At 69.7% G+C, this 223,053-nt stretch carries 218 protein-coding genes, 4 tRNA genes, 3 rRNA genes and 1 pseudogene (2 of these 226 only partly in view); 129 read left to right on the plus strand and 97 right to left on the minus strand.

Annotation, left to right across the window (positions count from 1 at the left end):
* Window positions 1–253, plus strand: partial view of a metallophosphoesterase family protein gene (locus N0B31_RS15435; RefSeq protein WP_260592520.1) — the end only. It extends 437 nt beyond the left edge of the window; 253 of the gene's 690 nt are visible here — the last part of the coding sequence; its start codon lies off the left edge, out of view; its stop codon occupies window positions 251–253.
* 141 nt (window positions 254–394) lie between these two features.
* A complete protein-coding gene (locus tag N0B31_RS15440) occupies window positions 395–820 on the plus strand; it encodes a universal stress protein (protein WP_260592521.1) in 426 nt (141 codons plus the stop codon).
* A gap of 111 nt (window positions 821–931) precedes the next feature.
* On the opposite strand, the gene N0B31_RS15445 is transcribed toward N0B31_RS15440, so the two are convergent.
* The 3 genes from N0B31_RS15445 to N0B31_RS15455 all read right to left on the minus strand — a co-directional run bounded on the left by N0B31_RS15445 (window position 932) and on the right by N0B31_RS15455 (window position 5,074).
* On the minus strand, window positions 932–2,332 hold the full coding sequence (locus tag N0B31_RS15445; RefSeq protein WP_368389190.1) for a tryptophanase: 1,401 nt from the start codon (window positions 2,330–2,332) through the stop codon (window positions 932–934).
* Between the two features lie 133 nt (window positions 2,333–2,465).
* Window positions 2,466–3,656, minus strand: coding sequence for an aspartate kinase (locus N0B31_RS15450; protein ID WP_260592522.1), 1,191 nt, complete (start codon window positions 3,654–3,656; stop codon window positions 2,466–2,468).
* A gap of 167 nt (window positions 3,657–3,823) precedes the next feature.
* Window positions 3,824–5,074 (minus strand): RAD55 family ATPase, encoded by a 1,251-nt coding sequence (locus N0B31_RS15455; RefSeq protein WP_260592523.1) that lies wholly within the window; start codon window positions 5,072–5,074, stop codon window positions 3,824–3,826.
* 189 nt (window positions 5,075–5,263) lie between these two features.
* Here N0B31_RS15455 and N0B31_RS15460 point away from each other — a divergent pair, with 189 nt between their 5' ends.
* A complete protein-coding gene (locus N0B31_RS15460; RefSeq protein ID WP_260592524.1) occupies window positions 5,264–5,731 on the plus strand; it encodes a hypothetical protein in 468 nt (155 codons plus the stop codon).
* 170 nt (window positions 5,732–5,901) lie between these two features.
* Here the strand turns inward: N0B31_RS15460 and N0B31_RS15465 are convergent, their stop codons facing one another.
* Genes N0B31_RS15465 through N0B31_RS15475 form a run of 3 tightly spaced genes read right to left on the minus strand, consistent with a single transcriptional unit; the run spans window position 5,902 to window position 7,912 of the window.
* Complete coding sequence (locus N0B31_RS15465; RefSeq protein ID WP_260592525.1) at window positions 5,902–6,834, minus strand: OapC/ArvC family zinc-ribbon domain-containing protein; 933 nt, start codon at window positions 6,832–6,834, stop codon at window positions 5,902–5,904.
* A gap of 33 nt (window positions 6,835–6,867) precedes the next feature.
* On the minus strand, window positions 6,868–7,263 hold the full coding sequence (locus tag N0B31_RS15470) for a DUF2073 domain-containing protein (protein ID WP_260592526.1): 396 nt from the start codon (window positions 7,261–7,263) through the stop codon (window positions 6,868–6,870).
* A 7-nt stretch (window positions 7,264–7,270) separates the two neighbouring features.
* Window positions 7,271–7,912, minus strand: coding sequence for a GTP-binding protein (locus N0B31_RS15475; RefSeq protein ID WP_260592527.1), 642 nt, complete (start codon window positions 7,910–7,912; stop codon window positions 7,271–7,273).
* A 1,427-nt stretch (window positions 7,913–9,339) separates the two neighbouring features.
* On the opposite strand from N0B31_RS15475, the gene N0B31_RS15480 reads away from it, so the two are divergent.
* The 3 genes from N0B31_RS15480 to N0B31_RS15490 all read left to right on the plus strand — a co-directional run bounded on the left by N0B31_RS15480 (window position 9,340) and on the right by N0B31_RS15490 (window position 14,137).
* Window positions 9,340–10,998: a Cdc6/Cdc18 family protein gene (locus N0B31_RS15480; RefSeq protein WP_260592528.1), complete on the plus strand. Its 1,659-nt coding sequence runs from the start codon at window positions 9,340–9,342 to the stop codon at window positions 10,996–10,998.
* 320 nt (window positions 10,999–11,318) lie between these two features.
* Window positions 11,319–12,338 (plus strand): phosphotransferase family protein, encoded by a 1,020-nt coding sequence (locus N0B31_RS15485; RefSeq protein ID WP_260592529.1) that lies wholly within the window; start codon window positions 11,319–11,321, stop codon window positions 12,336–12,338.
* Between the two features lie 296 nt (window positions 12,339–12,634).
* On the plus strand, window positions 12,635–14,137 hold the full coding sequence (locus N0B31_RS15490; RefSeq protein WP_260592530.1) for a glutamate-cysteine ligase family protein: 1,503 nt from the start codon (window positions 12,635–12,637) through the stop codon (window positions 14,135–14,137).
* A gap of 104 nt (window positions 14,138–14,241) precedes the next feature.
* Here N0B31_RS15490 and N0B31_RS15495 read toward each other — a convergent pair whose 3' ends face one another.
* The gene (locus N0B31_RS15495; RefSeq protein ID WP_260592531.1) at window positions 14,242–14,529 is read right to left on the minus strand and encodes a DUF5789 family protein; all 288 of its coding nucleotides are present in this window, start codon (window positions 14,527–14,529) and stop codon (window positions 14,242–14,244) included.
* 200 nt (window positions 14,530–14,729) lie between these two features.
* Between N0B31_RS15495 and N0B31_RS15500 the strand changes: the two genes are divergently transcribed.
* On the plus strand, window positions 14,730–15,515 hold the full coding sequence (locus N0B31_RS15500) for a PHP domain-containing protein (protein ID WP_260592532.1): 786 nt from the start codon (window positions 14,730–14,732) through the stop codon (window positions 15,513–15,515).
* Between the two features lie 109 nt (window positions 15,516–15,624).
* Entirely contained in the window at window positions 15,625–15,783 is a 159-nt protein-coding gene (locus tag N0B31_RS15505) for a DUF6757 family protein (RefSeq protein WP_260592533.1), read from the plus strand.
* Window positions 15,784–15,940: 157 nt separating this feature from the next.
* On the opposite strand, the gene ligA is transcribed toward N0B31_RS15505, so the two are convergent.
* The 4 genes from ligA to N0B31_RS15525 are packed head-to-tail and all read right to left on the minus strand — an operon-like array spanning window position 15,941 to window position 21,642.
* Complete coding sequence (gene ligA / locus N0B31_RS15510; protein ID WP_260592534.1) at window positions 15,941–18,058, minus strand: NAD-dependent DNA ligase LigA; 2,118 nt, start codon at window positions 18,056–18,058, stop codon at window positions 15,941–15,943.
* A gap of 54 nt (window positions 18,059–18,112) precedes the next feature.
* Complete coding sequence (locus tag N0B31_RS15515; RefSeq protein ID WP_260592535.1) at window positions 18,113–19,465, minus strand: NAD(P)/FAD-dependent oxidoreductase; 1,353 nt, start codon at window positions 19,463–19,465, stop codon at window positions 18,113–18,115.
* Entirely contained in the window at window positions 19,465–21,177 is a 1,713-nt protein-coding gene (locus tag N0B31_RS15520) for an acetate--CoA ligase (RefSeq protein WP_260592536.1), read from the minus strand. The genes N0B31_RS15515 and N0B31_RS15520 overlap by 1 nt, the downstream gene beginning before the upstream one ends.
* Window positions 21,178–21,183: 6 nt before the next feature.
* Entirely contained in the window at window positions 21,184–21,642 is a 459-nt protein-coding gene (locus tag N0B31_RS15525; RefSeq protein ID WP_260592537.1) for an ester cyclase, read from the minus strand.
* A gap of 153 nt (window positions 21,643–21,795) precedes the next feature.
* Here N0B31_RS15525 and N0B31_RS15530 point away from each other — a divergent pair, with 153 nt between their 5' ends.
* The gene (locus N0B31_RS15530; RefSeq protein WP_260592538.1) at window positions 21,796–22,620 is read left to right on the plus strand and encodes a helix-turn-helix transcriptional regulator; all 825 of its coding nucleotides are present in this window, start codon (window positions 21,796–21,798) and stop codon (window positions 22,618–22,620) included.
* A gap of 15 nt (window positions 22,621–22,635) precedes the next feature.
* On the opposite strand, the gene N0B31_RS15535 is transcribed toward N0B31_RS15530, so the two are convergent.
* Entirely contained in the window at window positions 22,636–23,835 is a 1,200-nt protein-coding gene (locus N0B31_RS15535) for an MFS transporter (protein ID WP_260592539.1), read from the minus strand.
* Between the two features lie 104 nt (window positions 23,836–23,939).
* Here N0B31_RS15535 and hjc point away from each other — a divergent pair, with 104 nt between their 5' ends.
* From hjc to N0B31_RS15550, 3 genes are read left to right on the plus strand one after another with little or no spacing between them, the layout of a single operon-like run.
* On the plus strand, window positions 23,940–24,464 hold the full coding sequence (gene hjc / locus N0B31_RS15540) for a Holliday junction resolvase Hjc (protein ID WP_260592540.1): 525 nt from the start codon (window positions 23,940–23,942) through the stop codon (window positions 24,462–24,464).
* Window positions 24,461–25,105 carry a DUF8127 domain-containing protein gene (locus N0B31_RS15545; protein WP_260592541.1) on the plus strand — a complete coding sequence of 215 codons (645 nt, stop codon included), beginning with the start codon at window positions 24,461–24,463 and terminating at the stop codon, window positions 25,103–25,105. Before hjc ends, N0B31_RS15545 begins: the two co-directional genes overlap by 4 nt.
* A complete protein-coding gene (locus tag N0B31_RS15550) occupies window positions 25,102–25,830 on the plus strand; it encodes a DUF8127 domain-containing protein (protein ID WP_260592542.1) in 729 nt (242 codons plus the stop codon). Before N0B31_RS15545 ends, N0B31_RS15550 begins: the two co-directional genes overlap by 4 nt.
* A gap of 15 nt (window positions 25,831–25,845) precedes the next feature.
* On the opposite strand, the gene N0B31_RS15555 is transcribed toward N0B31_RS15550, so the two are convergent.
* On the minus strand, window positions 25,846–26,568 hold the full coding sequence (locus tag N0B31_RS15555; RefSeq protein WP_260592543.1) for an SWIM zinc finger family protein: 723 nt from the start codon (window positions 26,566–26,568) through the stop codon (window positions 25,846–25,848).
* Between the two features lie 149 nt (window positions 26,569–26,717).
* Between N0B31_RS15555 and N0B31_RS15560 the strand changes: the two genes are divergently transcribed.
* Complete coding sequence (locus N0B31_RS15560; protein ID WP_260592544.1) at window positions 26,718–27,296, plus strand: NUDIX domain-containing protein; 579 nt, start codon at window positions 26,718–26,720, stop codon at window positions 27,294–27,296.
* Between the two features lie 10 nt (window positions 27,297–27,306).
* Here the strand turns inward: N0B31_RS15560 and N0B31_RS15565 are convergent, their stop codons facing one another.
* Window positions 27,307–28,878, minus strand: a complete 1,572-nt coding sequence (locus tag N0B31_RS15565; protein WP_260592545.1) for a tryptophan--tRNA ligase — start codon at window positions 28,876–28,878, stop codon at window positions 27,307–27,309.
* A gap of 107 nt (window positions 28,879–28,985) precedes the next feature.
* Here N0B31_RS15565 and N0B31_RS15570 point away from each other — a divergent pair, with 107 nt between their 5' ends.
* The 3 genes from N0B31_RS15570 to N0B31_RS15580 all read left to right on the plus strand — a co-directional run bounded on the left by N0B31_RS15570 (window position 28,986) and on the right by N0B31_RS15580 (window position 30,771).
* A complete protein-coding gene (locus N0B31_RS15570; protein WP_260592546.1) occupies window positions 28,986–29,411 on the plus strand; it encodes a hypothetical protein in 426 nt (141 codons plus the stop codon).
* A gap of 155 nt (window positions 29,412–29,566) precedes the next feature.
* A complete protein-coding gene (locus N0B31_RS15575; protein ID WP_260592547.1) occupies window positions 29,567–30,079 on the plus strand; it encodes an NUDIX hydrolase in 513 nt (170 codons plus the stop codon).
* Entirely contained in the window at window positions 30,076–30,771 is a 696-nt protein-coding gene (locus tag N0B31_RS15580; RefSeq protein ID WP_260592548.1) for a class I SAM-dependent methyltransferase, read from the plus strand. Before N0B31_RS15575 ends, N0B31_RS15580 begins: the two co-directional genes overlap by 4 nt.
* On the opposite strand, the gene endA is transcribed toward N0B31_RS15580, so the two are convergent.
* Together endA and N0B31_RS15590 are read right to left on the minus strand one after the other, a co-directional pair.
* Window positions 30,768–31,766, minus strand: a complete 999-nt coding sequence (gene endA, locus N0B31_RS15585) for a tRNA-intron lyase (protein WP_260592549.1) — start codon at window positions 31,764–31,766, stop codon at window positions 30,768–30,770. The genes N0B31_RS15580 and endA overlap by 4 nt on opposite strands.
* A gap of 66 nt (window positions 31,767–31,832) precedes the next feature.
* Window positions 31,833–32,621 (minus strand): topoisomerase DNA-binding C4 zinc finger domain-containing protein, encoded by a 789-nt coding sequence (locus tag N0B31_RS15590; protein ID WP_260592550.1) that lies wholly within the window; start codon window positions 32,619–32,621, stop codon window positions 31,833–31,835.
* Window positions 32,622–32,714: 93 nt separating this feature from the next.
* On the opposite strand from N0B31_RS15590, the gene lpdA reads away from it, so the two are divergent.
* Window positions 32,715–34,139, plus strand: a complete 1,425-nt coding sequence (gene lpdA / locus N0B31_RS15595; protein WP_260592551.1) for a dihydrolipoyl dehydrogenase — start codon at window positions 32,715–32,717, stop codon at window positions 34,137–34,139.
* Between the two features lie 523 nt (window positions 34,140–34,662).
* On the opposite strand, the gene N0B31_RS15600 is transcribed toward lpdA, so the two are convergent.
* From N0B31_RS15600 to lipA, 4 genes are all read right to left on the minus strand, one after another.
* Window positions 34,663–36,249: a dihydrolipoamide acetyltransferase family protein gene (locus tag N0B31_RS15600; protein ID WP_260592552.1), complete on the minus strand. Its 1,587-nt coding sequence runs from the start codon at window positions 36,247–36,249 to the stop codon at window positions 34,663–34,665.
* Between the two features lie 2 nt (window positions 36,250–36,251).
* Window positions 36,252–37,256, minus strand: coding sequence for an alpha-ketoacid dehydrogenase subunit beta (locus tag N0B31_RS15605; RefSeq protein WP_303655778.1), 1,005 nt, complete (start codon window positions 37,254–37,256; stop codon window positions 36,252–36,254).
* The gene (gene pdhA / locus N0B31_RS15610; RefSeq protein ID WP_260592553.1) at window positions 37,253–38,356 is read right to left on the minus strand and encodes a pyruvate dehydrogenase (acetyl-transferring) E1 component subunit alpha; all 1,104 of its coding nucleotides are present in this window, start codon (window positions 38,354–38,356) and stop codon (window positions 37,253–37,255) included. Before pdhA ends, N0B31_RS15605 begins: the two co-directional genes overlap by 4 nt.
* Window positions 38,357–38,693: 337 nt before the next feature.
* The gene (lipA, locus tag N0B31_RS15615; protein ID WP_368389191.1) at window positions 38,694–39,689 is read right to left on the minus strand and encodes a lipoyl synthase; all 996 of its coding nucleotides are present in this window, start codon (window positions 39,687–39,689) and stop codon (window positions 38,694–38,696) included.
* Window positions 39,690–39,826: 137 nt separating this feature from the next.
* Here lipA and N0B31_RS15620 point away from each other — a divergent pair, with 137 nt between their 5' ends.
* The 6 genes and pseudogenes from N0B31_RS15620 (at window position 39,827) to N0B31_RS15640 (ending at window position 46,217) form a co-directional block, all read left to right on the plus strand.
* Window positions 39,827–41,242, plus strand: coding sequence for an MATE family efflux transporter (locus N0B31_RS15620; protein WP_260592554.1), 1,416 nt, complete (start codon window positions 39,827–39,829; stop codon window positions 41,240–41,242).
* A 43-nt stretch (window positions 41,243–41,285) separates the two neighbouring features.
* A pseudogene (locus N0B31_RS22735) lies at window positions 41,286–41,414 on the plus strand (hypothetical protein); the annotation flags it as partial.
* Window positions 41,415–41,563: 149 nt separating this feature from the next.
* Window positions 41,564–43,936: a DEAD/DEAH box helicase gene (locus N0B31_RS15625; RefSeq protein ID WP_260592555.1), complete on the plus strand. Its 2,373-nt coding sequence runs from the start codon at window positions 41,564–41,566 to the stop codon at window positions 43,934–43,936.
* Window positions 43,937–43,993: 57 nt separating this feature from the next.
* Window positions 43,994–44,902: an alpha/beta fold hydrolase gene (locus N0B31_RS15630; protein ID WP_260592556.1), complete on the plus strand. Its 909-nt coding sequence runs from the start codon at window positions 43,994–43,996 to the stop codon at window positions 44,900–44,902.
* A gap of 50 nt (window positions 44,903–44,952) precedes the next feature.
* On the plus strand, window positions 44,953–45,759 hold the full coding sequence (gene pheA / locus N0B31_RS15635; RefSeq protein ID WP_260592557.1) for a prephenate dehydratase: 807 nt from the start codon (window positions 44,953–44,955) through the stop codon (window positions 45,757–45,759).
* Between the two features lie 212 nt (window positions 45,760–45,971).
* Entirely contained in the window at window positions 45,972–46,217 is a 246-nt protein-coding gene (locus N0B31_RS15640; protein ID WP_260592558.1) for a ferredoxin, read from the plus strand.
* Window positions 46,218–46,377: 160 nt separating this feature from the next.
* Here the strand turns inward: N0B31_RS15640 and mdh are convergent, their stop codons facing one another.
* The gene (gene mdh, locus N0B31_RS15645) at window positions 46,378–47,292 is read right to left on the minus strand and encodes a malate dehydrogenase (protein ID WP_260592559.1); all 915 of its coding nucleotides are present in this window, start codon (window positions 47,290–47,292) and stop codon (window positions 46,378–46,380) included.
* 75 nt (window positions 47,293–47,367) lie between these two features.
* A complete protein-coding gene (locus N0B31_RS15650) occupies window positions 47,368–48,549 on the minus strand; it encodes an ORC1-type DNA replication protein (RefSeq protein WP_380628474.1) in 1,182 nt (393 codons plus the stop codon).
* Window positions 48,550–48,724: 175 nt separating this feature from the next.
* Here N0B31_RS15650 and N0B31_RS15655 point away from each other — a divergent pair, with 175 nt between their 5' ends.
* The 4 genes from N0B31_RS15655 to ilvA all read left to right on the plus strand — a co-directional run bounded on the left by N0B31_RS15655 (window position 48,725) and on the right by ilvA (window position 55,339).
* Window positions 48,725–49,147, plus strand: coding sequence for a PPC domain-containing DNA-binding protein (locus N0B31_RS15655; protein ID WP_260592560.1), 423 nt, complete (start codon window positions 48,725–48,727; stop codon window positions 49,145–49,147).
* On the plus strand, window positions 49,148–53,293 hold the full coding sequence (locus tag N0B31_RS15660; protein ID WP_260592561.1) for a DNA-directed DNA polymerase II large subunit: 4,146 nt from the start codon (window positions 49,148–49,150) through the stop codon (window positions 53,291–53,293).
* A 202-nt stretch (window positions 53,294–53,495) separates the two neighbouring features.
* The gene (locus N0B31_RS15665) at window positions 53,496–53,903 is read left to right on the plus strand and encodes an Hsp20/alpha crystallin family protein (protein WP_260592562.1); all 408 of its coding nucleotides are present in this window, start codon (window positions 53,496–53,498) and stop codon (window positions 53,901–53,903) included.
* Window positions 53,904–54,127: 224 nt separating this feature from the next.
* Window positions 54,128–55,339, plus strand: a complete 1,212-nt coding sequence (gene ilvA / locus N0B31_RS15670; protein WP_260592563.1) for a threonine ammonia-lyase — start codon at window positions 54,128–54,130, stop codon at window positions 55,337–55,339.
* 75 nt (window positions 55,340–55,414) lie between these two features.
* On the opposite strand, the gene N0B31_RS15675 is transcribed toward ilvA, so the two are convergent.
* From N0B31_RS15675 to N0B31_RS15690, 4 genes are all read right to left on the minus strand, one after another.
* Window positions 55,415–56,089: a DUF998 domain-containing protein gene (locus N0B31_RS15675; protein WP_260592564.1), complete on the minus strand. Its 675-nt coding sequence runs from the start codon at window positions 56,087–56,089 to the stop codon at window positions 55,415–55,417.
* Between the two features lie 73 nt (window positions 56,090–56,162).
* Window positions 56,163–57,170 (minus strand): class I SAM-dependent methyltransferase, encoded by a 1,008-nt coding sequence (locus N0B31_RS15680; protein ID WP_260592565.1) that lies wholly within the window; start codon window positions 57,168–57,170, stop codon window positions 56,163–56,165.
* Window positions 57,167–58,306 carry a 60S ribosomal export protein NMD3 gene (locus N0B31_RS15685; RefSeq protein ID WP_260592566.1) on the minus strand — a complete coding sequence of 380 codons (1,140 nt, stop codon included), beginning with the start codon at window positions 58,304–58,306 and terminating at the stop codon, window positions 57,167–57,169. The genes N0B31_RS15680 and N0B31_RS15685 overlap by 4 nt, the downstream gene beginning before the upstream one ends.
* Window positions 58,307–58,411: 105 nt before the next feature.
* Window positions 58,412–58,600: a hypothetical protein gene (locus N0B31_RS15690; protein WP_260592567.1), complete on the minus strand. Its 189-nt coding sequence runs from the start codon at window positions 58,598–58,600 to the stop codon at window positions 58,412–58,414.
* Between the two features lie 211 nt (window positions 58,601–58,811).
* On the opposite strand from N0B31_RS15690, the gene ggt reads away from it, so the two are divergent.
* The 10 genes from ggt (at window position 58,812) to radA (ending at window position 70,617) form a co-directional block, all read left to right on the plus strand.
* Window positions 58,812–60,431 carry a gamma-glutamyltransferase gene (ggt, locus tag N0B31_RS15695; protein ID WP_260592568.1) on the plus strand — a complete coding sequence of 540 codons (1,620 nt, stop codon included), beginning with the start codon at window positions 58,812–58,814 and terminating at the stop codon, window positions 60,429–60,431.
* 108 nt (window positions 60,432–60,539) lie between these two features.
* Window positions 60,540–62,438 (plus strand): ABC transporter substrate-binding protein, encoded by a 1,899-nt coding sequence (locus N0B31_RS15700; RefSeq protein ID WP_260592569.1) that lies wholly within the window; start codon window positions 60,540–60,542, stop codon window positions 62,436–62,438.
* 63 nt (window positions 62,439–62,501) lie between these two features.
* Window positions 62,502–63,518, plus strand: a complete 1,017-nt coding sequence (locus N0B31_RS15705; RefSeq protein ID WP_260592570.1) for an ABC transporter permease — start codon at window positions 62,502–62,504, stop codon at window positions 63,516–63,518.
* A gap of 21 nt (window positions 63,519–63,539) precedes the next feature.
* The gene (locus N0B31_RS15710; protein WP_260592571.1) at window positions 63,540–64,796 is read left to right on the plus strand and encodes an ABC transporter permease; all 1,257 of its coding nucleotides are present in this window, start codon (window positions 63,540–63,542) and stop codon (window positions 64,794–64,796) included.
* Window positions 64,793–65,935: an ABC transporter ATP-binding protein gene (locus tag N0B31_RS15715; RefSeq protein WP_260592572.1), complete on the plus strand. Its 1,143-nt coding sequence runs from the start codon at window positions 64,793–64,795 to the stop codon at window positions 65,933–65,935. The genes N0B31_RS15710 and N0B31_RS15715 overlap by 4 nt, the downstream gene beginning before the upstream one ends.
* On the plus strand, window positions 65,935–67,266 hold the full coding sequence (locus N0B31_RS15720) for an ABC transporter ATP-binding protein (protein WP_260592573.1): 1,332 nt from the start codon (window positions 65,935–65,937) through the stop codon (window positions 67,264–67,266). Before N0B31_RS15715 ends, N0B31_RS15720 begins: the two co-directional genes overlap by 1 nt.
* 67 nt (window positions 67,267–67,333) lie before the next feature.
* Complete coding sequence (gene htpX, locus N0B31_RS15725; protein ID WP_260592574.1) at window positions 67,334–68,209, plus strand: zinc metalloprotease HtpX; 876 nt, start codon at window positions 67,334–67,336, stop codon at window positions 68,207–68,209.
* A 38-nt stretch (window positions 68,210–68,247) separates the two neighbouring features.
* Entirely contained in the window at window positions 68,248–68,853 is a 606-nt protein-coding gene (gene pspAB / locus N0B31_RS15730) for a PspA-associated protein PspAB (RefSeq protein ID WP_260592575.1), read from the plus strand.
* A gap of 166 nt (window positions 68,854–69,019) precedes the next feature.
* Complete coding sequence (locus N0B31_RS15735) at window positions 69,020–69,454, plus strand: hypothetical protein (protein WP_260592576.1); 435 nt, start codon at window positions 69,020–69,022, stop codon at window positions 69,452–69,454.
* A gap of 119 nt (window positions 69,455–69,573) precedes the next feature.
* Window positions 69,574–70,617 (plus strand): DNA repair and recombination protein RadA, encoded by a 1,044-nt coding sequence (radA, locus tag N0B31_RS15740; RefSeq protein ID WP_260592577.1) that lies wholly within the window; start codon window positions 69,574–69,576, stop codon window positions 70,615–70,617.
* A gap of 106 nt (window positions 70,618–70,723) precedes the next feature.
* Here radA and N0B31_RS15745 read toward each other — a convergent pair whose 3' ends face one another.
* The 5 genes from N0B31_RS15745 to N0B31_RS15765 form a co-directional block, all read right to left on the minus strand.
* Entirely contained in the window at window positions 70,724–71,791 is a 1,068-nt protein-coding gene (locus N0B31_RS15745) for an NAD-dependent epimerase/dehydratase family protein (protein ID WP_260592578.1), read from the minus strand.
* 123 nt (window positions 71,792–71,914) lie between these two features.
* Entirely contained in the window at window positions 71,915–72,871 is a 957-nt protein-coding gene (locus N0B31_RS15750; RefSeq protein WP_260592579.1) for an ABC transporter permease subunit, read from the minus strand.
* Window positions 72,868–73,785: an ABC transporter ATP-binding protein gene (locus N0B31_RS15755; protein ID WP_260592580.1), complete on the minus strand. Its 918-nt coding sequence runs from the start codon at window positions 73,783–73,785 to the stop codon at window positions 72,868–72,870. Before N0B31_RS15755 ends, N0B31_RS15750 begins: the two co-directional genes overlap by 4 nt.
* 84 nt (window positions 73,786–73,869) lie before the next feature.
* On the minus strand, window positions 73,870–74,136 hold the full coding sequence (locus tag N0B31_RS15760) for a DUF7967 family protein (protein WP_260592581.1): 267 nt from the start codon (window positions 74,134–74,136) through the stop codon (window positions 73,870–73,872).
* A gap of 40 nt (window positions 74,137–74,176) precedes the next feature.
* Entirely contained in the window at window positions 74,177–74,674 is a 498-nt protein-coding gene (locus tag N0B31_RS15765) for a TspO/MBR family protein (protein ID WP_260592582.1), read from the minus strand.
* Window positions 74,675–74,797: 123 nt separating this feature from the next.
* Here N0B31_RS15765 and N0B31_RS15770 point away from each other — a divergent pair, with 123 nt between their 5' ends.
* From N0B31_RS15770 to N0B31_RS15785, 4 genes are all read left to right on the plus strand, one after another.
* Window positions 74,798–75,082, plus strand: a complete 285-nt coding sequence (locus N0B31_RS15770; protein WP_260592583.1) for a winged helix-turn-helix domain-containing protein — start codon at window positions 74,798–74,800, stop codon at window positions 75,080–75,082.
* A 54-nt stretch (window positions 75,083–75,136) separates the two neighbouring features.
* On the plus strand, window positions 75,137–75,439 hold the full coding sequence (locus N0B31_RS15775) for a DUF8036 family membrane protein (RefSeq protein WP_260592584.1): 303 nt from the start codon (window positions 75,137–75,139) through the stop codon (window positions 75,437–75,439).
* Window positions 75,440–75,516: 77 nt separating this feature from the next.
* Window positions 75,517–76,065, plus strand: a complete 549-nt coding sequence (locus N0B31_RS15780; RefSeq protein WP_260592585.1) for a COG4315 family predicted lipoprotein — start codon at window positions 75,517–75,519, stop codon at window positions 76,063–76,065.
* Between the two features lie 61 nt (window positions 76,066–76,126).
* The gene (locus N0B31_RS15785) at window positions 76,127–76,807 is read left to right on the plus strand and encodes a class I SAM-dependent methyltransferase (protein ID WP_260592586.1); all 681 of its coding nucleotides are present in this window, start codon (window positions 76,127–76,129) and stop codon (window positions 76,805–76,807) included.
* Here the strand turns inward: N0B31_RS15785 and N0B31_RS15790 are convergent.
* Window positions 76,804–78,492, minus strand: coding sequence for a GMC family oxidoreductase (locus N0B31_RS15790; protein ID WP_260592587.1), 1,689 nt, complete (start codon window positions 78,490–78,492; stop codon window positions 76,804–76,806). The genes N0B31_RS15785 and N0B31_RS15790 overlap by 4 nt on opposite strands.
* Entirely contained in the window at window positions 78,489–79,922 is a 1,434-nt protein-coding gene (locus N0B31_RS15795; protein ID WP_260592588.1) for a gluconate 2-dehydrogenase subunit 3 family protein, read from the minus strand. The genes N0B31_RS15790 and N0B31_RS15795 overlap by 4 nt, the downstream gene beginning before the upstream one ends.
* 363 nt (window positions 79,923–80,285) lie before the next feature.
* On the opposite strand from N0B31_RS15795, the gene N0B31_RS15800 reads away from it, so the two are divergent.
* On the plus strand, window positions 80,286–80,936 hold the full coding sequence (locus N0B31_RS15800) for a potassium channel family protein (RefSeq protein ID WP_260592589.1): 651 nt from the start codon (window positions 80,286–80,288) through the stop codon (window positions 80,934–80,936).
* A complete protein-coding gene (locus N0B31_RS15805; protein WP_260592590.1) occupies window positions 80,933–82,363 on the plus strand; it encodes an APC family permease in 1,431 nt (476 codons plus the stop codon). Before N0B31_RS15800 ends, N0B31_RS15805 begins: the two co-directional genes overlap by 4 nt.
* Before the next feature lie 13 nt (window positions 82,364–82,376).
* Here N0B31_RS15805 and N0B31_RS15810 read toward each other — a convergent pair whose 3' ends face one another.
* The gene (locus N0B31_RS15810; RefSeq protein ID WP_260592591.1) at window positions 82,377–82,949 is read right to left on the minus strand and encodes a DUF1684 domain-containing protein; all 573 of its coding nucleotides are present in this window, start codon (window positions 82,947–82,949) and stop codon (window positions 82,377–82,379) included.
* A gap of 556 nt (window positions 82,950–83,505) precedes the next feature.
* On the opposite strand from N0B31_RS15810, the gene N0B31_RS15815 reads away from it, so the two are divergent.
* A complete protein-coding gene (locus tag N0B31_RS15815; RefSeq protein WP_260592592.1) occupies window positions 83,506–84,561 on the plus strand; it encodes a DNA primase large subunit PriL in 1,056 nt (351 codons plus the stop codon).
* A gap of 24 nt (window positions 84,562–84,585) precedes the next feature.
* Here N0B31_RS15815 and N0B31_RS15820 read toward each other — a convergent pair whose 3' ends face one another.
* From N0B31_RS15820 to N0B31_RS15830, 3 genes are all read right to left on the minus strand, one after another.
* Window positions 84,586–84,789, minus strand: a complete 204-nt coding sequence (locus N0B31_RS15820) for a DUF7472 family protein (protein WP_260592593.1) — start codon at window positions 84,787–84,789, stop codon at window positions 84,586–84,588.
* Between the two features lie 62 nt (window positions 84,790–84,851).
* Window positions 84,852–85,265, minus strand: coding sequence for a hypothetical protein (locus N0B31_RS15825; RefSeq protein ID WP_260592594.1), 414 nt, complete (start codon window positions 85,263–85,265; stop codon window positions 84,852–84,854).
* Between the two features lie 43 nt (window positions 85,266–85,308).
* A complete protein-coding gene (locus tag N0B31_RS15830) occupies window positions 85,309–86,493 on the minus strand; it encodes a M24 family metallopeptidase (RefSeq protein ID WP_260592595.1) in 1,185 nt (394 codons plus the stop codon).
* A gap of 92 nt (window positions 86,494–86,585) precedes the next feature.
* On the opposite strand from N0B31_RS15830, the gene N0B31_RS15835 reads away from it, so the two are divergent.
* From N0B31_RS15835 to N0B31_RS15855, 5 genes are all read left to right on the plus strand, one after another.
* Window positions 86,586–87,419 (plus strand): CPBP family glutamic-type intramembrane protease, encoded by an 834-nt coding sequence (locus N0B31_RS15835; RefSeq protein ID WP_260592596.1) that lies wholly within the window; start codon window positions 86,586–86,588, stop codon window positions 87,417–87,419.
* Window positions 87,420–87,458: 39 nt separating this feature from the next.
* Entirely contained in the window at window positions 87,459–88,559 is a 1,101-nt protein-coding gene (locus N0B31_RS15840; RefSeq protein ID WP_260592597.1) for a succinylglutamate desuccinylase/aspartoacylase family protein, read from the plus strand.
* A 140-nt stretch (window positions 88,560–88,699) separates the two neighbouring features.
* The gene (locus tag N0B31_RS15845; RefSeq protein ID WP_260592598.1) at window positions 88,700–88,942 is read left to right on the plus strand and encodes a ribbon-helix-helix domain-containing protein; all 243 of its coding nucleotides are present in this window, start codon (window positions 88,700–88,702) and stop codon (window positions 88,940–88,942) included.
* Window positions 88,943–89,036: 94 nt separating this feature from the next.
* Window positions 89,037–89,750: a sterol carrier protein gene (locus N0B31_RS15850; protein ID WP_260592599.1), complete on the plus strand. Its 714-nt coding sequence runs from the start codon at window positions 89,037–89,039 to the stop codon at window positions 89,748–89,750.
* A gap of 48 nt (window positions 89,751–89,798) precedes the next feature.
* Window positions 89,799–90,623, plus strand: a complete 825-nt coding sequence (locus N0B31_RS15855) for an aldo/keto reductase (RefSeq protein ID WP_260592600.1) — start codon at window positions 89,799–89,801, stop codon at window positions 90,621–90,623.
* Window positions 90,624–90,697: 74 nt separating this feature from the next.
* Here N0B31_RS15855 and N0B31_RS15860 read toward each other — a convergent pair.
* Window positions 90,698–90,771, minus strand: a tRNA-Tyr gene (locus N0B31_RS15860).
* A 125-nt stretch (window positions 90,772–90,896) separates the two neighbouring features.
* Here N0B31_RS15860 and N0B31_RS15865 point away from each other — a divergent pair.
* The 3 genes from N0B31_RS15865 (at window position 90,897) to ftsZ (ending at window position 93,220) form a co-directional block, all read left to right on the plus strand.
* Window positions 90,897–91,457: a double zinc ribbon domain-containing protein gene (locus tag N0B31_RS15865; RefSeq protein WP_260592601.1), complete on the plus strand. Its 561-nt coding sequence runs from the start codon at window positions 90,897–90,899 to the stop codon at window positions 91,455–91,457.
* A gap of 376 nt (window positions 91,458–91,833) precedes the next feature.
* The gene (gene cdrS, locus N0B31_RS15870; protein WP_260592602.1) at window positions 91,834–92,010 is read left to right on the plus strand and encodes a transcriptional regulator CdrS; all 177 of its coding nucleotides are present in this window, start codon (window positions 91,834–91,836) and stop codon (window positions 92,008–92,010) included.
* Between the two features lies 1 nt (window position 92,011).
* Window positions 92,012–93,220 (plus strand): cell division protein FtsZ, encoded by a 1,209-nt coding sequence (gene ftsZ / locus N0B31_RS15875; protein ID WP_260592603.1) that lies wholly within the window; start codon window positions 92,012–92,014, stop codon window positions 93,218–93,220.
* 127 nt (window positions 93,221–93,347) lie between these two features.
* Here ftsZ and N0B31_RS15880 read toward each other — a convergent pair whose 3' ends face one another.
* Together N0B31_RS15880 and ncsA are read right to left on the minus strand one after the other, a co-directional pair.
* Complete coding sequence (locus N0B31_RS15880) at window positions 93,348–94,169, minus strand: 2-oxo acid dehydrogenase subunit E2 (RefSeq protein ID WP_260592604.1); 822 nt, start codon at window positions 94,167–94,169, stop codon at window positions 93,348–93,350.
* 64 nt (window positions 94,170–94,233) lie between these two features.
* A complete protein-coding gene (gene ncsA, locus N0B31_RS15885) occupies window positions 94,234–95,238 on the minus strand; it encodes a tRNA 2-thiolation protein NcsA (RefSeq protein ID WP_260592605.1) in 1,005 nt (334 codons plus the stop codon).
* Window positions 95,239–95,327: 89 nt separating this feature from the next.
* Here ncsA and N0B31_RS15890 point away from each other — a divergent pair, with 89 nt between their 5' ends.
* Both N0B31_RS15890 and N0B31_RS15895 read left to right on the plus strand, forming a co-directional pair.
* A complete protein-coding gene (locus N0B31_RS15890; RefSeq protein WP_260592606.1) occupies window positions 95,328–95,825 on the plus strand; it encodes a DUF4442 domain-containing protein in 498 nt (165 codons plus the stop codon).
* A 61-nt stretch (window positions 95,826–95,886) separates the two neighbouring features.
* Complete coding sequence (locus N0B31_RS15895) at window positions 95,887–96,543, plus strand: DUF7095 family protein (protein ID WP_260644001.1); 657 nt, start codon at window positions 95,887–95,889, stop codon at window positions 96,541–96,543.
* 339 nt (window positions 96,544–96,882) lie between these two features.
* Here N0B31_RS15895 and N0B31_RS15900 read toward each other — a convergent pair whose 3' ends face one another.
* The 9 genes from N0B31_RS15900 to kynU all read right to left on the minus strand — a co-directional run bounded on the left by N0B31_RS15900 (window position 96,883) and on the right by kynU (window position 106,319).
* Window positions 96,883–97,974 (minus strand): aminopeptidase, encoded by a 1,092-nt coding sequence (locus tag N0B31_RS15900; RefSeq protein WP_260592607.1) that lies wholly within the window; start codon window positions 97,972–97,974, stop codon window positions 96,883–96,885.
* Between the two features lie 286 nt (window positions 97,975–98,260).
* A complete protein-coding gene (locus tag N0B31_RS15905) occupies window positions 98,261–99,055 on the minus strand; it encodes a class I SAM-dependent methyltransferase (RefSeq protein ID WP_260592608.1) in 795 nt (264 codons plus the stop codon).
* A gap of 106 nt (window positions 99,056–99,161) precedes the next feature.
* Entirely contained in the window at window positions 99,162–99,623 is a 462-nt protein-coding gene (locus N0B31_RS15910) for a cupin domain-containing protein (RefSeq protein WP_260592609.1), read from the minus strand.
* Window positions 99,624–99,734: 111 nt separating this feature from the next.
* Window positions 99,735–100,583 (minus strand): deoxyribonuclease IV, encoded by an 849-nt coding sequence (locus N0B31_RS15915; RefSeq protein ID WP_260592610.1) that lies wholly within the window; start codon window positions 100,581–100,583, stop codon window positions 99,735–99,737.
* Between the two features lie 39 nt (window positions 100,584–100,622).
* A complete protein-coding gene (locus N0B31_RS15920; RefSeq protein WP_260592611.1) occupies window positions 100,623–101,522 on the minus strand; it encodes a lipoate--protein ligase family protein in 900 nt (299 codons plus the stop codon).
* A 51-nt stretch (window positions 101,523–101,573) separates the two neighbouring features.
* Window positions 101,574–102,317: a ribonuclease H-like domain-containing protein gene (locus N0B31_RS15925; RefSeq protein ID WP_260592612.1), complete on the minus strand. Its 744-nt coding sequence runs from the start codon at window positions 102,315–102,317 to the stop codon at window positions 101,574–101,576.
* A gap of 442 nt (window positions 102,318–102,759) precedes the next feature.
* The gene (locus tag N0B31_RS15930; RefSeq protein WP_260592613.1) at window positions 102,760–103,356 is read right to left on the minus strand and encodes a DJ-1/PfpI family protein; all 597 of its coding nucleotides are present in this window, start codon (window positions 103,354–103,356) and stop codon (window positions 102,760–102,762) included.
* Between the two features lie 162 nt (window positions 103,357–103,518).
* Window positions 103,519–104,898, minus strand: coding sequence for an NAD-dependent succinate-semialdehyde dehydrogenase (locus tag N0B31_RS15935; RefSeq protein WP_260592614.1), 1,380 nt, complete (start codon window positions 104,896–104,898; stop codon window positions 103,519–103,521).
* Window positions 104,899–104,996: 98 nt separating this feature from the next.
* The gene (gene kynU, locus N0B31_RS15940; protein WP_260592615.1) at window positions 104,997–106,319 is read right to left on the minus strand and encodes a kynureninase; all 1,323 of its coding nucleotides are present in this window, start codon (window positions 106,317–106,319) and stop codon (window positions 104,997–104,999) included.
* Between the two features lie 231 nt (window positions 106,320–106,550).
* Here kynU and N0B31_RS15945 point away from each other — a divergent pair, with 231 nt between their 5' ends.
* Window positions 106,551–107,489 (plus strand): alpha/beta hydrolase, encoded by a 939-nt coding sequence (locus N0B31_RS15945; protein ID WP_260592616.1) that lies wholly within the window; start codon window positions 106,551–106,553, stop codon window positions 107,487–107,489.
* Between the two features lie 171 nt (window positions 107,490–107,660).
* Window positions 107,661–108,572, plus strand: coding sequence for a serine/threonine-protein kinase RIO2 (locus N0B31_RS15950; protein ID WP_260592617.1), 912 nt, complete (start codon window positions 107,661–107,663; stop codon window positions 108,570–108,572).
* An 87-nt stretch (window positions 108,573–108,659) separates the two neighbouring features.
* Here the strand turns inward: N0B31_RS15950 and N0B31_RS15955 are convergent, their stop codons facing one another.
* Together N0B31_RS15955 and N0B31_RS15960 are read right to left on the minus strand one after the other, a co-directional pair.
* Entirely contained in the window at window positions 108,660–109,367 is a 708-nt protein-coding gene (locus N0B31_RS15955; protein WP_260592618.1) for a hypothetical protein, read from the minus strand.
* A complete protein-coding gene (locus N0B31_RS15960; protein ID WP_260592619.1) occupies window positions 109,360–109,674 on the minus strand; it encodes an AbrB/MazE/SpoVT family DNA-binding domain-containing protein in 315 nt (104 codons plus the stop codon). The genes N0B31_RS15955 and N0B31_RS15960 overlap by 8 nt, the downstream gene beginning before the upstream one ends.
* 299 nt (window positions 109,675–109,973) lie before the next feature.
* Between N0B31_RS15960 and N0B31_RS15965 the strand changes: the two genes are divergently transcribed.
* The 3 genes from N0B31_RS15965 to N0B31_RS15975 all read left to right on the plus strand — a co-directional run bounded on the left by N0B31_RS15965 (window position 109,974) and on the right by N0B31_RS15975 (window position 113,403).
* Complete coding sequence (locus tag N0B31_RS15965) at window positions 109,974–111,254, plus strand: DUF445 domain-containing protein (RefSeq protein ID WP_260592620.1); 1,281 nt, start codon at window positions 109,974–109,976, stop codon at window positions 111,252–111,254.
* Window positions 111,251–112,552: a DUF4393 domain-containing protein gene (locus N0B31_RS15970; protein WP_260592621.1), complete on the plus strand. Its 1,302-nt coding sequence runs from the start codon at window positions 111,251–111,253 to the stop codon at window positions 112,550–112,552. Before N0B31_RS15965 ends, N0B31_RS15970 begins: the two co-directional genes overlap by 4 nt.
* A 260-nt stretch (window positions 112,553–112,812) precedes the next feature.
* The gene (locus tag N0B31_RS15975; protein WP_260592622.1) at window positions 112,813–113,403 is read left to right on the plus strand and encodes a 50S ribosomal protein L15e; all 591 of its coding nucleotides are present in this window, start codon (window positions 112,813–112,815) and stop codon (window positions 113,401–113,403) included.
* A 57-nt stretch (window positions 113,404–113,460) separates the two neighbouring features.
* Here N0B31_RS15975 and N0B31_RS15980 read toward each other — a convergent pair whose 3' ends face one another.
* From N0B31_RS15980 to N0B31_RS15990, 3 genes are all read right to left on the minus strand, one after another.
* Window positions 113,461–113,919: a DUF6069 family protein gene (locus tag N0B31_RS15980; RefSeq protein WP_260592623.1), complete on the minus strand. Its 459-nt coding sequence runs from the start codon at window positions 113,917–113,919 to the stop codon at window positions 113,461–113,463.
* 67 nt (window positions 113,920–113,986) lie between these two features.
* Complete coding sequence (locus N0B31_RS15985; RefSeq protein WP_368389249.1) at window positions 113,987–115,813, minus strand: ABC transporter ATP-binding protein; 1,827 nt, start codon at window positions 115,811–115,813, stop codon at window positions 113,987–113,989.
* A gap of 120 nt (window positions 115,814–115,933) precedes the next feature.
* Complete coding sequence (locus tag N0B31_RS15990) at window positions 115,934–117,763, minus strand: AMP-dependent synthetase/ligase (protein ID WP_260592625.1); 1,830 nt, start codon at window positions 117,761–117,763, stop codon at window positions 115,934–115,936.
* Window positions 117,764–117,855: 92 nt separating this feature from the next.
* Between N0B31_RS15990 and N0B31_RS15995 the strand changes: the two genes are divergently transcribed.
* The 8 genes from N0B31_RS15995 to nucS all read left to right on the plus strand — a co-directional run bounded on the left by N0B31_RS15995 (window position 117,856) and on the right by nucS (window position 123,286).
* Window positions 117,856–118,437 (plus strand): GNAT family N-acetyltransferase, encoded by a 582-nt coding sequence (locus tag N0B31_RS15995; RefSeq protein ID WP_260592626.1) that lies wholly within the window; start codon window positions 117,856–117,858, stop codon window positions 118,435–118,437.
* Window positions 118,438–118,551: 114 nt separating this feature from the next.
* Window positions 118,552–119,253, plus strand: a complete 702-nt coding sequence (locus tag N0B31_RS16000; protein ID WP_260592627.1) for a CDP-alcohol phosphatidyltransferase family protein — start codon at window positions 118,552–118,554, stop codon at window positions 119,251–119,253.
* Entirely contained in the window at window positions 119,253–119,945 is a 693-nt protein-coding gene (locus N0B31_RS16005; protein WP_260592628.1) for a CehA/McbA family metallohydrolase, read from the plus strand. Before N0B31_RS16000 ends, N0B31_RS16005 begins: the two co-directional genes overlap by 1 nt.
* Window positions 119,945–120,643, plus strand: coding sequence for a TVP38/TMEM64 family protein (locus N0B31_RS16010; RefSeq protein ID WP_260592629.1), 699 nt, complete (start codon window positions 119,945–119,947; stop codon window positions 120,641–120,643). Before N0B31_RS16005 ends, N0B31_RS16010 begins: the two co-directional genes overlap by 1 nt.
* Before the next feature lie 123 nt (window positions 120,644–120,766).
* Entirely contained in the window at window positions 120,767–121,198 is a 432-nt protein-coding gene (locus N0B31_RS16015) for an arsenate-mycothiol transferase ArsC (RefSeq protein WP_260592630.1), read from the plus strand.
* Between the two features lie 80 nt (window positions 121,199–121,278).
* Window positions 121,279–121,590, plus strand: coding sequence for a stress response translation initiation inhibitor YciH (gene yciH, locus N0B31_RS16020; protein WP_260592631.1), 312 nt, complete (start codon window positions 121,279–121,281; stop codon window positions 121,588–121,590).
* Window positions 121,591–121,969: 379 nt separating this feature from the next.
* Complete coding sequence (locus N0B31_RS16025; protein ID WP_260592632.1) at window positions 121,970–122,446, plus strand: DUF6735 family protein; 477 nt, start codon at window positions 121,970–121,972, stop codon at window positions 122,444–122,446.
* A 117-nt stretch (window positions 122,447–122,563) separates the two neighbouring features.
* Complete coding sequence (nucS, locus tag N0B31_RS16030; protein WP_380628478.1) at window positions 122,564–123,286, plus strand: endonuclease NucS; 723 nt, start codon at window positions 122,564–122,566, stop codon at window positions 123,284–123,286.
* A gap of 273 nt (window positions 123,287–123,559) precedes the next feature.
* Here nucS and mutS read toward each other — a convergent pair whose 3' ends face one another.
* Window positions 123,560–126,166 (minus strand): DNA mismatch repair protein MutS, encoded by a 2,607-nt coding sequence (mutS, locus tag N0B31_RS16035; protein ID WP_260592633.1) that lies wholly within the window; start codon window positions 126,164–126,166, stop codon window positions 123,560–123,562.
* Window positions 126,167–126,534: 368 nt separating this feature from the next.
* Between mutS and N0B31_RS16040 the strand changes: the two genes are divergently transcribed.
* The 5 genes from N0B31_RS16040 to N0B31_RS16060 all read left to right on the plus strand — a co-directional run bounded on the left by N0B31_RS16040 (window position 126,535) and on the right by N0B31_RS16060 (window position 135,074).
* Window positions 126,535–127,680, plus strand: coding sequence for an NAD(P)/FAD-dependent oxidoreductase (locus N0B31_RS16040; RefSeq protein ID WP_260592634.1), 1,146 nt, complete (start codon window positions 126,535–126,537; stop codon window positions 127,678–127,680).
* A 248-nt stretch (window positions 127,681–127,928) separates the two neighbouring features.
* Window positions 127,929–129,458: a phenylalanine--tRNA ligase subunit alpha gene (gene pheS / locus N0B31_RS16045; protein ID WP_260592635.1), complete on the plus strand. Its 1,530-nt coding sequence runs from the start codon at window positions 127,929–127,931 to the stop codon at window positions 129,456–129,458.
* Window positions 129,458–131,179: a phenylalanine--tRNA ligase subunit beta gene (pheT, locus tag N0B31_RS16050; RefSeq protein WP_260592636.1), complete on the plus strand. Its 1,722-nt coding sequence runs from the start codon at window positions 129,458–129,460 to the stop codon at window positions 131,177–131,179. The genes pheS and pheT overlap by 1 nt, the downstream gene beginning before the upstream one ends.
* Window positions 131,180–131,864: 685 nt before the next feature.
* Window positions 131,865–134,519, plus strand: coding sequence for a valine--tRNA ligase (locus N0B31_RS16055; RefSeq protein ID WP_260592637.1), 2,655 nt, complete (start codon window positions 131,865–131,867; stop codon window positions 134,517–134,519).
* 117 nt (window positions 134,520–134,636) lie between these two features.
* Window positions 134,637–135,074, plus strand: coding sequence for a GNAT family N-acetyltransferase (locus N0B31_RS16060; protein ID WP_260592638.1), 438 nt, complete (start codon window positions 134,637–134,639; stop codon window positions 135,072–135,074).
* 9 nt (window positions 135,075–135,083) lie between these two features.
* Here N0B31_RS16060 and N0B31_RS16065 read toward each other — a convergent pair whose 3' ends face one another.
* The 3 genes from N0B31_RS16065 to N0B31_RS16075 are packed head-to-tail and all read right to left on the minus strand — an operon-like array spanning window position 135,084 to window position 138,134.
* Window positions 135,084–136,790: an acetate--CoA ligase gene (locus N0B31_RS16065; RefSeq protein WP_260592639.1), complete on the minus strand. Its 1,707-nt coding sequence runs from the start codon at window positions 136,788–136,790 to the stop codon at window positions 135,084–135,086.
* Between the two features lie 54 nt (window positions 136,791–136,844).
* Complete coding sequence (locus tag N0B31_RS16070; protein WP_260592640.1) at window positions 136,845–137,897, minus strand: quinone-dependent dihydroorotate dehydrogenase; 1,053 nt, start codon at window positions 137,895–137,897, stop codon at window positions 136,845–136,847.
* Between the two features lie 39 nt (window positions 137,898–137,936).
* Complete coding sequence (locus N0B31_RS16075; protein WP_260592641.1) at window positions 137,937–138,134, minus strand: AbrB/MazE/SpoVT family DNA-binding domain-containing protein; 198 nt, start codon at window positions 138,132–138,134, stop codon at window positions 137,937–137,939.
* 349 nt (window positions 138,135–138,483) lie between these two features.
* Between N0B31_RS16075 and N0B31_RS16080 the strand changes: the two genes are divergently transcribed.
* The 6 genes from N0B31_RS16080 (at window position 138,484) to N0B31_RS16105 (ending at window position 146,375) form a co-directional block, all read left to right on the plus strand.
* Window positions 138,484–138,798, plus strand: a complete 315-nt coding sequence (locus tag N0B31_RS16080) for a non-histone chromosomal MC1 family protein (protein WP_260592642.1) — start codon at window positions 138,484–138,486, stop codon at window positions 138,796–138,798.
* 1,110 nt (window positions 138,799–139,908) lie between these two features.
* Window positions 139,909–141,374, plus strand: a 16S ribosomal RNA gene (locus N0B31_RS16085).
* A gap of 99 nt (window positions 141,375–141,473) precedes the next feature.
* Window positions 141,474–141,545: transfer RNA gene (locus tag N0B31_RS16090), tRNA-Ala, on the plus strand.
* 255 nt (window positions 141,546–141,800) lie between these two features.
* A 23S ribosomal RNA gene (locus N0B31_RS16095) occupies window positions 141,801–144,714 on the plus strand.
* Window positions 144,715–144,831: 117 nt separating this feature from the next.
* Window positions 144,832–144,953, plus strand: a 5S ribosomal RNA gene (gene rrf / locus N0B31_RS16100).
* Together the 16S, 23S and 5S rRNA genes with 1 tRNA gene alongside form the textbook arrangement of a ribosomal RNA operon.
* Before the next feature lie 225 nt (window positions 144,954–145,178).
* On the plus strand, window positions 145,179–146,375 hold the full coding sequence (locus N0B31_RS16105) for an acyl-CoA dehydrogenase family protein (protein ID WP_260592643.1): 1,197 nt from the start codon (window positions 145,179–145,181) through the stop codon (window positions 146,373–146,375).
* Between the two features lie 173 nt (window positions 146,376–146,548).
* Here the strand turns inward: N0B31_RS16105 and N0B31_RS16110 are convergent, their stop codons facing one another.
* The 4 genes from N0B31_RS16110 to N0B31_RS16125 all read right to left on the minus strand — a co-directional run bounded on the left by N0B31_RS16110 (window position 146,549) and on the right by N0B31_RS16125 (window position 149,565).
* A complete protein-coding gene (locus N0B31_RS16110) occupies window positions 146,549–146,866 on the minus strand; it encodes a CPCC family cysteine-rich protein (RefSeq protein ID WP_260592644.1) in 318 nt (105 codons plus the stop codon).
* 55 nt (window positions 146,867–146,921) lie between these two features.
* Complete coding sequence (locus tag N0B31_RS16115) at window positions 146,922–147,212, minus strand: DUF6360 family protein (protein ID WP_260592645.1); 291 nt, start codon at window positions 147,210–147,212, stop codon at window positions 146,922–146,924.
* 183 nt (window positions 147,213–147,395) lie between these two features.
* On the minus strand, window positions 147,396–149,147 hold the full coding sequence (locus N0B31_RS16120) for a nitrite/sulfite reductase (protein ID WP_260592646.1): 1,752 nt from the start codon (window positions 149,145–149,147) through the stop codon (window positions 147,396–147,398).
* 88 nt (window positions 149,148–149,235) lie between these two features.
* A complete protein-coding gene (locus N0B31_RS16125) occupies window positions 149,236–149,565 on the minus strand; it encodes a DUF8134 family protein (protein ID WP_260592647.1) in 330 nt (109 codons plus the stop codon).
* 307 nt (window positions 149,566–149,872) lie between these two features.
* Between N0B31_RS16125 and N0B31_RS16130 the strand changes: the two genes are divergently transcribed.
* The 4 genes from N0B31_RS16130 to N0B31_RS16145 all read left to right on the plus strand — a co-directional run bounded on the left by N0B31_RS16130 (window position 149,873) and on the right by N0B31_RS16145 (window position 152,837).
* Window positions 149,873–150,013: a DUF8595 family protein gene (locus N0B31_RS16130; RefSeq protein WP_260592648.1), complete on the plus strand. Its 141-nt coding sequence runs from the start codon at window positions 149,873–149,875 to the stop codon at window positions 150,011–150,013.
* 87 nt (window positions 150,014–150,100) lie between these two features.
* Entirely contained in the window at window positions 150,101–150,751 is a 651-nt protein-coding gene (locus N0B31_RS16135) for a DUF7119 family protein (RefSeq protein ID WP_260592649.1), read from the plus strand.
* A 41-nt stretch (window positions 150,752–150,792) separates the two neighbouring features.
* Window positions 150,793–150,866, plus strand: a tRNA-Lys gene (locus tag N0B31_RS16140).
* A gap of 147 nt (window positions 150,867–151,013) precedes the next feature.
* Window positions 151,014–152,837, plus strand: a complete 1,824-nt coding sequence (locus N0B31_RS16145) for a PAS domain-containing sensor histidine kinase (RefSeq protein WP_260592650.1) — start codon at window positions 151,014–151,016, stop codon at window positions 152,835–152,837.
* Window positions 152,838–152,993: 156 nt separating this feature from the next.
* On the opposite strand, the gene N0B31_RS16150 is transcribed toward N0B31_RS16145, so the two are convergent.
* Both N0B31_RS16150 and N0B31_RS16155 read right to left on the minus strand, forming a co-directional pair.
* The gene (locus N0B31_RS16150) at window positions 152,994–154,040 is read right to left on the minus strand and encodes a DUF8231 family protein (protein ID WP_260592651.1); all 1,047 of its coding nucleotides are present in this window, start codon (window positions 154,038–154,040) and stop codon (window positions 152,994–152,996) included.
* A 66-nt stretch (window positions 154,041–154,106) separates the two neighbouring features.
* Entirely contained in the window at window positions 154,107–155,372 is a 1,266-nt protein-coding gene (locus N0B31_RS16155; RefSeq protein WP_260592652.1) for a hypothetical protein, read from the minus strand.
* A 322-nt stretch (window positions 155,373–155,694) separates the two neighbouring features.
* On the opposite strand from N0B31_RS16155, the gene N0B31_RS16160 reads away from it, so the two are divergent.
* Genes N0B31_RS16160 through N0B31_RS16180 form a run of 5 tightly spaced genes read left to right on the plus strand, consistent with a single transcriptional unit; the run spans window position 155,695 to window position 160,851 of the window.
* Window positions 155,695–157,122 carry an ABC transporter substrate-binding protein gene (locus N0B31_RS16160; RefSeq protein ID WP_260592653.1) on the plus strand — a complete coding sequence of 476 codons (1,428 nt, stop codon included), beginning with the start codon at window positions 155,695–155,697 and terminating at the stop codon, window positions 157,120–157,122.
* A complete protein-coding gene (locus tag N0B31_RS16165; RefSeq protein WP_260592654.1) occupies window positions 157,122–157,997 on the plus strand; it encodes a branched-chain amino acid ABC transporter permease in 876 nt (291 codons plus the stop codon). Before N0B31_RS16160 ends, N0B31_RS16165 begins: the two co-directional genes overlap by 1 nt.
* Window positions 157,997–159,298 (plus strand): branched-chain amino acid ABC transporter permease, encoded by a 1,302-nt coding sequence (locus N0B31_RS16170; RefSeq protein WP_260592655.1) that lies wholly within the window; start codon window positions 157,997–157,999, stop codon window positions 159,296–159,298. Before N0B31_RS16165 ends, N0B31_RS16170 begins: the two co-directional genes overlap by 1 nt.
* Window positions 159,299–160,093: an ABC transporter ATP-binding protein gene (locus tag N0B31_RS16175; RefSeq protein WP_260592656.1), complete on the plus strand. Its 795-nt coding sequence runs from the start codon at window positions 159,299–159,301 to the stop codon at window positions 160,091–160,093.
* Complete coding sequence (locus N0B31_RS16180) at window positions 160,090–160,851, plus strand: ABC transporter ATP-binding protein (protein ID WP_260592657.1); 762 nt, start codon at window positions 160,090–160,092, stop codon at window positions 160,849–160,851. Before N0B31_RS16175 ends, N0B31_RS16180 begins: the two co-directional genes overlap by 4 nt.
* 247 nt (window positions 160,852–161,098) lie before the next feature.
* Here the strand turns inward: N0B31_RS16180 and N0B31_RS16185 are convergent.
* Both N0B31_RS16185 and N0B31_RS16190 read right to left on the minus strand, forming a co-directional pair.
* Window positions 161,099–161,175, minus strand: a tRNA-Cys gene (locus tag N0B31_RS16185).
* Window positions 161,176–161,221: 46 nt separating this feature from the next.
* Complete coding sequence (locus N0B31_RS16190) at window positions 161,222–161,614, minus strand: hypothetical protein (protein ID WP_260592658.1); 393 nt, start codon at window positions 161,612–161,614, stop codon at window positions 161,222–161,224.
* A 196-nt stretch (window positions 161,615–161,810) separates the two neighbouring features.
* Between N0B31_RS16190 and N0B31_RS16195 the strand changes: the two genes are divergently transcribed.
* On the plus strand, window positions 161,811–162,275 hold the full coding sequence (locus N0B31_RS16195; protein WP_260592659.1) for a phage tail protein: 465 nt from the start codon (window positions 161,811–161,813) through the stop codon (window positions 162,273–162,275).
* 13 nt (window positions 162,276–162,288) lie between these two features.
* Window positions 162,289–162,735: a phage tail protein gene (locus N0B31_RS16200; RefSeq protein WP_260592660.1), complete on the plus strand. Its 447-nt coding sequence runs from the start codon at window positions 162,289–162,291 to the stop codon at window positions 162,733–162,735.
* A gap of 9 nt (window positions 162,736–162,744) precedes the next feature.
* Here the strand turns inward: N0B31_RS16200 and N0B31_RS16205 are convergent, their stop codons facing one another.
* A complete protein-coding gene (locus tag N0B31_RS16205; protein ID WP_260592661.1) occupies window positions 162,745–164,028 on the minus strand; it encodes an MBL fold metallo-hydrolase in 1,284 nt (427 codons plus the stop codon).
* Between the two features lie 123 nt (window positions 164,029–164,151).
* Here N0B31_RS16205 and N0B31_RS16210 point away from each other — a divergent pair, with 123 nt between their 5' ends.
* Both N0B31_RS16210 and N0B31_RS16215 read left to right on the plus strand, forming a co-directional pair.
* Window positions 164,152–164,292, plus strand: a complete 141-nt coding sequence (locus N0B31_RS16210) for a hypothetical protein (RefSeq protein WP_260592662.1) — start codon at window positions 164,152–164,154, stop codon at window positions 164,290–164,292.
* The gene (locus N0B31_RS16215; protein WP_260592663.1) at window positions 164,289–164,732 is read left to right on the plus strand and encodes an RDD family protein; all 444 of its coding nucleotides are present in this window, start codon (window positions 164,289–164,291) and stop codon (window positions 164,730–164,732) included. Before N0B31_RS16210 ends, N0B31_RS16215 begins: the two co-directional genes overlap by 4 nt.
* Before the next feature lies 1 nt (window position 164,733).
* Here N0B31_RS16215 and N0B31_RS16220 read toward each other — a convergent pair whose 3' ends face one another.
* The gene (locus N0B31_RS16220; protein ID WP_260592664.1) at window positions 164,734–165,009 is read right to left on the minus strand and encodes a WNWW family protein; all 276 of its coding nucleotides are present in this window, start codon (window positions 165,007–165,009) and stop codon (window positions 164,734–164,736) included.
* A gap of 150 nt (window positions 165,010–165,159) precedes the next feature.
* Between N0B31_RS16220 and N0B31_RS16225 the strand changes: the two genes are divergently transcribed.
* Genes N0B31_RS16225 through N0B31_RS16240 form a run of 4 tightly spaced genes read left to right on the plus strand, consistent with a single transcriptional unit; the run spans window position 165,160 to window position 167,598 of the window.
* Window positions 165,160–165,573 (plus strand): 30S ribosomal protein S6e, encoded by a 414-nt coding sequence (locus tag N0B31_RS16225; RefSeq protein WP_260592665.1) that lies wholly within the window; start codon window positions 165,160–165,162, stop codon window positions 165,571–165,573.
* Window positions 165,574–165,576: 3 nt separating this feature from the next.
* Window positions 165,577–166,026 carry a DUF7112 family protein gene (locus N0B31_RS16230; protein ID WP_260592666.1) on the plus strand — a complete coding sequence of 150 codons (450 nt, stop codon included), beginning with the start codon at window positions 165,577–165,579 and terminating at the stop codon, window positions 166,024–166,026.
* A 5-nt stretch (window positions 166,027–166,031) separates the two neighbouring features.
* Window positions 166,032–166,466 carry a DUF5807 family protein gene (locus N0B31_RS16235; RefSeq protein ID WP_260592667.1) on the plus strand — a complete coding sequence of 145 codons (435 nt, stop codon included), beginning with the start codon at window positions 166,032–166,034 and terminating at the stop codon, window positions 166,464–166,466.
* A 55-nt stretch (window positions 166,467–166,521) separates the two neighbouring features.
* Entirely contained in the window at window positions 166,522–167,598 is a 1,077-nt protein-coding gene (locus N0B31_RS16240) for a phosphotransferase family protein (RefSeq protein ID WP_260592668.1), read from the plus strand.
* Here N0B31_RS16240 and N0B31_RS16245 read toward each other — a convergent pair.
* Both N0B31_RS16245 and N0B31_RS16250 read right to left on the minus strand, forming a co-directional pair.
* Entirely contained in the window at window positions 167,595–168,698 is a 1,104-nt protein-coding gene (locus tag N0B31_RS16245) for a DHH family phosphoesterase (protein WP_260592669.1), read from the minus strand. The two genes, N0B31_RS16240 and N0B31_RS16245, sit on opposite strands and share 4 nt — an antisense overlap.
* Before the next feature lie 74 nt (window positions 168,699–168,772).
* Window positions 168,773–169,198, minus strand: a complete 426-nt coding sequence (locus N0B31_RS16250; RefSeq protein WP_260592670.1) for a universal stress protein — start codon at window positions 169,196–169,198, stop codon at window positions 168,773–168,775.
* A 101-nt stretch (window positions 169,199–169,299) separates the two neighbouring features.
* Between N0B31_RS16250 and N0B31_RS16255 the strand changes: the two genes are divergently transcribed.
* On the plus strand, window positions 169,300–169,734 hold the full coding sequence (locus tag N0B31_RS16255; protein ID WP_260592671.1) for a universal stress protein: 435 nt from the start codon (window positions 169,300–169,302) through the stop codon (window positions 169,732–169,734).
* Here the strand turns inward: N0B31_RS16255 and N0B31_RS16260 are convergent.
* Together N0B31_RS16260 and N0B31_RS16265 are read right to left on the minus strand one after the other, a co-directional pair.
* Entirely contained in the window at window positions 169,723–170,307 is a 585-nt protein-coding gene (locus tag N0B31_RS16260; RefSeq protein ID WP_260592672.1) for a GNAT family N-acetyltransferase, read from the minus strand. The genes N0B31_RS16255 and N0B31_RS16260 overlap by 12 nt on opposite strands.
* Complete coding sequence (locus tag N0B31_RS16265) at window positions 170,304–170,672, minus strand: universal stress protein (RefSeq protein WP_260592673.1); 369 nt, start codon at window positions 170,670–170,672, stop codon at window positions 170,304–170,306. Before N0B31_RS16265 ends, N0B31_RS16260 begins: the two co-directional genes overlap by 4 nt.
* Before the next feature lie 102 nt (window positions 170,673–170,774).
* On the opposite strand from N0B31_RS16265, the gene N0B31_RS16270 reads away from it, so the two are divergent.
* Entirely contained in the window at window positions 170,775–171,209 is a 435-nt protein-coding gene (locus N0B31_RS16270; protein WP_260592674.1) for an SHOCT domain-containing protein, read from the plus strand.
* Between the two features lie 63 nt (window positions 171,210–171,272).
* Window positions 171,273–171,998 carry a DUF5806 family protein gene (locus N0B31_RS16275; protein WP_260592675.1) on the plus strand — a complete coding sequence of 242 codons (726 nt, stop codon included), beginning with the start codon at window positions 171,273–171,275 and terminating at the stop codon, window positions 171,996–171,998.
* Window positions 171,999–172,043: 45 nt separating this feature from the next.
* Here N0B31_RS16275 and N0B31_RS16280 read toward each other — a convergent pair whose 3' ends face one another.
* Window positions 172,044–172,817, minus strand: a complete 774-nt coding sequence (locus N0B31_RS16280) for a glycerophosphodiester phosphodiesterase (protein WP_260592676.1) — start codon at window positions 172,815–172,817, stop codon at window positions 172,044–172,046.
* 58 nt (window positions 172,818–172,875) lie between these two features.
* Entirely contained in the window at window positions 172,876–173,628 is a 753-nt protein-coding gene (locus N0B31_RS16285; RefSeq protein WP_260592677.1) for a DUF1028 domain-containing protein, read from the minus strand.
* Between the two features lie 101 nt (window positions 173,629–173,729).
* Here N0B31_RS16285 and N0B31_RS16290 point away from each other — a divergent pair, with 101 nt between their 5' ends.
* Window positions 173,730–174,083, plus strand: a complete 354-nt coding sequence (locus N0B31_RS16290) for a cell division protein SepF (RefSeq protein WP_260592678.1) — start codon at window positions 173,730–173,732, stop codon at window positions 174,081–174,083.
* 52 nt (window positions 174,084–174,135) lie between these two features.
* On the opposite strand, the gene N0B31_RS16295 is transcribed toward N0B31_RS16290, so the two are convergent.
* Entirely contained in the window at window positions 174,136–176,256 is a 2,121-nt protein-coding gene (locus tag N0B31_RS16295) for a CocE/NonD family hydrolase (protein ID WP_260592679.1), read from the minus strand.
* Window positions 176,257–176,393: 137 nt separating this feature from the next.
* Here N0B31_RS16295 and N0B31_RS16300 point away from each other — a divergent pair, with 137 nt between their 5' ends.
* Genes N0B31_RS16300 through N0B31_RS16310 form a run of 3 tightly spaced genes read left to right on the plus strand, consistent with a single transcriptional unit; the run spans window position 176,394 to window position 178,428 of the window.
* The gene (locus N0B31_RS16300) at window positions 176,394–177,380 is read left to right on the plus strand and encodes an ABC transporter ATP-binding protein (RefSeq protein ID WP_260592680.1); all 987 of its coding nucleotides are present in this window, start codon (window positions 176,394–176,396) and stop codon (window positions 177,378–177,380) included.
* Window positions 177,377–178,192: an ABC transporter permease gene (locus N0B31_RS16305; protein WP_260592681.1), complete on the plus strand. Its 816-nt coding sequence runs from the start codon at window positions 177,377–177,379 to the stop codon at window positions 178,190–178,192. Before N0B31_RS16300 ends, N0B31_RS16305 begins: the two co-directional genes overlap by 4 nt.
* 59 nt (window positions 178,193–178,251) lie before the next feature.
* Window positions 178,252–178,428, plus strand: coding sequence for a hypothetical protein (locus N0B31_RS16310; RefSeq protein ID WP_260592682.1), 177 nt, complete (start codon window positions 178,252–178,254; stop codon window positions 178,426–178,428).
* Between the two features lie 18 nt (window positions 178,429–178,446).
* Here the strand turns inward: N0B31_RS16310 and N0B31_RS16315 are convergent, their stop codons facing one another.
* Window positions 178,447–178,836, minus strand: coding sequence for a DUF5611 family protein (locus tag N0B31_RS16315; protein WP_260592683.1), 390 nt, complete (start codon window positions 178,834–178,836; stop codon window positions 178,447–178,449).
* A gap of 38 nt (window positions 178,837–178,874) precedes the next feature.
* Window positions 178,875–179,813 carry a DUF7093 family protein gene (locus N0B31_RS16320; RefSeq protein ID WP_260592684.1) on the minus strand — a complete coding sequence of 313 codons (939 nt, stop codon included), beginning with the start codon at window positions 179,811–179,813 and terminating at the stop codon, window positions 178,875–178,877.
* Between the two features lie 207 nt (window positions 179,814–180,020).
* Between N0B31_RS16320 and N0B31_RS16325 the strand changes: the two genes are divergently transcribed.
* From N0B31_RS16325 to ygfZ, 3 genes are read left to right on the plus strand one after another with little or no spacing between them, the layout of a single operon-like run.
* Window positions 180,021–180,314, plus strand: a complete 294-nt coding sequence (locus N0B31_RS16325; RefSeq protein ID WP_260592685.1) for a DUF6432 family protein — start codon at window positions 180,021–180,023, stop codon at window positions 180,312–180,314.
* Between the two features lie 24 nt (window positions 180,315–180,338).
* Window positions 180,339–181,043, plus strand: coding sequence for a hypothetical protein (locus N0B31_RS16330; protein WP_260592686.1), 705 nt, complete (start codon window positions 180,339–180,341; stop codon window positions 181,041–181,043).
* 53 nt (window positions 181,044–181,096) lie between these two features.
* Entirely contained in the window at window positions 181,097–182,176 is a 1,080-nt protein-coding gene (gene ygfZ, locus N0B31_RS16335) for a CAF17-like 4Fe-4S cluster assembly/insertion protein YgfZ (RefSeq protein ID WP_260592687.1), read from the plus strand.
* A 99-nt stretch (window positions 182,177–182,275) separates the two neighbouring features.
* Here the strand turns inward: ygfZ and N0B31_RS16340 are convergent, their stop codons facing one another.
* The 7 genes from N0B31_RS16340 to N0B31_RS16370 all read right to left on the minus strand — a co-directional run bounded on the left by N0B31_RS16340 (window position 182,276) and on the right by N0B31_RS16370 (window position 189,577).
* Window positions 182,276–183,355 (minus strand): geranylgeranyl reductase family protein, encoded by a 1,080-nt coding sequence (locus N0B31_RS16340; RefSeq protein ID WP_260592688.1) that lies wholly within the window; start codon window positions 183,353–183,355, stop codon window positions 182,276–182,278.
* A gap of 76 nt (window positions 183,356–183,431) precedes the next feature.
* The gene (locus tag N0B31_RS16345) at window positions 183,432–184,409 is read right to left on the minus strand and encodes a WD40/YVTN/BNR-like repeat-containing protein (protein WP_260592689.1); all 978 of its coding nucleotides are present in this window, start codon (window positions 184,407–184,409) and stop codon (window positions 183,432–183,434) included.
* 31 nt (window positions 184,410–184,440) lie between these two features.
* The gene (locus N0B31_RS16350) at window positions 184,441–184,908 is read right to left on the minus strand and encodes a hypothetical protein (protein ID WP_260592690.1); all 468 of its coding nucleotides are present in this window, start codon (window positions 184,906–184,908) and stop codon (window positions 184,441–184,443) included.
* A gap of 45 nt (window positions 184,909–184,953) precedes the next feature.
* On the minus strand, window positions 184,954–185,376 hold the full coding sequence (locus N0B31_RS16355; protein WP_260592691.1) for a hypothetical protein: 423 nt from the start codon (window positions 185,374–185,376) through the stop codon (window positions 184,954–184,956).
* A gap of 135 nt (window positions 185,377–185,511) precedes the next feature.
* A complete protein-coding gene (gene uvrA / locus N0B31_RS16360) occupies window positions 185,512–188,502 on the minus strand; it encodes an excinuclease ABC subunit UvrA (RefSeq protein WP_260592692.1) in 2,991 nt (996 codons plus the stop codon).
* An 82-nt stretch (window positions 188,503–188,584) separates the two neighbouring features.
* On the minus strand, window positions 188,585–189,022 hold the full coding sequence (locus N0B31_RS16365) for an ester cyclase (RefSeq protein WP_260592693.1): 438 nt from the start codon (window positions 189,020–189,022) through the stop codon (window positions 188,585–188,587).
* Between the two features lie 102 nt (window positions 189,023–189,124).
* A complete protein-coding gene (locus N0B31_RS16370) occupies window positions 189,125–189,577 on the minus strand; it encodes a MaoC family dehydratase (RefSeq protein ID WP_260592694.1) in 453 nt (150 codons plus the stop codon).
* A gap of 103 nt (window positions 189,578–189,680) precedes the next feature.
* Here N0B31_RS16370 and N0B31_RS16375 point away from each other — a divergent pair, with 103 nt between their 5' ends.
* The 3 genes from N0B31_RS16375 (at window position 189,681) to N0B31_RS16385 (ending at window position 190,968) form a co-directional block, all read left to right on the plus strand.
* The gene (locus N0B31_RS16375; RefSeq protein ID WP_260592695.1) at window positions 189,681–190,277 is read left to right on the plus strand and encodes an LURP-one-related family protein; all 597 of its coding nucleotides are present in this window, start codon (window positions 189,681–189,683) and stop codon (window positions 190,275–190,277) included.
* Window positions 190,278–190,544: 267 nt separating this feature from the next.
* Window positions 190,545–190,730 carry a hypothetical protein gene (locus N0B31_RS16380; RefSeq protein WP_260592696.1) on the plus strand — a complete coding sequence of 62 codons (186 nt, stop codon included), beginning with the start codon at window positions 190,545–190,547 and terminating at the stop codon, window positions 190,728–190,730.
* Window positions 190,731–190,767: 37 nt separating this feature from the next.
* Window positions 190,768–190,968, plus strand: coding sequence for a glycine zipper domain-containing protein (locus tag N0B31_RS16385; RefSeq protein WP_260592697.1), 201 nt, complete (start codon window positions 190,768–190,770; stop codon window positions 190,966–190,968).
* Between the two features lie 232 nt (window positions 190,969–191,200).
* On the opposite strand, the gene N0B31_RS16390 is transcribed toward N0B31_RS16385, so the two are convergent.
* Entirely contained in the window at window positions 191,201–191,938 is a 738-nt protein-coding gene (locus tag N0B31_RS16390) for an SDR family NAD(P)-dependent oxidoreductase (RefSeq protein WP_260592698.1), read from the minus strand.
* 112 nt (window positions 191,939–192,050) lie between these two features.
* On the opposite strand from N0B31_RS16390, the gene N0B31_RS16395 reads away from it, so the two are divergent.
* The 3 genes from N0B31_RS16395 to N0B31_RS16405 all read left to right on the plus strand — a co-directional run bounded on the left by N0B31_RS16395 (window position 192,051) and on the right by N0B31_RS16405 (window position 196,445).
* Window positions 192,051–192,584 carry a hypothetical protein gene (locus tag N0B31_RS16395; protein ID WP_260592699.1) on the plus strand — a complete coding sequence of 178 codons (534 nt, stop codon included), beginning with the start codon at window positions 192,051–192,053 and terminating at the stop codon, window positions 192,582–192,584.
* 201 nt (window positions 192,585–192,785) lie between these two features.
* Complete coding sequence (locus tag N0B31_RS16400; protein ID WP_260592700.1) at window positions 192,786–194,789, plus strand: bifunctional metallophosphatase/5'-nucleotidase; 2,004 nt, start codon at window positions 192,786–192,788, stop codon at window positions 194,787–194,789.
* Window positions 194,790–194,861: 72 nt separating this feature from the next.
* Window positions 194,862–196,445 carry an LVIVD repeat-containing protein gene (locus N0B31_RS16405; protein ID WP_260592701.1) on the plus strand — a complete coding sequence of 528 codons (1,584 nt, stop codon included), beginning with the start codon at window positions 194,862–194,864 and terminating at the stop codon, window positions 196,443–196,445.
* Here N0B31_RS16405 and N0B31_RS16410 read toward each other — a convergent pair.
* Window positions 196,415–197,893 (minus strand): alpha/beta hydrolase family protein, encoded by a 1,479-nt coding sequence (locus N0B31_RS16410; protein ID WP_260592702.1) that lies wholly within the window; start codon window positions 197,891–197,893, stop codon window positions 196,415–196,417. The genes N0B31_RS16405 and N0B31_RS16410 overlap by 31 nt on opposite strands.
* Before the next feature lie 157 nt (window positions 197,894–198,050).
* Here N0B31_RS16410 and gnd point away from each other — a divergent pair, with 157 nt between their 5' ends.
* The 6 genes from gnd to N0B31_RS16440 all read left to right on the plus strand — a co-directional run bounded on the left by gnd (window position 198,051) and on the right by N0B31_RS16440 (window position 202,976).
* Window positions 198,051–198,953 (plus strand): phosphogluconate dehydrogenase (NAD(+)-dependent, decarboxylating), encoded by a 903-nt coding sequence (gene gnd, locus N0B31_RS16415; RefSeq protein ID WP_260592703.1) that lies wholly within the window; start codon window positions 198,051–198,053, stop codon window positions 198,951–198,953.
* 97 nt (window positions 198,954–199,050) lie between these two features.
* The gene (locus tag N0B31_RS16420) at window positions 199,051–199,248 is read left to right on the plus strand and encodes a hypothetical protein (protein WP_260592704.1); all 198 of its coding nucleotides are present in this window, start codon (window positions 199,051–199,053) and stop codon (window positions 199,246–199,248) included.
* 120 nt (window positions 199,249–199,368) lie between these two features.
* On the plus strand, window positions 199,369–200,367 hold the full coding sequence (locus N0B31_RS16425) for a thiamine pyrophosphate-dependent dehydrogenase E1 component subunit alpha (protein WP_368389250.1): 999 nt from the start codon (window positions 199,369–199,371) through the stop codon (window positions 200,365–200,367).
* Window positions 200,367–201,392: an alpha-ketoacid dehydrogenase subunit beta gene (locus tag N0B31_RS16430; protein ID WP_260592706.1), complete on the plus strand. Its 1,026-nt coding sequence runs from the start codon at window positions 200,367–200,369 to the stop codon at window positions 201,390–201,392. The genes N0B31_RS16425 and N0B31_RS16430 overlap by 1 nt, the downstream gene beginning before the upstream one ends.
* The gene (locus N0B31_RS16435; protein WP_260592707.1) at window positions 201,392–201,655 is read left to right on the plus strand and encodes a lipoyl domain-containing protein; all 264 of its coding nucleotides are present in this window, start codon (window positions 201,392–201,394) and stop codon (window positions 201,653–201,655) included. Before N0B31_RS16430 ends, N0B31_RS16435 begins: the two co-directional genes overlap by 1 nt.
* Window positions 201,656–201,941: 286 nt before the next feature.
* On the plus strand, window positions 201,942–202,976 hold the full coding sequence (locus tag N0B31_RS16440) for an SPFH domain-containing protein (RefSeq protein WP_260644003.1): 1,035 nt from the start codon (window positions 201,942–201,944) through the stop codon (window positions 202,974–202,976).
* 48 nt (window positions 202,977–203,024) lie between these two features.
* Here the strand turns inward: N0B31_RS16440 and N0B31_RS16445 are convergent, their stop codons facing one another.
* Window positions 203,025–203,621 carry a cupin domain-containing protein gene (locus N0B31_RS16445; RefSeq protein ID WP_260592708.1) on the minus strand — a complete coding sequence of 199 codons (597 nt, stop codon included), beginning with the start codon at window positions 203,619–203,621 and terminating at the stop codon, window positions 203,025–203,027.
* Between the two features lie 269 nt (window positions 203,622–203,890).
* On the opposite strand from N0B31_RS16445, the gene N0B31_RS16450 reads away from it, so the two are divergent.
* Both N0B31_RS16450 and N0B31_RS16455 read left to right on the plus strand, forming a co-directional pair.
* A complete protein-coding gene (locus N0B31_RS16450) occupies window positions 203,891–204,688 on the plus strand; it encodes a helix-turn-helix transcriptional regulator (protein ID WP_260592709.1) in 798 nt (265 codons plus the stop codon).
* Window positions 204,689–204,802: 114 nt separating this feature from the next.
* Window positions 204,803–205,111: a hypothetical protein gene (locus N0B31_RS16455; RefSeq protein WP_260592710.1), complete on the plus strand. Its 309-nt coding sequence runs from the start codon at window positions 204,803–204,805 to the stop codon at window positions 205,109–205,111.
* A 114-nt stretch (window positions 205,112–205,225) separates the two neighbouring features.
* On the opposite strand, the gene N0B31_RS16460 is transcribed toward N0B31_RS16455, so the two are convergent.
* Window positions 205,226–206,218, minus strand: a complete 993-nt coding sequence (locus tag N0B31_RS16460) for a DUF5784 family protein (RefSeq protein ID WP_260592711.1) — start codon at window positions 206,216–206,218, stop codon at window positions 205,226–205,228.
* A 122-nt stretch (window positions 206,219–206,340) separates the two neighbouring features.
* Here N0B31_RS16460 and N0B31_RS16465 point away from each other — a divergent pair, with 122 nt between their 5' ends.
* Window positions 206,341–206,523, plus strand: coding sequence for a DUF5786 family protein (locus N0B31_RS16465; RefSeq protein ID WP_260592712.1), 183 nt, complete (start codon window positions 206,341–206,343; stop codon window positions 206,521–206,523).
* Between the two features lie 9 nt (window positions 206,524–206,532).
* Here N0B31_RS16465 and N0B31_RS16470 read toward each other — a convergent pair whose 3' ends face one another.
* From N0B31_RS16470 to N0B31_RS16480, 3 genes are read right to left on the minus strand one after another with little or no spacing between them, the layout of a single operon-like run.
* Entirely contained in the window at window positions 206,533–207,243 is a 711-nt protein-coding gene (locus tag N0B31_RS16470) for a DUF7530 family protein (protein ID WP_260592713.1), read from the minus strand.
* Entirely contained in the window at window positions 207,244–208,287 is a 1,044-nt protein-coding gene (locus N0B31_RS16475) for an NAD(P)H-binding protein (RefSeq protein WP_260592714.1), read from the minus strand. It abuts the gene before it with no gap.
* A 25-nt stretch (window positions 208,288–208,312) separates the two neighbouring features.
* A complete protein-coding gene (locus tag N0B31_RS16480; protein ID WP_260592715.1) occupies window positions 208,313–209,188 on the minus strand; it encodes a YkgJ family cysteine cluster protein in 876 nt (291 codons plus the stop codon).
* 146 nt (window positions 209,189–209,334) lie between these two features.
* Here N0B31_RS16480 and N0B31_RS16485 point away from each other — a divergent pair, with 146 nt between their 5' ends.
* The 3 genes from N0B31_RS16485 to N0B31_RS16495 all read left to right on the plus strand — a co-directional run bounded on the left by N0B31_RS16485 (window position 209,335) and on the right by N0B31_RS16495 (window position 211,384).
* Complete coding sequence (locus N0B31_RS16485; RefSeq protein WP_260592716.1) at window positions 209,335–210,543, plus strand: MFS transporter; 1,209 nt, start codon at window positions 209,335–209,337, stop codon at window positions 210,541–210,543.
* Window positions 210,544–210,679: 136 nt separating this feature from the next.
* Entirely contained in the window at window positions 210,680–210,913 is a 234-nt protein-coding gene (locus N0B31_RS16490; RefSeq protein WP_260592717.1) for a DUF8015 family protein, read from the plus strand.
* 270 nt (window positions 210,914–211,183) lie between these two features.
* Window positions 211,184–211,384 carry a DUF7561 family protein gene (locus N0B31_RS16495; protein ID WP_260592718.1) on the plus strand — a complete coding sequence of 67 codons (201 nt, stop codon included), beginning with the start codon at window positions 211,184–211,186 and terminating at the stop codon, window positions 211,382–211,384.
* 15 nt (window positions 211,385–211,399) lie between these two features.
* Here the strand turns inward: N0B31_RS16495 and N0B31_RS16500 are convergent, their stop codons facing one another.
* Together N0B31_RS16500 and N0B31_RS16505 are read right to left on the minus strand one after the other, a co-directional pair.
* Window positions 211,400–211,852 carry a hypothetical protein gene (locus tag N0B31_RS16500; protein ID WP_260592719.1) on the minus strand — a complete coding sequence of 151 codons (453 nt, stop codon included), beginning with the start codon at window positions 211,850–211,852 and terminating at the stop codon, window positions 211,400–211,402.
* A gap of 3 nt (window positions 211,853–211,855) precedes the next feature.
* On the minus strand, window positions 211,856–212,452 hold the full coding sequence (locus N0B31_RS16505; RefSeq protein ID WP_260592720.1) for a DUF7344 domain-containing protein: 597 nt from the start codon (window positions 212,450–212,452) through the stop codon (window positions 211,856–211,858).
* A gap of 500 nt (window positions 212,453–212,952) precedes the next feature.
* On the opposite strand from N0B31_RS16505, the gene N0B31_RS16510 reads away from it, so the two are divergent.
* The 4 genes from N0B31_RS16510 to N0B31_RS16525 all read left to right on the plus strand — a co-directional run bounded on the left by N0B31_RS16510 (window position 212,953) and on the right by N0B31_RS16525 (window position 217,897).
* Window positions 212,953–213,468, plus strand: a complete 516-nt coding sequence (locus N0B31_RS16510; protein ID WP_260592721.1) for a DUF1102 domain-containing protein — start codon at window positions 212,953–212,955, stop codon at window positions 213,466–213,468.
* Between the two features lie 205 nt (window positions 213,469–213,673).
* The gene (locus tag N0B31_RS16515; protein WP_260592722.1) at window positions 213,674–214,831 is read left to right on the plus strand and encodes a signal peptidase I; all 1,158 of its coding nucleotides are present in this window, start codon (window positions 213,674–213,676) and stop codon (window positions 214,829–214,831) included.
* Window positions 214,832–214,855: 24 nt separating this feature from the next.
* Window positions 214,856–216,667, plus strand: a complete 1,812-nt coding sequence (locus tag N0B31_RS16520; protein ID WP_260592723.1) for a helicase C-terminal domain-containing protein — start codon at window positions 214,856–214,858, stop codon at window positions 216,665–216,667.
* A 36-nt stretch (window positions 216,668–216,703) separates the two neighbouring features.
* Window positions 216,704–217,897: an outer membrane protein assembly factor BamB family protein gene (locus tag N0B31_RS16525; protein ID WP_260592724.1), complete on the plus strand. Its 1,194-nt coding sequence runs from the start codon at window positions 216,704–216,706 to the stop codon at window positions 217,895–217,897.
* Here the strand turns inward: N0B31_RS16525 and N0B31_RS16530 are convergent.
* The 3 genes from N0B31_RS16530 to N0B31_RS16540 all read right to left on the minus strand — a co-directional run bounded on the left by N0B31_RS16530 (window position 217,894) and on the right by N0B31_RS16540 (window position 221,438).
* The gene (locus N0B31_RS16530; RefSeq protein ID WP_260592725.1) at window positions 217,894–219,036 is read right to left on the minus strand and encodes an acyl-CoA dehydrogenase family protein; all 1,143 of its coding nucleotides are present in this window, start codon (window positions 219,034–219,036) and stop codon (window positions 217,894–217,896) included. The genes N0B31_RS16525 and N0B31_RS16530 overlap by 4 nt on opposite strands.
* A 272-nt stretch (window positions 219,037–219,308) precedes the next feature.
* Window positions 219,309–220,160: a crotonase/enoyl-CoA hydratase family protein gene (locus N0B31_RS16535; protein ID WP_260592726.1), complete on the minus strand. Its 852-nt coding sequence runs from the start codon at window positions 220,158–220,160 to the stop codon at window positions 219,309–219,311.
* A gap of 54 nt (window positions 220,161–220,214) precedes the next feature.
* Window positions 220,215–221,438: a metal-dependent hydrolase family protein gene (locus N0B31_RS16540; protein ID WP_260592727.1), complete on the minus strand. Its 1,224-nt coding sequence runs from the start codon at window positions 221,436–221,438 to the stop codon at window positions 220,215–220,217.
* A gap of 91 nt (window positions 221,439–221,529) precedes the next feature.
* Between N0B31_RS16540 and N0B31_RS16545 the strand changes: the two genes are divergently transcribed.
* Both N0B31_RS16545 and N0B31_RS16550 read left to right on the plus strand, forming a co-directional pair.
* Window positions 221,530–222,312 (plus strand): SDR family NAD(P)-dependent oxidoreductase, encoded by a 783-nt coding sequence (locus N0B31_RS16545; RefSeq protein ID WP_260592728.1) that lies wholly within the window; start codon window positions 221,530–221,532, stop codon window positions 222,310–222,312.
* 57 nt (window positions 222,313–222,369) lie between these two features.
* Window positions 222,370–222,828 (plus strand): phosphate-starvation-inducible PsiE family protein, encoded by a 459-nt coding sequence (locus N0B31_RS16550; RefSeq protein ID WP_260592729.1) that lies wholly within the window; start codon window positions 222,370–222,372, stop codon window positions 222,826–222,828.
* On the opposite strand, the gene N0B31_RS16555 is transcribed toward N0B31_RS16550, so the two are convergent.
* Window positions 222,825–223,053, minus strand: the 3' end of a protein-coding gene (locus N0B31_RS16555) for a PGF-CTERM sorting domain-containing protein (RefSeq protein ID WP_260592730.1). It continues 1,046 nt past the right edge of the window; 229 of the gene's 1,275 nt are visible here — the last part of the coding sequence; the start codon falls outside the window, past its right edge; the stop codon is at window positions 222,825–222,827. The genes N0B31_RS16550 and N0B31_RS16555 overlap by 4 nt on opposite strands.

Raw genomic sequence — 223,053 nt, forward strand, 5'->3', positions numbered from 1 at the left:
GTGTGACGTGCTCGTCTGTGGCCACACCCACGTCCAGGGCCACGAGCGGTTCGACGAGGGGCTCGTGCTGAACCCCGGGAGCGTCGGCCAGCCGCGCGACGGCGACCCGCGGGCGGCCTACGCGATTCTGGATCTCGACAGCCTGACCGTCGAGGAACGCCGGGTCGAGTACGACGTGGAGGCGATGGTCGACGCGGTTCGGGCGGCGGGCCTGCCGGAGGGGTCGGGGACCCGGTTGCGGAAGGGCCGGTGAGACGGTCGCAGAAGAGCCGACGACGGCGGTCGCGGGGGGGGCACGAGCGTGCGACCGGCGAGGCCCCCGCGTTCAGCGGTCGCGGCCCCTCGTGTCGAGCATGGAGTAGAGATTTATCCTCGTTCGATGTCGAGTACTCGTATGGCAGTCCTCGTGGCCTACGACGGGTCCGACCCGGCACAGAAAGCGGTGAAGCGCGCGGTCAGAGCCGTGCGCGAGTGTGGAGACGAGGAGATCGTCCTCCTTCGCGTCATCGAAGCCGCCGACGGGATGCTCGAAGCCGGCTTCGACATCGTCCAAGACCGGCTCCGGGAGGCACAGGCGGAGAAGCGCAGCGAGCTGTCCGACGACATCAGGACGCTCCTCGAGGCCGAGGATATCGAGTTCCGTATCGAGACGGTGGCCGGAAAGCCCTCCAGGGAGATCGTCGCGTTCGCGGAGGAACACGACGTCTCCGAGATCGTCGTCGGGAGCCACGGTCGAGAGGGCGTCTCCCGGGTGTTACTGGGGAACGTCGCCGAGAACGTCGTTCGTCGGGCGCCGACCACGGTCATCGTCGTTCGCTGACGACAGGCTGGTCCGGAGGTCCAGCGGATGGTGCCGAACCCGCTGTGCGTGTGGCGTGATCCGACTGCTGCGCGCTCGGTCCCCTGCCACGGTCGAGATCGACCGCGACTCTCAGGCGGGGACCGACCGCAGCCGGGCGCTGAAGTGGCGTAACTCCGGCATCGGTGGCTCCGTGACGACCTCGAGGCCCTCGTACTCGCCCGCCCGGTCCGCAACGGCGGCGACGCCGTCGGCGACGTGGTCGAGGTGTTCGCGGGTGTAGGTCCGCCGCGGGAGCGCGAGGCGGACGAGTTGCGGCCGGCCCGCGCCTGGGAACGCGAACTCGCCGAGTTCCACCGCGCGGACCCCGCTCTCGCGGTAGAGTTCGCAGACGAACCGCTGGGCCGGGAACCGCTCGGCCGGGATGTCGGTGAGGACGGCGCCGGCGTCGAGGTAGACGGCGTGGCCACCCGTCGGCTGGAAGACAGGCAGGTCGGCGTCCGCGAGCAGGTCGCCGAGGTACGCGACCTGTCCGACCCGGTCTGCGACGTAGGGAGGTTCGACCGCCTCCCGGAGACCGACGGCCATCGCCGCGAGGTCGCGCCCCGCCATCCCGCCGTAGGTGGGGAACCCCTCGTAGAGCGTGGTCCGGGCCTTCACGCGGTCGGCGAGCGACTCCTCGCGGCACGCGACGAACCCACCGATGTTGACGAGGCCGTCCTTCTTCCCCGAGACGACGACGGCGTCGGCGTCGTCGAACTGGGCGCGGGCGATCTCCGCGAGCGGACGGTCGTGCTGGCCGGCCTCTCGTTCCCGGCTCGCGGTTTCACCGCTCGCTCGTTCCGAGGCCTCGCTCCGCTCGGCCTCGTGGATGAAGTAGGCGTTCTCCGCGAACCGGCAGGCGTCGAGCACGAACAGGGCGTCGATATCACGGGCGAACTGGGCCGTCTCGCGGAGGTTCTCGAGGCTCACCGGCTGGCCGGCAGCGGAGTTGTTCGTGATGGTCGAGACGACGACGGTGACGCGGTCAGCCCCCACCTCGTCGACGACGTCCCAGGCCTTCTCGATGGAGAAGTTCCCGAGGAACTCGCCCTCGCTGTCGTGGTCCCACGCCCCCTCGACGGGACAGTCGACGGCCTCCGCCCCTTGGTTGGCGACGTGGGCACGGGTGGTGTCGAAGTGCGTGTTGTTGAGGACCACGTCGCCCTCGGAGAGGAGGGTGCCGTAGAGCGCGTTCTCGGCCCCGCGGCCCTGGTGGGCCGGGATGGTGTGTGGCAGGCCGGTCACGTCCTCGACGGCCTCGCGGAGGTCGTGGAAGGAGCGGGACCCGGCGTAGGCCTCGTCGCCCTCGAACATCGCGGCCCACTGAGCCGTGCTCATCGTGCCGGTGCCAGAATCCGTGAGGAGGTCGACGAAGACGTCCTCGCTGTCGAGGTTGAACACGTTGTGGCCGGCGCGCTCGAGCGCGGCCGAGCGGTCCGCACGGCTGGGGAGGTGGATGGGTTCGACCATCCGGACCCGATAGTGAAGCATGCGTGAGGGTCGACGGGAGCCGTGAAGCCGTTTTCCGGACGTTCGCGGGCGTCGACGGTGGAGAACGGGGCGAGAGGCGACGGGTCGGTCCGTCGGTGTGCAGGTCTGGTGGGCGACGAATCGTCGCGACCGTTCAGGAGGCGAACTCCTCCTGGATGATACGCAGCGTCTCCTCGCGGTCCGCCCAGTGGACGAAGACGGCGACGCTGGTCGCCGAGGTGATGACGTCCAGCAGCGTGATGTTCGCGTCCGCGAGCGGGTCGATAATCTGTCGGAGGATCCCCGGCTGGTTCGGGAGTTCACCACCCGTCACCCGGACGACGGCGATGTCGTCCTCGACCGTCACGGAGGAGAGCGCGTCGCTCCCGACGACCGTCTCGTGGAGCGCGGCCTCGGTCTCCTCGGCGCGGTCCTGGTCCACGTAGTAGGTGACCGAGTCCAGCCCGGACGCGACGGCGTCGACGTTGATGTCGGCCTCGGCCATCGCCTTCGAGAGCTCCTCGAGGATGCCCGGCGTGTTCCGGATGGCGCGCCCGGCGACGGTGAGACAGGCCAGTTTCCCCTCGCGGAGGTCGATGAGGTTCTCGAACTGCCCCTCGATGCTCGTCCCGCCGGTGAGCAGGTCGCCGTGCTGGTAGTGGACGACGCGGACGTCGAGGTCCGCCGTCTTGTAAGAGAGCGCGGAGGGCGCGACGACCTCGGCCCCGCGGAACGAGAGGTTCCGGAGTTCGTCGACCGTGATCTTCCCGACGTTGCGCGCCCCCTCGACGACCCGTGGGTCGCCGGTCATCACGCCCTCCACGTCGGTGACGATGACGACCTCGTCGGCGTCGAGGTACTTCCCGAGCATCACCGCGCTGGTGTCGGAGCCGCCGCGCCCGAGCGTGGTGATGTTGCCGTCGTGGTCCTGCGCGAGGAACCCGGTGACGACCGGGACGACGCCCTCGGCGGCCATCCGCGCGGCGAGTCGCTTGCCACGCTCGGCGGTCGCCTCCACGTCCACCTCCCCCTGCGGGTCGGTGATGACCGGCCAGTGCTCGGAGCCGGGTTCGAGGAACTCCGCGTTCACCCCGCGCGAGGTGAGCGCGGCCTTCAGCATCCGCACCGAGGTCCGCTCGCCCATCGAAACGATCTCGGCCTCCTCACGCTCGTCCGCCTCGAACGTGATGGCGTCGAGCAGGAAGTCGGTCGTGCTGCCCATCGCGCTGGCGACGACGGCCACCTCGTGGCCGGCCTCGACCGCCGCCGCGACGGAGTCCGCCGCGCGATTGACCCGGTCCCCGTTGCCGAGGGAGGTCCCCCCGAACTTGGCGACTACACGCATCGAACCACCGCCACCTGTCGACACACCGTCATCTGTCGACACACCGTGTTCCTGACGTGCTGCTGGCTCATGGCGCGCAGTACCCTTGGGGCCGGGTTAACCCTGTCCCTCTTGCGAACGCTTGCCGTCGGACACCTGGCACGAGCGGGAAGCGGGGTGGTACCCACTCAGGCTTCGTCGCGACCCGAGGCCGTCGTGTCCGCCGCCTCCGCCGGGCGGGCGTCCTCGTTTGGGTCATCCGCGTCGGCGGGAGAGTCGGTCCCGTCGCCGTTGGTCGCCGGGTCGGCCGTCGCGGCGTCGGCGTCGGTGTCTGCCGTCTCTCCCTCCTCGTCCGGGTCGCCGTCTCCGTCCTCGCCCTCCTCGGCGTCGGCCGCGGCTTCCGCCTCCCGGCGCTTGCGCGTCTTCTCCTGCTCCTCCTCGGGGTCGAACAGCACCATCCCCGTCCCGGAGGTGTACTCGTAGGCGTGCCACTCGGGGATGACGAGGACGCCGTTCAGTTTCCGGATGCGCGCCTGCTTGATGAGCGTGTCCGCGATGATCTCCTGGTTCAGGCGCATCTCGACGATACCGTCGACGACGTACTCCAGGTCGTGGGGGAACTCGTCGCGGGCACCCGAGAGGGTGGCGCCGGCGAAGATGGGGACGAACCGCCCCTTGCAGACGTCGGCACGGAGGTCCTTCACGAAGTTGTACGCCCGGACCGGCTGGACGAGCGTGCCGAGTTCCGTCAGGGAGTCCACGAGGACCAGCCCGTCGTCGACCATGTCGCGCGCTCGCATCGCGTTGTCCACCTTGTTGTGGAGTTCCCCGAGGTCCGAGGGGTCACGGACGGTGGTGGTGGCGTCCCGGGCCACGTCGTAGAGGTGCTTGTTCCACTCGTCCATCCGGTCGAACATCCGGTCCCGGTCGCTCAACCGGTAGGTGAACGCGTCGACGATGTGGAGTTGCCCCCGTTCGAGGTAGGGGAGGACGTTCCACTCGAGCGTGAGGAACTGCTGGACGACGCTTCCCGGTGGCTCCTGCAGGGAGACGATGACGACCGGCTCGCCGCGCTGGAGTGTCCGCCAGACCAGTTCGGCCTGCACCGCCCGGTCCCGGGTGCCGGCCTCGCCGGACATCAGCACGAACGCGTTGCGCGGGAACCCCTGCGGGAGCGAGGCGTCGAACGCCGAGACCCCGGGTCGGACCCGGCGGTGGCCGTGGTACTCCGTGAAGGCGAACTCGGCGTCCGCGAGAGCGTCCCGACACGCCTCGGAGCAGAAGACGTACTCGTCGGTGTCGGTGTCGCCGTCCCCGTCGACGACGGCCGCCGCCGCGCGGACCGGGTCGGTGGGGATGGGCATCCGACAGAAGTCACAGTACGCCGGCGGGTCCTCGGGGGGGTCGTCCGCCGAGCCGTCGGCGAGGTCCTCACTCATCGGCTACGCTACGGGGCGGACACGCCTACAAGTTGTGGTTCTCGGGCGCGAGCGGGCCAGAGAGCCTCGAATCGGCCGACAGCGCCCGAATTCATCGTCGCCTGACACTCATCTATCTGGAGTCGAAACCACGGGGGTCGTGGGCGTCCCGGCACGAGGATTTACGCCCGTCCGGGACCCACCCGAGGTATGGACGTTCGGGACGCAGTCGAGGCCGACGCAGAGCGACTCGCCGAGCTCACGGGAGCCCCGACGGACGTGATGCGCAACCTCGTCCACGACCGGACCGTCCGCGTGGCCGTCGAGCGCGAGGGCGACAGTGCGGCCGACAGCGGCGGTGAGGACGGTGGAGCGGCCGACGAGAACGAGCCGGGTGAGAGGGCGCCCGGCGAGGAACGCGTCGTCGGGTTCGTCTCGTTCGACGCACAACGGAAGACCGTCCACGTCACGCAGATGGAGGGACCGGAGGCCGCGACCCGGCGACTGCTGGAGGAGCCGCGACGGTTCGCCGCCAACGAGGGCATGAGCGTGGAGTTGCTCGTCGCCGCCGACGAGGAGAGCCACCGCTCGGTGGCGGAAGCGGTCGGGTTCGCAGAGGAAGGACCCGGGCCGCGGTTCGACGGGACCGCGACGGTCAGGTACCGGCTGGACCCGTAAGTCTCGGAGGGAACGCGTGTAGACGTCGAAGTCGGGGCGAGAGAGGAGAGGGGAGGAGAGGGGAAGGTGAGACAGCGGAAGCCGGCCCGGGGCTTCCGAGTCCGGACTGCCGGCTCGGAATCACCGAGTCCGGACTGCCGATTCGGGACTGCCGGCTCTGGACTGCCGACTCAGGACTGCTGGGAGCCCGGCCGGTCACCCAGCCAGTTCTCCGGGACCTGGATGACGTAGCGGCCGTTCTCCTGGAGCGCGATGATGTACTCCTCGCGGTTGTACAGCTCCATCAGGTTCAGCTCGTACTCGCCGGGCTCGACGATCTTGATGGACTCGAACTGGTCGTTGAGCTGTTCGCGGAGCTCCTCGATGTCCGGCTGCTCGCCCGTCGGCTCGCTGACGACGCGTCCCTCGCCGCTGGGCGGCCCGTCGGCGCCGGCGGAGGGAGCGTCCGTGAGAGTGTCCCCCGCGCCAGACGGTGCCACACTTCCACCGGAAGCGGAGGGGTTCGCACCCCCGGACGGCGACTCGGCCTCGGCTGCGGCGGCACCGTCAGCCACCTCGTCGGGGCTTGCGATCTCGCCGCGGGCGCTCGACTGCGCCCGGTCTTCGGCGGCCTCGCGACGCGCGTCGGCGTCGATGATCTCCGAGTCGTGGTCGTCCTCGACTGCGGGACCCGCCCCGGCGTCGGCGCTCGTGGCGTCGTCGCCGGCGTCGGGCCACGGGGCCTCAGGATCGGGGGCGCTGGCCTCGGTCTCAGTCCCGGTCCCAGTGCCAGTGCCAGTGCCAGTCCCAGCGTCGGTGGCCGCGGCCCCGGACTCGGCTCCGGATGCGGCTCCGGACGCGGCGCTCTCGGACTGGGTCCGTGATTGTTCCTCTGCCGACCCGCTACCGACGAAGTCGCGGACCTTCGTGGCGGCCCGGCCGACGCGGTTGGTCGCGGCGCCGCCCTCCGGTTCCGGTGGCTCCTCGCTCGGTGGCTCGTCCGGGACGTCCGTGCCGGCGGGGTGGAACTGGAACGTGTTTCCGCCGCACTCCGGACAGCCCGAGAGCATCTCCTTGGAGCCGTCGGCGAACGTGTGCCCGCACGTGGTACACTGGTGTGGCATTCGTTGGTAGGGTGGGGTGCGCGCCGGGCTACCTCACTTGCGCGTGACGAGCGTGCTGATGAAGTTCTCGTCCTTGTGGAGCGTCTTGATGCGGTTCGCCGGGCCGATGACGGTCAGTTTCGAGTCGTCCTTCTTCCCCATGATGCGCCCGAGGAAGCCGGAGTCGCTCCCGCCGCTCGGGTAGGTCTCGATCTCGATGCCGGTGAACCCGTCTGGGCTGATCTCGGACATCGTGACCTCGATGAGCTTCGACTCCTCGTCGGGCGTGAGCCCGCTCTCGAGGATGACGATGTTGTCGTCGTGCACCCCGTCGAGGATGAGCCGTATCTTCTCCATCGTCCGGAGGTTCTCCATCCGTTCGGCGCTGATGAGGTCGATCTGGACCCCGTCCCCGTCGTCACCACCGTCGTCGGCTTTGAGTTCTGCCATCTCTATCTCACCCGAAGTACTCCGCGATCTTCTCGTAGACCTCGTCCATGTTGTCACCCTCCAGCGCGGAGAGCGGGATGGTCTCGTGTTGGGGGAACGCGTTGCGGATGCGCGTCACCGACGAGTCGTCGAGGTCGGTCTTGTTCGCGAGGATGAGGACCGGCAGGTCCTGGCTCTCGATGATGCCGATGAGCATCGTGTTCACCTGCGTGAACGGGTCGGTCGTGCTGTCGAGCACGTAGATGACGCCGTCGACGTCCTCCCGGAGCCAGTGCATGGCCTCGGCGACGCCCTCGGTCGCTTCCCTCGACCGACGGATGGCGTCGTCCTCCTCCATGTCGTGCTCGAGGAACTCCTTGTAGTCGACCTTCGTGGTCACGCCGGGCGTGTCCACGATGTCGATGGTGACGCTCTTGCCGTCACGCTGGATCTCGACGTTCTCCTTGCGCCGGGCACGCCGTGTCTCGTGCGGTACGTGGCTCTCGGGCCCGATGGCGTCGCCGGTCCAGTCCCGTGCGATACGGTTGGCCAGCGTCGTCTTCCCCGCGTTCGGCGGGCCGTAGATACCGATCCGCTTCGGGTCCTGCGCGGAGAACAGACTCCGCGTGACCCGCCTGATACTGTCTCTGAAGTCGGTAAGCAGTCCCATCCTTTCCTGGTCCTCCCGCGGCCCCGTTTCGTGTCGAAATCGGACCCGCTCTGCCCGTACTACCCCAGTCCACTCACTTAAGCCTGCGTCAGACACCTATCACGAACTGGACGGGTACGGGGCCGCTCTCTCGCGTCCGCGGACGGAGCGGGAGTATCGGCGTCGTCGGTCGTACCGGGCTCGTCGCGGGGGAACCGACGGCGAGTGACCGGAACCCGCCCGACGTGAAACGGAGGTCCGACCCGCCAGCGGCGGGAGCGAGAGAGCCGATACCACGGGACGGCGTGGCGACGACGGCCGTCACGGGCGGAGCCGGTTCCACCCGAAGTGGGGGCCGTCAGGGGGTGGTGACCAGTGGCGGGGGGCGAGTGGTCGGTGGCGGGAAGCGACGGGTCGACCAGTCCACGCCCACGAGGGACTGGTGGTCCACAGACCGAGCTCACCTGCCGTCTTCCACGAGGGGGAAGCAGGAGGATGCGTCCGACTGCGGGAGGACGGAGTGGGCGGAGGACGGAGCAGATAGAGGGCGCGGCAGACACTGACGGTCGGCCAGCGAGTGGAGGGACGACGACGAGTGAGCGGACGAGCCGGTGGAGTGGGAGTCGGATGAGTGGGAGTCGGATGAGTGTTAGACGGTGTCGTGACCCGTGGTGACACTCGACTGTCGAGACCCCCCCCCCACCCCTTCGTTTCGAGTGGAGCAGGAAACTGGCGTGAGGACGACGGGCGGGCGCGGCGGTGCCGCTTCGAGCTAGACTAGCTGTAGAACCGTTCTGACCGCTGGAATCGCGACTCTACTAGACTAGAAACAGCAGAACCACCACCAGAAACCCGTCTTCTAGTTCTACGGGTGCCGTTGAACGAACGGGTACTTAGCCGTTCCGCCTCTAGACGCACGGTCGGTCCCCCCACCTCCCTCGTGTCCCCGTTCCACTCGAAACGAAGGGGTGGGGGGGGTCTCCCGACTCGTGCCTCACCTACCACGACTCGTCGTCTCACGAGCCGTGTTATCTCGCCTCGTACACCGCGTCGAGGTCGGGGGTCCACCAGTCCCGAGTCTCCGCCCGACCGGTCGAGGCGAGAACCCGACCCACCGAGGGCGACGAGCGATCGGTGTCGAGGCTGACGTCCAGACGAGAGGGGAGGCCGTCCGACCGTCGCCGACCGTCGCCGACCGTCGCCGACCACCGGGCTGATCGCTGCCCACGCGGCACCGTGGCTCCGCGTCCGCCCGACTACGGAGCGACGGGTGCCCCACCGTAATCCTTAATATCTCTACAACCACGGGTTCTCGTGCATCAACTGGACGCGGAGTCACCCCCCGACCGCCGCTCGTGGCGGGGAGAACCGCTCACAACGCGGTTCTGCGGCCCGGGGGCGACGACTCCAGTCGAAACGGTGGGGTGGACGACCCCGGAGTCGACAGGATGAACGACAGGGACACACACGCGGACGAGGGAGAGTACGAGACCGACGTCGACGAGGACCCCGGTGCCGGTGGGGTCGACGCCAACGGGGCCGACACGAACGGGGCAGATACCGGTGGCGCGAACGGGGCGGACCACGAGAACGGGGCCGGTTCGGACCCGGACTCGGCTCCCGACGCCCACGCGACCCCGGCGGAGTCCACTCCCCCCGAGGACCCCATCGACATCGAGGACCTGCTCCTCGACGACGCGGAGGAGGACCCCGATGGCGCCTCCCGCGGGCTGTTCGACGACCTGCTGGAGGGCGAACCCATCTTCGAGAAGAAGGAGGTCCTCCGCCCGGCCTACACGCCGAACAAGCTCCCCCACCGCGAAGAGCAGATCAACAACATGGCGACCATCCTCGTCACCGCGCTTCGCGGGGACACCCCCTCGAACATCCTCATCTACGGGAAGACCGGGACCGGGAAGACCGCGAGCGCGAAGTTCGTCAGCGAGGAACTCGAATCCACGAGCCAGAAGTACGAGGTCCCCTGCGAGGTCGAGTACATCAACTGCGAGGTGACCGACACCCAGTACCGCGTGCTCGCGCAACTCGCGAACAAGTTCATCGAGAAGAACGAGAACGTCATCGAGGCGAAGCTCGAGGAGGTCCGCGACCTCCACGAGGCGGTCGACGAACGCGGTCCCGCCGCCCTCGAGGACACCGAGTACGACACCCTCGAGGCGCTGACCGACCGCATCGACGAACTGGAGACCGAACTCGCGGAGATGGAACCCGTCCCGATGACGGGGTGGCCGACCGACCGCGTCTACTCCACGTTCTTCGACGCCGTCGACTACCACGAGCGCGTGGTCGTCATCATGCTCGACGAGATCGACAAGCTCGTCGAGAAGTCCGGCGACGACACGCTCTACAACCTCTCGCGGATGAACTCCGAACTCGAGAACTCCCGCGTCTCCATCATCGGCATCTCGAACGACCTGAAGTTCACCGACTTCCTCGACCCCCGTGTCAAGTCCTCGCTCGGCGAGGAGGAGATCGTCTTCCCGCCGTACGACGCCACCCAGCTGCGCGACATCCTCCAGCAGCGCGCCAACGTCGCGTTCAAGCAGGAGACGCTCACCGACGACGTCATCCCGCTCTGTGCCGCGTTCGCCGCGCAGGAACACGGTGACGCCCGCCGCGCCCTCGACCTCCTCCGCACCGCGGGTGAACTCGCCGAGCGCGACCGGACCGACATCGTCAACGAGAAGCACGTCCGCAAGGCCCAGGACAAGATCGAACTCGACCGCGTGGTCGAGGTGGTCCGAACCCTTCCGACCCAGTCGAAACTCGTCCTCTACGCCACCATCCTGCTCGAGAAGAACGGCGTCCACTCCATCAACACCGGCGAGGTATTCAACATCTACAAGCGCCTCTGTGGGGAGGTCGACGCCGACGTCCTCACCCAGCGCCGCGTGACCGACCTCATCTCCGAACTCGACATGCTCGGCATCGTCAACGCCGTCGTCGTCAGCAAGGGGCGCTACGGCCGCACCAAGGAGATCTCCCTGTCGGTCCCCATCGACGAGACCGAGGCCGTCCTCCTCAGCGACTCCCGGCTCGGGGACATTGAGGACGTGCAGCCGTTCGTGCAGGCGCGGTTCGACAACTAGAATCCACTCTTCATTCCTCGGGTGCGTCGTAACCGCATCGCTCGTCGGGAAAACGTGGGGAAAACTGCGTCTCGCCCGCTGCGCTCGCTCGGCGGGTGGGCGTGCTGGACCGTACCGCGACCGCACCGCACTACTCCCCTCGTTTCCCCTCCAGCGCCCCCAACGCAGTCGAATCACCTCCTCCTCGCCGCCCGCTTATCAACGCCCACACCCACGACACCTGTCCACTCATGTACCTCACTCGGTGACCGAACCCCTCCGTTTCACGTCGAGTTTGGCCACAGAGACGGACTTATCCCTCCGTGACACTCCATGGGGTTATGGACCCGGTCGTTCGCTCCGTCCTCGCCGAGGCGCTCGCGAGCGACGTCCGCGCGACCGAACTGGCTCCCACGGGCAACTCCAAGCGGACCGTCTTCGCGACGCTCGCGGACGGCCGCGAGGTGGTCGTCCAGCACGCCACGGGCGACGAGCTGGCAACCGAGACGGCGCTCTGGCGGGCCGTCGACGCCCGCACCGACGTCCCGGTCGCGGACATCCTCGCCGCGGGCGAGACCATCCACCCCGAGACCGGCGCCCGACACTCGTACGTCGTCGGCGAGCGCGTCGACGGCGTCGACCTCCACACCGCGTTCACCGAACTCGCTCCACCCGACCGGGACGCCGTCGCCCGCACGCTCGGTCGCTCGCTGGGCGAACTCCACGCGGCGTTCCCGTTCGAGCGCTACGGCGAGGTGGTCGCCACCGGCGCCGGCCTCCGGGTACGCGAGGCGTCCGCCGCCACCACGAGCGACTGGCAGGCGTGGTTCGCCGAATACCTGCAGGCCGGCCTCGCCGGTCTCGGTCCGGAACTGGCCGACCTCGTGCCCGAGGTCCGGGCGGCAGTCGACCTCGAGCGCCTGCCCGAACACCCACCTGCGACCCTCTTCCCGTGGGACCTCCGCCCCGGCAACGCGATACTGGACGAGCGGACGGGCGAGGTGGCCGCCCTCCTCGACTGGGGCGCACCGCTCGCGGCGGACCCGGCGCTCTCGCTGGCGAAGGCCGAGTACCTCGTCGCCGACTGGTACGCCCCCGACGCCCCCGACGCCGCCACCGCCGACCGCGTGCGCGAGGCCTTCCGCGACGGTTACGCCGAACACCGACCCGTCCCCGGCGTCTCCCGTGCCTACCGTCTCGCCGCGGTCGTCCGCTCGGCGTACGACTCCCGTGGCGAGGTGACGCGGCCGGGCTACCCCGAACGCGAGGGCGAGGCGGCGGTGGCGTTCCACCGCCGGCACCTCCGAGCCGCCCTCGGCTCGCCGGCCGACCGGGAGCCGGAGGGTGAAACGACCGTTTGAGCGTCCGCTGCGTTGATGGGGCTCCCGCCCCCAGTTCCGGTCGCCGTCCCCGTTCGACGGCACGCGTCCGGCCGACGCGTGGCCGCGTCCACCCCCACCCCTGCCCGACGCGGCCGGCGTCCCCCCGGTTCGCTCCCCGCCCTCCGGGCCTTCGGCCCACTCCCCCGCCCTCCACCCGCCCTCCACTCCCCCCTTCGCGTGGCACGCGCCCCCCCGAGCGACGGCCGCGGGTCGGCCACGCGCACAAGGGGTGGGATTCAAACCCGGTCCCGACGAACGCGAGCGTAGAGCACAGTATGTCGGCTTCCGAACTGGCGGCGCAGGTCCGTGCGGCACTCTCCGTCGACCGCGAGGAGTTCGACGCCCGCGTCGCGGACGAGGTGGAGGAACTGAAGGCGGAGCTCCACGCGGGCACGTTCGACAACCCGCAGGCCATCGTCGGGCTGGAGTACGAGTTCTACGCCGCGAACGCGGAGACCGACGCGCTCGAGCGGGTGCCCCGCCGGCTGCTCGAGTTCATCGGCTTCGAGAAGGAGCTCGGGCTGCACAACGCCGAGATGCAGACCACGCCGCAGCCGCTCTCCACGTACGGGCTGCGCGCGACGCAGGCCGAGGTGCAGGCGAAACTCGACGCCGCGCTCGGCGAGGTACACACCGAGGGGATGACGCTCGTCAGCGACGGGATGTGGACGGTCCCGCCCGTCGGCGAGACGGCCACCTCGTACCTCACCTCCAGCGTCGAGGAGGACGGCGTGCGCCTCGCGACGAACATGTCCGACTCGGTGCGCTACCACGCGATGGCGAACACGGAGTTCGGCGCGGACATGGCGCTCTCGGCGCCGCACGTCTCGCTCGACGCGGAGACGGTGATGCCCGAGAGCCTCATCACCTCCATCCAGCCCCACTACCAGGTGCCCAGCGCCGAGGACCTGCCCACCCACTTCCGGTACGCGCTCCGCGTCGCTGGCCCACTCGTCGCCCTCGCGGTGAACTCCCCGTTCTTCCCGCCGGACCTCTACGAGGCCGACCCCGAGGAGATCCTCGCCGACTGTCCGATGGAGAACCGCATCGGCGTGTTCGAGTCCGTCCTCAACCCCGTGGACGACCCGAAGGTGTGCTTCCCCGAGGACCTCGCGAGCCTCGACGAGGCCGTCGACCGCATCGCCGCCGACCGGACCGTCGTCCCGATGCTGCAGGAGCGCGGCGAGCAGTTCCACGACCGGTTCGCGCACTTCAGACACACCCACGGCACCTACTGGCGCTGGGTCCGCCCGGTGTTCGACGGCCCCACGAGACAGGCCGCGAACGCCCGCATCGAGTTCCGGCCGCTCCCCGGGCAACCCACTGTCCGCGATTCGGTTGCCTTCCTCGCCTTCCTCGCGGGGCTGATGGAGTCGCTCCCCCGCCGCGAACACCCGGCCTACGACCTCGAGTGGGAGACCGCGGAGGCGAACTTCTACGCCGCCGCCGCCGACGGGCTACAGGCCGAGATGGAGTGGCTCACGCGCGACGGCGAGCGGACCACCGACGCCGCGACCATCTACGAGGAACTGTTCGAGCACGCACGCGACGGCCTCGAGTTGCGTGGCCTCGACGAGCGCGAGTGTGACTACTACCTCGACCCGCTCGAGAAGCGCGTCGAGGCCGACCGGACTCCCGCCCGCTGGAAGTACGAGCGGGTCGCCGACAGCGTCGAGCGTGGGGTGCCGTTCACCGAGGCGGTCTGGGAGATGCAGTCGGCGTACATCGACCGCCAAGCCGAGACGCTCGTCGAGGGCTGTTTCACCGACTGGGTGTAGGAGGCGGCGTCGCTCGGCGCGCCACCCGTCGCACCACTCACCGCGCCGCTCGTCCGAGGTTCGGCGGGGGGCCTACTGTCGACCCCTGTCGCCCTCGCCCGGATTCAGAAGGAGAGGAGGTCTGCCTCGCTGTTCTCGCCGACGGTCGGGGCGTCGCGGTCCGAGTAACCCTTGCGACCGATGGCACCCTCGCCGACGGCCGAGAGCGCGGCGAGCCGAGCCCCCTCGCTGTCCTGGTAGGTCTCCTCGCCCAGCCGGCCCAGCACCTCGCCGAGCGACTCGGTGTCGTCGGTGTCGAACTCCATCTCACCGTACGCCTCGATGAGCTCCGTCGTCGTCGCCGGGTACGAGTGTGCGTCGAGCTTCTCGCCCACGTCGGCCATGAACTGCATACGTCCACACACTCGGCAATCCTTCATGAACGTTATGGGCAATTGTCCTCCGAGGCTCTAGAGCGTTCTAGTGTGGCTAGTTGACACGGTCTCCACGGCCACCCGACGGCCGACGCGCCGACGCCCTCCAGACGACCCCTCGGCGACACCCCGACGACGCCTGTCGGAAACGGTTTGGCTCGCCCCTGCCGAGTGACCGTATGGTTGTCGCGGACCTCCACGTCCACACGACGAACTCCGACGGGTCGATGGAACTCGACGAGGTGCCGACGGCGGCAGCGCGCGCCGGCGTCGACGTCGTCGCCATCACGGACCACGACCGACTCAATCCGGCCCTGCACACGCCGGTGACGCACGTCGACGGGATCACCCTCCTCCACGGCATCGAACTCCGGGTCGACGCCGGCCCGTTCCGGGTGGACCTGCTCGGCTACGGCGCCCAGCCGACCGGCTCGCTGGCCGAGGCGGTCGAGCGCCTCCAGCGGAACCGCATCGAGCGCGCCCGCGAGATCACCGGGTGCGTGGAGGCCCGTCTCGACGTGTCCCTCGACGTCGAGTTCACCGAGGGAGTCGGCCGGCCCCACATCGCCCGTGCCATCGACGCGAGCGACGCCGACCTCGACTACGGCGGCGCCTTCGAGGAGCTCATCGGGAACGACGGCCCCTGTTACGTCCCCCGCGAGGTGCCCGACTTCGAGACGGGCGTCGAACTCCTCGCCGGCTCGTGCGGCCTCGTCGGACTGGCCCACCCGTTCCGGTACGACGACCCCGAGGCCGCGCTCGAGTTGTGTGCGGACCTCGACGCCGTCGAGCGGTTCTACCCCTACGGCCGGGAGGTGGACGAGGCGCTCCTCGACCGCTACGTCGAGCGGTACGACCTCGTGCGGACGGGCGGGTCGGACGCCCACGACGACGTCCTCGGCCTCGCGGGGCTGGACGCCGACGACTACCGTCGCTTCCGGAACGCCGTCGACCTCTCGGCGTAGGCGTTCGGAGGCAGACCGTCGGCGTTCGGGTTCAGGCCGTAGACGTTCGGGTCCGTACAGAATCGCCGCGACCCACAGGGTTCACAACGACCCCCCTCGTAGGGCAGGTATGCAGTGTCACTACTGCGACCGGGAAGCCGCCGTCGCAGTCGAGAAGGACCACATCAAGGTCGGTCTCTGCGAGGACCACTTCCGCGAGCGCATCGAGGAACTCCGCGAGTCCGGGTGGCTCGACGAACTCCAGGACGAACTCGACGTGGACCGATAGGTCCGTCCCGCCCTCCGCGCTCGACGTGCTCACTCCCGGAGCGACGCCGTCACCTCCCCGTCGTCCCCCGCCCCCTACGCAGCCCCTCCGTTTCCGGTGGACACGCCGTGCTAACGCGGGTCGTGAGTCTCGCCGACAGGGTTCACCGTCTCCCGCCTCAGACCGTGACGCCCCGCTCGGCCAGCAACGCCTCGAACTCGGTCTGGTCGAGGACCGGCACCCCCTCGGCTTCGGCGTCGTCGACCTTCGACCCGGCGCCCGGGCCGGCGACGAGGTAGTCGGTGTTGCCCGAGACGCTGCTCGTGGCGTTCGCGCCGTGTCGCTCGACCAGTTCCTGCGCCTCGGTCCGGGTCAGCCCCTCCAGCGACCCGGTGAACACGAACGTCAGCCCCGCGAGTTCGTCGCCGGCGACGGTCTCGGCCTCCTGCGGTTCCACCCCGCGCTCGCGCAGGGCCGCCACCACCTCGCGGTTCCGCTCGCTCCGGAAGAACTCGTGTATCTCCTCGGCGACCACCTCGCCTACATCCTCGACCTCCCGCAGACGGTCGGTGTCGGCGTCCATCAGCGCGTCGAGCGTCCCGAACGAGCGAGCGAGGGTGCGAGCCGTCGTGGGGCCGACCTCCGGCACCCCGAGCGCCGTCAGGAAGTCAGCGAGTTCGGGCTCCGTCGCAGCCTCCAGCTCGCCCACGAGGTTCTCGGCGCTCGTCTCGCCCCAGCCCGCCAGTTCGGCCAGCTCCTCGACGGTCAGGTCGTACAGCGACGGGATGCCGTCGACGAGGCCGGCGTCGATGAGCTGCTGGACGTTCTTCTCGCCCAGCCCCTCGATGTCGAGGCCCGAGCGCGAGGCGTAGTGCTCGACCGCACGCTGTAACTGGGCGGGACAGGCCACCCCGCCGGTACAGAACGCGAGCGGCCCGTCCCGCTCGACGGCCGACTCACAGGCCGGACAGTGGTCGGGGAACTCGAAGTGCCCCTCGCGGTCGCCCTTCTCGACGACCGCCTCGACGTACGGGATGACGTCGCCCGCCCGCTCCACCTTCACGCGGTCCCCGATGTTCACGTCGAGTTGTGCTATCTGCTCGGGATTGTGGAGGCTCGCCCGCGAGACCGTCACGCCGCCGACCTCGACCGGGTCCAGCAGCGCGACGGGCGTGAGCCGGCCGGTCCGGCCCACCTGCACCGCGATCTCGCGGACGGTGGTCTCCTCGCTCCGTGGCGGGAACTTGTACGCGAACGCCCAGCGTGGCGCCCGCGACGTGCTCCCGAGCGCCTCGCAGGCGGCGTAGTCGTCGACCTTCACGACCACGCCGTCGATCTCGTAGTTCAGGTCGTCCCGCTCCTCGACGAGGCGGTCGCGGTACTCGATGGCCGCCTCGATGTCGTCGACGCGCTCGACCCGGTCGTTGACCTGCAGCCCCCACTCGGGCAGGGTCTCGTGGCGCTCCCAGTGCGTCTCGACCGGGTCCGGGTCGGCCGCGAGGACGTCGAAGAAGAAGCAGTCGAGCGGTCGCTCGGAGACCACGCTCGGGTCGAGCTGTCGCACCGTCCCCGCGGTGGCGTTCCGGGGGTTGGCGAACGGCTCCTCGCCGCGCTCGACGAGTTCGCGGTTGTACGCCTGGAACGCGTCCCGCGGCATGAACAGCTCCCCGCGGAGCGCGAGGAACCCCGGCGGGTCGTCGTCCAGTCGCCGCGGGATCGAGCGCACGGTCCGGACGTTCCGTGTGATGTCGTCCCCCTCGCGCCCGTCTCCGCGGGTCGCGGCCCGCTCGTAGACGCCGTCCTCGTAGACGACCTCGACGCTGACGCCGTCGAACTTCGGCTCGCAGACGTAACGCAGCTCACCGTCCCAGTCGCTCGCCTCGAGGTTCCGACGGACCCGCTCGTCGAACTCCCGGACGGCCTCGGCGTCGCCCGAGGAGTCGACCGACCGCATCGGCGCGACGTGCTCGACCGTCTCGAGTTCGTCCAGCGGTTCGCCGCTCACCCGCTGGGTCGGCGAGTCGTCCGTGACGAGGTCGAACGCTCCCTCGAGGTCCTGCAGGCGCGAGAACAGCGCGTCGTAGGTCCGGTCGTCGACGACCGGGTCGGCCTCCTCGTAGTAGCGGCGGTCGTGGTAGCGGACGGCCTCGCGCAACTGCTCGACCTGTCGCTCGGCCGTCTCGCGGTCGAGCGCCTCGACCGGCTCGAACTCGGTCGGCGGGCTCCAGACGTAGGGGTTGTCGACGCCGGGTTCGGCCGCCGACTCGGGCTCCTCGGCGTCCGACGAATCGCTCATACCGGAGGGGGGAGCGCGGCCGACGAAAAGGCTCCGACCGGCACCGGCCGGGGCTCACGGCCGCGGGCGGAGGACGCGCCACACCACGCCAGGCCGCAGGAGCGAGGCGGGTTCTCGCTCCATCATGATGACCCGGAAGAGTGCGTCACTGAGCGCCCCGTCGGTGTGTGCCCGCCGGGTCAGCCGGGAGAGGTACCGGGCGAGGAGGTCGGCACCCCGTGGTTTCGGGCCGGTCGTCTGGGGGAACTGGAAGTCGGCGCCGACGGCCATCGTCCACGCGACGTCGGTCACTGGCGAGACCCGGTCGAAGAACCGCTCACCGAGCGACGCTCGCCCCCCGTCTGCCAGCGCGTGGTGGAGGACGAGCGCCCCGAGCGTGGCCACCGAGATCCCCTGTCCGTATATCGGGTTGTAGCTGGCGACGGCGTCGCCGACGACGACCAGTCCCTCGGGCACCCGGTCGAGCGACTCGTAGCGGTGTCGCCGGTTCGAGGGGAACGGGTACCGGACGACCTCGTCGTCGCGTCTGGGATGGTCGGCGAGCAGTCGCTCCACGTCGGGGAACGGGAGGCCCGCGGCGAACGCTTCGAACTCGTCCGGGTCGGACGGTGGACTCGTCCCGTGGACCCCGTGCAACACCACCTGCCAGCGACCCCCCTCGACGGGCGCCGCCCCTGCCCCTCGGGTGTTCGGTGGGGACGCCGGTCCCCAGATGGCGTCTCGCTCGTCGGGTGGTCGCTCCACGACGATGGTGCTGTACTCGAGGCCGACGTGGACCTCGTCGACGGGTGGACGCTCGTAGCCGTGCTCGGCCAGCCACGCCGGCGTCCGACTCGCTCGCCCGGTCGCGTCCACCACGAGGTCGGCCGACACCGTCTCCCGGTCACCCGTCTCGTTCCTGACGACGGCGCCGGTAACCCGGCCTGCCGACTCGTCGAAGCGATAGCCGGTCGAGTGGCACTCTCCCCGGAGTTCGACCCCGTCGAGGCTGGCCACGCACTCGCGGAGGACGTGCTCGAACAGTGGTCTGCTGGCCGAGTACATCGGCATCCGCCTCGGTCCGTCGGCGAGGAAGCCCCCCTCGTCGTAGAGCCGGAAGTCGCTCGCGGCGTCGATGACGAGTCCACCGGCAGCGACGAGGCTCTCACCGTAGCTCGGGAACAGGTCCTCGATCGTCGACCGCCCGGCCTCCAGCAGGGCGTGTGGTTGCGCGGCCTGCGGGACCCCGTCACGTGGGACGGGGGCGTCGGGCAACGGGTCACGCTCGAGGACGGTGACCGTCCCGTACTCGTCGGCGAGGACGCGTGCGGTACAGAGCCCGGCGACGCTCCCGCCGAGGACGACCGCGTGGCCGTCACCACGCGAGAGTCGGTCGCCGTCGTAGCGCGGGACGGTCGAGAGCGTCATCAGACGCCCTCGCGCTCCCTGAGCCCCTGCCGGCGAACCTTCCCGGTCGTCGTCCGCGGCAGTGCCTCGACGAACTCGAGTTCACGCGGGTACTCGTACTTCGCCAGTCGGTGCTTGACGTGGTCCTGTAGCTCCTCGCGCAGCACCTCGTCGGGCGTGTGGCCCTCGCTCGGGACGACGAACGCCTTGGCGACCTCGCCCCGCTCGGCGTGAGGGACGCCGATGACGCCCGCCACTGCGACGGCCGGGTGTCCCGTCAGGGTCTCCTCGACCTCGTCCGGTCCGACGCGGTAGCCCGAGGTGACGATGACGTCGTCCTTGCGGCTGTGGAACTCGAACGAGCCGTCGGAGTGGCGGCGTCCGAGGTCGCTCGTCCGGTGCCAGCCGTCGTCGCGCACGGCTGCCGTCTTCTCGGGCTCGTTCCAGTACTCGAGGAACGCCATCGGGTTCTCCTCGTACCGGACGGCCAGTTCGCCGACCTCGCCGTCGTCGACCCGTTCGGGCCGCTCGGGGTCGACGACGGCGACCTCGGAGCCGGGGAGTGCCCTCCCCATCCGTCCGGGCTGGTGGCCGATGCCGAGCGCCTCGCAGTCACCGACGAACACGCCCAGCTCCGTCTGGCCGTAGGCCTCGTGGACCGCCACGTCACCTGCGACCGCCTCGAGCCACTCGACCACGTCCTGGTCCAGCGCCTCGCCACCCTGGACGGCCACCGAGAGCGACGAGAGGTCCCACCGGTCGACGTCGTCGACGCCCATCAGCATCCGGTAGACTGTGGTCGGCCCCGCGACGCTCCCCACGTCGAACCGCTCGACGACGTCGAGGGTCCGCTCGGGGTCGAAATCCGGATTCGCGTCGGCCACGATGGCCCCGCCGTGGTAGAGACTCGACAGCAGGCCGACGTACATCGTCGCGACCCACGACCACTCCACCGGCGAGTACATCGGCTGGTCGGTCGACGGCTCCATGTTCCACCCCACCGTCAGGTAGACGACGAGCGCCCCCAGCAGGAACCGGTGGGCGTGGAGCGTCCCTTTCGGCGGGCCGGTGGTTCCGCTCGTGTAGAGCAGGGCTGCCGGGTCGTCGGCGCCTACTGCTCGCGACTCGAACCGTCGGGACTCGCCCGCGATGGCGTAGTGAAAGCCCGTCTCGTCGCCCCGCGAGCGCCCGTCGACCGTGAGGACCGTCTCCAGGTCGGGTGCCGCCCCGTCGTCCCGGACCTCGCGGAGCGCCTCGAGGGCCGCTCGGTCGGCGACGAACGCGCGGGTCCCGCTGTCGCGCAACCGGTAGCCCAGCCCCTCCGGGCCGAACAGCAGGCTCAGCGGGACCGTCACCGCTCCCAGTTTCCAGGCCGCGAGGTGCGCGGCGACGAACTCGGCCTTCTGGGCGCCGCTGACCGCGACACGATCGCCCGGACCGATCCCTTCGCCCGCGAGGTAGTTGGCCAGCCGATTCGACAGCGTCTGCAGGTCGCCGTAGGTGTAGGTCCGCGTCGATTCGCCGTCCGCCGCCAGTGCCACGATGGCGCCCCGGTCCGGGTCGGCCTCGGCCCACCGGTCACAGCAGTAGGTCGCCGCGTCGAACCGCTCCGGTACCTCCCACTCGAACGCCTCGTACAGCTCCTCGTACCCCTCCCACTCCCGCTCGTGGAAGCGGTAGGTCTCGATGCGTGGGTCGACGTCGGCCCTCGGCCTCGGCTGTTCGGTCGCCATCAGCGGTCACCCGGTCGGGTCCTCGACGAGGCCGAGTTGTTCGAACAGGCCGAGGTCGTCCTGTCGGTAGCGCTTCTCCGTGATCTTCCCGTCCGCGATCCGGAACAGCGCGACACCCTCCACCGCTATCGACTCGCCGGTCGGCTCGACGCCGAACATCGGGCCCTCGTGGGTGCCGGCGAGGGTCCACCGGGCGGCCACCCGGTCGCCCGAGACGAACGTCTCGTGGAGCTCCCCTCGGACGTCCGGGAACGCGCCCAGCAGTTCGCCCGCGTACTCCGCGTAGGCGTCCAGTCCCTCCACCGGGCCGTCGACACCCAGCAGTCCGTGGGCCACCACGTCATCGGTCATCGTCTCGCGAAGCACCGCGGGGTCCTTCTCGTTGTACCCCTCCTCGACGTATCGTCGTACCACGGCCGCGTGGTCGCGTTGCGTCGCGTCGTGTCCCGTAGTCTGGTCTGACATGCTCTCTCCACACGGTCGCCCGGGCTCCGGCCGACCGCGCGTCACGGAGGTGGGCCGCCAGCCCCATCCCATTACTCGGTGGGGACGGTCCCACGGTGTGAGCGTACACCCACGGTGCGAACATTGATACCACGTGACACGCGTGTTTCGGACATGTGCGCCGAGCGTCACCCCTTGTGCGAACCGGCACTCGAGGACGTGGCGTACCTCTCGCGGTCGGCCAACCGGGTCCGGCTGCTGCGGGCGCTCACCGACGGCCCGGTGTCCCGTCGCCGTCTCATGGAGTCGACGGGCGTCTCGCGGACCACCCTCGGTCGCATCCTCAACGAACTCACCGACCGGGGCTGGGTCGAGCGGGAGACGGACGGTCGGTACGTCGCGACGACGACGGGCGAGCACGTCGTCCGGGCGTTCCTGCCGACGGTGGAGGCGCTGGAGACGGTCCGGTCGCTGGGTGAGGCCGTCCAGTGGCTCCCGCCGTCGGTCGACGCCGTCGGGCTGGCAGCGTTCCGCGACGCGACGGTCCACCGTCCGGTGGCCAACGAGCCGCTGTCGTTCGCCCGCGAACTCGTCGACCGCATCGAATCGGCGACGCGGTTCCGAACGCTCACGTATCTCGCCCCACCGATGCACAGTTTCGCCGTGGTGATGCACGAGCGCATCCGGGACGGCGGGCTGGAGAGCGAGTTCGTCTTCGCCGGCGGCCTGGTCGAGCACCTCGCCGGGGACCCCGAACGCCGCCGTCGGTGGCACGAGTCCGTCGCGTTCGGGACCGTCGTCTACCGCTACGACGGCCACATCCCGTGCAACCTGTTCCTGTTCGACCGGACGGTCCTGATCCCGAACACGGACCCCGACAAGGGGCCGACGGGCGGGTTCCTCGAGTCCGACGACGACGACGTGTACGGCTGGGCGACCGACCTCATCGAACGGTACCGGGACGCGGCCGAACGGGTCCCGGCCGAGACGTTCGCGTGACCCGGACTGCTGCGCTCACCCCTCCCCGCTCCCGAACGCCGCCCGCCCCTCGTCCGGTTCGAGACCGAGCAACGCCGGCAACAGCGCCACCGCCAGCAGCATCTCCGCCCCGCCGACGACGAGGAAGGCGGCGACGTAGCCGAACTCCTCGGCGAGCACGCCGCCGGCGACGATGCCGAGCAGGAAGCCGAGCGAGCCCACGATGTTGAACCCGCCGACGGCGGTCCCCCGGTCGTCGACGCCGGCGAGGTCACCGACGAGCGCCAGCGTCGCCGGCGCACAGAGCGCCCCGCCGGCCCCCACGAGGACCATCACGACGGCGGCGACGGTGGCGTTCGGTGAGAGCCCGACGCCCACGACCGCGAGGCCGAAGAACAGCGACCCAGCGGCGATGGGCAGCGTCCGACCCACCCGGTCCGAGAGGACGCCGAACGGGTACTGGAGGAGCGCGAACGGGGCGAAGAACGCCCCCAGCAGCAGGCCGGTCTGTCCGGGGTCGAGGCCGAACTCGGTCTGGAAGAAGAACGTGCCGACGAGCGCGAAGAACCCCGCCGTGGTCCGGTCGACGAGGCCGAACGCGTAGGGGACGAGCAGGCCGGGCCGTCGCCGGACGCTGGCGAACGTCTCGAGGACGGAGGGGCGAGCGCCACTCGGGGCACGGTCGGGCACCCGCAACACGAGGAGGGCGGCGACGGCGAACAGCAGGGCGGTCACGAGCAGCGGGGCACGCACGTCCACGTCGTAGAGCCGCCCGCCGACCGGCGCGCCCATCGCCGTCCCGAGGCCGATGGCGATGCCGGCGGCGCCGGTGTTGCGCCCGCGCCCGCCGGGGAGGTCGAGCAACATGGTGACGGCGAGCGAGAACGCCCCGCCCGTGGCCGCGCCCTGCAGGAACCGGACCGCGAGGACGGCGAGGAACGGCGGGTCGACGGGAAGGAGGGCGACGAGGACGAGGTAGGCGACGGCGCCCCCGAGCGCCCCGGCGGCGATGAACGGAGTCCGTCGGCCGGTCGAGTCCGAGAGCGCCCCCCAGACGGCGGCGAAGAGCACGACGCCGGCGAACTCCGCCGCGAGGAAGGGGGTGCCCGCGCCGATGTCGCTCGGCTGGCCGAGCGCCGCCACCAGCTGCGGGACGCCGGGGTAGAGCAGCACCTGCGCGAACAGGACGACGAACACCACCCCGGCGAGCAGCGCCCGTTCCCGGCGGACGGTCATCACCCGAGCTAGGACACCCCCGCACAAGAGCGCACCCCTCCGTACACGACTACTTCCACCGCGACTCCCGCCGACTTATACGGGCCGGCGCCTCACACGTCGGTATGGCCAACTCGAACGCGAAGGGTGACCGCCGCGAGCGCGAACTCGTCAACGCCCTCGACGAGCGCGGCTTCGCGGTGATGCGCGCGCCCGCCTCCGGCAGTGCCACCGAACGCGAGTTGCCGGACGTGCTGGCGGGTGACGGCGAGGTCTTCTACGCCATCGAGGCCAAGTCGTCGTCGGGCCGCCCCATCTACCTCGACGGCGAGGAGGTCGAGGCGCTCGTCTACTTCGCCCGCAACTTCGGCGCCAAGCCGCGGGTCGCGGTGCGGTTCGACCGCGAGGACTGGTACTTCTTCCACCCCGCCGACCTCCACGTCACCGACGGCGGGAACTACCGCGTGAAGAAGGAGACGGCACTCGCCGACGGCGTCGACATGGAGGAGCTCACCGGCGGGTCGAAGAAGGTGACGCTGGACGAACTCGCCGCTGCACGTGAGGCGGAGTCGCGCGACACGACCGAGATACTCCACGCGGTGGCGTCGGGCGATCTGACCGTCGACGAGGCGGCCCTGATGCTGGAGTGACCCGGTCCGTCCCCGCCCGCGCCCTCCTCGCGCTCGGCGTGGGCCTCGTCCTCCTGTCCGCTCCGCTCGCGGCCGGCGGACTCGGACCGCAGACGGTCTACACGTACGAACCTCGGCCGGTCGACCGCTCGAACGGCGAGACCGTCGAGACCCTCTACGACCTCCCGGGCGTCGCCTACGGCACCGGTGCCCCGCTCCGCCTGACCCGCGAGGCGGCCGCGAACGGCACCGTCGAACGCGACGCCGAGGCCGTCGCCCCCGCGGTGCGGAACCTCACGCGCTACCGCTTCGTCGCCGACGACTTCGCGGACCGGTACTACAGTGTCGACGCTCGAACCGATGAGGGCCGGTTCGTCCTGGACGCGGCCCGCGCCGACACCGCGGCCGTCGTCGACGCGTTCGCGGTGGCGCCCGACGAGGCACCTCGCCCGGTCCGCCGGGCGCTTGAGGACGCCTCCGTCACCTCCCCGCGACGGGTGAACACGACGCTGGTCGGAGGGAGCGGGGACCCCACGATCGTCGTCCGGACCGGGAGCGAACGGGCGAGCGACCCGCTCGCGGTGCCGAAGGTGGCCTCGCTCGCGCTCGGTGTCGCGCTCCTGCTCGGCGGCCTCCTCGGACTTCGAGGTGAGCGCGCGTGAGTGGGGACGACTCGGACCTGCCGGTCACGCCGGAGGCCCTCGAGGAGGCCGAGGGCGACTCGCTGCTCTCGGCCCGTACGAAGCGTGTCCTCGCCGTCGCGGTCCTCGTCCTCGGACTGGCGCTGGCCGCCCCACCCGCCTTCGGCGACGGCCCGGACGCCGACACCGTCTACACCTACGAGGCGGTCCCCGTCGACCCGGACGGTCGCTCCGTCGGCGTGCTCGTCGACCTGCCCGAGGCGACCTACGTCTACGGCGACGTGGCCGAGGCGGTCGTCAGCGCGGAGAACGAGACGTACGAGCGGACCACGGCCGAGGCCGGCACGCGCCGGCTCGTGGACACGCTCGAACCGGTCCGGTTCGTCCGCGAGAGCGGGCAGGGACGGTTCTACCGGGTGGACCTGACTGTCGACGGCCGGACCATCCGGCTCGACAGCGACCGCGTCGACGGGGAGACGCTCGTCTCGGCGCTCGCGGTGTCGCCGAGCGAGGCGCCCGACCGGGTCCGGTCGCTCTACGAGTCGGCCAGCGCGGGCGGCGACACGCAGTTGGCGACCAAGCGGCCCGTGACGCCGACGCTGCTGGACACGCCCGAGGGGTACGTCGCCGTCGTCACCGTCGGGCAGGAGACCCGCCCGGACCCGCGGGCGACGGAGAAGGTACTGATGCTGGCGCTCGGGCTGGTGCTGACGTTCGCGGGTGCGGTGGCCTACACGCGCGTCTGAGCCGAGTGGGCGTACTCAGCGGGCGTCCACGAGGCGCTCCCCGCGTGCTTCGAGCCGCGAGAGGGGGAACTGGTACCGTCGGAGGTCCGAGAGCGGGTGGCCCACCCCCTTCGAGAACGGGTAGACCGCCTCCACCACGGGGTCGTCGCGGGGGTACCCCGCGTTGTTGTGGTAGTCCGCCACCGTCGTCCCGGCGGCCTCGATTGTCGTCTCGTCCGCCCGGTCCCCGGTGACGCGGACGACGGCGAGCAGGTCGCCCGTCTCGCGGTCCGTGACGAGCGCGCCCGGTTCGGGTCGACAGGCGTCACAGAGGGCCGGGCCGACCTCCGGCAGGTAGCGCGTCTCGCCACAGACCCGGCAGGTGCCGGCGAGGCGCCCCGGCGGCGGGAGCTCGTGCCGGTTCACCTCGATGGCGACCCGGCGGAGGTGCTTGCACCGTTCGCCGCGGATACGGTGGTCGGGGCAGCTACAGCGACCGGCGGGCAGGTCGACGACGTGGCCCGTCCCGGAAGCGCTCTCGACGGCGTACTCGCCGCCGCCGAGGGGCGTCACGGCCATCGGTTCGGTCCACGCCCGGATCGTCCGCTCGTCGGCCCCGCGTAGGTCGGGGGCGAGCGCCCGCTTCGCCGTCGCGTCGTGCGGTCTCCCGTGTCGTGCGTCACTCGCTGTCGGACCCCCATCGCTTCCGGTGGAGGTGGTCGGGTCGGGTGACGCGGCTGTGTTCTCGAGGTGCGTCATGGTCGGTTCGGGAACCGGATGGTTCCACGTGAAACGTAGGTTTCGAGCGGGTATAGGCTTCCCGGCCGGTCCCACGCCGCCGGAATCGGGGGGCCGCTCGGTGTCCCCCGCGGCCACGATTTAAGCCGGCAGTCTGACTACCCCCGCGTATGGCTCACGGCGCGCCCGAGCACTGTCCGGCCTGCGGGACGGCCCTCGAGGCGGTCGACCCACCCACGGTCAAGCGCTGTTCCACCTGTGAGGAGTACGTGTTCCACAACCCCGTCCCGAACTGCCGGGTGGTCGTGGTGGACGACGACGCCGCGCTCCTCGTCGAGATACTCGACGCCTACCGGGTCGAGGACCCGCCCTACACCGACGCGAGCGAGTGGATGGTCCCCGGCGGACAACCGAAGGTGGGCGAACAGCCCGCCGAGACGGCCGCCCGCGAACTCGCAGAGGAGACGAACCTGACCGTCGACCCGACCGACCTCGTCCTGTTCGACGCCGTCTCCCGGCAGGTCGTCGCGGGGACCCACGCCCTCGTCTGTTGCTTCGCCGTCGAACGCTCGAAGACCGATGGACCCCTCCGGGCCGACTCGGACGCCGGCGACGCCCGGTTCTTCACGCCCGCCGAGCTGGCTGCGAGCGACCGACGGTTCCGCGAGCTGGCCGTGGAACCCGACCGCTGTCGCTCGTTCGAGTGGTGGACAGAAGCGGCGAGAAGTGCGGTACCGGGGGCGGACTGACCTCCCGGCGCTACGTCCGCGGCGAGTCCAGTTCCACGTCCAGTCCGTCGAGAACCTCTTTCGCCTCCTCCCGTTTCTCCTGGTGGTCCGCGAGGAACTCGCGCATCAGTTCGGCGGCCTCCTCCTTGCAGCCGCCACAGAGCCGCTCGCCGCCGACGCACTCCTCGTAGACCCGCTTGGTGTACTCGTCGTCGTCCTGCGCGAGCAGGTAGGCGTACAGTTCGTACACCGGACACTCGTCGGCCTCGCCGCCGAGTTCGCGCTGGAGTTCGGCCGTCTCGCGCCCGCCCGTCGTCGCGGACTTCACCTTGTCGTAGCCGTCCTCGGGGTCGTCGAGCAGCGAGATGTGGCTCGCGGGCACCGAGGAGGACATCTTCCCGCCCGTCAGGCCGGTCATGAAGCGGTGGTAGATTGACGACGGGGGGTAGAAGCCGTAGCCGCCGTTGTCGACCTCCACCTCGCGGGCGAGGTCCTCCGCCGCCTCGGCGGAGAGGTCGAACGAGTCGACGTGGCCCTCGAAGACGCGTTTCTCGCCGTCGATGGCCTCGACGAGCGCCTCGAACGCCTCGTCGGTCGCGTTCCGGTCGAGGAATCGGACCCGCGGGCGGACCGGCTCCTTCCCGGCGTTCTCCAGTTTCTCGACGGTGGTGGCGACGGGCGTCCCCTCCGGTTCGGCGTGCTCCGAGAGCCACGCGGCGGCGTCCTCACACCGCACGTCGGCGTCGGCCCCGCCGAGCGCCTGATACGCCTCGGCGACGAGTTCGCGCTCGGCCGGGTCGGCCTCGAAACTCGCGTACGCCTCGGTCACCTTGAAGAAGCGCATCCGCGCCGCGAGGTCGCGCGCCAGCCGCATGTGCGGGTCCTGGTCCGGCCCGACCGGGATGACCGTCGGCCGCGGCTCCTCCAGCTGGGGGTAGAGGATGTCCGCCATCTGGGTGACGACCGACTGCATGTACGAGACGTTCGTCTCGCCGTCGAAGTCGTAGATGGCCTGCAACTCCGAGAAGTTCGCCTTCGTCCCGAGTTCGAATCCGAGGTCCTGCACGTCGCGGTTGGTGGACTGGCGGTACACCTCGCCGTCCTCGGGGTCGAACCCGAGCGCGAGCAGCGAGAGGAGGTAGCTCTCGGTGTGCTCGTCGATCTCGTCCCACGAGAGGCCACGGGCGGCGTGGGCCTCGAGGTCGGCGATGAGGCCGTAGGCGTCCGCGCCGTGCTGCTGGTGCCAGATGATCTCGTCGAACACCATCTTGTGGCCGATGTGCGGGTCGCCGGTCGGCATGAACCCGGAGAGGACGGCGGCGTCCTCGCCCTCCCGCATCGCCTCGGCGACGGGCCGGTAGTCACGGTGGCCGAAGATGACGCCGCGACGCATCAGGTAGTGCGGGTCCGCGACCTCGCTCAACACCTCGTCGAACTCCTCGATGCCGAACTGCTCGAACAGTTTCCGGTAGTCCTCGACGGTGGAGGAGCCCCACGGGTCGAGCGCGACGTCGTCGGCTCCGGCTGCTCCTCCATCCGCGCGTACCTCCGTGACGCCCGGCGAAGGGTCGCTCCTCGACTCCGAGGTGGGTTCCTCGCTCATTCGTCCGGAGGTTCCGCCGGTTCGCGGTTAAACCGTTCGGGTGCGTGTGGGTCGCTCCGCACGGTCACGCCGGCAAGACACTTACCGCCCCGCCCGATCAGTCTCGTATGATTCGCCAGCGGGACGCCCGCGACGATGTCGGACTCGCCGCCGCCGGCGCCGTCCTCGCCGGACTGGCGCTCACCTACACGGGGAGCGAGGTGGTCATCTTCCTCGCGTGGGCGGGCCTCCTGCTCACGGCTCTCGGCGGCGTCGCTCTCGGGTACGACGTGGTCGCCAAATTCCGTCCGTCGTCCGGGCGTCTCGCCCGCGCCGAGGGAGCCGTGGTGTTCGGTCTCGGCGGCTACGTCGCTGCAACCGCCGTCTTCGCCGCTGCCACCCCCGCGGACTTCCCGATGCACGCGTCGGTGTACCGGCCCGGCGTCGTCCTGAACGTCGTCCTCGTCGCCATCTCCGAGTCGGTGCTCCTCCTCGCCCGAAGCATCGATGCTCGCTGGCCGGGGAAAGATACAAATACGAGCCGTCCGAAATAGTAAGTAAGGAGTAAATTCTCTATAGACGACAAGATTTTTCTACTAGCGGTAGCTACGCCCGAATCCGGCCGGAGAGGCGCCCTGTGGCCGGACGACCGAGGACGACCCGTGCGACGAACAGCGACGGCTACACCGACATGACAGGAGACGAATCTATGGCGACGGACAGAATCGACCCCGAACGACTGTACGCCGACGGCGCGGTGACGACGGCCGAGGCGACGTTCGACCACGACGACCCGGACCACTGCGAGGCGGGGACGGAGGGCCGGGCCATCGTCGGGGTGACCACACCGGAGGGGCGGGTGCTGCTGGTCGCCAATCCGGACATCGAGCACGCACTGTTGCCGAACGCGGTGGTCGACCCGGACGAGGACTGGGCCGAGGCCGCCCGCGAGCACCTCCGGGCGTCGGCCGGTATCGACGTGGCACTGGACGGCGTGCGACTGGTGCGTCGCGTCGACCACACCGTCGACGGCGAGGTGGTCGAGACGACCCACCACGTCGTGTTCGCGGCCAGCGCACCGAGCGACGAGGTCCCCGACGGACTCTGTGCCGACAACGACTGTGAACTCGGGTGGTTCGACACCCACCCGTACCCCGACGACGAAGTCGGGGACGGGCACTCGAGGCGGGACACAGCGCGGTTCCTCGGGGGGGAGGCGTGACCGGCTACGACGCCACCATCGACTGGGACGACTACTGGGCCGACGCCGACGAGGCGGCCACCGAACGGGCCAGTCCGGGGAGCCACCACGCCGACGACGTGCTCTCGGCCTTCGTCGCCGAGACGGGTGCCGAGTCGGTCGCGGACGTCGGCTGTGGCGCCGGCGCGGCGACGGTCCCCGTCGCGGGGGCGCACCCGGCCGTCGACGTGGTCGGCTACGACGCGGCCGCGCCCGTGGTCGAGCGGAACGAGTCCCGCACCGACCTGCCGAACCTCGGGTTCGAGGTCGGGCGACTCCCCGACTTCGACCCGGGCCGCCAGTTCGACGTGGTGTTCTGCTACTTCACGCTCCCGTACGTCCGCGACGTGGACCGGGCGCTCGCGGCGCTCTTCGACGCCGTCGCGCCCGGTGGGTCGCTGGTGTGTAACTACACCACCCCCGCGGCCCGCGAGTTCCTGCAGGTCGCGGCCGACGACCCGCACGCGCACGCCGAACGGCCGCTCGTGTTCGACCCCGACTCGTACACCGAGCGGTGGGCGGCGGTCCTCGACGGCGACAGCGTGTGCTCGGCCGAGCGAATCGAGTCGGTCCTCGGCGTCGCCCCCGAGTCGGCCTTCGAGACCGTCGAGCGCCCCGACATCGAGTGGGCGTGGCACCACTTCCCGCTGGTGCGGGTCCCGAAGCCGCGCTAGGGGGTGAGTCGCTTCACGGCGACCCACTCGACCTCGTCACCGGCGACGGCGTACACCATCGTCTTGCGGACGCCGTGGGCGAGGCGCACGTCGAGCGCGAGGTCGCGCGGTGCGAACACGTGGTCGACGGGGAGCACCCGCACGAGCAGTTCGGAGTGGCCGAGGTCGTCGACGCTCTCGACGTCGGCGTAGGTCCGGAAGTCCGCGCCGAACTTGAAGCCGGTCTTGGGGACCACACCGCGTTCACGGAGCGCCCGATAGACCCGCAGGCGGCGGTCGAACCGCTCGCCCTCGACCTCGTGGCCCTTCTCGAGGACGGCCGAGCGGTCGAGCGCGAGCACGTCGCCGGCGAGGTGGGCGGCCTCCACGAGCGAGAGCTGGAGGTCGCCGCCGTCGTTGCGGTCCAGCGGCTGGCCGTAGAACGCCCGCTCGTACAGTTCGTCGGGGGCGTCCGGGACGGCGACGCGGTCGCCCAGCAAGGTCGCCGGGACACCGGTCGGGAGAGCGGCCGTACTGGTGCCGGTCACCTCCTCGTGGTCGGTCCCGAGGTACGTGATCTCGCTCTCCTCGTCGACGACGGCCAGCGTGGCGTCCCCGAGCGCCGAGACGGGCACGTCGTCGCGTTCGCCGACCACGCGGACCCGGTACTCGACCGCGTCGCCCCACGGCCCCTCCCCGCGGGGGAAGACGGCGAAGTCGATGCCGGCGGGCGGGTCGTCGAACCACCGCTCGGCCGGGGCGAGGTAGAACCCGCGGTCACGCAGGTCCTTGTAGACGAGGAACCGGACGGCGAGGCCGGGTTCGCTGGCGAGGTACGCCTGCAGGTCCTGGCCGTCTACCCCCTCGATGTCCTCGCGCCAGAGCAGGTGTGCGGCCTCGACGGGCGCGAGCTCGAGCGCCGCCCCGTCCGGGACGCCGTAGCCACGCGAGTCGTAGAACCGCTCGCGGGCGTTCCCCTCGAGGCGGACCGTCTCGCCGCTCGTCCGGCCGTGCATACCGCGGTGTCGCGGTTCGGCCGACATAGCCGCTACGGTACCGCGACGGGTGTGTGAGACTCCGTCTCAGGCCGGCACCTCCGCCTCACACCGGCCGTCCAGACACCGCTCGCCGCGCCCCGTCTCGAAGGTGGGGAGGCCACACGCACAGGTCCCGACGGCCAGTCCGGTCGGGAACGAGTAGGTCGTGTCGCACTCGGGGTAGGCGTCACAGCCGACGAGGATGCCGCCCTTCTCGACGACGCGGAGGTCGCCGCCACACCCCGGGCAGTCCCACGCCCGGTCGAACGCCTCGCGGACCGCGTCGGCGAGCGACTCACAGGTCCGGTCGAGGCAGACCTCGAACTCGCGGCCGCGGTTCACCCGACACCGTGGCAGTCCACACGCGCAGGTCGAGTCGTCCACGGACGCGCCCGCCGGCAGCCCGTGGCGCCGGTCGCAGTCGGTGCAGTGGACCGCGCCGCGGGCTCGGACGAGGACGCCGTCACACTCGCCACCCGCGTCGCAGTCGTCGGTGCCGTCGCCCGGACTCTCGACGCCCGGACAGGTCCCCACCGGGACACCGACGGGCGAGACGGGCACCTCGCGGTCGACCGCCGCGTCGTGGACGGTCACCCGGACGTACTGCTTTCCGTCCGTGGCGGTGAGGACGGTGGGGTCCTCGGCGACGTGGAGGGCGTCGGGGCGGGTGAGCCACGCCGCGGGCTGGTAGCCATCTTCGTCGTGGACGAGGACGGTGCGATCGGGCTTCACGACGACGACACTCCGGCCGCGCTGGCGGGTCTCGTCGCTCGCGTCGACGAACGTGGTCGTACAGTCACCCGCGAGGACGCGGGTGTGGGATGGGTCGCTCACGCGACGGGGTGGTCCCGGCATCGGACTTGAACGTTCGTGCGCGCCGACTCGCAATTCCTGCCCCTTTTTCACCTCCGCGGCTCAGCCCCACCTATGGTAGTCGGAGACATCTCCACCGGGACCGACGTCCTCGTCGTCGGTGCCGGGCCGGGCGGCTACACCGCCGCCATCCGAGCCTCACAACTGGGGCTCGACACCACGCTCGTCGAGAAGGACGCCTACGGTGGGACCTGTCTGAACGTCGGCTGTATCCCCTCGAAGGCACTCATCACCGCCGCGGACCTCGCGTACACCGCGGGTCACGCCGAGGAGATGGGTATCCACGCCGACCCCGCCGTCGACATGATGGGCCTCCAGTCGTGGAAGGGCGACGTGGTCGACCAGCTCACGGGTGGCGTCGAGAAACTCTGCAAGGCCAACGGCGTCAACCTCGTGGAGGGCACCGCCGAGTTCGACGGCCCGAACAAGGTCCGCGTCGCCCACGGTGGCGAGGGCCAGGGCAGCGAGTCCATCGAGTTCGAGCGGTGTATCGTCAGCACCGGGTCACGCCCGATGCAGATCCCGAACTTCGAGTTCGACGAGGAGACCATCCTCTCCTCGACGGGCGCGCTCGCGCTCGAGTCGCTCCCCGACTCGCTGCTCGTCGTCGGCGCGGGCTACATCGGGATGGAACTCTCCACCGTCTTCGCCAAACTCGGGACGGACGTGACCGTCGTGGAGATGCTGGACGACGTGCTGCCGGGCTACGAGGCGGACGTGGCCCGTGCGGTCCGCAAGCGCGCCGAGGACATCGGCATCGAGTTCCACTTCAGCGAGGGCGCCAGCGACTGGGAGCCAGTCGGTGACATCGCCCGCGTCACCACCGAGACCGAGGACGGCGAGACCAGCGAGTACGACGCCGAGAAGGTGCTCGTCGCCGTCGGCCGCTCGCCCGTCTCCGACACGCTCGACCTCGAAGCCGCGGGCGTCGAGACGGACGAGAAGGGGTTCGTCCCGACCGACGACCGCGCCCGCACGAACGTCGAGCACATCTTCGCCGTCGGCGACGTCGCCGGCGAACCGATGCTCGCGCACAAGGCCATGAAGGAGGGCGAGGTCGCCGCCGAGGTCTGTGCCGGTGAGCCCTCGGCCCTCGACTATCAGGCCATCCCCGCCGCCGTGTTCACGGACCCCGAGGTCGCCACGGTCGGGATGACCCAGGCCGAGGCCGAGGACGCCGGCTTCGACCCGCTGGTCGGGAAGTTCCCGATGCGCGCGTCGGGCCGTGCCCTGACGCTCGCCGAGCACGAGGGGTTCGTCCGCGTCGTCGCCGACGCCGACTCGGAGTTCGTCCTCGGCGCCCAGATCGTCGGGCCGGAGGCCTCCGAACTCGTCGCGGAGTTCACCCTCGCCATCGAGATGGGCGCGCAACTGGCGGACGTGGTCTCGACCATCCACACCCACCCGACGCTCGGGGAGGCGGTGATGGAGTCGGCCGCGAACGCTCGGGGCGAGGCGATTCACACGCTGAACCGATAGACCGAGCCGATTCCCCGTCTTCTCTCGTCTCGGCCGCTGTGCACGTGTTCTGTGGTTTCACGCGAGATGGCGGGCTCTGCCGAGCCGAGCGTGAGTGCTAGCGCGGTACATCTGAACCGCCCCCGCACCGCAGGGTCCCCAACCCTCCCCGCGCGCTCGCGGACGGGCGCTCGGCCCGCTCGCTTCGCTCGCAGCCTCGCGCGAAGGGCGAGCGCGCGCTTCCACTCGATCCGACCAGTCGAGCGACGAACAGCGGTGGGTCCTCTCACATCCACGGACCCCCGTGAATCCGTGACGGCCGTCGGTTCGTCCAACCGAACCACGTGGCCTGCGCGAGCCACGAGCGAAGCGAGTGTGCTCGAGCAACGGGGGAGGGCAGGGCTGGCCGTGCCGACCCGCAGGGTCGGTCGGCCCGACTGCTGTGCGGTGCGGGCTAGGTTGTACCGCGACTCGCGCGTCTGCTCGCGACCACGGAGGACGAGAACGACGCTCCCTGAAAGATAGACGGGTCGTCCTCGGAACCCTACTCCAAGAGGAGCAGTTCCGGATTCCCGAGGTACTCCATCAGCGTGTTCGCGAACTGCGCCGCGTCGGCCCCGTCGATGACGCGGTGGTCGATGGAGAGCGAGATGGGGATGGTCCACCGCGCCACGACCTCGCCGTCCTCGACGACGGGCCGCTGTTTCAGCTCGCCCAGCCCGAGGATGGCCGTCTCGGGGTAGTTGATGATGGGCGTGGCGTACTCGCCGCCGATAGCGCCGAAGTTGGTGATGGAGAAGGTGCCGCCCTGCATCTCCGAGCGGGAGATGGAGCGGTCACGCGCCTTGCTCGCCAGCTCGTTCACGTCGCTGGCGATGGTGAGCATGTCCTTCTGCCCGGCGTCCTTCACGACCGGGACCATCAGGCCCGCGTCGGTCGCGACGGCGATGCCGATGTTGTGGTAGTGCTTGACGAGGATCTCCTCGTCGTCCTCGTTCAGCTGGGAGTTGAGGACGGGGTACTCCTTCAGCGCCGCGACGATGGCCTTCACGACGAACGGCATGTAGGTCAACTTGATACCGCGTTCCTCGGCCTTCGGCTTGAGGCGGGCGCGCACGTCGACGAGGTCGTCGACCACGACGGTGTCGTGGTGGGTGACGTGCGGTGCCGTGTACTTCGAGTTCTCCATCGCCTTCCCGATGGTCCGGCGGATGCCGCGGTACGGGACCCGTTCGACCTCGCCCTCGGGGGTGGTCTCGGTGTCGGCGGCCGGGGCGCTCGCCGCCTCCTGCTGGACTGCCTGCGCGTCGGCCGCCTGTGCGGCCTGCTGGGCCGCGGCGTACTGCTGGACGTGCTCGGGCGTGACGAACGCCTGCCCGTCGCGCTCCGCGTCGGTGGGGACGTCGTTCAGGTCGACGCCCTCCTCCTCGGCCAGTCTGCGGGTCGCGGGCGCGGCGAGGGTCTGTTCGCGGCCGGCGGGTTCCGGGCCGCCGGCGGGAGCGGTCGTCGCGGGCTCGGCCGACCCGTCGCCCTTCGAGTCGAGCTTCGACTCCGGCGCGTCGCTCACGCGCTTGACGGCCGACTTCGGGGCCTCGGCTGCCTCGGCCGCCCCCTCGTCACCACCGCTCTCGGCGGCGGCCCGGACGTCGGCCTCGCTCACGCGCCCGCCGGGCCCGGATCCGGCGACGGTGGTGATGTCCACGTCGAGTTCGCGGGCGAGTCGGCGGGCGGACGGGGCGGCGAACACGCGGCCGCCTCTGGCGCTCGGTTCCGCCTCCGCGGTGGCGCCGTTGCCCGCTTCGGCACCCGCGTCGGCCTCGTCGCCGATGGGTTCGACGGCGGACTCGGCGTCGCTCTCGTCGGCCGACTCCTCGACGGGCTCGCTCTCCTCGCCCTCCACGTCGAACGTGATGATGACGTCCCCGACGGGGACCATCTCGCCCGCTTCGGCCAGGATTTCGCGGACCGTCCCGTTCACCGGCGACGGGACCTCCACGACCGCCTTGTCCGTCTCCACCTCGGCGACCGGCTGGTCCTCGGACACCGTATCGCCCACCTCGACCAGCCAGTCGACGATCTCGGCCTCCGTCAGCCCTTCGCCCACGTCCGGGAGTTTGAACTCTCGCACCATGCTCAGAACTCGTAGGTCTCCCGGATACCGTCGGCGATGCGGGCCGCCTCGGGCAGGTAGTAGTCCTCCAGCGCGTACAGCGGGAACGGGGTGTCGAACCCGGTCACGCGCTTGACGGGGGCCTCCTGGTACAGCAGGGCCTCCTCCTGTATCGTCGCGGTGATCTCGCCCGCGAGGCCGCCCGTCTTGGGCGCCTCGTGGACCACGACGGCCCGGCCGGTCTTCTTGAACGACTCGAGGATGGCCTCGTCGTCGAGCGGCGAGAGCGTGCGCAGGTCGACCACGTCACACTCGATGCCCTCGTTCTCGGCCAGTTGCTCGGCCGCCTCCATCGTCGGCCGGGTCATCGCGCCCCACGTGAACACGCTCACGTCGTCGCCCTCGCGGCGGGTCGCGGCCTCGCCGATGGGGACGGTGTACGTCTCGTCGGGCACCTCCTCGCGGAAGGCGCGGTAGATGAGCTTCGGCTCGAGGAAGATGACCGGGTCGGGGTCCCGGATCGCGGAGGCGAGCAGACCCTTCGTGTCGTACGGGGTGGAGGGGATGACCACCTTCAGGCCGGGTTCGTGCGCGAAGAACGCCTCCTTGGACTCGGAGTGGTGCTCGGGCGCGCGGATGCCGCCGCCGTAGGGGGCACGCACGACGAGCGGGCAGGAGAACCGGCCCCGCGAGCGGGTACGGAGGCGAGCGGCGTGTGAGATGATCTGGTCGAACGCGGGGTAGATGAACCCCATGAACTGCATCTCGGCGACCGGCTTCAGGCCGTAGGCGGCCATCCCGACGCTGGTGCCGACGATGCCGGACTCGGCGAGCGGGGTGTCGATGACGCGCTTCTCGCCGAACTCGTCGTAGAGGCCCTGCGTGGCCCGGAAGACGCCGCCGTTCTTCCCGACGTCCTCGCCGAGGACGATGACGTCGTCGTCGCGTTCCATCTCGCCGTACAGGCCGTCTCGCACGGCCTGCACGAGGGTGAGGTTCTGGGTCGACTGCTGCTGTTGTTGGCTCATTCGAGGAGTTCCTCGTCTCCGTGACGTTCGCGTAGCTGTTCGAGGTACTGGCGCTGCTGTTGTAACCGCTTGGGCATCCCCTCGTAGACGTGCTCGAAGATGGCCGCGGGTTCGGGCCGCTCCAGACTCTCCGCGGTCTCGATGGCGTCGGCCACCTCCTCCTCGACGGACTGCTGGACCGCGTCGATGCGCTCCTGGTCGAGGACGCCCTGTTCGTAGAGGTACGACTCCAGCCGGGGGATGGGGTCTTTCGCCTTCCAGCGCTCGACTTCGTCGTCGTCGCGGTAGACGGAGGGGTCGTCGGCGGTGGTGTGGGCGCCGAAGCGGTACTGGACCGCCTCGATGAGCGTCGGCCGGAGGTCCTCGGGGTCGTCGGCCTTCGCCTTCTCGACGGCTTCCCGAGCCACCTTGTACACCGCGAGGGGGTCCATCCCGTCGACCTGGACGCCCTCGAAGCCGTAGGCGACGGCCTTCTGCGCGATGGTCTCGCTCGCGGTCTGTCGCTCGCGCGGGACGGAGATGGCCCACTGGTTGTTGTTACAGAAGAAGACGGCGGGCACGTCGAAGACACCGGCGAAGTTCAACCCCTCGTGGAAGTCACCCTCCGAGGTGGCGCCGTCGCCGAAGTAACACATGAACGCCTTCCGGTCGCCCTTGAGTTTCGCCCCCCACGCCAGTCCCGAGGCGTGGAGCACCTGCGTGGCGATGGGCACCGCGACGGGGAAGATGTTGAGGTCGCGCAGTTCGTTCCCGCGCTCGTCACCCATCCAGTACCGCAGCGTCTGGTGGAGTTTCAGCCCGCGGGCGTACGCGGCACCGTGCTCGCGGTAGGAGGGGACCATCCAGTCCTCCTCGTCGAGCGCCATCGCGCTCCCGATCTGTGCGCCCTCCTGACCGGACAGCGGCGGGTAGGTGCCCATCCGTCCCTGCCGCTGCAGGGAGACGGCCCGCTGGTCGAAGTGCCGTGCAAGCTTCATGTTCCGGTACATCTCGACCATCTGGTCGTCGTCGAGGTCCGGTACCGTCGCGCCGTCGACGACGCGGCCGTCCTCGTCGAGGACGCGGACCTGCTCTCGCGGGTCGCGCTGTAGCGTACTCATAGCTCCCTCCGATACATACGCGGGAGTGCCGCGCCCGCCGGCATAGTGTTTACGTAAAATTTGCCCCGTTCGCCCGAGCGGCGCTCTGCCGGACGTTCGTCCACTTTCCCCGCTGCCACCGTGCGTCCGTCACGCCCGCTCCGCGAACGACGGCCGCTCCCGTGACACGTGTCCGGTCGAGCCCGCCGCCCGTGAGAGGTGTTCGCGTGTGTGGCGCCGACACGCCGACGGCGGCCCCGTCGCACGGCTCACTGCGTTCGGCGGTCGACCGTACCGTGGCCGTCACTGCGTTCGGGCCACGCGCCGCGGACTCGCGGGTCGCTTCGCTCCCCGCTCGTCAGTCCGAGGCTTCGCTCGCGGCTTCGCCGCTCGCTTTCGAGGGCTCACTTCGTTCGCCCTCGCTCTCGCTCCCCGCGGTCGCTGCAGCCTCGCGTGCCTCCTCGACGCTCTTGCCGTCCCGGACCAGCGCCTCCACGAAGAACTCGCCCGCCTTGAACGAGGAGCGGACCATCGGCCCCGACGCGCAGTAGAGGAACCCGAACTCGTCCTCGGCGACCCGCCCCCACGTGTCGAACTTGTCCGGGTGGACGTAGTCGAACACCTCGAGGTGCGAGCGCGAGGGCTGGAGGTACTGGCCGAAGGTGACGATGTCCGTACCCACCTCGCGCAGGTCCGAGAGTGCCTGGTACACCTCGTGGTCGTACTCGCCGACCCCGAGCATGAGCGAGGTCTTCGCGTACGCGTCGGACTCGGCGTACCGCTCCAGCACCTTCAGACTCTGCTCGTAGCCCGCCCGGCGGTCACGGACGGGCCACTGCAATCGCTCGACGGTCTCCACGTTGTGCGCCAGCACGTCCGCCCCCGCCTCCGCGACGGTATCGACGAGAGCCATCTCCCCCTGGAAGTCGGGGGTCAGGGCCTCGACGAGGACGCTCGAGTCGCGGCGTTTTATCTCGCGGATGGTCTCGGCGAAGTGCTCGGCACCCTGGTCGTCGAGGTCGTCGCGGTCGACCGAGGTGAGGACGACGTAGTCCAGCCCGATCTCGGCGACGGCGTCGGCGACGTTCCCCGGCTCGGCCGGGTCCAGCGGCTCCATCCCGCCGGTCTGGACGTCGCAGAAGTTACAGCCGCGAGAGCAGTGCTCGCCCATCAGCATGAACGTGGCCGTCCCCGGCCCGTTGCGCCCGGACCAGCAGTCACCGAGGTTCGGGCAGGAGGCCTCCTCGCAGACCGTGGTCAGGTCGTGGTCACGAAGCGTGTCGCGTATCTCCGTGAACCGGCGACCCGACGGGGGGCGCATCTTCAGCCACTCCGGCTTGCGGACGCCGCTCATCGAGCCTGCGTACGTGTCGCCGGGTGAAAGCCCTGTGGTTCCCACGCCGACCTCCCCCCGGCGTCGACGCTGGGGCCCCGTTCCTTTCACGGAACTAACGGTAGATTCATGTGCAATAGCGTTGACACTGGTTCCCAGTGTTCGAACTCTCGACCGAGGACATCACCGAGGGGTCGCTGTTGCGTGCCCTGCTCCTCCTCGCCGCGCCCCTGCTGGTCCAGCAACTCGCGCTGGTCGCCAACCAGGTCGCGGACCTCGTGTTCCTCGGGCGGTTCTCCGGTGCGGCCGTCGCGGGTGTCTCGCTCGCGTTCCCCGCCGTCGTCCTCCTGTTCGCCGTCGTCGCCGTCGGTCCGTTCGTCGGGACGCAGGTCCTCGTCAGTCAGCGCGTCGGTGCCGACGACCGGGCGGGCGCTCGCCGGGCGCTCGGCACCGGGCTGGCGACGGCCGTCGCGCTCGCGCTCGCCGTCGGTGCTGTCGCCTACCTCGCGGCCCCGGCGCTCGTCGACCTGCTCACCGCCGTCCGGCCCGCGGGGACCGACCCCGCCGTCGAACGGGCCGCCGTCGACTACCTCCGCGTCGTCGGCCTCGGGCTGGTCGCCATCGGCCTCGGCGACACCCTCGAGGCCGGCTTCGTCGGCTGGGGCGACTCGCGGGCCTCGCTGTACATCAACCTCGCCACCGTCGGCACGAACGTCGTCCTCGACCCGCTCCTCATCTTCGGCTTCGCACCGCTGGGCGTCCCCTCGCTGGGGGTGACCGGTGCCGGCCTCGCGCTCGTCTGCGGGTCGCTCGCCGCCTTCGTCCTCGGCGCCGCGATGCTCGCGGCCGGCCGCGCGAAGGGGCTGGTCGGGAGCGAGACGTTCGCCCCCGACCTCGAGGAGGTGCGCGAACTGCTCGACATCGGTGGCCCGAGCGCCGCCCAGCAGGTGGCCCGCCAGAGTGTCAGGCTGGTCGTCGTCGTGGTCGTGTTCGCCGCCGCCGGGGGGGCCGGGCTCGCCGCGTACTTCGTCGGCGCCCGGGTCGCCGCCGTCGCGTTCGTCCCCGCCATCGGCCTCCAGCAGGCGGCCCAGAGCGTCGTCGGGCAGAACCTCGGCGCCGAGCGGCCGGACCGGGCGGGCCGCACGACGTGGCTCGGCGTCGGTATCGCGGCCGGTGGGCTCGCGGTGGTCGGGGCCGCCCAGTGGTTCGTCCCCGGTGACCTCGCCGTCCTGCTCGTCCCCGAACTCTCGGGCGAGGCGCTCGCGCTCGCCGAGCAGTACCTCCGTATCCTCGCGTACGGCTACCCGGCCATCGGTGCGGCCTACCTCCTCGAAGGGGGGTTCAACGCCGCCCGCCGGACCCGGACGAGTTTCGTCGCCACGCTCTGTCAGTTCTGGGCGATTCGCCTCCCCATCGCCGCCGCCGGCGTGTTCCTGCTCGGCTACGGCGTGCAGTCGGTGTTCTGGGCCGTGACGATATCGAACGTCGTCGTCGCCGTCGGCCTCGCCGTCTACTACCACCGGGAGGTCGACCGGGGGATGCTCGGGCGGGCCGCGGAGACGGCGAGCGGCTAGCGGCCGGCACGAGGGTTCCGTGCGACGCGCCCGACGGGCCGGCATGGTCCGCTCCACCGAGCCCAGCCGGGACGAGTTCGTCCACGAGGGCCCGATACGGCTGCTCGGGAACGGCTGGGTGGAACTCCCAAGCGGTCGCCTGCTCTCGCCGGAGGCGGTCCACCACGTGGACCCGGCGTACTGTCGTCGCGGTTCGGTGCGGAACCCACCAGTACGCTCACCTGCCGTGAGGCGCGGCGCGCGAACCCGACAGCAAAAGTCCGGTGTCGGAACGTTCTTCCCCGATGGGTCCTCCACTCTCTCCCGTGACTGAGGGCTCCGATGCAGGTCAGTGAGGCCGTCCCGGCGTTCGCCGACGCGTTCCCGTTCGAGTCGTTCAACCGGATGCAACGGGAGGCCATGCCCGCTATCCTCGAGAGCGACGCGAACGTGGTCGTCAGCGCGCCGACCGCCTCGGGGAAGACCGCGCTCGCGGAGCTGGCCATCTGCCGGACACTCGAACGCGAGGGGACCGCGCTCTTCCTCGCGCCGCTGCGCGCGCTGACCAACGAGAAGGAGGCCGAGTGGGAGCGCTTCGAGGAGATGGGCTACTCGGTGTACGTCGTCACGGGCGAACGGGACCTGAACCCGCGGCGCGCCGAGCGCGCCGACATCCTCGTGATGACGCCGGAGAAGGCCGACTCCGCGACGCGCAAGCACGACACGCCGCGCTACGAGTTCATCACCGACGTCGACTGCTGTGTCATCGACGAGGTCCACCTGCTCGACTCGGACCGTCGCGGCGCGGTGCTGGAGGTGACGCTCTCGCGGCTCCGGCGGCTCTGTGACCCCCGCGTCGTGGCGCTCTCGGCGACGATGCCGAACGTCGACGACGTGGCCGAGTGGCTCGACGCCCCCGACTCGAACACGTTCCGCTTCGGCGACGAGTACCGTCCGGTGCCGCTGCACGCCACCGTCGAGACGTACGCCCACGGCGAGAACTCCTTCGCCGACAAGTACCGCCGACTCTATCGGGCCCTCGACCTCGCCCAGCCACACGTCGAGGACGGCGGCCAGGCGCTCGTGTTCGTCTCCTCCCGACAGGACACGGTGCGTGCGGCCGAGAAGGCACGTGACGTCGTCGCCGAACGCGACATCGAGATGGGCGCCCGCGGCGACTACGACTTCCACGTCGACGCCGAGGACCTCCGGAACGACACGCTCCGCCAGTCCGTCGTCGACGGGGTGGGGTTCCACCACGCCGGCCTCTCCCGTGAGGACAAGAACGCCGTCGAGGCGTGGTTCAAGGCGGGGAAGATACAGCTCCTGTTCTCCACCTCGACGCTCGCGTGGGGCGTGAACCTCCCCGCACGGTGTGTCGTCATCCGTGACACGAAGCTCCACGACCCGCTGGAGGGCGAGGTGGACATGAGTCCGCTCGACGTGCTCCAGATGCTCGGGCGGGCGGGCCGGCCGGGCTACGACGACGCGGGCTACGCACACGTGGTCTGCGACGGCGCGGACGCCGCGAAGTACCGCACACTCCTGCAGGAGGGCAAGGAGATCGAGTCCCGGCTCGCGGGGGAACTCGACGCCCACCTCAACGCCGAGATCGCGCTGGGTACCATCGGCGACGTGGACGACGTGATGGACTGGCTGGAGACCACCTTCTACTACGTCCGGGCGAACTCGGCGCCCGACCGGTACTCCTCGGGTGACTCCCTGCGCGAGCGGGTCCGTGACACCCTCCGCTCGCTCGTCGACGACGGGTTCGTCGTCACCGAGGAGGGGAACCTCGGCCTCGAAGCGACCGCGCTCGGTCGTCTCGCCTCGAAGTTCTACATGCGACTCGACACGGCACGGGAGTTCGCCGACCTCGCCGAACGGGCCGCAGACGAGGACCGCCCCACGGTCGGCGAGGCCGACATCCTCCACGCCGTCGCCGCGGCCGGCGAGTTCGACTCCGTCTCCGCTCGCCGTGACGAACGCGAGGCCGTCCGCGCGGTGCTGGGTGCCGAAGGCGACGACCTCGACCCCGGCAACCGGAAGGTGCTCGCCATCATCCGCGCGTCGATGGACGGCACGACCCCGAGCGAACTCCGAAGCGACGCGTGGGTCATCCGGCAGAACGTGCTCCGCCTGCTCGCGGCCCAGCGCGCGTTCCTGCGGGAACTCGGCTCCCCGGCCGCCGCCAACCTCGCCTGCCGCGTGGAGGCCCGCGTCGAACACGGCGTCGGGAGCGACGCGGTCGGTCTCACGGCCGTCGAGGGCGTCGGCTCCGGCCGCGCCCGGAAACTCGCCGCCGAGGGGTTCCAGACCCCCGAGGACCTCCGCGCCGCCGGTGTCTCGGGGCTGGTCGACGCCGGCATGAGCGAGGGCGTCGCCGAGCGCCTGCTGGAGAACGCGAGTGGCCTCCCCGACCCCGCCTTCGACTGGGGCGCGTTCCCCGACGAGATCCGACAGGGCGAGAACGAGATGTGCGACGTGACGGTCTCGAACGCGGGCGACGGGGCTGTCGCCCACCTCGCGGCCAGCGTCGAGGGGCGGGAGATGACCAGCACCCGCTGTTACCTCGGCGAGCGGTCGCTCCCGCTGGGCGTGTTCGGCGCCGACCCCGACGACCACGAGACGCTCACCTACACCGTGACCGTGACGTTCCCGGAGCTGCCCCTGCCGCCCGTCTCGGAGTCGCGGACGGTGCGGGTCGTCGAGTGAGGTGAGCGAGCGCCGGCCAGACGCACCGTTATCGCCTCCTGCGACCCGTGAGGTGGTATGTCACGAGCGACGAGCGACGGGAGCACTGGGGAGACTGCCCACGAGGCCGACCGTCCGGGTGCCACGCTCGAAGCCGGCTACGTCGAGACGAACGGCATCAGGACCTACTACGAGCGCCGCGGGAACGGCCCGCCGGTCGTCTTCGTCCACGGTGTGGTCATGAGCACGACGATGTGGGCGCGCCAGCTGGCGACCCTGAGCGACGAGTTCACCACCGTCGCCTACGACGTCCGCGGCCACGGCCGGACCGGCGGGTCGCCCGTCGAGCCCTACTCGATAGCCCTGTTCGCCGAGGACCTCGACGCGTTGCTGACGGCACTCGACATCGAGCGGCCGGTCCTCTGTGGGCTCTCGATGGGCGGGGCCGTCGTCCAGACCTACGCCGCGAGGCACCCGGAGAGGGTGGCCGGCCTCGTCCTGGCCGACACGTTCACGCCCGGCCCGCTCCCGCTCGCCGGTCGACTGGCGTTCGCGAACATCCGGTTCCTCGGGTTCCTCGGGCGGTACGTCGACTACAAGCGACTCAACCGACTCCAGATGTGGGTCGGTAACCGCCTCGCGTCGGGGTGGGCCGGTGACGAGGTGACCGTCCAGACCCTCGTCGACTCGGACCCGCGCCTCCCCAGCCACGAGTTCAGCAAGGTCACCCGCGCCACCGCCGCCTTCCCGGCCACCGACCTCGATTGCTCGGGGATCACCGCGCCGGTGCTGGTGCTCTACGCGGCGCACGCCCCGGCCGGGGCGCGTGAGATGGCCGTGGCCGTCGCAGACGCCTTCCCGAACGCTCCAGTCGAGTGTGTGGCCGTCCCCGACGCCGGGCACGCCGTGAATCTCGACAACCCCTCGTTCTTCGACCGGACGGTGCGAGCGTTCTGCCGACGGGTCGCCGGACGGGTCGACGCCTGACCGGTCTCGCCCCCGACGCTCTTTTACCGGGGACCGGAGTACCCCGTCCCATGCGAGCGCTCACCCTCGGCCCCGAGGGCACGTACTCACACCGGGCGACCCGCGCCGTGGCCGACGACATCGACTTCACCGAGTCGGTCACGGGCATCGTCGACGGCGTCGCGTCCGGCGAGTACGAACGCGGGGTCGTCCCCATCGAGAACAGCATCGAGGGTTCGGTCACCGAGTCGCTGGACGCGTTGGCCGACCGGAACGTCGCCGTCGTCCAGGAGATCATCACGCCCATCCGCCACGCGCTGATGGCCCAGCACGGCGAGTTCGACCTCGTCGCCAGCCACGCGCAGGCGCTGGCGCAGTGTCGGGCCTACCTCGACGCCGAGTACCCCAACGCCACGATGGAGGCCGTCGCCTCCACCGCCCGCGGCGTCGAGCGCGCCCGCGAGGACGACCGCGTCGCCGCCATCGGGCACCCCGACACCGCCGGCGACGACCTCCGCGTCCTCGCCGAGGACATCCAGGACCGCACGTCCAACGCCACGCGGTTCCTCGTCCTCGCCCCCGAGTCGGAGCGCAGCGAGGCGGGCGGCAAGACCAGCCTCGTCGTCTACCCGAACACGAACTACCCCGGCCTGCTGCTCGAGATGCTCGAACCGTTCGCCGACCGCGACATCAACCTCTCGCGCGTGGAGTCCCGCCCCTCGGGCGAGCGACTCGGCGACTACGTGTTCCACCTCGACTTCGCCGCCGGCATGTACGAGGAACGCGCGAAGGAGGCGGTCGCGGAGCTGGAGCAGCTGGGCGAGGAGGGCTGGGTGCGGGTGCTGGGGAGTTACGACAGCAAGACCGTCCTCTACTAGAACCCACTTTGTACTCGTCGGGTTCGCTCGCTGCGCTCGCGAACCACTCCTCGCAAAAACTTGGGGAAAAAGTGCGCTCCTCGCTTCGCTCGGAGCGGGTGGGTGTGCTGGTGACTACAGCACAGCACCGCCTCCGCACCCCGACAGCTACCGCCTCCGCGCCGCACGGCACCGCCCGCCACGCCTATACCGCCGTCCGGCGAACGCGAGGTATGCGAATCGAGTACGACCGGGACACCTGTATCGGGATGTTCCAGTGCGTGGCGGAGTGGGACGCGTTCGAGCGGGACGAGTCGGCCGGGAAGGCCGTGCTCGCCGACAGCGAGGAACGCGAGGAGGACGTGTTCGTCCGCGAGATCCCCGAGGACGCGGAGTTCGACGCGAAGTTCGCGGCCAGAGTGTGCCCCGTCGACGCCATCCGGGTGTTCGACGACGACGGCGAGCAGATAATCCCCTGAACGCACGTTCGATACGGGCGAACGTCTTTCGTATAAAAGTGCTGTGGCAGCTCCTTCCAGACGTCGCCGTATCTGCCGTCGGGGCACCGCTAGCGGCGGGGCTGGTCGGGACTCGGTGGCGTGAAAGAAGTGAGGACGTCCGGGTTCGGGCCGCGTCCGCTTACGCGATCTTGTCGTACTGGTCGGCGAGCTTCTCGGCGGCCTCGTCCATCAGCTCGGACTCGTAGTCGTCGAGGTCCCACTCGACGACCTCCTCGACGCCGTTCGAGCCGAGCTTGACCGGGACACCGAAGGCGGTGTCCTCGTAGCCGAACTCGCCCTCGAGCTTCACGGAGCCGGGCAGCACCTCGCCGGTGTCGTGGAGGATGGCCTCGACCATGTGGGCGACGCCCGTCGCCGGGCCCCACTGGGTCGCGCCCTTGCGCTCGATGACGTCCATCGCGGACTGCTGGAGGTCACCGAGGATCTCCTCCTTCTCGTCGGCGCTGAACTCGGGGTCGGTGCCGTCGACACGGACCTTGGAGAACATGGGGACCTGCGCGTCGCCGTGCTCGCCGAGGATGGTCGCCTCCACGTTCTTGACCGGCGCGTCGAAGCGCTCGGAGAGGACGTAGCGGAACCGGGCGGAGTCCAGACGGCCACCGAAGCCGATCACCTTCTGGCGTGCGCGGTCACCCGCCTCGTACAGGTGGCGGTTGAGCAGGTCCACCGGGTTCGAGGTGGTGACGGAGACGAAGTCGTCGTTGTACTCGGCGAGCGACGAGCCGATGTCCTCCATGATGGGGGCGTTGTCGCCCGCGAGGTCGATGCGGGTCTGGCCCGGCTGTCGCGGGATGCCGGCCGTGATGACGACGACGTCCGAGCCGGCGGTGTCCTCGTACCCGCCCTGGACGACCGTGGTGTTCGAGTCGTAGGCGATGCCGTGGTTCGTGTCGGCGGCCTGCCCGACCGTCTTCTCCTCCATGTCGGGGATGTCCACGAACACGAGTTCGTCGACGATGTCACGAAGTGCGAGGTTGTACCCCGCCGCGGCACCCACCGTGCCAGCGGCACCGATGACGCTCACTTTCGTCATACTGGAGGGCACGACCTAGCCCGTAATAGGTCCCTGTGATTCGTCCTCGCGGGTGGGCTTCCCCCGGCCGACGGCTCACCCGAGTCGCTCCAGCACCGCGTCCGCGTCGTACGCGAGCGACAGCTCGCGCGAGCGCCCCCGACCCTCAACGTTCGTGTACTCGGCGTCGATGACCCCGAGCTGGTCGAGCTTGTTGATGATCTCGGAGTAGCGGGTGTAGCCCAGCCCGGTGTCCTCGGTGAACGCCTCGAACACGTCGCCCGCGCGCGAGCCGTCGTGCTGGGCGAGGGTCCGGAGGAACGCCCGCTCCGAGTCCGCCAGCGACCGGAGGTGCCGCGAGAGGTGGACGTACTTCGCCTTCTCGTAGGCCTCGTCCACGTCCTCCGTGGCGACCTCCGTCGACCCGCGCATCTCCGCGTTCAGGCCAGCGCGCCGGAGCAGGTCGATGCCCACCCGCAGGTCGCCGCCGGACTCGTCCGTCAGCGCCGCGACCCGGTCGAGCACCTGCGGGCCGACGGCGTCCTCCCGGAACCCGCGCTCGACCCGCTCGCGGAGGATGTCGACCGTCTCGGACTGGCCGTACCGCGAGAAGTAGACCTCCTCGGGCCGGAAGACGGACTGGACCCGGCCGTCGAGTTCGTCGACGATCTCGAGGTCGAGGTCCGAGGAGACCACGATGACCCCCACCTTCGCCCCGGCGTGCTCCTCGTGCGCGCGGAGGAGCGAGTAGAGTGTGTCGCTCGCCTCGCTCTCGTAGAACAGGTAGTTCACGTCGTCGAGCGCCACCACGAGCACCTCGTCCTCCTCGACGAGGTGGTCCGTGATCTGCCCGAACAGTTTCTTGAACGAGATGCCAGAGGTCGGCGGTTCGTACTCGAAGATACCCTCGAACAGCCGGGAGAAGACGGAGTAACGCGTCGAGTTCACCTGACAGTTGACCCGGACCGCGCGGACGTCGGAGACGGCCTCGAGTTCGTCGAACAGTTTCATCACGGCCGTCGTCTTCCCGGTTCCGGGCGGGCCGTTCGCGAGGACGTTGAGTGGGCGCGAGCCGCGTACCGCGGGTCGGAGCGCGTACTTCAGCGTCTCCATCTGCGTCTCCCGGTGGAGGAACGCCTCGGGGAGGTAGTTCGAGTCGAACACGCCCTCGTCGCGGAAGACGGACTCGTCCCAGCCGAGCATGTCGCCCCCACCGTCGGACCGGAGGTCTGACGAGGCTCGCGTTCCGTCGGAACGCTCACCACCGTCGGTGGCCATCTCGCGCTCTCTCGGCCCCTCGCCTTCCCGGTCTCCCATTTCACTTTCACCACGGTCGGGCCGGGGTAAAACGCTTCCGCCCGGACCGCTCGGGAGTTCCAGACGAAACGAAGGGGGGTCGCCGCGAGCGGCGCTCACGCGAAGGTTTTTGACCGGCAGGGACCACGTCGATTCCATGGACTATCGGCAGGTCGAGGGGGGACGCGAGTTCGTCGCACGCATGTCCCACGGGGAGGACTGGCGCGCCCAGATAGAGGCCTTCGCCGCCGAACAGGGGGTCGATGCGGCGTTCTTCTACGGACTCGGCGCGGTGCAGGACGCGGAACTCTACTTCTACGACCAGGACGAACAGGAGTACTACCCGGAGCCGTTCGACGAACCGTTCGAGGTGGCCTCGTGTGTCGGGAACGTCTCGATACTGGACGGCGAGCTGTTCGCCCACGCGCACGTGACGCTCTCGCGCGAGGACGGGTCGACCGTCGCCGGCCACCTGAACACGGCGACGACGTTCGCGGGCGAACTCTACGTCCGCGAGTTCGACGCCACGCTCGAACGGGAACACGACCCGGTGACCGACCTCGACCTCTGGCCGCTGTAGATGCGCGAGGCAGACGAACGGTACTTCCGGCGACTCGAATCCCGCCTCGACGAGGCGATGGACGTCGCCAGCGACGCCCGGAAACGCGGCGGTGACCCCACCGACGAGGTGGAGATCCCCATCGCGAAGGACATGGCCGACCGCGTCGAGAACATCCTCGGTATCCCCGGCGTCGCCGAACGGGTCCGGGAGATGGAGGCCGACCCGAACCTCTCGCGCGAGGAGGCGGCGCTCGAACTCGCCAGCGACTTCGCCGACGGGAACGTGGGTGACTACGACACGAAGGCCGGGAAGGTGGAGGGCGCGGTCCGCACGGCTGTCGCCCTCCTGACGGAGGGGGTCGTCGCCGCCCCCATCGAGGGGATCGACCGCGTCGAGGTGCTGGAGAACGACGACGGCACCGAGTTCGTCCGCGTGTTCTACGCCGGTCCCATCCGCTCGGCGGGGGGGACCGCACAGGCGCTCTCGGTGCTCGTCGCCGACTACACCCGGACGCTCGTCGGCATCGACCGCTACAAGCCGCGCGACGACGAGGTCGAGCGCTACGTCGAGGAGATCGGCCTCTACGACTCCGAGACCGGCCTCCAGTACACGCCGAAGGACAAGGAGACCCGCTTCATCACCCAGAACGTCCCCATCATGCTCGACGGGGAGGCGACGGGCGACGAGGAGGTCGACGGCTACCGCGACCTCGAACGGGTCGACACCAACTCCGCCCGCGGCGGGATGTGCCTCGTCCTCGGTGAGGGTATCGCCCAGAAGGCCCCGAAAATCAAGCGCTACACCTCGCAGCTCGACGAGGTCGACTGGCCGTGGCTCGACGACCTCATCGACGGCACCATCGGGAAGGACGACGGGACGGAGGCGGAAGCGGAGCCTACCGAGGCGGACGCGCCCGAGGAGGAGGCGGAGGTGGCCGACGACGCGGAGACGGACGCCCCGGCCCCGACGGGCCCGACCGGCCCGAAACGGCCCGACCCCGCCACGAAGTTCCTCCGCGACCTCATCGCCGGCCGGCCGGTGTTCGGCCACCCCTCCAGACCAGGTGGGTTCCGCCTGCGCTACGGCCGCTCGCGCAACCACGGCTTCGCGACCGCCGGCGTCCACCCCGCGACGATGCACCTCGTCGACGACTTCCTCGCCACCGGGACGCAGATCAAGACCGAACGGCCGGGGAAGGCGGCGGGCGTCGTCCCCGTCGACTCCATCGAGGGACCGACGGTCAAGTTGGCGACCGGCGAGGTCCGTCGCATCGACGACCCCGAGGAGGCCAAACGGGTCCGCAACGGCGTCGACGCCATCCTCGACCTCGGCGAGTACCTCGTCAACTTCGGGGAGTTCGTCGAGAACAACCACCCGCTCTCGCCGGCCTCCTACACGCCGGAGTGGTGGGTGCAGGACCTCGAGCACGCTGGCGCGGACGTGCAGGCGCTGGAGGACGACCCGCGCGTCGATCTGGAGGCCCCGCCGGCCGAGCGGGCCCTCGAGTGGGCCACCGAGTACGACTGCCCCCTGCACCCGAAGTACACCTACCTCTGGCACGACCTGCCGGTCGAGCAGTTCGACCGGCTCGCCGGGGCGGTGAGCGAGGGCCACTGGGCCGAGGCGGACGGGATGGCGCTGGCCCCCGACGACGGGACTGACGAGGCGGCCGACACCGAGGGGGGAACGCTCGTCCTCCCGCGCTCGGAGTTCCTCACCGACGCGCTCGAGGTGCTCCTCGTCGAGCACACGCAGGGCGAGGAGACGGTGACGGTCCCGGACGCGAAGCCGTTCGTGCTGTCGCTCGGCCTCTCGGCGTCGCTCGACCGCGAGTGGGAACGCTCCGACCTCTCGGCCGAGGCGCGACAGTGGGGCTCGGACGAACCGGGCGAGAACAGCGTCCGTGCGGTCTGCGAGGTCGCCCCCTTCGAGGTCCGCGAGCGGGCCCCCACCCGCATCGGGTCGCGGATGGGCCGCCCGGAGAAGTCCGAGAAACGCGACCTCTCGCCCGCCGTCCACACCCTGTTCCCCATCGGCGAGGCCGGCGGCAGTCAGCGCGACGTGGCCGCCGCCGCCGACTGGATGGCCGACCGCCACGCCAAGGCCGGCGAGGTCGAGGTCCAGATCTCCCGACGGGTCTGCCCCGAGTGCAACACCCACACCTTCCGGGCGCGCTGTCCGGAGTGCGAGGCGGTCACGAACCCGCGGTACGCCTGCCGCGACTGCGGCACGCCCGCCGTCCCGGACGCGAACGGCCGGGCGGTCTGTCCCCGGTGTGAGTCGAACGCCACGCCCGTCGAGTACCGGAAACTCGACCTGAAGTCGGAGTACCGCAACGCCCTCGAGTCGGTGGGCGAGCGTGAGGCCGCCTTCGGGACGCTGAAGGGTGTCAAGGGACTCACGAGCGCCGAGAAGGTGCCCGAACCGATGGAGAAGGGCATCCTCCGGGCGAAGAACGGCGTCTCCACGTTCAAGGACGGCACCGTGCGCTACGACATGACCGACCTCCCGGTGACGAGCGTGCGTCCCGCCGAACTCGACGTGACCGCCGACGACTTCCGCGAACTCGGCTACCACGAGGACGTCGACGGCCAGCCGCTGCGCCACGACGACCAGCTGGTCGAACTGAAGGTGCAGGACGTGGTGCTCTCGGACGGCGCGGCCGAGCACATGATGCGGACCGCGGACTTCGTCGACGACCTGCTCGAGCAGTACTACGGGATGGAGCGGTTCTACGAGATAGACGAGCGTGACGAACTCGTCGGTGAACTGGTGTTCGGGATGGCGCCGCACACCTCCGCCGCGGTGGTCGGGCGAGTGGTGGGGTTCACGAGTGCGGCTGTGGGGTACGCACACCCGTACTTCCACGCGGCGAAGCGGCGGAACTGCTTCCACCCGGAGACCGAGATACAGTACGAGGCTCCGGACGGGGGCATCGTGAGCGAGCGAATCGACACGTTCGTCGAGTCGCGGTTCACCGACCCCGAGACGGACGACTTCGGGACGCTGGTGGAGGAACTGGACGGTACTGTTCGAGTGCCGTCGCTCACCGCGGAGGGGAGAGAGGTGCTGAAGCCGGTCGAAGCGGTGTCGAAACACCCCGCCCCCGACCACCTCGTCCGAATCGAGTTGGACTCGGGGCGGTCACTCCGGTTGACCCCCGACCATCGGATGCTCCGGGTTCACGACAGCGAGGTCGAACGCGTCGAAGCCTCCGGGATAACCGTCGGTGACGAGCTCGCACACTCCACGCTCGCGGCTCACGGTCGGCAGTCGCTGGAGGCCGCGGCCGACGGTGGGGTCTCTACGCGCGATGTCGTCGAGACCGAAGTCGTGCCGAGCGACACCGAGCACACGTACTGTCTCACGGTCACCGATACGCACGTCCTCTCCGCTAATTATCAGCTCGCTGCCAACTGCGACGGCGACGAGGACTGCGTCATGCTCCTCATGGACGGCCTGCTGAACTTCTCCAAGAAGTTCCTCCCCGACCAGCGCGGCGGGAAGATGGACGCACCCCTCGTGATGTCCTCGCGCATCGACCCCTCCGAGATCGACGACGAGGCGCACAACGTCGACATCGTCGAGGAGTACCCACGCTCGTTCTACCTCCAGACGCTGGAGATGGCCGACCCCGGCGAGGCCGACATCACCATCGCCGAGGAGTACCTCGGCACGGACCGCGAGTACCACGGGTTCAGACACACCCACGACACCACGGACATCGCGCTCGGGCCGGACCTCTCGGCGTACAAGACGCTGGACGACATGCAGAAGAAGATGGACGGGCAGCTCCAGCTCGCCCGCAAGCTCGCCGGCGTGGACGAGACGGACGTGGCCGAGCGCATCATCGAGTACCACTTCCTGCCGGACCTCATCGGTAACCTCCGGGCGTTCTCGCGGCAGAAGACCCGCTGTCTCGACTGCGGCGAGGACTACCGCCGGATGCCCCTCACCGGCGACTGCCGGGAGTGTGGCGGGCGGGTGAACCTCACCGTCCACAAGGGGTCGGTGAACAAGTACATGGAGACGGCCATCACCGTCGCCGACGAGTTCGGCTGTCGTCCCTACACCAAGCAGCGGTTGCAGGTGCTGAAGACGTCGCTCGAGAGCGTGTTCGAGGACGACACGAACAAGCAGAGCGGGATCGCGGACTTCATGTGAATCTTTCTGTGCGGCGGGTCGGCCGAAGGCCGACCGCTTGCGCAAAAGCGTTCACGCAAAAGGCGCTGCTTGCTCCGCTCGCAGCGGGTGAGACCGCGCCTCCGGCGCGGTACGCTGGCGGGACCGCGGCAGCACCGCACCGCCCGATAGTTCGCTCAGTCGGAGTGACGCTTTTCTCCCTCCGTGCCCTCCCGTCCCCCGTATGACCCGCAACCCCTTCGAGGAGATGGAACGAGCGTTCGAGCGGATGGGCAAGCAACTGGAGGGATTCGGTCCCGAGGTGGTCTCGCAGACCATCCGCGTGGACGTGGTCGACGACGGCGACGCCTACGTCGTCACCGCCGACCTGCCGGGCTTCGACCGGGCGGACATCGAGGTGAAACTCGCGGACCGACGGCTCGAACTCGCGGCCGAACGCGACGAGGAGACGACGGAGGAAGGCCCCGACTACCTCCGCCGCGAGCGGCGACGGGGGTCGCTCCGGCGGACGGTCCCACTCCCGGGACGCGTCGACAGCGAGGGGACCGAGGCCAACTACGACAACGGCGTCCTCACGGTCACGCTCCCGAAACACGAGAGCGAGAGCGGCGTCGACATCCCTGTCAACTGATGCTTCTCGTGGGCGGCGCTCACCGCCGTCCTCGGCGCCCGTCACGGCAGCCACTCGGCGTCCGCCAGTCGTCTGACGACGAGTTCGGGGCGCCGCTGTCTATCGGTTTCACTTTCACTCCGGTAGGCCGGCGCTTATGACCAACACCCGAGTAGGACTGGTTGCACACGCTCCCCTTTCCTCTTCGGCGTGACGTATAACACGGAGCCACGGCTACGGCGAGCATGCTCTCACTCGCCGACGTCGAGGCCGCTCGCGAGCGACTCGCGGACGTGGCCCGGCACACGCCGATGGACCACTCACACACCTTCTCCGACTGGACGGGCGCGGAGGTCCACGTCAAGCTCGAGAACATGCAGCGGACGGGGTCGTTCAAGATCCGCGGGGCCTCGAACCGCATCCAGCAGCTCTCGCCGGCCGAGAAGGAACGCGGCGTCGTCACGGCCAGCGCCGGCAACCACGCACAGGGGGTGGCGCTGGCGGCGACACGGGCGGGCGTCGACTCGACCATCGTCATGCCGGAGTACGCCCCCATCTCGAAGGTGAAGGCGACCGAGGGGTACGGGGCGCGGGTGGTCCTCCACGGCGAGGACTACGCCGCCGCGGCCGAGCGGGCCCACGAGATAGAGGCCGCCGAGGACCGAACCTACGTCCACGCGTTCGACGACGAGGCCGTGATGGCCGGGCAGGGCACCATCGGCCTCGAGATCGTCGAGGACCTGCCCGAGGTGGACACGGTGGTCGTCCCTATCGGCGGCGGCGGGCTCATCTCCGGCATCGCCACCGCCGTGAAGGGCGTGAACCCCGACATCCGCGTCGTCGGCGTGGAGGCCGAGGGGGCCGCCAGTGTCGCGGACTCGCTGCGCAAGGGCCGTCGCGTCGAACTCGACCAGGTCGACACCATCGCCGACGGTATCGCCACCCGCGCCGCGGGCGCGAAGACGTTCGAGGTCATCCGCGAGCGGGTCGACGAGGTGGTGACGGTGAACGACCGCGAGATTGCGATGGCGCTGGTCGCCCTGCTGGAGCGGTCGAAGTCGCTCGTCGAGGGCGCGGGCGCCGTCGCCGTCGCCGCCCTCGTCGAGCAGCGGTTCGACTTCGACGACGGCGAGGTCATCGTCCCCGCGTGCTGCGGCGGGAACATCGACCTGAACGTCCTCCAGACGGTCATCACCCGGGGGCTCATCGAACAGGGCCGGTTCCTCCGCATCCGAACCGTCCTGAAGGACCGACCCGGCGCGCTCGAACACCTCATCGAGGTCATCGCGGCCAACCGTGCGAACATCTACGCCATCCAGCACGACCGGGCCTCGAAGGACGTGGCGCTGAACGCCGCGGACGTCGAACTGGACCTGGAGACGCGGGGCCACGACCACGTCGCCGAACTGGTCGCGTCGCTGGAGGAGCACGGCTACGAGGTCGAGATTCTCGCGTAGGGCGGGGGCGGGGGCGTCACGGCCCTTCTCCGGTGACGGTCGGTGGGAGGCCGCCGCGTTCGGGGCGCAGGTCGCTCACGACCGCTGCTCGTCGGCGAACGTCCCCGTCGCCCCGTCGGCACCCGCCAGCAGGTAGCCGCCGAAGGCCGGCAACCAGAGGATGAGCGGGTAGACGACCCACCGCTCGATCCCCCCGCCGCCGAGGAACTCGAGCGGGTGGGAGCCCCGGACGACCAGCCCGAAGAAGAAGACGCTGAGGAGAACGAGCAGGGAGATGCCGCCGAAGAGTCCACAGAGGAACGAGAACGGTCTGGAGACGACCCGAGCGGAGAGGAGGACCGTGATGCCCCCGGCGAAGAACGTCAGCAGCGCGAAGATGCCGTGCCAGGGCGTCACGTTCCCCGGAAAGACGCCGACGCCGAACGCCCCGACCCCGAACACGGCGAGCGCGAGCGGGAACCCACGGCGGTCCACGGTCCGGTAGAGGAGGTACGCCGAGAGGACCACCACGGCCCCGGTTACGAGCATCGTCGTGTTGAAGATCGTCGCGGACGGCTCGTGGATGACAGGGTTCGGCGGGCGGGTCGAGCCCAGGTCGCTGATGTCCTGTCTCGTCGAGTAGTTCGGATAGAGGACCTCGGCCGTGATGATGCCCATGAAGCCGACGAACCCCGCCACGGTCAGCCCGAAGCCCGCTGCCGACGGCTCCGAGAGCCCGAGGCGCGACTGGAGGGTGCTGTCGTCGTTCATCTGGGAGGTAGAAATTCACAGGGGGTGACAAGACTTTCCATACACGGCGGCGCGGGGCTCGCCGCCGCCCCCACTACGGCACCCGCGCGTCCACCACGACGTGTTCGACACCCGCGCTGTACCCCTTCACGACCCGTCGGTCCAGCACCTCCACGGAGCGGCCGGCACGCTCGGCGGCCGCCTCGACCCGCCCGACCGGCCGGTCCCACAGTTCGGCCGTCGGTGTGGCCTCGTGGAGGTGGAGGACCCCACCCGGACGGAGCGCCGCCACCGCCGAATCCAGCCGCTCGTGGGCCTCGTAGTGGCCCATCACGACCCGGTCGACCGGCTCCTCGACGGCCACGTCGGCACAGTCCGCGCGGTACGCCTCGACGCGCTCTTGCACCCCGTTCAGGACGGCGTTCTCGACGAGGTAGCGGTACGCGGTGGGGCGAAGCTCCGCCGCCAGCACCTCCGCCCCCGCCCGCGCCATCGGGAGGGTGAAGTAGCCGATGCCGGCGAACATGTCGAAGACGCGCTCGCCCGCCTCCACCCGGTCGGCCATCCCCGCGCGTTCGGCCTCGTTCCCCGGCGAGAACATCACCTCGGCGAGGTCCATCGCGTAGCGCGTGCCGTGTTCGGTGTGGACCGTCTCGGTGTCGCCCTCGCCGGCGAGGACCTCCACCTCGGGTTCGCGGGTCTTCCCGGCGATGCCCTCCCGCGCGAGGACGGTGTCGGCCTCGCCGTGGAGTGCGAGCAGGGCTTCGCCCACGGATTCGGGGTTCGGACAGCCCGCCACGTCGACGAGGACGACGCTCCCGACGACGGCCCACGAGGCGGGGACCGCGTCGAGGTCGTCCTCCTCCCACCCCTTCGAGCGCAGGATGTCGTGGAGGCCGCGCTCGCGTCGCGGGAGGTCGCTCTCCACCACGTCGCGGACGGCCGTCTCGCTCGGGCGGGCGGTGACCGGCAGGGCCACGGTGTCTGCGTCGTGTGCCTCGACGCGCCGGGTGTCGTCGTAGACGCCCTCGGTCTGCAGGGAGGCGATGGCCGCCTCGGCGTCGGGCTTGGCGACCACCGCTGCGAGTCGCGAGTCGCTCACTGCTCCGTGTCGTCCTCGTCGCTCTCGTCGGCCTGCTCCGGGACGACGTGCAGGCCCGCCCGCGATTTGAGCACCGTCACGGTCTCGGCGTCGTCGGGCACGGTGTCGGGCCGCGGGATGGTCTTCGCCTCGTAGGTCTCCGGGTCCAGTACCTGCACCGCGTGGTCGTCCTCGACGGTGACGACAGTGGTCTCCACGGCGTCCTCCTTCGTCCCGAGGACGCGGGCGTCGGGCTTCACGCCCTCATCGTGACTGGCCTCGTAGTGCTCGCCCGTCTCCACCCGGGTCCCCTTCAGGTTCCCGTGCGCGGAGGTGACGAGGACGGGGCCGTCGCCGTCGTCGAGGTCGATGACGTCGCCGGGGGTGAACGGCGGCAGGCGCGCGAGGAACGTCACCCGGTAGACCTCGTTGCCGTCGCCGTCCTCCGTGACGAGGGTCTCGTTCGCCGTGACCTCGCCGCCGAACTGGCGGGTGATGCGCTGGGCGATGCCGTTCGCCATCTGGTGGGAGGAGATCTTCATGTCCACCCCGTCGCTGTTCCGCTGGATCTCGGTGATGAACGCGTTCCGGTCGCCCTTGGCCTCGCGTTCGCCGATGTAGTCCTCGGCGATCTCGACCGAGCGGTCCACCTCCTCCTTCGTCGGGGTCCGGTCGGTCCCCCGTACCTGGATGAGCGCGGCGTAGAAGTCGCCCGCGATGCGCCCGCACCGGGTGCAGGTCTGCCGGGCGACGTAGACGGGGACGGTGACCTCCTCCTCGACGGGGGTGCCACGCACCGTACCGGTGAACAGCGAGTGCATCCGGATGGTGTTCTGGTCGACCTGCTCGGGTTCGACCATCCACTGGACGTCCTCGGCCTCGAGGTGGACCCCGAGCGCCGCGGTGGTCTCCTCGACGGCCACGTCGGTGTAGTCCTGCGCGCCCACGTCGACCCAGCGGTTCCCGCGGTGGACCGCGCCGCACTGCGCACAGACACGGACCTCGATGCGGTCCGGGGCGTCGACGAGGTCGAAGTCCTCGAAGTAGCAACTGTCGCAGAGCATCGCGTCCGGGTCGCGTGGCTCGCCGGGGCGGGGTTCCTCGGGCGGGTCCATCGCGTCACCACACCGGGGGCAGAAGGACCGTGATTCGCTCATTGGTGTCTCCTAGTCGCGTCGTCGCGTTTAAACCGTGTGTTACCACCCGCTCCGCGGGTGCGCGAGAGAAGCGAGCGGATCACCTCCGCCGACCGGGGCGAACACTCAGACGGACGTTCCGGGTGTGGGCCGGTACTCGCGGACCATCCGTCCGACCACCGAGAGCACGACGAGGAGTCCGACCACGAGCAGTGCCACGCCGAAGACGGGGTCGAGGAAGTGGTAGAGGAGCCAGCCGGTGGTGACGTTCACGCTGGCCAGCGCGAGTGGGTAGATGGTCTGTACGAGGTACATCGTTCTCACTCCGGGCTACGCGGGGACGTGTTAAGGAATCTACCAAAGCTCAAACGTCCGGTTGAGTGTACGGTGTGGTACCACTGGTGTCGGTGGGGTGTGGCCCGCCGGACGGCACGCCCGTCACCGGCGAGCGTGTCGACTGCTGCCGCCGTGCCAGTTCGTTTCCGACACCCGACCGCCTATCTACCGACCCGTCGAACCCTCGCTGATGACACGAAACGTCGAGGAGATAGACGGCTTCGGCTCCCGTCGCTCGACCGCCTACGCCGAACGCGGGATGGTCGCCACGAGCCAACCGCTCGCGGCGCAAGCGGGGCTGAACACGCTCCGGGACGGCGGGAACGCGTTCGACGCGGCCGTCGCCACGGCCGCCGCGCTCAACGTCGTCGAACCCACCTCCACCGGCCTCGGCGGCGACGTGTTCGCGCTCTACCGGACCGCCGACGGCGAGGTGGGCGCGATGCGGGCCTGCGGGGGCGCCCCCGAGGGTGCCACGCGCGAGAAGGTGCGCGAGGCCGTCGCCGACGAGGGTGAGGACCCGAGCGAGGCCGAGATGCCGATGCTCGGCCCGCACACCGTCACCGTTCCGGGGACCGCCCGCGGGTGGGAGGCCACCGTCGAGGAACTCGGCACGATGAGCCTCGCCGAGGTGCTCGGGCCTGCCATCCACTACGCCACCGAGGGGTACCCGGCCTCACCGGTCATCGCCGACGCGTGGTCCTACGCCGAGGACCTCTTCGAGAACGAGAACGCGCGCGAGGCCTATCTGGTGGACGGGGAGCGCGCACCCGAGGAAGGCGAGGTCGTCCGCCTCCCGAAGCTCGGCGCGTCGATGCAGACCATCGCGGAGGAGGGCGCGGACGCGCTCTACGACGGCGAGATTGGCGAGGCCATCGTCGACGAGGTGCAGAGCGCGGGCGGCTTCATGGAACTGGACGACCTCCGCTCGTTCGAGGTGGAGTGGCCCGACCCCGTCTCCACGACCTACCGCGGGACGGAGGTCTGGGAACTCCCGCCGAACAACCAGGGACTGATCGCCCTGGAGGCGCTCAACGTCGCCGAGGAACTCGGGGTCCACGAGTACGCTGCCGACGACCCGGAGCGCTACCACTACCTCGCGGAGGCGATGGCCGTCGCGTTCGAGGACGGCCACCACTACATCACCGACCCCGAGTTCGAGGACCACCCGCCGCTTGGATCGAAGGACTGGGCGAGGCGCCGGGCCGCCGACGTCGGCCCGGAGGCGGGCGACCACACGTGGCTCGAATCGCCGGCAGAGGACGCCGACACGGTCCTGCTCTGCGTGGCCGACGACGAGGGGAACGTCGTCTCGTACATCAACAGTCGGTTCGCCGGGTTCGGCTCCGGCCTCGTGGCGGGCGACACCGGCATCGCCCTGCAGAACCGCGGGGCGTCGTTCTCGCTCGACGACGACCACCCGAACCGCCTCGAACCCGGCAAGCGGCCGTTCCACACGCTCGTCCCCGCCGTCGCGCGGTTCGACGAGGACGACTGGGCCGCCTTCGGCGTGATGGGCGGGTACATGCAACCGCAGGGTCACCTGCAGGTGCTGACGAACGTCCTCGACTGCGGGATGGGCGCGCAGGCGGCACTCGACGCCCCACGCTGGCGCTACCGCGAGGACGGTTCGGTCGCCGTCGAGGCCCGGATGCCCGCCGCCGTACAGCACGGCCTGCTGCGCCGTGGCCACGAGGTGAGCGTCTCGCGGCCGCTCCTGTTCGGCGGCGCACAGTTCGTCCGGTCGCGCGCTGGGGTGCTGGAGGGGGCCACCGAGCCACGGAAGGACGGCGTCGCGGTCGGGTTCTAGGTTCGTTCCACCTTCCGACCGCCAGAATTCGACTTCCGTCGGGCGTCTTGGTGAAAAATTGTTGTTTCCAATCAACGGATATTTTATACCCTAGTTCATGGTGTGGGTATGTCACGCGATACCAGCGGACGGAATATCGACCGACGAGACGTACTCAAGGGTCTCGGGGTGGCGGGCATGGCCGGCCTCGCCGGCTGTGCCGGCGGTGACCAGACGCCGACGCCCGGCGGCGAGGGCGACGGTGACGGCGACGGCGACTCGACGCCCGAGCCGACGGCGACGCCGGAGAAACTCGGCGACCGACTCGTCGACCCGGACGGCGATCAGGTGACGCTCTCGGCGGTCTACTCCACGGGTGGGCAGACCACCGAGACGACGATGGAGTTCGTCAAGCAGGAGCTCGGCAAGGTGGGCATCAACGTCGAACTCACCGGCGTCCAGTTCCAGTCGATGCTGGCGAACTACGCGCAGAACAAGCCCAGCGAGGACGCCACGGCGACGTTCAACGCCGGCTCGCGCGACGAGTCTACCTCGGCCAAGCAGTGGGACATGATGGGTGGCATCGGCTTCAACTCCTACCCGCTCACGCCGACGTCCATCCGGCCGTTCTGGATCGACGTGGCCAACGAGTCGGCGTCGGTCAACTTCTACGGCTACAAGCCCAGCGAGCCCATCGCGCCGAAGCTCGACGAGGCGTCCTCGTCGACGGACACGGCCACGCGGCAGGAGCTGTTCTCGACGGTGTTCGGCATCCTCTCGCGGGACCAGCCGTGTAACTTCCTCACGTTCGACACCGACCTGCTCGGCTTCCGCTCGGACGTGAACGGGCTGGGCGAGGAGAGCTTCCAGTTCGGCTACAACTACCAGAACCGCTACTTCGGCAGCGGCGACCCGACGGTCGGCGGCACCTACACGAACGGGGCGGCCTCGGGCGCGAAGACGCTCAACCCGCTCCGCTCGAACGACACCTCCTCCGACGCCCGCATCAACCTCACGATGGACGCGGCCTACGTGCTCAACGACGACAACGAGTTCGAGGGCCGCTGGTTCGAGTCCTACGAGGCCAACGACGCGCTCGACACGTACACGTTCACACTGCGCGACAACCTCCAGTGGGGGGCCGGCTACGGCCAGATGACCGCCGAGGACTGGGTCTACTACATCCAGAACGTCCGGCAGGCCGAGCCCAACTGGGCCGGCGACGTGAACCACGGCGACTGGTTCGTCGGCGGCGAGCCCATCGAGGTGTCCGCGCCGAGCGAACTCGAACTCGAGGTCTCGCTGCCCGACACGGACCCGGCGTTCGTCAAGAAGCCCGTCCTCTGGGGCGCCTACTGTCTCCCCAAGGGGCTGGTCGAGCCGTACTACGAGCGCGTCCAGGAGGCCGACGGGCAGGAGGCCAAGGCCGCCATCGGCAACGAGATGAACGAGGACGAGGAGATCCAGACGCTCGCGTACACCGGCAACCTCGGGCCGTTCGACTTCGAGCGCTGGGACCGCACGTCCGTCTTCGTCTCCACGAAGGACCCGGACTACTACGGTGCGGGCACCATCTTCGCGGAGGACGTCCCGTACTTCGAGCAGTCCCAGATCCAGGTGTTCGGCGAGCAGTCCACGCGGCTGGCGGCGCTGCGCACCGGCGAGATCGACTACACCGCGCTCCCGCCCGCGCAGGTCCAGGAGTTCGAGAACAACAGCGACGTGAACGTCCTCAAGGTGCCGAGCGCGTTCTGTAACATGCTGGTCTACAACCAGCGTGCCAACGGCTGGGCGGAACTGCGCAAGCCCGAGGTCCGCCAGGCCCTCTCGACGGCCGTCTCGAAGACGACCGTCGCCGAACAGATCAACCGCGGCGCCGCGGCCCCGGCGTACACGCACCAGCCGGAGTTCTCGCAGTGGTTCGACGACTCGAAGGTCACCCGCTTCGGTGGCCCCGACTCCACCAGCATCGGCGGCGCCCAGCGGATGCTCGCCGACGCGCTCCCCGACGGCTACGAGTTCCGGTAACCCACCGGACCCGTCCGCTTCGCTAGGAACTATGGATACGCACCCAATCTATCCGGATAGACCATGAGCATGCGCTGGTACGTCGCTCGCCGGCTGGCGTGGGCGGCAGTCGCGACCCTCGTCGTGCTGTCGGGGTACTTCGTGCTCCTGCAGTTGGCGCCGGGTGACGGCCGCGCAGCCTTCGCGTTCTCGGCGGCGACCGAGGGTGGCAACGCCACCGCCGCCAAGGAGACGTTCGACCAGGTCCGCGGTATCGGCGGCCCGCTCCACGAGCAGTACATCGACTTCATGTCGAACATGCTCGTCGGCGACTGGGGCTGGTCGTTCACCCGCAACGAGCCGGTCATCGACGCGATGGCGAAGGCGTACCCGTACTCGCTGCAGTACGCCGTCCCGTCGACGCTGCTGGCCATCGTGTTCGGCTACGGCATCGGGCTCTACTCCGCGACCCACCAGTACACGCTGACGGACTACTTCGGTACGTTCGTCGCGTTCTTCGGCATCTCCATCCCGAACTTCTGGTTCGGCATCATGCTGATACTGGTGTTCGCGGTGTCGGCCCCGGAGGTGACGCTGTTCGGCGTCGAACTGCTGCCGTTGCCGTCGTTCTACCAGACGGGCGTGGTCGAGGAGCACGGCATCTTCTCGTACGAGAACGTTCGCCAGCTGATCATGCCCATCGTCGTGCTGACGACGGCCTCCATCGCGGCGAACATGCGCTACTCGCGGGCCGAGGCGCTGGAGTACGTCCACGCCGAGTTCGTCAAGACCGCCCGCGCGAAGGGGGCCGGCGACTGGCGTATCCTCACCCGCCACATCCTGCGGCCCGCGATGGTCCCGCTGATGACCATCTTCATCGCGGACCTCCTCGGGTTGCTGTTCGCGGGGGCCTACCTCACCGAGGTGGTGTTCCAGATCCCCGGCCTCGCGTTGCTCTCGTTCAACGCGCTCATCAACCAGGACACGCCGCTCGTGATGGCGACGACGCTCGTTCCCGTGTTGCTGTTCCTCGTGGGGAACCTGCTGCAGGACCTCGCGTACACGGTGCTGGACCCGCGGATCGACTACGGTGACCGATGATGACGGAGATAGAGGTACACGATGGCGACTGACGACTCGTTCCGCGACGTCGACTGGGACTCGATGGGCGGTGCGGGGCTCACCCCGCGGGAGACGGCGATGCTGGTCTTCGGCGGCGTGTTCCTCGCGCTGCTCGCGTTCGACTTCCTCGTCCTGCACGACGGTCTCAACTGGGTCTCCGGGCTCGTCGAGGGGCCGCAGTTCCAGTGGGTGACCGAGCAGGAGGGCGCACCACTCCCGTTCGGCGTCGACCTCTCGACGTCCGACTGGCTGCTGGTGCTCACCCTCGCGGTGATGCTGTTCTACGGCGTCTGGCCGCTGTACGACAACCCCCGGCTGGCGGCCTACTACTGGCGGCGCTTCCGCCAGAACAAGGCCGCGATGGCCAGCGCGGTCTACCTGCTGGTCATCTTCGCCGTCGGGATGGTCGGCCCGGCGTTCATCGACCAGCCCGAGCTGGCGTTCGACCAGGTCTCACAGCCCCCGATCTACACCAGCACCCCGATGTCCACCACGGGGGGAGCCTGCGTCGGCGACACCGTCACGAAGACGGTGACGACCAACGGGCAGGCGGTCCCCACGACGTTCTGTCAGGGCTCGTGGGCCCACCCGCTCGGCACCACCAACGAGGGGAAGGACCTCGTCGACCTGCTGGTGCTCGGGATGCGCGTCTCGATGAAGGTGAGCCTCATCACGATGCTCCTCGTGATCTCCATCGGGAGCCTCGTCGGGACGACCGCCGCCTACTACGGCGGCTACGTCGACGAGGTGCTGATGCGCTACGTCGACATCCAGGGGACGTTCCCGTCGTTCTTCCTGTTCCTCATCCTCGCGTACCTGTTCACGCCGACGCTGGGGCTCCTCATCGCCCTGTTCGGCCTGCTCGGGTGGGAGGGGACCTCCCGGCTGGTGCGCTCGGAGGCGCTCCAGCGGACCGAGGAGGAGTACGTCCAGGCCGCGGAGAACGCCGGGGCGAGCGACGGATGGATAATCCGCCGACACATCCTGCCGAACGTGTCCACGACCGTCATCACGAACGCGACGCTGCTCATCCCGTCGTTCATCCTGCTGGAGGCGGCACTCGCCTTCCTCGGGCTGACCGACCCCTCGGTGGCGTCGTGGGGCAAGACCATCTCGGCCGGCCGCGACTACCTCAGTTCGGCGTGGTGGATCGCGACCCTGCCGGGGGTCTTCCTCTTCTTCACCATCCTCGCGTTCAACATGGTGGGCGACGGGCTGCGTGACGCGCTCGACCCGCGCTCGGGTGGTCGCTCGTGAGCCACAACGGCCAGTCGGCCGCCACGGCCGACGCGAGCGAGGAGCCGCTCCTCTCGGTTCGTGGCTTGCAGACCTACTTCGACACCGACAACGGCACCGTCCGTGCCGTCGACGGCGTCTCGTTCGACGTCGAGCGCGGCGAGACGGTGTGTGTCGTCGGCGAGTCGGGATCGGGCAAGACCGTCGCCTGCGAGTCGGTGACCAAGCTCATCGACATGCCGCCCGGCCGTATCGCCGGCGGCGAGGTCCTCTTCGACGGCGAGGACCTGGCACAGGCCTCCGAGAAGCGCCTCAAGCAGATCCGCGGTGGTCGCATCGGCCACGTGTTCCAGAACCCGCAGGGGGCGCTGAACCCGGTCTACACCGTGGGCGACCAGATCGTCGAGGCCATCCGCATCCACAGCGACCGCTCGAAGTCCGAGGCACGGGACCGCGCCGTCGAGTTGCTCGACCGGGTCGGCATCCCGGAGGCCGCCTCGCGCGCCGACGAGTACCCCCACGAGTTCTCGGGCGGGATGAAACAGCGCGTCGTCATCGCGATGGCGCTGGCCGGCGACCCGGACCTGCTCATCGCCGACGAGCCGACGACGGCGCTCGACGTGACCATCCAGGCCCAGATCCTCCGGCTGTTCGAGGACCTGCAAGAGGAGTTCGACATGAGCATCGTGTTCGTCACGCACGACCTCGGCGTGGTCGCGCAGATCGCCGACCGCGTCGTCGTGATGTACTCGGGGAAGGTGATGGAGCGGGGCGACGTGTTCGAACTGTTCGAGCAGGCCGCCCACCCGTACACGCAGGCGCTGTTGCGCTGTCTCCCCGGTCGGGGCGACGTGAGCGAGGCCATCGGTGGCTCGCTCCCCGACCCCACCAACCCGCCCAGCGGCTGTCGGTTCCACCCGCGCTGTCCGCACGCGGTGCGCGACTGCCAGACGGGTGACCAGCCGCCCATGGCGGCCGTCGACGACCCCGAGGACGAGGGCGACGGCGACACGGACGACCGGGAACACCGCGCCTCGTGTGTCTACTACCGGACCGGCTACAACGCCGACACGGTACGGCAGACGGCGCCTGGAACGACCGGCGAGGCGAGCGCCCCCGGGAGCAGTACCGGCGCCGGGACGGAGGGGGGTGACGACTGATGAGCCTCTTCTCCGTCACCGGCCTCGAGAAGCACTACCCGCTCACGCAGGGGGTGCTCAAGCGCGAGGTCGGTCGGGTGCGTGCGGTCGACGGCATCTCGTTCGACGTGGACCGCGGCGAGACGGTCGGTGTCGTCGGCGAGTCCGGCTGTGGGAAGTCCACGGCCGCCACCTCGATGCTCCGGCTGGAGGAGCCGACCGGCGGCTCCATCCAGTTCGACGGCGAGGAGGTGACCGACTACTCGAAGGCCGACCTGAAGGCGTTCCGCCGGCGCGCCCAGATGGTGTTCCAGGACCCGACCTCCTCGTTCGACCCGCGGATGTCCATCGGGGACAGCATCGAGGAGCCGCTACGCATCCACGGGATGCGCGACCGCAAACGGCGCCGTCGCATCACCGAGGACATGCTCGAACGCGTCGGACTGGGCGCGGAGGTGGCCGACCGCTACCCGCACGAACTCTCGGGCGGGATGAAACAGCGGGCGGCGCTCGCGCGTGCGCTCGTGGTCAACCCGGACCTGCTCGTCGCGGACGAACCCGTCTCCGCGCTCGACGTGAGCGTGCAGGCCGAGATCCTCGCGCTGCTGGAGGACCTGCAGGCCGAGTTCGACCTCGCGGTGGTGCTCATCAGCCACGACATGGGTGTCGTCCGGCAGGTGTGTGACCGCGTGAACGTGATGTACCTCGGCGAGGTCGTCGAGCAGGGGCCGACCGAGGCCGTCTTCGACGACCCGCAACACCCCTACACGGAAGCGCTGATGGCATCCATCCCGCAGCCCGACCCGCGGCTCCGGGGCGAGGGTGTCGAGTTGACGGGCGACGTGCCGAGTCCGTCGAACCCGCCCAGCGGCTGTCGGTTCCACACCCGGTGCCCGAAGGTCATCCCACCGGCGGACGTGGACATCGACCAGACGGCGTTCCGTCGGGTGATGGACCTCCGCTCGCGGCTCCGTGGGGAGATCGACGTCGACGCGCTCCGGGAGCGTCACGAGGCCGAACAACGTGAGGTCTCGGACCGAGCGAGCGGTGGAACCGCGAGCCACGAGACGACCGTCGCGACCGTCCGCGAGGAGTTCGACCTCCCCGACCTCCGCGACCCCGAGGCCGACCGCGCGGTGCGCGAGGCCCTCGAGGAGATCGCACGGGGCGACCAGGATGCCGCCCGCGAGCGGCTCGCGACGGCGTTCCCGACGGTGTGTGAGCGCCACGACCCGCCGCTCGAACGGGTTGGCGAGCGGCGGACGACGGCCTGCTTCCGACACGAGGCGGTCGAGTCGCCCGAGGACCGGAGCCACGCCTCCGTCGAGGCGGTGGACCGGTCGGACGACTGAGCGGCCTCTCGACCACTCGCCTCCCCCCGACCGAGAACCTTTCAAGCGGCCGTCGCCTCCATCTGGTATGGAGTGGAAACCCGACTGGGGGCTGCGGGGCCGCATGGTGTTCACCATGTTCCTGCTGTTCGCCCTCTACGTCGGCTTCGTCGCCGTCCTCAGCCTGCTCCGCGCGGACCTCCTCGTCATCGTGGCGGTCATGAGCGTATTCCTCGTCGCGCAGTTCTTCTTCAGCGACAAGCTCGCGCTCTACTCGATGGGCGCGAAGGTGGTCTCGGAGGAGGAGTACCCGCAACTGCACGCGATGGTCTCGCGGCTGGCACAGCAGGCCGACCTGCCGAAGCCGAAGGTGGCGGTCGCCGACTCGCAGGTCCCGAACGCGTTCGCCACCGGTCGGTCGCAGAAGAACAGCGCCGTCGCGGTGACGACCGGCATCATGCGGACGCTCGACGAGGACGAACTCGAGGGGGTCATCGCCCACGAACTCGCGCACATCAAGAACCGCGACGTGGCCGTGATGACCGTCGCGTCGTTCCTCTCGACCATCGCGTTCCTCGTCGTCCGCTTCGGCATCTACTTCGGCGGCGGTCGGAACCGCAACGGGAGCGTCCTCGTGGCCATCCTCGCCTCGCTGGCCGTCTGGATCATCTCGTTCTTCCTCATCCGGGCGCTCAGCCGCTACCGCGAGTTCGCCGCGGACCGGGGCGGTGCGGTCATCACGGGCCAGCCCTCGGCGCTCGCCTCGGCCCTGCTGAAGATCTCCGGGCGGATGGACCAGGTGCCACAGGAGGACCTGCGCGACACCGCGGAGATGAACGCGTTCTTCATCATCCCCATCAAGTCCGGTGTCGTCGGACGCCTCTTCTCGACGCACCCGTCGACGGAGAAGCGCGTGGAGCGACTCCGGCAACTCGAGAAGGAACTGGAGACCTCGCGCGTCTGAGCGCAGGGGCTTTTGCGCCGGGCCACCTCGTTCCGCCAATGGGCATCATCGACACCCTCCGGTCCGCCCTCGGCCTCGGTGCCGAGGACGCCGCCAGCCGCCGGGCCGACCCGGAGGACCTCTTCGGGATGACGACGGCGTACGTGACGATGGAGGCCGAACTCGGCTACGCGCCCACCGGCGACGCCGGCCTGCTGTTCAACGGCGTCGACTCCTCGCAGTTCCGGCGGGCCGTCGAGGAGATCGAGGCCATCCTCGAGGCGGGTGCCGAGGAGACCGGCACCGAGTTCGAGGTGCGCGAGGACAGCCGGGGTGGCGAGTGGGTCGTCCTCCACGACGACGACTTCGAGGACCTCGTCACCTCGGTCCACTTCGCGGCCGACCAGCTCTCCGAGGAGGGGTTCGGCTCGCGGCTGCTCTCGGCCGTCTTCGCGTTCGGCGGGAACGACAAGCGGGTCTACTGGCTCTACTCGTTCCGCCGTGGGGCGTACTACCCGTTCGTCCCGAAGCGGGGCCACGAGCGTGACTCGACGGCCGAGGTGAAACTGGAGTCCGTCCTCGACGGGGAGCTGAACGTCGAGGACGACACCTCCTACTGGTACCCGCTCTGGTCGGACACGCCCGGTGGGCATCCGTGGGAGTGAGCAACGTCGACGGCGTTGCGAACGTCGATGCGCGAGGAGTGCCAGCGACGAGTTTACCGGCAGTGAGCGTTCCGCCGGAACGCGAATCTCGGTGGACGAGTGCAACGAGTTTACCGGCAGTGAGCGTTCCGCCGGAACGCGAATCTCGGTGGACGTGCCCGGGGCGATGACCGCGCCCGACCCCCAGCCGTACGACCACTACCGCGCGGCGGACGGCGGCCCGCTCCCGGCCGGCACCTACCGTGTCGTCGGCACCCGCGACGGGGTGACGCTGCTCTACGTGACCGACGACGGTGGGCGGCGCGTCCACGCCGGGCGGCTCGAGCGCGTGGACCGGGCGACGCTGGCCGACCTGACGCCGGTGGAGGGACCGGACGACGACGCCGACATCGGGACGGCACTCTACTACTCCGCTCGCGCGGTGCCGGGGAACCTCGTGGCCCGGCCGGTGCAGGTGACGCTGGCCGTCGCGCTGTTCGCGCTCTCGGTGGTCGGACCGGGGGTCGTCTCGCTTCCACCGCTCGCGTTCGAGGCGGCCGAGGTGCTGGCGGCGCTGGCACTCGGGACCGCCGCCGCGGGTCTACCGCGGACCGGGCGCTGAGCGCCGCTCCCTACCTGAACCTTCGCCGTTCCACTCGAAACGCCCCCGTCACGGATGTCGGTTTCACTTTCACCGGGCTGTTGACGAGGCTTTATCACCCGTGGGGCGCAAGACCGAGTATGGCGACCGCGAAATCGCAGGACCTGGAGGACCTCCCGGGCGTCGGCCCGGCCACCGCAGAGAAGCTCCGAGAGAACGGCTACGACTCGTATCAGAGCATCGCCGTGGCCTCGCCGGGCGAGCTCTCGAACAAGGCCGACGTGGGTGAGTCGTCCGCCGCGGACATCATCAACGCCGCGCGCGACGCCGCCGACATCGGTGGGTTCGAGACCGGCACCTCCGTGCTGGAGCGCCGCGAGCGCATCGGGAAGTTGAAGTTCCTCATCCCAGAGCTGGACGAGATGCTCGGCGGCGGCGTCGAGACCCAGTCCATCACCGAGGTGTACGGCGAGTTCGGGGCCGGCAAGTCCCAGATCACCCACCAGCTCGCGGTCAACGTCCAGCTCCCGGCCGACCACGGCGGGCTGGAGGGCCGGTGTGTCTTCATCGACACGGAGGACACGTTCCGCCCCGAGCGTATCGACGAGATGGCCCGCGGGCTGGACGACGACGTCATCGAAGCCGCGATGGAGCTCCACGGCATCGAGGACGGCAGCGCCGGCAACGAGGCGGACCTCGAGGCGCTGGTCCAGTCGTTCCTCGACAAGATCCACGTCGCGAAGGCGTTCAACTCCAACCACCAGATCCTCCTCGCGGAGAAGGCCAAGGAGATCTCCAAGGAGTACGAGGACGACGAGTTCCCGGTCCGCCTGCTCTGTGTCGACTCGCTGACCGCGCACTTCCGCGCGGAGTACGTCGGCCGCGGCGAACTCGCCTCCCGCCAGCAGAAGCTCAACAAGCACCTCCACGACATCGACCGCGTCGGCAACCTCTACAACTCGGCCGTCGTCGTCACGAACCAGGTCCAGTCGAACCCGGACGCCTTCTTCGGCGACCCGACCAAGCCCATCGGTGGGAACATCCTCGGACACAAGTCCACGTTCCGGATGTACCTGAAGAAGTCGAAGGGGAACAAGCGCATCGTGAAGCTCGTCGACGCGCCGAACCTCCCGGACGGCGAGAGCGTGATGCGCGTCGAGGGCGCGGGCCTGAAGCCCGAGTAGGTTGGTTCGAGCGTAGCGAGGGACCGACGGTTCCTCGTTCGAACGGCGCTGCACGCCGTGAGCGTAGCGAGAACCATCTCACGGCGAGCGGCGGACCCCTCCCCACTCACTCGGCCGTCAGCAACTCGACGAGCCGCGCCTCCGCCTCCCGCCCGGGGTCGAACGCACTCCCGTCGCGGCCGCTCGCCACCGCCTCCGTGACGGTCCGCTCCATCGCCACCTCGACCGGCGTCGAGTCCCACCCGAGCGACGCGAGCTTGCAGGTGTCGAGGACGTGTGGGTAGCGCGACCCGAGGTGGTGGTAGAGGACGAACTCGTCGGGGTCCAGTCCGACCCTCGCGAGTTCACGCTCGCTCGCGTGGACGACCTCGACGGACGTGTCCAGCGCGTCCGCGACGAGCTCGACGACGTCCTCCACCGTACACACCCGCCGGTCGGCGGCGTTGTAGGCCTCGCCCGGGTCGCCCGCCTCCGCGGCGGTGCGGATGGCCGCCGCCACGTCCTCCACGTAGGCCCGGTGCCAGATGGCGGTGCCGTCACCGGGGACGACCACCCGGTCGTACCGCCGGACCCGGTCGACCCAGTAGTCGTGGTGCGTCTGGAGGCCCGGCACGTCGCCGCCCCACGTCGCCGGGACGGTGTCGGGGCCAGCCCCGCCGTCGCGGTCGGTCGTCTGCGGGCCGTACACCATCGAGGGGCGGACGGTCACGGCTGCCATCCCGTCGGCGACCGCGGCGGCGACGAGCCGGTCGCACTCTGCCTTGCGCGGCCCGTAGGTCGCCATCGTGTCGTCGACCGCCTGCTCGGGCGTACACCCGTGGAGCGGCGTCTCGGCCTCGCGTTTCGGTATCTCGTGGGCCGCGTAGACGCCGCCGCTGGAGACGTAGACGTACCGCGCCACGTCGGCGAAGACGTCGACGACGGTCCGGGCGTCGACGGGGTGATAGAGGGCACAGTCGACGACCACGTCGGGGTCGGCCCGTCGGGTGACGTCGGCGAGGACGTCGGCGTCGGTCCGGTCACCGACGACGTGCTCGACGGCGTCCCACTCGGGGACGCCGAACTCGACGGTGCCACGACTGAGGACCGTGACCTCGTAGCCGTGGTCGAGGAACTCGGCGGCGGTGTGACGGCCGACGAACCCGGTTCCGCCGACGAGCAGTGCGGAGCGCATCCGTCGGAGTACGTCGTGTGCGCTGAAGTGACTATCTCACCGGCGGGTGAGTCTCGGGCGACCCACACCGTGTCGGGGACGGGACGTGGAGGAGCCGGTGGGCCGCTCGGTCGTGACGCGGCGCTACAGGTCCAGCCGCTCGAACGCCAGCAGCCCCAGCCCCAGCGGCACCACGACCCACAGCAGCAGGTAGACCACGAGCGCGACGTCCGTGAGGTACACCGGCAGGCCACCGCTCTGCCGGAGGATCTGCGCGGCGATCTGGCCGTTGAACCCGCCGATGAGGCTGGTCCGGGCGGCGAGCTCACCACTCGGACCGACGCTGGCGACCAGCGACTCGTAGGTCCGAACCGGGTTGAGGTGCCGGACGAGCAGGAACAGCTCGATGCTCGCCACCCGCGAGAGGTCCAGCAGGTCCGAGAGCTGCCGGAACACGGCGCTCGAGAACTGCCCCCAGAGCAGCGTGAACAGCGCGTAGAGCCCGACGATGACGACGACGGCCCGCCGACTGGTGGGGGCGGCGGCGCTCGTCCCGACCGAGATGGCGACGAAGACGACGCCCAGCAGCGCCGTCGCCAGCGCGAACCCGGCGAACCCGAGCGGCTTGAACGGGACGCCGGCGAGGGGGAAGACGGGGACGGCGACGAGGAAGCCGAGCAACACCGGCACCGTGACGACGGCACTCCGCCCGAGGAACTTCCCGAGGACCGTGCTCGCCCGCGAGTGGGGGAGCGAGAGCAGGAGTTTCAGCGTGCCCGACTCCCGCTCGCCGACGACGGCGCTGTAGGAGACGACGATGGCCGTCAGCGGGACGAGCAGGCGCGTGATGGTCGTGAGCGAGGAGAGGAAGGCGTTCGAGGTGAGCCGCTCGCGGGCCATCCGGGCGGCCTGTCGCTGGGTGGTGTTGTTGCTCGCGGCCGCGTTGTCGAGGAACTGCTGGAACTGGTCGGCGAAGAAGAACGCCGCCGCGGCGAAGAAGACGACGAACACCGTCCCGAGCAACAGGAGCGCCCGGGAGCGGATGGCGTCGCGGTAGTCCTTCTCGGTGACGACCCGGACCGAGCGGGGGTCGACGTTCACGCCGACCCCCCCGTGTACGCCGCGAACAGGTCGTCGAGCGACGCCTCGCGCGTGCTGAAGTCCTCGACGGTCGCGCCCGCGGACTCCAGCGTGTCGAGGACGGCCATCTTCACGTCACCCTCGCAGGCGACGGTGAGACCGGTCGACGCCACGCGGACCTCGCTCACGCCGTCGACGGCCTCGACGGCCTCGACGACCGACTCGTCCAGCCCGTCGGGGTCCTCGACGCGGATCTCGAGGGTGGTGTCGCTCCCGCTCTTGGCGCGCAACCCCTCGATGGAGTCCTCGGCGACGAGTCCGCCGTCCCGGAGGATGCCGACGCGGTCACAGACGGCCTCGACCTGCCCGAGGACGTGCGAGGAGAAGAACACCGTCGCGCCACGGTCGCGCTCGGCGCGGACGATGTCGCGCATCTCGCGCGCCCCGTTCGGGTCCAGTCCGGTGGAGGGTTCGTCCAGTATCAGCAGGTCGGGCTCGCCGACGAGTGCCATCGCCAGCGCGAGGCGCTGGGTCATCCCCTTCGAGAAGCCGCCGGCCCGGCGGTCGACGGCGTCGGCGAGGCCGACCCGTTCGAGGACGGCGGCGGGGTCGTCGTCCACGTCCTTCGACTCGGCGGCGAAGGCGACGTGTTCGCGGGCGGTCAGCCGGTCGTAGGTGTCGAACCCCTCGGGGAGGACGCCGGTGCGTTCGCGGATGGGGACGCTCTCGGCCGCGGCGTCGTGTCCGAGCACCTCGACGCGGCCGGTGTCCGGCCGGACGAAGTCCAGCAGGACGTTGATGGTGGTGGACTTGCCGGCCCCGTTCGGACCGAGGAAGCCGAACACCTCGCCCTCCTCGACGGTCAGGTCGAGGCCGTCGAGCGCGGTCACGCTACCGAAGCGCTTCCCGACGTCGCTCATCTCGATGGCGGCCATACCCCCGCGTTCCGCCCGCCGGTACAAAGGGAGACGGGTTCGGTCGGCGCGTGCGGCCGCGCCCGCCACCGGGTGGCCCCGGCTCTATATCTCGTCGTCGGGCGCGTTGTTCTCGCGGACCCGGTCGGCCTCGGCGGCGTAGCGCTCGCGTTCGCTCTCGGGCGTCGGTTCCAGCGTGTCGGCCTCGATCTCGCGCGCGGCCGTCGCCGGCGACCGGCGCAACACGTTCATCGCCACCTCGCGTCGGACGTACCGCTCGCCGTCGGGCGTGGCGTACACCAGCGTCACCAGCCCCCGGTCGTCGTAGGAGCGCTCGACCAGCCACGTCTGTACGGTGTCTGCCTCGCTCATTGGCGGGCGTGGGGCCGGGGAGGGCTTCGGCCTGACGGTCCTAGTTCAGCACCCAGAACCCGTAGTTCAGGTACGTGGCGAACGAGACCCACGCGAGGTACGGGAGCAGCAACAGCCCCGCCCGGCGGTCCACGCGGTAGAACAGCGCGATGTTCGCGACGATGGCCACGAGCAGGACGAGGATGACGGCCAGCGCCGGGCCGATGGCCTCCGCCCCGAAGAAGACGAACGACCACGCGGTGTTGAGCACGAGCTGGACGCCCAGCGCGGCGTAGGCCGGTCGCTTGTCCGGGTAGTCGGCGCGCGAGACGAGCCACGCGGCCACGCCGATGAGCGTGTAGAGCGTGGTCCAGACCGGGCCGAACACCCAGTTCGGCGGCGCGAGCTCGGGTCGGACGAGCGTGGCGTACCAGCTGTCGATGGCGGTGAACGTGGCGAGGCTGCCGAGCAGCCCGGCCAGTTGCGCGAGCACGATCCAGCCCAGCAGCTCGAGACCCGCCCGCAGACGCGGGTCGCGGGGGAACGAGACGGTGTCCATAGCTCCTGTAGGCGCTCCGAGGTGATAGCGGTGTCCCGAGCGGGGGACCACTGGACCGGAACGACCGGGGGACGGGCCAGCGCCCCCTGTCTTTACGTCGCTCTGTGGTGAGGGGTAGCCCGAATGGAGGGTGTTCTCTGGTATCTACTCGCGAGTTCCCGGGGTGGCCCGACACGGGTCCGCATCGTCCGGGCACTCGACGAGCGGCCACGGAACGCCAATCAACTCGCGACGGAACTCGACCTCGACTACACCACCGTCCGGCACCACCTCGACGTGCTCCAGTCGGACAACGTGGTCAGGAGGACCGGCGGCGACTACGCCGCAGTCTACCTGTTCTCCGAGGAGGCCGAGGCCCACTGGGACACCGTCGAGGAGATACTGGAGACCGTCGACCCGGAGGCGTGAGTATGGACGAAGTTTGGACAACACCGAAGAACTCGACCGACGAAGAGGAGGCCGATGACCCTCTGGCTTGACGCCGCCCGCGTCCTCGCGGGCGTGAACGTGCTCGTCCTGCTGGCGCTCGGGGCCGTCTGGCTCCCGGCGTACCGACGGCACGGTGCGCGACACACGCTCGGCCTGCTGGTGGTCGGCGCGTTCCTCCTCCTCGAGAACGCGCTGTGGCTCTACCTCTACCTGTTCCATCCCGCGTTCGTCGGGTGGTACGTCGAGAGCGGGACGGAGATGCAGGTGGGCATGATGCTGCTCTGTGGGCTGGAGCTGGTCGCGCTCGCGGTGCTCGCCGCACTCACCTGGCGGTAGGCCCCGGCGGCAACCTCGGACGAATTTTGGACGCAGTTCGGAAAACGCTCATCCCTCGCGACTGCCCTCCTCACGGTATGGCACCCACACGACGCGCAGTGCTCGGACTGGTGGCGACGGTGGGGGTAACTGGCTGTGTCGGTGGCTCCGACGGCACGGGTGGGGCGAGTCCCACGGCGACGCCGGCATCGACCAGCACGCCGGCGGCGACGGCCGGCCCGGCGGCCACCGTCGCAGTCGACAGTCACCCCGACCTCGGGGACCTCCTCGTCGGCCCCGAGGGGCTGACGCTGTACCTGTTCGACCAGGACACGCAGGGTGCGGGGTCGAGCGCCTGTGCCGGCGGCTGTGCGGAGGCGTGGCCGCCGCTGACCGTCGACGACGACTCCTCGGCCGGCGAGGGGGTGACGGCCGAGTTGACGACGTTCGAGCGCGAGGACGGGCGGACGCAGGTGGCCGCCGCCGGGTGGCCGCTCTACTACTTCGCCGAGGACGAGGCGCCGGGCGACGTGAACGGTCAGGGCGTCAACGGCGTCTGGTGGGTGCTCGCCCCCGACGGTACACCGGTGCGGACGGGGAGCGAGACCCCGACCGCCACCGGCGGCGGGAGCGGCGGTCCCTACTGAGGCGCCCCCGGCCTGCGAGCCACAGCAGGCTGCTTATCATCCGCAGTCTCGACGGGTGGACATGAGCGTCCGCGATGAGTTCGACGCCTGGGCGGCCGACGGCCGCGACCGGGGCATGGAGGACCGACACTGGCACACCGCGAAGCACGTCCTCGCGCGGATGCCCGTGGAGGCGGGAGACACCGTCCTCGACCTCGGGTGCGGGTCGGGCTACGCCGCCCGCGCTCTGCGAGAGACGAAGGACGCCGGCCTCGCCGTCGGCCTCGACGGTGCCCCCGAGATGGCCCGGAACGCCCGCGCGTACACCGACGACCCGGCCGTCGAGTTCCTCGTCGGGGACTTCGACGCGCTGCCGTTCGCCACGGACAGCGTGGACCACTGTTTCTCGATGGAGGCGTTCTACTACGCCGCCGATCCGCACCACACCCTCGCCGAACTCGCGCGCGTCCTCCGACCCGGCGGCACCTTCCACTGCGCGGTGAACTACTACGAGGAGAACGTCCACAGCCACCACTGGCAGGAGAACATCGCCGTGGAGATGACCCGCTGGGACCGGGCCGAGTACCGCGAGGCGTTCCGCGAGGTCGGCTTCCACGTCGCCACGCAGGACAACGTCCCCGACCGTGAGACGGAGATCCCGCCGGCGGAGGAGTTCCCCACGGAGAACTGGGAGACCCGCGAGGCGATGGTCGAGCGCTACCGCACCTACGGCACCCTGCTGACCGTCGGCGTGGTCCCCTAGCGCGCCGAGGTCGCCTTCTCCCCCGTCCGCTCGGCGTGGACGTGGTCCGCCAGTCGCAACGCGAGCGCCGCGATGGTGAGCGTGGGGTTCGCCGCCCCACCGGTGACGAACACGCTGCTCGAACTCACGTACAGGTTCGACAGGTCGTGGGTGCGGCAGTTCGGGTCGACCACGCTCGTCTCGGGGTCCGTCCCCATCCGCGTCGTCCCGAGGTGGTGGAGGGCGTACCACGGGTCCTCGGGGGTCACGGGCGCCTCGCGGTCGGTCGCACCCAGCTCCTCGAGGATGCCGTCGAGCAGGTCGAGCGACTCGGTCAGCGTCCCGCGGGCGGCGTCGCCCACCCCGAACGAGAGGTCGGGGACCGGATTCCCGGCGGCGTCGGTCGTCGACTCGTCGAGGCCGACGTGGTTGTCGTACTCGGGGGGCATCTCGACCCACGCGCCGATGGCGACCAGCCCCTCGTACTCGTCGCGGAGGTCGGCCAGCAGGTCGTCGCCCCAGCGCCCCCCGCCGAGGAGTCCCGGCGCCCGGCCGCTGACGGCGTTCCCCAGCCGCGAGGGGCGGACGAGCGCCGCCGTCGCCAGCGGCGTACCGGCCGTGTTCGACGGTTCGACGAGGACCGACCCGGTCGGCCCCCGGTCGTGCTGGTAGAACTGCTCGGTGAAACTCGTCGAGTAGCCCACGTTCTGCGGGGCGGTCGGTTCGTCGACGTAGCCCGTCAGTCGGACGTACGGGTGCTCCATGAAGTACCGGCCGACGAGGCCGCTGGAGTTCGCCAGGCCGTCCGAGTAGACCTCGGAGGTCGAGAGCAACAGGAGTCGGGCCGTCTCGACGGCCCCGCAGGCGAGTACGAACGTCCGGGCGCGCTGTCGGTGCTCGCCCCCGTCCGGCGTCCGGTAGACGGCGGCCGTGACCCGCTCGCCCGTAGCGTCGTGCTCCAGTCGGACGACGGGTGCCTCCGTGACGATGCGGGCCCCCCGCCGCTCGGCCCGTTCGGCGTGGACCGTCGCGTCGTACTTCGCGCCCGAGGGGCAGACGGGCGTGCAGGTGCCGAAGCCGACACACCCGCTCCGCCCGTCGTAGGGGACGGAGTTGACGGCGCGTGGCACCGGCGCGAGTTCGATGTCGAGGGCGTCGAACGCGTCGGCGAACAGCCGGTCCGAGTGACTCGTCGGGTGGGCCGGCAGGGGGAACTCGGTCGACCGTGGCGGCGCGTACGCCGAGTCGGCACCCGCCACGCCCAGTTCCACCTCCGCGCGGGCGTAGTACGGTTCGAGGTCGGCGTAGGAGATGGGCCAGTCCTCACCCACGCCGTACCGTGTCCGCATCTCGAAGTCCTCCGGGTGGAGCCGCGGAGTCATCCCGCCCCAGTGCAGCGAGGTGCCGCCGACGCCCTTCACGCGACTCGTGTTCAGGCTGTACGCCTGCTCGCCGGAGGTGCTGTACGCGTCGCGCGGCCCACCCATGTCCCACACCGCCTGGAACGTCGACCCGGGGTGGAGCGCCCGGCGCATCCGCTCCATGCGGTCCTCGAGGTCGAAGCGTGGACCGGCCTCGAGGACGACCACGTCGTGACCGCGGGCCGCCAGCGAGTCCGCGACCAGCGCCCCGCCGGGGCCGGAGCCGACGACACAGACGTCCGGGACGTTCGCCGCGGACCGCCGCGCCCGGAACCGTCGGGTCACCGTCCCACCTCCTCGGGCGCGTGCGGGGCGCGCTGGTAGGCCTCGTGGCCACCCCCGTAGCCCGGCGGGTTCTCGATGCCGACGAGACGCCCGCCGACCGGCGTGCTGAACAGCGCGAACAGCAGTTCGTCGACGACGTAGTGCCTGATGCGTGAGGCCGTCCCGCCGTCCGGGTCCGCCCGCGCGCCGTTGACGCCCAGTTCCCGCAGGACCGCCTCGCACTCGGCGGGCGCGCACTCGGTCAGCGGCGCCCCGTGGACGAGTCGCGCCTGCTCGTCGAGCGCCCCGACGGCCCGTTCGACCGCCGCGAGGTAGGTCGGGTCGACCCGCGCCCGGCCGGCCACGTAGCGCTCGACGAACGCCGACGAGGGCGTGACGGCGCTCGGGTAGACGGCCGCGGCGACGGCCACCAGCCCGTCCACGGTCGGCGTCGGGGGGCGGACCGTCGCGAGCGACGCGCGACCCACGCCGGCGCCGATGCCCAGCGCCCCGAGTGCGACCACGGCGTCACGGCGCGTGAGTCGGTGGGGGGCCCCCTCGGTCACCCACGCCCCCGGCGACGGGGCGCCGCCGTCCGAACGCTCCGGGCCCCGGGCGGTCCCGACCGCAGTCGGCCCCCCGTCCGACCCACCTCGCGAGGCGAGCGCGAACGCGACGAACGCGAGAGCGAGCACACCGCCGAGCACCTGCACCCACCGGCCAGACTCGACGACGACGGTGAACACCACGCCGGCCAGCCACGCGGGGACGCGCCCGCCGAACAGGGCCGCCGGGTCGGTGACGTACCCGAGGTCCTCGGCGAGCGTGCTCAGGACGACGCCGACCCCGACCCAGAGCACCGCCACGACGGCCGGGGTGGCGACCCGGTAGCGCCGGTGGTTCGTCGTGGTGTCGAGTCCCGACACGGGCGGGTGGCCGAGGAGCCGTGCCCCGGTGAGATACAGCGCTGGGCCGAGGGGGACCGCCACGACGAGCGTCTCGACGGCCCGGACCGGGACGACGGAGACGAACGCGCTGGCCCCGACCGCGGTGGCGACCCAGCCGACCGTCGCGGCGTGGCACAGTCCCGCGACGGCGACGACGCCGGCGAACGCGAGCGGCCAGCGTCGGCCGCCGACGAGCCACGGCGTCTCACGGCGGACGGCCGCCCAGAGCGCCACGCCCACCGCGGCGAAGGCGAGGGTGCCGGCCGTGCCCGCCGCCACCGTCGTCGGCGACCCGCCGACGACCGTGTGGTAGCTCGCCGCCCCGGCCACCACGCCGAGCGTGCCGGCCCGCCCGAACAGCACCGCGAGGGGGACGACCAGCGCGCCCGCCGCGAAGACACCGACGAGCGGTGCGCTGACGGCGAGCACGCCCGCGAACCCGACGGCGACGGCGACCACCACCTGCGTCCCGCGCCCGACCCGGTCGACCCGTAGGGAAGTCATCCCTCCGAGAGAGGTCTGTGAGTGTCTTGGTTACAGACCAGTTAACGGTGACTCCGTCCCGGTCGGGTGGCGCGGGACCACAATTGTATGCGGTGTGGTGCGGCAGTGGTGACGACGAGTCTGTCGGGAGCGCGTGCGCCGGCGACCAGTCTGGGCCTGCTGGACGCGACGATGGTCGGTATCGGCGCGATGACGAACACGATGGCGAGGTCTCCCTCGTCGCCGTCGAGCCGGACGTGGCCGACGAGGTGTCGTGGCTGTTCCGGGGCTGAGACCCGCTCCCGACCTCCGGGACCGACCCCTCCTTCCCGACTTCCGGGACCGACCCCTCACCCCTTTTCAGGCGGCACCACACTCCCGAACATGGACCTCCGTGTCATCGTGGTCGGTGGCGGTCGGGTGGGGTACCACGCCGCCGAGTCGCTGGAGGAGCAGGGACACCGGGTGGTCGTCGTCGAGCGGGACGGCGACCGGTGTGAAGAGATTGCCGACGCGTACGTCGCCAGCGTCGTCGAGGGCGACGGGACCCGGCCGGACATCCTCCGTCAGGCCGACCCGGAGCGGGCCGACGTCATCCTCGCGCTGACGCCGAACGCCGGGGCCAACCTCGGGGCCTGTGTGCTGGCCTCGCGGCTGAACCCCGACCTCCGGACGGTGATGCGGGTCGCGACACCGGCGGGTGCCGAGGGGTACGAGGAGGTGGTCGACGCCACCGTGTTCCCGGAGCGGGCCGGCGCCCGTGCGGCCGTCAACGCGGCCACCGGTGACGCGATGTGGGCGGTCGAGTCGCTCCCCGGCGAACTGGAGATCATCGAGATGCGGGTCATCGAGGACTCGCCGCTGGCAGGCCGGTCGCTCTCGGCGGTGAGCCTGCCACACGGCAGTCTCGTCGTCTCCGCGGCCGACGGCGACCGTATCGCCAGCGCCGAGACGACGCTCGAACCGGGTCGGGCGTACCTCGTCGCGGCGGAACCGAACGTGACCGACGAGGTCAGACAGCTGTTCCACGGATGAGTCACGACCAGCGCAAACCGGCGGCCGAACTCGGCCTGCTGGACGCGACGATGATCGGGATGGGCGCGATGATCGGGGCGGGCATCTTCGTCCTGACCGGGCTCGCCGCGGAGATCGCCGGGCCGGCCGCCATCCTCGTCTTCGCACTCAACGGGGTCGTGACGGCGTTCACCGGCCTCTCGTACGCGGAACTGGCCGCCTCCATCCCCAAGTCGGGCGGCGGCTACGCCTTCGTCCGCGAGGTGTTCGACGACCTCGCCTCGTTCGTGATGGGGTGGATGCTCTGGTTCGCCTACATGATCGCGGGGACGCTGTACGCGCTCGGGTTCGCCCCGAACTTCCTCGAGTTGCTCCACGTCTACGGGCTCGTCCCGCCGCCGGACGCGGTGGGGGCAGTGTCGCTGGTGGCGGGGGTCGCCGTCCCGCCGGAGGTGGCGCTCGCGGCCGTCGCCGTCTGCCTGCTGGTCTCGGTCAACGCCGTCTCGACCGCCGCCAGCGGGAGTCTGGAGACCGTGTTCACCATCGTCAAGGTGAGCATCCTCGTCGTGTTCGTCGCGTTCGGACTGACCTCCCCGATGTTCGTCCCCGGCGCGGAGTTCCAGCCCCTGTTCGGCGACGGCGGCCCGTTCGCCATCCTGCCGGCGATGGGGCTGACGTTCATCGCGTTCGAGGGATACGACCTCATCACCACGGTCACGGAGGAGGTGGAGAACCCGCGGCAGAACATCCCGCGGGCCATCTTCATCAGCCTCGCCGCCACCGTCGTCGTCTACCTCGCCGTCGTCACCGTCGCCATCGGCACCCTCGGCGCGGACGGCCTCGCCGAGGCCGGCGAGGCCGGCATCGCGCAGGCCGCCACGGCGTTCATGCCCGAGTTCCCCGTCGTCGGCGAGGGTGGGGCCGTCATCGTCTTCGGCGCCGTCTTCTCCACGCTGACGGCGCTCAACGCGGTCGTCATCGCCTCCTCGCGCGTCGCGTTCTCGATGGGGCGGGAGGGCCAGCTCCTCCCGCGCGTGGGGCGCATCCACCACCGCTTCGGGACGCCGTTCGTCGCCATCCTCGCCTCCTCGGTGGTGATGCTGTTCGCCGTCGTCCTCCCCACGAAGAGCGCGGGCAACATGTCGAGCCTGTTCTTCCTGCTCTCGTTCGTCGTGGTCAACGGCGCGGTCATCCGCCTGCGTCGCGAGCGCCCGAACCTGACCCGCCCCTACGAGATGCCGCTCTACCCGCTCCCACCGGTCGTCGGTATCGTGCTGAACCTCGTGCTGACGGGCGTCCTCGTCGAGTACCTCGTCCGGACCGACCCGCTCGCGCTCGCGTTGAGCGCCGGGTGGATCGGTCTCGGGCTGGTCGCGTACGTCCTCGTCGTGCGTGGGGAGTCGGCCCCCACCGCCGCCGAGTCGGCCGTCGAAGCGGGCGACGACTGAGTCTTCGACCCGCTCAGTCGAGCAGTTTCTCGCCCGCCTCCACCGCCACCTCCAGCGTGTTCTCCGCGGGCGGGATGGGGCAGGCGAACGCCTCGTTGTACGCGCAGAAGGGCGAGTACGCGAGGTTGAAGTCCAGCGGCACCGTGCCGCCGTTCACCAGCAGGTCGTCGGGGTCCCGCGGGTGGAGTTCGATGTACCGGCCCGCGCCGTAGGTCTCCTCGCCGCTGGTGGCGTCGCGGAACGGGACGAACAGCGTCTCGCCGGACTCGTCGCCCGCCTGCTCGTAGGCGTAGAGGTCGCGCTCCTCGCCCGCGAGGTCGAACGTCAGTCTCGCCACCCGGACGTACTCGACGGGGTGGCCGGCGGTCATCTCCATCTCGAACGTGTCGTCGTCGTCGACGGGTTCGAGGGTGGCCTCGACCCGGTAGTCGGGGTCCGGGGGGTAGTACGAGAGCCCGTCGAACGCGTCCTTCTCGTCGTCCGGGATGGGCGACTGCGGGTGCTCGGCGAAGAAGTGGTCCTTCTCGTGGCGGTGGTGTTCGAGTTCCTCCTCCCACTCGGCGGTGTCGACGTCTGTCTCGCTCATGGTGGCCCCACTAGTCGGTCACCCTTGGTAACCCTTCCGCACGTGTGTGTGCCCGGTGGGGTCCCGTTTCGGGTCGAGCGCAGTTCGGGTACCGTAGGGGTCGCTGTGCGTTCGAGCGGTGTGGTGCGTTCCGTGCGTTCGAGCGGTGTGGTGCGTTCCGTGCGTTCGAGCGGGGAGACTAGCGCGGTACAACCGAGACCGCACGGCTCCGCGAAGCGGCCGGTCAGCCCGAAGGGCCGACACGGCGGCCCTGCCCTCCCCCGTGCCCGACTACACGCTCCAGCCGGTCGCGTGAGTCGGGCAGGCCACCTGCTTCACCCGCCCGACGAGACCGCCGGCCGCCGAGGACCACGCGGCACCGCCGCGTGTGTCCGAGGTGGGGGAGGGACGGCCTGCCGTCCCGGGCCGCCCTGCGCGGCCCGGGCGGCCGCTCCGCTGTGCGGTTCAGTTGTACCGCGCTGGCACTCTCGCTCTCCGTCACGGTGTCCTCTCCGCGCCCCCCGCCACACCCGGCGGACCGTCACCTTCATCCAGACAAGCCGTGAACGAACAGTCCATGCGACGGCTCCACGCGCGGTACCCCTTCCTCCGGGCCTCTCGCGAGGCCGTCCAGGACGCCGAGGTGGACCTCGGCCAACTGGTGACGGAGGGCGGGCCGGCGGTCGAACGGGGCCGTGAACGGGTCGAGCGCGCCCTGCTGGCCGGGACGGTGGCCAGCGAGGGCCGGTCCTCGACGCGGGCCGAACTGCTCTCCTACCCGGTAGCGCGGGTACTCGTCTCGCTGCTCGACACGCCCGGCGCGGTGGCCAAGTACGCCAACGCCGAGGCCGCCCTCGCCCACGCGCGGTTCACCGAGGACTTCGACGACGACGCCCAGCTCAAGTCGACGGACCGCGAGCGTCTCTCGCTCGACCGACTGCTCGCCGACTTCGACCTCTCCGGACAGGTCCGGCCCACGGGCGAGGGAGAGTTCCTCGTCGACGTGACCGCGTACCTGAAACTCGCCTCGGCGCTGGAAGGCGAGCGGTGGCGCCTCGTCGCCCGCGAGCTACACGACGGCGTGGTCCCGGTCCGGCGGCCGGAGCTCTACACCCTGCTCCGTGAGGCGGTGCGCCGGCGGGTGGCCGACGACCTGCCGCTCTCCGTTCCCGAGGGGGTCGCCGACGCGCTGGCCGGGCAGGTCCGGACGCTGAAGGACGCCGTGGCGGACGTGGAGTTGCGCGCGACGCCGGACGTGGTCGAACCGGAGCTGTTCCCGCCGTGCGTGAAGGCGCTGCTCGAACGGGCGCCCGACCTCGACCGGCGGGGCCGGTTCGCGCTGGTGTCGTTCCTCGCGGGACTGGACGTGGACACGCAGGACGTGCTGGCGTTCTACGGCGTCGAGACGGAGAGCGACGCGGACTCCGTGGAGTACCAGTTCGAGCGCCTCGCCGACAGCCGCGGGGCGGCGTTCCCGCCGCCGGCGTGTGCGACGATGCAGGCGTTCGACCTGTGCGTGGACCGCGACGAGGTCTGCGCGGACATCGGGCACCCGGTGACCTACTACGCCGAGCGCGTCGAGCGGGCGGGCGTCGCGGTCGACGCCGACGCCGGTACCGCCGACGGCGACTGACCCCGTCCCTGACGGATGGTCCGACTACCGGCCCGAGAGGAAGAAGCCGACGGCGAACATGAGGACGATGAACCCGACGATGGCGCCGAGCAGCGCCACCGCCCCCTCCGGTCCGAACCCGCCACGACCGCCGTAGTTCATGCCGATGGCGACGACGGCGACGACGAACACGACGACGGTGACCAGCGAGACGGCTATCTCGACCACCGTCTCGCGCGCTATCTGCATGTCCCGGCGTTCTGGGGGCCCGAAGAAAAGGACTTCGAAGCGTTCGAGAGCCCCGAACGCGCTCAGGCCGGTCTCGCGCCGACCGACCGCCGGTAGTAGTAGCCGACCAGCGGACCGAACACGACGAGGGTGGCGACCACCGCGCCGGTCAGGACGACGACGGTCACCGGGAGGGCGGTGTTCGTGTCGAGCGCCCCCGCCGTCCCAGCGGCCACGAGGAAGAACAGGTACAGCACGAACAGCCCCCGGACCGCGTGGAGGCGACTCCCCTCGCCGAGGAACGTCAGGTCGCCACCGAGCGCGACCTCGACGACGTCGAGCGCGGCGAAGACGGCGACGGCGCCGACCATCCCGACGACACCACCTACGAGCGTCGACAGGGAGAGGGCGTCGGCGACCCAGCCGGCGAGCAGGCTGTACAGGAGGAGGAACGCCACGGTGTGCACCGCGACGTGGATCGACCGTTCGGAGACCATACGGACAGTTCTGCCACCCGACAGTAAGAGTCCGTCGCCAGCGTCAGGGCCGTATCGTGTTCGACGCGAGGTCACGGGGGAAGTGCGTCAGCACCTCGTACCCGTCCTCGGTGACGGCCACCGTGCCGGAGTGGCGGTAGCCAGCCTCGTCGGTGTAGAGGCCGGGCTCGATGGTGTAGACGTGGCCGGCTTCCATCGTCCGGTCGGCGGGGTCGTCGCGGTGTTCACTCCAGCCAGTGTCGACGTACGGCGGTTCGTGGGCACCGAGTCCGATGTTGTGCCCGACGTGGTGCCGAGCGAGGTCGGCGATGCCCTGCTCGGCGAGGTAGTCGTGGACCGCGTCGTCCACGTCCGCGAGCGGCACCCCCGGCCCGCACGCCTCGATGGCGATGGTCTGGGCCTCCAGCATCTGTTCGAAGCGGTGGGCCTGCTCGTCGCTCGGCTCGCCGACGAACATCGTCCGCTCCAGCTCCGAGTAGTAGCCGTCGACGTTCGCCGTCGCGCCCGTTATCAGCACGTCCCCCTCCGAGAGTCGTTCGTTCGGGGTGTGCCCGTGCGGGAGCCGGGTCTCGGCACCGCTGATGTAGCCCGCGTGGACGGGGCCGTCGCCACGCGTGCGGACGGCGTACTCGCTCCCGAGCGTGTCCAGCATCGCCCGCGAGGCCGCCATCGAGGCGCGCTGGGAGACGGTCACCGGGTGGGCACCGACCTCGGTGAAGTCCGCCAGGTAGCGGTGGCCGAGGTTGGCCCACTTCGCCGACTCCCGGATCAGGTCGACCTCCGTCTCGCTCTTGGCCCAGCGCAGCCGGTCGACCCACGACTGGGTGTCGACCGCCACGGACGCCGAGAGCGCCGGCCCCTCGTAGCCCATCACCCCCGGCGCGCCGTCGCTGTCGGCCGCGACCGACGCGGCACCGAGGCCGTCGAGCATCGAGGCGACGACACCCATCGGGTCGCCACCGGGGTAGTCGAAGTAGTCGTGGACCGCGTCGACGCGCGGGTTCGGGGCGACCCGTTCGACCTCGAGTCGCGGGACGACCAGTTCGACGCGGTCGGCCGTGACGGCGAGACAGACCGGCCGCTCGGTCTGGATGTGGTGGAAGCCAGTCAGGTACTCGATGCTGGTCGCGCCGAACCAGACGGCGGCGTCACACGTGGTGTCGGACAGGCGCTCGCGGACCGCGGCGAGGCGGGACTCGAACTCGCTCGCGGGGACACGCGTCGTCATACCGCTCTCTCGGTCGCGGGCGGCAAGTAGCCTGTCCCGTCCCGGCGTGGGGCGAGCGGGCCTTTATCGCGTCTCGTCGCCACCCGACCGGCATGACCGAGACCCTCCAGACCGGCGGTGACACCGCTCCACCCTCCGTGCCCTCCCGTTCGTGGGGTGAGCGCCTGCGCCGGTTCGGTGTCCTGTTCCTGCTCGGGACGGTCGGCGTCGTCGCGCTCGTCCGCTCGACCGACCTCGCCACACTCGAGGCGACCGCCGAGGCCGCCGGCCTCCCGGCCGCCGTCCTCCTCGCCATCAGCGTCGGCCAGTCGCTCGTCCTCCTCTCGCTCGCCGTCGCGGTCGGCCTCTACGCCGCGCCCCGCGTCGGCTTCGAGTCACACCTCCTCTCACGACTCTCCGAGGGCACGCCGCTGGCCCCCGCGGTCCGCTCGTTCGCCCGGCCCGCGCTCCTCGGCGGGGTCGCGGTCGGGGCGCTCCTGCTCGCCCTCGATGTCGTGGCGCCGACGCCCGTCGACGGGACGGCCGCACCCACCGTCACCGTCGGCGCGCTGCTCGCCAGCCTCCCCCTCCGGCTGCTCTACGGCGGCGTGACCGAGGAACTCCTGCTCCGCTGGGGCGTGATGTCGCTCCTCGCGTTCGCCCTGTTCCGGACGGTCGGCCGGCGCGCCGAGGCGCTCTCGCCCGCGCTGGCGTGGACGGCCATCGTCGGCTCGTCGGTGCTGTTCGGTGTCGGCCACCTCCCCGCCGCGCTGACCGTCTACGGCGCGCTCACGCCAGCGGTGCTCGCGTTCGTCGTCGGGGGGAACACCCTCGCCGGCCTCGTCTTCGGGTGGCTGTTCTGGCGTCACGGCCTCGAGGCGGCGATGGTGGCCCACGCGCTGGCACACGTCGTCGCCGTCGCGGTCGGGTTCCTCTCGCTCGCGTAGCGGGCGAAGATATACACTCGCCGGCGTCTCCCGGTCGGTATGATGGACCCAGAGCGCCTCGACCCGCCCGCGCCGACCGTCCCTGACCGGCCCCGCACGTTCCGCTACGACGGCGAGGTGCGCCCCGGCGAGACCCGCCACCTCCGCTACGAGGTGGGCGAGACGTACCACGGCGCCGCCGTCGAGGTGCCGGTCACCATCGTGAACGGCGCCCGTCCGGGGCCGCGCCTGTTCGTCTCGGCGGCCATCCACGGCGACGAACTCAACGGCGTGAAGGTGGCACAGGAGGTGGCGGCGCGCTACGACCCCGACGACCTCGCGGGGACGCTGGTCGTCGTCCACGTCGCCAACGTCCCCGGCTTCCAGGCCCAGCAACGCTACCTCCCCATCTCCGACCAGGACCTGAACCGGGCGTTCCCCGGTCGCGAGTCCGGGACCACCGCCTCGCGGATGGCCCACGCGCTCTGGGAGGCGTTCTACTCGCGGTGTGACCTCGGGCTGGACCTGCACACCTCGACGCGCAACCGGACGACGATGTACCACGTCCGGGCGGACCTGAGCAGCCCCGACGTGGGGCGACTGGTGTGGGCGTTCGGCGCGAACGTCGCGCTCAACGGGGCGGGCGACGAGGGGTCGCTCCGGAAGGCCGCCACCGAGGCCGGCATCCCCACCGTCACCGTCGAGATGGGGAAGGCCCACCGCTTCCAGCCGGTCCTGATCGCGAAGGCCGTCGCCGGCATCGACAACGTCCTGCGGACCTACGGGATGGTCGACGGCGAGGTGACGGCCCCCGACTGGTTCCTCTCGACGGGCGAACCCGGCGACAAGGCGTGGCTCCGGGCCGACACCGGCGGCCTCGTCGACATGCAGTGGGGTCCCTACCCGTTCGTCCACACGGGTGAGACCATCTGCACGGTGACCGACCACTTCCGGAAGGAAGAGCGGGTCGTCGAGGCCCCGTTCACCGGGTTGCTCGTCGGGGTGCTCGAGAACCCCGTCGCGCTGCCGGGCCACCCGCTCTGTCACCTCGTGCGCGTGGACGAGGAGACCGCCGAGGAGATCGAGCGCGAGATCGCCACCGGCGAGTTCGACGGCTACCGGGCGAACGGGACGGTGTGGCGGGCGCCCGAGCAGACGTGAGTCCGGGCACCCGCAGACGCGAGCGATACGGTCGCACCCACGCTCCGCGGTCCGCTGCGCTCACCGCTCCGCCGAGGCGTCTCGCTCCACGCGCCTCCGCGCACCCGAAGTCTAATGTCTCGGACGCACCTCGCCCCGGTATGGCAGACATCGGCATCGACCTTCCCGACCGGATTCTCACCGAGATAGACCGCCTCGTCGAGCAGGGTGAGTTCCTCAACCGCGACCAGGCCGTCGAGGAACTGCTGGGGATGGGCGTCTCCGCCTACGAGACGACCACGGACGAGCCGGTCGAGGGCGTCGGCGACGACCCGTTCTCGCAGGCCGTCGACGACCAGCAGGACCCCGCGATGCGCGACGACGACTTCGGCGGCGGCTACTGATCCCGCCGGACGTCGCGGGCCCCGACCCACCCACCGGCTGTACCCGACGACATCCTTTTCTCGTGGCCACGCACACCGTGCGACAGCACACCGCATGAGTCTGTACCCCACGCAGGAGTGGCTGGAGGAGTACGGCAGACGCCTCGACGAGAACGCCGCGCTGGACGACGTGGCGGCCGGGTGGGGTGTCGGCTTCGACGGCGGCATCCTGCTGGTCATCACGGACGTCCCCGTCGAGGAGACGACGCTCGGTGACCTCCCGCCCGCGGCGCTCGGCGACATCCCCGAGGACATCCGGGCTGGCGTCGCGAACGTCACGCTCGCCGAGGCGCCGACGAAGTTCGGCGAGCGCCTCCGCCCCTCGCTCCCCGCCGTGGTCCAGGACCTGCTCTACCAGGTCGAGACGTACGTCGACGACGGGACGGTGTACGCCTACGTCGGGCTGGAGAGCGGCCGCTGTACCGGCGTCGAGTTGCTGGAATCCCCCGACGACCGGGAGACGGGGTTCGCCGTCCGAGCCACCTGCCGGGAGTGGCAGCGCCTCGTCGACGGCCGGCCCGCGCTCTCGGCGCTCCTCGGCGGCGACCTGCGCATCGAGGGGAACCCCGCCCGTATCGCCCAGTACGCCACCGTGTTCCACCTGCTGGCCGACGTGGCCGCCGAGGTGGAGACGACCCACCTGTTCCCGCGCTCGCCGGACCCGCCAGCCGAGCGACTCCTGGACGAGGCCCTGCGGGGCCCCATCCGCGTCCAGCAGGCGATGCAGCGCAACGCGATGCGCTCGGCCCGCCTGTTCGGGTTCCGGTAGTCCGGCCGCCGCCGACGCACTCTTGTCGCTGCCCGTCCGCGGGGGGCCATGGGCACCACAGACACCACTCCCGACTCGCCGATTCCCCGCCTCGGACTGGGGACGTGGCAGAACACCGACTTCGACCAGTGCCGCGAGAGCGTCAGGACCGCCATCGAGGTGGGCTACCGCCACGTCGACACCGCCGAACTCTACGAGAACGAGCGTCCCGTGGGTGCGGGTGTCGCCGCGGCCGGCGTCCCGCGCGAGGACGTCTACCTCGCGACGAAGGTGCTCCACCCGCGCGAGGCGGGCGACGTGACGCGTGCTTCCATCCGGGCTGCCGTCGAGGGCTGTCTCGACCGTCTCGCCGTCGATGCCGTGGACCTGCTCTACGTCCACTGGCCCAGCGACTACGACCTCGACCTCGTCCACAGCACGCTCGCGGAACTCCGCGACGACGGCCTCACCGACGGCGTCGGCGTCAGCAACTACGAACCAGAGCACGTCGATACGGCCCTCGAGACGGACCCCGCTATCCTCGCGAACCAGGTGGAGTGTCACCCGCTGCTCCCGCAGGGCGACCTCCGCGAGCACTGTGCCGACGTGGGCGTCGACGTGGTCGCGTACGCGCCGCTGGCCCACGGCCACGTCTTCGACGTGCCCGAACTCCAGTCGGTGGCCGAGGACCACGGCGTGAGCGTCCCCCGCGTGACCCTCGCGTGGCTCCGGGCGAAGGGGGTCGCCGCGGTGCCGAAGGCGACGAGCGAGGCACACGTCCGCGACAACTGGGCCTCGCGTGACCTCGACCTGTCCGACGCGGACGTGGCGACCATCGACGGCATCGAGCGGACCGAGCGGTTCTTCGACCCAGACTACGCGCCGGACTGGTGAGTGCGCGACTCAGTCTTCCGGTGGCGTTCGGTGGAACACTCGCTCACGCTCTCCGCTTCGCTCGCAGGAGGAAGTCCGCTCTCCCCGATTTGAACGGGGGACAAGTCGATCTACAGTCGACTGCTCTACCAAGCTGAGCTAAGAGCGGTCTACCAGAACGGAGCCGACGGTCGGACTTAACGGTTATCATACCGTCCCGTGTGCCCGACGACAGACAGGTGTCCGACGCCGCGCGAAGTTTCAAGTACGACGGAAGACAAGCGTGTACGACGGATGAGCAAGATCACGTTCCGAGCCGACGACGACCTCATCGAGCAGCTGGAGGAGTTCGACGCCTCCAAGAGCGAGGTCATGCGTGAGGCCCTCCGGGAGTACCTCGGGGAGCCGACGGCTGGGCTCGGGACGCAGTCGACGGCGTCTGACACGTCGTCCGTGGATCCGGCTTCGGGCAGCCTCGACGAGATGCTGGTCGAACGCATCGACGCGCTCATCGAAGACCGACTGGACGCGTACGACTCGCGGACGGCGCGTAAACCGCAGGATGTGAACGTAAACATCACTCTCGACGGCGATTCCGGCAGTGCCGGGGTGTCGGAGGGTGAGGCCCGTAAGACACCCGTGGACGAGGGCGTAAACGAGCCCGAGCCGGAGGCGAAGACGTGTAAACAGTGCGGCGACGACCTGCCGCCGTCTGCCGTTTACTGCGCCAACTGCGGGGAGAAGGCGAGCCACCGCGTGTTCTGCGACTGCGGGGACGAGATCCGCTCAGACTGGGCGTTCTGCCCCTCCTGCGGGCGTCGGACGCCGGCGGCCGATGTGTTAGACAAGTCGTAAACGACGGGCATACGCCCTCGAGCTGCCGACAGAGTACGAGTACCACCCGTAAGAGATGCACCTCGACGTGCCGGCTCCCGCCCAAACGGGCCGGTCTCGACCGCCGAAATCGGCCTCAGGGCCGACGTGCGTCTGACGCACGCACGACGGTAAACGGCGTAAATGGCCGTCTCAGGCTGTATACCGCCGTAAGTGTTGTCGTGTCTTACGCTGGTGAAAACATTTATAATACAACAGTCTGTGGTAGGAGATGCGTAAGACGGTCGTCTTACAGGGCGTGTGCGGCGGGGTGACTCGCCGCAGCGTGTGCACCCTGGAGACACAGTGCGGGCGTGTGCCGCCTCCGTCTTACCGGACCACAAGGGGAAATACCAAAATGGAGCGTGTGACACTACGGATTCCGAAGCAGCAGATAGATGAGGTCGAACGGCTTGTCGACACCGGCAAGTTCCCGAACCGCAGCGAGGCGATTCGCGCGGCCGTTCGAGAGATGATCAACGAGGAGGCCGACGACGAGCAGCCGCCCAAGCGCCGCGGCTGGGCCAAGGTGTAAGATGCAGGACATCGTCAACTCCGCACTCGAGAACGCGGAGAAAGAGAAGCGCGACGTCGACGCGTCGTCCGACGGGGACGAGTTCGGTGACCCGCGCATCGTCATCATCGGGGCCGGCGGCGCCGGCAACAACACCGTCAACCGCCTGTACAACATCGGCGTCGACGGTGCCGACACGGTGGCCATCAACACCGACAAGCAGCACCTGAAGATGATCGAGGCCGACACGAAGATCCTCGTCGGCAAGTCGCTCACCCAGGGGCTGGGTGCCGGTGGCGACCCCTCGATGGGCGAGCGCGCCACCGAGATGGCGCAGGGCACCATCAAGGAGGTCCTCGGTGATGCCGACCTCGTGTTCGTCACGGCCGGTATGGGTGGCGGGACCGGCACCGGTGCCGCCCCCGTCTGTGCGAAGATCGCCAAGGAGCAGGGCGCCATCGTCGTGGGCATGGTCTCGACGCCGTTCAACGTCGAGCGTGCCCGCACGGTGAAGGCCGAGGAGGGGCTGGAGAAGCTCCGCAACGAAGCGGACTCCATCATCGTCCTGGACAACAACCGCCTGCTCGACTACGTCCCGAACCTGCCCATCGGCAAGGCGTTCTCGGTGATGGACCAGATCATCGCCGAGACGGTCAAGGGTATCTCCGAGACCATCACCCAGCCGAGCCTCATCAACCTCGACTACGCGGACATGACGTCCATCATGAACCAGGGCGGCGTGGCCGTGATGCTCGTCGGGGAGACGCAGGACAAGAACAAGACCGAGGAGGTGGTGAAGGACGCGATGAACCACCCGCTCCTCGACGTCGACTACCGCGGTGCATCGGGGGGACTGGTCCACATCACCGGCGGCCCCGACCTCACGCTGAAAGAGGCCGAGGGTATCGCCCAGAACATCACCGAGCGGCTCGAGGCCTCCGCGAACGTCATCTGGGGCGCTCGCATCCAGGAGGAGTACAAGGGTAAGGTGCGGGTCATGGCCATCATGACCGGCGTCCAGTCCGCCCAGATCCTCGGACCGACGACCCAGAAGCAGGCCAACGCCTCCCGCCGCGCCATCGAGGGCGGCGAGACCGGCGGCCAGCAGGGGAGCTCCGGCTCCTCGTTCGAGGCGAGCGGCAACGGCGGCAGCGGCTCCGTCGACTACGGCGAGACGGACGGCGGCGAGTCCCAGCTCGAGAAGAACAACGGCCTCGACGTCATCCGATAACCGACAGGTCGAGATTCAAACCTTTCTTTCGGCGGCGGTGTACTGCGATTAGCGAGATTACTTCTAGCGCAGTCTGTCTGACATCCGTCACACGACCGGCGGACGGACGTCTGTCGCGTGGCGTGTATTACGCCGACTCGGCGGCCCGTTCGGGGGTCGCCGGCAGGCCGTCGGCCGCCTCCACCAGCGAGCGGAACCGTTCGACGAACCGGGCGGCCGGTGCGCCGTCGACGGTGTCGTGGTCGACGCTGACCGTCACCGCGAGGAACTCGTGCGGTTCGACGGTCCCGGCCTCGTCGAAGGCCGGTCGCTCGGCGATACCCCCCACGGTCAGTTGCACCGGGTAGTTCGTGATGGGCACTCCCCACCCGCCGCCGGAGCCGAACATCCCGAGCGAGGTGACACAGGCCGTCCCGGCCGTCTCCCGCCACCGGTGGGGGAAGAGGTGTGGCAGGCGGTAGATCTGTCGGCGGACGATCCTGGGGAGCCGGAGTAGCCACGGGAGCCACCGCGACCGCTGGGTGGCGTCAGGTTCGCGCTGACGGGTCCGGATGGCCGCCGTGATGGCCTCGACGGACTCGTGGCCCGCGTCGCGGACGACGAACGGGACGCCGGTCCGGGTCCCGCCGACCTCGCTCTCGACGAGGACGGCCACGTCCACCGTCTCGAAGACCACCAGTCGTCCCCGCCAGTCGCGGTAGGCCTGCACCTCGGGGTGCTCGCGCAGCGCCCGCGCGAAGCAGTGGACGACGAACGCGGTGAACGAGAGGTCCTCCCCGGTCGCGGCCTCGTGGGCGTGGATGCGGCGACGTGCCTCCGTGACGTCGAACTCCACGAGACCGTGGATGGTGTGTCGACGGTGGCCCATCGCCACCGCGTCGACGACGGCCCGCCGTCGGAGCGGGAACGGTTCGACCCGGACGTCGTCAGCTGACGTGCGCTGGTTCATGCCGTACTGGAGCGCGCCGGGGGAGAACAGCGGTCGGTTGGCGCGCGCTACGTTCGGGCCCCGGTCAGTCGTCGCTCTCGCTCACGTCCGCCCCGGCCCCCGCCTCGTGGACGGACGCCACCAGCTGGCACTTCCGACACAGGTCACGCGTCGTCGGCGCGCCACACCGCTCGCACTCGCCCAGCGGCGGGCTCCCGTCGTCGCGGCTGGCCTCGCTCGCCAGCCGGGCGAGTTCCTCGTAGCCCGCGAGGATGGAGTGCCGCGTGCCAGGGTGGTTCTCCTCGAGTTTCAGGAGGAGGTCGCGGATCTCGCCGCGGTAGGCCTCGCTCGCGTGCGGGCACTCGGCCATGTGGACCGGCAGGTCCGCGAGGTGCGCGTATAGGGCGACCTCCTTCTCGGGCACGTCCCGGAGCGGCTTGGCCCGGGGGACGAACCGCTCGTCGTGGTCGGTCGAGCGGTCGGGGAACGCGCCCAGCGACGCGTCGAAGTGTTTCGCGACCTGGTTCACGTCGCCCGAGAGGAAGTTCATCAGCGCGGTCTGTGCCTCGTCGTCGAGGTTGTGGCCGGTCAGGAGCTTGTCCGCGCCCAACTCGTCGGCGTAGCGTTCGAGGACATCCCGTCGGAACACCCCGCAGTACGCGCAGGGGGCCATCCCTTCCGGGTCCGCCTCGGCCACGTCGTCCATCCGGAGGTCGAACTCGTCCTCGTAGGCGACGACCTCGTGGTCGATACCGAGGGCCTCGGTGAGTTCGAGACAGGCGTCCAGCGAGGCGTCGCGGTAGCCCTCGATGCCCTCGTGGATGGTCAGCGCGACCAGTTCGACGCGGGGGTCCTGCGCGAACACGTCGTGGAGGATGTGCGTGAGGACGACGCTGTCCTTCCCGCCGGAGAGGCCGACGACCCACGTCTCCGGGTCCTCCGGCGTGGCGCGCTGGGGGAGGAGGTCGTCCTCGCGGACCCGGCGGCGCACCCGCTTGTCCACCGACCGCAGGAAGTGCGCCTCGCAGAGGTGGAGCCCCGAGTACGCCGCGTGGGTGACGGCCGGGTCGCCACACTTGTCGCAGTCCATTGTCCGACTCTACGTGCGCGGACGGGTGACGGTTTCGCCTCGTGAGCGCGGAGCGGAACACTCGTGGTGTCCGCCCCGGACCCGACGACATGCTCGATTCCCTGCGCGTCTCGCTCTGGAAACTCGCCTTCCGCCTCTTCCCCGCCTACCGTGGCACCGGCGGTCGCATCACCCACATCGAACCGGACTGGTCGCACGTCGAGGTGGAACTGCCCCTCTCGCTCCGCACCCGGAACTACGTGGGGACAATCTTCGGCGGGTCGATGTACGGCTGTGTCGACCCGATCTACATGCTGATGCTCATCCGCCGGCTCCCGTCGGCCTACACGGTCTGGGACAAGGCGGCCGAGATACGGTTCGAGAAGCCCGGCCGTGACACCCTCCACGCCGAGTTCGCGGTGTCCGACGCGGAGGTCGAGGCCATCCGCGAGTCGCTCTCGCCCGGCGAGTCGCTGGACCGCGAGTACACGGTCGAACTCGTCGACGACGAGGGTGTCGTCCACGCGACCGTGGAGAAGACGCTCTACGTCCGGCAGGACCGGCCCGAGGGGCTGGTCGGTCGGGTACGGTCGTGGCTGGGCCGGTAGCGCGCCAAGCGAACCACTCTTTCTCCTCGACGCCCTACGCCGGCCAATGAGCGAGCAGGGCATGGGTCGGGCCGCGGCGGTCGACCGGGTCGAACGCATCGTCGAGGCGGTCGAGTCCGAGCCGATGCCCGTCCCCGTCCGCGAGGTGTGGGCCTTCGGCGACGTGGTGCTCGGACTGGACCCCGTCGCGCGGCTGGACGTCTACGTCACCAAGGACCTCCTGTTCAAGGACCGCCCCGGGGCCGAGGCCGAGTTCGAGGCGAGCCACGGGATGCAGGGGGTCGGCAAGACCGTCTCGGCGGACTGGGCCGAGGCATTCCCGGAGCATCTCCGCGCGAACGCGAACGGCCACGCCGCCCCCGAGAAGTGCCTCGGCGCACATCTCCTCCCCGAGGACGAACCGGTCCACCTCGAGGTCTGTAACACCGGGTTCGAGGACAACGTCACCCAGCGCCTGCGGGGTGCGCAGGCACGGGGCGACTGGACGCAGGTGCTCGACCCCCGGGCGGCCTGTCTCTGGGTCGACACCGAGGACGGCGGGGTCCGCAGCGAGGAGGCGTTCCGCAAGCTCCGCGCGGGTGAGTTCGTCTTCCCGACGCTGTCGGAATCGCTGTCGATGCTGGGGCTGGACGAGGCGGAGGCGAACGCCGCGGCGGACGCGGTGCGCCGCTCGCGGGCGGAGTCGGAGGGCGCGAGCGTCCGCGGGGACGTCGTCTGAGGGACAGGGTACAGGCCGGCCGCGGATTCGGTTGTTCAGGGTGCCAGACCCGGTGCGACGCGGCCCGTACCGTCTGTGACAACGTCACGTGGTAAACCCCTTTTCCGAACTCTCACCCAAATCTCTCGAAGATTCGGCTAGAGGGTTCGATTCTCGGGGTGAACGGTCCCGAACCGGTCGTCTTTCGTGTCGACGAGTGGAGTGACTAGCGCGGTACAACGTGAACCGCACCGCGGAGCGGCCGGTCCGCCCTCGCGGGCGGACACGGTACCCCTGCCCTCCCCCGCTTCGCCCCCGCGCTCGCTTCGCTCGCGCAGCGTGCGAAGGCCACTGGCACGCTCAGCCCTCGAACCCGTCCTCGAAGCGGAACGTGCCGTCCCGCTGGACGACCTCGCCGTCGACCTCGATGAACGAGTCCTCGCCCATGTCGACGATCATGTCCACGTGGGTCGCGCTGTCGTTGGCCTCGTTCTCCTCGCCCACGGTCCACGGGATGGAGCGGCCGATGGCCATGTGGACGGTGTCGCCCATCTTCTCGTCGAACAGCATGTTGTAGGTGAACCGGTCGATGTCGCGGTTCATCCCGATGCCGAGTTCACCGAGGCGCCGGGCGCCGTCGTCGGTGTTCAGGAGGGCGGTCAGGACCGCCTCGTTCTTCTCGGCCGAGTGGTCGACGACCTCGCCGCCCTCGAAGACGAGACGGGCGCCGAGAATCTCGCGGCCCTGGTTGACGACCGGCTTGTCGAAGGTCACCTCCCCCTCCACGCTCTCGGGGAGTGGGGCGGTGTAGACCTCGCCGCCCGGCAGGTTCAGTTCGGCGTAGTCGTTCGCGGTGGGGTTGCCCGCGACGGACATCGTCACGTCGGTGGTGTCCCCGGAGACGATTCGGACCTCGTCGGCGGGGTCGAGGATCTCCACCATCTGCTGCTGGTGCTCCCGTTGCTGGTCCCAGTCCTTGTCGATGGCCGCGTAGACGAAGTTCTCGTAGGCCTCCGTGGCCATCTCGGCCTCCTGTGCGTTGCCGGGCGCGGGGTACTGCGTGCCGACCCAGCGCTTGCCCATCCGCTCCTCGAAGATGGGACGGTGGGCCTTCGAGTACGCGGCGGTCTTCTCGGGGTCCACGTCGCTCGTCTGGCGGGTGTTGGTGTCCCCTCTGATGCTCACGTAGACGTCGGCGGCCTCCATCTGCGCGAGGGCGTGTTCGGGCGTCTCGAACTGGTCGGCGTCGGCCGCGTGCATGAACGCCCGGTGGGCCGCCGTCGTCTGGCCGAGCCACTGGGGGTTGGCACCGCGCTCCCCGCAGATGGCGAAGAGGGCGGTGACGAGGTCCTCGGCGACGGGCGGGGCGTTGAGTATCACGTTGTCCCCTTCCTCGATGCGGGTGGAGTGGTCGGCGATTATCTCCGCGTGCTTGCGGACGCGTGGGTCCATACCGTTCGGGTTCGCCCGGCCGCCCGAAGAAGGTTGGCAGAAACGGGTTTCTGTCCGGGAGGCGGGTGGACGGGAACCGGGGGTGTCGTCGGGCGGTCCGTCAGTCTGTGTGGCACGCGCTGCGGGCGCGCTCGTGCACCCGCCGGCACCGTGCGAACGAGTCGGCTGGGGAGGTGTGAGGGCTGTGCGGTGCCGCGCGGTTCACGTTGCACCGCGACTCGCGCGTCTGCCTGCCACCAGCAGCATCGGCGGCACCACTGAACCACACAGAAACACGAACTCCGTCCTACACCCGGCCGACGGTGACGTAGAACGGAACGGTCTCACGCCGCCGGTAGCTCCCCTCGCCCACCTGCCGCACCGCCTCGCGGCCCATCTCGCGCCACGCGCGGCGCAACTCGTCGAGTTCGGCCTCGCTCGCCCCGCCGTTGGCCAGCACCCCCCGGCGCTCGCGGAGGTCGGCGGCCTTCGCCTTCCGGGCGACGGCCCGCACGTCCTCCTCGGCGTACGGCGGCTCGACGGTCAGCGTCTGCTCGTAGCGCCGCACCGTCACGTCCGCCAGCCCCACCGCGTCGAACAGGTCGCGCACGCCGCCGAGTGCCACGTCTGTCGCTGCGCCGGCGACGTAGAGGTCGCGGGCCCGCTGTGCCAGCGCGGCCTCCGCGCCGACCGAGGACTCGACGCTGACGGCGGCGTTGTCGGGTTCGACGGCGGCCACCCGCCCGCCCGGACGAGCGACACGGACGAACTCCCGGAGCGCCCGCGCGGGGTCGGGGAGGTTCACCAGCAGGGCCTGACAGGCCACCACGTCGAACGTGTCGTCCGGGAACGGGAGGGCGTGGGCGTCGGCCCGGACGCCCTCGCAGTCGGCGGCCGCCAGCAGGTCGGGGTCGCGGTCCGCGCCGACGACACGACCCGGCGACTCCTCGGCGAGGACGGCGGTGAACTCCCCCGAGCCACAGCCCACGTCGAGCACGCGGTCGGCACTCGCCAACTCGAGGTCGGCCAGCGCCTCGCGCTCGCCGCCCGCCCACATCCCCTCGCGGGTCCGCGCGAGGTACGACTCGGTGAACCGACGCATTCGCTCGGAAGTGGGTGACGGGTGGGCAAAAGGGGTCGGGTGTGGTCGTGGCTCGCGGGTCGTACCTCACTGCTCGCTCTTCGAGGCCTCCCTGCCGTCGGCCTCGCTACACCGGCGGCGCGTCGTACGACTCGCCACACTCGGGACACTCGAAGGTGAATCCGTCCCCGCCCGGGATCGCCCGCAGATCCTCGCTGTCACACTCGGTGCAGGCGAACGGCACGCGGACGTCGGTCGACCCCTTCGGGGCGCCGATCGCCAGCGCCTCGACGGTCCCCTCGCCCGCGTTCTTCCCGACTTGGTAGTCGCCGGGGGCGAACCGGACCGCCTCGCCGGCCCCGACCTCGACCTCGCCGTCGGGCGTCTCGAACACCGCCTCGCCCGCCATCACGTAGAAGACCTCCTCCTGGTCCTCGTGCGTGTGCATCCCGCTGGAGAAGCCCTCGCCCGCCGCCAGCGTGTAGTGGTTGATGGCCACGTCCCCGAGACCGAGCGCCTCGGTCAGCGAGCGGACCGACGCGCCCGCGCGGTCGAACGCCTCCACGTCCTCGACTGTCGTGTGCTCCATAGCCGCCCGGTCTCGGGCACCCAAGGAAAACGCTTGGAAGCCGGAAGCGAACGGGGCGACGCCGCCCGCAGTTCGCGGGTCGCTCCGCTCCCCGCTCACGATTCCGCGAGCCTACGTCTCGCGCAGTTCCCGCACTCGCTGGACGTTCCACTCGAAGGACTTCCCGTCCTCGGTGGGCGTCTCCAGCACGAACGGCACGTCCTGCAGGGCCGGGTGGTTCACGACCGCGCGCATCCCCTCCTCGCCGATCTCGCCGAGGCCGACGTGGGCGTGCTCGTCCTTGTTCGTCCCCCGGCCGTGTTTCGAGTCGTTGAGGTGGAAGCAGGCGAGGCGGTCGAGACCCACCTCGCTGTCGAACTCCTCGACAGTCTCGTCGACGCCCTCGGGCGTCGAGAGGTCGTAGCCCGCAGCCCACGCGTGGGCGGTGTCGACGCACACCTCGAGGTCGTGGTGCGACTCGTCGCACACCTGCCCGAGGTGCCAGAACTGCCCGCCGAGTTTCGTCCCGCTGCCGGCGTCGGACTCGACGAGGATGGTCACGTCGTCCGGCACCTCCACGTCGTCTAGCACCGAGACGGCGTTCGCCAGCCCGCCCTCCACGCCGGCGCCGGTGTGCGCCCCGAGGTGGACGTTGACGTACTCGATTCCCAGCCGCGAGGCCGTGTCGACCTCCTCCTGCATCGAGTGCAGGGACTTCTCGCGCAGGCCGTCCTTCGGCGTACAGAGGTTGACGAGGTAGGAGGTGTGGACGACCCACGGGCCGACGCCGTGCTCCGCGGTCAGGTCGCGGAACGCGGCGGCGTCCTCGTCGTCGATGGAGGGCCCGGCCCAGACCTGCGGCGAGGAGGAGAATATCTGGCCGCAGTTGCCGCCGTACTCCAGCTGTTCGGTGACGGCGTTCTGGACGCCGCCGGCGATGGAGGTGTGTGCGCCCACGCGGAGCGTGTCGTCGGTGCTCATGGAGGGGTGGAGGGGTGGCCCGGAATTAGTGACTTCGTTTCAGGCGAGGGGGTCGTCTCGCTCGCGCGTCCACGCCTCGGTCCGGTACTTCTCGTCGGCGATCTCCCTCGCGCGCTCGCGCTCCGCCTCGGTCCACCCCTGCTCGTCGGCGTCGCACCACGCCGCCAGACTCCGCTCCAGTGTGCGGACCGCGTGGTCGCGCGAGACGGCCAGACTGTCGAGTGGCCCCACGTCCTCACCCTCGTACTCGCGGGTCTCGATGGTCCGCTCGATGGTCGCCTCCATCGAGGCGACGCGGTCCTCGAACTGCTCGACGGGCACGTCGCAGTCGGCGAAACACGAGCAGTGCCGCTCCGGGTTGGGCGCGAACGAGAACGAGCCGTGCTGGACCACCGCGTCGCGGGTCCGGTGCTGGGCGTTGCCGGCCACCTTCTTCCCCTCGGGCGTGACCACGTCGTGTGCGGGGTTCACGTCCCGGAGGAAACACGCCGGCTCGAAGATGGCCTCGCGTTCGGTCTCGGCGAAGTCGGCGGGGACGCCCGCCGCGCGGAGCGCCGCCAGCACCGGCTCGCAGAGCAGCTCGTACGTCTCCATCAGGTCGCCGGGGAGTTCGTCCGCGGGCGCGACGATGGAGTAGGAGATGTCGCCGTGCGTGTCGTGGTAGATGGCGCCGCCGCCGGTCGGCCGGCGGACCACGTCGATGCCCTCGCGCTCGCAGAAGCGCCAGTCCACGTCGTCGGCGTCCTGTCGGTACCCGAGCGAGAGCGTGCTCGGGAGCCACTGGTAGACCCGGACAGTTCGGGGGCCGCCGTTCGCGGCCGTCTCCGCCGCGACCTCGTCGTAGGCCATCGCCGTCGCGCCGTCGAGTACCTCCTCGGTGACGACGCGCCACTCCGCGTCGGCCACCGCCGGGTTCGGGTCGACCCCTGCGTCGGTCATACCCGCCCTCGGGGACGGGGGGCGAAAAAGGTCGCCGGTCCCGGTGACCCCTCAGAGGAGGCCGCCGCAGCGGTCCTCGTGGAGCCGTTCGGCCACCGCGTCCGCGACGGTCCGGAGGTTGACGGTGTCCTCGCGGTTGTACGAGACCAGCGTCTCCAGCGCCTCGTCGTTCCCGCGGCGCTCGTAGTCGTGCCACAGCCGCACCGCGTCACGACCCGAGAGGTCCGGCCGGTCGCGCTCGATACCCACGTCCTTCTCGACGGTCTTCAGCCCGCCCGTCAGGTCGACCGACCGGCAGGGGTAGAGCAGGTCGAGGTGCGCCGCGTCGAGCGAGAGGTCGAACGACCGCTCGACGAACGGGACGTCGAAACTCGCGCCGTTGTAGGTGACGAGCAACGGAGCGTCCAGCGCCTCGGCCAGTCGCTCTCGCGTGAGGTCCTGCCCGTGAATCAGGGTCTCCGTCTCGCCGTTCTGGTACACGGAGACGGTGGTCACCTTGTCCCGCTCCTTCGAGAGCCCGGTCGTCTCGATGTCGAAGAACGCGGCCTCGTTCCGGAAGTTCTCGTAGAGGCGCCACGCCTCCGCGCTGGGGAGGGCGTCCGCGAAGAACCGGGCGTCCCCCCGGTCGAGTCGAGGGCGGGCCGTCTCGATGAACGACTCGATGCGCTCGGCCGTCGTGGCTCCGACGAGCGACGAGTCGAACTCGTCCCAGTGGGTGACGCCTCGCTCCCAGAGCTTTCGCTCGGTCTTCTCGCCCACGCCACGGACCGGGATGAAACTGTTCTCGATTCGCACTAGGTGCTGGTGGGTGACTGGTCGATTAAAAGCGTTCGTTCTCTGGGGGTCGGGTTTCGGGTGGAACGTCGACCGTGGTTCTCGTCTGGGTCGTGGGACGTCCTAGGGCTCTGTTGAGACGAGCGGGGAGCCTAGCGCGGTACACGTGAACCGCCCCGCGACCGCAGGCGGGGGTGCGCCGGGGGCGCACCACGCGCCCGCCACCGCAGTGTCCACCACTCCTCCCCCTCCCCTCGCGTGCGGGCGCTCGCCCGGCGGCGAGCGCGGGCCTGCTGGAGCTTGCTCCAGCATCGCGGCGCACCGGGGAGGGCAGGGCCGCCGTAGCGCGGCCCCGCCGCGCCCGGCGCTACTGCGCGGCGGTAACTGTGCGGTATAGCTTGTATCGCGCTAGTCGCCTCGCTCGCCGTCACAGAACACGGACTCACCACCACCCCACGGACCCCTACTCGACCACTAGCACTTCCCCACGAGGTTCGTACTCCATCTCGGCCTGCACGGTGTCGGCCACGTCGTCGCCGAACTCTCGGCGGACGAAGTGGACGGCGAGGTCCAGCCCCGAGGTCACACCCCCACACGTGAGCACGCGCCCGTCGTCCACGACCCGAGCCTCCACGAACTCCGCCGCCGAATCGCGCAGGTCGGCGTGCGCGACGTGGTGGGTCGTCGCCGGCCGGCCGTTCAGCACGCCCGACTTCGCCGCGAGCATCCCGCCCGTGCAGACGGTGAGGACGGTGGCGCCCGCGTCGTAGGCCTCGGCGACGGCCTCGGGGACGTCGCCCCGCTCGTACTCGCCCCACGCACCCTGTTCGGCCCGGTTGCCCCACCCGCCGCCGGGAACGAGGAGCGCGTCGGGCGACCCGAGCGTCCCCTGTACGCCGACCTCGAGGTCGTGGCTGGCGGTCACGGTGTCGCGCTCGTCCAGCGTGACCATCGTCGTCTCGAGGGCCGCCCCCGCCGTCTCGGCGTTCCGGAACACCTCGTACGGCGCGATGGCGTCCACCTCGTCGAACCCGTCGTAGAGCAGTATCTGGAGGTCCATGGCGGCCGTTCGCGCCCGGAGGGCAAATAAGCGACCGTGGGCGTGGTAAACCCCAGAGTGCGATACGAAATCGTCCCGCGGCGACCACCCGCCGGCCACGTGAGACGCGCCGCTCGTGGGTTCGAGCGACCCGAGAAACGCCGAACCGGTGGCGCTCCCCGCTCAGTCCTCGGTCAGCCCGTGGTCCACCCAGACCGTCTTCCGGTTGACGAACTCGTGGATGCCGTCACGGCTCAGCTCCCGCCCGTAGCCCGAGTCCTTCACGCCGCCGAACGGGACTCTCGGGTCGCTCTTCACGAACTCGTTGACGAAGCAACAGCCGGCCTCGAACTCGCGGGCGACGCGCTCGCCCCGTTCGAGGTCCGCGGTCCAGACGCTCGCGCCCAGCCCCAGCGTGGAGTCGTTGGCCACCTCGACGGCCGTCTCCTCGTCCGGCACCCGGATGACAGCGGCGACAGGGCCGAACGTCTCCTCGCAGGCCACGGCGCTGTCGAGCGGGACGTCCGTCAGCACCGTCGGCGGGTAGAACGGCCCCTCGCGGTCCAGCGGTTCGCCGCCGAGCGCCACCTCCGCGCCCGCTTCGACGCTCCGCTCGACCTGGTCGTGGAGCTCCTCCATCAGGTCCTCGCGGGCCTGCGGCCCCACGTCCGTCTCGGGGTCCAGCGGGTCACCGACGGTCAGGTCGGCCATCGCGTCGACGAACCGGTCGAGGAACTCGTCGTACACCGACTCGACGACGACGAACCGCTTGCCGGCGATGCAGGACTGGCCGTTGTTCTGCGTCCGGGCGTGGACGGCCTTCTCGACGGTCTCCTCGATGGGGGCGTCCTCGAGGACGACGAACGGGTCGGCCCCGCCGAGTTCGAGGACCGTCTTCTTCAGTTCCCGGCCGGCGGTCTCGGCGACGGCGCGACCGGCGAGTTCGCTCCCCGTCAGCGTCACCGCCTTCACCCGTCGGTCCTCGATCACCGAGTCGACCTGTCCCGAGCTGACGAGGAGGGTCTGGAACGCCCCCTCGGGCGCGCCTGCGTCCCGGAGCACCTCCTCGATGGCGAGCGCGCTACCGGGGACGTTCGAGGCGTGTTTCAGGAGACCGACGTTCCCCGCCGCGAGGTTCGGGGCCGCGAAACGGAATACCTGCCAGAACGGGAAGTTCCACGGCATCACCGCCAGCACCGGCCCCAGCGGTTCGTGCGAGACCAGCGTGCGGGCGTCGTGCTCGGTGCCGATCACCTCGTCGGCCAGCTGTTCGGGCGCCCGCTCGGCGTAGTACTCACACACCCACGCGCACTTCTCCACCTCACCGACGCCCTGCTCGATGGGCTTGCCCATCTCCTTCGACATCAGCTCGCCGTACTCCTCGCTGCGCTCGCGCAGGAGGTCGGCCGCCTCGACGAGCACCCCGCAGCGCTCCTGGACCGGCCGCTCGCGCCACTCTGCGAACTCGTCGACGGCTCGCTCGAGGGCGGCGTCCACCTCCTCGGGCGTGTGCTCCTCGTACGTGGCCAACTCCTCGCCAGTCGTCGGGTCGACACTGCGCATACCGGCCGCTCGCCCGGCTGGGTGAAATGTGTTCGTGCGGGGCCGCCCCACGAGGATTTGGTATCGCAACCAGTGGTTTATCGCTTCTGGCGCCCCGCTCAGGTCACGCCGCCCGAACGCCGCTCGAACCGCTCGTGAGCGCCCGAATCAAGTATCTCGCGGATCTCGTCCACGACCGCCCACACGTCCGCGAACCCGACGTAGTACGGCGAGGGGCACACCCGCACCACGTCCGGCGGGCGGAAGTCGACGACCACGTCCCGAGCCTTGAGCGCCTCGCTCAGCCGGTAGCCGTCGGGGTGTTCGACCGCGACGTGGCCGCCACGGCGCTCGCGGTCGCGCGGCGTCCCGACCTCGCACTCGGGCAGGCGGTCGTCGACCAGTCGGACGAGGTACTCCGTGAGTGCCAGCGAGCGCGCCCGGAGCCGCTCGATGCCGGCTCTCGTGTCCCCGTCGCCGGCTGCGCGGACCACGTCCAGCGACCCCTCGATGGGGGCGGCCGACAGCATCGGGACGGTCCCGATCTGCCACGCACCGGCCGACTGCGCGGGCGTGTAGGTGTGGTTCATCTCGAACTGGGTCTCCTTCTCGTGGCCCCACCATCCCGTGAGCGCGGGCGTCAGGCCGTGGTGCTCGCGGTTCACGTAGAGTCCGGCGATGGCGCCCGGGCCGGCGTTGAGGTACTTGTAGTGACACCAGGTGGCGAAGTCCGCGTCGACGGCCGAGAGGTCGTGGGGGACGGCGCCGACGGAGTGTGCGAGGTCGAACCCGGCGAGCGCGTCGTGGTCGTGGGCCGCCTCGGTCAGTCGTTCGAGGTCCAGCAACTGCCCGGAGCGGTACAGGACGCTCGGGAAGAACAGCACGCCCACGTCCGGGGACGCCGCCAGCGCGGCCTCGACGTCCGCCTCCTCGATGGTCCGGCCGTCGCGCGAGTCGACGGCTACGAGGTGCTCGTCGGGGTCCAGCCCCCGGAGGCGGAGCTGCGCCCGGACGGCGTAGTGGTCGGTGGGGAAGTCGAGCTCGTTCACGAGGACCTTCCGCCCCAGCCCCCGCTCGGCGGCCACCGAGAGGAACGTCCCGACGAGGGTGTGGACGTTCACCGTCGTGGAGTTCGCCACGACGACCTCGTCGGCCCCGGCACCCACGATTGGCGCGAGTCGCTCGCCGAGATACTCCCCGTAGCCGAACCACGGCGGGTCGCCGTCGGTCCACCCCTCGATAGCGAGATCGCGCCACTCCTCGAGGACGCGGGTGAGGGTGCGCTCGGCGTCCTCGGAGACAGGTCCCAGCGAGTTCCCGTCGACGTAGTGGCCCTCGGGCACGTGGAACCGCTCGCTCAGCGTCCACCCAGCGGCCTCGTCCCGCGCGTGGGCGTACTCGCGCGAGGCGTCGTAGCTCGGCAGTGGGTCGTCGTCGCTCATTGCCGGTGTGGTGGGTGGAACGCGGTTGTGTCTTGTGGGTTCCCGGTCCGGGCGTCGCGCGGCCGAGACGACCGGAGACGCACTCGAGGGAACGCTCTGGAGGTGGCGCTCGGTCCGGGCGAGGGCGTGTCGTAAACTGCATACTGCGATACGAAATCACCTGGGTGCGGCCCAGCGCTCGCCACAGCTGAACGCCAACGTTCAGGGCGCTCGCGCCCCGAGAAGCCCGACATGACCGATACACCGCTCGACCCGGCCCTCGCGGACGTGGTCAGCGCGCTCGACGCCGAGGCCGTCCCGCCGTGGTCCAGCCTCGGCGTCGAGAGTGCCCGCCGCCTCGAGGACGAACTGTTCTCGGCCGGCTCCGGCCCGGAGATGGACCTGATCCGGGAGTTCGCGGTGCCGGGTGAGGGTGGCGAGCTGCCGCTTCGTCTCTACCGGCCGCCAGACGTCGAGCGGCCCGCGCCCGCGCTCGTGTTCGCCCACGGCGGGGGCTGGACGCTCGGGACGCTGGACTCCGCGGACGACATCTGCCGGGAACTCGCTGCTCGGGTGGGTTGTACCGTCGTCAGTGTGGACTACCGTCTCGCGCCCGAACACCCGTTCCCGGCCCCGCTGGAGGACGTACGGACGGCCGCCACGTGGGTCCGCGAGCACGCCGAGTCGCTCGGCGTCGACACCTCGCGCCTGGGACTGGCCGGGACGTCGGCAGGGGGGAACCTCGCGGCGGCGACGGCGCTCTACACGGTCTCCGAGGGGGGCGACCCGTTCGCCTGCCAGGTGTTGCTGTACCCCATCACGGACTGTTCGTTCGACACCGACTCGTACCGCGAACACGCGGACGGCCCCCTGCTCACGCGCACCGACATGGAGTGGTTCTGGGCGCAGTACCGCCGCACGCCCGCCGACGCGTACCACCCGCTCGCGTCGGTGCTGCGCGCCCCCGACGCGATGCTCGACTGTGAGACGCCGGCCGTCGTCGCCACGGGAGGGCACGACCCGCTCCGGGACGAGGGCCGGGCCTACGCCGAGCGCCTGCGCGAGTTCGTCGACTGTGCGACCCACGACGTGCCGGCGCTGGCCCACGGGTTCTGCTCGCTCACGGACGACGTGCCCGCCGCGGACGAGACGTTCGACGCCATCGCGGAGAGCGTTCGCGAGCGGCTCTGAGTCCGAGACTGTCGAAGACGGTAGCTTCGACGCTTCCAGCGCCCGATCTCTCGTGTCCAGCGTCCGCGTCGCGTCGGCGATTTCGTATCGCGACATGCAGTTTATCGCCCGTACGTGTCCGGCGTCCCGTACACGCGCCCCTTTTATCTCTCGGCCCGCTATCGGGCGCTAATGGTGCGGAACGTCGCCGGTGAGATGGCTTCGCTCGAACCCGGGGACTTCTACCTCCTCTCGGGTGTCGAGCACGGGATGCGCTTCGCCCGCTGGGTCGACCGGGGGAAGATAGAGAACTTCTCGCGCCTCGACGGGGAGGAGGTCGAGTACCGGCTGGACCGGTGTGAGGACCGCGGTCTCGTCGAGCGGAAGACCATCCAGTACACGGGGTTCCGGCTGACGTTCGAGGGGTACGACGCGCTGGCGCTCCGGACCTTCTCCGAGCGCGAGACCCTGCAGGGCGTCGGCGCGCCGCTCGGGGTGGGCAAGGAGAGCGACGTCTACGAGGCCCAGTCGTACAAGCCGCTCGCGCTGAAGTTCCACCGCGAGGGGTACACGAACTTCCGCGAGGTACAGAAGGAGCGCGACTACACGAGCGACAAGGAGCACATCTCGTGGTTCTACACGGCCCGGAAGGCCGCCGAGCGGGAACACGAGGCGCTCGAGGCGCTCTACCCGGCCGTCCGGGTCCCCCGCCCGGTGGACCAGAACCGCCACGCCATCGTGATGGAGAAACTGTCGGGGGTCGAACTCTCGAAGGCGAAACTCGACCCGTCGCAGGCGGTGGGGGTGCTCGACCTGATCCTGGACGAGGTCCAGACGGCGTACCAGGAGGGGTACGTCCACGCGGACATGTCCGAGTACAACGTCTTCGTCGACGAGGACGGGGTGACGGTGTTCGACTGGCCGCAGGCGGTCCCCGTCGACCACGAGAACGCCGACGAGTTCCTCGAACGCGACGTGCGCAACCTCGTGGGCTACTTCCGGCGGAAACACCCGGCAGAGGTGCCCGAAGTGGACGTCGGTGCGGTGGCCGAGGCCATCAGGACGGACGCCTTCGAGGGCGTTCGGACGCTCACCTCGGAGTAGTCGGGCACGTGGCGCGGCCGCTCTCGGTGGGGTGAAAGAGGGGAGAAGTGTCGCGTGTGACCGCGGGGGATGGAGCGTGCGTGTGGTTCAGTCGGTCTCCTCGACGAGCTCCTCGTCGAGCTCGTCGTCGCCACCGACCGGGACCTCGACGGGCTGGACCTCGTCGAATCGCTCCTGCACGTCGTCGAAGCGCTCCTGGAGCTGGTCGAGCTGCTCCTCGTAGCGCTCGAGCTGCTCCTCGAAGCGGCCCTCGAAGTCGGTGGCCTGCTCCTCGATGCGGCCCTGCAGGTCCTCGGCGCCCTCGTCGAGCTGCTCCTGGAGCTCCTCGAGCTGGTCCACGAGCTGCTCGAAGGAGTCCATGGTCCGCTCCTCGACGTCCTCGTTGGTGTCGAGCAGGAACTCGATCTGGTCGTTGATGGCCTCGAGCGAGTCGGCGGTGAGGTCGTCGTAGCTCTCGATGCCCCCACTGTACTGCTCGTCGACCGCGTCGAACGCCTGGCTGTGCTGCTCGCCCAGCGTGTCGAAGCCCTCGTCGACGGCCTCGCGGATCTCGTCGACGGTGCCCTCGGAGCCGGGGAGCGCCTGCTCGATGGTGTCGAGCACCGTGTGGATGGAGGTCTGGCCGAACTCCAGGGTCCGCTTCTGGGCGGCCTCCTGGGCGTCGAAGGAGTCCTGGAACGTCTCCGCGAGGTTACGCGGGAGGTCCAGCGACCGCTCGAACACCTGCTGGCCGGACTTGATCGTGTTTCGCTGCAGCTCGAAGACCGCACTGATGGGGGAGTTCTTGTCACTCATTGGTATCGCCTCGGTTTCGCTTGACGGGCACGATGACCGTCTGGACGATGTCGCCCTCCCGGATGTCGAGTGCCTCGCGCTCGGCGTCGGGGATGCTGATGCGCCCGCTGCGCTGGACGCGCGTCTTGAACGTCGCGGTCCGACTCAGTTCCTCGAGTTCGGTGCTCAGCCCGACATCGGGTCCGGCGGACGCACCCGCGAGCCGCCGCAGGAGCTCCCGCTGAGCCCCCACGGCGTCCTGTCCGGCGCCCTGGAGTTCCTCCAGGAGTTCCGGGACTAGCGTACGACCGCCGTCGTGCTTCGACATCGTCTAGCCCCAACTGGTACCTGCGAGAACTTAAGGATTCCGCTGATTACCATCTGCTGCCATTCGTTGGCAGCAAATGGTAAAGAATCGGGACGGCGGCGTGGTGCATCCGCCGGCCGCCCGTCCGAGATGCTGTAGGCTCGCCGACTACTCCAGCGTTCTGCCGCCAATGTGTGGTGGGTATATACGCCGACCCGTCGCGTGCGGGCCGCTCCGGCCGCCTCCGGCCCGTGGATGCTAGCCGACGCTCTTAACCCAACCCCCTCCGACGTACCCACAGACAGCGGTCCCGCCATCACATGATCCCGTCGAACATCGACTGGAGTCTCCTGCTGATCCCACCCATCACGGGGGTCATCGGGTACATCACCAACTGGGTCGGCATCCGACTCCTGTTCAAGCCGCTGAACTTCGTCGGGGTGCGGGTCCGCGGGCTGGAGGAGTTCGTCCCCCACCTCCCGGAGAAACTCCAGCAGATCCCCGGCGTGATGGAGGGTCGCCTCGGCTGGCAGGGCATCATCCCCTCGCGAGCGGCGAAGATGGGGAGCATCGCCGTCGACAAGGGCGTCGGGAAGCTCGCCACGCAGGAGGAGTACTACGACCGCTTCGACTCCGAGGAGATCGCCAGCCACATCGTCGCCACCGCCGGCGACGAGATACGGGACCTGGTCGAGGAGGTCATCCGACGCGAACACCCACAGCTCTGGGCCGACATGCCCGACGCGGGCAAGGAACTCGTCTTCACGCGCGTGGAGCGCCAGCTCCCCGAGGTCACAGAGCGCATCACCGAGGAAATGGGCCACCACGTCGACGAACTGCTGGACGTGAAACTGATGATCATGAACCACCTCGAGGAGCACCCCGAACTCATCAACCGGATGTTCCTGGAGACGGGCGAACGCGAACTGAAGTTCATCGTCAACTCCGGGTTCTACCTCGGTACGCTGCTCGGGATGGTCTCCATCCCGCTGTTCGTGTTCGTCCAGAGCCCGTTCGTCCTCCCCGTCGCCGGCATCTTCGTCGGCTACTTCACCAACTACATCGCCATCAAGGCCATCTTCCAGCCGCAGAACCCCATCCAGGTCGGCCCGTTCACCATCCAGGGGCTGTTCCTCAAGCGCCAGAACGAGGCCAGCGAGACGTACGCCAGCATCGTCGCCGAGGACATCATCACCGTCCAGAACGTCGCCCGGAACATGCTCTACGGCCGGAAGTCCGACCGGACCCGGCGGCTCATCCGCGAGGCGCTCCGGCCCGCGGTGGACGACGCCGTCGGCGTGGCCGGCCCGCTCGTCCGGGTCACGACGGGCGAACGCGAGTACGAGGCCATCCGCGAGTCCGTCGCCACCGAGAGCGTCGAGGCGGCGCTCGAGCCGCTGTCGGACCCCGAGTTCAACCGCCAGCGGGCCGCCGCGGTCCAGTCGCTCGTCGCCGAGCGGATGAAGGCCCTCTCCAGACCGGAGTTCGCGGAGACGCTCCGCACCGCGTTCAAGGAGGACGAGTGGATGCTCATCTGGGTCGGCGCCGTGCTCGGGTTCGTCGCCGGCTGGATCCAGCTCGCGGTGGTGACCGCCGTATGAGCGACGACACCTTCTCGCCCGGCGACGACGCCTTCGACGAGGGCGAGCGGACGAACGCGGCCCGCTCCAGTCTGGACTGGCTCGTCTCGGCGTTCGAGGACGGCGGTCGCGCCGCCACGGACGACTTCGACCCCCAGCTCGTCGAGCGCCTGTTCGGCGTGCTGGAGCGAGCCGCCCGCGGCGACGTGGAGGGGCGGGAACTCGAGCGCCTGCTCTCCGTGCTCGAGGCCGCCGTCGTCGAGAACCGGCTGGCGGCCGAGGAGTTCGAGCAGTTGCTCGACCTCCTCGAGGCGACGCTCTCGGGCGACGAGGGGACCGACACGGACCGCGAGGAGGTGCTCGAACTGCTGGAGGCGGCCATCGTCGACCCGACGAAACTGGCGAGCGCGGGCACGGAGGGGGTGTTCTCCATCGTCGAGGCGGCGCTGGCCGACCCCGAGGCGGCGGCCGAGAGCGGGCTCGACGGTGTGTTCGACCTGCTGGAGACGCTCGGGCTGAGCGCGGAGGCGACCCGCCGGCTCGAACTCGAGGAGGGCGACACCGACCCGTTCCGCGTCGCCCGCATCGCCGCCGCGGCCTCCCAGCGGGCGACGGGCTACTCGGTCCGCTCGGGCGTCCGCACGGGGACTCGGATGGTGCAGGCCGTCGTCAACGCCGAGTCCATCGCGGACCTCGTCGAGCGGGTACGCGAGATAACCTTCGACGAGATGCGTCGGCTCGGTATCGACGTGGGCGAGGCGGAGACGCCGGCCTCGCGGTGGGCCGCACGCCGACAGGTCGACGCCGAGCGCCTCCGCGAGGAGGCCGGCTGGCTGCTGGACCGTTCGGCCGACGTGGACTACGAGGAACCGGTCCACCCGGCGTTCCCGAACGTCCTCCGGCAACTCGCGGCCGACGAGGCCCGCATCCTCCGGCTGCTGATCGCCGAGGGGGACGAACCCGCCGTCACCGTCCGCGACCGCGGGGTCGTCCCCCTGTCCTCCTCGCTCGTCGCCGAGGACCTCACGATGATTGGCATCAACGCCGGCGTGCGCGACGAGGACCGCGTGTCCGTCTACCTCGACAACCTCGAACGGCTTGGGCTGGTCGCGTTCTCCGACGAGCCGGTCGAGACCCTCAAGCGCTACCAGGTGCTGGAGGCCCAGCCGGCCGTCGAGGACGCGATGGACGAGGCCTCGCGGCCGAAACTGGTCCGCCACAGCGTCGGGTTGACCGCGTTCGGCACGGCGTTCTGCGAGACGTGTCTCCCGTTCGTCGGCGACGGCCCGACCGTCGATGACGAGGAGGAGGGCGCGTAACCCCGTCGCACGGCCGGTCCCACTTCGAAGGCCTCAAGTACGCGTTTCCGGTAGGTAGGGGTAGTTCGCTGGCAGCACGGGCACCAGCGGGCGCCTGCTACGGCAGGTCGGGATGTGGCTGGCGAGGAACGAACGAAGTGAGTTCCTCGGGAACGCGAACGGCGGCGGAGCCGTCGTGAGCGGCGAGGTGCGACGCGCCTCGACCGAGAGACTCCGTCCCTCGACCGGCTGAACCACGCAACGCCCGTGGTGAATACACGATGGCACGAAGTTTCTACTCCCACATCCGGGAGGCGTGGAAGACCCCCAAGGAGGGGAAGCTCGCAGAGCTACAGTGGCAGCGACAGCAGGATTGGCGGCGCCAGGGCGCCATCGAGCGCATCGAGCGCCCCACCCGACTGGACAAGGCTCGCTCGCTGGGCTACAAGGCCAAGCAGGGCGTCGTCGTCGCCCGCGTGGCCGTCCGCAAGGGGACCGCCCGCAAGGTCCGGCACAAGGCCGGTCGGCGCTCGAAGCGCCAGGGTGTCAACAAGATCACCCGGCGCAAGTCCATCCAGCGCATCGCCGAGGAGCGCGCCTCGCGCAAGTTCCGCAACCTGCGCGTGCTCAACTCCTACTGGGTCGGCGAGGACGGCTCGCGCAAGTGGCACGAGGTCGTCATGCTGGACCCGAACCACCCCGCCATCGAGAACGACGACGACCTGAACTGGATCTGTGACGATTCACACAAGGGTCGCGTCTTCCGTGGCAAGACCAGCGCCGGCCAGAAGGGCCGGGGGATGCAACAGCGCGGCAAGGGGACGGAACACACCCGTCCGTCGCTGCGCTCGAACAACCGCCGCGGGAAGTAAGGCGGGTCGCGGTTCTGTTCTCCACTCGATCCTCTCACCGCCGAGCGGCGGCGACGGTTACAGCCTGACGGCGCCGACGAGGAACGCCACCAGCGCGGCGGCCACCACGACGTGGAGGACGAACAGCACCGCGAGTCCGGTCGTGGTCACGCCCTGCACCGTCGCCATCGGCAGGAGCAGGAGCGCGAACACCGCCACGGCCGCGATGCCGAAGTTCCGCACCGGCCGCTCGGTCAGGCGTATCAGCGCGGCGTAGACGACGGTGGCGCCGACGCCGGCGAAGAGGCTGAACGCCACGATGGGTCCGACCGCGAACGGGCTCTGCCCGACGGTCGGGAGGCCGAGGTCGAGGTCGACGGCGAGGACGACGGCCCGGACGAGCAGCGCGGCCACGATGGCGACGGCGGTGCCGAGCGTCGCGCGACGGGCGAGTGCCATCGCGTTCTGCGGGACGGGGTACCGTTCCGTCGTCAGGTCGGTCGACCGTTCGGTCGGCGTCTGGACTGTGCTAGCCATGACAGGCCAGAACGCGCCGCGAGAACATAACTGGGCGCTTACCGGGGGGTGAGCGTGGCCGGCCGGGTCACTCGCCGCGGCCGTCAGCGAGCAGGGCGTCGAAGTCGACGGCGGCGTCGGCCTGCACCGCCCAGAGCGCGGCGTACTTCCCGCCCTCGGCCAGCAGGTCGTCGTGGCTCCCGCGCTCGGTCACCCGGCCGTCCTCCAGCACGAGGATGGTGTCGGCGTCCCGGACCGTCGAGAGCCGGTGGGCGACGACGAGCGTGGTCCGGCCCTCGCTCAGGCGGGCGAGCGCCCGCTGGATGGCCCGCTCGGTCTCCGTGTCGACCGCGCTCGTCGCCTCGTCCAGCACGAGGATACGCGGGTCCTGCAGCATCGCGCGGGCGATGGAGATGCGCTGGCGCTGGCCCCCGGAGAGCTTGACGCCCCGCTCGCCGATGCGGGTGTCGTAGCCGTCGGGCAGGTCCCGGGCGAAGCTATCGACCTCGGCGTCGCGGGCCGCCGCCAGCATCTCGTCCTCGGTGACGTCGAACGCACCGTAGACGAGGTTCTCGCGGACGGTGCCGTCGAACAGGTAGACGTCCTGCGAGACGTAGCCGACGGCCCGGCGCAGGTCGGCGAGCGAGGCGTCGCGCACGTCCACGCCGTCGACCCGGACCGCCCCCGTGTCGGTGTCGTAGAGCCGCAACACGAGTTTGGCGAGCGTCGACTTCCCGGCTCCCGTCGGGCCGACGAGGGCGACGGTCTCGCCCGGGGTCGCCTCGAACGAGACGCCCCGGACGACCGGCTCCTCGGGGCGGTAGCCGAACGTCACGTCCTCGAAGGCGAGGTGCCCCTCGACCGGGTCGAGCGCGACGGGGGCTGCGCGCTCGGCCACCGAGACGGGTCGGTGTGCCAGTCCGAACACCCGCTCGCCCGACGCGCGGGCGTTCTCGTAGGAGTTGACGATGCGTCCGATGCCCGCCAGCGGGTCGACGAACCGCTGGGTCAGGAACAGGAAGGTGACGAACTCGCCGACGAGCAGCGTCCCGGAGAAGAACGGCGGGGCGCCGACGAGCAGCCAGTAGCCGCCGACGGCGAACGTCGCGGCGAACGAGAGCCCCGCGAGCAGGTCCATCGTCGGGTTGTAGAAGTAATCGAGACGGACGACCGAGAGCGAGCGCTCGAGGTAGTCCTCGCTCGCCTCGGCGACCCGTGCCTCCTCGTAGGGCTCGGTGGCGGCCGCCTTGATGACCTCGATACCCGAGAGGTTGTTCTCCAGCCGCGTGTTGAGTTCGCCCACCGCCTCGCGCAGGGCGCGGTAGCGGGTCCGGATCTCGCGGGCGAACCAGACGGTGAACCCGGCGAGCAGCGGGACCGCGACGAGCGTCACCACGGCGAGCTGTGCGTTCAGCCAGAACAGCACGCCGGCGATGCCGAGGATGGTGACGACGAGCTGGATGGCCCCGCCCACGGTGGAGTCGAGGAACGACCGCAGATTGCGGACGTCGTTGTTGAGGATGCTCATCACCTGACCGGTCTGCTTGTCGTCGAAGAACGCCATGTCGAGGCGCTGCATCGCGGTGTAGGCCGAGACGCGGACCGCGTGCTGGACGCGGTTCGAGAACAGCGCCATCGACACCCCCTGCGTCCACGTGAAGACGACGGCCAGCACGAACGAGGCGAGGATGAGGCCGGCCGAGAGCTGGAACTGCCCGAGTTCGGTGGTCGGGAGCCACGCGGCGGGGACGAGCGGCAGTCGGTAGGTGGCGTTCCCGGTCAGCAGCGCGTCGATGGTGACACCGAGGACGAGCGGCGGGACGAGGCCGACGGTCCGGGAGACGAGCGAGGCGAGCGTGCCGACGACGAACAGCGGCAGGTGCGGACGGCCGTAGGTGGCGAACAGTTCGACCATCGGGTCGCGGTCGAGGTCGCCGAGTCCGTCCGTTGAGTGCGACTCGGACGCGCGCGTGGGTGGGTGCGACACTTACCAGAAGTAAGTGGGCGGCCGAGATAACGTGCGCGGCGGTGGGCCCTACTCCACGTACATCGACTCGATCTCGGCCTCCCAGTTGGCCTCGATGTCGCGGCGGCGCTTCTTCAGCGTCGGCGTGAGCTCGTCCTCCTCCACCGAGAACGCGCGGGGGACGAGACGGGTCTTCTTCACCCGCTCGTAGTCGGCGAGGTGGGTGTTTGCCTCGGCGACCTCCCCGTCGAGGAGTTCGACCACCGAGGGGTGTTCGACGAGCGACTCGGGCACCGCGTTCACGTTGTCCATCTCGTCGCGGACGACCGCGCGCTCGTCGTAGTCGATCCCCTCCGCGTCGGCGAACTTCAACAGGGCGCCGAAGTTCGGCTGGACGAGCGCGGTGACGTACTTGCGGCCCTCCGCGACGACCATCGCCTCCTCGACGTACTGCGAACTCCGGAGGTGGTCCTCGATGGGCGCGGGGTAGATGTTCTTCCCGGTGTCGAGCACCTGCAGGCGCTTCATCCGGTCGACGATCTTCAGGTGGTCGTCCTGCCACTCGCCCACGTCACCGGTGTGGTACCAGCCGTCCTCGTCGAGGGCGTCGGCGGTGGCGTCGGGGTTGTTCCAGTACCCCTTCATTATCTGGGGGCCGCGTCCGAGGACCTCGTTCTCCGGGCCGAGCTTCACCTCGGTGCCGGGCATCGGCTCGCCGACGGTGCCGGGGTGGAAGTTGTCGATGCGATTGAACGTCAGGCCCGCCGTGGTCTCCGTGGCGCCGTAGCCCTCCAGCAGGGGGACCCCCATCCCCCAGAAGAAGTAGAGGACCTCGGCGTCGATGCTGGCGGCGCCGGTGATGGCGTAGGCGATCTCGTCGACGCCGAGCCGCTCGCGGAACGTCGAGAGTACCAGCCGGTCCGCGAGGGCGTGCTTCGCCCGCAGGACCGAGCCGGGGTTCCCTCGTTCCAGTGCCTCGCCGTACTCGATGGCGACCCCCATGGCCCACTCGGCGATGCGTCGCTTCGCGCCCTCCTCCTCGCTCACGGCCTCGCGGATGCCGTCGTACATCCGCCGGTAGACCCGCGGGACCGAGGGGACCACGTTCGGTCGTATCTCACCGAAATCCTCGAGGAGGTTCTTCACGTCCATGTACGCCGAGCAGAACCCCTGGTTCATTCCGGAGTAGTGGGCCATCCGCTGGTAGATGTGGTTCAGCGGGAGGAACGCCGTCCCGATGGTCCCCGGTGGCTGCTCGGGCATCGCGACGATGGCCATCTCCATCTCGGCGAGGAAGTTGGTGTGGGTGAGTTCACACCCCTTCGGCATCCCGGTCGTCCCGGAGGTGTAGACCAGCGTGTGGACGTCCTCGTCGGCCGCGTCGAGGCCGGGTGCCGACTCCACGTCGAACTCGGCGCGTGGGAGGTCCTCGAGGTCGAGGACGTGGTCGACCACGTCGGTCACCTCCCCGGGGACCTCGGACTCCCGTATCAGTACCTTGGCGCCGGCGTCCTCGACGACGAACGCCATCTGCTCGGGGCTGAACGAGGGGTAGACCGGCACGAGGACGAGGCGGGCGAGCACCGTCGCCATGTCCACCACGGACCACTCGTAGCGCGTCTCGGCGCTGATGGCGACGCGGTCGCCGGGGTCGGCCAGTTCCAGCAGGCCGCCCGCCACCTCGGCCGCCTCCTCCAGTAACTCGGTGTACGAGCGGGTCGTCCACTCGCCGCCATCGTCGCGGAACTTCGCCGCCGGGAGGTCCGCGTACCGCTCGGTCCGGTCGAGGTACCACGCACAGAGCGGTCCCTCGGGGACGACGATGGGGTCACCGACCCGTACACCCTCCTCGCTCGCTCGGCCTTCCGTTACCTCCGTCCCCGCTGTCTCGACAGCCATGCTGTGTGTTGATAGGTACCGAGCGGCATATCCTTTTCTCCGGCACACACCGGACCGCAACGCGCTTGCCGGTGGCTCGCGGAGCGCCGGACGTGCTCGAGGACCGACTCTGGAAGGTGACCCGGACCCGGCCCGCGCGGGTCGTCTACGAGGCGCTCGCGGCCCGCGGCGTGAAGGCGGCGACGATGCTGCTGTACGTCTGCGAGGAGGTCCCCGCGGTGCGACCCCCCGAGGGGGTCACGTTCGCCCGGTACACGGGCGGGGCGTACCCGGCCGACGCCCGTGCGGAGGCCTACGCCGACCTCGACCCGGCCGACGAGGTGCTGTTCGCGCTCGTCGACGGCGAGTACGCCGGGCGCGTGTTCCTCTCGGCGCGCCCCGTCACCGAGACGGCCATCGACGAGACGGTGGACCGGGAGGGCGCCTACGTCTGGCGGCTCTTCACCGACCCGGCGTTCCGGGGCCGCGGCGTCGCGTCGGCGCTCGTCGGCCGTGGCGTGGCGCTCGCCCGCGAGGCGTTCGGCGTCGACCGGGCGTACGCGCTCGTCGCGCGGGACAACTACCCCTCGAAGCGCACGTTCGAGTCGAACGGGTTCGAGGCGCGCGAGAGGGTGGACTACTGGCGTGTCGGACGGGCCTCGCGGCGCCGGTGGCGCTCGCTCGACGACGAGTGACTCCGTTGGGAGCGGGTGGCGTACGTATCGCTCCGTAGATATATATCCGTTCAATATCTATTTATCTTAAACTAAATTTATGGTGTGCGGTTCCGGTGCCCCACACGGAGGCGCATGAGTCAGAAGAACCAGGTCTCGGGGAAGATGCGGACGTGGGTTCGGACGCGCGCGGCGGAACACGGCTGGGCCGTCGACCGCGAACCGTTCCTGACGCGACTCGACGTGGCCGACTGGGTGAGCATGGGCGCGCTGTTCTTCGGGTGGACCGCGGCGCTCCTCGTCCTCTCCGGGGACCCGAACTGGGGTATCGTGTCGATGCTGGTCGCGTTCGGCTTCGACAAGCTCGACGGGGCCGTCGCCCGCCACTACGGGCTGACGAGCGACCTCGGGTTGCAGATCGACTCGTACATCGACATCTTCGCGTACCTCGTCCCCGCGGCGCTCCTGCTGTACACCGACATCGTCGCCAACCCCTACCTGAGCACGGTGCTCGGCTTCCTCGTCCTGGCGTTCGGCGGGCTCCGGCTCGTCCGGCACTCCAGCGAGGGATTCGGCGAGGACGGCGGCACCGCCTACTACACGGGCATCACGGTGGTCCACGCGAACGTCGTCGTCGTGGGCAACTACTTCGCGGCCGCGCTGCTCCCGTTCTGGAGCCCCCTGCTGGTCGCGCTGACGGTCCTCCCGACGTGTCCGCTGATGGTGTCGAACTACCGTTCGTACAAGACCGACGGGGGGCACCTGCTCGTGGCGGTCCTCGGACTCGTGGCGACCGGGCTGGCGCTCGTCCTCGAGTTCGGCTCCCTCCCCCTCTGATGCGGTTCGACCCGCACGTCCACTCGCGGTGGTCCTACGACTCGTCGGCGTCGGTCCACGACCTGCTCGCGGCGGCGGCAGACGCGGGACTGGACGCCGTCGCCGTCACCGACCACGACGCCGTCGAGGGGTCGCTCCGCGCCGCCGCGCTCGCCCCCGAGTACGGCCTGCTGGGGGTGCCGGGCGTGGAGGTGTCGACGGCCGACGGCCACCTGCTCGCGCTGGGCGTCGAACACCGGCCCGAGCCGGGGCGACCGCTCGCCGAGACGGTCGCGACGGTCCGCGAGTGGGGCGGCCTCGCGGTGGTCCCCCACCCGTTCCAGCGGACGCGACACGGCGCCCGACCGCCCGCTATCTCCGACTGCGACGGCGTGGAGGTGTACAACGCCCTGCTGATGACGGGGGTCAGGAACCGTCGGGCGAGACGGTTCGCCGACCGCGAGGGGTACCCCCACCTCGCCGGGAGCGACGCACACGTCTCCCGGATGGTCGGCCGGGCCTACACCGAGGTGGGACTCGACCCCCGTGGCGACCCGAGCGAGGTCGACCCCGGGGAACTGCTCGACGCGATTCGACAGGGCCGGAGCGCCGCTCGCGGTTCCCGGACACCCGTCGCCCGCTACGTCCGGAAGTTCGCCACCAACGCGGGACTGAAGACGGGTGCCGGCCTCCGGTCGGCGCTCGGCCGGTGATGGACCGACCGACCGGCACCTCGCTGTTCACCTCCCGGGCGGCCCGTCGCGGCGCGCTCGTCCGGGTCGGCCTCCTCGTCCTCGTGGTGGCCGGTGCCGGCGCCCTGCTCGTGACGCTGGTCCCGGCGCTGACCGACCCCGAGCGGTTGCGCGCCGAGGTCCGGGCGTTCGGCCCGTACGCCCCGCTGGCGTTCGTCGCGCTCCAGACCGTGCAGGTGGTGATCGCGCCGATCCCGGGCCAGTTGCTGGGGGGTGTCGCCGGTTACCTGTTCGGCGGCCTCGCGGGGAGCGGCTACTCCCTGCTCGGGGTCGCACTGGGGAGTGCGCTCGCCATCGGCGCGACCCGCCGGTTCGGCCGGTCGTACGCCGAGCGCGTCCTCGACGAGGACGTCCTCGCCCGCTTCGACGCGGTCGTCGACGCCGTCGGCGAACCGGGGCTGTTCGTCATGTTCCTCCTCCCGGTCTTCCCCGACGACGCGCTCTGCTTCCTCGCCGGCCTGACCGAGATCCCCGTCTCGCGCCTGCTCGTGCTCGTCGTCGTCGGCCGGGCACCCACGTTCGTCCTCGCCGCCTACCTCGGCGGGAGCGTCGCGGAGTCGAACCTCCTGCTCGCGGGACTGCTGGCGGCCACGATGGCCGTCCTCGCCGTCGTGGGCTACCGACACCGCGAGGCGCTCGTGGCCGCCGTCGAGGGGTGACCCGAACAACTATCTGAACGGTTGCTCAATCGTAGGTATGGACGGGACCGCAGCGCGGCTGGCCGGACTGCACGACCTGGACACCGTGGCGCTCGACGCGCTGGACGAGATGGGGGGTGCGCGATGAGCGACCGGAAGCGCCTCGCGTTCGTCTGCGTGCAGAACGCTGGCCGCTCGCAGATGTCGGCCGCGTTCGCCCGCCGGGAGGTCGCAGCGCGCGGGCTTGACTGGGAGATTCTCACGGGGGGCACCCACCCGGCCGACGGGGTCCACCCCGAGGTCGTCGAGGTGATGGCCGAACTCGACGTCGACCTCTCCGAGGCGACGCCGCAGCGACTCACCGACGAGGAACTCTCGACGTGCGACGTGGTAGCGACGATGGGGTGTTCGACCCTCTCGCTCGACGCCGACACGGACGTCCGGGACTGGGCGCTCCCGGACCCCCACGGGGAGGACGTCGACCGGGTGCGCGAGATACGCGAGACGGTCCGGGAGCGGGTCGCCGACCTGTTCGACGAACTCAAGGCCGAGACGGCGACGGCGAGCGAGGACTGAGCACTCGGCCGCTCCCCCGACCGCTCGCTCCCGGCACACGCCAGCACACGGCTTTTATACTACGATAACCGAGAGTAACCGTGGCGAAGGACTCACTCAGTGACGTCGCCGGACTGCCGGACGAACTCGGCCTCGACGAGGCGTTCGCTCAGGAACAACAGCAGTTGACCGTCCGCGTCGAGTCGCGGCGGTACGGCAAACCCATGACCATCGTGGAGGGGTTCGACGACGACCTCACCAGCGCGAGCGACCTGAAGGAACTCGCCTCGGACCTCAAGAAGGCCGTCGGCGCGGGTGGCACCGTGACCGAGGGACATATCGAGATCCAGGGCGACCAGACCGAACGGGTGCGCGAGATCCTCGCGGACCGTGGCTACTCCGTGACCGGCTAGACCGTTTCTGACGGGGTTTCGGTGCGGTTGTCGTTGGCGCGTGGAGCCTCGGCTGCAGCGTCGATCCGAGCGACAGTTGGCAGACGAGGGCGTCGCGGAACGGAGCGGACGACGGAGACAGCCGAGACAGCGCGCAGACGCGCGAATCGCGGTACGTGGGAGACCGCACAGCGACCGCCCCGCAGAGCGGCCGGTCCGGCTGGAGGCCGGACACGGCAGGCCTGCCCTTCCCCGGACTCGAACCCGGCCGCCAGAGGCCGTCAGCTCTCGTCGGTCATCGCCACCGCACCGCCAACCGCCCCCACCGCCCGTAACCCCAAGTACCAGGACGGGACCACTCCGGCCCAGCGATGGCCGACCACCACCACCCGGAGCGACCGTGAGCAGCCGTGCCCTCGTCGCCTACGAGCGACCCGACGGCCGCTACGACACCCACGAGGCCCGCGGCGAACTGCTGGGGAGTCGCATCACCACCCGGACTCCCTTCGGCGGTCGGGACCGCCCCGTCGAGCCCGTGCCGACCGAGCGTGGCGTTGACCGGGCCGCACTCGCCGCGCGGGTCGCGTTCGGCCGCCACGAGGCGCTCGTCCTCGTCGCCCCCGACTACGACACGCGGACGTTCGTCGCGCTCCCGTTCGGGGTGCCGGACGCGGCGAGCGGTACGGGAGCCCTGGTCGAGAGCCACGGCCCGGGCGACGAGTCGTGGCTCCGCGGCTGGGTCGGGGGCTTCCGGGGAGCGCTGGCCGAGGCGTCGGCACGCGGGCTCGACGCTGGCGAGGCGAGCGACCTGCTCCGGGCGGAGGCGGCGGGGTTCGAGCGCGAGGGGCGGACCGTGCTCCGGCCGGGTGGGTCGTGAGCGTCCCGGCGGGCGACGCGGACGGTGAGGCTTTTGCCTCGCCGCCGGATAGCGTCGGGAGTGACAGACGCGGACGCCGATGCCGACGCCGCCCCCGAGCCGACCCCCGCCGCGGGCGTGGAGACGCTGGTCGACCCCACCGCCGAGGCGGCCCACGCGCTGCTCGAGCGTCGCCTCGACGGCGAGACGCTCGTCACCGTCTACGGCCGCTGTACCGTCGAGTACGACGGCCGCGCGGCGTCCTCGCTCGGCCCCGGCGACCGACTCCTCGTCCTCAAACCGGACGGGACGGCGCTCGTCCACACCACGGAGAACCAGAAGCCGGTGAACTGGCAGCCCCCCGGTTGCACCCACGAGGTGTCGCTGGTCGACGGGGGCCTCCGGGTGCGCTCGGAGCGCTCGACCCCCGCGGAGGAACTGCGCGTCGCGTTCGAGACGGTCGAGCAGGTCTCGGCGTTCGACGCCCGCGACGAGGAGGACCTCGCGCTCACGGGGACGGAGGAGGACCTCCGCCAGCGCATCCTCGACGACCCCGACCTCGTGGAGTCTGGGTTCCGGCCGCTGGCGACCGAGCGCGAGACGAGCGCCGGCGCCGTCGACGTCTACGGCGAGGACCGCGAGGGCCGGACGGTGGTGCTGGAGTTGAAACGACGGCGGGTCGGACCGGACGCGGTCGGGCAACTGGTGCGCTACGTCGAGGCGCTCCGTCGGGAGTTGCACACCGACGCGGAGATCAGGGGGGTGCTGGTCGCGCCGAGCGTGACCGACCGGGCGCGGGAGTTGCTGGGGGAGGAGGGGCTGGAGTTCGTCTCGTTGACGCCTCGGGCCTCGGACGACTGAACGCCCGTCTCTGCTGGTGGTTCGTATCGAGGCGGTTCGCCCGGCGAGCAGACGCGCGAGTCACGGCACGACTGAACCCGCACAGCACCGCCCAGCCCAGTCCTCACGCCTCCCCAGCCGATTGCGTTCCTCGGCTCGCTCCACTCGCCTGCGGTACTCATCCCTCGCACGGGCCGTTCGCTGGCCTCACGCCGTTCGGCACCGCTCACGGCGCGCGCCACGTCGACAATCCAGCCTCCCGAGACACCCCCGTTTCCGGTCGAACGCGCCCGACTACTCGCGCTCCTCGGCCCTGCGTTTCAACGCCGCGAGCGTGTTCAGCGCCTCCACCGGGGTGGTGTTCCCGATGTCCACCTCGCGGAGGCGTTCGAGGAGTTCGTCGGGTGCGTGGTGCCCGTTCGTCGCCGGTTCCACGTCACTGGCACTGTGACCGTTCGACGCTTCCTCCGGCCCGAGCAACGCCCGCGCTCGCTCGACCACCGAGTCGGGCACCCCGGCCATCCGCGCCACGTCGACGCCGTAGGAGGCGGTGGCAGGTCCCTCGCGCACGTCGTGGTCGAAGGTGACGCTTCCGCCCTCGCGGGTCGCCGAGAAGTGCCGGTTCCGTGCGCGCGGGAGCGAGTCGGCGACGGCCGTGAGGTCGTGGTGGTGCGTGGCGAACAGGGTGAACGCCTCGGTCTCGTCGTGGAGGTGCTCGGTCACCGCGCGGGCGATGGCGAACCCGTCGGCCGTGGAGGTGCCGCGGCCCACCTCGTCCAGCAGGACGAGTGAGTCCTCGCTGGCGTGCTGGAGGATGCCCGCGAGTTCGTCCATCTCGACCATGAACGTCGAGCGGCCGCCGGCGATGTCGTCGCTCGCGCCCACGCGGGTGAAGATACGGTCGAGGACGGGCAGGCGTGCGGACGCGGCGGGGACGAAACTCCCGATCTGCGCGAGGACGCAGACGAGGGCCACCTGCCGCATGTACGTCGACTTCCCGCTCATGTTCGGGCCGGTCAGGACCGTCACCGGCGCCTCGCGCGGGAGGTGCGCGTCGTTCGGGACGAACGACTGCTGGGTCCGCTCGACGACGGGGTGCCGGCCCCGCTCGACGTGGACGCTGTCGGTCTCTCCAACCTCGGGCCGGCAGTAGTCGTGCTCGGCCGCGACGGTCGCCAGCGAGACGAGCGTGTCGAGTTCCGCGACGGCGTCGGCGACCCGCTGGACGCGCTCGGTCTCGTCGCCGACGGCCGCCCGGACCTCCCGGAACAGTTCGTACTCGAGGTCGTCGGCCCGGCCCTCGGCCCGGACGATCTCGTCCTCGCGCTCCTTCAACTCGGGCGTGTAGTACCGCTCGCTGTTCTTCAGGGTCTGGCGGCGCTGGTAGTCCTCGGGCACGCGGTCGGTGTTGGCCTTCGTCACCTCGATGTAGTAGCCGTGGACCTGGTTGAAGCCGACCTTCAGCGAGTCGACGCCGGTGCGTTCGCGCTCCTCGGCCTCCAACGAGTCGATCCAGCGTTTCCCCTCGCGTTCGGTCTGCCGGAGTTCGTCCAGTCGCTCGTCGTACCCCTCGCGGACGACGCCGCCCTCGGTGAGCTCGATGGGTGGGTCCTCCGCGACGGCCTCGTCGATGGTCTCACGGACGTCTTCGAGGGGGTCCAGTCGCTCGTGCAGGTCACGGAGTCGGTCGCTCTCGGCACCGGCCAGCGCCTCGCGCAGGGCCGGGACGACGGCGAGGGTGTCGTGGAGCGAGCGCAGGTCGCGTGCGTTCCCGCGCCCCCGCGAGATGCGGGCGATGAGTCGCTCCACGTCGTAGACGTCGTGGAGGCGCTCGTGGAGGAACTCCCGCGTGGAGAGGTCGCCGACGAGTTCCTCGACGGCCCCCTGTCGCGCCCGGATCTCGTCGGTGTCGAGCAGCGGTCGGCGGAGCCAGTCGTGGAGCCTCCGGCGGCCGAGCGCGCAGGCCGTCTCGTCCAGCACGTCGACGAGCGCGGTGCCCGTCGCGCCGTGGACCGACCGGCGCTCGAACAGTTCGAGCGAGCGCAGGGCGACCGCGTCCAGCAGCATGTACTCGCGCGGGTCGTAGCGCGTGAGGTGCGTGAGGTAGTCGAGTCGGTCGCGTTCGCCCTCGTCGGTGGTCCCTCTGGCGTACTCGGCGTACGCGAGCAGGGCGCCGCAGGCCCGAATCTCGGCGGGCGAGGCGAGGAGCGTCTCCGGCCGGCCGAAGTAGTCGCTCACGCGCTCGTGTGCCCGGTCGAACCCGAACGCCCCGGCGTCGTACGGCGTGACCATGCAGTCGCCGCCGAATACCTCGCGCGCCTCGGGGACCGAGACGTCCGGGCCGACGACGGCCTCGGCGGGGTCGAACCGGCCCGCCTCGTCGCGCAGCGTGGCCGCGTCCGTGGTGCCGGTGGCGTAGAAGTCACCCGTCGAGACGTCCAGCATGGCGAGGCCGTAGCCCTCCTCGCCCTCGACCAGTGCGGCGACGAAGTTGTTCTCGTCGCCCCCGAGCAGTTCGGCCTCGGTGAGCGTGCCGGGCGTGACGACGCGTGTGACCGCCCGCTCGACCGGTCCCGTGGCCTCCTCGGGTTCCTCCACCTGGTCGGCGACGGCGACGCGGAAGCCCGCGTCGAGGAGGGTCTCGATGTACCCCTCGGCGTTGTCGACGGGGATGCCGGCCATCGGGTAGCGGCCGGTCGAGTCCTCGCGCTTGGTGAGGGTGATCTCGCAGACGCGGGCGGTGACCTCGGCGGCGTCGCAGAACGTCTCGTAGAAGTCGCCCACCTGGAAGAGGACGAGCGAGTCGTCGTAGCGGGCACAGAGGTCGCGGTACTGGGTGAGCATCGGGGTGAGTTCCCCCTGCATCGCCTCGGGCGCGCCCAGTGCCGCCTCCGTGTTCATGGACGTGTGGTGTCGTTCGGCTCCTAAATCTCGCTCGGTCTCTAGGGGTCGGTCTTATCGGGTGTGAGGTGGGTTTGTGTGGGCCGGTGTAGGTGCGGCCGTGTCGTGTCGTGTCGAGCGAGGTGACTAGCGCGGTACGAAGAGAATCGCCCAGCACAGCCCTCACGCCTCCCCAGCCGATCCCTTCACTCGCCTCACTTCGCTCGTCTCGTTCAGTCATCCCTCGCACGAGCCGTTCGCGGGCCTCACTCCGTTCGGCACCGCTCACGGCGCACGCCACGTTGAGAATCCAGTCTCTCGGGACACCCCCGTTTCCCGTCGAACGACCCCGCCCCGAACCTCATTACCCTCCCCGTCATCCCCCAACCGTGCACGTCTGTATCGTCGGTGGCGGCATCGTCGGCCTCGCCAGCGCTCACGCACTCGCCACGCACGGGGCCGCGGTGACGCTCGTGGAGCAGGGTCACCTCGGCAGCGGGTCGACCGACCGCGCCGTCGGTGGCATCCGCGCGCAGTTCTCCCGGCCGGAGAACGTCCGGCTCTCGCTGGCGAGCACGACCGTCTGGGAGACCTTCGAGGAGCGCTTCGGCGTCGACATCGGCTACCGGCGCGAGGGCTACCTGTTCCTCGCGCGTGGCGAGGAGACCGCCGCCGCCCTCCGCGAGTCCGCGGGGATGCAGGCCGACCTCGGGGTGCCCGTGGCGGTGCTCTCCCCGACCGAGGCGACCGAGCACTGCCCCGAACTCCGGGCCGACCGCTACGCGCTGGCGACCTACTCGCCGACCGACGGCTGGGCCGACCCCCACCTCGCGGTACAGGGGTACGCCAGCGGGTGCCGGGCGGCAGGCGTCGACCTGCGGACCAGGACGGCGGTGACGGACCTGCTGACCGACGGCGAGCGCGTGGTGGGCGTCGAGACGGCCGATGGCGAGGTCCGGGCCGACCACGTGGTGAACGCCGCAGGGGCGTGGGCCGCTCGCCTCGCCGCGATGGCCGACCTCGAGGTGCCGGTCTCGCCCCGCCGCCGGCAGGTCGCGGTCGTCGACCCCGAGACGCCCCTCCCCGAGTCGGTCCCGCTCGTCGTGGACCTCGAATCCGGGTCGTACTTCCGCCCCGAACGCGAGGGCCGGGCGCTCGTCGGCGGGCACTTCGCGACGGCGGACGACCCCGCTGACCCCGACCACTTCCGCGAGAAGGTGGACACCGACTGGGCGGTCACGGCCGTCGAGCGGGCGGGCGAGACGGCCCGTTACTTCGGGCCGGAGACGCGCCTCCGGAGCGGGTGGGCCGGACTCTACGCCGTGACGCCGGACCACAGCCCGATTCTGGAGAGGACTGTGCCGGGGTTCGTGCAGGCCGTCGGGTTCTCCGGCCACGGGTTCCAGCACGCCCCGGCGACCGGACAGGTGGTCGCCGACCTGTGTCTCGGCGGGGAGACCGACCTCGTCGACCTCGGGGCGTTCCGTGGCGACCGGTTCGACGGTTCGACGACGTCCGAGTCACACGTCGCCTGATCGGTGCACGACGGTCTCACGGCTTCACAACGCTTTTGTCCGCGCACGGTAGAGCGTGACACATGCCCACCGACCCACGCGACGGGCGTCACGTTCCCCGACGAGCGACGCGGCCACGGGTCGGCTTCTTCTTCCGCGACTGACCGGGGCGGACTGCGCGGCGACGCCGAGGGGCGTCCCGCGACGGGAAACCCCGGTCACGGATGCGGAACCGCTAACTGACAGACCACCACAGACACACCCAGTAGATGCCACGTAGACTCCCGGAGACACAGGTCGTCTTGCTCGAAGCGGCGAGCGCGACCGACGAGAAGACCGTCGACCGACTGGCCGAGGAGACCGGCGAGAAGGTGGAGACGCTCACCCGCGCCGCCTTCGAACTCGCCGACGAGGGCCTCCTCGCCGTCACCGAACGCACAGCACAGGACCTCTCGCTGACCGACGAGGCCCGCGAGTACCTCGAATCGGGGCTCCCCGAGCGCCGGCTCTACGACGCCGCACTCGACGCCGGCGCCGACGAGGAGTCCGTCTCGCTCGGACGAGTCATCGGCGCTTCGGGCCTCGAAGGCCCCGAGGTCGACATCGCGCTCTCGAACTTCGCCCGCAAGGGGTTCGGGAGCATCGACTCGGGCGAGATATCGGTCGCGCCGTCGGGGCCGGAGGTTGACCCGGAGGCCGACCCCGAGGCCGAGGCGCTCGCCGTCGTCGGCGACGACGGCGCCGACGCGGGCTACCTCGACGAGAACGTCCTGAACCGACTCGAATCGCGCGACCTGCTCGTCCGGAGCGAGACGACCGTCCGCTCCGTGACCCTCACGGACGAGGGGGTCAACGCCATGATGGAGGGGCTGGAGACCGCCGAGACGGTCGGACAGGTCACCTCCGAGATGCTCACCTCGGGCGAGTGGCGCGACGTCGAGTTCGCCGAGTACAACGTCGAGGCCGATTCGGAGGTCGAGTACGGCGGGCGGAAACACGTCCTCCGGCAGACTGCCGACCGCGTGAAGGACGTCCTCGTCGGGATGGGGTTCGACGAGATGCAGGGCCCGCACGCCGACGCGGAGTTCTGGATCAACGACTGCCTGTTCATGCCGCAGGACCACCCCGCACGGACCCACTGGGACCAGTTCGCGCTGGACCTGCCGCCGATGAAGGACCTCCCCGAGGACCTCGTCGCGCGCGTCGAGGACGCCCACCGGAACGGCGTCGGCGAGGACGGCGACGGCTACCACTCGCCGTGGACCGAGGAGGTGGCCCGCGGCGTGGACCTCCGGGGCCACACCACCTCGCTGTCGATGCGGTACCTCTCGGGCCACGAGGTCGGTGACCTCGAACCGCCCCAGCGGTACTTCTCCGTCGAGAAGGTCTACCGGAACGACACGCTCGACCCGACCCACCTGCTGGAGTTCTTCCAGATCGAGGGCTGGGTGATGGCCGATGACCTCTCGGTGCGTGACCTGATGGGGACGTTCACCGAGTTCTACGAGCAGTTCGGCATCACGGACATCGAGTTCAAGCCCCACTACAACCCGTACACGGAACCCTCGTTCGAGCTGTTCGGCACCCACCCGGAGACGGGCGAGATCGTCGAGATCGGCAACTCCGGCATCTTCCGCGAGGAGGTCCTGCGCCCGCTCGGCGTCGAGTGTGACGTGATGGCGTGGGGGCTCGCGCTGGAGCGCCTGCTCATGCTCATGTACGGCTTCGAGGACATCCGCGACGTCCACGGGACGCTGTGTGACCTCGACCTGCTGCGGACCACGGAGGCGGTCTACTGATGCCGGTCGTCGACGTCGACCCCGACGAGCTGCGGCGGCTCACGGGCCACGAGGAGAAGGACGACGAGGAGCTCAAGTCGGACCTGTTCGCGCTCGGGCTGGAGTTCGAGGGCGAGACGGAGGACGGCGAGTTCCAGCTGGAGTTCGCCCCCGACCGACTGGACCGCCTCAGCGTGGAGGGGGTCGCCCGGTCGCTGCGCTACCAGTACGGCGACGACCGCGGGGTCTACATCCCGACCACGAACAGCGCCGAGTGGGTCATCGAGGTGGACGAGTCGGTCCCCGAGGAGCGCCCGTACGTCACGGGCGCCATCGTCCGCGGGCTGGACATGACCGAGGAGAAACTGGAGTCGCTCATCCAGTTGCAGGAGAAGCTCCACGCGACGATGGGGCGCAAGCGGGCGAAGGGCGCCATCGGCGTCCACGACCTCGCGATGCTGAAGGGTCGCGCCGGCGCGGGCGAGGGTGACAAGCCCAAGTCCATCACCTACCGTGGCGTGGACCCGGACGGCGACCGGTTCGTCCCGCTCGACGCGGACACGGACATGACCCCGCGCGAGGTGCTGACCGACCACGACACGGGCGCGACGTACGCACCGCTCGTCGAGGACCTGGAGCGGTTCCCGGCCATCTACGACGACGTGGGGCTGTTCTCGTTCCCGCCGGTCATCAACGGCAAGCGGACCGAGGTGGACGAGGGGACCCGCGACGTGTTCGTCGAGATGACGGGCACCGACCAGTGGACCATCGACCGGATGCTCAACATCGTCTGCTACGCGCTCGACGCCCGCGCGGGGCGCGTCGAGCTGGTGGACGTGGAGTACCCGGACCGCACCCTCGAGCGGCCGGACCTCTCGACGGACACGAAGACCGTCGCGCACTCGCGCATCGAGTCGGTGCTCGGCATCCCGCTGGACTCGGAGGCGGTCGTGGACCTGCTGGAGCGCTCGGGCCTCGACGCGACCGTCGAGACGGACGAGGAGGCCGGGACGGTCACCTACGAGGCCGGTATCCCGCCCTACCGCGTGGACGTGCTCCACCCGCTCGACGTGGTGGACGACGTGGGTCGGGCCTACGGGTTCAACGACCTCGAGCCGCGCTACCCGGACGTCTCGACGGTCGGCGGGCGCCACGAGCGCTCCCGCGTCGAGGACGCGGCCCGCGACGCCCTCGTCGGCCTCGGGTTCGAGGACCTCCTGAACTTCCACATGATCAGCGAGGCGGAGAACTTCGACCGCCTCTCCGTGGCGCCCGGTGACGGCTACGGTGCCGAGGAGCCGGTGACCATCACCGAACCCTACAGCGAGGACTACACCATGTTGCGGACGTGGGCGCTCCCCTCGCTGCTGATGGTCCTGGAGAACAACACGCACCGGGCGTACCCGCAGGACCTCGCGGAGATCGGCCTCGCGGCCCACCGCGACGACGCGGAGAACACCGGCGTCGCCGAACACCGGACCGTCGCCGCGGTGCTCGCCCGGAGTGAGGCCTCCTACGAGGACGCCAAGTCGCGGCTGGTGGCACTCGCGCGGGCGTTCGGCACGGCGGTCGAGACGCCCGCCACCGAGCACCCGTCGTTCATCCCGGGCCGCGTGGCCGACGTGGTGGTGGACGGCGAGACGGTCGGTGTCATCGGCGAGGTGCACCCCGAGGTCGTCGTGGAACACGACGTGGAGGTGCCCGTCGCGGCGTTCGAACTTCGGCTCGACGCGCTGCGGTAGGACTCCGGCGGTTCTCGGTTCGGCGCCTCTTTCCGGTGTGGCAGTTCGAGTGCTTGGTTCAGCGAGCAGACGCGCGAATCGCGGTACATCTGAAACAACACGCAGAGCGGCCGGGCCACCGCGGGGGCGGCGGCCACGGCTGGCCCTGCCCTCCCCCGGACTCGGACAGCCACGGCTTCGCCGTGGCGTCCTCGCCGGCCGCGCTTCCCGCTTCACCAAGTGAACCACGTGGCCTGCGGGTCCCGCGAACGCCAGTGAGCGAGGACTCGCAACGGGGAAGGGCAGGGCACGCCGTGTGCGCCCGCGAGGGCGCACCGGCCGCTCTGCGGTGCGGTTGCTGTGCGGTTTACCATGTACCGCGCTAGTCTCCCCGTTCGTCGTCACAGAGCACACCGTCACGCTCGTCTACACAGGAACCGTAGCACACCCGCCCGTCGCCACAGAACCCGAACCACGTGCCCCCACACCACCCAGACACACCGCCCCACGCCGACGAAAGACAGAAGAACGCGCCGGACCCACCGTCTAGCGTGACCCGACCGTCCACGTCCCTCGAGACCACCACCCCGCTACGTGAGACGCGTCACTCGCACTCGCTCCCTGTAGGCCCCCTCTAGGGCCACACTTTGCTTCGACAGTTCCTTGAGACGGCGCATCGACCGACGAACAACGACCAGTATCCACGATGAGTACGCCACCCGAACAGACCGAACGAACCGCGGAGGAACCGACCCTCGAGGGCGAGTACGACCCCAGCGAGGTCGAGCCCAAGTGGCAGCAACGCTGGGTCGACGACGAGACGTACGTCTACGAGGAACCCGAGGGTGACCGTGAGGCGGTCGACCCGGACACCGTCTTCACCATCGACACGCCGCCGCCGACGGTGTCGGGCAGTCTCCACTGGGGGCACGTCTACGGCGCCACGCTGCAGGACTTCGTCGCCCGCTTCGAGCGGATGCGCGGGCAGGACGTCTTCTTCCCCTTCGGCTACGACGACAACGGCATCGCCAGCGAGCGCCTCACGGAGGACGAACTCGACATCCGGCACCAGGAGTTCGAGCGCCGGGAGTTCCAGGAGAAGTGCCGCGAGGTCTGTGCGACCTACGAGGCCGAGTTCACCGAGAAGATGCAGGCGCTCGGCGTCTCCATCGACTGGAACAACACCTACCAGACCATCGAGCCGCGGGTCCAGCGCATCTCCCAGCGCTCGTTCATCGACCTCTACGAGCAGGGCCGGGAGTACCGCCAGCGCGCGCCGACTATCTGGTGTCCGGAGTGCGCCACGGCCATCTCGCAGGTCGAGACGGAGGACGACGAGCGACCGAGCCACTTCCACGACATCGAGTTCTCGGTCGTGGAGACGGACGAGGCGTTCACCATCTCCACGACGCGACCGGAACTCCTGCCCGCGTGTGTCGCCGTCTTCGTCCACCCGGACGACGACGCGAACCAGCACCTCGTCGGCGAGGAGGCGAAGATCCCCCTGTTCGGTCAGGAGGTCCCCATCATCGAGGACGAGCGGGTCGACATGGAGACCGGCTCGGGCGTCGTGATGTGCTGTACGTTCGGCGACCAGACCGACATCGAGTGGTACCAGGCCCACGACCTCCCGCTCCGTATCGCCATCGACGAGACGGGGACGATGACCGAGGAGGCCGACGAGTACGCCGGGATGGGGAGCGACGAAGCACGCGAGGCTATCGTCGCCGACCTCGACGAGGCTGGTGCCCTGCTCGACCGGCGCGGCATCACGCACACCGTCAACGTCCACGAGCGGTGTGGCGTCCCCGTCGAGTTCCTCGTCACCGAGCAGTGGTACATCGAGCTACTGGACAAGAAGGAGGAGTACCTTGAGGCGGGCCGGTCGATGGACTGGTACCCCGAGAAGATGTTCACGCGGTACAAGAACTGGATCGAGGGGCTGCAGTGGGACTGGGCCATCTCGCGCCAGCGCTCCTCGGGCATCCCGTTCCCGGTCTGGTACTGCGCCGACTGCGACGAACCGGTCATGGCCGAGAACGAGAGCCTGCCGGTCGACCCGCTCAGCGACGACCCGCCGGTCGACTCGTGTCCGGAGTGTGGCCACGCCGAGTTCGTCCCGGAGGACGACGTCTTCGACACGTGGGCCACCTCGTCGCTCACCCCGCTCATCAACGCGGGCTGGCAGGGCGAGAGCGAGGGCATGACGCGGCCGGAGCTCTACCCGATGGACATGCGGCCGCAGGGCCACGACATCATCTCGTTCTGGCTGTTCCACACCGTCGTCAAGTGCTACGAGCACACCGGCGAGGTCCCGTTCGACCAGGTCATGGTCAACGGGATGGTGCTGGACGAGAACCGCGTCAAGATGTCGAAGTCGCTCGGGAACATCGTCGAACCCGACTCGGTCCTCGAGAAGTACCCGGTCGACGCGGCGCGCTACTGGGCCGCCGGCTCCAGCGTCGGCGACGACCTGCCGTACAAGGAGAAGGGTATCGTCGCGGGCGAGCGCCTGCTCCAGAAGCTCTGGAACGCCTCGCGGCTGGTCGACTCGCTGGCCGAGGACGCGCCCGAGGAGCGGCCCGCGGACCTCGCGGAACTGGACCGCTGGCTGCTGGCGTCGCTCGACGCCGAGATCGACTACGTCACCGAGAAGCTCGAGAACCGGGAGTTCTCGAAGGCCCGCGACTCGCTCCGATCGTTCTTCTGGCACACGTTCTGTGACGACTACCTCGAGGTCGCCAAGGGCCGGGTCCGCGAGGACGACGACGAGAGCGCGAAGTGGACGCTCCGGACCGCCCACCGGCGGTTCCTCAAACTGTTCGCGCCCGTGCTCGCGCACGCGACGGAGGAGCTATGGGCCGCGATGTACCGCGAGGAGTCGAGCATCCACCAGTCCGAGTGGCCCGAGCCGCTCGGCATCGAGGCGGACCTCGACGCGGGCGAGCGGGCTCTCTCGGTCGTCGGCGCGCTCCGGAAGTACAAGTCCGAGCGCAACCTCGCGCTGAACGAACCGCTCTCGCGGGTCCGCGCCTACGGCGAGGGCCTCGGCGAGTTCGCGACCGACATCGCGGGTGCGATGCACGTCGAGTCGTTCGAACTGCTGGACGAGCGGCCGGAGGTCGAGACGGTCGTCGCGGGCATCGACCTCGACTACTCGAAGGTCGGGCCGGCGTTCGGGGCGGACGTCCCGGACATCGAGTCGGCCATCGAGGCCGACGAGTACGACATCGAGGGCGAGACGCTCCACGCGGCGGGTCACGACCTCGACGCGGAGATGTTCGACGTCGAGGAGGAACGCCGGTACGACGGCGAGGGCGACCTGCTGGAACTCGACGACGCCATCGTCATCGTCGGGTAGGCCGGGCGCCCCCCTGGTAACCGTTCGCATATAAACTGCCCGGCCAATACCGCCACGACCGATGGGTCATTAAGTAACGACCATTATGTTCACGGCATGCAGTTTCGGTTCCGACCGATGACCGCGGCTGACGCCCGTGCCGTCGAGCGCTGGCGCTACCCCGCGCCGTACGACGTCTACGACCGACGCTCGGCCCGGTCGCTCGATCCGGCGGCAGAACCGGGACGGTACTTCGCCGCCGAGAACAAGGAACACCTCGCGGGGTTCTTCGAGTTCGAGCGCCAGACAGAGGAGGGCACCCTCCGGTTCGACCTCTCGCTGCGCCCGGACCTGACCGGCGAGGGCCACGGCGAGTCGTTCGTCAGCGCCGGCCTCCGCTTCGCCGAGGACCGCTGGGACGCCGACTCCTACGAGGTGGAGGTGGACTCGTTCAACGACCGTGCGCTGACCGTCTACGAGCGGCTGGGGTTCTCGCCCGTCGAGGGGCAGGCGGTCTCCGACGGTGGTCGCTCGGCCGAGTACGTCCTGATGCGCTCCGACGGCACGCCGGAGTGACCGCGGTCCCTACCCGTCCTCGCGCTCCCTGAGCGACGTCCGTCGCACCTTCCCGGTCGAGGTCTTGGGCAGGTCGTCGACGAACCGTATCTCGCGGGGGTACTCGTACTCGGCCAGTCGCTCGCGGACGAGCGTGCGGAGCTCCTCGCGGAGGTCGTCGTCGGTGGGGTCGCCATCGGCCCGCTCTACGAAGGCCACGATGCGCTCGCCCCGGGTCTCGTCCGGGAGCCCCACGACGCCGGCCTGTTCGACCGCGGGGTGTTCGAGCAACGCCTTCTCCACCTCCAGCGGCCCCACGCGGTAGCCAGAGGTGAGGATGACGTCGTCGGCCCGGGAGACGAAGTGGACGTAGCCGTCGTCGTCGCGGGTGGCGAGGTCGTCCGTGAGGAACCACTCGCCCGCGGGGAGGGCCGTGCCGGCCACGTCCTCGGCCGAGAGGGTGATGGTCTTCGCGCGCGTGGCCTCGGGCTTGCCGAGGTAGCGGTCGAAGAAGACGCGGCGGTCACCGGGATACAGGGCTACCTCGCCGGTCTCGCCCGTGGGGAGCGGCGTCCGTGTCTCCCGGTCGAGGATAGCGAGGTCGTAGCCCGGCAGGGGCCGACCCATGCTCCCCGGCTCGGGGTCGAACCAGTCCGAGCGGTTGCCGACGGCGAGGTTGAGCTCGGTCTGGCCGTAGAACTCGTTGCAGGCGACGCCGGGGAGGTCCGTCTCGACCCACTCGAGGACCTCCGGGGTGAGCGGTTCGCCCGCGGTGGCCAGCACGGAGAGCGAGAGGTCGAAGCGCTCCGCTGGGGCCTCGACCGTCATCAGCATCCGGAGCGCCGTCGGCGGCATGAACGCGTGGGTCACGTCGTGGTCGGCGAGCAGGGAGAACGCCCACTCGGGGTCGAACCCCTCGCGTGGGGCGGCGACGACGGGGTGACCGTGGTGCCACGCGCCGAACAGGGTGCCGCCGAGCGCGGCCCCCCACGCCCAGTCGGCGGGCGTCCAGACGACGGTGTCCGCGCCGTCGTAGCCCTCGAAGAAGTTGTGGGCCGCGGCCGCCCGGCCCAGCCAGAGGGCGTGGCTGTGGACGACTCCCTTCGGGGGGCCCGTCGACCCGGAGGTGTACATCACCGCCGTCTCCGTCTCGGGGGTGGCGTCGTGCGGGTCGAAGCCGGCCGGGCCGTCAGCGAGGAGGGTGTCGAAGTCGTGGGCGTCGGTGGCCGTCGAGCCCGCACCCACGTAGACGACGTCCGCGAGGTCCGGACAGTCGTCGCGGATGGACGCTACCGTCTCTCGCACGCGCGCGTCCGCGACGAGGGCGACGGCCTCGGCGTCGGCCAGTCGGTACCGCAGGGCGTCGGTGCCGAAGAGGACGGTGAGAGGGACGGTGGCGGCGCCCACCTTCCAGCACGCGAGGTGGGTGACGGGGTTGGCGGGGCGCTGGGGGACGCAGACGCCGACGCGGTCGCCGGGCGAGACGCCGAGGGACTCGAGGGCGCCGGCGAGTCGGTTCGACCGCTCGTCGAGGTCGCCGAACGTGTGGGTCTCGACCCCGTCCTCACGGACGTGGTGGACCGCGGGGGCGTCGGGGTCGTGCTTCCGCAGGAGGTCCTCGGCGGGGTGGTGGTCGGCTGGGAGGTCCCACGCGAACGACTCGCGGGCCGTCTCGTAGTCCCCGTACTCGGGCATCACGCGGTAGCCGTGGTCTGCGTCGTCTGCGCCCGGTGTCATTGCCGGGCGTTCGTGACCGGGGGTGTTCGGCGTTGCGGTGGTCGACCGTGCGGCTCAGTCGAGGTCCGCGCCCACCGCGTCCTCGACACTCTCGAAGCCGTCGCGGTCGAGGCGTTCCAGCAGTCCCTCGTTGATGTCGCGGGCGATGCTCGGGCCCTCGTAGACGAAGGCGGTGTAGAGCTGGACGACGCTGGCGCCCGCGCGAATCTTGGCGTAGGCCCCCTCGGCGTCGGCCACGCCGCCGACGCCGACGACGGGGACGTCGGTTCGCTCGGCGACGAACCGGACCATCGCGGTGGCCGCGTCCTCGATGGGGGCCCCGGAGAGGCCGCCCGTCTCGACGCGGTTCTCGTTGCGGAGGCTCTCGGGGCGCTGGGTGGTGGTGTTCGTGGCGATGATGCCGTCCAGCCCCAGGTCGTCGACGACGGCGATGGCCTCCTCGACGGCTGGCTCGGGGAGGTCGGGCGAGAGCTTCACGAGCAGCGGGTCGGCCCCGGCGTCACGGAGGGTCCCGAGGATGGACTCGAGGCGCTCGCGTTGCTGGAGTTCGCGGAGGCCGGGCGTGTTCGGCGAGGAGACGTTGACGACGAAGTAGTCGCCACCCTCGGCGACGCGCTCGTAGGTGTACAGGTAGTCTGCCTCGGCGTCCTCGAGGGGGGTGGTCTTCGACTTCCCGATGTTGACGCCGACGGGGACCGGGACGTCCGTCGCGGCGAGGCGTTCGCCGGCGACGTCCGCACCCTCGTTGTTGAAGCCCATGCGGTTGACGAGAGCGCGGTCCTCGGGGAGGCGGAAGAGGCGCGGGCGGGGGTTGCCGGGCTGGGCCTCGGCGGTGACGCCGCCCACCTCGACGTGGCCGAAGCCGAACGCCGCGAGGGCGTTCGGGACGCGAGCGTCCTTGTCGAAGCCGGCGGCGATCCCGAGGGGGTTGTCGAACGACTGGCCGAACGCCTCGGTCTCGAGTCGGGGGTCGTCGACCGTGTAGCGGTCGGCGAGTCGGTCGGTGAGCCCGGTCCGCTGAGCGAGTTCGAGCGCGGAGAGCGCGGTCTCGTGGACGGTCTCGGCCGGGAGCGAGAAGAGCAGCGGCTTGGCGGCCTCGTACAGCATTGGTGGAGAACGGCGGCGCCCCGAATTAAACGACTCGGCTCAGAACTCGTGTTCGACCTCGTCCGGGTCCGCCTTCTGGATGATAATCTTGTTGTCGCGCACGCGCACGAACACCTCGTCGCCGATCTCGAGGCCGGCGACGGCGAGTTCGTCCTCGTGGAGGTTGACGTGAACGTTGTGGTACTCGCCGTTCTCGTCCTTCGCCCCACTCGGACTGAGCTTCTTCTTGCGGACCATCGCGGTATGTCCGGGCTTGGCCCCAGTAGATACATAAGTGTACCGTGACCGTCCCCCGTCGATAGTTGTCGAGAACAGACGGGTACGTCGCCGTCGGGCGGAATCCGGGTCCGAGCGCCGCGTCGCGTGCGGCCGGGCTGGTGCACCCGCGTGGGCACGCGGGCGCACGTGAGTGTGCACGAACGATACAGAACTGATCGGTGGCGTGCGTGTGGTGCCGTACGGGGCCCCTCCGGGCGTGTCGTGCGCGAGTGGGCGCCGGGTATATGAACGAGGGGCCGTCGTCCCCCGGTTTGGGGGTACGTTTATATATGGTCGTGTGTACGGGTCACATGGTGGTGTGAGAACCATGGCACGTGACGACGACAACAAGCGGAACTTCGCACTGCGCGACGCGACTGGCCAGGAGAGCAGCGTCTTCTCTGGGCGTACCCCACGGCAGGCAGCTCTGAAGGCAGCACGCCGACTGGACCCAGGCAAGACCGAACAGCAGGCGCAGCATCACGAACTCAGGCTCCGAGAGAAAGGGACGAAGAAGGTCCACATCTACGACGGGTGGGCCTGGAAAGAGTCGGCGCCGGACGACAAACCCGGCTGGATGCCCGGCGAGATCACGGAGGCGAACGTCTCGAAGAAGGGCATCGAGCACCTCGAGGAGATCTGACCCGGTCCAGCACATCCAACTTCTTCGGCGAGCCCGGCCGCGGAGCGGTGCGGCCCACGAACGCGGCCCAGGCCCACCGAAGCGAGGGCGTTATGACTCGCGCACGCGAAGCGTCGCCCGCACGTTCTCGTGCCACGCGGCACTCACCCGGCGGGACCCGACGCGGACACGGGGGACCCACACCCCGTGCCCTCACGGGCCGCGAGGGATGACCGTCCGGTCTCCAGCCGCGTGACAGTCCACCTCCCGAGCGGCGGCTACGCGCCGGTACGCCAGACTCCCCTGTGGAACGTTCTCACGACTCCTACGGTACGATTTCGCGTGACGGAGCGGCTCTATAACGACGGGGTTAAGTGTGAATCCCCCATCGGATGGAATGCGAAGGACGCGGGGCGCGGTGCCCCGCCGAGTCTCGTCGTGCCGCCGCGGCGCGACGGGATGCCGAACCGTGCCCCTTAAGTGATTGAGGGCGTTCGGATTGGTTACGCACAACGGGTCGCCTTCGGGCGAAAACCGGGTCGAGACCGAACCGTTCCCCTTAAGTGTCTAAGGGCGCTCGGTCTGGGTACGCGCGACGGATCGCCTTCGGGCGAGAACCGAGCGAGACTCAGACCGTGCCCCTTAAGTGGTTGAGGGCGCTCGGATTGGTTACGCACAACGGGTCGCCTTCGGGCGAAAACCGGGTCGAAACCGAACCGAGCCCCTTAAGTGTATCAGGGCGTTCGGTTGGGTTACGCAGAAACGGTCGGCATCGCACACCGGTGCCCGGCCGAGGATCGAACCAACTCCGGTGGGTTTATGATGACCTGCGGCGTTGGTTCAGGTCCGAAGCAATCGGGCGCCCCTCGCCATGAAGGGCGTCCAGGTCCGGACCAAGTTCGGTGGGTTTATACGAACTCGCCGGCTTGGTTCAGGTCCGAAGAAGATGAGGATTCCACCCCTGCGGTCCGCCGTCAAGATGGAATCTGATGTTAGCCTTGGTAGTTCGGTGACACTCGGTCGGTCCGACTGTCGCCGAACCCGATAGCAGACATGTGCTCGATTGGCGTCGAGCACACCCGCCTGAGTTCACATTACGAACTCACCCACCCGCGCTCTGCGCGGGTTAGCATTCCGGTTGATCCTGCCGGAGGCCATTGCTATCGGTGTCCGATTTAGCCATGCGAGTCGCACGTATAACGTGGCAAACGGCTCAGTAACACGTGGCCAAACTACCCTACAGACCGTGATAACCTCGGGAAACTGAGGCTAATAACGGATAGCGCTCCCGAGCTGGAATGCTGGGAGCGCGAAAGCTCCGGCGCTGTAGGATGTGGCTGCGGCCGATTAGGTAGACGGTGGGGTAACGGCCCACCGTGCCGATAATCGGTACGGGTTGTGAGAGCAAGAGCCCGGAGACGGACTCTGAGACAAGAGTCCGGGCCCTACGGGGCGCAGCAGGCGCGAAACCTTTACACTGTACGCAAGTACGATAGGGGGACACCGAGTGCGAGGGCATAGAGCCCTCGCTTTTGTACACCGTAAGGTGGTGCACGAATAAGGGCTGGGCAAGACCGGTGCCAGCCGCCGCGGTAACACCGGCAGCCCAAGTGATGGCCGCTATTATTGGGCCTAAAGCGTCCGTAGCTGGCCGTTCAGGTCCGTCGGGAAATCCACTGGCTTAACCAGTGGGCGTCCGGCGGAAACCGTTCGGCTTGGAACAGGGAGACCAGAGGGGTACGTCCGGGGTAGGAGTGAAATCCCGTAATCCTGGACGGACCATCGGTGGCGAAAGCGCCTCTGGAGAACTGATTCGACAGTGAGGGACGAAAGCTGGGGTCTCGAACCGGATTAGATACCCGGGTAGTCCCAGCCGTAAACGATGCTCGCTAGGTGTGTCGCAGGCTACGAGCCTGCGATGTGCCGTAGGGAAGCCGAGAAGCGAGCCGCCTGGGAAGTACGTCCGCAAGGATGAAACTTAAAGGAATTGGCGGGGGAGCACTACAACCGGAGGAGCCTGCGGTTTAATTGGACTCAACGCCGGACATCTCACCAGCTCCGACAGCAGTGATGACGATCAGGTTGATGACCTTATTCGACGCTGCTGAGAGGAGGTGCATGGCCGCCGTCAGCTCGTACCGTGAGGCGTCCTGTTAAGTCAGGCAACGAGCGAGACCCGCACCTCTAGTTGCCAGCAGCATCTCGCGATGGCTGGGTACACTAGGGGGACTGCCGCTGCCAAAGCGGAGGAAGGAACGGGCAACGGTAGGTCAGTATGCCCCGAATGAGCTGGGCCACACGCGGGCTACAATGGCCAGGACAATGGGACGCTACCCCGAGAGGGGGCGCTAATCTCCTAAACCTGGTCGTAGTTCGGATTGTGGGCTGAAACTCGCCCACATGAAGCTGGATTCGGTAGTAGTCGCGTGTCAGTAGCGCGCGGCGAATACGTCCCTGCTCCTTGCACACACCGCCCGTCAAAGCACCCGAGTGGGGTCCGGATGAGGCCATCGCAAGGTGGTCGAATCTGGGCTCCGCAAGGGGGCTTAAGTCGTAACAAGGTAGCCGTAGGGGAATCTGCGGCTGGATCACCTCCTAACGATCGGGACCGGAGTTCTACTCCGGCCCACCTTACATCGGGTTCGGTCGACTCGTCGAGCCGACCGGGCACCTAAGAACTACCAAGGCTAACTGTTGGGCCCATAGCTCAGTGGGAGAGTGCCTCCTTTGCAAGGAGGATGCCCTGGGTTCGAATCCCAGTGGGTCCATGTCCGAACGAATGCGATTCCCTTAAGTGGGAAACGCCGCTTCGTTCGTGTACGACTGATGCACCACCCCGTGCAAGCGCGGGTGGGAAGGGTCGAGGTGCGCACTCCGTCGCGGGAGGCGTATCTAATGACGCCGCGTGTACGTGCGATCCAGGCACTCACTGGACCCGTCTACCTCTGGTAGACGGATTCGATTGCCGGTCATACGACCGGCAGCCAGTCATACGACTGGCATGTCAGTTATCAGACTGACAACCATCGTGGCTACTATGCCACCTGGTGGATAGCTCGGCTCGAGCGCCGATGAAGGACGTGCCAAGCTGCGATAAGCTCAGGGGAGCTGCACGGAAGCGAAGAACCTGAGATTTCCTAATGGGAATCCCCTCGCAATTGCTTCGCGCAATGGGGAACGCTCCGGATTGAAACATCTTAGTAGGAGCTGGAAGAGAAAACGAACGTGATGTCGTTAGTAACGGCGAGTGAACGCGACGTAGTCCAAACCGAAGCCTTCGGGCAATGTGGTGTTAGGACTGACCATAATCGGCCGTGAGGACACGAGAAGTCTTCATGGAACGGAGCGCGATACAGGGTGACAGCCCCGTATCGTGTCCGATCGGCCGTGGGTCTGTTCCCGAGTAGCGGGGGCTGGAAACCCCTCGTGAATTTGGCAGGCATCGACTGTCAAGACTAAATACGTCTCGAGACCGATAGCGAACAAGTAGTGTGAACGAACGCTGAAAAGCACCCCGAGAAGGGAGGTGCAATAGGGCTTGAAATCAGGTGGTGATGGAGCGACGGGGCACGAAAGGCTCTGTGGAGAACGACATAGGGGCGACCCTACAGTAGGACCCGCAGAGAGCCGGTGTTCCGTCGTGCGTTTTGAAAAACGAGCCAGGGAGTGTACCTGTTTGGCGAGTCTAACTGGAGCATCCAGGAAGGCGTAGGGAAACCGATACGGCCGCAGCATTGCCAGGGCCACCGTGTTCAAGCGCGGGGAGTCAAACGGGTACGACCCGAAACCGAGTGATCTACGCGTGGACAGGGCGAAGCGTGGCGAAAGCTACGTGGAGGCCCGTTAGGGTTGGTGTCCTACAATACCCTCCCGTGATCTACGTGTAGGGGTGAAAGGCCCATCGAACTCGGAAACAGCTGGTTCCAACCGAAAAATGTCGAAGCATTACCTCTGCTGAGGTAGTTCGTGGGGTAGAGCGACCGATTGGGGGCACCGACTCCGAGAGGAGTCGGACCTCCTGTCAAACTCCGAACTCACGGACGCCGTGGACGCAGGGAGTCCGCTGTGCGGGGTAAGCTTGTGCAGCGTGAGGGAGACAACCCAGAACCGGGTTAAGGTCCCCAAGTGCGGATTAAGTGCTATCGAAGGTGGTCTCGAGCCCCAGACAGCCGGGAGGTGAGCTTAGAAGCAGCTACCCTCTAAGAAAAGCGTAACAGCTTACCGGCCGAGGTTCGAGGCGCCGAAAATGATCGGGGCTCAAATCCGCCACCGAGACCTGGTGACACCGGTCAAACGGTGTTTCCGTAGGTTGGCAGTCCGGTCGGGTAGAAGCATGGGCGAGAGTTCGTGTGGACCGATTGGTCAAGAAAATCCTGGCCGCAGTAGCAGCGATAGTCGGGTTAGAATCCTGACGGCCGAACGAGTAAGGGTTCCTCGGCAATGTTCGTCAGCCGAGGGTTAGTCGATCCTAAGTCCTGTCGTAATTCGAGCAGGACAAAATGGGAAGCTGGTTAATATTCCAGCACCACTCTACAGTGAACGCTGACGCCTGGGGGTCAACCGGGCCACGCCTTCGCGTGGTCGAACTGTCCAACCCCGTGGAAGCCGTAAAGGCACGAAGCGGGAGAACGGCAGGACAGCGTAAGCCGGTCCAACCTCGGGCCCGTGAAAAGGCAAGTAGAGTGATCGTACCGAGAACCGACACAGGTGCTCGTGGCGGCGAAAGCCAAGGCCTGTCGGGTACAACCGACGTTAGGGAATTCGGCAAATTAGTCCCGTAAGTTCGCGATAAGGGATGCCTGCCCAGGAAATGGGCAGGTCGCAGTGACTCGGGCGCTCCGACTGTCTAGTAACAACATAGGTGACTGCAAATCCGAAAGGACTCGTACAGTCACTGAATCCTGCCCAGTGCGGGTATCTGAACACCTGGTACAACAGGACGAAGGACCCGTCAACGGCGGGGGTAACTATGACCCTCTTAAGGTAGCGTAGTACCTTGCCGCTTCAGTAGCGGCTTGCATGAATGGATCAACGAGAGCGCCGCTGTCCCAACGTTGGGCCCGGTGAACCGTACGTTCCAGTGCGGAGTCTGGAGACCCCCAAGGGGAAGCGAAGACCCTATGGAGCTTTACTGCAGGCTGTCGCTGGGACATGGTCGCTGATGTGCAGGATAGGTAGGAGTCGTTACAGAGGTAGGCGCGCTAGCGCCTCACCCAGACAACACTGAAATACTACCCGTCAGTGACTGTGACCCTCACTCCGGGAGGAGGACACCGATAGCCGGGCAGTTTGACTGGGGCGGTACGCGCTCGAAAAGATATCGAGCGCGCTCTAAGTCCACCTCACGCGGGTCGGGAACCCGTGGAAGAGTGCAAGAGCAAAAGGTGGATTGACAGTGACATTCCTAACGAGTGTCGCTGACGCGAAAGCGTGATCTAGCGAACCAATATGCCTGCCCGATGCGGGCTATTGATGACAGAAAAGCTACCCTAGGGATAACAGAGTCGTCACCGGCAAGAGCACATATCGACCCGGTGGCTTGCTACCTCGATGTCGGTTCCCTCCATCCTGCCCGTGCAGAAGCGGGCAAGGGTGAGGTTGTTCGCCTATTAAAGGAGGTCGTGAGCTGGGTTTAGACCGTCGTGAGACAGGTCGGCTGCTATCTATTGGGGGTGTTACGGAGACTGACGGGAACGACCGTATAGTACGAGAGGAACTACGGTTGGTGACCACTGGTGTACCGGTTGTCCGAGAGGGCAAATGCCGGGCAGCTACGTCACACGGGGTAAGAGCTGAACGCATCTAAGCTCGAAACCCACCTGGAAAAGAGTCTCCACTGAGTCCGCCCGTAGAAGACGGGATCGATAGACTCGGGGTGTACGCACCGAGGTAACGAGGTGTTCAGCCCGCGAGTACTAATGGACGAAGCCACTCAATCATCGTCTGCCGCGGTAGGCGGGTCCGGGTGCTAACTGGATCGCACGTACAACGCGTTACCGACACTGGCGTCGGGAGCATCGCTCTCGACCGTGGTTCGAATCCACGAGTCGGCGTTAAGGCGGCCACAGCGGTGGGGTTACACCCGTACCCATCCCGAACACGGAAGTTAAGCCCACCAGCGTTTCGGTGAGTACTGGAGTGTGCGAACCTCTGGGAAACTCGATTCGCCGCCTACCATTCATTACCATCGACGAGCGACGGCGACGTCGTTCGTCTCCATCCATCATCTCGCCGAGCGACAGCCACGTCGCTCGGCCTTCTCTCGTTCCGACGAGCGGCTGCACCGTTCGTCGGGGTGAGTCGACGAGTCGTGAGTGGCGACACTCACGGTCCTCCGAAATAAACGAACCTGCAGTTGTGAGTTGCGAAGGTTTATGCGGACGTGTCACTCACGTCAGTCTATGACAACCACGCAGTCGACACCCCCGGCGTTCGAGGAGACGAGCGAACTCGACCTCATCAGGCAGACCGCCGCGGACATCGCCTCGGACTACGACGACCAGTACTGGCGCGACGTGGCCGACGGGATGGAACCCGAGGCGTTCTGGCAGGACTGTGCGGACGCCGGGTTCCTCGGCGCCACCGTGCCCGAGGAGTACGGCGGCGAGGGGATGGGGTTCTGGGAGCTCTCGGCCATCGTCGAGGAACTCTCCGAGCGCGGCTGCATGGGTGTGGAGATGCTGTTCGTCGTCACCGTCTGTTTCGGTGGCATCACGCTCACCAACTACGGCACCGAGGAGCAGAAGACGGAGATCCTCCCGCAGCTCTGTGACGGGGACTACAACTTCTGCATGGCGCTGACCGAACCCGACGCGGGGCACAACGCGCCGAACATGGATACGTTCGCCGAGCGTGACGGCGACGAGTTCGTGATCGACGGCACGAAACAGTGGATCTCGGGTGTCGAGCGCGCGGACAAGATGCTCCTGGTCGCGCGCACCCAGAAGCGCGAGGAGGTCCCCAAGCGCACGCAGGGCGTGACCCTGTTCCTCGCGGACCCGCACGACGACGCCATCGAGTTCCGCGAACTCGACACCGGCATCCCCACGCCGGAGAAACAGTTCGAGGTGTCCATCGACGGCTACCGCGCCCACGAGGACGACGTCATCGGCACCGAGGGGATGGGACTCTACCAGCTGTTCGACACCGTCAACCCCGAGCGACTCCTCGGTGCCGCGGGCGCGGTGGGCATCGGCCGCAACGCGCTCCGGCGGGCCATCGACTACGCGAAGGAGCGCGAGGTGTTCGACCAGCCCATCGGCGCACACCAGGCGGTCCAGCACCCCATCGCCGAGCACTGGTCCCGGCTGGAGGCCGCACACCTCCTGCTCCGGAAGGCCGCGTGGATGGTCGACAACGAACCGGACCCGAAGAAGCGTGCGGAGATCGCCAACATGGCGAAGCTCCGCGCGACCGAGGCGGGCCACGACGCCACGGACGTGGCGGTGCAGGTCCACGGTGGCAACGGCTTCTCGCGTGACTACACGGTCATCGACATGTGGAAGGGCACGCGGCTGGGGAAGGTGGCGCCCGGCTCGACGGAGATGATGCGCAACCACATCGCCGAGCACACGCTGGGGCTGCCGCGCTCCTACTAGCAACCACTTTTTGCACCTCGCTCGCTGCGCTCGCTCGGGCAAAAACGTGGAAAAAAACGCTCCTCGTTCCCTTCGGTCACTCGTCGCGCGCGGGCGTCGCTTCGCTCCGCCGGTGAAACCGCTCGCTCCGCTCGCGGCATGCTCGACAGCACTCGGTGAGTGACGACGCTATCCTACTCCCTGTACGGCCAGTTCGGGTCGCGCCTCTCCGTCTCCCGTGGCGCACGTGTCCGCTCGACGGCCGCCGCGGTGATGGCCCCGTACTCCTCGTAGTTCTCGCGTGCGCGCGCCAGCGAGAGGTGGTTGTACTCGCTCTCGTAGCCGGGGTCGTAGAACGCGACGAGGTCGTCGAGCCAGTAACAGACCGGACAGACCTCGTAGGACCCCGGCGTGTCCGGCGCGAGCGTCTGGTAGCCACAGCAGGGACAGAACCCACGCTCGCGGGAGACCGGGCTGTCGTCGCGGTACCGCCGGGGGTCGCCGGTCGACACGAGCGGCCCTACGGGCGCGGGCGGCTTAGCGGTGCAGGTCCCGGAGGGTCCGGACTCACTCCGCGTCCGCGAGGTGTGCCTCGACCGTCTGGGCGTGTTCCTCTAGTTCGGCCGCGAGTGTCCGTGCCTGCTCGGGGGTCAGCGTCACCGTGTCGGCGTGAGCCGGGAGGTTCGAGAGCTGCGTGTTGTCCAGCTCGAGCTGGAGCGTGAGGTGGTCGGGGTTCCGGAGCGGTGCGGTGACGTTCAGCGTGGCGTAGGCCTCGTCGGTGAAGTCGTGGCCCTCCGCGGTCCCGTCCAGCAGGTCGAGGGTGGTGTAGGCGTTCACCCGCATGATCCGGTCGGCCATACGCGGGGATGGTGGCTCGTGGTCTTGAGGGTGGTGTCTGGCCGTGGGACGGCGGGGAAGAGCTAGCATCCGCGGGGCAGCGGCGCCGCCGAGCGGTTCCCTCGTGTCGGAGGGAGCGCAGTCAACCGAGAGGCGCGCTTTCGAAGCCAACGTGTCGCCGCGCGCGTGCAACAGTGTGGTGGCCTAGTCGTCGGCCGTCGACGGGGCGGGGCTCGCCGCCAGGTCGTCGTCCGCCGCGTACGGGTACCACGTCGTCTTCGTGTTGTGCATGAACGGGTCCTCGTACGTGGTCTCCTCGGGCTCGGCGAGGTTCTGGAGGTCGTCCTCGTCGTGGCGCGCGACGAAGTCGCGGAAGCTCTCGCCGTCCCGACGCTCGGTCTCGAACGTCGCCAGCAGGTTCCGGACGTACCCCGGCACCTCGTCGGCGGCGACGCGCAGCTCGACCCAGTCGGCGAACTGCGGGTTCTCGCCGAGGCCGCCGCCGAGCCCGATGTCGAACGCCTCGACCGGCTCGCCGTCCTTGCGGGTCTTCATCCCGCGCAGGGAGATGTCGGCGATCTGTGGCTGGGCGCACGAGGCCGTACACCCGGAGAGGTGGATGTGGAAGTCCTCGACGCCCTCGGGCACCAGGACGTTGTCCTTCAGCCAGCGGGCGTAGCGGACCATCCGGTTCTTCGTCTCGACGATGGAGAGCGAGCAGTACTCCGTCCCCGTGCAGGCGATGGAGCCACGCATGAACGGGTGCGGGTCCGGGGCGTACCGTTCGAGCAGGGGTTCGGCGAGGAACTCCTCGAGGTCCCCCTCGTCGATGTCGGCGACGACGAGGTTCTGTCGCTGGGTGATGCCGACCAGTTCCGAGCCGTACGCCTCGGCGAGGTCGGCGAGCGCGATGGTGTCCGAGGCGCTGGTGCGCCCCACGAGGACCGAGAGGCCGACGAAGTACCGCCCGTCGGCCTGCTCGTGGACGCCGACGTAGTCGCCGGCCGAGTCGGCGCGCCCGGCGTTGTAGTCGTACTGGTGACGCAGGTCCTCGCCCGCGGTGGGGAGGTCGTAGTCCACGTACTCCTGCAGGACCTCGCGGAGCTTCTCGGCGCCCCACTCGTCGACGAGGAACTTGATGCGGGCGTTGAACCGGTTGTCCCGGTCGCCGTGGTCACGGAACAGCGCGGAGATGCCGGCGGAGACGTCGGTCATCCGCTCGGGCGTACAGAACACGTCGATGTCGCGGGCGAGTCGCGGCTCCTTGCGCGAGAGGCCCCCGCCGACGCGGACGTTGAACCCCTTCACCGTCTCGCCGTCGCGTTCCTTCGTGGCCGGTTCGAACGCGAGGTCGTTGATGTCACCCTGGCCGGAGCCGCGGGTGTCGCCCGTCACGCTCACCTTCCACTTGCGCGGGAGGTTCGAGTGCGCGGGGTTCCCCTTGAACGCCGCGTTGAGTTCCTGGACGAGCGGCCAGACGTCGAGGTGTTCGTCCGCGTCACGCCCGGCGAGCGGCGAGCCGACGATGTTGCGCCACGAGTCACCGCAGGCCTGGATGGTCGAGAGGCCGTGGGCTTCGAGCTTCTCGAAGATGGCCGGGACGTCCCCCAGTTCGATCCAGTGGAGCTGGATGGACTGGCGCGTCGTCCAGTCGCAGTAGGCGCCGTCCCACTCGGGGTTCTCGGCGGGGCCGGTGGCGTACTCAGCGGCGATCTCGCCGACGACCCGGAGCTGTTCGGGCGTCAGGCGACCCAGCGGCGTCCCGACCCGCAGCATGAAGTACGACTCCTGTCCCTTCCGCTGGTGGTACAGACCCCACCACTTGAAGCGCTCGAACCACGCGTCGCGTTCGTCCTCGGGGATGGCGTCCCAGCCCTCAGCAGCGAACCGGAAGAGGTGGTCCCGGATCTCCGTGCCGTAGACCTCGTCCTTCCAGCCTTCGACCTTGCTCGGCATTCGTACCCGACCCACGGCGTCGCCGGTCAAAGGCCCGCCTGCCGGGTCAATCCTCCCCGGTGGTTCCCGAAACCGGAACGGATGGCCGCTACTTCGGGGACGGTCGACGGCCGCGTCGGGGGCGGTGGACGCTGGTCGACTCGACCGGACGGAACCGGCCCTCGGGGTCGACGCGGCCCATCTCGAGCCAGTCGGTGACGCCGCTGGCGCCGCAGGCGATACACTGGCCGGCGACCCGTGCCTCGACCGCGGCGCCGTCCGCCGCCACCGCCACGAACCCCTCGGCGAGGAAGTCGGTGAGCGGGCAGTCACAGACCGAATCGCCCGCCAGCAGCCACAGGTCGCCCACGTTCACCCGGCGCTGGTCGTTCACGCTCAGCCAGGCGCCGTCGTCGAGCTGGTGGACTGCGGTGCCCATGCCCCGACGGAGGGCCGCCCCAGTCCTAAGCCCGCGGGTCCGTGCGACCCTCGCCGGCTGTCACCGGACGTGGTGACGCGCGCTGCAGAGAGAATCGCAGGCGGGCGGCCGTATCGCCCCGTCTCCCGCCGTCCCTGGTAGCGGCAACGGATTCCGGGAGACGGTTTTGTGGGTACGTGCTGCGGGTGAACGCGGCGTTATACGGCCGCCCCGTCTACGGTGGGACGATGAGTGAGGATTCGACCGCCTCTCGACAGCACGCGCCGGCCGACGTGGCGCCGGAACTGCACGAGGAGGGGAGCGACGCGTGAGCGAGCAGCAGACCGACGCCCGGGACGAACCCGAGGTCGACCGGAGCCACCTCGACGTCGAGGACGGCTGTGGCTGTGCGGAGGTCTGGGAGCACCTCTCCGAGACACGTGAGGCCGCGGCCGAGGAGTCGGAGTAGCGCCGGTGCCCTCGTGACCCCGCGGCTTCGCGTGGCGCACGCCCGAGGACGAGACGCTTTTGTCCGACGTGACCCAATCGACGCCCGATGAGAGACCGACGGGGCCTGCCGACGGACCGCGAGTCGCCGGTCGGCGAACCGGTCATCCGTGGCGACCCCGCTGTCGCCGGCGACCGTGCGGCCCGATTCGACCCGAACGACCCGGAGAGCCTCGCGGACGCCGCCGACACCGTGCGGCGGTTCTCGCAGAACACCGCCGGCGACCCGGACAACGTCTTCATGCTCCGGGGGGCCGCCGCCTGCGCCGCACTGGTCCGCGGCGAGGGCTCGTACAAGGCCGCGGCCGAACGCGCCGGCGGTGACGCCACCGTCGCGTTCATCCGCAAGTGGGCGCGGGTCCACGACCTCCCCCGGTCGATCCGGCGCTACGTCGCTCACGGCCGCATCGCCCCCACGGCCGCCAAACACGTCGCTCGCGTCGCCGGTGAGTCCCGGTTCATGCTCGCGTGGGCCGTCCTCGACCACGACCTGACCGTCCGCGAGGTCCGGAAGGTGGCGAGCGCCATCAACGACGGGGCGACGGTGGAGGCGGCGCTGGCGGAGGTGGGTGCGGAACTCGGCGAACTGACGCTGACCCTGCCGCCGAGCACCTACCTCGAACTGCGGCGGCAGGCCGCGCTGGGTGACACCGACCCGGACGAACTGGTGGCCGAGGCGCTGGCCGAGTACCTGGAGTAGTTCGGAAACGTTTACCCACGAGCCTCCCTGTGTCCAGTCGAGGGCTGTTAGCTCAGTCCGGCAGAGCGTCTGGCTTTTAACCAGACGGTCGGGGGTTCAAATCCCTCACAGCCCGTACGTCACGCCGAGGGACAACGAGGCGTGGACGCGCCGCCCCCACCGTCCCCACGGCTCGCGTCTCACGTCCGACCGCCGACTCCGGACACTCCTGCGCCGATGACGGTGCCCGTAGCGATATATCGGCCGCCGGGCGATAGAGGACATGGACGACCGGTCCGAGCAACTCCTGGTCCGGAGCGAGACACTGGAACGTGTCACCGACGGGGTCGTCTCGCTCGACGCCGACCTCCGGTACACCTACGTCAACCAGCGGGCCGAGGAGATACTCGGCGTCGACCGGGCGACGCTCCTCGGGACGCACGTGTGGGACGCCTTCCCCGAGGCGACCGGGACCGTCGCGGAGTCGCGGTTCCGCGAGGCGATGGGGAGCCAGCGGCCGCTGGAGTTCGAGCGATACAACGAGCGACTCGACCGCTGGTTCGAGGTCAGGGTCTACCCCGACGAGGAGGGCCTCTCGGTCTACTTCACCGACGCGACCGAACGCAAGCGGACCGAGCGCGACCTCGAACAGACGAACCGGCGGCTCGAGGCCCTCCTGGAGAACACGGTCGACCCCGCCTACGTGAAAGACGCCGCGGGGCGGTACCTCTACGTCAACTCGGCCGCCGCGGTCCTGTTCGGCCGTGACCCGGACGAGGTAGTCGGCCTGTCGGACGAGGCCCTCTTCGACGCCGAGAGCGCCGCCGCCATCGCCGCCGTCGATCGGGAGATACTCGCGTCGGGCGAGCGTGACCTTCGGGAGGCGGTCCGGTACGTCGGCGGCCAGCGGCACGTCTTCCTGGACGACAAGTACCCGTACCGCGACGCGGACGGCACCGTCGCCGGCGTGATGGGTATCAGCCGCGAGGTGACCGACCGGGTGGCGCAGCGACAGCGCCTCGACGAACTGAGCGAAGAGTACGAGGCGCTGTTCTCGAACGCCGTCGACGCCATCTTCCTCCTCGACGTCGGCGGTGACGGGCCGGACGCCGAGTTCCGGTTCCACCGGCTCAACCCGGCCCACGAGGTGGCGACGGGCCTCACCACGGACGCGGTCCGGGGGAAGACCCCACGCGAGGCGCTCGGCGAACAGCTGGGGGCGGAACTGACGGCCAACTACCAACGCTGTCTGGACGCGGGCCGGCCCATCACCTACGAGGAGCGACTGGAGTTCCCGGCCGGCCGGAGCTACTGGGAGACGAGCCTCGCCCCGGTGCGGGTCAACGGCGAGGTGACTCGTATCGTCGGCATCGCCCGGGAGACGACCGACCGGGTCGAACGCGAGCGCGAACTCGAGCAGCAGAACGAGCGCCTCGACGAGTTCGCGAACGTCGTCTCGCACGACCTCCGGAGTCCGCTGACCGTCGCCAGCGGCTACCTCCACCTGCTCTCCGAGGACTGTGCCCCCGACCACGAGGAGGCGTTCGGTCGCATCGCCGACGCCCTGAACCGGATGGAGGAGATCGTCGAGGACACGCTGACGCTCGCCCGCGACGGCGACACCGTCGTCGACGCCGAGCCGGTGCCGGTCACCGACCTGGTCACCCGGTCCTGGGGGTTCACGGACACCGCCGACGCGAGGCTCGTGGTCGACGACGAGTGTACCGTCATCGGGGACGCGAGCCGACTCCAGCACCTGTTCCAGAACCTGTTTCGTAACGCCGTCGAACACGGTTCGACGAGCTCCGGCTCGCCGGCTCGGCAGGACGCCGCCGACCACGGGGAGACGGACGAGGACCCGCCGATCACCGTCCACGTCGGCCGGTTCGGCACGGACGGGTTGTACGTCGCGGACGACGGTCCCGGGGTCCCCGCTGACGACCGCGAGGAGGTGTTCGAGACGGGGTACACGACCACCACCGAAGGGACGGGGTTCGGCCTCGCCATCGTCCGCCGGGCGGCGGAGGGCCACGGCTGGTCGGTCCGGGTCACCGACGCGCCCGAGGGGGGCGCGCGCTTCGAGTTCACGGGCGTGACGTTCGCCTGAGCGGGGCCGACGCCCGGCCCGGCCCGGTCGCCGGTCCCGCCCGTCGTCGTGCACGCGGCCCGCGCGCGGCACCCCGCGGCGGCCGCTGTCTGCGGTGGGTGTGAAGAGAGAAGACGTGTCCAGCGGGCCTCGCGTCTCGAGTCGGCGGCAGTCGGCTCAGTCCTTCGTCGGCAGGAACGCCAGGGCGATGATGAGGAAGGTGGAGGCGCCCGAGAGGATGGTGACGCCCCAGAGCCCGTTCTGTCGCTGCTTGAACGCGTCCTGCGTCTTCCGGGTCTCCTGGTACTCGCCCACGTCCGGCGAGAGCTGGACGTGTTCCTCGTCGGGGAAGTAGACGACGTGCTGGACGTCGCTCAGCGTGACGTTGCTCCCTTCCTCGAGTTCGACACTGTTCTCGCTCGGGCCGGTCCAGGCGAAGCGGACCCCGTCGGCCGAGACGTTCTCGACGACGGCCTCGTTGCGGGCGTAGGTCACCGTCGACCCCTCGGAGATGACCGCCTCGTCGGGGGCGGGCAGGTACGAGGAGAGCAGCTCGGTGGTGCCGTTCGCACGGTAGACGACGTACTCGTTGCCGTCGTCACGGGTGACCGTCTGGTTCTCGACGGCCGAATCGGCGGCGAGGCGCTGGCTGACGTTGAACGTCTGGACCGCGCGGAACGTGCGGGTGGCGTTGTCCGCGTAGATGGTGTACGGCTCGCCCCAGACGAGCGTCGCGCCGTCCTCGGTGACGCTGTAGACGGTGGTGCTGTTACCCTCGTAGGCGAACGAGTCGTTGACCGCCACGGTGGTCGTGACGTTGCCGTCCCGGACCAGGTCGAAGCTCCCGGCCGAGGCGTTCAGGTCGACGGTGGCCGCGCTCCCGTTGAACTCGACGGAGTCGCCGTCCGCGAGCGTGGTGGTGTAGCGGGCGTCCTGCCCGTCGAACGCGAACTGGGCAGGGTTCAACGTGGTGTTACTGGACACCGTCTCGGTGTATCTGGCCGACTCGTTCGTCCAGACGAGTTCACCCACGACGCTCCCCTCTTCGGCCTCGATCGTCGACACCGTGTACGTCTCGTCGCCGACCTGGAAGCTATCGCCCTGTGCCAGCTCCTCGCCGGAGAGCTCCATCTGCGGCGAGTCGGCCACCGCGATGACCGAGTACGCCGACGCCCCCATGACGAGGAAGAACACGAAGTAGATCGTCGCGACGCGTCGTTGCATACGCGGGGCGACGGAATCGCGGGCAATAGGCGTTACTTTTCAACGACGCGAACGGCGACCGACTCCCTACCGTCGTCGCGCGAGGAGCACGAGGGCGAGGAGGCCGCCGAGCGCGGCCAGCACGCCGAATCCCGGACCGGCGCCGGCCGTCGGGGTCCGGACGCCCTCGGGTTGCTGCTGGCTCTGTGGTGCCTGCCTGGCGCTCCCGCCCGGCGCGGTGGCTGTCGTCGCGGCGGGCTGCTGACCGCCACCGTCGGCGGCCGTCGCCGTCCCCTGTGGCTGGGACGTGGCGGTCGCGGTGTCCTGCGGCCGGGGGGTCGCCGTCGCAGTGGCGGTGCCCCGTGGCTCCTGCGTCGACGTGGCGGTCGGCGCGGGCGTCGGCGTGGCCGTGGCGGCCGGGGTCGGGGTGGCCGTCGGCGTGGCCGTGGCGGCCGGGGTCGGGGTGGCCGTCGGCGTCCTCGAGTCACCGCTGCTGGCTGCCTCGGTCGGTGTGGCCGTGGCGGTCGGCGCGGGCGTCGGAGTCGGGGTACTGCTGCTGGTGCTGTCGTAGGGGTCGTCCTGTCCGGGCGGCGGGCCGAGGGTCTCGTAGGCCTCCCGCTCGGAGTCACACTCGCAGACGTAGAAGTAGTGCGAGGTCAGCTCGACCTCGGCGAACTGGCCCTGCCAGTTCGTCCCGTTGGCCTTGCCGTCGATCTGGTACCAGCCGGGTTCGTCGGGCATCCGGTAGCACGGGCCCGCCGAGGAGCGGTAGCCCTGGTGGGCGACGATCTCGTCCTCGGGGTAGAGTTCGGGGTTCTTGTCGCCGTCCTCGCGGCCGGCCTCCTTGCCCCCCTCGTCCTCGCGGGACTGCGCCCCGAGCTCGTCACCGTCGTAGAGCTTGACGACGATGTGGCTTCCGTTGAACTTGTTCTTCTCGAGGTACGAGAGCAGGTCGACGTCCGTCGGCGTCCCCGGATCGTCGTTGTCGCGGTCGATGCCGAACGCGGCGGTGTTCGAGGTCGAACACTGCGAGAAGTCGACGTCCGGGTTCCCGATGACGATGTACTCGAGCTTCTCGATCCCGTCCCCCGCCCCGGCGTCCTCGAACAGTTCGTCGGTACCCGCGGCGAAGTGGTTGATGGAGGCGTTGTACTCCCCGCCGGGGTTCTCGCTGGCGGGGTAGTGGTCGGTGTCGAACGGGAGCTTCACCGTGTAGTTCCCGTTCTCGAGACCGTGGGGCCGGGTCGCGTCGGCGGCGCCGACCCCCTTGACGCCGGCCGCACCGACGGTGACCACGGAGAGGGCCACCACCGCGACGACCACCGCTTTCTGTGTCTGGTTCACACGTGTCATGTCTGCGTGGCTGGCGCCACCCTGCACGAACGCTCCCCTAAGGGTTCTGGGGGGCATACGCCGCCCTTTATATTTCAGACTCGGCTATAGTTGGATTATAAATCAACGGCCGGTACACACCGACGTTACCCCTCGACGACCGGTCGTCGCGCAGTCCTGTGGTCTGGCGGCTGACGGGGCCCGCCGACCGGGGACGCGCGGTGGCGCCCTGCCGCGAGACGGCCCGTAGAGCCATATTAACTGACCTTCGATGAACGGGTTTAAACGACCGGACCATGCCTGCAGAATCCACATAGACGTCGGTTCGAACGATGGGGATACAATGGCAGACAAGCCAGAGCGCACTGACGGGGGTGGCGTCGACCGACGCCGCCTCCTGAAGTACGCCGGTGCGGGGGCGTCAGGCGTCTCCCTCGCCGGTTGTAAGGTCCGGCAGCCGACCACGCCGACACCGTCGAGCGGCGGTGGCGGCCGGGGCACGGTCACCGGCACGCCGAGCAACGACGCGCCGTTGCGCGGCAAGACGATCCGTATCGGGTCGCTCGCCCCGCAACCCGAGTCGTTCCCCATCGGCAGTTCCATCTGGAACTCGATGCAGCTGGCGGCACAGGACATCGACGAGGACGGCGGCGTCGCGGGCGCCGAGGTGGTCCCGAAGTCCGGGAACACCGAGACGTCGCCGGCGACCGGTCGCTCGGAGTTCCTCCGACTCGTCCAGGAGGAGGGCGTCCACACCACGTTCGGGACGTTCCTCACGCAGGTCACGCTCCAGTGTTTCATCCCGATGCGTGACACCAAGACCGTCCACGTCACGACGGCCGCCGCGGGACCGAAGCCGGCACGCATCGTCAGTCAGCGCTACGACGAGTTCAAGTACCACTTCCGTGCGGGTCCGATCAACTCCTTCGACCTGGCGAAGGCCGAACTTGAGTTCCTCGAACTCTACGCCGAACAGCTCGGCTGGGACAGCGTCGCCGTCCTCATCGAGGACATCGGGCCGTTCGACCCCTTCGCCGAACTGCTCGACGGGAACATCCAGGACGTCGTCCAGACGGACATCTTCAAGCGCTCGTCGTCGGGGACGACCAACTGGACGCCGCTCTGGGACGAGGTGGAGAACTCCGGCGCCGACGTGTGTCTCATCGCGCAGGCGCTCACCGGTGCCTCCGCCGTGAAGCAGTGGGCCCAGCAGGAACGCCCGTTCGAGTTCGGCGGCATCTCCGTGCCCGCACAGGTCTCGGAGTTCTGGGAGTCCGTCGACGGCGCCTGCGAACACGTGTTCACGATGAACGCGATGACCCCGCAGACGACCAACACGCCGCGGACCCAGGACTTCGTCCAGCGCTACCAGGCGGCGTTCGACACCGTCCCCGTCTACTCCGGCCCCATCACGTACGACGCGGTGAAGGGCTGGCGGAAGGCGATGGAGGCCGTCGTCGAGGAGCAGGGCCTGCGGCGGGTCCCCACCTCGGACGAGCTCGTCACGGCGATGGAGAACCTCTCGTACAACGAGGGGACCGTCCTGCCCGAGTTCTCGTTCACCCCCAGGGACGCCAAGTACGCCCACGACCCGCAGTGGTCCTCCATGCAGGAGACGGGCGTGCCGGTCTGGCAGCAGTGGCAACTCGACGAGGACGTCCGCGACGACTACGGGACGATGCACTCGTTCGCGCCGGAACAGAACAAGAGTTCGGACTACACGTACCCGGACTGGATCGACTACCCCAGCGGCCACCCCGCCACCCAGTAATGGCCAGCCTACTCAACGCGATACTCAACGCCACGTTCATCTCGGCACTGTACGCCATCATCGCCATCGGATTCACCCTCATCTTCGGGGTCGGTGGGGTGCTGAACTTCGCCCACGGGGCGCTGTTGACGGTGGGCGCGTTCGCCGCGTACATCGTCGCAAACCCCACCCAGTACGGCATGAGCCCGTGGCTGGGACTGCTCGTCGCGCCCGTCGCCACGGCGGTCGTCGGCGGGGTCCTCTACAAGGGCGTCGTCCGCTACGTCGAGGGGAAACCGGTGACGCTGCTCATCCTGACGTTCGTCATCGGATTCTTCGTCCAGCACGCGCTCCGCATCTTCGTCACGAACCAGCCCATCTCCGTGACCCAGCCCATCGGCGGCCAGACGATGCTGCTCGGGCAGGAGATACAGCGCTGGGACGTCGCCATCTTCGTCATCTCCTGGGCCATCCTCGGTGCGGTGTTCTTCTTCGTCAACTACACCAAGACCGGGCAGGCCATCCTCGCGGTCTCGATGACGAAGAAGGGCTCCTCGCTGGTCGGTATCGACTCCGAGCAGATCAACCTCTACACGTGGGTGATGGCCGCGGGCTTCGCGGGCATCGCCGGCGCCCTGCTCATGATGAAACAGACGGGCAACTGGAACATGGGGACGAGTCCGCTCATCCTCGCGTTCTCCATCGTCATCCTCGGCGGCCTCGGCTCCATCCGGGGCTCCATCGTCGGCGCGTACGTCATCGGCTTCGTCGAGACGTTCACCGTCGCGTTCGTCCCGGACGGCTCGAAACTCACCGGGCTGGCGTCGCTGGTGTTGCTCGTCGTGTTCCTGCTCGTGAAACCCGAAGGCCTGTTCGGCCGGGAGGCTGCCGAATAATGTCGAACTCGAACGAATCCGGATTCCGACGGAACCGCACCGCCGAGGAGCAGCGTCAGCTGGTCCTCGAGAAGCTCAACCCGCTGACGATGCCGCTGCGCTACCAGCTCGGCCTGGTGGGGCTCCTCGCCATCGCGCTCGTCCCCACGCAGCTCTACCCGAACGAGCTGGGACAGTTCACCAACCTGCTCTACCTCATCATGTTCGCGATGAGCTGGGACGTGGTCTCGGGCTACACCGGCCAGCTCTCGTTCGGTCACGCGTTCTTCTTCGCGCTGGGTGGCTACAGCTCGGCCATCCTGAACCTGCAACACGGGATGAGCCCCGGTCTCTCCATCCCCATCGGGATGCTCGTCGCCGCCATCGGCGGCGTCGCGGTCGGCCTGCCGGCGCTGCGCCTGCGCGGGCCGTACCTCTCGCTCGTCACGCTCATCGTGCCCATCATCCTCGCGAAGTTCTTCATCCTGTTCAACAACGGGTTCACCCCGTTCGGCCTGCAGATCGCCCCGCAGGGATTCGGCGGCCAGACCGGCCCCGGCATCCCGGACTCGCTGTTCGGCGGCCAGAGCGCCCTGTTCAGCACGCAGACCATCGTGGACCTGCTCCCGCTCCCCGAGGCCTACACCAGCCTGCAGGTCGGCGCACTCGCGGAGTACTACTTCTCGTTCGCGCTGCTCTGTCTTGTCGCGGCGGTGCTCGTCGCGGTCACCCGCTCGTCGGCGGGTGACGTGCTGACTGCCATCCGCGAGGACGAGGACGCGGTCGCGGCCGCCGGGCTGAACCCGGCGAAGTTCAAACTGTTCGCGTTCGTGCTCTCCGCCGCAGTCGGCGGCCTCGCGGGTGCGGCGCTCGTCCACACCTCGGTGAACTCCCCCTCGCCGGCCTCGCTGCTCGGCGGCATCCCCGGTGGTGCGACGGGGAGCCCCATCCAGGTGAGCATCAACGTCATCATCATGTCCATCCTCGGCGGCACCGGCACCATCGTCGGCGCCGCGGTGGGTGCGGTGTTCTTCGGCGCCTCGACCGCCGTCGTCTCCGGCATCGACGCGACGGTGCCGGTGCTCGGCGTCACCGTGTCGAACCTGAAGCCGCTCCCGCTGCTGACCGCCGCGATGGTCGTGCTGGTGTTCCTGCCGGGGGGACTGGTCCGCTTCGGCATCCGGGCCGGCCGGAACGTCCTCGCCGCCTCGCGCGGCGAGGAGCCCGAGGAGCCACTGTTCGAGTCGTTCGAGGACAGCGTCCTCGGCGAGATCGTCGCGAAGTACCGCGAGGACATCGAGGACATCACGGAGGGCAAGTAGATGAGCATCGACGCCGACACCGACGCCGACACCGACGTCAGCCGACAGTTCGGACCGCGGGACGGCATCCTGGTGGCCAACGACCTGCTCAAGCAGTTCGGGGGGCTCACCGCCGTCGACGAGCTGAGCTTCGCGGTCCAGGAACAGGAGATACTCGGCTTCATCGGCCCGAACGGGGCGGGGAAGTCGACGACGTTCAACTGCGTCACGGGCGCGTACGAGCCCACCGGCGGCACCGTCTGGTTCAAGGGCGAGGACGTCACCGGCCTCGAGGCCCACGAGATGGTCAAGCGCGGGATGGCCCGCACCTTCCAGGACTTCGCGCCGCTGGAGGACCGCAGCGTCGTCCGGAACGTCGAGCTCTCGCTCGCGCCGGACAAACTGTTCACGCTCTCGGGTGTGGGCGGTGAGACCCGGCGACTGGCCGAGGAGATCTGCCGACGCGTCGGGCTCGGCGAGGTGCTGGACAAGACGCCCGACGAGCTCCCGCACGCGGACATGCTGAAGCTCGAACTGGCGAAGGCCATCGCGAACGAGCCCGACCTGATGCTGGTCGACGAGCCGTTCGCCGGTCTCTCCAGTCAGGAGGTGACGGAGCTCTCCGAGATACTGGAGAGCCTGCGACAGAACGGGATGACCCTCATCGTGGTCGACCACAACATGCGCGGGCTGCTCCAGCTCATCGACCGCGCGTTCGTCATCCAGTTCGGCTCGCGCATCGCCGACGGCAGCCCCGACGAGATCACCAGTAACCCCAAGGTGCAGGAGGCGTACCTTGGGGGTGACGAACTATGAGCACGGACCGAGCCCGGTCGGCCACGGAGGCCGAACCGGCACAACCGAACACCGAAGTCCTCCGCGCAGAGGGCCTGCGAGTCTCCTACGGCAAGGTGCAGGCACTGCGTGGACTGGACATGTACGTCAACCAGGGCGAGGTCGTCTCGCTCATCGGACCGAACGGGGCCGGCAAGTCCACGTTCGCGAACACCGCCACCGGCTTCATCGGCTACGAGGGCTCTATCACCTACCGCGGGCAGGAGGTCTCCGGCGTCGGCCAGCGCGAACTGGTCGAGCAGGGGATGATCCACTGCACGGAGAAGCGCGACCTCTTCGGCTACATGAGCGTCGACGAGAACCTCCGACTCGGCGCCTACGCCATCGAGGACGAGTCGTACGTCGAACAGCAACTGGAGTTCGTCTACGACCTCTTCCCCCGACTCGAAGAGCGGGTCTCGCAGAACGCCCGCTCGATGTCCGGCGGCGAGCAACAGATGCTCGCCATCGGTCGCGCCCTGATGGGCGACCCGGACCTGCTCATCCTCGACGAGCCGACCATCGGCCTCGCGCCGGTCATCCTCGACGACATCTCGCAGGCGTTCGGTCCCATCCAGGACCAGGGCGTGACCATCCTGCTCACCGAGCAGAACGTCACGTTCGCGCTGAAACACGCAGACCGGATGTACCTCCTCGAGAACGGGGAGGTCGTCAAGACCGGCACCCCCGAGGAACTGCGCGGCGACGACTACATCCGCGAGTCGTACCTCGGCGGGTAAGTCGGCGTCGGCGGTCTGGGGTGCAGGCGTTCTGGCTTTCTCATCTTTCGTGGTCCAGAGCGGTCGTGACGCCGCTCTCGATTGTGGCAGTCGGAGTCCAACCGGAGCGAGAGGGAGCGCTCGCTGCGCTCGACACTCGCGAGAGACGGGCCGGAGCCGGATCCGAACCACGGTCGCTCGCTTCGCTCGCTCCCTGGTTCGAATCCGGCCGTAGATGGCTCTCTCGCTCACTGTCGTTCGCGAGAAGAGCCAAGGGCCGGATTTGAACCGGCGGGGGTTCCGCTCTGCAGGCGGATGCGTTGGGCCAGACTCTGCCACCTTGGCGCGCAGACGAAACTAGAACAGAACCGCTGTTAAGCGTAGCGGTCCGCTACCGCCGCGCCCGCTCGCGCCACTCGCGCTGCTGTTCACGCTCGGCGACGTGCGCCACGCCACCGGCCACCTCCTCCCGAACCGACCGCTCGAACGCCACCGTCCCCGAGAGGAAGCCCCGCTCGAACGCCTCGACCAGTTCGTACGACCACCGGTCGTCGATGACACCCGCGGGCAGGACGTCGTCCCGGATGCTGTCGGCCAGTTCCTCGTGGCCCGTCTCGCGCAGCAGCGGCTCCGCGGCGGCGAACCGGTCCATCCCCCGCCCGATCTGGTGGTGGAACGCCAGCAGGTGGCCGTACGCCCGGTGGACGTGCTCGATGCCCAACTGGAGTTCGTGCAACGCCTCGCGCTCCGCCTCGTCGATGTCTGGTCGTTCGGTCTGTGCCATGCGCCACCGTACGTCACGAAACGGCAAAAGTCTCTGGTTCGTGCAGGTCAACCCCACTCGTCGTCCGGCGGGCGCAACTGGCGGCTGGACCGGGTCGGGTGGCGCAAACACTCAAGCCCGCGGTCCGCGAGTGTCACTCGACCATGACGACACGTCGCACGCCGGTGACCGACCGGCGACAGGCGGGTGTGTGGCCGTGACCGCGCCGCGTGAGCGGTCCACGGACGAACGCGACTACCCCTACCCCAACGTCCGGTTCCTCCTCGAGATCGAGGGGCTGACGACGGCCGGGTTCAGCGGGTGCCGACTCGGTGCATCGACCACGGCGGTCCTCTCGTACCGGGCGGGCAACGAGCCACCGACGCCCCGAAAAATCCCGGGAACGACGGACTACGAGGCGATAACGCTGGAGCGGGGCGTCGGTGACGGGACGGCGCTGGCGGACTGGCGTCGCCTCGTCGAGCGGGGACAGATAGCCGAGGCGCGCCGGTCGGTGGCGGTCGTCATCCTCGACGAAGGGGGCGAGGCCGGGCCGCGCTGGGAGGCCGAGAACGCCTGGCCCTCTCGCTACGTGGGACCGCGGCTCGACGCGCTCGACGGTGCCGTGGCCATCGAAGCCCTCGAGATAACCCACGAGGGCTACGAACGCGTGCGACCGTGACCGTCGAGGCCCGATGAGCGGCCTACCGCCGGACCCCTGCACGGGAGACCGGTTCACCGTCGAGGTGACGGGCTACGGGACCATCGACGTCACCGAGGTGGCCGGGCTGGAGGCGACGGTGGGGTCGCGCACCGAGTCCCGCGTGCCGGGGCTCCCGCGGTGGCTCGTCGGCGAGCGGACCGTCCGGGACGCCGTCTCGCCCTCGCTCGTGCTCACCCGTGGTGTCGCCCGCGAGACGCCGCTCCGGGACTGGTTCGACGACTGGGTGGCCGAGACGGTCGGGCGCCGGACCGTGGTCGTCGCCCTGCTCGACCACGACGGACTCCCGGCGGTCCGCTGGACCTGCGAGCGGGCGTACCCGACGCGGTGGACGGGCCCACGACTCCGGGCCGCCCGGCGGGCGGTCGCGACCGAGTCACTCGAACTCGCCCACGACGGCGTGGAGCAGCTGTCGCCCTGAGCGGTCCTGTCAGACCGTCACCGACTCGCCCAGTTCCGGGGCGCTGGCGTCGTAGCCGTCCGCCCGGAGTTCCTCGGCGAACGCCTCGCAGCGGTCGCCGTGGTTCACGAGGATGCGGGCGTCGGCGTACGAGTCGAGGAACGACCGGAGGCCGCCGTGGTCCGCGTGCGCGGAGAAGTCGAACCGCTCGGTGCGAGCGGCGACACGCATCACTCGGCCGTCGATCTCTGCGCTCCCCGTCTCCAGCAGTTCGCGGCCGGGCGTCCCCTCCACCTGGTAGCCCGAGAACAGGATGCGGTTCTTCGGGTGGCCGCGGATCTCGGGGACGTAGGTCATCGCCGGGCCGCCCGAGAGCATCCCACTCGTGGTGACGATGACCGTGTTGTCGTCGGCGATGCGCTTTCGCTGGCCGTCCCGCCCCGTGACGAACCGGGCGTTCCCCACGGCCCGGCCGAACGCGTCCGGGTCCCGCAGGAACGCGGGGTAGTTCCGCAGCATCCGCGTGAGTCCCTTCCCCATCCCGTCGACGTAACACGGCAGGTCGTGGGCCTCACAGACCAGCAGCATCTCCTGCGTGCGGCCGATGGCGAACGCCGGGACGACGACGGTACCGCCCTCGTAGAGCGTCTCGCGGACGGCGTCGGCGAACCGCCGTTCCACCTCGGCGCGTGGTCCGTGGTCCACGTCGGAGTAGGTCGACTCGCATATCACGACGTCCGCGTCGGGACGGTCGGTGGTGGCGCTCACCAGCCGCTGTGAGTCCGTGTGGAAGTCCCCGGTGTACAGCAGTCGCGTCTCGCCCTCGTCGTCGGACTGCGTCCGACTGCCCGTGGGGCGCCGCCCCGCGTCGTCTATCAGGACGTGTGCGCTCCCGGGGATGTGGCCGGCGTTGTAGAACGTGACCTCGTACCCCGCCGCGGTGAACGGCTCGTCGTAGCCGTGCTCGACCGACACCTGCGTCATGCGACGGAGTTCCGTCTCGGTGAACGGGCACTGCGGGGTGCCACCGTGGAGCTTCAGCGTGTCCCGGCCGAGGCGCATCGCGAACTCGCGTGTGGGGGGCGTCCAGTGGATGGGCGGCCGCGAGGTACCCGACAGGAGCGCCGGGAGCGCCCCGACGTGGTCGAGGTGGCCGTGGCTCACGACGACGGCGTCGGGGTCCACGTCGCGCATCCCGACGGGCCACTGGGGTGGGTTCGCCGTCAGCATCCCGAAGTCGAGCAGGAGCGAGTCGTCCAGCAGGACCGCACTCCGACCCACCTCGCGTGCGCCGCCGAGGAACTCCACCTTCATTCGGTCGGGGTTCGCGGCGGCGGGGCTTGGGGCCGTCGGTTCGAGGCCGGCCGCGGGGCACTCTCACCACCGGGAGTGTGACAGCGGGTGAACGCTCAAGTCCGTCCGTCTCCCACTGCAGGTGTGACCGTCTACTACGTCGTCGTCGACGGGGACCGCGTCGCCGGCCCGTTCGAGACCCGCAAGGAGGCCAAGCGCGAGGCCGACACCCGCGCCACGAACGAGATCATGCTCCACTACGGCGTCGAAGCCGTCGAGGAGTGAGCGACCGCGACGCCGCACCCCCCGAGCCTGCCCCACTCCGGGTCCGCACCCCCGCGTTCCTCCTCGACCAGCTGGTCGTCACCCTCCTCGTCGTCGGCCCCGCGCTCGCACTCGGCTACCGGGCCGAACTGCTCACCCCGCCCGAACGGACGTGGGCGTTCCTCGCGGCGATGGCCGTCGCCTTCGTGTATCACCTGCTCGCCGAGTGGCGCACGGGGACGACGCTCGGCAAGCGCGTCTTCGGCCTCCGGGTGGTGAGCGACGACGGCACCCCGCTCTCCTTCCGCGGGTCGTTCCTCCGCAACGCCCTCCGGCTCGTCGACGGGCTGGGCTACTGGAGCGTCGCCGTCGCGGTCATCCTCCTCCGTGGGGACGGCAAGCGCCTCGGCGACTGGGCGGGCCGGACGCTGGTGGTCCACGCCGGGCGAGTCCGCCAGTGACTCACTCCGCCTGCCAGCGCCTGACCTCGAACTCCGCGTAGCCACCGTAGGCCAGTTCCAGCGACCCGACCCACCAGTTCCAGCGGTCGACCAGCCGCTCGTCCGGGGCGTCCCCGAGGTGTTCGACGAGCTCGGCGACGGTGAGTTCGGTGCCGGTGTCGTCGGCGTACTGCCCGGATTCGGCGAGGTCCATCGCCTGCCGGACGACGACGCGGAGCGACCCCGGCTCGGGGCCGAACGTCTCGCGCAGGCTGGCTTCGAGTCGAGCGCGGTTCACGCCCCTCGATACGTGCCCGGCGGCCAAGACTCCCCCGTTCGGGGCGGTCGCCGTGAACGTCGCAGGGCGGCCCCACGCGCCCCCGTCGGCGGTACTGGGCCTGCAGGCCGTTTCAACACCCTTTTGCTCGGGCACCCAGTCAGTCCGGGTATGGCTGACTTCCAGGTCTCCGTCGCCGACCCCGACGACGGGACGACGTACCAGTTCGACGTGGAGGGACAGGACGCGAACCGATTCATCGGTCGCGAACTCGGCGAGACGGTCGACGGCGGCGCCGTCGGTCTCGACGGCTACGACCTCGAGCTCACGGGCGGCTCCGACACCGCCGGCCGACCGATGCGACAGGACGTCGCCGGCCCGAACCTCAAGGCCGTCCTCCTCACGGGTGGCACGGGGTTCAACCCGACCCGCGACGGCGAGCGAAAGCGCGTCACCGTCCGCGGCCGCGAGGTCAGCGAGGACACCCGCCAGATCAACGCGAAGATCGCCGGTCGCGGTGACCAGTCCGTCGCCGAACTCCTCGGCCTCGAGGGCGACGACGAGGAGAGCGAGGACGACGAGTAAGCAGTGACGGACCGGGTCTCCTCCGAGAACGCGTCCGTCGAGACGGTCCGCGCCACGCTCGCCAGCGCCGGCGCCACCGGCCGACCGCGCATCGCGGTTCCCGAGGAGACCGCCGAGCAGTTCCCCGCCGACGAGCTCGTCACGCTCGTCCTCGGCGGGACGGTCTATCACGCCCGCGTCGACGTGGCGCTCGACGACTCGCTCGAGATTCGCGGGGCCTACGACAACCGCCGGCTGGCACGGGAGGCCGACGGCGAGAACCGCCTCGTCGAGTGGGCGAAGAACGAGGGCGTCGACGTCGGCCGGTCGGTGCTCCTCGACACCGTCGTCGAGGGGGAACGCTACGGCGTCCGCAAGCCGGGCGAGACCACGGTGTACGAGGTGCCCGAGACGACGGTGAACACGAGCCTCGACCGGATCGCGCAGTCGCTCGACGGAGGTGACGACGAGTGACGGGGATGGCCGACCGCCTCGACGCCTTCCTCGCCGGCGAGCGAACCGACGACGTGGCGTTCTACCTCCACGAGGACGGCGTCGGCGACGTCGAGGCGCTGGCGGACGTGGGCGTCCGGACCGACCACGGCGTCCTCCTCGTCCTCCCGGGCGAGGAGGGCCGCGCCGCGTTCCAGCGGGCCACCTCGCTCAACCCGATGAACTTCGCCGGGATGGCGATGGACACCGAGGGAGAGGTGGACCGCGACCTGACCGACGGCACCTGCCCCGCCGGTGACGGCGAGGACCACTACGCCAAGTTCGTCTTCGCGTTCGCCGAGGAGCACCATCCCGAGATGGAGGGGCTCTACGCCGAGGGCGACGTGCTCCACGCCTACGCGGCCTGCGCCTGCGGGGAGACCTACTCCGAGAAGTGGCTGGCTGGCGAGGACGGGGCCTGAGGACGGCTCACACGCACACACGAGACTTTTACCGGGCGATCGACTCAACCGGGGCGTGAGCGACAGCGAGGCCGACGCCGTCACCGCAGAGGCGGTCGCCGGTATGGTCGCGGCGTGCCGTCCCGAGTGGCGCGTGGCCGGGTACGAACGCGCCGCCGAGGGCACCGACTTCGTCGCGTTCGTCGACTGCGAGACGCCGGACGGCCCACGCGAGGCCGTCCTGAAGGCGACGACCGCGGGGTTCGTCCGACCGGAGGTGGCTCGCGCGGAACCGCGGCTCTACGAACTCGTGGGCCGCGAGACGTCGGTTCCGGTCCCCGCGGTGTACGGCTCCGTCGACGCCCACGCCGACTACCCCGCACCGTTCTACCTGCTCGAACGCGTCGCCGGCGAGAACGTCGAGTCCGACCCTACCGCACTCCCGGTCGACGTGCGCGAGCGGGTCTGCCGGGACGCCGGCGCGAACCTCGCCCAACTCCACGGTCTCCGCACCTTCGACCGGGTCGGCTCCGTGGGCGTCCGCGACGGCGGCCTCGCGGTCGTCCCGAACGACGAGGGCGGCCCCTACGCGGACGGCCGCGAGTGGTTCCGCGACGGGGTCGCCAGCACGCTCGACGCGCTGGCCGACGGCACCTACTTCCCCGATCTGGCCGACGAGCCCGACCGGTTCGCCGACCTCGTCCCCGACCTCCGGGCGGCGTTCGACGAGCGACTCGCGGCGATGCCCCCCCCCGACCCGCCGCGGTTCTGCCACTGGGACTACCGCTGGGGGAACCTCCTGCTCTCCCCCACGACGGGCGAGACTCGGGCGGTGCTCGACTGGGCGAACCTCTCCACCACGGACCCGGCGTACAACCTCGCGTGTGTCGAGTACCACCTCCTGCACGACGGCGACGACGAGGCGACCCGCGAGCGCCACCGCCGGGCGCTCCGCGGGGCGTACGTCGCCGGACGCGAGGGCTGGCGGTTCGACGCGAGCGTCACCGAGCGGATGGAGACCTACGCGCTGCTGAAGCGGTGTGACGCGATGGCGTGTCTGCCGCTCTGGCACGAGGAGAAAGACAGGGCGGGGAGAGCACGGGTCGAGCGGGTCCACCGCGAGGCGGTGGCCGAGTTCGTGGACGGTGACTAGCGGTCGGCCGCGATCCCCTCGTCGTCCTCGTCGGCGTGCTGGCGGGCCACCTCGCGGAACGCCTCGAGGATGACCTCCTGCGTGACCGCGCCGCGCGAACTCCAGTGGTGCGCGTAGTCGAGCATGTCGTCGTAGATGTCGGGCTTGCACCCGGCCGCCTTCGGGTGGCCGCCACCGTTCACTCTGCCGGCCACCTCGTGACACAGCTCGAACGAGTCGGTCCCCCGGATGGAGGCGCTCCCGGCCGGCTTGACGACGACCGCCGCGTCGGTTCCCTGCTCGCGGAACGCCTCGGCCACCTCGTTCTGCGAACAGCGGCCGTAGGTGATGCCGACCGTCCACGGGCCGACCTCCTCGATGCGTCCACGCTTCACCGCGAGGTCGACGAGCTGCTCCTTCTCGATCCGGCGCTCGGCGATGTACGCCTCGACGGGTTCGGGGAGGTCCGCACCGAAGCGGCCGACGACCTCGACGTACGCCTCGGGTTCCTCCCAGTAGGCGTAGTCCGCGAGGTCGTCCGAGCGCGGGTCCTCGCGGAGCCAGAGGTCGTGGTCGCGCGTGACCGCGGCGAGGTCGGCGAACCGGTCGTCGAACGCGTGGTCGATGGAGCGAAGCGCCACGTCGGCCGTACACTCCTCGTCCGAGTCACCGACGACGAGGTCGACACCCGCCCGTTCGACCGCGGTGGAGAGGTCGTCCTCCCACTGGTGGTGGTCGAACCACGCGACTGACGCCGCGCGCTCGACCACGCCGTCGAGGTACTGGATATCGTAGTCGCTGTCGGGACACAGGTCACAGACGAAGACGCGGGCGTCGGGTTCGAGGTACGCCGCGAGGTACTCGAGTGACTCCTCCAGTTCGTGGGGGCCGGTCGGGAGCAGGGCTCCCTCGCCGAACGCCTCGCGAACGAGGGCGACGCAGGCGAGGCCGTCGGCGTCGGGGTCGGCGACCACGACGGTGGTGGCACCCTCGAGCGTCTCGCGAGCCTCGCGTTCGGCCTCCAGCTCGTCGAACGAGTCCGGGGTGAAGAAGCCCGAACCGGGGAGTACCGACTTCCGGGAGAGGGGGAGTCGGTCGTCGTCGATGAGGAAGTCGTCCATACGCCGGTGAGACGCCGGCGGCGTAAGGGGATACCGATTACACGGCTCTCCGTGGCGCTCTCGCGAGGTGCTCGCTACGACTCCAGTTGCCGCACCGTCAACACCGGCACCGGGCAGGTCCGCACGACGGCCTCCGCGACGCTCCCGAGGAGGAACGAGTGCTCGCCGTCGCGCCCGCGGGTCCCGGTGGCGACCACGTCGGCGTCGACCTCCTGCGCGTAGCGGGCGATCTCGCGGGCGGGGTCCCCGTGCCGCACGGTCCTGACCGTCTCGCCGTCGACGCGGGCGGCCACGGCGTCGAGCGCCTCCTGTGCCTGCTCCTCGAGTGCGCCCGCGACCTCGTTGTGGAGCCGTTCGGGGAGCGGTTCGACCCGCGACTCGTCGAGGACACAGAGGGCGTGGACGGTGGCGTCGAACTTCTCGGCCAGGTCCACGGCTGCCGCCACGGCCCGCTCGCCGCTCTTCGAGCCGTCAGTGGCGATGATGACCGTCTCGAACATGGAGGTGCGTTCCCCCGCCCGCGGCTTAAACGGGGGGGTCGACGCCCACGCCGCCACGTGTGGGGGGTGGCTTTTTCACCGCCCCCGACCCACGCTCGCCCATGGAGATAGAGACGGTGCTCGCCCCGGTCGACGGTAGCGAGGCCGCCATGCGGGCCTGCGAGTACGCCGTGGCGGTCGCCGAGCGCTACGGTGCGGACCTGCACGTCCTGCACGTCCTCGGCGAGGGGACCACCCGCGCCATCGAGGACGGCGACCTCACCGACGACGACATCGTCGCGGAGTCCGACCGCCTGATGGACGAGGTGGCGGCGATGGCCGGCGACGTGCCCACGTCTCACTCGACGGCCTACGGCTTCTCGGCGACGCGACTCACCCAGCACCCGGGGAGCGTCATCCTCGACGCCGCCGACGCCGTCGGTGCCGACTTCGTCGTCCTGCCGCGAGAACCCGTCACCGGCGACCCGGAGGCGGTCATCGAGAAGGCCGCCGAGTACGTCCTGGCGTACGCCTCACAGCCGGTCCTATCGGTCTGAGTCGTCGATACCGAGGTCGGTCTCGGTGTCGCCCGCTCCCGTCCCGGCCTCGGTCAGCGCGGCAGTCATCTCGAGTTCGAAACTCCCCGCGTCGCCCGCCTCGAACCCGACCTTCCGGTAGAGCGCCACCGCCGGGTTGTTCCACCGCTCGACGGTGAGCCACACGCGGTCGATGCCTGCCTCGTAGCCCGCCCCGAGCAGCGCCTCGATGAGGCCCGTCCCGATGCCGGCGTCCTGGTAGTCCGAGAGCACGAAGATGGCGAGTTCGTACGCCTCGTCGCCGTCCGGCACCAGCGTGGCGTGTCCAACCACGCTGTCACCGTCCCACGCGAGGACGTTGACGCACTCGTCGGCGAGGATGGCCTCCAGCCAGTTGCGGATTGCCTCGTCCTTGACCGGGGGGATCCCCTGTGCCCGGTCGGCCGGGTCGAACGCGGTGTACATCTCGACGACGGCCTCGAACTCGTCGTCGTAGCGCTCGACGCGTATCTCGCGCCCGTTCCGGTCCTCGAAGACGCACGGCGGGGCCTCGTAGGGGCCCGCCACCTCGTCGGGGTAGACGAATCCGCTCATCGTACCAGCGTCACCGAGACGGTAGCGTTCAGGACGACGAACTCGGCGATGCTCCCGAGGCTCACCTTCCCGAGTGGCGAGGTCTCCCCGCCGCCCAGCACGATACGGTCGAACCCCTCGCGCTCCGCGAGTTCGACGAGTCGACTCCCCGGATGCCCTTCGACGACCACCACCTCGGCCTCGAGGCCGGCCTCGCGCAGTCGCTCTTCGACGGCCTCGCGGATGGACTCGGTGGAGCGGTCGACAGCGGGGTTCTCGACGACCGCGACGGTCAGGTCGTCGCCGGCCTCTCGGGTCCGTTCGATGGTCCGGTCGAGGGCGGTCAGCCCGTCGTCGCTGCCGCCGACGCCCAGCAGTACCTTCATGGACGGGGGCAGGCCCCGCCGGGACAAAAAGCCACCCCGCCTCGAACGCTCCCCGTCGGTGTCGGGCGAACGCTTTTGCCCGCACTCGCCCCACCTCGGCGTATGTCCGTCCTCCGGAACCTGCGCGAGGAACTCACCGGCGTCGTCGCCCTCCTCGTCCTCGGCGCCGGGTTCCTCGCCATGGCGTTCCCCACGCTCTCGCCGATCCCGTTCTGGGTGATCTGGATCGTCGGGTTCGCGGTCGTCCTCCCCCTCGTGGGCATCGCGACCGGCGAGGCGCTCGACGAGGACGAGGACGCCGACCGCGACCCGTCCGACCAGTCGCGGCGCGACCGCGACCCGGCCGCCGAGTCCGAACGCGACCCGCTGGCGGAGCTCCGCCGGCGCTACGCCGAGGGGGAGATAGACGAACTGGAGTTCGAGCGGCGCCTGGAGCGTCTGCTGGAGACCGAGGACGAGGCCGCCGCGGCCGCGTACGTCGACCGGCGACGCACCGACCGCGAGCAGGAGGCCGACCCCGAGCGCGACTCGGCCTGACCCGTCCGCCAGCCGTCAGACACCGCCGACGGCCTTTTGACCCGCTGGCCCGGACCCTCGGCCATGACCGAGGAGCCCGACGCCGAACGCACCGCGGGCGTGGAGGGGGACGCCGCCGGGGACCTCCGCCCCGCGATCCGCCGGGTCGAGGATGGGGACGGACACGACTCGCGACTCGCGGACGACGCGGCCCCCGAGGACGACACCGCCGAGGTCCCGCCGGACGTCCGGGAGTACGCCCGCTTCTCGAAGATCGACGGCGCGACCTACGACCGGGCCAACGAGTTCCTCCGCGACCGGACCTACGTCACCGCCCGCGAGTGGGCCATCGCGCGGCTCTGTGCCGACTTCCGTACCGAGACCGGTGTCGAGATGACGAAGATCGGTGAGAACCTCCCGCACCTCGTCCCGTTCATGACCGACACCTACAGCCCGCAGGCGGTGAACCAGGCCCGCGCCTCGTTCAAGGAGAAGGTCCGCAAGGCCGGCGCGACGTTCCTCTACGGCGCGATGTGTGACTTCTACACCGCCGAGGAACTGGACGACCTGATGTACGAGGTCACCGAGGTGGCGAAGTTCCTCCTCGAGGTCGAGGGCGTCGAGCTCACCGTCGACGAGGAGCTCGAGGCCGAGGACCGCATCGGCAGCGTGATGCGCGACGTCCGGGAGTCGAGCGCGGCGCTCCGACACGACCACGTCCACTGCCCGGAGTGCGGGCACGAACTCTCGGCGGGCGGGACCGACGACGCGGAGGCCGAACCGGAGCAGTCGGCCCCCGCCGACGACTGACAGCCACTCCTCCGCGTCTCGCGGGCGCTGGCCCGTGCCGCCCCGCTACCGGTCGCCCGCGATCGTCAACAGTGGGTAGTCCGCGACGACCCCGTCGACGCCCGCCTCCCGGAGTCGCTTCACGTCGTGCCACGTCCGGGCCGTCCACGCGTTCACCGTACAGCCACGGTCTCGCGCTCTTCCCACGAGGGCCGCGTCGGTGAACACCGCCTCCTTCGCGGGGTGGAAGGCGGTACAGCCGTGGCGCGCCACGCAGTCCAGTCCCCAGTCGGCCGCGCCGTCGGGGACGACGGGGGCGGTCCGGTCGCCGGTCACGTCGTCGGCCGCCGCCAGCGCCGCCTCGAAGAACGAGGAGTAGAGGACCCGCTCCAGCGGTTCGCAGGTCGCCGCCACCCGCTCGACGAACGGCCGCCACGTCTCGCGCCGCGTCGCGAGGTCGTCCGGGTGGCTGGCGGGCCACACGTCACGCGTCCCGGGGTTCTTCAGTTCGACGTTCAACCGGACGCCGGGCGGGAGCGCCTCGACCACCGCGGCCAGCGTGGGGACGGTGAACCCGGAACCGAGCACCTCGGCGCCCGTCACCGTCGCCAGCGGCGTCTCCCACACGACCCCCTCGGCGTCCGTGACGCCCTCGCTCCCGTCGTCGCGTTCGTCCAGCCGCGAGTCGTGGAACACGACCGGTGTACCGTCGGCGGCCGGCATCGTGTCCACCTCGACGGTGTGGGTGTCGGGGTGGAGACCCGCGGCGGTCACGGCCGGGACCGTGTTCTCGGGGAACGTCCCCGCGAACCCGCGGTGGGCGAGGATGTCGAGGCTCACGTCCGTCGATTCGCCGGCGGCAGCGTAAATCTTGTTCGGGACGGTCGACCGTGAAGAACTACCCGTCGGTGGCCGCCTCCCCGCCCTCGTCGTCCGCCACGCCGTCTACACTGTCCTCCTCGTAGGCGTCCTCGTAGCGGTCCATCGCGTCCTCGAACGACCGCTCGGCCAGTTCGTAGGTCTCGCGCAGGTCCTCGATGGGCGTCTCCGTGGCGTCGACCCGCAGGTCGTCGGTGAACGACGCCAGTTCGCGCTCCTCGGTCCGGGCGACCATCACGGCTGCGGAGTGGACGGGCAGGTCCTCGCGCTTGTCGCCCCCCTCGGCGTGGCCGGCGGCGAGTGCGTCTATCAGTCGCTCGCTCAGGGGTTCCTCGGGGTCGCTCGCTTCGTACGCCGCCGCGGTCTCCGCCACGACCGACTCCCCGGTCAGCAGGTTCCCGGCGACGGTGTACCCCTCACCGGCGGTGTGACCGTACCACTCCTTGCACTCTTCGCCCGAGAAGGTGAACGTCCCCTCGCGGTCGACGCCGTGCAGTTGTCGGTTCTCGCTGTTCTCGTCGGCGTCGAGCAGCGACTGCAGAGCGTCACCCACGGCGAGTCCGTCGTCGACGTACTCGATGCCCTTGCGCCCCAGCCGGGTGTTGACGAGCGACTGCGTGGCGACGGCGCCGTTCTCGGAGACGAACGGACAGAGCGTACCGACGCCGGCGAGTCGCGTGGTGACGGCGACGCCGAACCGGTCGTGTTCCTCGAGGTCACCCTCGTCGGTCTCGGTCTCGTAGTTCTCGTGGACGCAGATGCTGAAGGTCACGCTCCCGACTGTGCGGGGGTGGAGAAAAGCGTCTGTGGAACCGGCACGGCGAACGTGCGTCTGACGTAAGACCTATGCCCGTACCGGGCCGTTTCGACGCTATGGGACTGATGAGCAAGCTCCTCGGGGGAGGAAAGCGCACCGCCGACGACTACGTGAAACTCGACGTGGACGACTTCGACGCACAGGCCGTCGACGCCGGGACGTCCGTCCGCATCGCCACCATCTCGGACAAGCAGGACGTCATCGACATCAAGGACGCCGTCTACGACGGCGACGTCGTCATCGCGGACATCACCCGACACACGACGACCGACCGGACGATGGAGCACATCTCGGACGAACTCAAGCAGGTCGCCCGCGAGGTGGGCGGTGACATCGTCCAGAAGGACGACGACCAGATCATCATCACGCCCGGCGGCGTGCAGATCTCCCGCAAGAAACTCGGCCGCTGAGCTGCCCCCGTCGACCCCGATCTGCTCCTCGAGACGTCGTTCCTCCCGCCGTTCAGAACGGCAGGTCGCCACCCGCACCCGGTAGCCCCGGCACCGGCAGTTCCGGCGGCTCGGGGGCACCATCGCCCCCACTCGCCTCCGTCCCGAGGACGACGTTCTGGTCCGTACTGCCGCCCACGTCTGTCCACGTCGCCCCGCCGTCGAGGCTGTACGCCACCGGCCCGAACGTGTAGCCGTTCGAGTCGCCGAGCGCCGCGGGCGCCTCCACGAAGTACGTCGGGTCGTGGCTCGTCGCCCGCCCCTCGAAGACGACGTGTGCGCCGTCGCGCTCCCCGTCCCCGCCGACGAGCGTCCACGACTCGGGCACCCTGTCGCGCACCAGCACCGGCGGCGCGGCGCCGTCCCGCTCGACGCTCACGTCGACCGAGAGGTCGACCTGGTTCGTCTCGCCGCCGGTGAACACCTGCCCGTCGTCGCTCCGGGTGGCGACCACCGAGACGGCCGGCACCCCCTCGGGCACCGGCCGGGTCCCGACGGTGAGGTCGGTGCCAGCGTGGTCCACCTGCACCCCGCCGGCCCCTCTGGCCGACGTGAACCCCACGTCCGTCGTCGCCAGCGTCACCCGCAGGCTGTCGCCCGCGTCGAAGAACCGCTGGACGCTCACCAGGTCGAGGTCGACGCGCTGGGCCGTCCCCGGCGTCCCCTCGACGGCGAGTGGCGTCGCCTGGTTGTCCAGCAACGTCGCGCCTGCGTCGGTGACGTGGTAGAGCTTGGCGAAGACGAACGACCGGGCGCCGAGCGGCGTCACGGTCAGTGACAGCGACGGGGTGCCGACCACCTCCGTCGCCGCCTCGAACGTGAAGTCGAAGTCGACGCTCGTCACGCCCGCGGCGAAGTCGCCGTTCTGCGGCGATATCTGGGAGGCAGAGGTGGGTGCGACGCTGTTGACGAGCGTGGTCGACCCCGTCGCCGTCGCGGCCTGCGAGACGGTCGCCTCGTCGAACGCGAACGTCTCGGGGGTGGCGTCGGCCGGCGGGAACTCGTCCGCTGCGGTGAACGCTCTCGCCGCCAGCGACGCGCCCGACTCGCCCTCGGCCCGGAGCGCGTCGGCCGTCTGCGTCTCGTAGTAGGTGACCGGCGCGAGCGAACTCTCGCCCTCGCCCTTCAGGTGTTCGTCGAACCACTCGACGGCCTTCCCCTCCAGATACGCGACCTGGTCGGCGGGGGCGGTGTCGCCGGTGGCGGTATGACCGCCGTCGAAGAAGACGAGCTTCGCCTCCGTCCCCTCGCCGCGTAGCCCCTCGACGATGCGCTGGCCCTCGTTCGGGACGAACAGCGTGTCCGGCCACCCCTGCACCACGAGCGCGGGGGCGTCGACGGTGTCGAGCTTCACGGCCGGCGAGCGGACCGTCAGGAACGAGCGCCCCTGTGGCGGCAGCTCGTTGCGCGCCATCGTCGTCGCGTATATCTCGTGGAGTCGCGGCGAGACCCCGCGCTGGAGGTCCTCCGCGGTCGGCTGCCCGTCGCCGGAGGTGCCCCCCCGGGCGCTGGCGACGCCGGACCCGTAGAGCAGCGAGGTCCACCCCAGTTTCGGCACGCCGTTGGGCGCCAGCGAGAACGTCAGGTCGTGCCACGGGACGATGGGGACCAGCGCCCGGATGCGGTCGTCCACGGCGGCCGCGTTCAGCTGGATGCCGCCACCGTACGACGCCCCGATCATCCCGACGCTCGGGCCGCCGCCGCTCGCGTCGACCCGCCCGGTGAACTGCGGGTCGGCGTCCGGGTGGTCGCCGGCGAGGAAGTCGATCAGTGTGCGCACGTCCTGCACCTCCTTCGGTCCCGAGAGCCCGACCTCGCCGTCGGACTCGCCGAATCCGCGCTGGTCCCACGTCAGCGCGACGTAGCCGTTCGCCGCCGCGAGGCGGGCGTACCCCTCGACGCTCCCGCGGTCGCCACCCCAGCCGTGCGTCGAGAGTACGACCGGGTGCTCGCCGTCGCCCGGCGGGCGGAACACCGTCGCGGCTATCTCGGCGCCGTCGAACGACGCGACCCGCACGTCCGTCTCGGTCACCTCGGGGGCCGCGCCCGCACCGCCGGCGTAGAACACCGCCGCGGCCCCGGCGCTCGCGGTCGCTCGCAGGAAGCCACGTCTGTCCAGTCGGCCTCGGTCCATGCTCGCCCCCTCGCGAGTCGCTCCGAAGTCGGTTCTGCCGTCAGGCCGTGGGCGTTTATGCCGCGCGCGGTGACCGGTACCCCCGTTCGGCGCCCGTTTCGAGACGCTTAACGGGCCGAGCGGCGTCGTCTCGAGCAGTGACACTCGCCATCGAGGCAGACGGGCTGGTGAAGGAGTACGGCGACGTGCGGGCGCTGGACGGGCTCTCGTTCGAGGTGGAGCCGGGGGAGTTCTTCGGCCTGCTCGGGCCGAACGGGGCCGGCAAGACGACGTTCATCAACGTCCTCGTCGGCCTCGCCCGGGCGACGGGCGGCCGCGCCGAGGTGTTCGGCCACGACGTCGAATCGGAGTACCGCGAGGCCCGGAACCGTATCGGTCTCGCCCCGCAGGAGTTCAACGTCGACCGCTTCTTCCCCATCCACGAGGTGCTGGAACACAAGGCCGGCTACCACGGCGTCCCGCCCGCCGAGGCGGCCGAGCGCGCCGCGACGGCCCTGAAGACGGTCGGCATCTGGGAGAAGCGCGACACCCGTTTCGACTGGCTCTCGGGCGGGATGAAACGCCGGTTCCTGCTCGCCCGCGCGCTCGTCACCGACCCCGACCTGCTCATCCTCGACGAGCCGACGGCGGGCGTGGACGTCCAGCTCCGGCGTGACCTCTGGCGGCTCATCGAGCGGCTGAACGCCGAGGGGACCACCATCCTGCTCACCACCCACTACATCGAGGAGGCCGAACGGCTCTGCGACCGGGTCGCCATCGTCGACTCGGGTCGGAAGGTGGAGGTGGCGACGCCGGACGAACTCCGCTCGCGGGGGACGGACACGCTCGTCCTGACGCTCGAATCGCCCGCCGTCGGCCTCCCCGACCTCTCGTTCGACGGCGTCCACGAGGCGAGCGTCGACGGCCGCGAACTGCGGGTGGTCGCCGACAGCGCCGGTGCGGTGGCGGCGGACGTGATCCGCACGCTCGACGACGCCGGCATCGCGGTGGCGGACATGGACGTCCGGCGGGCCTCGCTCGAGGAGGTGTTCGTCGACATGACGCGGCTGGACGAGGAGGCGACGACCGACTACGAGCGGAACGGCCACGACGGCGACGCCGAGAGCGTGGAGGCCGAGCGATGAGCACCGGCACCACGAACGTCCTCGACAGCGTCTTCGGTACCGGCTTCCGGTCGCTGCTCAAGCGCGAGATCCTCCGGTTCGTCCGCCGGCCACGGAACACGTTCCTACCGCCGGCCATCACGAACGTCCTCTACTTCTCCGTGTTCGGCGTCATCCTCGGCGGACGCATCCGCGAGATACAGGGATTCGACTACATCCTGTTCATCTTGCCCGGGCTCGTCGTCCTCGGCGCCGTCTCCAACGCCTTCGAGAACTCCTCGTTCTCCATCTTCCACGGCCGGTGGAACGAGTACATCAACGAGGTGCTCACCTCGCCGCTCTCGTACACCTCGCAGGTGTTCGCGTACGTCGCCGCCGCCGCCCTGCGCGGGGTGGTGGTCGGCTTCATCATCGTCGGCGTCGGCCTCGTGTTCGTCCCGTTCGCCATCGACGGCGGGAGCGTGAGCGTCGAGAGACCGTTCTACCTCGTCGCGTTCATGCTCGTCATCACGACGCTGTTCGCCGGGTTCGGCGTCCTCGGTGGTCTCTGGGCGCGGGACTTCGACTACCTCACCGTCCTCAACCAGTTCATCCTCCGGCCGCTCACGTTCTTCGGTGGCGTCTTCTACTCGCTCGACATCCTCCCGCCGCTCTACCGCACGCTCTCGCTCCTGAACCCGATGGTCTACATGGTCAACGGGGTGCGCTACGGCTTCCTCGGCTACGCCGACGTCGACCCGAACGCCTCGCTCGTCGTGCTGACGCTCCTGACGGCGGCGGTGCTCGGCGTCGCGGTGGTGCTGTTCCGACGCGGCTACGGCATCATCGACTGAGCGGGGACACTCCCGCCACCCGGCGAAAACCATAGGACGCTCGGCGGTCAAGCCGCGATATGTTCCGTGCAATCCTGCCGAACGGACAGCTCGAGGCAGCGTCGTACGAACACGTCGAGCACGGCGTCGAACTGTACATGGACGACGGCGATCTGCTCGCGTTCGTCCCCTACACCAACCTCGAGGCGCTCCTGACCGAGCACGCCTACGAGGGGGACGAACCGTCGGTGATGTAGGGCCCGGCTCCGGTCGCTTCAGACGTTGTCAGGCGTCTCGTCGTCCTCGACCGCACGTTTCATCGACTCGCGGCGGGACTTGGCGTCGCGGCCGGTACACTCGAGCAGGAACTCGTTCTTCGCGGTGTTGGCGTCGCCAGCGGCGTCGACGTCGCCCGTCTCCATCAGGTCCTGCAGGTCCCGCTCGACGAAGTCGACGGCGAGCTTGTCCTTCTTGCCCGAGTAGGCGACGGCACCGGCGACGACCTTCTCGAAGACGGGGTTCTTCGGCTCGTCGACGACGTAGAGGTCGCTCCCCTTGAACTCCTGCGTGCTCGTGATGGGGCCGAAGTAGTCCTCGATCGTCCCTTCCAGGTCCGGTACGCGCTCTTCGAGGTACTCCCCTCTCCGCATCTTGTACTCTTCCATAGGGCAGGATTACGAGGGGAGGGCTTTACCGATTTCGACTACTCCGACGGTGCCTCGAGGTAGTCGCCGTGGCACTCGGGACAGGCGTCTCCGGCCCGATAGGAACCCTCCGTCGACACCGTGTGTCCGCAGGCCGGACAGTGGAGCGAGTCGGTGGCCGACTCGGCCGCCGGCCCCGACGAGGGTGCAGGGGACGGGTCGACGGGCGCCGGCTCGGCCACCTCGTCGTCCGGCTCGGGTTCGGTGCCGGGGCCGCCGCCGAGTTCGCCCGGCTCCCACGGCTCGTCCGTCGCGTCGGGGTCGTCCGGCCACTGCCCCGGCGCGCGGTCGCCACGCTGTTCCGCCTCGCCGAGTATCTCCGCGTCCTCGTCGGCGGCCTCGTCGCCCGTGTCCGGGACGGGGTCGCTGGCCCCGCTCGCCTCGTCGGGGTCGCCGTAGGCACCCGAACGCGCGGCCATCCCCCCGATGCCGCCCTCCGGCGCCTCCTCGTCGACGTCCACGTCCACCTCGTCGCCCCCGCCGAGCGATCCGTCGGTCTCCGTGATGAACTCCACGTCCTCCGCCTCGGGGTCGGCGTCGGGGTCGAGGTCCGGTGCCGTCGCCGACTCCTCGTCGTCCGCTCCGTCCTCGGCGCCGGCCTCGCCACCGGCGTCGGTCGCCGGCTCGTCGGTCGCGGCCGCCCCGTCCGTCGGGGTCGATTCCTCGTCCGGCCCGTCCTCGGCGTCGGCGTCGACCGCTGCCTCGGCTTCGTTCCCCGCCCCGGTCTCGTCCGTCCGCGCCTCCGGCTCCTCGACGTCGTCGGCGTCGACGACGGAGACGACCTCCTTGTTCTCGCTCACGACGCGCTCGGCCCCACAGTTGCTGCACCGTTCGACGGTCTTGACGACGGTGACGACCTCGTCACCCCTGACCTCTCGGTCCCGTCGGGCGTCCGTCTCGGTGAAGGTGTGGCCGAACAGCGAACACCTGAGCCCCATTTAGCGGATTTGGTGGCGTTCGGCGTATAAACCTGCCGGGGCACGCGGGTGTCCGGGTTCGCGGTCGGGTGGGCACGCTGCTCGCGTGTCGCTCCCGTTCGTCGGTGCGTGTCGGCGCTCGGCAGACTCCCGCTCGTTGCTCCGTGACCGCTCTCCCCGTGGGTCACGCAGTCAACCGTTAAGAGGCCACCGGGCGAACGAACGCCCATGCAGGCCAAGCGGGAGTTCCGCGACCGCGACGGCGCGCAGGTCACGGTGCTCGACGCACTCGTGGACCGGCACGAGGAGGGGATGACGGTGTTCGGCCTCCGCTCGCGGACCGACCTCGACATCGACGCCATCGAGTCGGCGCTCGCGGAACTCAAGGAGGCGGGGCTCATCCGCGTCGAGAAGGAGCGCGGGTCGACCCGCATCTACCCGGACGAGCGGGTCATCCCCGACCCGAACGAGGAGGCGGAGCCGTCGTTCCTCGAGTGGCTCCGGGGGAAACTGCCGTTCTGAATAATAAACTGGGTGGGTGTGAAGATGAACGTACTCTCGAAACTCCTCTTTCAGACAATCAGTATTCAGCGGTACAAATCTGTCCGGGAGGATTTTCTCAGAACCTACCGGGCGGCACTAACTATCCCGGAGATACGAGGGCAAGTTGAGTTCCTCAGTAACTCGCAACTGAGGGAGCAATCGAAGGAAGATGGTCGAACTGCGCCGGAGTATGACCCTCACGCTAAGGTGCACAAACCACTGAAAATCCTAGACGGTGCCTATCGATTTCTCTGGGCAGTGCTCGCGTTCTGTTTCGTACTGGCTCTCCCCCTCTCTGCTGGGATCAATACACTGTTCAAGTCTTACTTACAATTCGTAGATGAGATCCCGAACCTCCTGCTTAGTTTCCTACCGTTCGAAATTGTCGTAGTTATTATGCTGTATCTCTACTTGCTTGGCCAAGATAGCGACCTCATCAGACGCATGAATGACGGATTGAGGATAACGTCTGGCCGAATTGAGGGGACACGCAGACGAGACGAACTGCTCTCTTTCTACGTCTGGAACAGTAGCCTCCACAGTCGAAAGAAGATTCCAGTATTGGGGTTTTTAGTGATTCTGAATACTGTGGGCGGTCGAATGTATAGGTACGTCATGGATACGGTCGAACAGAATGTGGATATTCTATACTACAGTGACGGGTACGTTGACGCGATTACGTCTCTTGCTCGGGCAGAACTGGGTTGACCTCGGCGCACGAGAGTAACACCGTTTTACCGCCACGGCGCGAACCGCCAGCCATGACACTGGTCGGGGACCTCCACGAGGCCCACGGAGCGACGTTCCGCGACGTCGACGGCGCCAGGGTGGTCGAGGACTACGGCCGGCCCGAGCGGACCCACCGTGCGGTCCGCAACGTCGTCGGCGTCACCGAGATGGGCTACGGCGTCGTCGAGGTGACCGGCGAGGACCGCGTCGAGTACGTCGACAACGTCGTCTCGAACCGCGTCCCGGACGAGGACGGCGAGGGCGTCTACGGGCTCCTGCTGGAACCCGAGGGCGGCGTCCGGGCGGACCTCTACTGCTTCACCGCCGGCGAGCGACTGCTCCTCTTCACGCCCCCGTCGCTGGCCGGCGAGATCGCCGACGAGTGGGCCGAGCGCACCTTCATCCAGGACGTCGAGGTACGCGAGGCGACGACCGACTTCGGCGTCTTCGGCGTCCACGGCCCGAAGGCCACCGAGAAGGTCGCCTCGGTGTTCTCGACACAGACGCCGGACCGGCAACTCACGTTCGAGCGCGGGGTGCTCGGCGACAGCGGCGCGACGGTCGTCCGGACCGACGGCCTCACCGGGGAGGAGGGGTACGAGGTGGTCTGCGCCGCCGAGGACGCCGAGGACGTCTTCGACACCCTCCTCACCAGGGGGATGAACGCCGCGCCGTTCGGCTACCGGACGTGGGAGACGCTCACGCTGGAGGCCGGGACGCCGCTGTTCGCCACCGAACTCCGAGGGAACGTCCCGAACGTCGTCGGCCTCGGGAACGCCGTCGACTACGAGAAGGGCTGTTTCGTCGGGCAGGAGGTGGTCTCGCGGGTCCACAACCGCGGGCGCCCGTCGCGCCGACTCGTCGGAATCGAGTTCGAGGCCGGCGACGCCGTGCCGGAGGCTGGCGCGACGCTCACCCACGATGGGGACGAGGTCGGGTCGGTCACCCGCGCCGCCGAGAGTCCGTCGCTGGAACGGCCCGTCGCGCTCGCGTTCGCCGACTACGGCTTCGAGGGGGAGACGGTCGACGTCGACGGCGCGGGCGCGGCCACCGTCGCCACCCTGCCGTTCGTGGAGGGGTCCGACGAGTCGGCCCGTCGGCCGCGGTACTGACCCGCCACGCTCGCCCCACCGGGCGGTGCGGACTCCGCTGTAGCACGACTCGCGCTCCGCTTCTCGACACGAGCGGTGCCGACGCCCGACCGAACCGACTCACTCCAGCAACGCCCGCAACTGCGCCGGCGAGAACAGCGTCGTCGGCCGGTCCATGTGGACCGCGATCTTCCCGGAGAACAGCCGCATCCCCGCCCGCTGGACGGGTTCGGGGAACGAGTAGCCCGCGCGGACCACCGTCCCGAGCCACTGGTCGCGGGCGAGTTCGGCGCGCCAGCCCTCCTCGTAGCGCGCCAGCGAGGCGGGATCGTTCGGGTCCACCTCGCGGGCGGCGATGTCGGCCGCGCGCATCCCGTAGAGGATGCCGCCGCCGGTGAACGGCTTGGTCTGGGCGGCGGCGTCACCGACGAGCAGCGAGCGGTCGCCGGTCACCCGGTCTGGCGGGCCGATGGGGATGAGCCCGGAACACCGCTCGTCCATCTCGACGCCGTAGCCCTCGCACAGCTCCTCGAACCGGCCCGGTGCGTCGTCGCCGGGCGCCACCGCCAGCCCGTACTCGACGCCCGCGTCGCCCCGCGGGATGCGCCACGCGAAGAACCGTGGGACGGTGAGGTGGACGTCCACGAAGTCCTGGTGGTCCGGCTCGAAATCGAACCCAAGGACGCCGTGGAGGAACTCCTCGGGTTCGGGGAGGCCGAGTTCCGAGCGGACCCGCGATCGTGGGCCGTCGGCACCGACGACCATCCGGGCCTCGAACCGCTCGACGCCGTCCGGTCCCTTCGCCTCCACGACGACCCGATCGTAGCGCTCCGCGACACTCGTGACGGTGTGGCCCTCGCGGACGTCCGCACCCGCCTCGCCCGCCACCTCGGCGAGCACCTCGTCGAGTCGCACCCGGTCGACGGCGTTCGAGATTGGGTCGTCGGTGTAGAACGGGTACTCGCGCGACCCCGGTCCGCCGAGGTGGAACCGGGCGCCGTGGATGGCGTTCTGGAACAGTTCGTCGTGGTATCGCTCGGGGACGAACTCCCAGAGGTCGAGCGAGACGTGGCCCGAACACGCGAGCGGACGGCCCACCTCGCCCTTCTCGAGGACCAGCACGGAGCGGCCACGCTCGGCGGCCGTGCGGGCGAACCGCGACCCGGCGGGACCGGCACCGACCACGACGAAGTCCCACATCTTCGTCCCACCCTCGGGTCCTGTCGTTCAAGTACCTTGTCAGTCGAGGTGGGGCGCCGGGGCGGCTCGACCCGCCTCAGCGGACGACCAGTCCCCGCGGTGGTTCCCCGCGGTACTCGTCCGGCCACTCGACGAGCGGCTCCCACGACCGGCCGCCGTCCCCACTCCGGTAGACGCCGTGGTCGTTCACGGCCGCGAGTTCCCCGACCGCGGTCCCGCGGGCGAGGACGGCCCGGAAGACGCCCTCGCCGGTCGGGAGCCCCTCACCGACCCGCTCCCACGTGGCGTCGCTGGCCTTCCGGTAGACGTAGCTCTCACCACGGCGGTGGGCGGCGTTCGCGCCGCTGGCCGCCGAGACCACCCGCACGTCCGGGTCGCCGGGGTCCACGGCGAGCGACCAGACGTAGCGGTGGTCCAGTCCATCCATCAGCGCGGTCCACGACCGGCCACCGTCCAGCGACTCGGCGTAGCCGTCGCCTGCCGCCGCGTAGACCCGCCCCTCGGCGTCGAGGTGGGTGGCGAGCGTGTGGTTGTCCCGGCGCGACCCCGGCGGGCGGTCGTGCCACTCGATCGGGGCGTCCCAGCCGTCGGGTGCCGTCGCGAGCACGAACGCGCCCGCCTCGACGCCGACGTAGAGGCGCTGCGGGTCGTGCGGGTCCGGTTCCAGCCAGCGCGCGTGGTGGGTGCGGGGCCGCGGCGGGAAGTACCACTCCGGTTCGCTGGGGAGGTCGGCCAGCCCCTCGCACTCGGCCCACGACCGACCGCCGTCCTCGCTGCGCCAGACCGCGGAGGGTTCCGTCCCGGCCCAGCAGACGTCGGGGTCGTGTGCCGAGACGGCGACCGAGGTGACCCGTGAAGCCATCCCCGGCGGGTCGACCCGGCGGAACGTCTCACACCCGTCCGCACTCCGGTAGAGGCCGTCGTCGAGCGTCCCGAAGAGCAGGGTGTCGCCGACGCTCGCCAGACACTCCACGTCGGCGTCGTCGAACACCACCTCGTGCCCACTCTCGCCGACCCGGTGGACCGTCGACCGCATCGCGGCGTACGCGTGCATACCGCTAGCGAGTCGCTCGGCGACCAAACCGCTATCGCCGGCGCCAGCGCCGGAGGACCGCGAGGACGACGAAGAGGCCGAGCACCGCGACGGCCGCCAGCGCCCGCCGGTCCACTTCGACGTGGACCTCGACGCCGGACCAGAGGTTCTCGCGCTCGATGGGCGGTGGCCCGGACGGGTGCTCCGCCTCGAACGCCTCGTCGTCGTCGACGCCGGCGGCGACGAGTCGCCCGGACTCCCGCGCCGCCGCGATGTCCGCCTCGCTCGGTTCGGCCTCGCGGCCGGGGAGGCGCCACCACGTCCCGTGTTCGAGGTTGCGCCGCTCCACGTCGCCGGCGTCGGCGAGGTCGACCAGTCGCTCTCGCGTCTCCGCGTACGTCCGGTCGACCCGTTTCGCCACCTCCGTCGCCGGGAGTGGCGAGCGCTCGGCCGACTGGAGCGCCTCGAGGATGGCCTCGTCGAGCGCCTCGTCCGACTCGCTCTCGTCTGCGTCGCTCATACCGAGCGGTTCACGCCGGGGTTACAAGAGGTCTTCCCGCGTCGATTACAGGGTGTTCCCGGGGTAGTCCGGGTCCTCGCGTACGTCGCCGCCGGTCCGGGTCACCTCGACCCGGACGACGTCCGGGTGGTCGCCGAGTTCCTGCAGCCTCGACTTGTGGACCATCCCGGAGACGGTGCCGCCACCGTGAGCGTGTTCCACGCCGCCGCCGAGCGACTCGATGTGCGCCTCCACGGTCTCGGTGTCGACTGGCTCCTCCGGGGTCGGCTCGCCCGCCGCCGCCACTAGCACCTCGACCATCCCCTCGCGCTCCGCGGCGGTCCACTCCTCGTCCGGTCCCTCGCCCGTCTCGACGTAGACACGAGCGACCGGCCCGAACAGGTCCGACGGGGTAGCCGTCCCCGCGTCGTTCCCGCCCTCGGGGCCGCTCCCGCCGAGCAACGACCGGACCGAGTCGAACAATCCCATGGTTCCATGACTCTCTCGGGTAATATAAATTGGTGGGCATAACCGGTCGTTTAACTGGCCGTGCGGGGCGGGTGCGGTCGCCGCCCCAGCTCGTGCCCCGACCGTCGGACGGTCCCGACGAGTAGCGTTCGGTCTCTAGTCGTCCCCGGTCGCTTCCGCTTCGGCCTCCGTATCCGCCTCGGTGTCGGCCTCCTCGGCCCGCTTCTCCCGGTCCGAGCGCGGCCCCTCCAGTTCCACTGCAGGGAGCAGGTCGCGGAGGTACCGGCCCGTGTGGGAGGCCTCGGTCCGGGCGACCTCCTCGGGCGTGCCCGACGCGACCAGTTCGCCGCCGTTCTCGCCACCCTCCGGCCCGAGGTCGACGATGTGGTCCGCGTTCTTCACGAGGTCCAGTTCGTGCTCGACCACGACGACGGTGTTCCCGGCGTCGGTGAGTCGCTGGAGCACGTCGATGAGCTTCCGTTCGTCCTCCGAGTGCAGGCCGGTCGTCGGCTCGTCCAGCAGGTAGAGCGTGTTGCCCGAGTCCTTCTTGCCGAGCTCCTCCGCGAGTTTCACACGCTGGGCCTCCCCGCCCGAGAGCGTCGTGGAGGGCTGGCCGAGTCGCATGTAGCCCAGCCCCACGTCCTGCAGGAGCTCGAGCCGCCGGCGGATACCCGAGTGCCCCTCGAAGAACTCGAACGCCTCGTCCACCTCCATGTCGAGCACGTCCGAGATGGTGGCGTCCTTGTAGGTCACGTCGAGCGTCTCGTCGTTGTAGCGTGCCCCGTCACACTCCTCGCAGGGGACGTAGACGTCCGAGAGGAAGTTCATCTCGATCTTCACCGTCCCCTGGCCGCCGCAGGCCTCGCACCGGCCGCCCTTGACGTTGAACGAGAAGCGGCCCTTCTCGTAGCCACGCTGTTTCGAGAGCTTCGTCTCGGCGAACAGCTCGCGGATGTGGTCGAAGACGTTGGTGTAGGTCGCCGGATTGGAGCGGGGCGTCCGGCCGATGGGCGACTGGTCGATGAGTCGTACCGTCTCGACGTGCTCGATGCCCTCGATGTCGTCGTGGGCGCCGGGGTTCACGTCGGTGTTGTTCATCCGCTTGACGAGGCCCTTGTAGAGTATCTCGTGGAGCAGCGTGGACTTGCCCGACCCCGAGACGCCCGTGATGGCGGTGAACGCCTCCAGCGGGACGGGGACGTCCAGTTCCTTGAGGTTGTGCTGACGGGCACCCCGCACGGTGAGGAACTCGGTCGGGTCGCGGCGCTCCTCGGGAACGGGGATGGCTCGTCGGCCCGCGAGGTAGTCGCCAGTGACGGACTCGGGCGTGTCCATCACGTCCTCGACGGTGCCGTCGACGACGACCTCGCCACCGCGCTTGCCCGGCCCCGGCCCCATGTCGATTACCTGGTCGGCCCGCCACATCGTCTCCTCGTCGTGTTCGACGACGACGAGCGTGTTCCCGAGGTCACGCAGGCCACAGAGCGTGTCCAGCAGCCGGTCGTTGTCCCGCTGGTGGAGGCCGATGGAGGGCTCGTCCAGCACGTAGAGCACGCCGACGAGCCCGGAGCCGACCTGCGTCGCCAGCCGGATGCGCTGGCTCTCGCCACCGGAGAGGGTGGAGGCCTCCCGATCCAGCGTCAGGTAGTCGAGGCCGACCTCGGTCATGAATCCGAGGCGCGCGCGGATCTCCTTCAGGATCTCCTCGGCGATGACCCGCTCGCGCTCGGTCAGGTCGGCCTCCATCCCCTCGAAGTGCTCGAGCGCGTCGCCGATGGAGAGCCGACTGACCTCGGTGATGGGCGTCTCCTGGAACAGCACCGACCGCGAGGCGGGCTTGAGCCGCGTCCCGTCACACGCCGGGCAGTCGGTCGTGGCCATGAACTTCTCGATGTGGTTCCGGGCACGGTCGGAGTCCGTCTCGACGTAGCGCCGCGAGAGGTTGCCCATCACGCCCTCGAACCGCTCGGACTTCTCCCGGGTGCCGTTCTTCGTGCGCCACGAGAAGTCCACGATACGGTCGGTGCCGTAGAGGAACTGGCGCTGGACGTCGTCGTCCAGCTCCTCGAACGGGGTGTCCACGCTGACGCCGAAGTGCTCGGCGACGTTGTCCAGCTGCCGGCGGTAGTACTTCCGGTTGTACGACCACGGCTCGAACACGTCCTTCAGGGGTTTCGAGGGGTCCTGCACGACGAGGTCCTCGTCGACCTCCTTCGTCTCGCCGATGCCCTCACACTCCGGACAGGCGCCGTGCGGGGAGTTGAACGAGAACGACCGGGTCTCTATCTCGGGGAGGTCGATGCCACAGTGCGTGCAGGCGAGGTCCTCGGAGAACGCGACGACGAGGCGGCCGTCGTCCTCGCCCGCGAGGTCGCCCGTGCGGCGTTCCCGGGACCCGAACTCGTCGCCGACGCCCTCGGGCGGGTCCGGCAGGATGAGCTTCAGCAGGCCGTCGGCCTCCTCCAGCGCCGTCTCGACGGAGTCGGTGATGCGCGAGCGTGCATCCTCGCTCACCTTCACGCGGTCGACGACGATGTCGACCGAGTGGCGGTAGTTCTCGTCCAGTTCCGGCTTCTTCGTCGCGAGGTCGAACTCCTCGCCGTCCACCTCGACGCGGGCGTACCCCTCGGCGACGAGTTCGTCGAACAGGTCCGCGAACGCGCCCTTCTGGTCGCGGACGACCGGCGCGGCGATCTTGGCCTTCGTCCCCTCGGGGAGTTCGAGGATGCGACGGACCATGTTCTGGGCGCTCTGCTCGCCCACCTCGCGGCCACACTCCGGGCAGTGCGGCGTCCCGACGCGGGCGTAGAGGAGGCGGAGGTAGTCGTGGAGTTCGGTGACGGTCCCGACCGTCGAGCGGGGGTTGTTCGCGGCGTTCTTCTGGTCGATGGAGATGGCGGGCGAGAGCCCCTCGACACCCTCCACCTGCGGTTTGTCCATCTGCCCGAGGAAGTTCCGTGCGTACGCCGAGAGCGACTCGATGTAGCGGCGCTGCCCCTCGGCGTAGACGGTGTCGAAAGCGAGCGAGGACTTCCCCGACCCCGACAGCCCGGTGACGACGGTGAACTCCTCGCGCGGGATGCGGACGTCGACGTCCTTGAGGTTGTGTTCCGCGGCCCCTCGGACCTCGATGTAGTCCTTCGTCATTGCCGGGAGTTGGTCGGGGGTCGGGAAACCCTGTCGGTTGGCGGCGAGCCTGTACGCAAAACGGGTGTCGGCGGACCGCCGACTACGGGGTCTGGAACTCGAAGTCGACCACACCGAGTTGCTGCAACATCGACAGCGTGTCGGGGACCACCCAGCGTTCGGCGATGCGGCCGCCCTCGATGCGGCTGAACACCATGTTCTGGACCTCAATGGTGTTCCCGGTCGCTTCGATGCCGGCGAACGGCCCCTCGTGCGTCCCGCGGAGGGTGACCCGCATCGCGACGGTGTCACCGCTCGCCACGAGGTCCTCGACGGTCGCCGTGAAGTCGGGGAACGCCCCGAGCAACTGCTCCATCCCCGCCCGTGCCTCTGGAATGCCGTTCTCGTCCCCGAGCGGGCCGTGTTCGACGAAATCCTCGGTCAGCAGCTCGTCGAGCAGGTCCAGCGCCCGCTCGTTCGCGACACGCTCCGGATACGCTCTCGCTATCTCCTCGTTCGTCTCCAGTTCCGTCTCGCTCATGGAATCACCTGCGTCCCACGGACGCCCGGAGGGGTACGTCACGGATGTGCGTCAATTGCTAGCACACTGTGCGTGACGGTCGGTCGGGCGGGACTGTCGCGCTCACTCCTCGGCCGGTTCGCGACGCTCGACCATCCCCAGGCCCACCCACGAGATGACCGCTTCGTCGTCCTGGTTGAACCCGGTCAGCCGCGAGCGCATCCGACCCCGCGTCGGGTCGTTCGGGTCCGGTTCCTTCGAGAGCACCTCCACCTCGATGGAGAGGGTGTCGCCCGGCCGGACCGGCCGCTTCCACCGGAGTTCGTCGACGCCCGCCGCGCCCTGACTCGCCTGCTCGGAGAGCACCCCGTCGACCAGCAGGCGCATGCAGATGCTCGCGGTGTGCCACCCCGACGCGGCGAGCCCACCGAACAGCGACTCCTTCGCGGCCTCCTCGTCGAGGTGGAACGGTTGCGGGTCGAACTTCGTGGCGAACTCGATTATCTCCGCCTTGGTCACCGTCTTCGACCCGTACTCGATCACGTCTCCCACCTCGATGTCCTCGTAGTACTCCATGCCAACGCTCACCACGTGGGGGGTGAAGTAGCCACCGCCGTCGCTGGATTCTGTCCTCCGCACTGGCGACAATTTTCAAGTAGGGTGCCCACGGAAGCGTCCCATGGCAGAGACAGACACGGGGTCGGGACCGAGCGGGGACGTCATCGGTGGTATCGACCTCTCCGACGACCGGTACGTCATCAAGCAGTCCTACATCCGCTCGAAGTACAGCGTCGAGGACAGCGCCGGCACCGTCGTCCTGAAGGGCAAGAAGAAGCGGTTCAAGATCAAGGAGGAGTTCCCCTTCACCGCACCCAGCGGGGAGGTCGTCTTCCGCATCGAGGCGCAGAACGTCTTCGACGTGGCCGGCGACTACACCCTCGCCGACGAGGCCAGCGGCGACGCGTTCGCCGTCGTCGAGAAGGAATGGACGATGTTCCAGCACGTCTACCACATCCGCTCGCCCGAGGGCGAGCGCTGGGCCACCATCGAGTCCGAGTCCGCACTGGTCATGGCCGCCAAGGAGTTCTTCGAGATACTGGGGCTGCTCCCACACTCCTACTCCATCAGCACCCCGAGCGGCGAGCGCATCGGCTCGATAACGGAGGAGTTCACGCTACGGGACGTCTACACGGTCGAACTCGACGACACCGGCACCGCGCCGCGGGAGGCCATCCTCGCCGCCGCGATCGCCATCGACGCGCTCGAGGAGAACTAGAGACCATCTTTTTGCGCTCGGGTGCGCCTGCGGCGCACCGCTCTCTGCTCGCGGACGCGAAGCGTCCGCTGGCACGGCCTGCGGGACCGAAGGTCCCGCACTGGCGCAAAAACATGGGGAAAAAGGCGCGCCTCACTGCGTTCGGCGCGGGTGGAACCGCGGCTCCGCCGCGGTACGCTCGCCGCCCCGCTCCGCCCTCACCGTCGCGCGGCGTCCGCTGGCGTCCGCCCACCGCACCGCTAAGCCGCTGCCCGTCCGAGTGGTGGTATGGCAACAGCGGATTCTGAGACCAGCCCCCGGCTGACCCCGGAGGGACTCCTCGCGGGGTTCGCCGTCGGCGTCACGTTCGCCCTCGTCGTCTGGTTCCTCACGGGTGACCTCGTACCGTGGCTCCCCGTCGGTCTCGGCATGGGCGTCGCACTCGGTGTGGCGTTCTCCGAGCGCCTCGGCTGACCCGGACAGTTATCGCGCTGCTCGTCCACCTGCCGGTATGGCGGCCGACACCGACACGGACGAAGGGGACGACGCCGTGTTCACCCCGAAGGGACTCGCGGTCGGCATCGGTTTCGGACTGATGTTCGGGACGGCACTCGGCGTCGCGTTCGACGACGTCGCCCTGTGGCTCCCCACCGGACTGGCGCTCGGCGTCGCGTTCGCGGTGGCGTTCTCGCGGGAGCTGGACGAGTCCTGACCGGGGTCTCCGATGCCGGTCGTTCGACCAGTCTCGACCGGGACGAACGACGGTGCGGTGCTGTACGGTCCAGCGCACCCACCACCGTCGGACTCGCTCCGCTCGTCCAACGAGACTCGCGAACTCTCCGAGTTCGCTCACCCGCGCCGAACGCAGTGAGGCGCGCCTTTTTCACCCACGTTTTCACTCGAGCGGTGCGCCGCGGGCGCACCCGAGAGTAAAAACATGGTTCTTAGACGCTCTCGGGCAGCCACCCCCCGTCCACCTCCACGTTCTCCCCCGAGATGTAGTCCGAGTCCTCGTCGCAGAAGAACAGCATCGCCTGCGCGAGGTCGTCGTAGCCCGCCCACCGGCCCCGCGGCGCGTGGTCGGGGAACTCGTCGGAGTTCTCGACGACGTACGGCGAGATGGCGTTCACCGTGACGCCGTCGTCCTGCGTGTCCGCCGCGAGCATGCGCGTGAACATCAGGACGCTGGCCTTCGCCGCGAAGTACGGGAAGTTCTTCGGGCTGACGAGCCCCTTCTCGCTGGAGGCGTAGCCCACGTTGACGATGCGGCCCCACTCGTACTCGCGCATCGGTTCGAGCGCCCGCTTCGAGCAGAGCACGGTCCCGTAGAAGTTCGTCTCGACGACCGTCTGCCAGGTCTCCCAGTCGATGTCCTCCCAGTGGGTCGGGGCGAACGCGCCGACGTTGTTGACGAGGACGTCGGGGTGCCCGAGGTCGGCCTCGACCGCGTCGAAGATGGCGTCGACGGCCTCGGGGTCGGTCACGTCACCCTGCACGGTCGTGACTGCGACGCCGGCGTCGCGGGCAGTGTCGGCCACCGTCTCGGCCGCGTCCGCGGAGGTGTTGTAGTGGACGGCCACGTCGGCGCCACAGCGGGCGAGTTCGAGCGTGAGGCCCGCACCGAGTCCCTTCGCGCTGCCGGTGACGAGCGCGGTGCGCCCGGAGAGGTCTGGGGTGAGCATACCGACGAGAGGCGCGCCACGGGCAAGAAGCCACCCGAGGCGGCCACCGTTTCCGGTCGAACGACGCCCGCCGGGGTGCGGTGTTATCTCCTCGCGGCCCGGCCGTCGGTGTATGGTCGTCACGCGCCGCCGTACGACGGGACTGTCGCGTCGCGAACTCGGCGCGGGGGCCGTGGCCGCCGTCGCGGCGCTGGTCGCCGCTCTCGTGTCTCTGGTGTCCCTCTCGGTCCCGACCGTCGACTCGCTGGTCTCCGTCGACGCGCGCTACTGGTTCGGGTACGCGCCGGGGTTCGCCACGCTCGCCGGACTGGTCGTCGGGGCGGTGGTGTGGCGGCGCCTCGTCTCGCGGGCGTCGACCCCGGGGCGGGGTGCGCTCGCCGGCGCCGCGACGGGGCTCGGTACCGTCGTGGCCGTGCCGTTCGTGGCCGGCGTCTACGTGCTCCTGTTCCCCGTCCTCCTCGGCCTCGTGACGGGCACCTCGTGGGACACCGTCCTCCACGTCCTGCCCGGCTACGTGCAGGGGGCCGTCGACGTCACCCGGACGATGGCCGTCGACTGGAGTCCGCTCGCCGTCGTCGTACTCGTGCCACTCGACGCACTCCTCGGCTGGGCGTACCAGCGTGGCTCGGGCTCCCGCGGTCGGTGAGCGGACGGCACCCGATCGGTGGATCGGCCTCGGCGAGAGCGTGGCGCTCGCGTGAACTTCCGTACTCCAGACATGGCTCGTGGACTCGCGATAGCCGCGCTGTCGGTGAGTACAGAGCGGTCGAGACGACTATGATATCAGACGAGGGCTATGTATCCGGGATAGACACTTTTTAGCCGGACCGACCGGCAGCGTCCATCGATGCGCCGACTACTCGTAGCGACACTCGTCGTCTGTCTGGTCACCGCCACGGTCCCCGTGGGCGTGGCTGGCCAGGTGGCAGACACGGAGGGACAGACCGCGCCGAGCGCCCCGACGGCCGAGACGGGCACCACGGATGCGACGAACCACACCAACACCACCGTCACGCTGCTGACGTACAACGACGTGCAAACGGCGGCGGCGGAGAACGGCACCTTCCCGCGACTCGTCTCGCTCGTCGACGAGCGGCGGGCCGCCCACGACAACCCCGTCTTCGTGGCGGGAGCGGGCGACGAGGTGAGCCCGCACGCGCTCTCGCCCGTCAGCCAGTGGCGGGTGGCCGTCGACGTGACGAACGTCATGCAGCCGGACGCGGACGTCATCGGCAACCACGAGTTCGACTTCGGGCTGGGTGAGGTGTCGAACTTCACGGCCGCCTCGGAGTACCCGTGGCTCGCCTCCAACCTCGTCAACTCCAGCACGGGCGAGCAGTTCGGCGGCACCGCGGAGTACACCGTCGTCGAGCGTGACGGGGTGCGCGTCGGGTTCCTCGGCGTCGTCGACCGCGGGGCGACCTACGGCAAGACGAACATCGACTTCGCCGCCGAGGGCGTCACCGTCGAGGAATACGTGAACGACAGCGTCGCCACCGCCGACCACCTCCGCGAGGAGGAGGACGTCGACGTGGTCGTCGTCCTCGCGCACACGGGCATCCCCGACGCGAAGGCCATCGCCGAGGCCGACGACGGTGACATCGACGTCATCGCGGTCGGTGACGACGAGATATACTACCCGCCCAACGAGACCTCCGACACCATCATCACGGAGGCCGAGGCCCGTGCCGAGTACCTCGGCGAGATCAACCTCACCGTCTCGGACGGCGAGGTGACGGCGTGGAACGGGCGACTCGTCGACGTGCGCAACAGCAGCGTCGAGAAGAACGAGACGGCCTCCCAGATCATCGACCAGTACCGCGGCGAGGTGAGCCTCGACTCGACCGTCGCGTACAGCGAGGTGGCGCTGGACGCCCGGTTCGCCACGAACTACCACCGCGAATCGAACTACGGGAACCTCGTCACCGACGCGATGCGGAACGCGAGCGGCGCCGAGGTGGCCATCACGAACGCCGGCGGCATCCGCTCGAACAGCATCTACGGGCCGGGCAACGTCACGGGCGGCGACGTGTTCAACACGCTCCCGTTCGCCAACACGCTCGTCACCGTCGAACTGAACGGGACCGAACTGGAGCGCGTGCTGGCCTCGCAGGTCGTCACGCTCGAGTCCGAGACCGGCCAGCAGTTCGGCGAGGAGATCTCCCAGCAGACCTCGGGCGTCCAGTTCGAGTGGGTCCCCCACGAGGACGTAGCGCCGGAGGACCGCGTCCGTGACCTGCACGTGAACGGCGACCCCGTCCGGCCGGGCCAGACCTACACCGTCGCGGTGAACTCCTACATCGCGGACGGCGGGTCGGGCTACCCGCTGGCGAACGCGACGCGGGTGAACGAGACGGACACCCTGCTCGCCGAACTCGTCGTCGACTACCTCGAACAGCGCGAGACCGTCGCCCCCGAGGTCGAGGGTCGGATGGACCGCGTCGACACCGACCTCACCGACCGGATGGTCTGGGTCGACCGCGAGGGCTCGACCGTGCTCCGGTACGACGCGCCCGAGGACTTCGCCGGGCTCGGCAACGAGTCGACGTTCTACCTCGAGACGGCCGACGGTGAGCGTGCGGTCGCGCAGAACGTCAACTTCGACGGCGAGCGCATCGAGGTCCAGTTCGAGGACCGTGCCGTCGCCGAACTCGCCGAGGGGGCGGGTCGTACCGACCTGAACCTGTACGGCGTCTACGAGTCGAGCGCCTCCGAGTTCGTCTACTTCGACGGCGCGCGCCTCAACAGCGACGTGACCGTGTTCGCGCCCCGCGGGCAGGGCGCCGAGCAGGGCGCACAGAACGAGAACGCGAACGGCGGCCAGTCGAACGCCTCGTCCGCCTCGAACTGACCCCCGTCCATCCTCACCTCGCTCGTCTGACGCACCACAAGCGATAGGCACCTCCGGCACAGACCACGGGTGATGAGACGGAGAGCCCTCCTGCGCGCGACGGCCGGGGTCGGGGGCCTCGGCGTGTTCGGCACGCTCGCCGCCGGCGGCGTGTCGGGCCAGTCCGCGAGTCGGCAGTCGTCTTTCGAACCGCTCGGTGCGGTCAACGTCCCGAAGGCGAAGGAACTGGTCGTCGACCCGGCCGGTGCCTACGCCTACGTCGCCACCACGGACGGCTTCGCGGTGGTCGACCTCTCGGACCCGGCCGCCCCAGCGGTCGTCTTCGACCAGCCGGACATCGGCGCCGACCAGGACGGCGGGCCGGTCCGCCAGATATTCGACGTGAAACTCGACGCCGCGAACGACCTCCTCGTCGCCACCGGGGCGGCCCAGGGGAGCGGCCAGCTCGACGGCGTCGCCGTGTTCGACGTCTCCGACCCCACCGCCCCCGAACGCGTCGTCTTCTTCGAGACGCCCTTCTTCAACCACAACTGCGACGTCGACGCCGGGGTGGTCTACCTCTGCGGCAACGACTTCGAACGCAACGGCATCGTCGCGTACGACGCCCGGAGCGGCGAGCGACTGGGCGACTGGTCCGTCGTCGACGTCGACGAGCGCTGGCAGGAGGCGTCGTTCGGCAACTGGAACCTCCACGACGTCCACGTCACGGACGGCGTCGCCTACCTCGCACAGTGGGACGCCGGGACGTGGATGGTGGACGTCTCGGACCCCACCGCGCCCGAACTGATCGCTCGCGTCCGGGGTCGCCCGGTCGAGACGTTCCTCGACATGGCGAGCGACGAGGCCCGCCGCGAGGCCATCGAACCGCCGGGCAACGACCACTTCGCCGCGCCGGACCCGTCGGGCGACCTGCTCGGCATCAGCGTGGAGTCGTGGGACGCCGGCGGCGACGGCAGCGGCGGCCCCGGCCGGGTCCACCTCTACGACGTGTCCGACCCGCAGAACCCGCGGAAGCTCTCGGCACTCCTGCCGCCGGAGACGGACGACCCCAGCTACTCGAACGAGGGGAACTGGACCACCTCGCACAACTTCGAGTTCCGCGACGGGCTGAGCTACACCTCGTGGTACAACGGCGGCGTGCGCCTCCACGACATCTCGGACCCGACCGACCCGCAGTTGCTGGGCGCGTGGCGCAGCGAGAACACCTCCTTCTGGAGCGCGCAGGCCGCCACCGACGAGTTCTTCGTCGCCTCGAGTCGCCGCGACCCGACGGTCTCGAACGCCCGGCAGGGCGCGGCCGTCATCACGTTCCCGGTGGTCTCCGAGCCGGTGACGACGCCCGGCGGGACGGAGACGCCGACCCCCTCGCCCACGGCGACCCCGACGGCGACGGCCACGCCGCCGAGCGAGACGCCGACCCCCTCGCCGACGGCCACGCCGACCGAGACCGAGACGGCGACGGCGACGGCGTCCCCGTCGGCCTCCCCGTCACGGACGCCCACGGCGACGGGAACGGCCGAGGCCCCCTCCGAGACGAACGAACCCACGCCGGACGGGTCGAGCGGCGGCGGCCCCGGGTTCGGACCGTGGGCGGCGCTCGCCGGTATCGGGCTCGGCGCGGCGCGCTACCTCCGGCGCGGCCGACGCGAGGACTGACCCCCGAGTCGCCCGCCGGCGTCGCCCCGCACGGGGAGGCTCGCGGGGTCGTCGCGCTCGCCGAGCGTCGCCGCGCGGACGTCGTCCTCGCGCCGACGCTGGCCGTTCCGCGTCGGGAAGTCGCGTGCCGAGCGGTAGTAGAACGAGAGGTGGTCGGCCCACGCGTCGTCGGCGAGGAGCCGGTCGTCGGCGGTGTGGTAGCCGGCCTCGTCGGGTCGCTTGACCCAGCGGTCGAGCCACGCCACCGAGTAGTGCGCCGCGAGGGCGCTGCCGAACGCCCACGAGGTGGCCGGGACGGTGGGGAGCCGCGACCACTCGTAGTGCGTGCCGCCGCGGACGACGAGTTCGTAAGCAGGGACGCCCACCGCCCGCCAGTCCTCGAAGCCGCGGACCTTCGTGTCCGGGTCCGGCAGGCTCGACTTCGGTGCGGGCGTGAGGAAGTAGTCGGCCGACTGGCCCATCGCGGGGACGCGCGGTTCGACGGCCCGGTCCGGGGCGATCTCGCCGCCGAGCAGGTCGACCAGCCCCGCGCCCTCGTGGGGGTCGGTCTGCTCGACACTGCCGAGGTTGTCCCACGCGACGACGGCGTCGACGGGGTTCGAGTCGAGCGCGCCCGGCCACGGGTCGAGCCCCTGGACGACGCTCGCGCCGATGGCGCCGGCCGAGTGGCCGACGAGGCCGAGCCGCGAGCGGTCCAGCAGGTCGTGGACCGGGTTGTACGCCTCGACGGGGGCGGGCGTGTCGAGTCGGTCCGCGTTCGGCTGGTAGGGCACCTCGGGCGTCGAGTGGAGGAAGTCGACGGCGTCCACCTGGTTCGTGACGAACACGGAGGGCGCTGCGTTCGACCCCGGGGTGCCGTCGGGCGTGAAACTGTCCGAGCGGCCCTGCCCCCGCGGGTCGTAGGTGAGGACGACGTAGCCCGCCCGGACGAGCGCCTGCGCGAACCACCAGTAGGCCGTCTCCGGGGCCTGCACCGAGCCGTTGGTGAGGACGACGCCGGGGAACCGCTCGTTCGGGCGGCGCCCGACCGGGACCCAGAGGTGTCCCGAGAGCCGCGCCCCCTGCCGGTCGTGGAAGGCGACGCGGCGTCGCTCGCCCTCGGTGCCGTAGAACGGGTCGGTGTCCGGATAGCGCGTCGGGTCGCCGGTGCACTGCTCGCTCCACGTCGCGCAGGCGTTGGCGTGGGCCTTCCAGCCCGGTTCGGCGGCCTGCCGCTCGGCGTAGCCGGCGGCGTTCGCGGCGCTGCGGGCCTGCCACGCCTCGAAGAACGCCGGGTCGGTCGCCTGCTCGGCGGGCGCCTCGTGGGTCTTCGCGTAGTTCCGCACCTCGCGCTCGGCCCACGCCGCGGAGGGGTACGGCGGGTCGGCCGTGGCCCCACCGACCCCCAGTGCGGCACCGCCCGCCGCGAGTGTCCGGAGGAGCCACCGCCGGGAGACGGGGCTCGTCATGTCACGACGTCACAACGCCACCCCGTTAGAGCTGGTGCCGCCGTCCTCCGGGAGTTTATTTGTCGATACTGGAAGATGTGAAAGTTACCTCGTCACGGGGGTCGGTCGCCGTCCCTCGAATCACAACGGCTACGGGCCGGCCCGCCCGAGTCCGGCCATGGAACTGGGTGTCGTCGGACTGGGACGGATGGGGCGTATCGTCGTCGACAGGGTACTGGAGGCGGGCCACGACGTGGTCGCGTTCGACGTGGACCCGGACGCCGTCGAGGACGCTGCCGCGGCGGGCGCCACGCCCGCCGAGTCGCTCGACGAGTTCGCCGAGTCGCTCGGCGGTGCGGGCGAGGCGAAACGGATCTGGCTGATGGTGCCCGCCGGCGACCCGGTCGACGCCGCGCTCGACGAACTCGAACCGCACCTCTCGGCGGACGACGTGGTCGTCGACGGCGGGAACTCGCACTTCGAGGACAGCGTGCGCCGGGCCGAGGCCTGCCCCGCGCGGTACCTCGACTGCGGCACCTCCGGCGGTCCGGCGGGAGCGGACCTCGGCTTCTCGCTGATGGTCGGCGGCCCCGCGGACGCCTACGATGAACTCGTCCCCGTCTTCGACGCCGTCGCCACCGGCCCCGCCGGGCACGACCGGATGGGGCCCGCCGGCTCGGGCCACTACGTCAAGATGGTCCACAACGGCGTGGAGTACGCGCTGATGCAGGCCTACGGCGAGGGGTTCGAGCTGCTCCACGAGGGGCGCTACGACCTCGACCTCGAGGCGGTCGCCCGGACGTGGAACAACGGCGCGGTCATCCGCTCGTGGCTGCTGGAACTCTGCGAGGAGGCGTTCCGCGAGGAGGGGACGGACCTCGGCGACGTGGCCGACCACGTCGCCGGCGGCTCGACCGGCACGTGGACGGTGCAGGAGGCGCTCGAACGCGAGGTGGCGGTCCCGCTCATCTACCAGGCGCTCGGCGAGCGGTTCGACTCGCGGGCGGAGGCGAAGTTCTCGCGGCGGCTGGCCAATCGGCTGCGCTACGGCTTCGGCCGGCACGAAGTCGAGCGGGAGTAGTCGGCGCGTGACCAGTCCGGCGTGCTAGCACACTTGGTTTCCGGCAATCACGTGCTGTACCGAGAGGTGGAGGACCCTGGAACGAAGAGGGCTGGTGATGGACGGACTCGAAGACTCGCCGGACGGTGTCACCGTCCCGCGAGCGCGCCGACTCGGCTACCCCGACAGTACGCTGGACCTCGTCGTCGACGGTGACCGCGTGGAACTGCTCCCCGACCGTACCCGGCCCATCGGGAACGCGGCGTGGGTCGTCACCGACCGGGCACACCTCGTCGACCTCGAGACCGCACGATAGCGGCCGCTCGGGACCGGAACGCTCCGGGTTCGAGGAGTCTGTGTCGTACGTTTATGCTGTTTCCTCCCCAACTGGTCCGCCGGAGTGTGAGCTATGCTACCAACACCCATCATGGAGGAGATGTACGAGCAGATGGTCACTGCTCGGTACTACGAGGAGCGACTCCAGGAGGAGTACCTCGAGGGGAAACAGCCGGCGTTCGACATCTCGGCGGGGCCCATCCCCGGTGAGTTGCACCTCGCGGCCGGACACGAGGCCTCGGGCATCGGGGTCTGTGCCCACCTGCGCGACGAGGACACGGTGACTGCACCGCATCGGCCCCACCACATCGCCATCGCGAAGGGCGTGGACCTGAACCGGATGACGGCGGAGATATTCGGCCGAGAGACGGGCCTGTGCAGGGGGAAGGGCGGCCACATGCACCTGTTCGACCCGGACGTGAACTTCGCGTGCAGTGGCATCATCGCGCAGGGCTGTCCACCGGCGGTGGGCGCGGCACTCGCCTCGAAGAAGCGCAACGACGACACCGTGGCCGTCGCGTTCCTCGGTGACGGTGCCATCTCACAGGGTGGGTTCCTCGAGTCGCTGAACCTCGCGGCACTGCAGGGGCTCCCGGTGGTGTTCGTCGTCGAGGACAACGACTGGGCCATCAGCATGCCGAAGGAGCGGGTCTCGTCCATCGAGAACGGTGCCGAGCGGGCCGTTGGATTCGGGATGCCCGGCGTCCGAGTCGACTACGACGACGTCCTCGCGGTGTACGACGCGGCCGAGGCGGCGGTGGAGCGTGCCCGCGCCGGCAACGGGCCGACCCTGCTCGAACTGCAGGTCCACCGTCGGATGGGCCACTTCATGGGCGACGCCGAATCCTACCGCACGAACGAGGACATCGACTGGGCGGACAAGCAGGACCCCATCCCGAAGCTCGCGGCCGACATGCGCGACGCGGGCGTCAGCGACGAGCGCATCGACGAACTCGCGGCGAGCGCCCGCGAGCGCGTGGAGGCGGCCATCGAGTGGGCGAAAGAGCAGCCACTCCCCGACCCCGAGACGGCCTACGAGGACGTGTTCGTGACCGAGGAGCCACGTCGTCCTGCGGTCCCGACCGGAGGTGACGACTGATGTCCAGGGCCCAGACGCCCCCGATGGGCGACCGCGAGCGGACGATGAGTCGAGCGATGGTCGAGGCCATCGCGTGGGAGATGGAGCGGAACGAGGAGGTGTTCGTGATGGGCGAGGACGTCGCCGACTACGGCGGCATCTTCGACTCCACGCAGGGACTGCTGGAGCAGTTCGGTCACGACCGCATCATGGACGTGCCCATCTCGGAGACGGCGTTCATCGGGGCCGCGGTCGGTGCCGCCCAGCAGGGGATGCGGCCGATTGCGGAGCTGATGTTCACCGACTTCTTCGGCGTCTGCATGGACCAGATCTACAACCAGATGGCGAAGAACACGTACATGAGCGGCGGGGCGTTCAACGTCCCGATGGTGCTGATGACGGCGGTCGGCGGGACCTACAACGACGCCGCCCAGCACTCCCAGACGCTCTACGGGACGTTCGCGCACCTCCCCGGGATGAAGGTGGTCGTCCCGTCGACGGCCTACGACGCCAAGGGGCTGATGCACAGCGCCATCCGCGACGACGACCCGGTCGTCTACATGTTCCACAAGCGGCTGATGGGTATCGGCTGGATGCCCGCCCCGGCCGGCCCGAAGACGGGCGTCCCCGAGGAGGACTACACCATCCCGTTCGGGGAAGCGGACGTCAAACGGACCGGCGAGGACGCCACCGTCGTCACGCTCGGCCTGCACGTCCACCGGGCGCTGGAGGCGGCCGAGACGCTCGCGGGTGACGGCATCGACACGGAGGTCGTGGACCTGCGGACGCTCGTCCCGCTCGACACGGAGACGGTCCTCGAGTCGGTCCGCAAGACCGGTCGCCTCGTCGTCGTCGACGAGGACTACCGCTCGTTCGGCGTCACCGGTGAGATCGTCGCTCGCGTGGCGGAGGAGGCCCTCGGCGACCTCGAGGCCGTCCAGCGGGTCGCGGTGCCCGACGTCCCCATCCCGTACTCGCGGCCGCTGGAGGACGAGGTCATCCCCGGCGTCGAGGACATCGAGGCGGCCGTGCGCGCCACCCAGTGATGGCGGCTGGCAGCCGCGTCGTCGTCGACTCCGCCGCCGCGTGGCCGGAGGACGCGATGGACGTCGAGGAGGCCGTCGTCGCCAACTGGTTCGTCCGCGAGGGCGCCCACGTCGCGGCCGACGAGGTGCTCTGCGAGATACAGGTCGAGAAGGTGAGCATCGACGTGCTGGCGCCGACAGCGGGCGAGGTGGTCGCCATCCTCGTCGGCGAGAACGACGAGTTCGTCCGGGGTGACCCGCTCGCGGAGCTCGCGCCGGACTGAGCGGGCCCCGGACGACTCACCGCCGTCCCGCACGGCGGTCGACCACTCGACGGGCCAACTGTTAAGCCGCCGCCCACGAAACGTTGGGACACGTATGTCCGACCGCGACAGCATCTTCTACCAGCTCGGTCGGATGGTCGAAGAGAGCGAGCGGCGCTCTCGCGAGCGGTCGGCCGGCCCCAGCGACGACCTCGAGGGCGACCAGTCCTCCATCGCTTCGGAGTCACAGCGCCGGTCGACCCGCAACACGGTCCTCCTCGTCCTCGCCGTCGCCACCGTCGTCGGGCTGGTCACCGGCATCGTCCAGTTGAACGTCGCCTCGGTGGTCGGCCTCGTCCTGCTGGCGCTGGCCGTCGTCACCGTCGCCGACAGCGTCGAGATCGTCCAGGCCTACGAGAAGCGCGCACTCACCGTCTTCGGCGACATGCAGGGCCTGCTCGACCCCGGCGTCCACGTCGTCCCGCCGTTCGTCTCGAAGACCTACGTCTTCGACATGCGGACCGAGGCGATGGACGTCCCCCGGCAGGAGGCCATCACGCGGGACAACTCACCGGTCACCGCGGACGCCGTCGTCTACATCCGCGTGATGGACGCCGAGCGGGCGTTCCTCGAGGTCGACGACTACCGGAAGGCGACGCTGAATCTCGCGCAGACGACGCTCCGTGCCGTCCTCGGTGACATGGAACTCGACGAGACGCTGTCGCGGCGCGACGAGATCAACCGCCGCATCCGGACCCAGATAGACGAACCCACGAACGAGTGGGGCGTCCGCGTCGAGAGCGTCGAGGTCCGGGAGGTCAAACCCTCGGGCGACGTGGAGGCGGCGATGGAGCAGCAGACCGCCGCCGAGCGCCGTCGCCGCGCGATGATCCTGGAGGCGCAAGGGGAACGCCGGAGCGCCATCGAGCGGGCGCAGGGTGACAAGCAGTCGAACATCGTCCGCGCGCAGGGGGAGAAGCAGGCCCAGATTCTGGAGGCGCAGGGTGACGCCATCTCGACCGTGCTCCGGGCGCGGGCGGCCGAGTCGATGGGCGAGAAGGCGGTCATCGACAAGGGGATGGAGACGCTCTCGAAGATCGGGACCAGTCCGTCGACGACGTTCGTCCTCCCGCAGGAGCTCACGTCGCTCGTCGGGCGCTACGGCAAGCACCTCTCGGGGAGCGACGTGGCGACCCCGGCCGAACGGGTCGAGAGCCGCGAGTTCGACGCGGAGACGCGCGAACTGCTCGGGCTGGACGACATCGAGGAGCTGGTCGACGAGCAGCACACGGGTAACGGCCACGAGGAGGCGAAAGAGGACGCGGAGCCGGAGTCGATCTAGGGAGACGGAGCGGCGACACCTGTGCTCACGGCCTCGTCGACCTGCCCTTCACGCGGAGGGCGCCCCCGATGGTGCGGGATAGTCCGTCGAGTACCCTCTGAGGCGGCCGACCGGAGCGAGGAGTTTGAACAGCAGTTTCTGCGTCGGGATGGAGGGGCGCGCCAGATAGATGAAATCCGAGTGCGTGTCGGCGAAGACTGCCATCGCCAGGAGGTTCGGCGTCCCTCTCGCGTCGGTGTTCCCCTCCTCTGCCAGTGTGGCGAGCATCCGGAGGAGTGTCGCCGCGGCCAGCGGCGGTCGTGCCTCCCACAGGACTCGCGTCTCCGTGCCTTGGACGGTCCCGTGCTCGTGGGGGACACCGGCCGGGAGTGTGACCTGTTCTCCAGGTGTGAGCGACCGCTCGACGCCGTCGACGCTGACGAGCAACGCCCCGTCGAGTACGTGGAACGTCTCGTCCTGCTGCGGGTGGACGTGTTCCACGAACCGTGTCGCGTCCGACCGATAGCGGACCTCGGCCCGGAGAAACTCACCGTCGGCGTCCGAATCGCGCTCCAGCAATCGGAACTCCTCGCCGACGACCGGGTTGTGGATTATCTCGTACGGCTCCTCGTCGGACAGTCGTCTCTCGGTCAGTGGGTTCGTCATGGTCGGCCTGTACGACGTTCCATCGTCAGTACGATTGCCGCTCGACCTCGGAGCGCGTAATGATTCCTCGTGCAATCGTTGCACGGTTCGCAATCGTCTCACCGTGTGGACGGTCGCTGTTGTGACTCCGAGGGTCGCGGTACCCGTCCCTCGACGCCCCACCTGACGGGCGACCGACGGTCCCGCCTGTTGCCGTCTCTGTCAACCATGCTGGAGCTTCTCGACGAGCCGCCACAAGTATCATGTCTATTGTTATCAAATAACATGATATGGGCGGGCCAGTCGACGAGATCCGGTTCCTCGTGGCGTCGAAGAACCGCGTGCGGGTGCTCGAGTACCTGTCCGAGACACCGGCAGACCGTGAGGAACTCGCCGCCGAGCTCGCCGTCTCGCGACCGACGCTCAGCCGAGTCCTCACCGGCCTGGAGGAACGGCAGTGGATCTCCCAACACGGTTCGGACTGTGAGATCACGACGTCGGGAGCGTTCCTCACCGAGTCGTTCAGGGCACTCGAGGAGGCCGTCGAGACGATGCAGCGACTCGAGCCCGTCGTCGACTCCCTGCCGATCGCGGAGTTCGACTTCGAGTTGGTCCGCCTCCGCGACGCGACGATCACGACTCCGACGCAGACCGACCCAGGTGCCCCCCTCCGGCGAGCGAGGCAGCTGATCCTCGAGGCGGACGAGTTCCACTTCCTGACGAACACCGTCGTCTCCCCCCTCGCAGAGGCGCTCCGGGAGCGAACCGTCCAGGGTGAACTCACCGTCGTGGGCGTCGTCACCGAAGAACTGCTCGACACAATCAGTGCCTCGCCGGCGTTCGGCGACCCGACCCGCGAGATGATCGAGTCGGGTGGAGCCGAGCTCTATCGCTACGACGGCAGCGTCTCGCAGACGCTGGGCGTGGCGGATGGAACAGTCGCGTCGATCACCCATGTCGACCCGGACGGATCCCAGCGTGCGCAGATCGAGACCGACGACGAACACGTGTGCACCTGGGTCAGGTCGACCATCGAGGCGTGTCGTCGTGAGTCCGAGCGAATCGACGCCGGCACCTTCTCGCAGTGACGCCGTCCCTCTCATGCGGGGTACGATACTCGAGGTGTGTACTCGTTACACGCCGTGAGAGCGTTTCAGCGGGAATCATTACCGTGTCGGCCGCGCTACTCCCGCAGTGCGCCCATGCCGACCTACGAAGTAACCTACACGTTCGATGGTCACTGCCTGGGGACGCCAGCGGAGGTCATCGACCGGTCGTTCGAGACGCTGGCCGAACTGCAGGCCCGAGCGGTCGAGGTCGAACACCTCGGTGGGATCATCACGCTCGGCGCGGACGGGACGCCGTCGGGAGGCACGGCCCGGTACGCCGCGCCGACCCAGGGTCACGTCGGCTGGCTCGCCGTCTCCGCACTCCTCCCGATCGGTGGGATTCGGCGTCTCGACTCGCCGGGGAGGGCGCAGATGCGTGCCGCGGGACGAAGCCAGCCCTGAACCGAGCCCACGCCCGAGGACAGGACGGACGTCGCTTCGCAAGCGAGGGACACTGACCGCTGTCTGCTCGACATCTCTCCGGGAGGGCGGCCGCTATCCCTGGGTCTGCGGGATCTAGACCCACTCCACGGCGGGCGAGAGGTCGAACGGCACCGTCCCGTAGCTGTAGGCCTCGACTCGCCCGTCGGGCCGGGCGCGGTAGACGACGGTCGGCTTGTAGCCCACGTCGGGTTTCTCGCCGCGGACGGCGGCCCACTCGTCGTCGCGGAACGACGAGCAGTCGATGAACAGCGTGGTGCCGGGGTGGGCCTTGAGCTGGCCCGTCGTCTTCGCCCCGCCCGTCTCCTTCACCGCGGCGACGGCCGTGTTGGCCCGGTCGCGCTGGGTGGGCGGGAGCGGGCGGGTCACCTCGACGAGGTGCTCGCCGCCGACGCGGTAGTCGAGTGCGTGCCCGCTCCCGAGCTCGATCTCGGGTTCGAACCGGAGGCCAGCCTCGTCGAGGATGCCGGCGGCGACGAACTCCCCGATGGTCGCGGCCATCCGCGTGAGGTCGGTACCGTGCGAGGTGCCGAGTTTCGCCGCCATCGTGTAGCGGTAGTCGTCGAGCACGCCGGTCTTCAGGAGGTCGTTCAGGTACGAGAGCGCCTCGTCGCGGGTGGCGTCGGGGAAGCCGGCGGCGTGGTCGCGGAAGAACTCCTTCGTGGAGTCCCGGCCGTCCTTGGAACACAGGACGGGGAGGAAGAACCACGTCAGGTACGCGTACTCGGTGAGCCACGGGTCGGTGGTCTCCAGCCGGGCGGTGAGTTCGCGCTCGGCCCACCGCGAGACGGCGGCGGGTGCCTCGGCGAACGTCACCTTGTTCGTCCGCCAGAGCGCCTGCGGGGTCTCGGTGTTGCCGAGCCAGTACGCCTCGCCCTCTCGCCAGCAGAACAGCGCGAGGTCGCCGTTGTGCATCTCGAGCCGGACCGCCTCGAAGCCGGGGCAGTCGAACCACGGGTCGGTCATCCGGGCGCCGAAGCGGTCGTCGAGCGAGGAGAGCAACTGCTGGCGCACGCGGTCACGTGACCAGTTCGAACGGGAGACGCGGAATCGGAGCGGGCCAGCCACTATCCCTTCTAGGTGAACCGCTGGCTTACCGGTTCCGGCATCTGCCGGCTCCGGAGGTATCAATAGCCGTCCATATATCCGATAACTTGATAGTCACTGTTTCACAAGGAACGTGTGTTACCATGTCGATGGGTGCATACGACGAGTCGGAACACGAGAGACGCGAGGAGAAGATGAGCGAGGTCGACGCCGACGTGGACGACGACCGCGTGAACTACGAGGGGCGGGTGGAGTTCGACTCCGGCGACTCGACCGAGGCGTTGCTCGACCAGTTCAAACAGATAAAGTCCGACGCCGGCCACTGATCCGGCACCCTATCCGTAACGGTACGAGAGCGCGACGGCCAGCCCCGTCGCCACCGTCACGGCCGCGACGTGCCCCACGAGCGCCGCCAGTATCACCGGCTGTTCCAGCACGAACGGGACCAGCACCACCTGCAACAACCCGAACACCATCGTCTCCAGGTCCGCCCGCCGGAACGCGCGCCGCGTCTCCGCGTCCAGCCTGAACGTCGCCGCCCGCCACACCGCCGTCACCGCCGCCCACCAGTTCGTGCCGATGCGATAACAGACGTCCCAGAGCACGAGCAGCGTGAGGTAGACGACCAGCACCGGCGGGTCCGGGCCGAACAGTTGCTCGACGAGCGCCCCGCCCGCCCGCTGTTGCGGGTCGAACACGAACAGGTGGGTCACCAGCGCGACGTACGCCAGCACCGCGAGCACCACCTCGACGCTGGAGCCGAACAGCAGGCGCCGGTAGCTCTCGGGGACGTCGACCGACCGGGTCAGCGTGGAGATCCGGAGCATCTCGACGCTCCCGATGGCGGCGACGAACACCGCCGCCGTCCCGGCGAGCGCCGCCGCCCAGAGGTCGTAGTACCACGCCAGCGCGAGGATGCCCACCTCGAACGCGACGAGCTGGATGGCCAGCGCCAGCGGGCGCGACACCGAGATGCCCGGGAGCGCGCCGATGATGCTCTCGTACACCCAGGTCTCGCCGTACTCCGGGACGTTCGCGCTCCCCATCTACCCCAGCTCGGGTCGCTCGGAGGAAGCCGATTCCGAGTCGGCCGCCGACTCCCCCCCCGAGCCGGTGGCCTCCTCCCCACCCTCGCTGGCCGGTTCGTCCTCGTCGAGGGGGACCCGCGCGGGCTCGTCCTCGTCGCCGGGCTCCCCGGTACGCACCCGGTCGCCGAGCGCCTCGCGGACCGCCTCGTCGAACGGCGTGCGCTCGAACGTGACGAGCTCCTCCATGCGGTGGTCGCTCACGACGACGGGGTTCTTCAGCCCCAGCACGAGCGGGATGGCGACGCTCCGGGGGACGTCGGTGACGAACCCGAGCCAGTACGAGGAGAGCCGCGGGCTCAGGACGGGGACGGGGAGGATGAACGGTTCGCTCCCCGTCAGCAGGCGCGCGGTACGCCGGATGACGTCCTCGTAGGTGAGCACGTCGGGACCGCCGATCTCGTAGGTCTCGCCACGGGTCTCCGGCACGTCCAGCACCCCGACGAGGTACTGGAGCACGTCGTCGATGGCGATGGGCTGGACCGGGGTGCGGACCCACTTCGGGGCGACCATCACGGGGAGTTTCCTCGCCATCTGCTCGACCATGCGGAACGAGGCGCTCCCGTCGCCGACGACGATGGCCGCCCGGAGTGCGGTGAAGTCGAACGCGGCGTTCGAGAGGATGTACTCCACCTCGCGGCGCGAGCGGAGGTGTTCGGAGAGGTGGTCGCGCTCCTCGCCGAGGCCGCCGAGGTAGATGACGCGGTCGACGCCGGCGTCCTCGGCCGCCCGCGCGAAGTTGTGGGCGGCCCGACGGTCGCGCTCGGCGTAGTCCTCGCCGGCCCGCATCGAGTGGACGAGGTAGTAGACGACGTCGATGGCCTCGAGGGCGGCCTCGAACGAGCCGTGCTCCAGCAGGTCGCCGGTCTGCACCTCGACGCCGTCGGGTGCGTCGTACCCCTCGGGGTCGCGGACGAGGGTGACGACCTCGTGACCGGCCTCGAGGAGGGTGGGGACCAGTCGCCCCCCGACGAACCCGGTCGCTCCTGTGACGAGAACGCGCATACCACTACGGAGGGGCGCCGACCGCTTAACTCTCCTCCCGACTCCCGGCCCATCCCGGCGTGGTGGGGGCGCCGTGGTCCTCCTCGACGACGGCCCCGAGCGACGGGTCCGGGCGCTCGGTCTCGGCCCGCGCCGCCCACTCCTCGACGGCGGTACCGACCCACGAGTCGGCCGCCAGCACCGCCTCGCGAGCCCGTTCGTAGTGGTCGTCGTCAACGTCGAGGCGGCCGGGGGTGGCACCCGCGGCGACGGCGACGAACTCGGCGCGGTCCTCGTGGGTTGCCGTGCCGCGCGCGAGTCGGGCGACCCGCCCCTCGATGCGCGAGTGGTCCGGGTGGGCGAACAGGCGTCCCCCGACGGCGCTCGGCGCGAGCAGCGGTGTCGCGTCGCCGGCCGTGTCGTCCAGCAGCCGCTCGCCGCCGAACGCCCGCTCGACCCGCTCGCACTCCGTGTCGGCGTCCAGCGCGAGGTTGTCGCCGGGGTAGCGCGCACAGGCGTCCGGGTACAGGTCGTCTCCGTGGATGCGACACTGGAGCGTGGTCGGGTCGAGGAAGACGCAGGTCGGGAGCCACGTCGGGTCGAGGCCGAAGGGGGCGACGGGCTTGGGTGGCTTGCGCAGACCGACGAAGAAGACGGGGTGACCGTCGACGGCCGCGAGCGAGTGACCGTCCACCTCGACGCTGGGGCCGCCCTCCCCCCGCCAGAGACGTGGCGTCAGCGCGTCGCCCAGCCCGTCCCGGACGAACGCCCGCACCTCGTCGCTCGAGAGCGGCACGAGGTTGTACGAGTCGTCGAGCGGCCGGTAGGGGCCACGGCGCTCGTGGTCCAGCGAGACGTCGGCGGGAGCGACCGCCCGCCAGTCGATGCAGCACCCTGCACACCCCTCGCAGTTCACCTCCATGGTGTGTCGACTGTGAGCGAAGCGCATAACGTTCCCGCCGACCCGACGCCCGCCACCGGCCCGCCCCCGCGCCGGACGGTGTGTAGTGATTCCTACACAAATCGAGTTCCGGGAACGCCCTTCTTCTCGGCCGTAGAACTGCCGATATGGTCTCACTGGTCCGCCGCTACTACCTCTACCGCGCCACGCTCTCCTCGGGGTTCTACATCCCGGTGTCGGTCGTCTACATGGAGTCCCGGGGGCTGGGCCTCGCGGCCATCGGCCTCGCGCAGGGGGCGTTCCTGTTCTCGATGGTCGCCTCGGAACTCCCGACGGGGTACCTCGGCGACCGGCTGGGCCGGCGTGCGGCGCTGGCGCTCGGGAACGCCGTCGTCGTCGCCGTGATGCTCGGGTTCACCGTCGCGGACTCGCCGCTCGACTTCGTCGCCGTCTACGCGTTCTGGGCCGTCGGCTGGACGTTCCGCACCGGAACCGTCGACGCGTGGCTCTACGAACTGCTCGCTCGGCGCGACGCGGACGACGAGTACGCCCGCATCAGCGGCCGCTCGGACTCGACGGTGCTCGTCGTCTCCGCTGTCGCCGCGCTGAGTGCCGGCCTGCTCTACACCGTCGACCCGGCCGCCCCGTTCGTGGCGAACGCGGCGCTGGCGTCGCTGGGCGTCCCGCTCCTGTTCACCCTCCCAGAGACGAGTGGGAGCGAAGTTGACGCCGGTGCAGACGGCGAGCGGAGGGCGGCCGACCAACTCGGGGTGCGCGAGGCGCTGGGCGTCCTCCGGGCGCAACTCTCCCGCCCGGCCATCCGCTGGGTGGTGGTCTACGCCGCGCTGTTCAACCTCGCGTTCTCGGTGACGCGGGTGTTCGAACAGCCGGCGATGCGGGCCGTCGGCGTCCCCGTCGCCGGCCTCGGGGTGCTGTACGCGGGGTTCAAACTGGTCTCGGCGGCCGCCGCCGGGGTCGCCGGGCCGCTCGAGGACCGGCTGGGCACCCACGGCGTCCTGTTGCTCATGGTCCCCGTCGTCGCCGTCGCCTACGCCAGTTTCGCCGTCGTGCCCCTGTTGCTCCTCCCGGCGCTGTTCGTCCGGCGCGGTCTCCAGCGCATCTCCCGCCCGGTCAGGAACGGCTACGTCAACGACCACATCTCGGGTGTCGGACGTGCGACGGTGCTCTCGGGGGTCTCGATGGCGCTCACGCTCGTCTCCGGTACCGCGAACGTCGTCGGCGGCCGGGTGGCCGCCACCGTCGGTCCGGTGCAGTTCCTCGCCGCCACCGGCGTCGCCGTCGCCGTCCTCGCGGGACTGCTCTGGGTGGCGACGGACCCCGTCCGAGCGCCGTCGGGCGACACCGTCCCGGCGTAGTGAGCGATATTATTCGTGCGTAATCGAGCGAACCGCCACAGGCGTGACCGGGAACCACGCCGGCGGTTCCCCCGTGGTTTTCCGGCGTAAGATTCTTTCTGGACCCTCCGGTACTCCCGACTGTAGAGGTGTGACGATGACCCGCAGTGCCGACAGCGACCGTGACTCGGACCGCGCGACGACCACGCTCGTCTCCGGCGTGACCAGGTACGACCTGTTGCTCGCGGTGGTCCCGGCCGTGTTCGTCGTGGGGGTGGTGGCGAGTCACCTCGCCGCGCTCCCGCCGCGGGCGGGCCTCGCGGGCGCGTCGCTGGTCGCGCTCCTCGCGGTGGTCGACGGGCTGTTCCGGAATCCCCCGCTCTCGGAGTGAGACTGTGTCGGTGGGGGGTGAGTCGTGGTCTCTGTGTCGGTGAGCGGGAACGCTAGCGCGGTCCAACTGAATCGCCCCGCACCGCCGTCGCGCCGGCCACCGCTGTCGCGGTGACACGGCGTATCCTGCCGTCCCCCGAGCTCGGGCACGCCGCCCGATGGCCGGCGGCCCTCACTGGCCGTGTCTCTCGCTCGATCGACCGAATCACCACGGGCCGCGACCTCGGCCCGACCGAGAAAGCGCTATCCGCGTCGGTCCCGAACGATGACCATGGCGAAGGAACCGTGTGAGGGCTGTGGCCAGTCCGTCCGCATCGCGGGCGGCATCGCCAACCTCTGGTCGTTCGAGGGCGACCGGACCGAGGGGTTGACGCTCGAACTCTCGGACGGCTCGGAGTTCTTCCTGTGTTACGACTGCATCGAGCAACTGCCCGACGACCCGAGCGAGGCGGACGTGGCGGCGCTGGAGTGACGGCACACGCGCCGCTCAGGAACAGGTCAGTTCGACGGGCCGACTCGCGTTCTCCACTCGGACCCCGGTCCCGACGGCGTCCACCGTGACCGTCACCGACTCCGTCGCGTTCGAGTCACACGCCAGGTCCGCCGAGACGGGACCGCCCTCCCCCGGCTCGAGCGACAAGACGACCGAGACGTTCGTCACGTTCGGTCCGCCGTCCGGGTCGGTCTCGAACACCTCGGCCGTCAGGTCGACCCGTTGGTTCAGCCGGTTTGTGACGGTCAACAGGTCCGCCCGCGTGCCGTTCTCGGGTACCGTCGCGTCCAGCGAGTCGGTCAGACCGAGGAAGGCGTCCTCCGGCGGCGCGACGGCCACCGAGACCCCGCGCTCGGCCGTGGCGCTCGAGAACGCCCCCGTCCCGCCCGCCCCGGTCGTGACCACGCCGACCACCGCGAGCACGAGGAGCCAGTGGCGGAGCGCCACGACTCACTCACCCGGAAGCCGGCCCGAGAGCGTCTCGTCGTCTACCAGTCGCCCCCGGTAGGTGTACCAGAGGTGTGCCAGCGCGGAGGCGACGAGCGTCGCGACGACGAACACCAGCCACCCCTCGCTCGGCACGAGCGAGAGCCCCGGCGCCTCCAGCAGGACCCCGCCGAGCAACGCCGCGTGCAGTCCCCCGAGCCCCACGTAGTACACCGCCCACGGCACGTCCGGGCCGGGGACGACGTCGAGGTAGACGTTCAGGTCCCGTGCGTCCTCGGTGAGCGTCGCCTCCTTGCGCAGGCTGTCGAACTCGACGAACCCGCAGTCGTCCATCTTCGGCAGGTGGAACTGGTTCAGCGCGGTCGAGACGCGGTTGCGCTCGTCGCTCGTCAGCTCCCGTGCCGGCTTGCCGTACTCGCAGGCGGCGACGTGGTCGACCAGTTCGCGCAACGAGACGGCGTCCTCCGGTCGTTCGTCGAGGTAGCGGTAGGCGTACCGCCGGCGCTCGTTGCTGAGCACGTCGAACACGTCGTCCTCGTGGAGCTCGGTCTCGATCTCCGACTCGTGCTGTCCCTCTCCGTTTCGTGCCGCCGTTCCCATCCTTGACTCCCCTCCTTCGCCTGAAGTGGTGTGCGGGTGGGGGGTACAAAGGTAGCCACCGATGAATGTCGTCTCTGTAGACATCATTCGTGTCGGTACGGTCGTCGGTCGAACCAAACTCGGTGGGTGCGTAACGAATAGCCGAATCGCCTGCAGGCGCGGGATTCCGGTTCCGGTTCTATCCACGTGTTAATCAGTTACTCGCTCGCCCAAGGCCGGCTATTGAGCGGCCGAGGGTCGCTCTTGAGCGTGGCAGGCGGCCTGTTGAGCGGTGGAGGGCTGGTTTGGATTCTCGGAGGCGCTCTATTCTGAGGGGGGTGGCCGGTGTGTCCTTGGATGCGTGCTGACGGACACCACGCGTGTCCGGGGGTGCGCCCGAAAGAGGTACTACGACAATGCAACGACGCAAATTCTTGGTCGGAGCAGGATCGCTCGCAGCTGGCGCCAGTGCCGTGATAGGTACCGGTGCAGTCTCGCAGTTCAGTTCGGGGGACCGTGCAGTGAACATCGACAAGACTGGAGACGCGAGCGCGTACATCGCGCTCCAGCGCAACGGCGGCTCGGATGGTCTCGATGGGACGGACGACGGGACTCGTCACGGAAACTTCGTCGAGTACACTGGCTCACCGGAACAGCTCGAAATCGACTTCTCGGGGGATAACCCGACCAGTTCACGCTCTGGTGACCCCACACAGGGTAACTCGCTCGGGGGGCAGGGTGTGAACCCGAACTCGACGTACTACTTCGACGAGGTGTTCGACATACTCAATCTGGCGAACAATACCGGCTCTGGTGTCGGTGAGATGGACGTCTGGATCCAAGAGAGCATCCCTGGGGTGACGTTCTACACGGGGACGGAGAACGGTGGAACCTCACTCATCAACAGTAACAACAAGAAGCAACTCAGCCCGGGGCAGCCTGCGAAGGTGGGAGTGAAAATCGTCGCCGCCGACCTTCCCAGTGCCAACGTCGACGGGACGATGGTGGTACACGCCGAGTCTCGGAACCCCGATTAGTCGGAGGGTTCGATCTCCCCGTTTCGGTTTCGGGAGTACACGAGAAGAGACCAAAGCGGCTGGTCCATGCCGGAAGCCGCTGGAACCGGGCACGGCACAGGAGTGTCGGGCCAAGCGACCGGAGTGGGCCAGCGGTAGAGAACGAACGAGCGTCGAAACCGATTGTATGAATCGAAGGAGAGGACCTGCGAGGGTAGCCCTCCTCGTGCTCGTATCCGTCGCCCTGAGTATCGTCGCCGGGGCCGTCCTCGGACAGCCAACCGTCCTTGGCTTCGTCGAGACCGGCAGCATGGCACCCACCCTCGACCCGGGCGATGGGTTCGTAGCCGTGCCGAGTGACCTCACCGAAATCGAGGAGGGTGACGTGATCACCTTCCACGCAGAGGAGATACAGGGTGGTGGCCTCACCACCCACCGGGTCGTCGGCGAGACCGACCGTGGGTACGTCACCCGTGGAGATGCAAACCCCTTCACCGACCAGCAGGGCGGTGAGCCTCCCGTGCGGCGCGAGCAGGTGGTCGCAGAGGCCCTCCAGGTCGGCGGAAGCGTCGTCGTAGTGCCCCATCTCGGCACCGCCGTCGAGGGGGTGCAAGGGGCTCTCGGGGCTGTCCAGCGAGGTGCCGTCGGACTGTTCGGTACCCGTGCACTGCTCGGCCCACAGTGGCTCGGCTACCTGTTCTTCGGCGCGACACTCGTCTACTACCTCCTCGGGGAGTACCGCGACCGGAACGAGCGGGGGAGCCGCGAACGCTCGCGGGGCCGGGATACCGGTATTGACCCCCGAGTGCTGCTCCTGGGGTTCGCCCTGGTTCTGGCCGCAGCAGCGACCGCGGCGATGGCTGGACCGGCAGGCCCCAAGGAGTTCGGCGTCGTCAGCGCCGAGTTCGATTCGGAGCGACCGGACGTCATCAGGGCTGGCGGGTCGAGCGACCTGCCATACCAGGTGCCGAACAGCGGGGTGGTGCCGACCGTCGTCTTCCTCGAACCCCGCGAGGGGGTACGTGTCGAACCGACCGAGATTGTGCTCGGCCCACACCAGGTCACCGAGGTAACCATCACCCTCTCGGCCCCACTCGAGACCGGCTACTACCGCCGGTACGTCGTCGAGCACCGCTACCTTGCGGTGTTGCCGGTCCCGATCATCCGCTCGCTCCACGCGGTCCACCCGTGGCTGCCCGTGGTCGTCATCGACGCGCTGATAGCGGGTGGGTTCCTCGCGGTGACACTCCCGCTAATCGGGCGTGGGCGGGTGCGTTCACGCGACCGTGAGCGACCCGGCCGGGGGTGGTCGGCCGACTCCGCCGTCGGCTCGGCGGCTGAACCGGGCACGGGTTCGAGCCCTCGAGTAGAGCGGTGGGTTTAGGCCCGCCGACCACTTCCGCCTGCTGTGGACCCCTCCCGCATCGAATCGGAGTTCCCCGCACCCTCATACCGCGGGGCGCAGGAGACCGCCCTCGGGCGCATCCGCGAGGCGTTCGAGGACGGCAACGACGTGGTGCTCGTCCGCGCGCCGACGGGGAGCGGGAAGTCCCTGCTCGCGCGGGCCATCGCGGGGTGTGCGCGTCGGCCGGGCGAGGCCGAACCCCACCAGCCAGTGGGGGCGTACTACACCACGCCGCAGGTCTCGCAACTGGACGACGTGGCCGGTGACGACCTGCTGGAGGACCTCTCCATCATCCGCGGGAAGGGCAACTACGACTGCATCCTGCCGGGCGAGACGAACACGCCGGTCGACCGGGCGCCCTGCGCCCGCGAGCGGGGGTTCGACTGCCCCGTGGAGCACAAGTGTCCGTACTTCTCCGACCGGGCGATCGCCTCGAACCGGAGCATCGCGGCGATGACGCTCGCGTACTTCATGAAGACGGCCGGGTCGGACGTGTTCGGGATGCGCGACGTGGTCGTCGTCGACGAGGCCCACGGGCTCGCGGAGTGGGCCGAGATGTACGCGACACTGGACCTCTCGCCGCGGACGATCCCGCAGGTCGTCTGGGAGGCCTGCGAACCGCCGAACGTCGACCGCATCGCCGACGTGGAGGGGTACGCCGAGCGGTTGCGGACGACCTGCCAGCGCCGGCAGAAGGAGCTCCGGTCGAAGGTGGAACTCTCCGCGGCGGAGGCGGGCGAGCGCGACCGGCTGGCCGAACTGGTCCGCGACCTCGGGTGGTTCCTCGAGGACCTGCGTGACCTCGACTCCCAGACCACGTGGGTGGTCGACCAGCACGAGGGCGCCGGCACCGCCGTCTCGGTCAAGCCGATGGACCCCGCGCGGTACCTCCACCACACGGTCTGGGACCGGGGGTCGAAGTTCGCGCTCCTGTCGGCGACCATCCTGAACAAGGACGCCTTCTGTCGCGGGGCTGGTCTCGACCCGTCGACCGTCGCGCTCGTCGACGTGCCCCACACGTTCCCCGTCGAGAACCGGCCGCTCTACGACGTGACACAGGGGAAGATGACCTACGAGCACCGCGACGAGACGCTCCCGAAGGTGGCTCGCACCATCGTCCGCCTGATGCAACACCACCCCGACGAGAAGGGGCTGGTCCACGCCCACTCCTACGCCATCTCGGACCGCCTCGTCTCGCTCCTGAACGACTTCGGCGTCGGCGACCGGGTCCGGACCCACGACAAGGAGAATCGCGACGCCGCGCTGGAGGGGTGGAAACGGTCGGACGGGTCGGACCTGTTCGTCTCGGTGAAGATGGAGGAGGCGCTCGACCTGAAGGGCGACCTCTGTCGCTGGCAGGTGCTCTGCAAGGCACCGTACCCCAACACCCGCGATTCGAGAGTGGCCGCCAGACTGGAGGAGGGGCAGTGGGCGTGGTACTACCGCACGGCGCTCAGGACCGTCATCCAGGCCTGCGGGCGCGTCGTCCGTGCGCCCGACGACTACGGCGCGACGTACCTCGCCGACTCGTCCCTGCTCGACCTGTTCGAGCGCGCGAAGGCCGACACCCCCGGCTGGTTCACGGAGCAGGTCGACCGCGTCTCGACGCCGGACCTGCCGTCGTTCCAGCCGAGCGCGGCAGTCGAGAGCGTCGGCGGGAGCGCCAGTGGTGCGGGTGGGCTGGGCGGTTCGAGCGGCTCGTCGGCGTCGAGCGTCGGGTCGCGTTCGGGCTCTCGGTCCGGGTCGAGCTCGTCCTCCTCGTCGGCCGACGACGACTACGCGAACCACCCGCTCTCGGACGTCTGGGGCGAGTAGGCAACGCTCTTGTCGGTCGGCCGACTCGTCCCACGCGTGTCCACGCCCTCCAGACGCGGCCTCCTCGCCTCGCTCGCCACCGCCGGGAGCGCCACCCTCGCCGGCTGTTCGAACCCCTTCGGCCGAACCGACTGCACCGTCGGTGACCGACTCGCCGGCGACTGGTCGCAGGCGGGTGGTGGCCCCGCCCACACCGGCCGTGGGACCGGTCCCGGCCCCGACTCGAACCGCATCGCGTGGCGTGTCGGCCTCGGCGAGGAGCGCGCCGTCGGCTCGCTCGCGTACGCCGACGGCACGCTCTACGCCACCGGCAGCCGGATCGCCGACCGCGAACGGGTCGGGTCGCTCACCGCGCTGGACGCCGCCACGGGGGCCACGGAGTGGTCGGCCACGCCGCCCGGAAGCCCGCACGGCACCCCCGCGGTCACCGACGACCGGATCATCCTCCCCAGTCGCCCCACCGACCCGGATGCCGGGTTCCTCACCGCGTTCGACCACGCCGGCGAGGCGGTGTGGCGCGAACCGTTCGACACGCGCCTGACCGCCGCGCCGACGGTCCACGACGGGACGGTCTACCTCGGTCTCTGGGACGGCACGGTCCGCGCCTACGACGCCGACGACGGCACCGAGCGCTGGCGGGTCCGGTTCGCCGACGAGCGCGAGGAGGGGAGCGTCTACGACACCCTCGCCGTCGCGGACGACCGGCTGTTCGTCGGCGTCGCCAGTTCCCGTGAGGCGGGGCTCTACGCCCTCTCGCCCGACGACGGGTCGGTCGAGTGGCGCGCGCTCCCGAACACACAGTTCACGTCCGGTCCCACCGCGGCCAGCGGCCGAGTGGCGGTCGCCTCTCGGTTCGGGCAGGTGACCGGGGTCGACACGGCGACCGGCGAGGTCGAGTGGGCCGACGGGCTCGTCTCGTCGCGAACGAGTCCGGCGGCCTTCGGCCCCGACGCGGCGTACCTCGCGGACGACTCTGTGTTCGCGTTCGACGCCGAGACCGGGGACCGGCGCTGGCGTGTCGACTCGCGGGTCCGGGCGCGTTCCCGTCCCACCGTCGGCGACGGCGCCGTGTTCGCCCCCGGTCCGGACGGGGTGGTCGTCCTCGACCCCGACGACGGCGACGTCCGCTGGCGGTTCCGCGAGCCCGTGACCACCGCCGCCGTCCTCGCCGGTGCGGTGCTGTTCGTCGGCCAGCCCGACGGCCGGGTGGCGGCGCTGGCCGACTGCTAGCGCTCGCGTCGGTAGCGCTCGAACGTCGTCTCGCCCAGCGTGTCCCGGTGGCCCTCGTTCGGCCCCCCGGCGAGTGTCAGCAGGCGGGCGTCACGGAGGTACCGCTCGACGTGCTTCTCCGTCGTGTAACCGATGCCGCCGTGGAGCTGCATCGCTTCGTTGGCGTTCTCCACCGCGGCCTCCGTCGCCGCCACCTTCGCCATCGCGAACTCGTGGCGGTGGTCCTCCCCTCGGTCGGCGAGGGCCGCGGCACGGAACGTCAGCAGGCGCGCCGTCTCCACCCGCATCGCCATCTCGCCCGCCCGCCAGCGGACGCCCTGCCGGTCGCCGATGGCCGACCCGCCCTGCTCGCGTTCGGCGGTGTACGCGACTGTGTCCTCCAGCGCGGCACGGGCGATGCCCACCCCACGGGCGGGGACGTTCACCCCCGTCGACAGCGTCGAGCGCTGGCGGTACGCCCCTCCGACCGGTCCGATCCGCCGGTCGTCTGCAACCCGCACACCGTCGAGCCGAACCTTCGGCGACTTGACCGGTCGTGCGCCCATCGTGTCCCACACCTCCTCGACGTCGAACTCGGCCGTCGGCACGAGGAACGCCGTCACGCCGTCCGGGAAGGGGGCCTCCGGGTCGTCCCGGGCGTACACCAGCACCTCGTCGCCGTCGAGGTAGTTCGTCACCCAGCGCTTGTGGCCGTCCAGCAGCCACTCGTCTCCCACCTTCGTCGCCGTCGTCTCCATCCCGGACTTGTCGCTCCCGGCGTGTTCCTCGCTCAACCCGAGCGCACCGACCGTCTCGAAGCGGGCCATCTCGGGGAGCCACCGCTCGCGCTGTTCGCCCGTACCGAACCGCTCGACGACGGTTGCCACGCCGAGGTGGAGCGCGAGCGCACTCGCCACCGGCATCAGCGCCGCCGAGAGCTCCTCGACCAGCACCACGAGGTCCACGAGGCTCCCGCCCTTCCCGCCGTACGCCTCGGAGAGCGTCAGCCCGGTCCAGCGCCGGTCGCCGAGTTCACCGAGTATCTCCGCCGGGTACTGCCCTTGTCGGTCGAGGTCGATGGCCCGTGGCCGAACCTCTCGCTCGGCGAACTCGCGGGCCGCCTCGCGCAACGCCCGCTGGTCGTCGGTGAGTTCGAACATACCCGCGGGTCGCGGCGGGGGGTGAAGAAGGCGGGGGCAGGGCTCCTTGCGCGGACTCCGCTCGAAACCTCGCGGCTCGCGTGTCGCTCACTGCGTTCGCTCCCGCTCGCGACTTGGAGGAACCGAGCGGCGCTCGGTTCCTCCCTACCCGAAGATGAACGCGGCGAAGTACGCCACGGATGAGGAGATCATCAGGAACGCGAAGACGAGGGCGATGACCTTCTGTCGATCCATACGCCGAACAGCGGCCGTAGCGACATAAATCGGGCGGCCTAGTCGAACAGCGTGCCCGCGTCGCGCTCCGCGACCGCCTGCTTGAATCCCACCTCCTCACACCGCTCCTTGAACGCCACGCCCTCCGGCGTGTGCCGGGCCATCCCGTCGAACAGCGTGGCGAACGTCTGGGTCAGTTCGAGGCCCATCGCCTCCACGGCCTTGTTCACGGCGAGCTTCCCCATCGCCAGCTGGTTCGCCGGGACGCCGGCCATCCGGTCGACCAGCCGCGAGACCTCGGCGTCGAGTTCGGCGGCCGGGTACGCCCGGTGGACCAGCCCCGACCGCTCGGCCTCGCGGCCGTCTATCAGGTCGCCCGTGAGGAGCATCCGCTTCGCCCCCTCCATCCCCAGCCGGTACACCCACATCGCCGTCGTCGGACAGCCCCAGACCCGCGCCGGCGGGTAGCCGATCGTCGCGTCCTCGGCCATCACCACGAGGTCCGCACAGAGCGCGATGTCGCTCCCGCCCGCGACGGCCGGGCCGTCAACCTTCGCCACGACCGGGGTCTGCGAGCGCCAGAGGCTCATGAAGTCCCGCGTGTTCTGCTTCATCAGCGCGTAGTCCTCCATCGGGTCCCACGGCAGCTCCTGACTGCCGGGGACCGGGCGCTCGGCCTCCGCGAATATCTGCAGGTCGTAGCCCGAGCAGAACGCGTCGCCCGCCCCCTCCAGCACGACCACCCGCGCGTCGTCGGCGTCCGCGAACGCCACCGCCTCGCGGAGCGCCCCCGGCATCGTCTCGGTGATGGCGTTGTACCGCTCGGGCCGGTTCAGGACCACCCGACCGACCCGCCCCTCGCGCTCGTAGCGCACCTCCGCGTCCGTGCCGAACGTCTCGCTGGCGTCCATGGCGCCGCTCCGGCGGGGCGGCGCTTCAATCCGGGGGCCGGTCCGTCGCGGTGCCTACAGCTCCACTCGCTTCCCGCCCTTGTACACCGCGACCGGCTCCCGCAACGATCCGACGTCCGAGAGGGGGTCGTCGGCCACCACGAAGTCCGCGTACCGGCCCGCCTCCAGCACTCCCACGTCGTCGCCGGGGACGGTCCGCGCGGCCACGCCCGTCGCCGCCTCGATGGCCGCCTGCTCGTCGAACCCGATCTCCTCGACGAGCAGCTCCAGTTCCAGCGCGTTCTCCCCGTGCGGGACGAGGGCCGGGCCGAGGAAGTCCGTCCCGGTGGCGATGGCGACGCCGGCCTCGTGGGCCCGCGTGATGGAGTCGACGTGCGCCTCGTAGGCCTCGCGGGCCTTCCGCAGGCCGTGCTCCGGGACGCCGTGGTCCGCGCCGTACTCCACGATGCGGTGCATGATGGCCATCGTCGGGACGAACGTCGCGTCCGTCTGGACGAACAGCTCCAGCGTCCGGTCCTCGAGGTAGAACCCGTGCTCGATGGTGTCGACGCCGTTCTCCAGCGCCCGCTCGACGCCGGCGGTCCCCTGTGCGTGGCTGGCGACCGGGATGCCGACCCGGTGGGCCTCCTCGACGAGCGCCTGCACCTCCCGGTCCGTGAACTGGCTCTGGTCCGGGGCGTCCCGCTCGGAGAGGACTCCGCCGGTCGTCATGATCTTCAGGCAGTCGACGCCGTCGCGCACCCGCTTTCGGGCCTCCTTTCGACACTCGTCGGCGCCGTCGGCGAGCGTCGAGATGCCGATACCGGTGTCGACCACCCACTCGTGCGGGAGCGAGTGGCTGTCGCCGTGGCCGCCAGTCTGGGAGATGGCCTGCCCGCTCGTGTAGATGCGCGGACCGGGTATCTCCCCGGCGGCGACGGCGTCGCGCAGGCCGAGTCCGGTCGTCGACCCCACGTCACGGACGCTCGTGAACCCGGCCGAGAGCAGCGAGCGGAGGTCCGCCGTCGCCCGCGCCGTCCCGAGCGCCGTCGACTCGGTGACCCAGTCCATCGGGTCCATCGTCCGACTCCCCTGGAGGTGGAGGTGAGCGTCTATCAGCCCCGGGAGCACCGTCTCGCCGGAGTGGTCGACCCGGTCGCCCACCTCCGGCACGTCCTCCTGTGTCCCCACCGTCTCGACGCGGTCGGCCGTGACGAGGACCCGTGCGTCCTCGATGGTCTCGCCGTCGCCCGTCAGGAGCGTCCCGCAGTCGACGTGGTAGGTCGTCTCGTCGGTCATACCCGCGAGGTCGGGTGGGGCGCTGTTAAGTCGTTGGGCGGCCCCGCCGTCGCGGGAAACCACTTAAGCGACCTCCGTACGACGGCCGGGTATGTCACTCCGACTCGACGGACAGACCGTGTTCGTCACCGGTGCGGCCTCCGGACTCGGCCGACAGATCACCACCCGCGCGGCGGGCGAGGGCGCGTTCGTCGTCGCCACCGACGTGGACGACGACGGCGGCGAGCAGACCGTCGCCGAGGCCGAGGACGCCGCCGCGGGGGCCGGTGGCGCGACCTACTACCACCTCGACGTCACCGAGGCCGACGCGTTCCACGACCTCGTGGACGCCGTCGCCGAGGAGCGTGGCCTCGACGGCATCGTCAACAACGCCGGCATCGGCCACCCGCCGAACCTCGCCGAGGACGTCTCGCAGAGCACGCTCGACTACATCATCGACGTGAACGTCCGCGGCGTCTGGAACGGCTGTCAGGCCGCGCTCCCGCACCTGAAGGCGAACGACGACGGCGGGGCCATCGTCAACGTCGCGTCGCTCGCCGCCGTCCTCGGGATGCCCCAGCAGTCGGCCTACTCGCTGACGAAGGGCGCGGTGCTCAACTACACCCGTGCCGTCGCCGCCGAAGCGGGTCGGGACGGCGTGCGCGCCAACGCCGTCTGTCCGGGCGTCGTGGACACGCCGCTCGGCTCGCAGGTGTTCGCCGGGATGGCCGACGACCCGGAGGAGGGCCGCGAGAAACTCGCCAGACAGTACCCGCTCGGCCGACTGGGCGAACCCGACGACGTGGCCGCCCCGACCTGCTTCCTCCTCTCCGACGAGGCCGCGTGGATAACGGGCCACGGCCTCGTCATCGACGGCGGCTTCTCCTCCGCGTAGTCCCCGCACGTCGCCGCGACCCTCGCGACTTTCATCTCTCGTGACATATGGTGGCGTATGTCCGACGACGGGACGGACCTCGACCGCTTCGTCGAGCCCTCCGAGACGGTCATCCGCGCCATCGAGATCCTCGCCGCCTACCTGCTGGTGGGCCTGTTCGGCATCGGCGTCCTCGACCTGCTCATCTCCATCTTCGAACTCGTGCGGACGGGCGTCATCTTCGACCCCGACGAGGGGATCGACGCTATCCTCACGGTCATCGACAAGGCGCTGTTGCTGTTCATCATCGTCGAGCTCTACCAGACCGTCGTCGCCTACTCGCGCGAGGAGAGCGTCACCCGCATCGTCATCGTCGCGGGCCTCATCGCCGTCGCACGGAAGATAATCAGTTTCCGACCGGGTGACTTCGAGACGCTGGAGGCACTGTTCGTCAACGCCGCCGCCTTCTCGCTGCTGTTGCTGGTGCTCGTCGTCGCCTACTACGTCGTCCAGAAGACCGAGACGGAGGCCGTCTAGTCGGAACGGCGGAGCAGCAGCGCCGCCGCGAGCATCGCCAGCACGCCCATCAGCGGCGTGAAACCGGGCAGCGAGACGGCGGTGGTCGTCGTCGGTGGTTCCTCGGTTGGCGTCCCGCTGGCCGTCGGCGTGGCGGAGGCCGTCGGTGTGGCGGTGGCCGTCACCGTCGCGGTGGGGGTCGGGGTGTCGTCGCCGACCTCGACACCGACGACGGTCACGCCCGCC

Origin of the sequence: Salinirubellus salinus, from assembly GCF_025231485.1 — an archaeon.
GTDB classification, from domain to species: domain Archaea; phylum Halobacteriota; class Halobacteria; order Halobacteriales; family Haloarculaceae; genus Salinirubellus; species Salinirubellus salinus.

Bases quoted from the DNA above. Each gene is read 5' to 3' on its own strand.
- N0B31_RS15445 (WP_368389190.1), bottom strand. From the start codon at position 2,332: ATGCTTCACTATCGGGTCCGGATGGTCGAACCCATCCACCTCCCCAGC.
- N0B31_RS15975 (WP_260592622.1), top strand. From the start codon at position 112,813: ATGGCACGAAGTTTCTACTCCCACATCCGGGAGGCGTGGAAGACCCCC.
- N0B31_RS15840 (WP_260592597.1), top strand. From the start codon at position 87,459: ATGATGGACCCAGAGCGCCTCGACCCGCCCGCGCCGACCGTCCCTGAC.
- N0B31_RS16125 (WP_260592647.1), bottom strand. From the start codon at position 149,565: ATGGGCACCGCAGTCCACCAGCTCGACGACGGCGCCTGGCTGAGCGTG.
- N0B31_RS16370 (WP_260592694.1), bottom strand. From the start codon at position 189,577: ATGGAGTACTACGAGGACATCGAGGTGGGAGACGTGATCGAGTACGGG.
- N0B31_RS16265 (WP_260592673.1), bottom strand. From the start codon at position 170,672: ATGAAGGTACTGCTGGGCGTCGGCGGCAGCGACGACGGGCTGACCGCC.
- radA (WP_260592577.1), top strand. From the start codon at position 69,574: ATGGCGACCGCGAAATCGCAGGACCTGGAGGACCTCCCGGGCGTCGGC.
- N0B31_RS15930 (WP_260592613.1), bottom strand. From the start codon at position 103,356: ATGGACCTCCAGATACTGCTCTACGACGGGTTCGACGAGGTGGACGCC.
- N0B31_RS15440 (WP_260592521.1), top strand. From the start codon at position 395: ATGGCAGTCCTCGTGGCCTACGACGGGTCCGACCCGGCACAGAAAGCG.
- N0B31_RS15810 (WP_260592591.1), bottom strand. From the start codon at position 82,949: ATGAGCGAGACAGACGTCGACACCGCCGAGTGGGAGGAGGAACTCGAA.
- N0B31_RS16445 (WP_260592708.1), bottom strand. From the start codon at position 203,621: ATGACGAACCCACTGACCGAGAGACGACTGTCCGACGAGGAGCCGTAC.
- N0B31_RS15770 (WP_260592583.1), top strand. From the start codon at position 74,798: ATGGAGGGTGTTCTCTGGTATCTACTCGCGAGTTCCCGGGGTGGCCCG.
- N0B31_RS15675 (WP_260592564.1), bottom strand. From the start codon at position 56,089: ATGAACGACGACAGCACCCTCCAGTCGCGCCTCGGGCTCTCGGAGCCG.
- N0B31_RS16455 (WP_260592710.1), top strand. From the start codon at position 204,803: ATGCCGACCTACGAAGTAACCTACACGTTCGATGGTCACTGCCTGGGG.
- N0B31_RS16235 (WP_260592667.1), top strand. From the start codon at position 166,032: ATGGCCGACCGCCTCGACGCCTTCCTCGCCGGCGAGCGAACCGACGAC.
- N0B31_RS15655 (WP_260592560.1), top strand. From the start codon at position 48,725: ATGGACTATCGGCAGGTCGAGGGGGGACGCGAGTTCGTCGCACGCATG.
- N0B31_RS16260 (WP_260592672.1), bottom strand. From the start codon at position 170,307: ATGAGCGGATTCGTCTACCCCGACGAGGTGGCGGGCCCCTACGAGGCC.
- N0B31_RS16325 (WP_260592685.1), top strand. From the start codon at position 180,021: ATGCAGGCCAAGCGGGAGTTCCGCGACCGCGACGGCGCGCAGGTCACG.
- N0B31_RS15625 (WP_260592555.1), top strand. From the start codon at position 41,564: ATGCAGGTCAGTGAGGCCGTCCCGGCGTTCGCCGACGCGTTCCCGTTC.
- ftsZ (WP_260592603.1), top strand. From the start codon at position 92,012: ATGCAGGACATCGTCAACTCCGCACTCGAGAACGCGGAGAAAGAGAAG.
- N0B31_RS15825 (WP_260592594.1), bottom strand. From the start codon at position 85,265: ATGGTCTCCGAACGGTCGATCCACGTCGCGGTGCACACCGTGGCGTTC.
- N0B31_RS15555 (WP_260592543.1), bottom strand. From the start codon at position 26,568: ATGACGCACCTCGAGAACACAGCCGCGTCACCCGACCCGACCACCTCC.
- N0B31_RS16340 (WP_260592688.1), bottom strand. From the start codon at position 183,355: ATGTGGGACTTCGTCGTGGTCGGTGCCGGTCCCGCCGGGTCGCGGTTC.
- N0B31_RS15985 (WP_368389249.1), bottom strand. From the start codon at position 115,813: ATGGTCGAACTGTTCGCCACCTACGGCCGTCCGCACCTGCCGCTGTTC.
- N0B31_RS16380 (WP_260592696.1), top strand. From the start codon at position 190,545: ATGGCAACAGCGGATTCTGAGACCAGCCCCCGGCTGACCCCGGAGGGA.
- pheT (WP_260592636.1), top strand. From the start codon at position 129,458: ATGCCGGTCGTCGACGTCGACCCCGACGAGCTGCGGCGGCTCACGGGC.
- gnd (WP_260592703.1), top strand. From the start codon at position 198,051: ATGGAACTGGGTGTCGTCGGACTGGGACGGATGGGGCGTATCGTCGTC.
- N0B31_RS15920 (WP_260592611.1), bottom strand. From the start codon at position 101,522: ATGACCGACGCAGGGGTCGACCCGAACCCGGCGGTGGCCGACGCGGAG.
- N0B31_RS15970 (WP_260592621.1), top strand. From the start codon at position 111,251: ATGAGCGACGACACCTTCTCGCCCGGCGACGACGCCTTCGACGAGGGC.
- N0B31_RS16245 (WP_260592669.1), bottom strand. From the start codon at position 168,698: ATGGACGACTTCCTCATCGACGACGACCGACTCCCCCTCTCCCGGAAG.
- N0B31_RS16165 (WP_260592654.1), top strand. From the start codon at position 157,122: ATGGCCAGCCTACTCAACGCGATACTCAACGCCACGTTCATCTCGGCA.
- N0B31_RS15780 (WP_260592585.1), top strand. From the start codon at position 75,517: ATGGCACCCACACGACGCGCAGTGCTCGGACTGGTGGCGACGGTGGGG.
- N0B31_RS16190 (WP_260592658.1), bottom strand. From the start codon at position 161,614: ATGGCACAGACCGAACGACCAGACATCGACGAGGCGGAGCGCGAGGCG.
- ygfZ (WP_260592687.1), top strand. From the start codon at position 181,097: ATGACACTGGTCGGGGACCTCCACGAGGCCCACGGAGCGACGTTCCGC.
- N0B31_RS16345 (WP_260592689.1), bottom strand. From the start codon at position 184,409: ATGCACGCGTACGCCGCGATGCGGTCGACGGTCCACCGGGTCGGCGAG.
- N0B31_RS15935 (WP_260592614.1), bottom strand. From the start codon at position 104,898: ATGCGCAGTGTCGACCCGACGACTGGCGAGGAGTTGGCCACGTACGAG.
- pdhA (WP_260592553.1), bottom strand. From the start codon at position 38,356: ATGAGTACGCTACAGCGCGACCCGCGAGAGCAGGTCCGCGTCCTCGAC.
- mutS (WP_260592633.1), bottom strand. From the start codon at position 126,166: ATGAACACGGAGGCGGCACTGGGCGCGCCCGAGGCGATGCAGGGGGAA.
- N0B31_RS15765 (WP_260592582.1), bottom strand. From the start codon at position 74,674: ATGGACACCGTCTCGTTCCCCCGCGACCCGCGTCTGCGGGCGGGTCTC.
- N0B31_RS15565 (WP_260592545.1), bottom strand. From the start codon at position 28,878: ATGAGCGAGGAACCCACCTCGGAGTCGAGGAGCGACCCTTCGCCGGGC.
- N0B31_RS15895 (WP_260644001.1), top strand. From the start codon at position 95,887: ATGGGTCGGGCCGCGGCGGTCGACCGGGTCGAACGCATCGTCGAGGCG.
- N0B31_RS15660 (WP_260592561.1), top strand. From the start codon at position 49,148: ATGCGCGAGGCAGACGAACGGTACTTCCGGCGACTCGAATCCCGCCTC.
- N0B31_RS15700 (WP_260592569.1), top strand. From the start codon at position 60,540: ATGTCACGCGATACCAGCGGACGGAATATCGACCGACGAGACGTACTC.
- pheS (WP_260592635.1), top strand. From the start codon at position 127,929: ATGCCACGTAGACTCCCGGAGACACAGGTCGTCTTGCTCGAAGCGGCG.
- lpdA (WP_260592551.1), top strand. From the start codon at position 32,715: ATGGTAGTCGGAGACATCTCCACCGGGACCGACGTCCTCGTCGTCGGT.
- N0B31_RS15955 (WP_260592618.1), bottom strand. From the start codon at position 109,367: ATGAGTGACAAGAACTCCCCCATCAGTGCGGTCTTCGAGCTGCAGCGA.
- N0B31_RS16205 (WP_260592661.1), bottom strand. From the start codon at position 164,028: ATGAAGGTGGAGTTCCTCGGCGGCGCACGCGAGGTGGGTCGGAGTGCG.
- N0B31_RS16065 (WP_260592639.1), bottom strand. From the start codon at position 136,790: ATGACACCGGGCGCAGACGACGCAGACCACGGCTACCGCGTGATGCCC.
- N0B31_RS16305 (WP_260592681.1), top strand. From the start codon at position 177,377: ATGAGCACCGGCACCACGAACGTCCTCGACAGCGTCTTCGGTACCGGC.
- N0B31_RS15455 (WP_260592523.1), bottom strand. From the start codon at position 5,074: ATGAGTGAGGACCTCGCCGACGGCTCGGCGGACGACCCCCCCGAGGAC.
- ligA (WP_260592534.1), bottom strand. From the start codon at position 18,058: ATGAGCGATTCGTCGGACGCCGAGGAGCCCGAGTCGGCGGCCGAACCC.
- N0B31_RS16055 (WP_260592637.1), top strand. From the start codon at position 131,865: ATGAGTACGCCACCCGAACAGACCGAACGAACCGCGGAGGAACCGACC.
- N0B31_RS16405 (WP_260592701.1), top strand. From the start codon at position 194,862: ATGAGACGGAGAGCCCTCCTGCGCGCGACGGCCGGGGTCGGGGGCCTC.
- N0B31_RS15480 (WP_260592528.1), top strand. From the start codon at position 9,340: ATGAACGACAGGGACACACACGCGGACGAGGGAGAGTACGAGACCGAC.
- N0B31_RS16430 (WP_260592706.1), top strand. From the start codon at position 200,367: ATGTCCAGGGCCCAGACGCCCCCGATGGGCGACCGCGAGCGGACGATG.
- N0B31_RS16225 (WP_260592665.1), top strand. From the start codon at position 165,160: ATGGCTGACTTCCAGGTCTCCGTCGCCGACCCCGACGACGGGACGACG.
- N0B31_RS16395 (WP_260592699.1), top strand. From the start codon at position 192,051: ATGGTCGTCACGCGCCGCCGTACGACGGGACTGTCGCGTCGCGAACTC.
- N0B31_RS15945 (WP_260592616.1), top strand. From the start codon at position 106,551: ATGACCGATACACCGCTCGACCCGGCCCTCGCGGACGTGGTCAGCGCG.
- ggt (WP_260592568.1), top strand. From the start codon at position 58,812: ATGACACGAAACGTCGAGGAGATAGACGGCTTCGGCTCCCGTCGCTCG.
- ilvA (WP_260592563.1), top strand. From the start codon at position 54,128: ATGCTCTCACTCGCCGACGTCGAGGCCGCTCGCGAGCGACTCGCGGAC.
- N0B31_RS15630 (WP_260592556.1), top strand. From the start codon at position 43,994: ATGTCACGAGCGACGAGCGACGGGAGCACTGGGGAGACTGCCCACGAG.
- N0B31_RS16120 (WP_260592646.1), bottom strand. From the start codon at position 149,147: ATGCCGAGCAAGGTCGAAGGCTGGAAGGACGAGGTCTACGGCACGGAG.
- N0B31_RS16350 (WP_260592690.1), bottom strand. From the start codon at position 184,908: ATGAGCGACGCAGACGAGAGCGAGTCGGACGAGGCGCTCGACGAGGCC.
- N0B31_RS15805 (WP_260592590.1), top strand. From the start codon at position 80,933: ATGAGTCACGACCAGCGCAAACCGGCGGCCGAACTCGGCCTGCTGGAC.
- N0B31_RS16425 (WP_368389250.1), top strand. From the start codon at position 199,369: ATGTACGAGCAGATGGTCACTGCTCGGTACTACGAGGAGCGACTCCAG.
- N0B31_RS15500 (WP_260592532.1), top strand. From the start codon at position 14,730: ATGGTTGTCGCGGACCTCCACGTCCACACGACGAACTCCGACGGGTCG.
- N0B31_RS16535 (WP_260592726.1), bottom strand. From the start codon at position 220,160: ATGGACGCCAGCGAGACGTTCGGCACGGACGCGGAGGTGCGCTACGAG.
- N0B31_RS16155 (WP_260592652.1), bottom strand. From the start codon at position 155,372: ATGACACGTGTGAACCAGACACAGAAAGCGGTGGTCGTCGCGGTGGTG.
- endA (WP_260592549.1), bottom strand. From the start codon at position 31,766: ATGCACGGCCGGACGAGCGGCGAGACGGTCCGCCTCGAGGGGAACGCC.
- N0B31_RS15990 (WP_260592625.1), bottom strand. From the start codon at position 117,763: ATGGCTGTCGAGACAGCGGGGACGGAGGTAACGGAAGGCCGAGCGAGC.
- N0B31_RS16005 (WP_260592628.1), top strand. From the start codon at position 119,253: ATGCGGTTCGACCCGCACGTCCACTCGCGGTGGTCCTACGACTCGTCG.
- N0B31_RS16420 (WP_260592704.1), top strand. From the start codon at position 199,051: ATGGACGGACTCGAAGACTCGCCGGACGGTGTCACCGTCCCGCGAGCG.
- N0B31_RS16495 (WP_260592718.1), top strand. From the start codon at position 211,184: ATGGCGAAGGAACCGTGTGAGGGCTGTGGCCAGTCCGTCCGCATCGCG.
- N0B31_RS16310 (WP_260592682.1), top strand. From the start codon at position 178,252: ATGTTCCGTGCAATCCTGCCGAACGGACAGCTCGAGGCAGCGTCGTAC.
- N0B31_RS15735 (WP_260592576.1), top strand. From the start codon at position 69,020: ATGACCGCGCCCGACCCCCAGCCGTACGACCACTACCGCGCGGCGGAC.
- N0B31_RS15800 (WP_260592589.1), top strand. From the start codon at position 80,286: ATGGACCTCCGTGTCATCGTGGTCGGTGGCGGTCGGGTGGGGTACCAC.
- N0B31_RS15965 (WP_260592620.1), top strand. From the start codon at position 109,974: ATGATCCCGTCGAACATCGACTGGAGTCTCCTGCTGATCCCACCCATC.
- N0B31_RS15865 (WP_260592601.1), top strand. From the start codon at position 90,897: ATGAGCAAGATCACGTTCCGAGCCGACGACGACCTCATCGAGCAGCTG.
- N0B31_RS16365 (WP_260592693.1), bottom strand. From the start codon at position 189,022: ATGAGCGAGACGGAACTGGAGACGAACGAGGAGATAGCGAGAGCGTAT.
- N0B31_RS16255 (WP_260592671.1), top strand. From the start codon at position 169,300: ATGGAGATAGAGACGGTGCTCGCCCCGGTCGACGGTAGCGAGGCCGCC.
- mdh (WP_260592559.1), bottom strand. From the start codon at position 47,292: ATGACGAAAGTGAGCGTCATCGGTGCCGCTGGCACGGTGGGTGCCGCG.
- N0B31_RS16540 (WP_260592727.1), bottom strand. From the start codon at position 221,438: ATGACCGACGAGACGACCTACCACGTCGACTGCGGGACGCTCCTGACG.
- N0B31_RS15465 (WP_260592525.1), bottom strand. From the start codon at position 6,834: ATGCCACACCAGTGTACCACGTGCGGGCACACGTTCGCCGACGGCTCC.
- N0B31_RS16250 (WP_260592670.1), bottom strand. From the start codon at position 169,198: ATGTTCGAGACGGTCATCATCGCCACTGACGGCTCGAAGAGCGGCGAG.
- N0B31_RS16010 (WP_260592629.1), top strand. From the start codon at position 119,945: ATGGACCGACCGACCGGCACCTCGCTGTTCACCTCCCGGGCGGCCCGT.
- N0B31_RS15815 (WP_260592592.1), top strand. From the start codon at position 83,506: ATGCGACGGCTCCACGCGCGGTACCCCTTCCTCCGGGCCTCTCGCGAG.
- N0B31_RS15490 (WP_260592530.1), top strand. From the start codon at position 12,635: ATGTCGGCTTCCGAACTGGCGGCGCAGGTCCGTGCGGCACTCTCCGTC.
- N0B31_RS16465 (WP_260592712.1), top strand. From the start codon at position 206,341: ATGTCGATGGGTGCATACGACGAGTCGGAACACGAGAGACGCGAGGAG.
- N0B31_RS16390 (WP_260592698.1), bottom strand. From the start codon at position 191,938: ATGCTCACCCCAGACCTCTCCGGGCGCACCGCGCTCGTCACCGGCAGC.
- N0B31_RS15560 (WP_260592544.1), top strand. From the start codon at position 26,718: ATGGCTCACGGCGCGCCCGAGCACTGTCCGGCCTGCGGGACGGCCCTC.
- N0B31_RS15530 (WP_260592538.1), top strand. From the start codon at position 21,796: ATGTGCGCCGAGCGTCACCCCTTGTGCGAACCGGCACTCGAGGACGTG.
- N0B31_RS15535 (WP_260592539.1), bottom strand. From the start codon at position 23,835: ATGACCGTCCGCCGGGAACGGGCGCTGCTCGCCGGGGTGGTGTTCGTC.
- N0B31_RS16435 (WP_260592707.1), top strand. From the start codon at position 201,392: ATGGCGGCTGGCAGCCGCGTCGTCGTCGACTCCGCCGCCGCGTGGCCG.
- N0B31_RS15755 (WP_260592580.1), bottom strand. From the start codon at position 73,785: ATGGCCGCCATCGAGATGAGCGACGTCGGGAAGCGCTTCGGTAGCGTG.
- N0B31_RS16485 (WP_260592716.1), top strand. From the start codon at position 209,335: ATGGTCTCACTGGTCCGCCGCTACTACCTCTACCGCGCCACGCTCTCC.
- pheA (WP_260592557.1), top strand. From the start codon at position 44,953: ATGCGAGCGCTCACCCTCGGCCCCGAGGGCACGTACTCACACCGGGCG.
- N0B31_RS15950 (WP_260592617.1), top strand. From the start codon at position 107,661: ATGGTGCGGAACGTCGCCGGTGAGATGGCTTCGCTCGAACCCGGGGAC.
- N0B31_RS16550 (WP_260592729.1), top strand. From the start codon at position 222,370: ATGTCCGACGACGGGACGGACCTCGACCGCTTCGTCGAGCCCTCCGAG.
- uvrA (WP_260592692.1), bottom strand. From the start codon at position 188,502: ATGACGAAGGACTACATCGAGGTCCGAGGGGCCGCGGAACACAACCTC.
- N0B31_RS16000 (WP_260592627.1), top strand. From the start codon at position 118,552: ATGAGTCAGAAGAACCAGGTCTCGGGGAAGATGCGGACGTGGGTTCGG.
- N0B31_RS15855 (WP_260592600.1), top strand. From the start codon at position 89,799: ATGGGCACCACAGACACCACTCCCGACTCGCCGATTCCCCGCCTCGGA.
- N0B31_RS16545 (WP_260592728.1), top strand. From the start codon at position 221,530: ATGTCACTCCGACTCGACGGACAGACCGTGTTCGTCACCGGTGCGGCC.
- N0B31_RS15775 (WP_260592584.1), top strand. From the start codon at position 75,137: ATGACCCTCTGGCTTGACGCCGCCCGCGTCCTCGCGGGCGTGAACGTG.
- N0B31_RS15665 (WP_260592562.1), top strand. From the start codon at position 53,496: ATGACCCGCAACCCCTTCGAGGAGATGGAACGAGCGTTCGAGCGGATG.
- htpX (WP_260592574.1), top strand. From the start codon at position 67,334: ATGGAGTGGAAACCCGACTGGGGGCTGCGGGGCCGCATGGTGTTCACC.
- N0B31_RS15470 (WP_260592526.1), bottom strand. From the start codon at position 7,263: ATGGCAGAACTCAAAGCCGACGACGGTGGTGACGACGGGGACGGGGTC.
- N0B31_RS15880 (WP_260592604.1), bottom strand. From the start codon at position 94,169: ATGAACCAGCGCACGTCAGCTGACGACGTCCGGGTCGAACCGTTCCCG.
- N0B31_RS15570 (WP_260592546.1), top strand. From the start codon at position 28,986: ATGATTCGCCAGCGGGACGCCCGCGACGATGTCGGACTCGCCGCCGCC.
- N0B31_RS15520 (WP_260592536.1), bottom strand. From the start codon at position 21,177: ATGGCGACCGAACAGCCGAGGCCGAGGGCCGACGTCGACCCACGCATC.
- N0B31_RS16275 (WP_260592675.1), top strand. From the start codon at position 171,273: ATGACCGAGGAGCCCGACGCCGAACGCACCGCGGGCGTGGAGGGGGAC.
- N0B31_RS15820 (WP_260592593.1), bottom strand. From the start codon at position 84,789: ATGCAGATAGCGCGCGAGACGGTGGTCGAGATAGCCGTCTCGCTGGTC.
- ncsA (WP_260592605.1), bottom strand. From the start codon at position 95,238: ATGGACTGCGACAAGTGTGGCGACCCGGCCGTCACCCACGCGGCGTAC.
- N0B31_RS16135 (WP_260592649.1), top strand. From the start codon at position 150,101: ATGAGAGACCGACGGGGCCTGCCGACGGACCGCGAGTCGCCGGTCGGC.
- N0B31_RS16410 (WP_260592702.1), bottom strand. From the start codon at position 197,893: ATGACGAGCCCCGTCTCCCGGCGGTGGCTCCTCCGGACACTCGCGGCG.
- N0B31_RS16115 (WP_260592645.1), bottom strand. From the start codon at position 147,212: ATGGCCGACCGGATCATGCGGGTGAACGCCTACACCACCCTCGACCTG.
- N0B31_RS16375 (WP_260592695.1), top strand. From the start codon at position 189,681: ATGGCAGAGACAGACACGGGGTCGGGACCGAGCGGGGACGTCATCGGT.
- N0B31_RS15515 (WP_260592535.1), bottom strand. From the start codon at position 19,465: ATGACGCTCTCGACCGTCCCGCGCTACGACGGCGACCGACTCTCGCGT.
- N0B31_RS15575 (WP_260592547.1), top strand. From the start codon at position 29,567: ATGGCGACGGACAGAATCGACCCCGAACGACTGTACGCCGACGGCGCG.
- N0B31_RS16480 (WP_260592715.1), bottom strand. From the start codon at position 209,188: ATGGAGGTGAACTGCGAGGGGTGTGCAGGGTGCTGCATCGACTGGCGG.
- N0B31_RS16160 (WP_260592653.1), top strand. From the start codon at position 155,695: ATGGCAGACAAGCCAGAGCGCACTGACGGGGGTGGCGTCGACCGACGC.
- N0B31_RS16180 (WP_260592657.1), top strand. From the start codon at position 160,090: ATGAGCACGGACCGAGCCCGGTCGGCCACGGAGGCCGAACCGGCACAA.
- N0B31_RS15795 (WP_260592588.1), bottom strand. From the start codon at position 79,922: ATGACTTCCCTACGGGTCGACCGGGTCGGGCGCGGGACGCAGGTGGTG.
- N0B31_RS15830 (WP_260592595.1), bottom strand. From the start codon at position 86,493: ATGACGACGCGTGTCCCCGCGAGCGAGTTCGAGTCCCGCCTCGCCGCG.
- N0B31_RS16450 (WP_260592709.1), top strand. From the start codon at position 203,891: ATGGGCGGGCCAGTCGACGAGATCCGGTTCCTCGTGGCGTCGAAGAAC.
- N0B31_RS15845 (WP_260592598.1), top strand. From the start codon at position 88,700: ATGGCAGACATCGGCATCGACCTTCCCGACCGGATTCTCACCGAGATA.
- N0B31_RS15505 (WP_260592533.1), top strand. From the start codon at position 15,625: ATGCAGTGTCACTACTGCGACCGGGAAGCCGCCGTCGCAGTCGAGAAG.
- N0B31_RS16385 (WP_260592697.1), top strand. From the start codon at position 190,768: ATGGCGGCCGACACCGACACGGACGAAGGGGACGACGCCGTGTTCACC.
- N0B31_RS16530 (WP_260592725.1), bottom strand. From the start codon at position 219,036: ATGTTCGAACTCACCGACGACCAGCGGGCGTTGCGCGAGGCGGCCCGC.
- kynU (WP_260592615.1), bottom strand. From the start codon at position 106,319: ATGAGCGACGACGACCCACTGCCGAGCTACGACGCCTCGCGCGAGTAC.
- hjc (WP_260592540.1), top strand. From the start codon at position 23,940: ATGGCCAACTCGAACGCGAAGGGTGACCGCCGCGAGCGCGAACTCGTC.
- N0B31_RS15980 (WP_260592623.1), bottom strand. From the start codon at position 113,919: ATGGCTAGCACAGTCCAGACGCCGACCGAACGGTCGACCGACCTGACG.
- N0B31_RS15760 (WP_260592581.1), bottom strand. From the start codon at position 74,136: ATGAGCGAGGCAGACACCGTACAGACGTGGCTGGTCGAGCGCTCCTAC.
- N0B31_RS15960 (WP_260592619.1), bottom strand. From the start codon at position 109,674: ATGTCGAAGCACGACGGCGGTCGTACGCTAGTCCCGGAACTCCTGGAG.
- N0B31_RS15450 (WP_260592522.1), bottom strand. From the start codon at position 3,656: ATGCGTGTAGTCGCCAAGTTCGGGGGGACCTCCCTCGGCAACGGGGAC.
- N0B31_RS16475 (WP_260592714.1), bottom strand. From the start codon at position 208,287: ATGCGCGTTCTCGTCACAGGAGCGACCGGGTTCGTCGGGGGGCGACTG.
- N0B31_RS16470 (WP_260592713.1), bottom strand. From the start codon at position 207,243: ATGGGGAGCGCGAACGTCCCGGAGTACGGCGAGACCTGGGTGTACGAG.
- N0B31_RS15910 (WP_260592609.1), bottom strand. From the start codon at position 99,623: ATGGAGCACACGACAGTCGAGGACGTGGAGGCGTTCGACCGCGCGGGC.
- N0B31_RS16200 (WP_260592660.1), top strand. From the start codon at position 162,289: ATGAGCGGCCTACCGCCGGACCCCTGCACGGGAGACCGGTTCACCGTC.
- N0B31_RS15690 (WP_260592567.1), bottom strand. From the start codon at position 58,600: ATGTACCTCGTACAGACCATCTACCCACTCGCGCTGGCCAGCGTGAAC.
- N0B31_RS16270 (WP_260592674.1), top strand. From the start codon at position 170,775: ATGTCCGTCCTCCGGAACCTGCGCGAGGAACTCACCGGCGTCGTCGCC.
- N0B31_RS15705 (WP_260592570.1), top strand. From the start codon at position 62,502: ATGAGCATGCGCTGGTACGTCGCTCGCCGGCTGGCGTGGGCGGCAGTC.
- N0B31_RS15900 (WP_260592607.1), bottom strand. From the start codon at position 97,974: ATGGACCCACGCGTCCGCAAGCACGCGGAGATAATCGCCGACCACTCC.
- N0B31_RS16290 (WP_260592678.1), top strand. From the start codon at position 173,730: ATGGGACTGATGAGCAAGCTCCTCGGGGGAGGAAAGCGCACCGCCGAC.
- N0B31_RS15850 (WP_260592599.1), top strand. From the start codon at position 89,037: ATGAGTCTGTACCCCACGCAGGAGTGGCTGGAGGAGTACGGCAGACGC.
- N0B31_RS16015 (WP_260592630.1), top strand. From the start codon at position 120,767: ATGAGCGACCGGAAGCGCCTCGCGTTCGTCTGCGTGCAGAACGCTGGC.
- N0B31_RS15640 (WP_260592558.1), top strand. From the start codon at position 45,972: ATGCGAATCGAGTACGACCGGGACACCTGTATCGGGATGTTCCAGTGC.
- N0B31_RS16150 (WP_260592651.1), bottom strand. From the start codon at position 154,040: ATGCAACGACGCGTCGCGACGATCTACTTCGTGTTCTTCCTCGTCATG.
- lipA (WP_368389191.1), bottom strand. From the start codon at position 39,689: ATGAGCGGCGTCCGCAAGCCGGAGTGGCTGAAGATGCGCCCCCCGTCG.
- N0B31_RS15525 (WP_260592537.1), bottom strand. From the start codon at position 21,642: ATGTCAGACCAGACTACGGGACACGACGCGACGCAACGCGACCACGCG.
- N0B31_RS16400 (WP_260592700.1), top strand. From the start codon at position 192,786: ATGCGCCGACTACTCGTAGCGACACTCGTCGTCTGTCTGGTCACCGCC.
- N0B31_RS16505 (WP_260592720.1), bottom strand. From the start codon at position 212,452: ATGGGAACGGCGGCACGAAACGGAGAGGGACAGCACGAGTCGGAGATC.
- N0B31_RS15685 (WP_260592566.1), bottom strand. From the start codon at position 58,306: ATGAGCGAATCACGGTCCTTCTGCCCCCGGTGTGGTGACGCGATGGAC.
- N0B31_RS16075 (WP_260592641.1), bottom strand. From the start codon at position 138,134: ATGGTCCGCAAGAAGAAGCTCAGTCCGAGTGGGGCGAAGGACGAGAAC.
- N0B31_RS15835 (WP_260592596.1), top strand. From the start codon at position 86,586: ATGACCGAGACCCTCCAGACCGGCGGTGACACCGCTCCACCCTCCGTG.
- N0B31_RS15650 (WP_380628474.1), bottom strand. From the start codon at position 48,549: ATGGCCACCGACGGTGGTGAGCGTTCCGACGGAACGCGAGCCTCGTCA.
- N0B31_RS15915 (WP_260592610.1), bottom strand. From the start codon at position 100,583: ATGAGCACCGACGACACGCTCCGCGTGGGCGCACACACCTCCATCGCC.
- N0B31_RS16315 (WP_260592683.1), bottom strand. From the start codon at position 178,836: ATGGAAGAGTACAAGATGCGGAGAGGGGAGTACCTCGAAGAGCGCGTA.
- N0B31_RS15905 (WP_260592608.1), bottom strand. From the start codon at position 99,055: ATGCGTCGGTTCACCGAGTCGTACCTCGCGCGGACCCGCGAGGGGATG.
- N0B31_RS16295 (WP_260592679.1), bottom strand. From the start codon at position 176,256: ATGGACCGAGGCCGACTGGACAGACGTGGCTTCCTGCGAGCGACCGCG.
- N0B31_RS15710 (WP_260592571.1), top strand. From the start codon at position 63,540: ATGGCGACTGACGACTCGTTCCGCGACGTCGACTGGGACTCGATGGGC.
- pspAB (WP_260592575.1), top strand. From the start codon at position 68,248: ATGGGCATCATCGACACCCTCCGGTCCGCCCTCGGCCTCGGTGCCGAG.
- N0B31_RS16175 (WP_260592656.1), top strand. From the start codon at position 159,299: ATGAGCATCGACGCCGACACCGACGCCGACACCGACGTCAGCCGACAG.
- N0B31_RS16145 (WP_260592650.1), top strand. From the start codon at position 151,014: ATGGACGACCGGTCCGAGCAACTCCTGGTCCGGAGCGAGACACTGGAA.
- N0B31_RS16355 (WP_260592691.1), bottom strand. From the start codon at position 185,376: ATGGGATTGTTCGACTCGGTCCGGTCGTTGCTCGGCGGGAGCGGCCCC.
- N0B31_RS15745 (WP_260592578.1), bottom strand. From the start codon at position 71,791: ATGCGCTCCGCACTGCTCGTCGGCGGAACCGGGTTCGTCGGCCGTCAC.
- N0B31_RS15890 (WP_260592606.1), top strand. From the start codon at position 95,328: ATGCTCGATTCCCTGCGCGTCTCGCTCTGGAAACTCGCCTTCCGCCTC.
- N0B31_RS15475 (WP_260592527.1), bottom strand. From the start codon at position 7,912: ATGGGACTGCTTACCGACTTCAGAGACAGTATCAGGCGGGTCACGCGG.
- N0B31_RS16320 (WP_260592684.1), bottom strand. From the start codon at position 179,813: ATGGGGCTCAGGTGTTCGCTGTTCGGCCACACCTTCACCGAGACGGAC.
- N0B31_RS16330 (WP_260592686.1), top strand. From the start codon at position 180,339: ATGAACGTACTCTCGAAACTCCTCTTTCAGACAATCAGTATTCAGCGG.
- N0B31_RS15600 (WP_260592552.1), bottom strand. From the start codon at position 36,249: ATGGTGCGAGAGTTCAAACTCCCGGACGTGGGCGAAGGGCTGACGGAG.
- N0B31_RS15485 (WP_260592529.1), top strand. From the start codon at position 11,319: ATGGACCCGGTCGTTCGCTCCGTCCTCGCCGAGGCGCTCGCGAGCGAC.
- N0B31_RS16105 (WP_260592643.1), top strand. From the start codon at position 145,179: ATGACAACCACGCAGTCGACACCCCCGGCGTTCGAGGAGACGAGCGAA.
- N0B31_RS15720 (WP_260592573.1), top strand. From the start codon at position 65,935: ATGAGCCTCTTCTCCGTCACCGGCCTCGAGAAGCACTACCCGCTCACG.
- N0B31_RS16490 (WP_260592717.1), top strand. From the start codon at position 210,680: ATGACCCGCAGTGCCGACAGCGACCGTGACTCGGACCGCGCGACGACC.
- N0B31_RS15605 (WP_303655778.1), bottom strand. From the start codon at position 37,256: ATGAGCCAACAACAGCAGCAGTCGACCCAGAACCTCACCCTCGTGCAG.
- N0B31_RS15785 (WP_260592586.1), top strand. From the start codon at position 76,127: ATGAGCGTCCGCGATGAGTTCGACGCCTGGGCGGCCGACGGCCGCGAC.
- cdrS (WP_260592602.1), top strand. From the start codon at position 91,834: ATGGAGCGTGTGACACTACGGATTCCGAAGCAGCAGATAGATGAGGTC.
- N0B31_RS15495 (WP_260592531.1), bottom strand. From the start codon at position 14,529: ATGCAGTTCATGGCCGACGTGGGCGAGAAGCTCGACGCACACTCGTAC.
- N0B31_RS16060 (WP_260592638.1), top strand. From the start codon at position 134,637: ATGACCGCGGCTGACGCCCGTGCCGTCGAGCGCTGGCGCTACCCCGCG.
- N0B31_RS16070 (WP_260592640.1), bottom strand. From the start codon at position 137,897: ATGCTGTACGAGGCCGCCAAGCCGCTGCTCTTCTCGCTCCCGGCCGAG.
- N0B31_RS16170 (WP_260592655.1), top strand. From the start codon at position 157,997: ATGTCGAACTCGAACGAATCCGGATTCCGACGGAACCGCACCGCCGAG.
- N0B31_RS16080 (WP_260592642.1), top strand. From the start codon at position 138,484: ATGGCACGTGACGACGACAACAAGCGGAACTTCGCACTGCGCGACGCG.
- N0B31_RS15460 (WP_260592524.1), top strand. From the start codon at position 5,264: ATGGACGTTCGGGACGCAGTCGAGGCCGACGCAGAGCGACTCGCCGAG.